This window comes from Paenibacillus sp. Soil724D2, assembly GCF_001427935.1.
Taxonomy (GTDB): domain Bacteria; phylum Bacillota; class Bacilli; order Paenibacillales; family NBRC-103111; genus Paenibacillus_E.
Genome location: NZ_LMRY01000060.1, coordinates 1 through 230,686 on the forward strand (window position 1 = coordinate 1; position 230,686 = coordinate 230,686).

Consider the following 230,686-nt stretch of genomic DNA (forward strand, 5'->3'; position numbering starts at 1 on the left):
CACACTAAGCATGCATCAAACCTAACATCGTAGAATAGTTTAATTGCGATCAAAGGTTATCCACAAAAAATAACATATTATTACATCTGGACTTTATCCATTTGAGCAAAAAYAGCAACACCTATTAAGTTGACGTGTTTCTCCAAAAAAAAATTGGATATTTGGCTGTTTGTTATTGCCTTAGTTCAGAATGATCCGCTGCGGTTCCATCATCACTTGCCGACTACCTGTTTTCTGTCTACCNAAAAAAAAATTGGATATTTGGCTGTTTGTTATTGCCTTAGTTCAGAATGATCCGCTGCGGTTCCATCATCACTTGCCGACTACCTGTTTTCTGTCTACCTTTCGAGGTCCTGGTTGGTTCCCGATTTAACGCCACCAGAAACTCCTCCCATKGGTGAAAGGCATATGACCTGAGCAGCTTTAGCACCGCCCACTGTGTTTTTTTCGTTTGCAGCTTTAACTTTAAAAGCAGGCTAACGGCGAATGCTATCAGTGACAAGAAAAGGTGGTTCCAAACCGCATCTGGATGACAACCGAACAGTTGAATAAGGTTAAGATGCTGTTTTACCCACTTGAAAAACACTTCGATGAGCCAGCGTTTTTTGTAAATGTGTGCGATTTCGGCTGCTGGTAAGTCCCAYCGACTTGTCACAACGCGATAATGACCACCTTTTCCATCTGTGAACTCCACGAGTCGAATCGGAACAGTCGTCTTATTGGTCAACACATCCACATCTCGAATCACGTTCGGGGAATCCGTCGGAATTTCCCGTTCGGTACCTGCTACCGGGTAGAGATGCAGCAAGTCACGTACGCGTACAACAAAACGTTTTCCTTCGATTACCCATCTTTCAAAGTGAAGGCATTTCTCATATCCACGGTCCATGACATAGGTCACGTCATCATCCGTTATCAACTCCATCACGACAACGGATTCTCGGACATTTACCGTCGAGGCGATCACCTTATCAGGGAAAACGGTGTCTGGGTCGGCGACAACCACACGTGTATGGAGGCGGACGCCTGTTTTTCGTTTACCGCAGCGAGCCCAGCTTCCAAGGAGGGTTGGAAGTGAAATGTCCGTCGCATCAATCAGATGCAAGCGACCGATCGATTTGGAGATCCCAGAGCYCTTCTTGCTCGTCTCTTGTATCTGCTGAATCAGCTGGCAGAACAAGTGCTGTAAGCTCTCCGTACAAAGTGCCTTTGTCTTTCTCGACATTTGGGATTCGCTGACGGAATCCATAAAGATGACCTGTCGGAGCTCAGGATGAGCCCGAAGTTGCTCCGTGATGAGATCATACGATTCTAACTGGAGTAACTGTGCCAAGATATGGAGTTTAACCGCGGCCGGTGAAACAAGCTTATGAGACCGATGATCCTCGATGAGACGGCGTTGACCAAAAAAATTAATCATTTGAAGGCATTTACAAATGGCTGAAATTTGTTTATCGTTATCCATGGGTTTGCTCCTTTTGGAGGGAATGATGGATAACACGTCGTCATTCTCTACAATAGGAGCATTTTTTGTATTCGTCCACGAAAATACATCATATTATTCCTTATATAGGAAATTATTCTAACAATATTTTCATGTTAGGTTTGATGCATTTGTAGTGTGTCCACGAAAATACATCATATTATTCCTTATATAGGAAATTATTCTAACAATATTTTCATGTTAGGTTTGATGCATTTGTAGTGTGTAAAACATCGTTACAAGTTGCACGCAGCGCGGGAGACAGCACTGTTTTCATCTGCAAATATGAAAATCATCGTTGCAGCGCGAGACAACCACGTCTCAGACATCTGCAACGCTGAAAATCATCGTTACAGCGCGAGACAGCCACGTCTCAGACATCTGCAACGATGTAAAACATCGTTACAAGCACACGCAGCGCGGGAGACAGCACTGTTTTCATCTGCAACGCTGAAAATCACCGTTACAGCGCGAGACAGCCACGGCTGAGACATCTGCTACGATGTAAAACATCGTTATAAGTTGCATGCAGCGCGGGAGCCAGCACTGTTTTCATCTGCAACGCTGAAAATCATCGTTACAGCGCGAGACAACCACGGCTGAGACATCTGCAACGATGTAAAACATCGTTAAAAGCCACACACAGCACGGATATCAGGCCTTATCTCACCTGATATTAAAGGGTTGCCTCTCTGTCACCCAAAACATATAAATTCTCATCTTACAAAAAAGGCGCTCTCCCCCTTAGCGGGGGAAGCGCCTTTGCACTTACCTTGCCTTGTTACATTTTTATCGTTTTCACTAAGCGTTTAGCGTCGCCGTTAGGCGTTGCAACCACTTCATACACGTTGATGCTGACATCCGAACTCAATTGTTCGGATTTGATATTACCGAAATCAATAAATTGCACGCCAGACATGATCTTCTGCTGCCCAGTGAAGGTCATCGATTTGGAGCTTAATAGTCGCCCTTCCGAGTCCACAACTTCAAAAGCAAGTGTTGAGAAGTTCGCATCCGTAATCACCTGCTCCTGCCTCTTCACGTCCAAATCCAAACGTAACCTGTAAGCATAAGATGAATCTTTGCTATATGTAGCGCTCACAGAGTAATCCTTCAAGTCGATGGTATAAGGGTACAAGGAGATAGCGCCTGTACTTGGAATTGGTTGAATGGAAGTTTTGTATGACCCAACCGCTAGGCGATTGGCATCATAAACATTAAGTGCAAGCTGATCAGCTTTCTCGCTGGCAGGCAGCATGTAAGAATAACTCAACACATAGCTAGTATTGGGTGCGATGGTTTTCGCTACAGCTGACTGACGAACACCAGAGTATGTGTAGCCTTCAGCGCTTGTCAAATCCGTTTGGAAATCCGGAACGGTCAAAGACGTTGTCCCTTTATTCGTCAGCTTATACTTCGCAACAACCGTCTTAAACCCGAAGTCCGAATTCTCACTCATCCCAAACTCCACAAGGGATACATCGACATTCGAATCAATGAGATTACTTGCCGTAAGCTTAAATGGTGTGCCTAGGGTGTAATCTTGTGCGGCTGCGTAAGAGGAGACCTCTCCACCATTTCCTGCTCCGGCAAGCGTAGTTACCGAAACCGGTAAAGTTGCCGCTTGCTTGCTGCTGCTTGCGTCCGTATTGCCGGTTCCTGTACTAGGCTGTGTTGTCGTAGAAGCAACCGCTTGCTTCTCAAGCACAACCAATTGCAGTGCATCTGTGTTCAGCCCTGCAGGCAAAATGCCAGAGAAACGGAATGTCGTAGACTCATTCGGTGCTAAATACGACGTACGTACGGCGTTATCACTAGAGGCAACAGCTACACTTCCTCGAAGGGCTTGGAACTCAGCCAATAAGGCAGGTATGGTCACAATTCCATCACTTTGATTCGTTAAGGTCACGTTGGCTTGCAAATGCAATCCATCCGATTGCTTACTTGCTGCTGCCCAAGAGGTTGAGATCGCTAGGCCGTTAACATCCAGATTTGGATACTCCGTCTTGTCACCGATTTTACCAATTGAGAATGACTTCGCAACATTCAGTGAACCCAAAACGGTTGTCTTCACCTTTCCTTTTGGAGAGAATATCAATGCCAAATCCTTGGTCTCAAGCGCTGCTGGAACCGCAGCTTGTAAGGTGGCTTTAACAGGCTGCTGAGGAAGCAAGGATTGCCCTTCTACTTTGGCAAACTGGGCACTGTATGTCAGCCCCTTACTGTCCTGGAAATTGTATTCAAGTCCATCTGGCAGCTTGAGAGTTGAACTACTTAAATTTTCAAGCAGTAAGTCGGTATACACCATCCATGCCCCGTCTTTGTATACTTTATAGCTTTTGCCTAATTGGGCCGTTACTAACGCATCATCAGCAAGTGTGGAGTCCAGTTCCTTCAAATTAAGAACCGCTTGTTGAAGCACGGATTGACCCGACTCCGCCAAAGCAGACTCTACGGACAAAGCACCAATATCTTCCATCGCGTTATAATTCCATTCGAAAATATCGACCTTTAACTGGGATGGAGTCAAATTCGAAGGAATTTCAGAAGTGAATTTAAACGTGCCGGTTTCTCCCGCTTTCACACGCGCCGTTACTTTCTCACTTAGCTTCGCCGTGTAAGACACTCCATTCGTATCTATGATTTTGACTCCATAATTATTGAAATCAACCGGAGAGCTGCTGTTATTGTTCAGGCCTAATGAGAAGCGAAGTGAGCCATCCTCAGCCCCCGCAGACAAGGTAACTTTGTCCAATGTAAAGTAGACGGAATCACTGAGAAACACGCCTTCTTTCCCAGCAAAAGCCGATGTTGCAAAGGGGAATGTTAGGAAGCTTGCTGCGGTTAGCATGATAGCCGAACGACTGAGCAAGCGTTTCATCTTTTGTTGTTGTTTCACAGGTAGTCCTCCTTAGAGTTTTCGTAGAAAACTTACTTCGTAAGCATCTACTGAGTTTTGCGTTAGTAAAACTGGCATCGTAAGCATAGTCTTGAGTTTTCGTTCGTTAGCATAATCTTGCATGTCTCAATCAATCAGACCGCAACGCGTCAATTGGTCGCAATTTGGATGCTTTGTTCGCCGGATATAAGCCAAAAATAACACCGACAAGTACGGAAAATAAAAAGGCATACAAACTAATATCAAAAGATAAACTGGTTGTTTGCTTGGGGCTAAAATAAGGCAGCGCATAGGATAATCCGATTCCAAGCGCAAGTCCAATCATTCCGCCCATACCGCTGATGACGACGGCTTCCACGAGAAATTGCAGCAAAATATTTCTGCGCTTGGCGCCAATCGATTTGCGAATCCCAATTTCACGCGTTCGTTCACTCACCGTAACCAACATAATATTCATGATTCCGATGCCGCCGACGAGTAGGGAGATTAACGCAACAGCCACTAATTGATTCGTAAGCGTATTCGTTGCTTCAGTCCGTGCTTTAAGCAGTTCATCTTGGTTCGTTAAAATGAAACCTGTATCGCTTTTGAACTTGTACGTCAAATACTGCTTCATTGTCTCTTGAGCGGTATAAATATCATCCTTGGTCGGCGCTTCAACGTAGGTTGTGCGAATTTGCCCCAGCTTGAATTGTCGTCTTGCTGTTTCCAAAGGCATAATCACTGCACTGTCGACAGAAGCCCCGCCGATGTTAGAGCCCTTCTCTTTCAGAGTTCCAATAACATTGAACACGACTCCGTCGATATTGATATCTTCACCTACAGGGTTTAACTGACCAAAGAACGTTTTAGCCACTTCACTACCCAGTATTACAACATTCGAGCGAAACTCCAGATCAGCTGGAGCGAGATTACGCCCCTTGTCAATACTTGCTTTAATTATGTTAAAATAGCGATCGTTCGTTCCAATAACGTTGTACTTCTCCTGCGTTCGATCATATTTAATGTTGGATCCGTTCTTCGTCATCGTTGGCGCAATCGACTGGAACTCCGGAAAATTCTCGAAATTCATCAGCTCATCATAATTCAATTGCGTTGCACGTCCATTACCGGTCGCGGTGACAACAAGCAGATTCGTCCCCATGTTCTCGTATTGCTTGGCGATTTGTTCTGATGTGCCTTGACCTATCGATACTAAGGTTACGACTGAGCTTACTCCAATAATGACGCCCAGCATGGTTAAAAATGTTCGCAGCGGACTGGATATGATCGTACGAAGCGACATTCGAATGAGTTCACTTAGCTTCATACGCTCACCTCATGCTGTGCAACCATCTGAATGTTATTCCTGTAGTCATCAATAATGACGCCATCCTTAAGGGAAACGACACGTTTGGCATTGTCGGCAATGTGATGATCATGCGTAATCAATACGATGGTATTTCCTTGTGCATTCAGCTGAAGGATTAACTCCAATACTTCTTCACCCGTTCTGGAGTCCAGCGCACCGGTTGGTTCATCCGCTAAGATGAGCGAAGGTGATATCGCAAGCGCCCGCGCGATGGCCACACGCTGCTGCTGCCCGCCTGATAGCTCACTCGGCTTATGATGACCACGCTCCCCCATCCCGAGCATCTTCAACATATTGTTAGCCCGCTCTCGCCGTTCCTTCCTTGGTATGCCAGCATAGATCATCGGAAGCTCTACATTTTCCATTGCTGACAATCTAGGCAATAAATTAAATTGTTGGAAAATGAAGCCGATCTTCTGGTTTCGCAGTTCAGCAAGTGCATTATCACCCATATTCTCGGTCACAACGCCATCCAGCGTATAACTGCCTGTCGTTGGCACATCCAATAAGCCAATCGTGTTCATGAGTGTCGATTTCCCTGATCCACTCGGTCCGATAATGGCGACAAAATCCCCCTCGGCAACGGAAAGCGATATGCTGCGCAGAACATGAAGATCTTCTTCCCCGCGTTTATATGTTTTGGTAATCTCTTTTAGTTCAATGATATTCATACCGCAATAACTCCTTTCCCGGCCGCATTATCTTGTACCGCCACCGCCGTTAGTCCGAACAGCTCCCGTATTACCCCCAGCACCACCGTTACCGCCTGCACCTGCTCCACCAGCTCCGCCTTGGAATCCTGCACCGCCACCAAAGCCACCAGCGCCTCCAGCGCCACCGTTTTGCTGGAACTGCTGTCTCAAACGATTAATTTCATCTTGGCTTAAATTCTGCTGCCTCTTCACGACAGGCAGAACAACTTTATCACCTTCTTTAAGACCTTCGGTGATTTCGATTTGCGTTTTGGACCGAATTCCAATTTTTACCTCGTGTTCATTATCCACCGTACCATCGGCTTTCTTCAGAGAAACAACACGCTTCCCTTTTTGTGATTGCAGCGCTTCTGGCGGTAAATAAATAACGTCTTTTTTATCTTGAATTAAAATTTCGCCAGTTGCTGTCATCCCATATTTCAACATATTGTCTTTATTTTCAGCAGCTAGGACCACATCATAGAAGGTTACACCATTCGTCGTCGTTCCTACAGAAGAGATTTGCGTCACTTCAGCCGGGAATATACGTCCAGGGTAAGAATCAACCTTGATTTCAGCTTTCATCCCCGTCTTAATATTAGGTAAATCCAGCTCATCCACTTGCACTGGCAGCTGCATTTTCGCTAAACTAGCGACAGCTCCGAACTGCGTACCGTTGGTTACCTTACTGCCGACCCTGAAATTACTCAAAATATCATTTTTCTTATTCACAAAGTCGGTTGAAAATACGCCGTCAAAGGGAGCAACAATTTTGAGGGAATCCACCTTATCCTTAGCCGAGTCCACTTTAAGCTTCTGCCGTTCAAGAGCAGACTGTTTCTCCAGAATATCATCGCCCAGCGTATCATTCACGAAGGTTGCGATCGTATCGCCTTGATGTACCATGTTCCCTGTTTTGAATGGCAATGCGGATACACTCCCAGTCGTACCAGCCATAATCGTCGTTACCTTCAAGTACTGCAAAGCACTCTTGCCTTGTGAATCGACAGTTCGCCCACCGATAGTAACCGAACCTGATACGTTCGTTCCTGCATCCATGGAGTTGTCATTCGGGACAGCAACTTCAATGTCAATTAGTTTACCGCCTTTTCCATCCGACTTTGGATCTTTGGAAATAGTTTGAATTGTTCCTGTTTTCGTGATCATAAATCCATCTAACGTAATATCCACCGGATCTCCCTTATGAAGCTGCGAAGCATCTTCCACAAAGAAAGGAAGCGTTACGGTTAATGTACTTAGATCACCAATCGTGGCAATTTTGGTCGATTTATTGATCGTAGACCCTAAATCGATGTTATTCGCGTATGTAAGTTTACCGGAGATAGGTGCTTTAACACTCATTAATCCTTGCTGTTGTTGTAAGGCATTCAGATCTTTCTCAAGCTGTTCAAAAGTCAGCTGGGCATCTTGCAAATCGCTTTCCAAACTTGTACTCGTTAGTTCAATTAGCACATCTCCAGCTTTAACCGCTTGGTTTCGTGTTAAATTAATTGACTTAATATTCGCATTTTCTGTCGATGAGATCGTTTGTGTATCTTTGGGCTCGAACTGTGCCGTTCCGGAAACGGAGAAGCGGATATTCCCTTTTTTGGCATCGACCGTCACCTCTTTAACGGCAGCAGCTTTTGCTTTCTTCCCTTTCCCACCGAAGTAAGCATACGAACCACCTGCACAAACGCTTACTGCGACAATCACAATGAACCACTTACTGCGATACCATTTCATGAAGAGACTAACCCCCTTAGAATTTACGCCAGAAAACTGGCTTCGAAAGCATATGCTTAACTTTTTTGCTCAACCAACACTTGCCATGTAAGCCTAAAAGTGTTCCTACATCGCTTGCCGCTTACATTTAATCATGTTTGGACGTAAGGAGCTCCATTAGCTGCTGTTCTACACTTATTCCCACATTTCTTTGGTCGAAAAGCTGAAATTCACCGTTCCCACGGTCCGTCATACCTGCTTCAACTTGGCGCTCCGCCTTTCTTTTTTGAATAAACGCATTGACTCGCTTTTCCCGTTCTTCCGAGGATACCTCTTCACCCAGATTGTCCATCCGCTCCGCTATGCGCTTCTTCATTTGCTTGGATTGTTCATCCAGAAATGTTCGCTGTGAAAGAGATAAGCCATTGATGACTTGTTTCTGTTCGGACTCAGAAATGCTTCCTTCATCCATACTTTTGCGAACAAAAGGCAGAATAGCCTCAGCCTGCTTGGCCGTAATCGTTAGAGAGGCAAGCCGATCCATTCGAATTAATCCCTGAAAAAGCATAACGAGCTGCATCTCTCTAAGGTTTTGGACATCTTCAGCGGGGAGGGCTTCTTGCGGAGTTTTCCCAGATGATGGAGAAGGCGATACCAATGCAGAAGTGCTATCAAGCAAAGGCATGTGCCCACTGCAACCACTTAGCAGGAAGGAAATGAGCGTTAAACGCAGCACCATTTTCCGTGTGTATTTCACCTTATATACACCTCCAAAACAAAAAATCCTGTCCAACAGGAACAGGATACGAAATAATGATGAATTAAGTTTGCTTTAGATGTAAAATTATTGTGAATTATCTACGAAATGCGAGGAAAAGTAACACGAAATTCGGTGCCTTCGCCTACCCGGCTGCGAACATGTATCGTTCCATTCATACCAGTAACCAAATGCTTCACAATCGTAAGTCCAAGACCCGTTCCTGTCTTAATGTCTGACCGCGAAGTTCTTGCTTCGTCTGCTTTGTAGAAACGATCCCAAATGCGTTCTAACTCGGCATCTGTCATCCCTTCCCCGGTGTCACGAACATACATATGGACCTCTTGCTCCTGCTCTTCTAGAGCTACCGTTATCGTTCCGCCCTTTTGAGTGAACTTCAACGAATTATAGATTAAATTTTGTACAATTTGAGCAAATCGATCAGGATCTAAGTGAACCTGAGAAGGCACCTTTGCCGGCTCAGGAAGAATGAGGTGAAAGTTTATTTCCTTTGTTGCAATCGGTGCTTTCAGCAGCTCCAACGATTCTTCAAGCGTTTCTGCGATGGATATAGGCCTAAGCCGGAACACATCAACCCCATTTTGAATTTGTGCCAAATCTAATAGATCGGTCACGAGGCGCTGCAGCCGTTGAACTTCTTGATCACAGATACGCAGGTAATGCGAATATTTCTCTTCTGGAATGACCTTATCATTCATGGCCACAATAAAACCGCGAAGTGTCGTTAACGGGGAACGAAGCTCATGGGATACATTCGTCAAAAACTCCTGCCTCGTTCCTTCCCATTCCTCCAGCTGTTCGACCATGAAGTTGAAGCTAGCAGCAAGCTGCCCTACCTCATCCTGTGAAGTTACCGGAACCCGTGTAGTGAAATCACCATGCGCGAGCTCAAGTGCGGCTCGATTCATCTGTTGAAGCGGACCTGCGAGTTTGCGAGAAATGATAAACAGAATGAAACCAACAGCTACCAGTGAAAATAATAGGGGAACCAGAATGTTAACGCGAACTGCAGAAATGGCTTCACTGATATCTCCAGCCGGAAAATGAAGAATGATGACCATAGGTTGTCCGTTTAGTTGATACGGGGCGTGATACGTAAACAGATTTATGGTTCGTCCATCAGGTGTCGGTAAACCAACCATGCCATAGCCGGTATGACCGTGAAGTCCATCGATAAAGAGCGTATCCATCTGCTTAGGAATCGCCCTCCCTTCACTATCCGAGGAGCCATTCAGAATGTTGCCCTTGTCGTCAACAAGCCAGACTTGTCCATTAATGCTTCTAGCCAAAATACGTACCGTATATTTCAGCTCTCGGGTTGAGATCGTTCCATCCTGTAATGAATTCATTAAGCGAGTGACTTCCACATTACGCTTCTCCATCAGCTCGATCTTATCTTTATAAAATAAATCTGTGAAATAGTAGTTCCAGAACAGGAAAAGACCAGCAAAAAATAGCACACAAGTCGCAAGAAAAGACATGAAAATTTTCAAATATAAGCTGTTGCTCTTTCCCGCCAGCCAACGTTTAAACATGCTGAACCACCTCAAAGGAGTAGCCAATTCCCCACAGGGTCTGGATGCACCACATGTCATGCTGTCCTAGCTTTTTACGCAAGTTTTTCACATGGGCATCAACCGTGCGCGTACCGCCTGTAAAATCAAAATTCCACACATAACCGAGCAGATCCTCTCGTGTAAATACACGGCTTGGATGACTGGTTAGGAAATACAACAGCTCAATCTCCTTCGGTGTAAGTTCAACCCGTTTCCCGCCGACCGTGACCCGATACTGCTCAAGATCAATAACAATATTGCCGATCTCCAGCCATTTGCGGGATGAATTCTGGGTTTGAGATAGTTCCATAGGCACTTGAATCGTGCGGCGCAGAACGGCCTTAATACGGGCAATGAGCTCATTCGGGTCGAAAGGCTTGACTAAATAATCGTCAACCCCTAGATTAAACCCTCTCAGCTTATCGATGGACTCCCCTTTTGCCGTGAGGAAAATGATTGGCGTTTGATGAAAAGGGGCCTCCATTTTGCGAATTTGCTCACATAACTCGTAGCCGGATATATCTGGCAGCATGATATCCAGTAGAACCAAGTTTGGTTTCTCGTTTATTATCGTACGAAGCACTTCCTGCCCTCGCGGCAATATAATCGCCTCATAGTTGGAGTGCTCCAAATACAGTCTGACGACTTCAGCAATATTCGGTTCGTCATCTACAACTAGAACTTTGCCTTCCGAACTCATCTAGCGCCACCCTTTTCCTTGCGGATCTGCTGCTGCCTTGCTCTTTCATTGATTACCTCTGAACGATCTCTCCGCGTATGTTTTTGAATGAGCTGTTCATCTTCCATCAGGCTTGGTGCCTGCCATATCAGCCCTCTTCTGTCACACTCTTTTAAGCAGAAATCTATAAGGTCCGGGTCAGTAATAGGTAAATTAATATCCTCATATAGAAATTCATCTAGCTCTATAGAAGACCAAACCTGGTAAATGAGCTCTTGAAGCTTATCAGGGTTTAACCCTAAAGAAAGGACATGAGGAGCTTCCGCATTCCTTCCTGCACTTTGCAGCATTTTCACAGCACCATTGCGGTTGCCTCTACGAATATGATACATACCTACTGCAATTTGAATAAGAGCCACATAGGTTCTGCTGCGTACATCCCCTGGATGCTCTTTCCAGAACTCCTCCATCACTTCATGGCATTCAAAATAATCCCGTTGTGCATGGAAATAAAGTAAATAATCGATATATGCCTCCGGATACGGCTTCATGAATCGTTCCCCTCACCTTGTTGTGATCAGGTTAATGTCTAATTACTTCTCATGTTACTCGAAAGTTGTGTCATCGTCCAACATCAACAAAGGAACGCTAACTTTCATACATTTTCCAGCGCAACCAAACTAGCATATCCTACGTCCAATTAAGTAGTTTACTAGAAAGAGGCGTGATGGATGAAAATCGGGAAATGGATGCTCACAGGCACCCTGTTATTATCAATGAGCGTACCAAATGCTGTTCATGCAGCAGGTGCGGTTCAATCTAGTCCGGACAAAACAACGAAATACCGCGTCTATCAGTACAATCATGTCCTCATGGAATTTGCGGCTTATGGGCAAGCAGAAGCATTTGCAAAAGGCTTTACGAATAGTCATGTAGAAGAAATAAGCACTCGCAAATGGCTGTGGAACAATTTCCCTCGCTACCAGGTGTTTCAGTTGGATGTATCACTGCCTGAGTGGCAATTTGCCTCACTGGACGCGGCCATCGCTGAAGCCAAAAAATGGACCAACGCAAGTGTTCGGGACCTGCAATCCTCCGGTTGGGTGTGGAACAACTATCCTAATTTCCAAGTCTACCAAAATGAGATCACGCAGGATTCATGGAAGTTTCTAACACTGAACGAAGCCGTTGCCGAAGCGAAGAAGTGGGGCGGCGCCCATATTATTGATTTAAACAGTAATAAGTGGATTTGGGATAATATTTCTAATGAGGATAAGAAAGTGCTCCGCACTGGCGAACTTACATACAAAGTGTATCAAGGTACATTTTCGGCAGACAATTGGGAATTTGCATCCTTAGAGGACGCCATTAATGAAGCTCTCAAATGGGGAAATTCAACCGTAGTTAATAAGAATACGAAAAAAACCGTGTATAGCAATCTTAAAGTTTATAAAGTATTTCAGAACGACACGTTTTTGCAGGACTTTGCTTCCTTGAATGAAGCAGCAGACTACGCTCGTCTATGGGGACACAGCTCCATCTTCATGGATGGCCGAAAAATTTGGAACAACTACGCCTCTTATCAAGTGTTTCAGAATACTGCGCTCATTGGCGAATTCAAGACGATTCCCGAAGCATTAAATTACAGTGTGCAGTATAGTAATTCTTCTGTTCAAACGCTCGATCACCGCTTCCTTTGGGATAACTTCAAAAAGCTGCAGGTATGGGGCTGGAACGGCATGGCCGGTGGTGATGCGATTAAAGCGCATGTGAACAATACGGTCGGACTTGATGTTGATTCTCCGAGCTATTTCGATCTATCGGATGCAGCCGGTAATTTGAAGGATCAATCCAATGCTGATACGGTCAAATGGCTCCAAAAGAATGGTTACACCGTGTATCCGTTAGTCAGCAACCAATTTAACTCAACCTTGACGACTCAATTTCTTGCGGATAGTGCTGCCCAAGACAAATTCGTTAAAGCCTTAGTTGACCGCTCCGTGCAGCTTGGTGTTCCAGGCATCAATGTCGATTTTGAAAGCTTGGCTGGTTCGGATCGTAATGCTTTTACAGCCTTCATAGCCAAATTGACCTCCTACGCTCACTTGAACAGCTTAGTTGTATCCATTGATCTGCCGCGTGGGAGTGTCAAATGGAACCATCTTTCTGCATTCGATCATGAGAAGTTGGGGAGTCTGGTTGATTACGTCGTCATCATGGCCTACGATCAATTCTGGCGTGACAGTACATCTGCGGGGTCCGTTGCCGGGCTTCCTTGGACGGATGGCGGAATTCAAGAATTCCTTTCCTATGGCATTCCACGGGACAAAATCATTCTAGGTATCCCTTACTATGTGCGTGAATGGAAGCTGGATTCAGCCGGTGCCTTGCAAAGTAATCGAACCCTGTTGATGAAAGACATCCCAGCTTTATTGGCTTCCAAATCAACCAAACAAACCTGGGACAAAACCTTCGAACAATATCGGATCGAGTACCAAGAGGGTGGCTTCACCTATGTATTCTGGTTAGAAGATGAGGCTACGGTCAAAGCTCGTCTGGACATGGCGAAAAAGTACGACATCGCCGGTGTCGCAGCATGGCGGCTTGGATATGATCAAGCGGACTTATGGAAATTGATTTTGCAGAATAAATAAAAAAATAAAAGATGGCTCCTGTATTTACTATTCGCCGGGAGTCATCTTTTTTATGTCCATTGATATCGATTGTTAATTCGATATAAAGAGTTCAAAGGGCTCAGAGGGTGTACTGCCATCCTGGTAAGCTTTAATCACAGCTAGCTTGAATGCTGGCTACAATACTGCTGAACAACTCCAAAACTTCGATTTTTGAGTTGTTCAGCAGTATTGTGAAGGTAGATCGGCTATAACTGATACCCATGTTGTATTATCTACAATAATTCACATGCCCAAAGGCTATTTTGAAAGCTAAAGTTGCAATTTGGAGTCAATTTCGTAATTCAAAACCCTTGCTACATAAGGATTTATAGCGTATTCAAAAACAGTCACCTACCCAAGATATCCATTGGGTGCCAAGAATTTCATGTTATTCTCCATTTAAGTACTAGAAATCAGGGCATTTAAGTGGATAAATCCCTTTCTGAATTCTGTAATTGGTTTGAATGTCAATAGCTCGTACGATGTTTATGGCGCCTTGTGGGAAAATAGTGCTTTAATAGTGAACTTTGCTCCTTAAGGTTTATCCTACGATATTTCTATCGAATCCACACTTCATTTAAACGTTAAGAGTCTTTAGGGACTTCTATTTTTACATAATACGGTGAAAATGAAGAGATACCAGTCTCTAAAGGCTCTTATCCGATTGCTTTTCTCCCGAGTTCACACTTTACTTGACGGATAAGAGCCTCTACGGACTCTTATTTTTACAAAATACGCTGGAAATGAAGAAATAGCAGTCTCTAAAGGCTCTTATCCAACTGCATTTCTCCCGAATCCATACTTGGAAAAATCGGACTNTATTTTTACAAAATACGCTGGAAATGAAGAAATAGCAGTCTCTAAAGGCTCTTATCCAACTGCATTTCTCCCGAATCCATACTTGGAAAAATCGGACTTTATTATGAAATTGACTCATTTGTACAACATTTCGAGCCCATTTGTTGCAAAATAGCCTGTGTAGGGCCCAATTGTTGTACTTTATGCAACAACAAAGGGAAAAAGGCAGGATCTAGGTAGAATTGTTGCACTTTCTACAACTTCATTCAACCGAAAAGATGGATTCATTCAAACCTTATTCCCCTCCTAATCCAACAATTTCCCACGTGTAATCCTCAGCTTCCTTATTGATATAAACATAAAAACACCCGAGAGAGGTAACTTTTTCAAAGCGTCCATCTTTCGGGTCACAGTTCAAACCTGCATGGTATTTTTTTATACAGATCAGATAAGACCCCATTCGCTAAAAATAGTTTCAGTTCCACAGCCTGAACAGTATTTGGCGTCCGGCTTGTTAACTTTATAACACCCTTTGTGAAGTAAGGTTTTCTCCTTAGTACACTTATTCTTCAGCGGCGCTCCACAACGAATGCAGTAGTTATCTTCTTTATCAGCGACAAATTTACACCGGACACATTGTTGCAGTTCATCCTTAGCCATAGGTTCAACCCCTTGAAGTTTGTAGCTACTCCATGTATATGTGGGCAGTCACTGCTAAGGTGAATAATAAACACTTCCAGCCTATGTATAAAAATAGGCCTCTTTCGCCCACCCTAAATAAGGAGAGACTTTGTTCTCCGAACAAAGATTCCTATATCTCATAGAGGAGGTGAAGAGGCATGGCTAAAGATGTTCTTTGTGAAGTGAATTCCTGTAAATATTGGGCTACCGAAAACAAATGCAATGCGAGCTCGATTTATGTCGTGAGTCACCGCGGCAATGACCAAGCACGTAATTCAGAGGAAACGGATTGTAAGACGTTTGAGTCTAAGATTTAGAGCGTTAGAGCTAGAGCGTTAGAGCTAGAGCGTTTGAGCTAGAGCATTAGAGCTAGAGCGTTAGAGCTAGAGCATTAGAGCTAGAGCGTTTGAGCTAGAGCATTAGAGCTAGAGCGTTAGAGCTAGAGCGTTAGAGCTAGAGCGTTAGAGCTAGAGCGTTAGAGCTAGAGCGTTAGAGTTAGAGCGTTAGAGCTAGAGCGTTAGAGCTAGAGCGTTAGAGCTAGAGCATTAGAGCTAGAGCGTTAGAGTTAGAGTGAAAATTCAGAGCGTTAAAAGAGGCCCTGTCGGGGGCCTCTTCTCTTTTCCTTGCCCTTATTTTCATTGTAACCAATAATGATAATTATTATCAGTGTTTCGAGGAGAGATTTTCAAGCTCCTCCAGATCCTGCGTTGGCGCTTGGCAGGCAAAGTTCTGGCACACGTAGGCCGTTGCCTGCCCTCCAAGCGGCAGCTTGTCTTGCACGAGCGGAATGAGCTTGCGGACTTCTTCGCCCGCTGGTCCCGGCGGATGAAGAATCAGCAGCGCATTCGGCAGGTACTGCCGCTGCACCGTGCGCAGCATGTGCTGCGTCTCTGGCTTCGCCGGATCGCCGGCGATGACGATTTCGCTGGCTGCGCCATAAGCGAAGTCGAGCGCGGCCAGCGTGAGCGCGTGGCCCGGCGGGTAGGACGCGACAGCTCCGGCGAATGCCTGGAGCTGCTCATCTGCTGCCTGCGACAGCTTCGCGTCGTAGGTCAATCTGGACAGCCGCTGCAGGTTCAGCGCAGCTGCACCGTTGCCCGACGGCATCGCGCCGTCGTAGATCTCTTTGGGGCGGGTGAGCAGCTGCTCGGCATCGCTGCCGTAGAAGAAGAGCCCGCCCTTCTCTTCGTCTCCGAAGAGACGAAGCATCTCTGCGTTCAGCTGGACAGCTTCACGAAGATAGCGCAGCTCGAACGTGGCTTCATACAGCTCGATGAGGCCACAAACGAGGAACGCGTAGTCGTCCACGTAGCCGAGGAAAGCCGCTTCGCCATCGCGATAGCGGGCGAGCAACCGCCCGTCCTCGCGGCGCAGCTCGCGCAGGAGGAACTCCGCGGCTTTCGCGGCTGCCTCCGCGTAAGCAGGCTTGTCCAAGGCTCGTGCCGCCTTGGACAGCGCAGCGATCATCAGACCGTTCCACGCGGTCAGAATCTTATCATCCTTGCCCGGATGGATACGCTGCTCTCGATGTACGAACAGCTTAACGCGGGCAGCCTCAATCCGCTGCTTCAGCTCATCCAATGGGATTTGCTTACGCCTCGCAAAAGATTCCATCGTCGTTCCAATTAAATTCGGGATATTATGCCCCTCGAAATTGCCCGACTCCGTAATATCGTACAGTTCGGAATATAAATCGCCTTCTTCAATCCCTAATACATCCTCCACTTCATCCGGCGTCCAGACATAGAACTTGCCTTCTTCCCCTTCGGAGTCAGCATCCTCTGCGGAATAGAAAGCTCCACCCTCGTCTGTCATATCACGAAGTACATAAGTAATAATTTGCTCAGCGACCTCTGCATACTTCTCTTTTCCAGTCACTTGATAGGCTTCTATGTAAGTCATAATTAATAGAGCATTATCGTAAAGCATCTTTTCAAAATGCGGCACTAACCATTTTTCATCCACTGAATAGCGGGAAAAACCGAATCCGATGTGGTCATACATGCCTCCACGATGCATGGAATCCAGCGTTTTTTCCACAATCTCAAGCGCACGTGCATTGCCCGTTTTTTGATAGTATCTCAGAAGGAAAGATAGATTGTGTGATGTCGGAAACTTCGGAGAGCTGCCAAAGCCGCCATGTTCTGGATCAAACATCTTGTCATATAACCGGAATGCTTCATGAAGCGTTTCCTCCGTCACCTCGCCACCTGTACGATGCTCTAGTAAACGACTAGTTGTCTCTTGAATAACTTGATCACCAACCTCGCGAATGCGGTCAGGGTCTTCTTTCCATTTATCTGCGATCTGCGCAACAATCTCAACCATCCCTGCGCGGTTGTACTTCCGACTGCGTGGGAAATATGTCCCTGCGAAGAAAGGCTTCTTCTCGGGTGTCAGAAATACCGTAAGAGGCCATCCCCCTTGCCCTGTCATCGCCTGACAAACAGCCATATAGATATGGTCGACATCCGGGCGTTCTTCGCGGTCCACTTTGATCGAGATGAAATCTTTATTCAGCATGTCTGCAACGATTTGGTCTTCGAATGACTCGTGTGCCATGACATGGCACCAATGACAACAACTATATCCGACACTTAGAAATATGGGCTTATTCTCTAGTTTTGCTATCTCAAAAGCTTCACTATTCCAGGAGTGCCAATTGATCGGATTGTATGCGTGCTGAAGCAAATAGGGGGATTTTTCGTTTATAAGTAAGTTTGGTTTCCGTTTAGACATTTTACATTTCCTTCCTAACTTTTGGAATGTTATTATTATATGCCTTTTACAATAGAAATGAAAAAACGCCTTGCAAGGCATTCAATACAAAAAAAGGCAATTTCTATGTAACTTCCCCCCATCGGTTCAACCCAATGAAACTTCTCTTATATTGGATTATCCTTTCCCGATAGAATAGCTTTACAAGTAATCTGACATAAAACAAACTGCAAACACATATAAATGCCAATAATGTTTATAGCTGCGAGGGAGGAATGTATTTTGGTGTTTAAACCACATCCCAATAATACCGCTATTGTAATCACAGACCCACAAAATGATTTCATGTGTCCTGGGGGGAAAGGCTATCATCTAACAAAAGATAATATTGAGCAAAACAACACTATACAAAACCTCGAAATATTAATGAGTACTGCTTTAAATAAAGGATACCAACTTTTCATATCACCGCATTATTTATACCCTCATGATTATGGCTGGCAATTTACTGGAAATGAACAAAACATGTTATTAGGTCTTCGAATGTATCAAAAGGCAAATGACTATACACCACCTTCTCCAGGAGCTGATTTTGTACATTCTTTAAAACCTTATATTTTTGATAGGAGAACCGTCGTTTCAACTCCACACAAAATTGCTAGCCCACAAACAAATGATTTGGTATACCAGTTACGGCAACATAGAATAGAGAAGACGATTCTTGCAGGAGTACTTTCAAACATTTGTGTAGAGTCCCATATGAGGCATTTAATCGAAAGTGGGTTTGAAACGGCTGTTGTATACGATGCTACAGCAACGCTAAGTGAAAGGGATTTTCAAGCGGCCGTTACGAATTACAAAGCTTTTGCCAGTGCTACTTGGACAACACAGGAAGCTATTTCAAACTTATAAAGCCTTGACAATCCTCATCGAATATTTCTTGTATAACTTGACCGAACGGTTCCCCGAGTTGGTGCTTTTCAGAATAAGGACTTGGAAAATCGAAAGTTAAGGATATGTGTATGATGTGGGCGAGGTGGCTGACTACGGCGAAACCCCTCCGATTTGTTCGGAGGGGTTACTTGCAATGTTGCATATTTCATTTGATTTCTACTATATTACTAAATGTCACGTCAATTTATACTGAAAGCGAAGTTTCAACATGCAATTTTTGATTATGCTGCTATCAACTTCGCAAGAGTATCATTATTCATTATTAAATCTTTTACCAGAAATCCAAAAGATCGTTACAATGATTGTTAGTACAATCCATATTAGTACCACTAAAACATTCCATATTACACTGGGGTTCACTGCTCCTGTAATTAATACTTCCATGGCTTGTTTACTCATACTTGCTGGATTCAAAAAATCTGTAAAAGAACTCAATCCTAGTACAATTCTACAGCCCAGTAGGAATACTATTGAAATTAATGCAATAATACCTTGGCTATTAAAAATAGTACTTATCATAGTAGTGAAGGATACCATAAACAGAACCCATAACAAATAAAACAACGAAGCAATTACCGCGTCCACGAAGTTAACATTTGTAAACAACAAATTAACATACACATACGAAATCAAGTAACCTAACGTTACAGAACAAGCAACAAATATGTAATTGGCAATTATTTTCCCACCTATGTACGATACTACAGTAACCGGTCTTGTAAGAATAAAAGCTAACATACCGTTAACTTTATCTGTCTGTAAGACCCCCATCATCGAAATTGCAATAATGATAACTCCCAACTGATCAAATTGAGAGGCTAACGTACTTGCGAGTACTTCCCCACCTTGTTGAGCAGCCATACTAGGATCAATTGTGATACCCTGTGCTCCTCCGAGTGATTTTAATATGGAAGGTAAATAATGACTAACAACGGGTTGAGTTATTCCTAAAAATATAAATACTAGAGGCAGCCAAATAATTTTAAATTCACGTACCATTTGAACAAATTCTTTTTTCATTAGCACATTAAAATGATTCATTTTTCCACCACCAACTTCATGAATATCTCTTCTAATGTATCGTTATTGATTTCAAACTTTACGAGGTCAACCTGATGTTCCAGAGCACTTCTTAGTAACTTATTCTTATTCAAGCCTATATCTTCAACTTGTATTTTTATTTTATTTCCTACTGCCTCTACATTTTTTACATAGTTCAAATTTCTCAAAACTTTCATCCATTCTTGATCGATAGACGTAACTTCAAAAATCATTTTATTTTGGCTATTGCTGTTTAACAAGTCGGAGATAGTTGTATCTTCAATTTTTTGCCCATTTTTGATGATAATAAATCTTTCACATATTTCTTCTGCATCACTTAATATATGCGTAGACAATAAAATCGTCGTCTCCCTCTTGATTTCTTCGATTAGATTCAGTACTTCTCTTCGACCAATTGGGTCTAATGCCGATACCGGCTCATCCATTACAATCAATGATGGTTTGTGCAGCAACGCCTGTGCAATTCCAAGTCTCTGTTTCATTCCACCCGAAAATGTTCCAACTTTTGAATTCTCTTCCCCGCTTAACCCTACTTTCGATAATATTTCTGGGATCGCCTTTGTTAATTCTTCTTTTCTTAATCCTGATAGTTCCCCCATGAAAGTAAGAGTTTCTTGTGCAGTCATCCAATGATAAAAGTTAGGGTACTGTGGTAAGTAGCCAATTTCTTTCTTCATTTGCGAAATTTTCTTCCCGTTAAGCCATATTTCTCCCATTGTAGGATTAATAATATCTGAAATAATTTTGATGAGTGTCGATTTACCAGCCCCATTCGGCCCTATCAATCCCACACATTCTCCAGATTGCAGAACCATAGAAAAGTTATTTACAGCCGTTTTTTCTTTATATGTTTTAGTAACATTTTTAACTTCTAATTTCATGTTCTTTCACGGTCCTTTCTGCCAATAACAAAGTATAGAATCGGACCAAATGTGTTCAGAAAAATAATTATGAGACTCCACATCAAAATATTTTTCCTCGTTTTTCTGTTCTTGTATAAATCCATTAATGCTATTAAGATCAAAATCATTCCTACAGCAAGTACCGGTAAAATTACCGGCAACACAGCCATGAAATCAAAATCTTTTAATTCGTTCCACCCGTAATGCATTTGCAAAATAGCCACTCTCCTAAAGTCATTATGAATAATATTATATTATCATTATCGATAATGATAACATACGAGCGTAAAATGTTACACAATTTTTTTCTTTAAAGAATATTGTTTAAATTTTTATTGTTATTTACAATGATAATATTATCATTATAGATAATAACGAGATCTTTTAATGATTGGAGAGAAAAAGATGGTTAATAAAGCTGAAATTATCCTGCACCCAGTAAGAATGAAGATTTCTCAAGCTTTAATGAGAAACAAAGAGAATGGACTGACTTCACTTGAAATGGTAAAAATCATTAAAGATGTGCCTCAGGCAACGCTATATAGACATATACAAGTTTTGTTAGATGCTGGAGTTATCCGCATTTTGAAAGAAAAAAAAGTGAGATCCATTTCCGAAAAATACTACACGTTAAATGAAGAAGAAGCCCAAATTCGTGCAGATGAGTGGAAAAAGTCTTCTATTAAGGAAAAGCTGAATTTTATTTCGCATTACCAATTATCGCTTATGACTCAGTATCAAAACTATCTTACCAAATTAGAAGAACAAGGTTGCTCAGATGATGGTGCTACTTTTTCACTTGTCGAATTAAAGCTTGATGATGAAAATTTTAAAAAGTTTCAAAATGAATTAAACGACCTAGTGATAAAATACTACAACACTGCTAACGAAAGTAATGATCTGGATGCACCAATTCGAACTATTGCCTTTACTATTATTCCAGAATCCTAAAACAGAAAATTCAACACGAATAGCACACCTTACAACAAAAAGAAAAACCTATGTCTGTTGTAACCTTCCATTTAGAGCCAGTTCGATCGTCCCTTAAAGCTATTTCTCCATCAGGAACCTTTACCGTCGGATAATCAGCATGACTCTGTAATACATTTGACACTCCATCTTCCTCCTTTAGCCTAGTGATGCTATATCCTCTTATTTAAATGATGAAATTACTCTAAGCGAATTACTAAATCATTTTGTCAAGTGACAGCAGAAAAGCCGGTTTTTCCCTACTATAAGGAACACCGGCTTTCATATCGTTTCTACTCTTTTCCTATATACTTATCCATAAAGCGATCTACTCTTTGGAAATATTCAGTGGGGTAATGATTGATGGCATCGATATGCTCCGTATTATACGGGTACCATGCTTCTGCATATGGGTCATCTTTTAATGACTCAAAAATTGCTTCTGTATTTTTATAACTAATTTGCTGATCTCCAGTTCCATGAATTAGCATAACTGGCTTGTCTTTCATCTTCTTTGCTACATCAATAGGAGATACGGAATCAAGATCAATCTTAATGACCCATTTACCCACCCATATCGATGTATAACTAAATGGAAAAGAAGGTAAACCTGAAAAGAAGGGCAAACCCTCTCTCAGAAATAGACCTGCATTACGAAAAGGACTATCTGCAATTACAGCTTTGATGTCATCACTTTCACTTGCGGCTAGCAAAGAAGTAGCAGCACCCATTGAAAAGCCAATAACTCCAATGTTATCACCAGCATGGTCTCTGGATTTTAAATAGCTTACAGCTCCAAGCAAATCATATTTTTCATTGAGACCAAGTGTAATCAAATTACCATCGGATTTACCTTGCGAACTGAGGTCAAATGCCAATACATTATAGCCTTTCGGAACGAAATGCTCTACTAACTTTTTGGTCCGCCCTTTGACTAAACGATTGCTTGTATATCCATGGACGACAATAATCGTCTGATCACTTGCCTTATTGGAAAGACCATTTGCATGAAAGAAGGAACCTCTAATCGTAGTATCATTTTTCAAGCTCTTGAACTCAACCTCTTCGTAGGGAGTTTTATCGATATTCAAGTCGTAGCTGACATTAGTGTCTCTACGATGATGCATCAAGGTATCCATTACTTTATAGGATATAAAAAATACAAAACCCATCACAAGCAATAGCACGATCCCTAGGATCAATAAAATTTTCCTCCGTTTTTTCGAACGAACTTTTAATGTCAAATTTGGTTGTAATGATGTTTGACTCATTCAGATTCCCCCGCTTTTTCTTTAGGTTGTGTGGGTGAGAACAAATATAAGGCATGCTCCTTCAAATTTCCCCACTCGGGGTGATGGATAATACTTTCTCCAAGAGTTAAGGCTACCCCATTTAAGAAAGAGATATAGGCGCGAGAGATCATAGCTGGTGAAAAGTTTTTGTTGAATTCTCCCATTAACTGTCCCTTGGCATAGACGCATTCGATAGTATCTGTCATTACTTTTGTACTTTCAAGGACCATCTGTGTAAGTTCAGGAAATCTTATCCGTTGTCCTAAGACATATTGAACAAGCCGCAATTCATTTGTATAGCAATAGATATGATTGAATTGTTCTTCTACCATGTTCTTAATTAATACGCCCGGCGTCCCCTCTTGTTTTAGACAAGCAAGCGACTTCACCTGAATATCAGCAAGTGGCTCTAGGACAGCGGCGTAGAATAAGGCTTCTTTACTTGGGAAATATTGAAAAATGGTTCCAGCAGTCACTCCCACACTCTGCGCAATGAGAGCCGTTGTGGTATTAGAATATCCATTTTCTGCGAACAGGACAACGGCTTCTTTTAGGATACAACTACGCCGCTCCTGTCTTTTTTCTTCATTGATTGGTCTTGCCAAATGTATTCCCCTCCCTTTAAACTGAATTTTTTATTAATTAAATGATCAATTATTTAATTAATAATATATCTCTAATTAGTAATTTTAGCAAGAGTAAATTCATCTTACTCATGAGTAGGATGAAACTTCACAAATAAAAACAAGCCAGAGCGCTGCCCAACATGCGCTCCGGCTTGTTTTTTTATATTACTTTGTACGAGATACACGCTTCGACTTCTTTAAGTATTTCAGCAGATTTTCTAATATGAATGTATAAAGTAAGCAGCAGTTTCAGCTTCATACTTAAATCTGAAAATACTTTATAATTGATTCACACGAACAACCCAACAATAGCATGTTCTCGTGAGTAGCAAACGTCAGCTATACCCAATAAATAAAAAGACGAGCTTATTGTTACGTTTTGCAATTTCAAAAGCCTCCTCCGAACAAGGGAAGCAATCTACCGGATTGTACGCATGTTGCAGCAAATACGGCGACTTTTCCTTTGGCTAACAACAAAAAGAAAAACCCATGTCTCTTGACATAAGTTTTGATTATGATTTTGACAACCCATCTTTGCTGTTTTGGTTGCCGATTTTGGTAGGCCTTGGGTGGGAAACAATCTCCTGACTTCATCGCTGCCTTCGCTGAGCTCTCCTGCATTTGTCACCACTTACATAGACTTAGCAATTCGGAATCCAAGGTCATCGATGGTAAATGTCGGGTGACTGCGACGACGACACGTAGCCCCACAACCTCTGGCCTCTTCAGCCCAGCTGCCACCACGAAAAATTCGGTAGGAGCCATATACGTTCAGATCGTATAAATCCCAGCACCACTCCCAAACATTCCCTAGCATATCGTACAGCCCCCATGCATTCGGTTCCTTTCTTCCTACTTCATGGGTCGTGCCAGCTGAATTTTCGTTATACCAGGCAATCTTATCAAGCTCTCCGTATCTGTATCCAGTAGTTCCTGCTTTACATGCGTACTGCCATTCCGCTTCGGAAGGGAGGCGATAGCCATCTGCTTCCCAATCACAGATGATATTTTCACCATCATTACTTATCAAATAACACTCTTTCAAACCAACTTTCTGAGAAAGTAGATTACAAAAAGAAATGGCGTCGTTCCATGAAATATTCACAACCGGATTTTGATCTCCGTCATATGAAATAGATGATTTCTGTGAAAAGGCAAAATAAAGTTCCTTAGTGACAGGATACCGAGCAAGAAGAAACGGTTGTATGTTAACCTTCCATTTAGATGTTGTTCGATCGTCCCTTAAATCTATTTCTCCACCAGGAACTTTTATCATCGGATAATCAGCAAGACTCTGTACTACATTTGACACTCCATCTTCCTCCTAATCTCACCTGTGTTAACTGCTGCTCAATTTATCAATAGCTTCTTTTTCATTTGACAAGAAAAAGATATCCTTCCCCTTGTTACACTCATAGATGAAATCCTTCAAGCTTTCACTTGAAAAGATAGAAAAATCACCAACGATTGCAACTTTCTTTCGATAATTTATGAATTTTTGTAATATTTCTCCTGCAAGCCGTGTTTTTAAATCGAAAAAGTCCTCACTTAATGCCGATCGATTTAAAATGATACGATCACATCCTGCTTCAAATTGTACAGTTGCCATTAAATCTAAAGCCGACTGAACATCAGTTATCAATATTTCGTTGTTTTCAACGACGGCCATTTCTACATCGTTCTTTTTGATTGTAATTATTTTCATATTCATCCTCCATGCATCATTCAACTTTTAGTTAATCTTCTGACATAATCCTCACAGATATATCGATTATCCTCATTATTCAATGGAGGGATATTCGCTACTCTAAAGAAGCTTAGTCCAACCACCATCGCCAAGAGGCCGTAAGCAGCGCTTTTGGAATCGTCCACCTTCATTTGCCCCGAGATGTTGCCGTATTCAAAGATCCTCGCAATGCCGTGAAGATCTTCCATATAGCTTTTGGATACTACCTCTTGTAAATTGCGATCCAATACAGCTTTGGAGAAGAACTGAAGAAAAAGTTTCGCTTGATCTTCATGCGGAATAAACATCCTCTCAATCCCATCAAGTTCCGAAACATTGACCGTCTTTTGCCTATCATCGCTATATGGCGGGAGGATGTGCTTCAACGTGACATCGATCATTTCCTCTGCTTTCATTGTTTTCTGGATTTCTGATTGGATCTTTAAGCCATAATAGGCTATGAACGACTTAAAAGCTTCTATGATTAAGTTATCTTTATTCTTAAAATAATAAGTGACAACGCCCTTTGAGCAACCCGCATACTCAGCAACTTTATCCAGAGTCATGCCATCAATCCCGTGTCTGCTGATACAAATGAGTGTGGCGTTAATAACGTCTGCTCGACGTTTTGGCTCCATTCCTACTTTAGGCATTTTTCTCCTCCTCGTTCATCCGAGTTTTTTTATACCGTATGGTCAGAATAAATAAAATGTAACCTTAATTTTCACTTATGTCAAACCAGGATTCGATTCATATATGGAGCCTAGGGGGATATATGACTCTTGATTAAACTTGCTGACAATGCTTACTCGACAAGGACAACCTAGCATGTATCCCTGCAAGTAAAAGTGCTATAATTAAATGATTCAAGATGCAATTCAGTCCACGAAAGGGAAGGAGAAACAGCCATGAATACAACGCAATTGGAGCGTATCCATACGGGAAAGGGCTTTATAGCTGCCTTGGACCAAAGCGGCGGAAGTACTCCTAAGGCTTTGCTGCAGTATGGCATTAAGGAAAACAGATATTCAAATGAAGAAGAGATGTATGCATTGGTGCATGAGATGAGAACGCGTATTATTAAGAGTTTCGCGTTTGATTCCCAGTACATTTTAGGAGCGATTTTATTTGAGAACACAATGGATCGTTCCATTGACGGGCAATTTACAGCCGATTATCTTTGGGAGAAGAAAGGCATTGTGCCTTTTCTAAAAGTCGATAAAGGGCTCGCCGACCTTGAAAACGGGGTTCAGCTCATGAAGCCCATTTCCGGTTTAAACGACCTTCTGAAGCGGGCGGCTGAGCGAAACATCTTCGGGACTAAAATGCGCTCGCTTATTAAGGAAGCCAATCCTGCCGGAATCAAAAAAGTCGTTGAGCAACAGTTTGCCATCGGTAATCAAATCGCCCAGATGGGTCTGGTTCCGATTATCGAACCGGAAGTTGATATCCACAGCGCAGATAAGGAAACATCGGAAAAACTATTAAAAGATGAGATATTCGATCAATTATCCAACCTTGGCAAAGACGTAAAAGTCATGCTAAAACTCTCCATACCGACGGAAAACAATTTCTACAGCGATTTAATGGAGGATCCTCGTGTTGTACGGGTTGTGGCTTTATCAGGCGGCTACACGCAAGCGGAAGCAAACGAAAAGCTGGGACATAATCATGGATTGATCGCCAGTTTCTCCCGTGCCTTATCGCAGGGACTAACCGTCGAGCAAACAGAGGATGAATTCAACACGATGCTTTCCAAAACCATTCGTGACATTTATGAAGCCTCCATCAAATAAGGGAGTTCACTTGGTCATTCAAGCGAATCCAACAAATAATAAACGACTCCGAACTTATTAAAAGCTCGGGGTCGTTGCTTGTTTGCTGACGAAGTCTATTCACTCATTGACCTTTCGCTGTTAGCAATGAGCTCTCCTTCGATAAAAACGGCATCTCTGCCGTTTTCTTATCTAACATTTTCCACACGATCTTTTTCTTCATCAAATTTCACTCGACCGCTTTGTGTACATCTAAGATAATGGCGCCTTATTATATCCTCTGTCTTCGTAAGGCTGCAATTTCTCCAGCCACCGCTTTTCCATTTGTTTAAGCTCCCAGCGCACGTCAGTAACTCCGTCAGCTTCCTTCTGCTCTAGTACCTCATAGGTGAAAGTTTCAGCCCCTAGTTCTTTCCAATCTTTTTGCAATTGGGCATTTGCGAATCTTCCCATGTCCAATTGCATCTGTAAGGTCATCCATTTGTTTTTCAGGTTGGGAAAGCTATCTACGTAGATTTTGCCATTGGCCTTGTTTGTTATTTGTATGGCACCCATGTAGGTCTTAATCTGCTTGTATTCTTCCTGAAGCTCCTTGCGCTTGTTCTTATCCATGCATATTTCTCCTTTCTGGTCCTATAAATGATGACAACGATCACAAATACCGGGCGATAATCCGAACCAACTTTGAAGGCAACTCTGTTAGATTTGTAATATCCAAAAACTTCTCATTCCCATAGATTTGATTAATCACTTCCTTGTCCTGGCCAATTGCCGCTGCAAGAAATGTGATTCCTTTCCGTTCATATTCGGCTATGGTTTGTTGCATATCTTTGATTGCATAATTTCCGGTATAATCATCCATTGCTTTGGGTTGCCCATCACTTATGCTGATCAATAATTTGGTCTGTTGTAGTGAACCCGCTAATCGGTCTGCCATAATTCTGAGAGCCATTCCATCACGGTTATTACTTCTAGCACGAATCCCCATAAGTCTGAATCGGTCATTGGCATCTGTTTTATCAAAATCGGTATACGCATAAATCGACATTTGCTCCTGCTTGGACGCATCCGCGGTATCCCCATAGATCAATATGGGAATATGACACATTTGACAAAATTCATATACGGCTATCACTGCACGCTTTGCAGCTTCTAATCTCCCAAAAGCTGACATGGATGCTGACTCATCAACCCTTAGGCCGACCGCAAGAGAGGGGGATTCTGTTGGAGGACGTTTCTTGGCAAAATACCTAAAATCTCGGTAAGCAACGCTATCCGCTTGAAATTTGCTGCCATAAAATTGATTCCTTGCAAATTCAGAGGAAGTCTCATGTTCCAACAGCGGAAGTGTCTTTCTAGCAATCTCACGTACGACAGGCATGAGTTCCTTACTTAGACTGATATATTCCTGCTCAGATTCATAACCGTAATCCGGGCGGTGAACAATGAGCTTAACCTTTTTATGAATAGAATCGGATACAACCTCCCTTGCGTCGCGATTCAGCTTTTTACGGAAATCCCGATCTTTTTGTTTCGCATCGTCTGACATTGTTTCAGGATTTGACTGATGATATTTGGGAGTACCGTCCTCCCCCATTTCTGAACTTTCCATATCGGTAGAATCATCAGAAACGTCGGAAGTACTTTCGTCACTATCCGCAGATTTTTTTAATACGATCCCCTGTTCCTCCACCTTCTTGTTGTGGTCAAAATCAGTATCGTCGATGTTTCCACATGTTCTTATCTCTACCTCATCAAAAATTCTTTTTTTTTTTAATTCCATCTCAATTTGATCTAAACCCGCTAACAAACCATGGCTTTTCAGTGCTTCTTCCAATAGTTTGATTTCTTCGGAATCGGTTGTAATCTTGTAGATGACTTTATGATATAGGGATTCTTTTGCTGAAGCACCCCCTGCAACGGCATCTGCCCAATAAAAAAATGAACGCATACCCGCCACGCCTTTAATTGCATTAGCACGGGCTGTTTTGTCCAAGATAATAATGATATCTGCTAAAACATCCAACACCTTTTCGTCCCTATAACCAGTTTTGGACATAGCCCGTTCAATCATAATTTCTTTGGTTGGCAGGTCCATCTTTTCCGTATGCTGAACTCTGTCACGCAGTGCTTCATTTAGCGGCCTAGTCCCTGCATAACTTCGGTTTGTTGTGATAACCGCTATGAAATCCGGGTGCCTGCGAATGATTTCTGTGGGAAGGTTAATGCTGCCATCCAGTTCTAAGGCAGAATTGAGTGCCATTAACACCGCGGCATCCCGGATAACGGTTGGTTCTTGGATTTCCAGAAGATAGCCTTTTTGATAGGCTCTGACGATTTCGGAGGGGTAAAATCGATACTCAACCACATCGTCCTCCTTCAAAACGGATTGCTCCGCAGACTCCACCTGTTCTAATCGCTCAGATGAAATTACTGGCAAAATAGCGCCAATGATATCTGATTTATCCATATCGGCAAAACAAGTCACTTTCGTATAAGGCAGCCCGAATTCAGCCGACAATGCTTTGGCAAGTTGTGTTTTACCGGAACCGGCGTCACCTTCTAACAAAATATTGGCGATTTTCATTTCCCCTCGATGCCAGTTTCGCTTAATTTCTTTGCAAATACGCAGTTCTTCTTCACTTACCTTATGAGATAACGGCTTTTTCCAAATAAGTCCTTTTTCTATATCCGAGAGTTGTCTCGTTGGCGACAATTTATATTCTTCCTGATTGTTCATACCTTTTCACCTTTCCTAAATTGGTTAATACCCCATTTCCTTCAGAAGACTGGATAAGACACGAAGGCGTTCTCCAATCATTTCACCATCATCATTAAGAGCCTGAGCAAATAACTTAATATCATTATCAATCATGGGATTTTCTGCACACACGGAGACACTCATAGCATCCCCTTGCAGCCCAATGCGGTCAATCATCGTGTTATCAGGGTCATACATTTTCGGGAAACGATAGGCATCCTGAAAATATAAGCTGCTTCTGCAAATCAAAACGGCAAGGTCAAGAACACGGTGCATAGGCAACTCCTCCGACTGCCTTGACCATTTTTCCCCTGTGTATCTCCACACTTTTGCCGAGATCTCGACCTTCCCCCTATCATTCCACTGGGCCAATCCCAGGGATAAACCTTTTGCATCCGTATTCCCGGCATACCGGCCGTCAACCTGCTCATAATTTTCTGAAACGATAACAGGCTTATGTTTTAAAGTCGTTGGTATTTTCATTTTATCCACACTCTCCATTTTATGAATTACTTATTTACTAAATTACTAATTTACTAAATATAAAATTTATATTAAACTGCATTCCATCATCTGTCAATCCGGTTATATGACCAAAAGTTGTTCTTGGAAAGGTATTTTCTATACACCCATTACCAACTTATGTCTTTAAAATATAAAATGCCGCAATCAAGCGGCTTTTAACATACCCCAATAAAAGGAAAAACCCCGCTATGACAGCAAGGCTAATGCGTGCAAAAAGGGTAAACCCAATTGACTAAGGCTACCCGTTAATTGTTGAACTAAAGTTTCCCCTAATTATTTTATTTTTGCTAATCCTAATGCTAGGTGCTCCCAAAGAACTCCTTCAACTAATTCCTCTTGACTCTCATCGCAATCGATAATCAGGATTACTTCTGAGTTTTTCCCTTTTAACACTCTCTTCTTCTTTTTATAAACTTTATATATGTATAAATCAATTAAAACACCAAGGACAAACCCTGAGACTGCTCCAATCAATCCCCAATAGATAGGCCCCCACTCAAGAACAAACCCTCTACTGGCACCTATTACTGAAAATATGACAGCAAGTCCCATTCCTTTTCCAATAAAAGAAACTCCGTCGGACTGATGGATGGTATCAAATAATTTACGTTCTACCGAACGATTATCTAACGGAACGGCAAATATATCTGTAATACCTTTTTCCTCTAATTTTGCTATAGCTAATTCAATGTAACTGGAATGTTCAAATGTGGAATAAATTTGCACTTATTTCACCTTATTTCCTTTCATTATCATAAAACCTGATGGTTGATAATTTTTCTTCAAGTAATTCTTTTGTTCTTGTTCGAATAATTTATTGTTTTCTACTGCGTTTGTATAAGAATCATAAATTGTAAAAAAATAAAAAGATGGTAAATATAAAAGCCATTGTGCATTTAATACACTTGTGGATTTCGAAATATTCCCTAAGAGCAAATAATGAAACGCTTCAAGAAAATGTGAATAAAAAACAATGATTACGGTCATCACGAGATTGAAGAAACCAAGGACGAATCTGTTGATATATAATTGTCCCACACTGGGTATTGTCAGTGAGCATAAAAAAGCGAGTAAAGGGTTCTTTTTGTCAAGGTAATTGATTTCTAGTGCACCAATACTAAATGTATTAAATGGCGCGTTTTCTCTTTCAGCAAGAAGATAAATTTTATTTAAATCCACCGTTGAGCGATAACTGTCCCAGATAGCAAAAATATAAACAGGAATGTATAAATGCATCATCTTTACATCTAGAACTGCTTTTGCTGATTCAATATCCCCCATAAACGAATAAACCATAGCTAAATTTAGATGTGTTATTTGATTGATAAATAGTTCCCATAAAAACAAGAGCATTCCTCGAATATATTTGGATAAAAGCAGGTGCCCGAATCCTGGGAAAGCCACAGACCAAAAAGCAACAATGTAAGGGCTTTTTAAATGTAGTTGTGTTGTCCCGAAGATACTTACATGAGCTTTATAACGACGATTATTATTAGTGTTTGTGAAATTATCCAATGTCTCACCCTTATCTGCACTTTCGAAACATTATTCCCAAATTATTGATACTTTAACAATACCAAAAAAAAACCCGCGCTAGGCGCGGATTCATTAGATCTAGCAACTTTTCGAGTTCTGTCTAAGCACTTTCTCGTCATGCGCTTCATATACCCGTTAATCACTACTTTCTTCGTTATTGTTATGGCCCTGGTCTTGAGGCACCTTAACAGTTGCCGTTGCAATAGCTTTATTCCCCGCTAGGTCTGTAGCTATATACGTTATGGTATATACCCGTCCCGAACCATTACCTGTTCTTTCTGCACGAAGTCTAAAAGATGTATCAAACGTGCCATATTGTGCATCTTGAATATCGTCTGGTTCTACTTTCTCGTTACTTGAAATAGAAGTCAGCACGATGGAGTCGATTTGGGACACATCATCAATTGCATAAACACTGGCGGTAACTGTTACCAGCTTTTTATTCGCAGGCCACAAAGTGGTCTTATCCAATGCGATACTAAGCATTGGGGCTTCTTTATCAACCTTCAGCGATATCGATTTTACTGCTTCTTCATTCCCAGCTTGATCGATACTCTTGTATTCAAGAGAATGGACGCCGTAAACAGACCAAGTAACGGGCTGAGAATAAGTAGACCACCCAGATCCGTCGATACGATATACCGTTTGAGTGACCGATGTGTTATCAGTAGCCGCAAGCGTCACCGTCGGGCTCGAGATATACCAGCCGTTCTTTCCGTCAATTGGACTTGTAGCAGCGGTGGTAACCGGTGCCTGTGCGTCTAATTTAATGATCGTTGACTTTACTTTACCAGGAATTCCTTCCTCACCAACTCTGCGGTACTCAACAGTATGGGTACCATCCGTATTAACATTAATCGCCGAACTATATGTTGTCCAAGCCCCTTGATTTATACGGTATTCGATCTTGTTGTCTTCGGGTATTCCGTTCACAGTTTCGATGGTAACGTTAACCGGATGTATATACCAGCCATTTTGGCCGTCAGGTTGCTCAGGTGACACTTTTGCCTCAAGCTCCGCAATGACAGGTTGAACATGAAACGTGGCAGTGGCAATCGCGTCGGCATTTTGGCCACCGACAGTTACTTGATACGTCCCCGGAACTTCTTGACTGGTCTTATAAGTAAACTGGAAAGCTCCACCTGGGCCACTCCTACTTTGATTCAAATAATCCAATTGATTCAATGGGCTTCTTACTTGTATGCTGACGATTTGCCCTTCCACTGAACCTAAATGGCCTGAAACCGTTGCGATTCGGGTGATGTTATCAAACGATGCGCTTACCGTCAAAGATGAAGCTATCGCAAGCGGAGCCATCATCCCGAAGCACAAAAGGAGCGATAAAATGATTATTGACCATCTTCTCAATCGTATTCCTCCTAATATAGGGATCTTTGAGTGCGCTGCAAAGTCTCACTGCTTAAGGACTAATGATCGTGTTGGAAATCGGCGTCTGATCGGACATTTTATTAAGTGCATACATCTTCACTTTATAACCGGTGACATCCTTCGGTACATTTACAATCGCTTTGATTTGTTTATCCCCGTGGCTAGGAACTGTTTGAGTGATGAAGGAATATTTTACTTTCCGGTCATGTTGGTCATAAAGAGCGATTACAAATACACCGCTTTGAGCGATTTCGGAATTGTTATGAACGGTCGCAGTCACAATTGTATCCTGTGAACCTCTTAAACCGGAAAGCGCGTTTCCACTCAAATCGCTTAAGATCAACCCCGAAAAAGCAAACAATCCGCTGCCCCAATCTTGAACATAGGTTATTGAATACGTATTCGTTGAATCGATCCCGTACTCATCAATAGCATAAACGATGATTTCGTTCGGACCTTCCTGCAAGTTTAACGGAACATTAAATGGTTCGTTTGCCAACTTGTTAGCTTTATTCAGCACCGTATTTCCGTTTATTTTAACCGTCACACTCGAGTTTCGGCTTACGCTAGCCAATAAGTTAAAGTCGGCAGCGTTTACTGTCGCAGGTATTTCACTTGTAATGACAACCGCGGATTTGTTATACGTTACTGTGATTGTTTTGGTATTAACCACGTCGCCGAGCATATCGCTCTTTGCAGAAATTGTGATCGCGTTAACTCCATCAACAAGCTGAATTTTATGTTCAAATTCCGAACCAGCTTCTGTATATACGGCGTCGACAACAGTTGTTCCATTATTAGTTACCGTCAATTTAGCACTATCGATCATATTCCCTTTTATCGTGTAAATTGGAATGTTAACTGTTTCGCTGACCGCATTGCTGACGGTAAATCCAGCAGAACGGTTAAAACTCACATTAGAAAATGTGGCAGCCGTTAAATAATCAGAGTTGCTTGTTGCTTTACCTGCATCAACAGCCATACCGACATAGACTTGGTCCGGTAAATTCGTATTTGCAGTGTCAACCAGTGCCCAACTATTTTTGTCTGTAGAAACAAAACCGGAAATAACATTCTCATTTCTTACAATCTTCAACCAGAAAGGCGCTTTAAGCGTGCTTGATGTTACACTATTTGTACTGTACCTTCCACCAGCTGTGCTTCGATTCATAAAGAGAGCTCTTCTTCCGCTCGTATCGATGGTTTCATTTGGTTCCGGTGCTAATACAATAGCCGTAGCGGGAGAATCGGCTGCAAGACTGCTGCGAATCATTAATCCAGCCTTTGCGGTATCATCTATTTCGGAATCAAAGTTTACATACGCGAGCATCTCAAAGTTTCCTTGAACTGGCTGGTACACATAGTGGAATGAATCCGAGCCATTTCTCACCTCTCCGGATCCTTTTACCGTATAAGTCGTTCCTTCCAAACTAGCGCTGCCAGCAATCGCTACTTGGCCAATATCTTGTGATACCAGAGGAGCTGTGTTGTTAGGCCCGTTCACATAGATAATGCTTACGGCGGACAAAGTCATATATCCTGCGTTGTCTATCGCCTTTGTGTAAATATAATGCTCGCCTTCCGGCGCATTTTCCCAAGTGAAGGAATACGGTGCCGTTTTGTCCTCACCGAGCTCTTGATCACTGGAATAAAACTTAACCTTAGCTATCCCCTCCTTATCCGCCGCTTCAGCAGTGATCGTGATAGGAGTTCCAACTTGAAACGATGTTTGGTGATTAGGACTCGATGTCGTAATCGTTGGATTTTCAGAAACCAAAACAACCAGTGAATTGATATAATTTTCCAAGTTCGTGTAACCGTTGCTTGCGATCGCTGCTCCGTCCGTACTAACACTCGGATTTAGGCCATTTTCCGTTTCCCAGGTATCCGCGATTCCGTCGTGATCGTTGTCCTGAGGTGCAGGTGCGGAATTTAATTCGGGCAATCCTCCGTCGCTCTGGATCGAATTGGTAATTCTCCCAGAACCATTTCTGACATCATTCATAATCCTAGCATCCAAAGAATCTCTCTTAGGCAAAGAGGCGCCCGCACTTTCCAGCACTTTCTCATAGGCGACTTGCGCCGTGTCCGTAGTAACGGAACCGCCGATAGGGTCCGATGCGTCAGGAATAACCATAGGCTCAAACTTGCGAACTAAGGGTCCTTCAGGACTGATTGCTTTCCATGACCCATTGCTGTTTGTAACCCAGTTATCTGCCGAAACATCTGGTGATCCTTCCATATAATTGCCATCGATATACCATGTACCGCTGAATATTGCGCTGGACGGCGCGACGATCCGGTTTTTCACATTATCAAATGTACTCGGACCTGGCTTGTAGTAGTTGTTGATCATATTGATACCCGTTGCCTGCTCGCCGCCGTAGGCTGAGTTTGCACCCCAGTTATACACAACGTTATTTCGATAGTCGATTTTGGTCGGATAATTGTCCGGATCTGTTTGTCGGTCAAAACGAGGGTTTCTACTGTTATGATTGGCGATCAGATTATGGTGATAGGTCGCATTCGTCCCCCCCCATATCCCCCCGTAACCGTGCGCTCCTTTGCCGTGAATCGACTGATTCAGACTGTCGCTAATGATGCTCCACTGAACTGTAAAGTTTTTACGATTTTTCACAGTGAACGTCTCATCCGAGCTCCAACTGAAGGAGCAGTGATCGACAATAATATTGTTGCCCGAAATGTCAGCCGTATCGCTTAACACGTTAATGCCATTTCTAAAACGTATATATCGGATAATAAGGTCTGTTCCTATGTCGTTATTTCCGAACTTGACCATATACCCGCTAACAGCAATACCATCACCGGGTGCAGTTTGCCCTGCTATTGTCAAGTTCCCGGAAGTAATATCCAGTCCCCTCTTCAGGTTAATCGTACCGGATACTCTAAACACTACCGTCCGATTTCCTGTACTTACAGCATCTCGCAAAGTACCCGGAATAGCGGCTTCACCCTTCGAAGGGTCATAATCCTGTAGGGTCGTTACTTCATAAACTTGACCCCCACGGCCACCTTTTGCATACATGGCGGCTCCTTCAGCCCCTGGGAAAGCCGGAACTCTTGTTGTGGCAGTCGGATCGATTTTGATTGTTAATGTTTTTACAGCGCTCGCATTGCCTGCTTTGTCGACAAAACGATAGTCGATCATGTTCGTACCTGTTTGGCCGACCTCGAATTCAGTCGTATAGGCACCCCAATTTCCGCCATTTATCCGATACTGAACACGATTGTCCTCAGGAAGCGCTCCGTCCACTTCCATATAAACCATCACCGGTTTGGTATAAGCCCCATTTTGCCCGTCTGGCAACGCCGGTGAAACAGCAGGAGTAAGTTTTGGAAACATCATTGGAATGATGACCGATTTACTTGGATCCCATCCGTCAAACATTCGCGGAATCGTTAAGGCACTAGCCTCGTCAGCTGTCATTTGTGTTCCCATGACCCGCGTACCCGGATTTGCACCCGGACCGGTGCTGTTATATTCTCCATAGAAGAAAGGCGGAACTTGCATGGGCGTCCAGCCTTCAGGCTGTATATGACTATCCATCCAGGTATTGATGTAACGCGTAGATGGCTTATCCTGCCATGGTCTGCCCAAATAATGAAGACCATTGGTGGAACTGTCTTTCAGAAGCCTTGAATTGATAAACACAAGGCCAGGATCAGTTTCATTTTTTGTTGCAGCCGCCGTAACATAACCGCCTGAATCCGATGCATTTATACTGATTGCATCAACATGATCGAATACGGCTGCACTTGCCGGACCATAAATAAAGTCTGTGCGGCCCATAATCACACTGTTGCGATAATACTGTCGGCCGAGTCGCGGACTAGCCGTTCGGATACCCGCGTACAACGTATCTTGATAGCCGACAAGCTTCACATTCTCAAAAACGGCTTGGTCTGCGTTAACGGACAAGGCTAGAGCCTGACCGTCGCTTGGCTTGGAGTCATTTTCAATCGTCAGGTTAGCTGCAGTAAAATAATCTCCACTTACAGCTACGGTTGCGCCATTTACAGCTTGGTTAGGCATATCAGCGTTTGAAAGGTCGTAAACGATTTTCGTATCATCCCGTCCAGCACCCACAAGGCTCACATAAGGAGCGGTTACGATAGATCTTTCTCGATATGTACCCTTTTTCAAATAAATGACCGTACGGACATTATTATTAGCAGGAATGGTAGCGAGAGCATTAGTCACGTTTGTGAAATCGCCGCTTCCATCCTGTGCTACAGTAACAACCCTAGCAGGTGTGACAATAAGCTCATCTGTATGTTGGCTTTCACCGCTAGAATTTACAGCTGAGACGACATAATAGTACTGCTTCCCATTTGTAACCGTAGTATCCTTGTAAGTCGTTGAAGTCAGACCACTGCCAACGGCCGTATACGGACCGCCGCTCGTTTCGCCTCTTTTTAAAGAATAAGAAGCTGCTCCAGGAACTGCCGTCCATGATAATTCTACACTTCCGTCATTTGCTGTGGCAGAGAAATCAACAGGAACGGCAGGTGCCCCCGAAATCGGAGTATACGGAGCAGCTTTAGCCTGATTCGAGATCATGCTCTCCATTGTTGAGCCGACAGCTGTCACCACGTAGTAGTAGATCATGCCGTTTGAAGCTGAAGTATCCGTGTAAGATATAGTTGAAATATTACTTGCGATCGTTTCATACGGTCCGCCGTTTATCGTGCTTCGCTTCACCTTGTACGATACGGCACCCGATACGGAATTCCAGGATAAAGCAACCTGATTATCGCCTGAAGTCGCTGTCAGTCCTGTCGGATTCGTGAGTACAGATATTGTCTGCGCCATAGTCGTCATCGTTGAAGCTTCAGCATTCATAGTTAACGGGAATACGCTTAATCCTAGCAAAAGGCACATCCCTATACTTAGGGCCTTCTTCATGTGTTAACCTCCTTCAATAATCGATTCCTCGGATAAGGGCATCATACCGTCCAAACTGTCCCAAATAAATGCTTTCAAACTGTAACCACTCACTTCTGCAGGCAGCAGAAATCCAGTGCTCAACGTTTTGGTTTCTCCAGGGGCAAATTCTTCAATAAGTGTCGAAAAATCAACCATTTTCTTGTTCGCATCAAACAACACAACAAACAGCGTAATTTGCTTTGCATTCGGTGTTGTATTTGTTATTTGCTTCTGTGCAATCATATCCGTTGATGATACTAACGTCGTCAATTCCGTTTCGTTTAAATTGTAAAAATTCGGCTTTCCTGCCCAAAACGTATAATCGATGGAAAAGCTTTTCATACTCTCGTTACCTGCAGCGTCAATTGCGGAAATTTCCATTTGATTCATTCCTTCCGACAACTGCACCGGATATGAAAACGGAATGTTGCTCGATGTGTACACGGAATCTACAACCGATACGCCGTTGTTCTTGATCGTTACTTTTGATTCCTCATCTACAGTTCCTTGTACGTTGTAAAGAAAGTCTTTCACGGAAGTTGGTGGTACAGTCATATGAAGTACGGGTGCAACCGGATCAAAATGAACAATGCCAGAGATTTTATCCGAATAATTGCTGCCAGCTCTTCTTGCTATTAATTCAATGTTATTTGCGCCAGGAGTCAACTCGACATCCACAGAAAATTGATTCTGCGCTAGTCTGCTGTCATAGACAAGAGTTTGATTGTTATAGACAGCCAAGGTTACACTTGTTTCATCTAAGGAACCCTTCAATGTGTACTTGGATTTATTCGTCCAAGGTACGAATGAATCCATTTTCAAGCCAGTCGGAACCCGTTCAGCCATGACGAAGTAACCAGCGTTCTTGCCTGCATTATAATCGGTTACATTATTCAGACCCATTGTGACAGTTGATCCAGAGGCCATATCTTTTTGATAAATTTTGAATGTATAGGAAAGTGCCGGGTCGGCCAATTGTATGGTATCACCGGTATCCGTCCATCCCGAATCTGATGATAGCCATGTAGGCGGTGTTTCCCTTTGATCCATTGCCACATAAATCGAAGCCTTATCCCGAACTGGAAAAGTAGCAATCTGCATGCCTGTGGAGCTTCCCGTATATTTCATTGTATCTGCGTGTGTTTTGATCCAATCCATGCGGCTATACTTCTCTGGAAGAACGGTAATCTTGAGTGCAGACGTTCTGTCTGCAAATGGCTCGTCATCAACATGGAGACCGGAATTGATTGACCATCTGTTCGCATTGTAGTTGTTATATGCCGTAACGGTTCCGATGACGTTGGTGTCAGGAGTTTCGATCGGTGTAACGGCGTAGGGGGTGGCTGTAAATTCCGCAATTTCACCCTCATAATCTATTTTTGCTGTTTCATCCCTGGTAATTACGGCTACACCTACTATGTATGTCTTGCCATTCGTTAAAGCAACAGCCGTATTGGTCACAGGGTCCCAGATTTTGCTGGCCGAAGGAGACGCATATGGCGGAATAGATGTAGGAATAGATGTGTATGTCGCAGTCGTATACCAAGGATCTTCCGCTTTCTCCTTTATTTTAATACTATATTTGGAAGCCCATGCGTCCGGTTCTATCCACATCGCGATCGATTTATCCCGCCCAACCCAATAAGCGATTTTAGGCTTTGCTGGCATATAATTCGGTGGCGTATGCAAAACTTTGATGCTGCGGACATAAAGCTCGCCATTGCCCGCCGGGGTGCCGATGGATATCTTTTTCACATCAATGGCATCGTTTGTATTTTTTCTAGCAGAGATAAGCGTACCGTCAAACCACATATTAAATCTCTTTGTCAGTGTATTTAGTTCAACTTTTATCGTGTGCCATTTGTTCAATTGATAAGGTGTTTTGAGATCGACTGGAGCTGTATCAGGCCAATAAACCACACCCTTCGAAGAATCCAAACCCGCAATCACCAGCGATTTGGTGCCTGCAGCATTCGTGAGGTAAATAATCTGGTCCTTGGCTTTGGAAGTACCCGGCTGCATAAAAGTGATCTCTGCCGTTACTGTACCGGTTTTTGTCTCGCTGAAGGTTTTATTGATCAAGAACTGGCTGGTACCCGCACCGTTAACTGTAAGATGCAGTGCTTTTTGTTTAGCTACCGGATCAACCTCAACAACTGCGCTGCTCGTGGCGCCTGAAGGAAGCGTGGAATAATCAAAACCAAGCTGGGAAGCCGACTGTCCCTCTATTGCGCTAGAAAAATCTTTGTCCAGCAAAGTAGTTGGTTCAACAACTAAATCTGCGGCAGCTGCAGGAGGTTGCCCCAGCATTCCGACTCCTAGCAGAACATTAAACAACAACGCGAAACATAGTATTCGTTGAATTTGAATACGCAAATTTATACACCTCCAGATGCAATTTGTCTAACTTTCCAATGATCTACGTGAAAACTCAGTGATCCCCCCTTTCCAAATAAGGTTTTGATAGCGCTTGCATTTACTTGTGAATCTTTGATTCACATATCCGATGTCTTGATGCTTTGACTAAAATGTATAATAGAATGAAAAAAAAATCATAGGGCAATAATCCCATAAATATAGGTTGTTCATGACTTAAATCCCCTAGACCATTGGAATTTATAGACTGCTATTCATTCATCCAAACTTCTTCTACATCGAGATGTCTTAAATCGGGGCACAACAATTGGGCCCGTTACAGCCGATTTTGCAGCGAATGGGCTCAAAATGTTGTACGAACTGCAACTTCAAGTTGCAAAATAGCCTTTAGGCCTCCCAATTGTTGTACAGAATGCAACACTAGTATCCACAATAACCATAACCATTCATAAAGCTGCTGAACTGCTCAAGATGGCATGGGAGGCCAGTTATCTGAAATCTTACTTAAACATCACCCGTAACGATCACGACAGGTCCATATAAACCGCCGGTGGGAAACCATTCCTGCCAACCAAGCTCATCCTCATTTCGGCCTCGGTTCCAATAGGTTACCTCAGGATTTCCTCCCACCAGACTTGTTGGCTTGCCGATTTCGTAGTGTGTGCCAAGTGTGTTTGTCACCCGGATCCTAAGCCGATGTTTGCCTTCAGGCAATTTCGGCAGTGTGAACCGATATGGTCTCCAAAGCCTTACTCCTAAAGGCATACCGTCTACCCAAACTTCCGCGGTCCCCCTGACGTGCCCCAATTCAAGTTCGGCACCAACGTGAGATGAAGTCTCAAAAACAGTTTCGTACTCCACTGCGCCGCTATGATGGGGCAAACAAAGTGAGGTCCGCCAATCACCTAACGAGCCTTGTACAGGTGTCGTCTCGAAGCGAATCGGTGCAAGAAGAACGGCCGCTTCTGTAGACGGTCCATCTGGAGTTATTCTTACGGCAGCTAAGGCTCCAGCTAGCTGTGGCTCAAACTCCACATTGCCGCCATTTGCTGCGACTTCTGTGCCATTAATCCAAACACGCATCTCCCCTGCGCTTTCGATACGCATTCTCTTCGCTCCTATAGGCAGGGGAAAGCGCAGCCAAACGGGTCTTCCGTTGCAGGTAGGATCAGCAGAGAAAGAGAGCGGCTTCGGCTCGGGAACAGATTCAGGCATAAGCCAGCCCACCATCGGAAGCGGATGCGGCCTAGCAGAAATCCATAATGACTCCGTTTCCGCAAATTGGAGAACGGAGAAATGATGGATACCCGGAGCATTCCCTTGTTCGTCGAACCAATTTTCACCAGAGAAGAAAGTTATAGACTCACCATTCTGCAGCTCAATAACTCCGTCTACAAATACCTCGCCTTTCCCTTCGGGTAAAGCAACCCTGACTTCATTCATGCCGTATTGCCATAGAGCCGTAACATCTATTTCTTCCTGGCCTTGCCGGATGTAAGGGTTGAAATCCCCGTGCTCGGTCACATTGACACCGTTCACATAAAGTATGGCTCTCCCGTGAGCGGCAAACACGATTCGAACCCGTTGATATGGGTGATCGCGTCTGCTTTCGATGTGGTTCATCAAGCTGGATTGCAAATTAGGATGATGGATAAATAACCATTTCGGAAGTGGCAGATGTGCGATCGTGTTCACTTCAATGCCTGCCCTTATGACCCCGTTTCCGATAGCTTGTGCCCTCAACAGCAGCTCATTGCTCCCTTCTTGCAGCTCGATCCATGCCGTTTGCTCCTCGGGTCCTCCGCTCCATGCGATCTCCTTGCCATTGATATGTCCAGTAATGTTAGAGTTACTTTCTGACCGGATCCAGTAACGTCCACTCGAAGGTGAAATAATAAATGTTTTTGCCCAAACGAATTCTCTTTTTTTCAACTCACCAAGATTGAGAAATCGACGAGGAACACGACCCATACGGCCCGCCCAAGAACGCATGGCAAGATCTCCAAACACGTTACTGTACACTTTTTGAACAGAACGCAATTCGTCGAACTCTTCTCCATGGCATACATGCCAATAAGCGGATTCGCTCCACAATCTCGTCAACCAATTGGATTCATCCAAACCGGGTTTATGCCAGTCAGCCTTCTCCCCCTCTGTCTCCTCCCTCTCTAAGCGCACACTCATCATGCGTCGTTCGATCGGCATAAAGCCGTTATGTTCGCCATGCAAATCAAAGTCCCCGTACCGATTGTCCAAAGTGGGCTCCACTCGGATGCGCCAATCGCTAACTGCCAACTCCAGCCTTTTCCCTCTCGCTTCCAATTGACCGATTTGTGCTGGAAAGGGACGATTTGGGAAGTCTTCATGATTATTTTCCAATGCCGCAATGGTTGCATTCGGCTCAGCGCATACGATCAACGCAGCAGGCCAGGATGTGAATGAAACTTGCAATTCAATCCATTCGCCTTCGCGTTTATACGGAATCGGCTCCATAGATCCGTTAACCGGATCCCAAATTTGAGGCTCACGATCTGTTCTTAATCGGTAAACGGCAGACTCCGGTAATACGGTATCCGGACATGCTGGTTGATGCATGCTTAACAAAGCTCCGTTCTCTGGAAGAAGCAAGTAGATGTCGGCATCCTCGATTTTGCGATGCAAGGATTCACCTGGTCCCTCCACCCTTTTCGGAATACGGGATTCCATGAGTGCTACAGCATCCTCTGCTGAATCGACATATATGGCGCCAGCCAAATCCCGTTCAACTTCCGGTACATCAATAGCAATCACAAAACCGCCTTCATTCAACCATGCTTCGGTTCGTGCGCGTGCTTCCTCATCCATAACGGTTGTTCCGCACAAAAGTAAAACGGAAAAATGCTCATCCGCGATTTTTAGTTTGCCCTTTTCTGATGTAGCTTTTTGCAGAGCACTATCGTCTGCAATATCGAAATCAAGCTGCGCTTTCCTTAGCGCACCAGGCTGCTTGTGATCTCTGCGGCTCCAACTGCCTGTTATTTTCCTATATACGTTTTGGATATGGGCTACTTGATTGTTGTGCTCACGATTCGAGACCCCCATCGGATGCTCATTCATTTTCCCATCCGCCAAAGACAAGTATCCGCATACCGCATATGACGGGTAATGGACAGCAACGTCGCAAACGTGCGTCCCCTCACTCAATAAATAACAAATACGGCTAATCGAGTCGGCAAAGACCGGATAATGCTCGAAATAAGGCTGGCGCCATCCCGTATCGGGCGGAGCCCACTCCCACCAACCGCCACGGGTGCTATAGTAAACGGCATGGGGACTATATACGGTTGCTCCCGCTTGAAACCATGGGATCAACCAATGCATCGTTTCCTCCAATGTCCCGCCCCAACCGCTGGAATGGAATGCTTCTAAGAATACGCGTGAACCGCCGTGTAAATGCGCCATGGACGAATGCGGCTTAATTTCGCCATCCATGTCACTTCCTGAAGCGTTATACCATCGATGTGTCCGAAAATAATCCAAATAAAGCCGCTGCGCCCCGTTAGGATCTGCTCTTCTGGCTGGTCCGGCTTGATCGCAGCAAATGAGCATTCCGCGCTGCCGGTGCCATTCACCGAGTGGAATAAAGAACGATTGTTCTGCAAGCTCAGCAGCAAGACGGTAAACACGGCGACGCACTTGTTCAGACCCAGGAAGCGGATCATACAATGCCGGTAGAAGAGGCGTTAAATCCTCTTTAAACCTTTCTTTGTAACGATCCGTCAACTCAGGTGTCCACAGTGGCAGCGGAGGCAATTCGTCCTGAAAGCTTCCCGCAATCGTCTTGCCGAGATCGTAAGGGAAGCGGCGCTCCATTTCACCGTGAATCCGGTCAATCAATTGTCCCGTTGCCTTAGGATCGAGCCAATTGAAGCCCTGACGTACCGCAGCATACACATAATCGGTTGTTTCAAGAAGGACTTCCGAAGACTTAGGCATCTCCTCCCCATGCATGAATCGGCGTAATTGATACCCGCCCAATTCTGGATCCTCTGTCACAATACGAGACGGCATGTTGGATCCGGAAAATCCAATTTGATCATAAAACCAAAGATACATGCCCAATCGCTCTGCTTCGCGCAAAGCAATTTCGAACATGCACCACCAATCCTCGCTTGCAAACACGGGAAGATCGCTCACGGAACCATACTGCGGTCCTGTGGGGGCCAAATTAATAATGCCGATGTTACGCAGCCCTCCGTCGCGAAACTTTTTCATTTGCCAGCGAATTCGCTCCGCCGTCACCTCTTCAGCACTCCACCACCAGAAGGGGACCGGTCCGAAACGCGGGTCTGCATTAGCAAACTTTTTATGTAATTGGAATAAGTTCATATGTTCCTCTTCCTTCCCAGCTTCGAGAAAAAACTCCAGTCCTCAAACTGGAGTTTCGACGAAAAAGATTATTTGGCGGCTTTCTCTGTTTCAATTCCTTTGGTCGATTGTTCTTCGATCATCCGCAGCGCCGTCATCGAATCTTTGGATTCTCCAAAAATCAAAGGAGAGAACACATTATGGAGCGGCACATCAATATAGGTTAAGCCATTAGCACGTGCAGCCGGAGGCATGGCATTTTGACCGTAGAAAATCGACTGAACGTGCTTACCTTGCATTTGCGGCAGGTTTTTCCCAAACGCCTCTTGAACCGCAGGTGTCTGCAGCGAGCCGATAATGCCTTCTTTCGCTAAATTGACTTGCATCTCTTCGGAAAGCATGTATTGAATAACTTGGAACGCTTGATCCTTCTTCGTAGATTGCTTCGTAATAAAAGCCGCATACATATTCGGTTGCGCTTTCGTATTAGGAGCATCGGCGAAGGAAGGCATGGCGGCGATATCGAAATTCAAGTTTTTATTTTGCTCATACCATTGAACGATTTTCTCTGAAACATGGACACTCATCGCCATTTTCCCTTTTGGGAAATCGTCCACCGAAGTAAATTGATTAGCCGGTATCTCAAAGAACCGTCTTAAGTTGTCAACTTCCTTCTTCCATCCGTCCGTTGCGAGTACTGCCTTGTCCTCTGTCAAACTGAACGGTGATAGCCCGAGTTGATTATAAGTCATATACAAACCGGGATGCTGCTGGTAGCCCTTATACGTATTTTCTCCTTCAACACGAGTCAACTTCTTGGCCAATTCGTAAGCTTCATCGTAGGTCATGCCGTCTTTGGGATAATCGACTCCAAATTTATCAAAAATGTCCTTGTTGTAGAAAAGAACGAAATCGCTTAATTGGTAAGGCAATCCGTATATTTTCCCTTCCGGAGTTTTATTTTTCATCTTTGCCATGGCTGCTGGATTTAATTTGCTGGTATCGAAATTATATTTTTTGATCAATTCGGTCATATCGTATTGGAGATCGTTCTTAATAATACTCTTTTCAAAGTTCCCGCTCGAATTCTCGATGATGATATCGGGAATCGTACCGGCCGCGATCAGATCCTTATACTGTCGACCTGGATTATCCCAATGCACATGTTTAAAGGAGATATCAGGGAACTTTTTCTTCAGGTATTGCCCGATTTGCTTCTCGTAATTTTCTTCTTTCGCGTAAAAGGCTGGGTACACCGTATAAATGAACAATTCGTTATCCGGTGCTTTTGTTGATTTTTCGACTGTTGGACTTTGTGCTGTAGGTGTTGATTCACAGCCTGTAATAGCGGTGATTGCTATCGCAATCAAGAAGGATGATTTCAGATACTTTTTCATACTTTTTTGAACCTCCTTAGAGTTTTGCTTTTGTGAAACTTACATCGCAAGATTTGCTTAAACATTTTCTTTAATCTTACTTTATTACGAAATTGTAACGCTTTCATTGGGCGGTATTTCATTTATATAGGTCCATCATACTTTCAGTTCCCGCGCTAAATTCAGTTCTTCAGGTCTCATTGCCTTCAGCTGCACACTTCCTCCCTCAGCTCACAAAATCGCTGCTAACAGGCGAAGAATCATAAAGCTTGCCTTGCTCGGCAAGCCATCTATCCACATCAGGCAGATCGAAATATCGGAGCATCCCTGGAAAAATAAAACTTAAGGAGTCCGTTTCATCGTAAAACGGTTCCTTGATCCAATCGGAGATACTATTCATACGGTTCTCCATGCAAACATTCTGTACGCGTTCATCAAGTAAAGCCGCCAGTCCAGCGTATATGGCATATCGTCCGCTCCCATATAGTCTAATGTCCGAAGGATCGATATTGGATGATCCAGCTGCAAGCTCCACTGCCCGCAGTACATCGTATGTCCGTATGGCAGCCATACTGTCGCCCAGCCACATCATCTCGTCTGTATATCTGTCCATCATTCCAAATCGTTTGAAAGGTTTATCTGTAGGAGAATTCAAATGCGGAAGAAGCGGTCCGATCCCTGTTGGATTGAGCACCATGGCAAGCCGTCCAGAAGCACAAGTTTCTTCAATCCACTTGGCATGCGCTTCGAGCTGACTCGATCCGCCGTCCCAGACGGCAATAGTTACTGGGAGTTTATTACCCGCAAGCTTCGAATCGAAAAATTGTAAACAATGGTTTAATAATCCGGTCTGACTCCACCAGATCTTGCGGATCACCCACATATTCGCAACTTCCCCTCCACCAGACGGACGCGGGTTAAGGTCGCAATGCTGTCTGTCTGAAAGTACACGCATTCGAAGCCATTCGATAGAGCGCTTTTTTCTTTCGTCTTCTGGCAATGCTTCACGTGATCTCTCAAATTTCGCTAGCCGTTCCCTATTTTCAACGTGCGTGCTTTTCGCATTCTCCAACTCACCGATGACCTGCCCGCTTTGTGTACACCGGAGCTGCTCGGCAGGGATCAGCTTGATTTCTTCATTTGAATATTCGTCGGTACGTCCGAGCAAATGCTTGGAGAAAAACTGTGCCGCCGCATGTGCCAATGGAATCGTAAATCGATGAACATTTTCATCTTCGAAAACGTCTAGATCTTCACCTCGGCCATACATCTCCCAAAATCTGCGGTTTACAGCTACTGTATGCCTGGGACCTTCTATCGGGACGGAATCATACGTAGTAGCAAGAATGCGCACAGGCCGGGGAGCCATAGCCATCACAATGTCTTCATGATCGAAACCTAGCGCGGAGAAACCAGGCCATTTCTGCTCGGCATCTTGGGCTTTGCCGGTTAGCAGAAAATACGGCCGATTCATAATAAATCCGCCTGGCGCCGCTGCGGCAATGCGATGATCGTACATCATAACCAGCGAAGTCTGCGTTCCTCCGCCAGAATGGCCAGTCACACCTATACGGATCGGGTCGACCTCCGGCCGGGTACATAAATAATCTATTGCCCGTACGGCGTCATGAAGCATGTAGCGGGCTAAACTATCCCCTAACGGCATACACTGCCTCCCGACATTTTCATGTTCAGTAACGCTAGTCATTGGTGCCTGTTTGGATTCTGGATCATAAAATCCGAACCTCTCCCCCTGACCGATTGGGTCAAGCGACATCACGACAAGACCAGTATGGACCAAATAATGACAAACCGTTTGGTATTCGTCACAGTGTTTAGCCTGTTCACGATGCCCGCATAGAAGCAGAACCGCTCCACGAGGCTCAGTTAACCCGTCGGGTACATACAAATTAGCAGTCGCGTATACATGAGGCCTCGGTTCGAAAATGACCTTTTCAACACGGAAACCGTTCCCTTCAACTGTACCTGTAACTCTTGGATTTAACGGTGTATCCGAAGAAGGCATGCCACCGATGCAGCGTTCCAGCCCTTCGCGAATTTCCATCTGCCGCTGCTTAAGCATTGACTTGTCCTTGATAGCTGAACGTGCTTGTTCGCCCTTCTCAGCTGCGCGCATAGCGGATTCGTAAACCCAACGCGGAAGCTGGCTTTTCACATCAAAGTGAGCGATTCCCACATTCTCTAGATTCTCATACACTGTAGTTATGTCCCCCTTTTTTCATATTAGTCCGTGTTCGATGAAACCAACAGTTCGGCTATGCGGACTGGCAAGCCAGTTTGTATAGACTTCCATATCGCTTCACCTGTCAACACAGAGTCAGCTCCCGCTTCCGCTCCAGCCATAATCTCATAGGGACGAATCGGATCTGGTCCTAAGAACAAATCTTCCAAAATGAGAGGGTCCCCTCCTCCATGTCCTCCCGGTCGCGGGACCACATGGATTGTTTCTTTGCCACCGAACAATGGGAAATATTCAATTGTTTGCTCGGGTACCTGATGCGTTGTCCGCTTGGACATCACTTCCTGGGTTTCGATTCTCCCTTTTGTCCCGTTAATAGCCAGTCGATACCCTTCGTAAGGCAGCGAAAAGTTAACGGAATAACTCATCATGGCACCTTTGTTATACTTGACAACCGCAGCGTACGTATCCTCAATATCTATTTCCGAATCGAAGATGCAGCCGTCCGCACGATATCCGGTATAGCTGCCCACTTTTACATCCATATTGGTCAAATGATCGTCTTCAGGCACAACCTCCTTGCTCCGTGTAGACCATCGCATGAAATAGGCGCAATTCCGCTTGACTTGGCATGTTCCGCAGTGCCTTCCGTCTTCCTTCTTAGGATTTAGCTCGCCTTCTGGACCAAAATAATTCAGTGCACCGTATGCAAAAGCCTCCACCGGCTTTTGATCGATCCACCAATTAACAAGATCAATATGATGGGTGCTTTTATGTACTGACAATCCGCCGGAATGGCTTCTTTTACGGTTCCATCTTTTAAAATAGCTTGCGCCATGGTACGTATCGAGATACCAATTCAAATCGACCGATGTCACCCTCCCGACTCTACCTTCAAGAATCAACTCCTTGATTCTCGTGTGAATCGGGGAGTAGCGGTAATTAAAGGCTACATACAGCTTCCCCCTGCTAATGTTCTGAGCATCCAGAACACGTTTGCAATCTGTTCCGCTGGTAACCATTGGTTTTTCCGAAATGACTTCAAGATGGTGCTCCAATCCTTTAACAATGTAATCCGCATGGGTGTGGTCCGCGCCTGCGACAATAATGACGTCGGGGCTCGTCTCCAGAATCATCTGTTCAAATTGATCAGGGAGATAAACGGGAAGCCCGCTTAACGCCGGAAATTTCTTGAAACAATTCGTAAATCGTCCGGGATCCGCGTCGAGCAATCCAACAATTTCACAATGCGACTGAAAGGTTTCCAGCATGTTCTTGATAAACATGCCGTTCGCTCTAGTACTAACTCCGCAGATGACATATCTTTTTCTTGCCAAAGTTTTCGCCCTCCAATCTTAGGTTAAGTATACAAATATGCGATGGGCAAAGAATTAGTAAATACGACCTTGATTATAGGTCAATCCTGTCTAAGGGATATGACGAGACGTAATATCCACATTTAACACCAAAAAAATCCCTGCCGGGAAAACCCGACAGGGATCATAAACCACTATTGAAGAACAGCGATAAAAGTTTTGTACTGGTCTTGAGAAGCGAAATTAATGGTAAATTGCTTAATGTTGTTCGAAGTCGTGCTGCCAACTCGGGTATACGATATTTTAAAATCATTGCCGATCGAGATCGTATCTTGCTGGGCCGAAGTCGTTCCCGTCAGATACACAATGTCACTGATCCACATCTTGGCTTGGAGAATATTATTAACTGGCGTAATTTGATCTTGGTACCCAGTAGGACAACTGGCAGAAACCGTGCAATTTTGATTTACGAAACTGCCGTAATTGGAAACGACCTGAATTTGGCCCATCAGCTTTGTGTCCCAAACATAGAGACCGTTCAAAGGCAAAGCAGCGCCGCCCGCAACCGATTTTGGAGTAGGTTGATTAATCTTAAGTTCTGACACATCCATTGGGTCGGCAGAGATCGGGTATTCCATGGTGAGATCTTTCTGTCCGAGTGGTGTGTCGAAGAAGACCTTTAAGGTCGTTTTTCCCTCGTTGATACCGATGAACTTAGGATTCACAGGATCTCCATTAAACGCGATAATGTTCGGATTGCTAACAGCTAACCACTTGACCTTAGGGGTATAGGATACTTTATAACCTGAGCTATCTTTGACTCCTACTACGACATCTTTGCCAGCGAGCTTATAGCTGGCGTTGTTGAATAAGTAAGTCGCATCCGTAACGCTTTTCGTATTTCCCCAATCGTAATATAATTTCCCTGCTGCATTCAAGCTATCGCCCAGATCTAACCAGTAGACTAGATCCGCTTTTTTGATGTCAACTACATTTAATGATACAGACAAGGAGTCCAAAGTCTCTACGATTTGCAAATTTGAGTCGACTTTAACCAATGAAGCGGTCAGGCGGTAGCTTCCCTTCAATGTTGCATGTGGCGTGATAGTGATGCCTTTACCAGCGATTTGATTAACTTCCTTCAGTAAAATAGGATTCGCATCAGAGACGAGCGCCACGTTTCCTGGCAAGACCGTTTTGGATATAGCCCCTTTTTCTCCGCTTATTTTTTCAAGCTTCATTTCAACCTTATAATCGGTCTGGTTCGTACTGTATTCAATGTCATATTGATCATAAATTCTAAAGGTCGTTGAAGGATTCACCCCATTAAACAAGGTAACGCTCACAGAACTCTCGGCATCAAGTTTAATTGAGTTAGGCTTGCGAGGTTTCTCTATATTCATGGGCAGCGTTACCGTTTCATTAAGTGCATTCATTCGAACATTAATGGTCGCCGGTCCTGCTGCCTTTACCTCTTTGACACGAATTTGCCCATCCGTGGACCTAATTGCCACTTGTCTACCTTCACGTGTTAGTGTATCTGCCTCCAGTACGATACCACCTGTGGCATATACTGAAATTCTACCCGTCGTTTCTGCCTCCACAATTTCGGATGTACTGAACTCGTAACCCGTTGAATCTTTGATGACCAAACCGAACAACTTCTCGCCGTCACCTTCCGCCGCCGGTTCTGCTAACGGTTTTATTACGACGGTTGCAGGTGTTTTCAATGCTGTTACATTAATCGTCGTAGATACCTGCTCACCAGCACTAAATAAATTAACAATTACTTCCTTATCTCCGTCTAAATCCATATTCGCTTCCATTTGCATTTCCGGAAAACCGTCATTGTCAAAGTCGACGAAATCATTTCCACCTGTTTGATTAATGACATTCCCCGTTGCGGTAAAAGACTTATGGATACCCATGTTTAAAATGTCGGAATCAACGACGGGATACCCATGCTGATCATAGGCTTTGAGTTTGAGGTAAGCTCTAACACCAGCTTTAAAGATCAACTGACCACCAGGGATCTTCAGTTCTCCCACTTCGATTTTCGATACAATAGGAAAGTCCCCAACGATAAACGATTTGCTGGCTGTCTTGAAGCTGCGCTTTTCTAATAACGAAACCATCACTTTACTATCTATTAATTCTTTGCTCAAATCGATGGTGAAAGCATTCTTATCGGGATAAAAGTCTACTTTACGATTTTGAGCACCTACCATGATATTCAAATCGCTTGCGGATAAGATCTCATTCTCGCCATATTGGTTTGTTGCTTTGAACTCGATCAATACTTTGGATTTAGGAAGCTTTTCCGAAGAAGTAACAATCTCCAACTTTTGGATCTGCCCCACTTCAGAGAGAAATTCTATTTTCCCCTTATCGATACTCCCAGCATCCATCCCTGATAATTCAATTGTATATTTGCCATACGTTAACGCATCCGTTTCGAGCGTCGCGTTCATATTGTCATCCGACCACACGGTGCTTGATGGCATCGCCGTATCCGAACCGTATTTCGTGACATTCAAAATGGCCTTGTTGCTGTCGACATCCCGATTAAGTCTTACGGATATTTTGCCTGTACCCATTAATTTGACTTCGGCGATGGATGCTTTTGCAGGCTTCGCTGTTGTCAAATGCAGCTGCATGGCCTCATAAACTGCAAGCGCAAACGCTTTTCTGGTAACAGGGACACTTCCGCTGAATTTACCCTCAGTCTGGTTAGTCATGATTTTTTGCTTAATTGCGTAGGTAACATAGCTTTTGTATGTACTGTCTACGGTTTCATCCTTGCTAGGCATCTCTGCTTTCGCCTTCTCATCCAAACCAAGTCCCTTGATCAGCAGCATGGCGAGTTCTTGACGGGTCACTTGCCCGGTCGGATTGAACTTATCTACAACATCGTACGTAAGAGCCGAGTTCTTCAAAGCCTCGATATAAGGACGAGTAGGGTCATCCGATTGGACGTCGGAAAAGTTCGATGTTGCAACCGCCTTGTCGATGCGTAATCCTAAAATGATTGCAACTGACTTCGCCAATTGAGCTCGAGTGATTTGTTGGTCCAGACCGAAAGAATCTACTGACGCCGTATCGATCGCGTCCATTTTTAATAAAGCGTTAATCTTTTTCTTGTCGTCCTTCGAAATACTTTTCAAATCGCCAAACTGGTCGGCCAGATACGTGTCTGAAGTTACAGACGATGATGGAGTTGTTGCTTTTGTAGTTGCCGCTGGTGTCGCAGATGGTGTAGTCGATGTTGACGGTGTGGTTGTCGTTTGTGAGGTTTGCGACGAGGTATCAGCTGCATAAGCCATAGGAGTTACGCAGTAACAGAAAAATAAGAACGATAAGAAAAGCGCAATTTGTTTATTCATTTGATGCATACACCTCCCGACAAGCAAAAATACGTGAAAATAAAACGCTTACATTTCGCTTGAACACTGTTGTCTCTCTGATCACATCAACCCACTCTCCAATCTCAGTTTACTTGCATGACCTAACTATATGGCAAAAATGCGAACTTTTTATAGGGGCTTTTATGCATCTTTATAGGTTGTTTACTTCATCATTATTCGGGTGGCAGAAGTACGATTCTTCCCTCCTCCAACGTAACTTGGACTTTATTCGTATCTTTCACTCCTATTGATTCCAAGTAGTTTGAAGGAATTTGTAACCGGCCCGCTTGGTCCAGCACCGCATATTCGACGTGCGACTCTTCTTCCTGCTCTTCGATGCCATGGACTGCTTCAAGCAGTTCTTGATCGAACGATTTGCGCCTCACTATTTCCGAGGAAGTTTTCCCGTCTCGAATAGCTACTACGCGATCCACTTTTTTGGCAAGCAGCGGATCGTGCGTAACAATAACGACCGTGAGCCCCAGACTCCGGGTCAAATGCCGGAACAAATCCAGAATTTGATTGGCCATGTTCGTATCGACAGAGCCGGTTGGTTCATCGGCAAGCAAGAGCTTCGGATGGTTCGCCAGCGCAATAGCGATGGCAACACGCTGCTGTTCACCGCCAGAGAGTTGGTTCAGTCTGTTTTTCAGCCGATGGCTAAGGCCTACGGCTTCCAGCAGTTCCATGGCTCGTTCTCGCTTGCGCTTGCCCTGAAGTAAGATGGGCAGCTCCACATTTTCCAATGCCGTCAAGTAAGGGATTAAATTTCGTGCATTGTTCTGCCATACGAAGCCTACCGTCTCTCGTTTGTAACTCACGATGTCCTTCTCTGACATGCCCAGCAAATCTTTGCCATCGACCCTTAGACTGCCAGCTGAGGGGCTGTCAAGCCCCCCAAGCATATTTAGCAGTGTCGACTTACCGCTTCCGCTGTTGCCGATAATAGCCATCAATTCACCAGCCTCCACGTGCAAGTCCAATCCTTGTAACGCAACTACCTCCAAATCGGCAATTTTATAAATTTTGACCAGATTTTCACAATGGATCATCCTAATCCTCCCCTAACTTAACAGCTTGATGAATTCGGATTCGGGACACGAAAGACCCGAGTACTCCCAATCCAATTGCGATCATCATCGTGACGATCCAGTACAGCCGAACTTGATCACGAGGATCAAATGTAACTTTGAATGGCGGTACCTGCGTTTTCGGATCGAATGACAATTCAAATAAAGGTACGAACAAATGACTCGCCAAGTTACCGGTCAGAATTCCAATGAGAATCGCCGCACCTGAGATCAAGATTTGCTCACCAATAAGCATCAGAATCAACTGGAAAAAGGAAATGCCCATCGCTCTCAAAATGCCGAACTGAAGCGTCCGAGCGAATAAAGAGAGAACCCAATATAACAGGAAGCCAAAAAAGCAAATAAAGATCGATATCAGAAACCCGAGCGTCATCACACCATTAATGGCCATCTGGAAGGGATCCTTGATCGACTTAATCAGTTCCTGTTTGGCATCCCTCAAAGACTCTATCTCATAGCCATGATCAACGATGGCTTGATATACCGCTTGACTGCTAGCCTCTGGTTTCAGCTTCAACCAAACCTCATAGGGTTCCAGCGCAAGATTGTTTTGAATATACGGAAGGTGGCCGATCACAAGATTTGGCTTCTTAATTTTCGTAGTGGACCCCTGCTTCGTTGTGGTTGTCACTGTGTCATTCACACCGGGGTTTGGATTCCAAGACGGCCAATAATCAATCACCCCGTACACGGTAAATTGGGCACCTTCTACGCCTTCCCAGCCAAGAGTCATGGTGTCGCCAGGTTTCAAGCCGTATTCTTCCGCCATTGATTTGGAAATTAAAACAGCAGACGGGTTGCGAGCGATCAAATTTAAGTAATCATTGATATGATGGTCAAGTAAACGATCACGCATCCATGCGGTTTCACCAAATTGCTTGCTTTCGATTCCCATAAGTTGTATATCTTCAGTTGTTTTTCCCCGAGTGTAAATCGCATCCTTTTTATTAAACACCTTTGCGGCGTGTTCCACACCATTAAGCTGAGTAAACGGTAGGAATGACGGCTCTGTATATTGCGTCTTATGCGGAGCATCGGAATCAGCATTGGAATCAGCTGATTCCTCTTCGGATTCTTCCATTAAACCGGTCAAAATAGCCGGAGGGGCGTCATTCTCCCAACGGATTTGCATCGTGATATCGGCACCCGCGGAGTAATGGATTTTATCCGCTGTATTCTTGTTGATCGTACGGGTAGCACTGGCACTGAATAGGCCTGTGGCAATTGTGATAATCAGAAAAACCATAATAAATTGATATTGAATGGTCGAACGGCTGACTTGTATCAGTGTGCTGTAAAGGGAAGGTGGCCACCAGCGTCTGCCGACCTTAAACACCAAACGCATAAACCAAGGGTAAAATCGAAGAATGAACAGACCCATACCCAATATAAAAAGTGCAGGAATGAGAAACAACAGCGGATCTACCTTTAAATCGCCGGATTTTAAGCCAAGCGACAGCAGCTCTTTGATACGCGTTTTATAATTATTCAAGCCGTAAAGGGCTATCCCAATCAACATGACATCTATGAAATATTTATGCCAAAAAGAGCTTTTCTCCTGTCTTGCCGACTGTTGTTTTTGCCCAACAATCGTTACCCTCATGGCAAGGAATACCGGAATCAGCGTCATCACAAGTGAGCTTGCGACAGCAATTAACCCATACAGGAAAGCATCCCGGTTCAATTCAACCTCAAGCTTAGCCCGCTGTACGAATTCAAGAAACCCGCTCGAAGCACCCAATAGTTTAGTCAAAAAAGCACCGAAATACGGTCCGATGAAGAAAGCAATTGTGCCGAGCACTAAGCCCTCCACGACATAACTGAAAATGATTTGCAAGCGACTAGCTCCACGACTGCGTAATACGGCGATTTCCGTTTTCTGGCGTTCCGTGATCAAGTTTGCAACCATGTACAAGTAAAAGGCGAGCATGAGCATAACTGGCACATTTAACGACCAGAGCATGAGCCTTAGATTGGCTTCTTTTACGTAATAGGCACCCAAAGTTTGTAAGGCAGGAGCATTCGTATTGTGAGTTTCGTAACGTTTCTCCATATGAGCCGTGATCGTGCGATGAGCATCAATGAAATCGTTCGTGGATACCAGCGACATTTTGCTATAATCAAGGGCCAAATACCAATAGCTAGACTGAATAGTTAGTTTGCTTCCTGCTGTGAACTCTTTTTCAAATAAATCAAAATTGATCAGAAAGCTGTTTTTATAGCTGCTTGGAATGTTATACCAGAATAGATCCGTGTAATCCTTACGATCGAATACGCCTACTGGCTTGACGTAAACCGGTTGTTTCATATTCTCATCTTGGATTGTAAAAACGGTATTCAGCACCATGCCAAGTTCTGTCAAAGCTTCTTTTACAACAAGCGCTTCATACACCCCATTAACCGGCTCTTTCTCCGGTAGACGTCCGTCCACTAGCCGAATGTGTTTCTCCATGCCATCAATGGCAGAGAAATCCGCTGACCGCTGTATGTGTATATCAACTTTGTCTGGTTCGGCCGGAGTAAGACCATATCGCTCTGTCGACCTTTCACGGACGAGCTGCTGGACAGGAAGGCCAAAGCGATGACTGGCTTTGTTCAGAAATTCATCGGTTTCAGAAATTTTTTCGTTCTTTTGCTTATCTTCTGGAACCAAATTTGCTGACAACCAATAGATGCCGGGATACTGACTGCTAGAGGTTTGCAATTGCTGCAGCTCCTGAATCAGTAATCTTTGCAAGATTGCGTTTGTATATATCGGCATCGTGCTCGTTAGAGCCACAGATAACACCAATCCGAATAGCAGGCTAAGCTCCAGCCATTTATTATTGATCATTTTGCGCAAGATCATGATAAATAATGCCAATCTCTTAACCTCCTAATTATTCAAAATAATCTTCTGCCCTACGGTAATACCTTTGCGTATTTCCACTTCCCTTGCCGCAACGATCCCTTTCTCCACATCGATCTCTTTCCTGCTTTCTCCTTCCATAACCTGTACATAGTCGCGTCCCATGTAGCTGCGCAGCCCCGCTCTAGGGATGACCAACACATTCTCTCTCTTTTCCGTCACTATGGTGATGTCTGCTTGGGAACCAATCGTCACTTCTGCCGGTAGTCCCTGTACGTTAATAAAGAGTGACTTCGAGTTCTTATCCTGTACCGTTTTATTATCGCTTATCGGAGCGGTCATTGGCGTTTGAACGACCTTCCCTACATACGTCTTATCTTTTATTTTCACATTGACATCCATGTTTATTTCAACGCCAACCAAATCGTTCTGACTGGAGGCCGTATAAACGAGTTTCATCTTATTCGGGTCTGAGATTGTCACTAGTTGTTTATACGCCGATACTTGATCGCCCAGTTTCATCGGTTCAATGTAAGTTACGATGCCGTCAACCGTTGCAACGAGAGTCGTTCTCTCCAATTGACTCCGCAGCGATTTCAACTGAATTTGAGCGCTTTCATAATCAAGCATTTTCAAACGAACAGCTGGATCATCGCCACCCTTATCCGCTATTTCTTGGGCCATTGAAATTTTGATCTTTTCGAGCGTAATTTCCTGCAACCGAATTTTCATTTCCAAATCGCCTGTTTCTGTTGAAGCTACGACATCGCCTGCATGTACTTTATCTCCTAATTTCACACTGAATGACGTCAATCTACCGCCGGATTCTTTATAAAATAAGTAATCCATTTGATCCGATGCAAACGTCGCCACTCCCGTAATTTGCTTAGCGATATTGGCGTTCTTCACCTCAAAAAGTGTTAAGGATTCGGTGAGAGGTTGAACAAGCGGCGGTTTCAATTCTGGTTCTTCAATCGGCAGCAAAGAGCAGCCTGCCAAGGTACCAGCTATGCACCATGTTCCAAGCACCGAGAACAGGATTTTGCTAAGCTTCTTCGACAATTTGACCATCCTCCAATGTGTATACATGATCGGCAACGCTCATTATTGAGGGATCATGAGTCGTCATAATGATGGTCATCCCCTCGTGTTGAACCAAATCCTTAAATACCTTCATCACTTGAAGCCCCATCTTACTGTCCAGTTCTGCCGTCGGCTCGTCCGCCAGGATCAATGAGGGCTTGTGAGCAATCGCTCTCGCAATGGCAACCCGCTGCTGCTCTCCCCCGGACATCTCAAAGGGCCGATGTTTCATTCTTGCTTTCAACCCTACGAATTCTAGCGCCCTTTCCGCGTATTCCTTATAAAGTGCGGACGGAATGCCCGCAATTCTTAAACCGAACTCCACATTCTCGTAAGCTGTCATCAATGGAACCAGAGCAAAGGATTGGAAAATCAATCCCATGTGTTCACGTCTCAGCTCATTGCGTTTCTTCTCTGTGAATCCACTGATTTCGGCATCATGAAAGTACACTTTGCCTTCCGTTGGCCTATCAAGAGCACCAAGCATATTCATTAACGTTGTTTTGCCGGATCCAGACCGACCTTTGAGAGCAACTAACTGCTTTCCCGGGATCGATAGGTAGGCTCCTTTCAATGCGTGAACAGCGATAGAACCTCGTCCGAACACCCTCGTAACCCCTTCTACCCTTATAAGAGCTTTGGTGTTTTGTTGCTGTTGCTCGATCATCATGCGTAGTCACACTCCTAATATACAGGTCTGTCTATAACAAAGAGGAAACATGAATGTTTCCTCTTTGTGAGCGTTTTCAAAGATTCAATTATTCAAAAGCAATATTCTCAATTTTCGCTTCACCAAAACCATTATCCCATGCACTGACATCGACATTGAAATAAACAGGGCCCGTATATCCTCCTGGTAAGTCGATAGCTGTTTCATACTCAAAATCACTGCTGTCATTTTTCGTAATGTTGAATAAATCGCCTTCATAAGTAGCTACGGTTACCGTAATATTAGCGTCTCTTTCAACATAGTACGACCAACCAAATGTAATTCGGGAAATGTTTTCAACATAAGTTTCACCTCTGGATATACCCGAACAATTCTCTTTATTACTGTAACCAGCTACCGTGGTGTAACCGTCACCGACATCAGCCGAAGAATAACAATGATTATAAGTAGAATCACTGCTTGATAAGGTATTCGTCCATTTTATATTAGGGTTTATTTGTGCAATCGCTGACTGAGTTAAGAAAAACAATGAACAGATCACGGAAAGCATGCTAAAAAGTTTTATCTGCTTCATTTAAATCACTCCCTTCTGAGAATTCATGTGATATGTTAGGAAAAAACTCCAGTCCATAAACTGGAGTTTTCATTCTTAGAAAGGATTTTAACCGTTTTGCAGCGTCCATAAAAAGAGAGCATCCATAAGCTTCCAAGCATCGTCAGTGATCTCTTCATTCTCCCCAGTGAAGAAGAAGTACGATATTCGCGCTTTAACGGCATACCCGTTGTCAGCTTTCGTGCCTTTATCATAGTAATAGATAGTCCCCTTCGTCTTGTCGCCGGGAACGGTGGCAATCACTTTCGCTTCCTTACCCATAATTCCGTAACCAAATGCCCTTTTTGGGTCAGCTTCTTTAAATACATCCACATTACCGGATAAACCGCTTGCTACTTTATGTTTACTGTCAACAATGCTAATCGATTTTCCATTTGCAAATTCCGCATTTTCTTCGATTGATGAAAGACCAAGATAGTACATCCCGTGGTTTTTACCATATAAAGTCGGAATCGCGACATCTTTCATGACTCCGCCTTTTAAATACTTGGAGTTAATGGTTGGACTGATGTAGATCAAATCATATCCTTCCAATTTTTCTGGTGTGAGTTTTCTTTCACTTAAATAAGTGACCCTAAATCCAAGGGCTTTCAACCGATCGCCAACCGTCGTATCATCTGTAGGAAGTGGAACGGATTCCCTTCCGATAATCACCACTTTTTTACCTTGCGCCGAAATTTCACCAGTAGGTGTAGTCGGTGTGTCTGGCTTAGTCGTTGGTGCTGCCGGATCAGTCGTAGCATTCCCCTCAACCAGATTCTTCGCTTCATAGCTTGCAAGCGCCAACATTTTTCGCGTAGCCGATTTCGATCCGCTAAATTTACCGTCTTCTTGATTCGTCATAAATTTCTTTTCGAGCGCAAGCGCGACATATCCTTTTGCCCAATCGTCTACAGTGTTGTCCGAAACAGGCGTGGCTTTTTTAGCATCTTCCTCCAAACCGAGACCTCGTATGAGGAACGCCGCGAGCTCTTGACGTGACACTGCGCCAGACGGTTTATACGTTTTCCCCTCTGCGTCGTATCCGTTTGTTAGCCCTGCTTTCTTCAGTGCCTCAATATAAGGAAGTGCATAAGAATTGGAGGGATCATCAGAACGAACATCCGTAAATGTTGAGCTTTTAAGCGTTTCATCAATGGTCAATTTAAAAATAATGCCGGCTACTTTAGCAAACTGAGCGCGATTCATTTCGGCATCCAAACCGAATGTATCTTCCGTCAATCCGTTAAAAACGCCGCCTTTAATCAGTGAATCCAATTTGTCCTTCACGTCTTGCGGCAGATCCTTCAAATCCTTGAAATCATCCACGGATTTAACGGCAGGAGTGTCGGCCGAATCGGTACCCTCTGCAAAAGCCAATGGAAGCAAAGTGAATGATAAAAGAAGAAACATTAATAGGGTTGATATAAGTTTTTTCAAACAGATCACCATCCAATATTAGATTAATAAAGAAACGAACTTGCGGTCAGGTAAGTAAATAACAGGTATTACTTTACACGACTTACTTTTCACCTCCTCATCAAGGGCATCTTCGCACTATACATACCTTAATACGAAAAGATGAATCGATTATAGGGGCTTTTACTCATGTTTATAGGTCTTTAAGAGGTTGATTATTTCTTGATAGATTTATCGAGTGCAGCCTTTTCAGCCTTCTTTGTTTCAATTCCTTTCGTTGATTGTTCTTCAATCATGCGCAGTGCCGTTACAGAGTCCTTGGACTCTTTGAAAATCAAAGGTCCGAATACGTTCTGCATCGGAACGTCGTACCAGGCTAAACCTGCTGCGCGTGCCGCCGGAGGCAAAGCGGTTTTGCCATGGAAAATAGCTTTCGTGTTCTTGCCTCTCATTTGCGTCAAATTTTGGCCAAACGCTTCTTGGACTGCTTTGCTTTCCAAAGGCACGATGACACCTTCTTTTGCCAAATCGACTTGATGCTCTTCGGAGAGAATTGCGGCCATAACCTGGAAAGCTTGATCTTTTTTCGTCGATTGCTTCGTTATGTACATGGCATACAGGTTCGGTTGATACCTAGTATCCGGAACATCACTAAACGAAGGTGCCGACACGACATCGAATTTCAAGTTTTTGTTTTGTTCATGGAACGAAACAATATGGTCCACTGTTGCCACAGCCATAGCAATATTTCCTTTCGTCGCGAAAGTTTCGACGGTGTCAAACTGATTGGCGGGTATATCATAGAAACGTCTCAAGTTGTCTACAATTTTTTTCCACTCCGGCGTGTTCAAGCTTGCCTTGTCTTCCGTTTGACTAAGTGGCGAGACAGATAGCTGATTGTAGTTCATATAATGACCAGGGTTTTGAGAATACCCTTTATATGTGATTTCGCCTTCCACACGTGTCAGCTTCTTGGCCAGCTCGTAAGCTTCGTCGTAGGTCATCCCGTCCTTCGGATAGTCGACGCCAAATTTGTCAAAAATGTCTTTGTTATAGAATAGAACGAAATCGTTATTATTGAATGGCAGACCATATAACTTCCCATCCGGCGTCATATTTCTCATCTGGGCCATATGGGCCGGATTTAATTGGTTTGTATCGAAGTTATACTTTTTGATCAAATCGCTGATATCATACTGAAGATCGTTATCTATAATATATCTTTGCGCATTCATACGAGTGTTATCAAGAATAATGTCCGGGATGGTGCCAGCCGCAATTAGGTCCTGATATTGTCTGCCCGGATTATCCCAGTGCACATGCTTAATCGTCATATCTGGAAATTTCTTTTTAAGAAATTGACCGATTTGTTTGTCAAAATTTTCTTCTTTTGCATAAAAGGAAGGCCAAACCGTGTAAATAAACAATTCATTTTCAGGCGATTTGTTCGTCGGTTTGTTAGCTGTAGTAACAGGATTTGATTCAAGACCACTTTCACAGCCTGTTATTAGTGTGAGCAATGCAACGATAAACAAGGTGCTCTTTACATATTTATTCACTGTGTTTAGTACCTCCAATGATGAATAATTGTCCTATACATTGCTCCAACACAATTAGCCATTTTGCAAAGTCCACAGGACGATATTGTCCCAAAGCTTCCATCCTGCGTCAGTAGAATTATCCTGCATCCCGTTACTCCAATAGTAGAATGATAACCGAGCTTTAGTCGTGTATCCGTTATCGGCTTTCGAGCCTTTATCGTAATAATAGAGCGCAGCCTTCGTCTTATCTCCCGGGATCGTTGCAATCACTTTCGCTTCCTTGCCCACTATTCCGTAACTAACACCGTAACCAGTGTCAGCTTCTTTATACACGTCCACTGTGCCTGATAAGCCACCTGCAACTTTATGCTTGCTATCAACGATGTCGATCGATTTGATTTTTTTAACCGTGGCTCCTTCCTCAAGCGAGGATAAGCCCAGATAGAACATACCGTGGCTTTTCACATAGACGGTTGGAATCGCGACATCTTTCATGACGCCACCCTTCAAAAACTTAGAGTTCACCGTTTGACTGAAATAGAGCAAGTCATAACCTTTGGTTTCATCGGCAGTGAAATCTTTATCGCCAAGCTTCGTAACAATGAAGCCCATGCCCTTCAAACGATCGGCCATAACAACATCTTCCGCAGGCACAGGAACTTGCTCCCGTCCAACAAAGAGCACTTTTTTCCCCTTTGGTGAAATTTCAGGCTGCTGTGATGGCTCGGGTTGTGTCGCTGCTGGTGTAGATGTCGCTGAAGATTTGGGAGAATCCTTAGGTACAGGTGTTGCCGATGCCTTGGACGAATCTGTAGTTGCAGGGGTTACTGTGGTTTTGGAAGCGTCCGTAGGTGCAGGAGTTACCGAAACCACTGAAGTAGCTATTGGTGTTGGTGCCGTAGAAGCCATGGAAGAATCCGTAGGCGCTGCCGATATCGTAGGTACTGGCGATATCGATGTGGTAGCTAATACTGTGACTTTTGGCGAGACGCTCGCCTCAGGATTTCCTTCGGATGATGAGCAGCCGATCACGGTCATTGTCATCAAAGCGATGACGAGCAGGATGAGAAAACGTTTCATTAACTAATTCCCCCTAAGTTCTTGATTCAATCCCATCGGATACGATCTTACTTGGCAGCTTTCTCAGTTTGAATACCTTTAGTCGATTGCTTCGTGAAATAAGATACTTCTTCATAGCTCGCCTCCATTATTCGCCATGTAAACGCTTCTATTTTGTTACAAAAATGAAGCGAGAACCGGCAACTTTCGTTTGGCATTCTTGTATATCCTTACTTTATTACTAATTAATTGCGCTTACATTAGGGGTGGAGTTCCATTTTATAGGTTGTTTGTTGCATCTTTTCCTACGGTGATCATCCCTATTGATATTGACTTGTTCCGCCATCCTTCTGAATCACTTTCGTTTCTTCTATTGCTTTGTTCATGGCATCATTGGTCATACGCAGTGCCGTTTGGCTATCTTTGGATTCTTCCGCAATTAAATTCCACACCATATCCGTATTCGAGTCGATGAAGGTCAAGCCAGGTTTACGAAGAGCAGGCTTAGCACTGTTTAAATAAAAGAGCGACTGGAGATGCTTTCCTTTCCACTCCTGAATGCCTTGCCCGAATACCTGTTGAACCGCCGGGTCTATTAGAGTAGAAATGATTCCTTGTTTGGACAGCTCGATTTGAAACTCTGTCGACAGAAGATAAGCGATGACCTGAAACGCCAGATCCTTCTTTTTAGATTGATTCGTTATAAACATACCGTTCGTGTTGGGCTGAAATTTAGTCTTAGGCGCCTCCGGAAAAACAGGAATGGAAGAAACATCGAAGTTTAAGCTTTTGTTCTCGTTAACCAGTCTCACCGCATTTTCCAAAGAGTCCACAATCATCGCAATATTGCCCTTAGAGAAGGCATTCGTTTTGACTAACTGATTGCCGGGAATATCATAGAATCGCCTGATATTATCTACACTCTTCACCCATTTATCTGATACCATGGAAGCCTTGTCTTCGTTTGGGTCGAGTCCAGGTTCCGATAGCTGGTTAAACTTCAAATAATGGGCAGGATTCATCTGAAAACCTTTATACGTAATTTCACCCTCTTGTCGCGTCAGCTTTTTAGCCATCTCATAAGTTTCATCCCATGTCATGCCATCCTTCGGATATTCCACTCCGAATTTATCAAAAATATCTTTGTTATAAAACAGCACCCATTCGTTCGAGTTAAAGGGCAGCGAATAAAGTTTTCCGTCCGATGTATTTATGGAATGCTGCATGTCTGCCGGGTTCAGTTTGTTCGTATCAAAATTGTATTTTTTAATCAAATCGGTCATGTCGTATTGCATTTCGAATCTTCGAACCTGCCTGTACGTGTTGCGGCGTACTTCATCAAATACAATATCGGGAATAGTGCCTGCTGCAATCAAGTCCTCATACCGTCTGCCCGGACTATCCCAATGGACATGCTTGACGTTAATATCTGGGAACTTCTTTTTGATAAATTGACCGATTTGCTTTTTAAAAATTTCTTCTTTGACGTAAAATGCAGGCCAAGCCGTATAGATGAACAATTCGTTCTCCGGCGATTCCGTTGATTTGTTGGCTACCGGAGTTTGATCAGAACTTACAGGTTCTGACTTACAGCCCGTCAAGATTAAACATGCCAGCACAAAAAATAAGGATGAAAATAGATACTTTTTCATTCTTTATCGAACCTCCTTTAAGATTCTCGCTTTCACGGAAGCGCTTTCCAGATAACTTTAATAGGAATGAATCGCGCTTTCATTAGGGGATCGTTCATTTTTATAGGTTATTTGTTGCATCATTTCGTATGATGATAATGAAGAAAAGGCCTCTCCTGAGCGGAGAAGCCTTTTGCATGTGTTCCTCATAGATCAAGTATCACTTGCTGCCAATCGCCCATTTTACGGCAGCATCGAAGAGCTTCCAGCCATCGTCGGTCTGGTTTATTTCTTCTCCGTTTACCAAATAAAAGTACACTTGACGTGCCGGCACAGGTTCGTTATTCAAGTTTTTGACGCCTTTCTCAAACGCGCAAATAACGGCTCTTTGGTCATCATCGGGAGCTGAGGCAACAATGACACCCTCCTTGCTAGGAACGACGAATCCGATTTTCCCATCTAGCTTATAAATGTCCACATTGCCCTTTAACCCAGCTGCCATCGGATGATTGCCTGCTTTGATCGTAACGGTCTTACCGGAGTAATCGCCATTATCAAAGTCAGTCGATTTACCCGACAAAGCCACATCTCCTATATTTTGAGATTCGGCATAAATGACGGGTATCGGAGAAGCAATCAACTTGTTGCTAACTCGACCAGAGTTGACGGTTGAGCTAACAAAAACCAGAGCATATTTCAGCGCTTCGGCGGCGGTAAGTTCTTTGTCCGTAGTCACCGCGACTTCAAATCCGAGTGCTTTCAAATGTTTAATTGTAATGGCATCACCACCGCTCTCCCTGCCAACAAAGAGTGCTTTCTTGCTTTTACCAGACACTTTGGTAGCATTTCCTCCCTGGCTCGCTTCAGGACTTCCCTGTGTTGTTGCTGTGCAAGCCGTAGCGAAAATCAGGATCACAGCAATAATGAGAAGGCTCAATATTCGTTTCATGAGATATCACTCCTTTGCTGTAAAAAGCTACTTTTTCCCCATGGCCCAACGAACGGCTGCATCGAATAGCTTCCAGCCGCTTTCGGTTTGATTGATTTCTTCCCCATTGAACAAATAGAAGAACACTTCGCGCGCGACTACGGGCTGGTCCTTTGCGTTTTTCACGCCTTTCTCGTAGGCGAAAATGGTTGCTTTCTGCTCCTCGTTTGGTACCGTAGCCACAACAATAGCTTCTGCACCAGGGGTGGCGAAACCCATCTTCCCGTTAGCCTTATAGACGTCAACCTGGTTCTCTAGCCCTGCTGCAAGTTGATGCTTACTGTCTTTGATTTGAATTGTTTTGGCCACGTTCCCTGCATCCAATTTACCGAATCCATCCGTACCCGTCATTCCTGTATCGGAGGTTGATTGAGGCTCGGCATAAATGACGGGTACGGCAGTCTTTACGAACGTGTCGCGGATTTTACCGGAATTAACGGATTCGCTGACATAGATTAACGTATAATCATTCGCTTTTGCTGCAGCAACCTCTTTGTCTGATATGACCGTGACTTCTAAGCCATGCACTTCTTTTAAGCGCTTGGTAACGATGGCATCTCCGCCGCTGTCTCTTCCGATAAAAAGAACTTTTTTCCCGTTACTTTGCGTTTTGTTCGGAGCTGTTGATGGATTGGTCACGGAATCCATATTGACTGGAGCCGATGTACAAGCCATTAGCGCCATAAACAGCATTAAGACAGTGATCATGTTCACTAAACGTTTCATGAATCAAATCCCCTTTGCCAAAATAGTAGTAAACGCTTAATCATTACTTTTTCCCGTTTTGTGCAGCCCACTGAATGGAGGCGTCCAAAAGCTTCCACCCCTCATCGTTCTGGTTCATTTCTTGCCCGGCGGGTAAATAGAAAAACACCTGACGAGCCGGGATGGGTTCATTTTTGATGTTTTTCGTTCCCTTTTCATACCCGAAAATAACGGCTTTCTTATCGTCGCCCTGCGCCGTTGCAATAATAACCGCTTCTTTGCCCGGAATTGCGTACCCCATTTTTCCATTGCTGTTATAAACAGTTACCTGATCCTTCAATCCTGCTGCAAGTGGATGTTTGCTGTCTTTAATTTGTATGGCTTTCACATCATTCAATTCCCCGTAATCCAGAATTCCCGTCAAGCCGGCAATGCTGACCGATTGAGTCTTGGCATAGACAACGGGAACCGTGGAATTCTTCAGTTTGGCATCTATTCTGGAGGAGTTGACGGAATCGCTAATAAACACGACGCCATAGCCGTTCGCTGCTTCCGCTTTAAAGACACTGTCCGTTGTATCCATGATTTGATAGCCAAGCTTCTTCAGATGACTAATGATAATGGGATCATTGCTGCCTTCATTCTTTTTGACATAAAGTAATTTCTTGGCATTTGAGGGTGAAGTTGCCGTTTCTGTAGAAGAACATGCCATCAACGAAACCACTAGCACGACGGTAACAGATAAGGTTAAAACTCGTTTCATTTTCCATAATCCTCCTTTAGCTGCATTGTACTACTCTACCAATCCTGTTCTTTCCACACCCTCAACGAACCAGCGCTGCGTAAACGTATACAAAAGCATCGGTGGAATGATCATCATGAACGTGGTAGCCATTCTGATCGCTTCGTCATTAACCGACGGTCCATATTGTTCGGCTTGCTGCCGCAGCGCAGAGGCTATGCGTGAGATACCCATTGAGAGAGGTGCTGTTTCGATATCGGACAAATACATGCTCGGCAAATAGAAGTCATTCCAGGTCCATACGAAGGAAAACAAAAATACGACGAGAATAGCAGGTTTGGCAAGCGGCATCATAACCTTGTAAAATATTTTAAACACATTGGCCCCATCAATTCTGGCTGCTTCCTCCAGTTCCTTCGGTTGGGTGGAGAAAAATTGACGATAAATGATGACGAACAGTGCACCTTTTAAACCTAGGCCGAAAAATGCGGGCACAATAATGGGGTAAATCGTATTCAGAAGACCTAATTCCCTAGCATAAATGATATTCGGCAAGATGGTAACCTGCATTGGGACAATAAATGTCAGCAGCAATAGAAAAAACATCAGCCTCTTAAAAGGGACTTTCAATCTTGCGAAGGCATAACCGGTCACAGCGCAGGAAAGCGTTTGCAGGATGGCCACGGAAAGAGAGAGTGTCAAGCTGATGGTGAAAGCTTTCGGATATTTCAACCAAGCCCAAGCTTCCTGGAGGTTTCCAAGGTAGATCGTCCGTGGAAACCAGTTAACGGAAGGATCCAGCAAATCATCTGCGTTTTTGACCATCGTCGTTATCATATGGAGGATAGGCTTCAGATAAATGTAGGCTGTATCCAGTAATATTAAATAAATAAAAAATTTAAACAGCATTCCTTTATCCGCTTCTCTGCCAATAATCATATAGCGGGCTTTATTTAACCAAAGCAGAAACGAATCCGAATGCTCTTTTTTGATTTTTAATCCGATCATAGCTTCACCCCAACAATAAGTTTTTTGTTGTTTAAACGTTAAACAGTCTCCCTTTGCGACTTTGTTACCCTGCTGAAGATGATGAAAATAATCGCCAGGAAGAAGCTGATGATAAGGAAATAAATCCAAATTAACGCGCTGTACGACCCATATTCACTTTCTCTAACCTTTCCTAAAATAGGATTCGTCGGGAAAGTAAATAAGTCGACGACGGTATAGATCATATTAAGGAAAATAAATGGCGTCATCGCTGGAAGTGTAATTTTCCAGAACGTTTCCCAAGGACCCGCGCCGTCAATTCGCGCCGCTTCATAGGCTGAATTCGAAATGGTCTGTCTGCCACCAAGGAAAATCAAGATTTGTACGCCTGAATACCACAGAATCAATACGAACGAGTCGAGAATCTTGATGAGTGGCCCAGACCATGTAGACGATAGATTAGCACTAATGAGGCCGGAAACATTGTACTTCGACATAAAACCCAAGTCCCCCTCACCTTGCGTCAGGAATTCCGCTACAACTTGACCCGTCGCTAAGATAACTGGAAGAAAGAATATCGCGCGAAAAAATGTCCGGCCGGCAAATTTTTGATTCAGAATGATGGCAATCATCAAGGCGAATAGGACGATAATCGGGATCATAAACAAGGCTTGCCGGAGAAACGGCAATAAATCGTTGTACAACAGTTGTCCGTTCTCAAAAAGAATATACCGGTAATTCGTCCAAGCAATATACTCGGTTGTCGTTTTCGTAGCCGTTATCGTCACTTTTTGAAAGCTCATATACAAGGAAAAGCCAATTGGGAACGCCATGAAAATTAGAAAGCCAATAAACCAAGGGGCAATAAAGAGCGCACCTTCCAAATATTCGACTAGGGACGAATTTAGTCTCATCTTTCTTTTCATCGGCTTGCCCCTCCTCGAATCACAACGAAGTTTTGTGCTGGAACGTCAAGATCGCCACTGCGGTACGGCTCCAAATTATAGTTCACAATGACCCGTGTACCATTCTCGTAGGTTGTTTGCTTTACACCCGGGGCCAGCGTCTTGTGATCGGCAATAAACTGATCCTGTACACCACCGAGCGCTTCGTTGTATCGTTTATACTGCTCCACGGCGAAAGTCTCCCAATAGGGAAAATAGGTATTGTAGTATCGAATGCCGAAAGAATTCACATATTTTTTCGATTCCGCCCGTGTGAAAATGAAAGATGGCTCTGCGCCATATTCAATATCACGCAAAAAGTCGTGTACGTCTTCTTGCCGGTTATTCACATATTCCGATGAATAAGTGAATAAACCGTGGGTAGCAATCTGAACGAAAGGAACGGCTTCGTCGGTAAATAAATCATAGGAATGATCGTAAACCAGCGTTTGAATATAATTCATATGAGGCAGCGAATACAGATTGGCATATTTCCCTTGTACGCCGCCTAATGATTCTTTTATCGTTTTTAGAATTCGCTCCTGAACATCCCGAGCTTCATCTCTGGTCGAACCGAACCCCGAATTATAGTCGCTGAACAGTCTTTGTCCGAGTATGTTAACAGCAATTCCGTCAGCACCTATCGCTTTATATGCATTCAGATCTTTCTTAACCATTTCTTCTGCAAATTTATAGCTGACCGCTGGTGTTCGTTCTCTGTTATATAAAGTACTTACCGTTTGATTTCGCCCAGCCAAATTGACGATGGCATGATATTTTTCGTCGAAACCTGATGCCCCTGTGTTATTCAAAGCATATTCGGCCTCTAAATAAACCGGCAAACCGTAACTGTGGGCATTGTCAATAAATGCTTTCATTCCTTTATCGCCACCGATACGGGAATCAACTGGAAACGTGTTCCCAAAGGCGCTGTAGCCCCCCTTCTGCCAACCTTTAAACGTAAGCGACATATTGGTTATGCCTTTGTCATGTAAAGAATTGACCATTTGAGTGGCATCGTCCGTCGTGGTCAAATTGAGATATCGCGAGGTGACTAAGCCGTCTTCTTGATCCGCCCCGATGAAGTTTACATGCATCGGTATATTGGGATCGCTGACTGTGACGGGCTTCGCCCCCTTTTCCTTCATCAGATATTGGCGGTACGTTTGAGCCATACCTACATAGTCTGATTTTTGGCTGTCTAACAGGTAGTAACGTACAATACGGTCACTGCCGAATACTTCTTCTCGGTTATAATCGATATACCCCCATGAATCAGGGACATTCGTATTTCTCGTTGTAAACTGCAAGAAGCTCGATCGGAAATTCATTTGAGCGGTCACCCAGTTATAGTTGCTGAGCACCCCTGCTGGCGCTGCAACGATGTTGGCGTATTCGTCTCCGTCGTGAACGATGGCCACAAACCCTTTGGTACCCGTCTTCATACCGAATACCGGCATCACAATTTTGTTGCGATTGTTGCTAAGACCCGCGAATGTGTTATCTTGACCGTATACAGCTTCATCGTATATCTTGTTGACGTTCAGCTGATTATCCTTAAACCGCACCAAAGCTCCAGCGCCGTCTGGTATGAACATATATCCTTCCTGTCCGGAAACGGTATATTCAGCTCCGAAGAATGGAAACAACCTAGCCCAGACGAGCCCCATATTCGCTTCCTTGACGCCTTCGCGTATAATCTTCGTCTCTACATAATCGTTTTCGATTTTCACCTCAATCGGGATCGTAAATCCGGTTGCAGGCAGTTCATACACCAATGAAAAACCGCCCGGAATCAATTTTATCTCTTTGACCCGTCCCCCATCCGCTGCCAAGTTTGTTTCCTTCGCTTGCAGGATGTTTTTCGAGAAATCGACATATTGAACCATTAGCGGTGAGGCCAAATGCTTTTTCCAGGTCTCCGAGATCTTTTCCTTATCCCAATATTCCGGATTTGGAAAAGAACGATAGACATTTGCATTCCGTTTGTCTTCCACGATAAAATGGCCGGTTTTTTCATCCATTTTTAAACGCAGCAGATCCGTTTCGGCGACATTTTTAAAGTCGCTCTCTTTAGGCAATTGGGCGGTGACACTATTGACAGCAGCTGCTGAACTTTCTATCTTCGCCGGTAAGGGTACGCGATTTTCCGGAGCTTTGAACTCGATTTTGACATTAACCACGACCAAGAAGATGGCGACCAAGAGCAGGATGGTAACGACTGCTGCGGTTTTCCCCCGTTTGATTATCCCTATCATCTCAAGATCACCTCCTGGTACATTTCATAGATTAATGATGCCAAATCGTTGGTCAATCCGGTTGTAATAAAGATGAGAACACCAATGACCAACATGGTGCAAAGCGTAAATACGATGTTCAATGCGGTTTCACCTACGCTATAATTATGAATCCACTGAATTTTCCAGAATATTAATAAACCGATCCATACAATCATCCCTTGTGCCACATAATGGTAAATAGTAGACTCGGACATCGTCATGATATTCGAAATGAAGGCAAGCGGAATACCAATAACCATGTACGGTACGAGCGCATAAGCGCTTCCGATAAAAATATCTCGAAACCTGCCCTCTCCTCGATAAATGGAGCTCACGAGATAGTTGGCAATGACCCACGCAATCCAAACAATGAAAAACTGTGTAAATATCGAATAAATATCGACATGGATCGAAGAGTCAAAGGAAAAGCTGGTAACAAGCCTTTTGATCACCAGGGAAGCATACACGCAAAGTAAGATGATAATCGCACTCAAGTAGCTGCCTTTTCCTTCATAGCGTATGGCAATAAACCCATCAATCGGGTGTTTCATCATGTAAAATACATGCTTGAAGTTCATTAGGAAGCTGTGAGGTGTCCGCCTCCTATTGCGCCATTTATCTCGAAACCTGCTTTTGGAGGTCCATTTATTGATCAACATGTATAAAATTCCGCTGAATAACAAAAGGCTCGCAATCCAGGAAAAATTCTGTTGTAACCATTTCATCCTGATTTGCCAAAAGGCGTCAGAGTACCCTTCCTGGTTCCCAGCTTCTTTAAACAGCTTTTTCGCTTCTTCGTACTGTTCTTTTGTAAAAGCCGCTTGAGCCAATCCCATAATGGCTGGAGTGAATTGGGCATTCATACGAAGAACATCCTGCCACGATTTTTCACTGTCCTCGTAATAACCCGCTAGGGTCTGTTGGTTAGCTTGATCCACTTTTTGGCCAAACTCCGATAAACGGAATACTTGAACAATATTTTCCTGATCGTCCAAAACGAACAATTCATTCCTGGCATTCACATCGAGTGCCACAGGGCTTTTCAAGAGACCTACTTGAGACGATCCGACCGCTGAAGCGCCGCCCCAAAAGTACAATAAATTACCAGATGCATCATAATGGCTAATATATTTAAATTGCGAATCGACCACGATCATGTTGCCGCTTTGGTCAACGGCCACATCAATCAGCTGCGGACCTGAGGTTATAGATCCTATCGGAACATCCCCGGGAACGACTTCCCCGAATGTTTTATTGGAGCTGCGAAGTAAATTATTCCCTTTAATATTTAATTTCTTTAATTGGTCGCTTTTGGCCATACCGCCCGTGACCGTATAGATATAACCATTCTTATCCGTAGCGACACTGTTGATCGTCTCCGGTCTCTTTGCGACCTCATTGGCATACATTTTCTTGGTGTATAACATGCGCTTTAAAGCGTCTAACGGAGAAAGAGCCGTTTTGTTAGCGCCAAAAAAGCCCTGAAATTTACCTTTCGGGTCAAGCAGCACGATCCCCTCGTAACCGCCATGCACCGCAATGTACAGGAATCCCCGTTCGTCCACCATCACTTTTGCCGGATCGAAGACGAACGTCGCTGGGATGTATTTGGAGTCCGGTCGTTTAAATTCGGTTTGCATCTTCCCATTTTTGTCCAGCTTAATCACTCTTTTGTTCCCCGTATCCGCGATATAGATGTCGCCTTCTTTGGTGACAAATATGCCTTCCGGTTTGTTGAGCGGGCTTTCCGGGAGCGTCAGATATCGCAGCAGTTGTCCCTTTTCGGTCATATGGACAATCCGATTGTTGCCCGTATCAACGATGTAGACTTCGTTCTTCGCATCGATAAAGATGTCTTTTGGATTTCGCAACGGTGAGGGCGTTTTAACATTTGGCTGCTTAGGATCCGTTGTATACAGATCCTCCCCGATTACATCCAGTGGAAAGTAAGCCGGTTGAAGCCATATCTGATTGTTGTAACTATCCTTTGTATAGGTCGAATATTTCACTTCGGCGTGCGTAGTTGCAGGCAACAGCGCGGTGCACAAGATGATCAAGGAAAGGAAAAGCCTCCACCTGTGGCATCTTATTTTCATGCTCAAACCTCCATTTCTGTCTCTTCATTCAATCAGATACGGTAGAGCTTGATTTGGTCAAACAAACCGTATGAGCGCAGCTTATAATCCGGCGTGTACTCGTCGCCTTCTTTGCGGAAAGATGCCCAATTGGTCGTCGACGTATCACCAGCCGTATGATGAAAAGGACCTAGCATGTTGCGCGGACTTCCCATGACTTCGATTTCTATCCGGTTATCTCCAACGTGAAGATACTCCGTCAAGTCGAGGCGGTTCGCGGCCCGCCAAGGCACATGCCCCGCCGTTCTGCCGTTTACCCGAACTTCAACCGTTACCGCGGAATATTCACCAAGCCCCAGAACCGTCCTCCTCTTCGCATTGTTCTCCACGATGACGTCGAATTGGTAGATCATGCTGCCGCAGTAATGGAAATAACCTTGCAAGCACCAGTCTCCGAACTTCAGTGTTTCAGGCTCCGCCACAACCGCCCTGCCGGCATCGACCCCGAAATCGCCGATCAGGTAAATATCCTCCACTTCCAAGTGGTTATGGTATTGGCAAGATAAAAGCAGCTCATTCTCTCCTTCCTTTAGTCCGTGAAGAAGCACCTTATCAAACGTTCGATCGAGAAACCAACCTACAGGGAGATTCGAGATCGTTTCGCCATTGAGCTGAATGTCGTAATATTCCGCAGATTCTACGACGAGATAAACGTCAGTCGTTGGCATGACCGATACCTGGAATGAGAATCTGAACAATGCTGACGTACCGTTCTCCGGATGCGGCTCGTCAATCCATTTATACCTTTGCTCAAGCCCATTGTAATAAACCTGTCTCATGCCTAAGGCATCCCGAATGGCTCTTTGAGCTTGCCATACACCGGTTTCTTCCGACCAATCGCCATCCCCTAATCGGTATGAGCAGGTGTCCAAAGTCAATACGTTAGGCATCGTGCGTGTGAATCGGCAGTCTGGACCAAGCTCCACAACCGTCACAGAAGTCTCATCCGCAATACTCCGTCCTAGTACGGGGTGGCTTTCTACCGCTTTATTTGCATTCATTATATATAGCTTGGAATCTGCAGGACCGAACACGTCCTCGAAATGAACGTACCCGTCACGGACGACGAACTCCACGTCCTTCGCTTCTCCTGTCAGCGCATTCCATTCTTCCACGCTGCCGGTGCCCTCCATGGTTATGCTAATCCGATGCGTACCCTGTCGATCGTTATTCACGACAAACAATACGCGACAATCGCCTATTTCTCTCAGCATATACAACATCTCGTGCGCTTCAATCGATTGCGTGTTCGTTAAGCTAACTCGCCGAGGCAGGATGCGTTCCAGAGCTAACACCGCATCTTCGATGTTCATGACGACGGTCATGTTCGCATGTTCGTAAAGTTCGGATAGCAGGCCCGTCGGTCTACCCTCGATCATCGTCGGTCGGGATCCTACGGCAATTACTTTTCCCCCTGCCTCCAGAAAGTCTGACAGCAGCCGAAAGGTGCTGCTTAACATCGTCTGGATGGCCGGAATGACTACGATAGGATACTCCACCAGATTCACGGCCAGGTTCCCCCCGTGTATTTCCCCCGTTTCCGCCAAAATGATCTCATCGCCGAGATCGAAATCATAATGAGCCCTGAGCAGTTTGCCTAGAAACGCATTAAATTCGTGGCCAAACGTATTGGTTGCGGAGACGTCCCTATCCTTTCCTCGAGCTGGGAAGCCGTATGGTCCCGTACCGACCATGCTCCAAGCGGTTGAAGAAGGATGCAGGACGAGCACATCGCGGATTGGCCTGCCTTCCGTCAAAACCGACGACAATCTGGCAAAATAATCTTCCATCACATGATTGTATTTCCACCAGCTCGTGTTGTAGTTAAACACGGGGGGATAATCTCTCTTCCGACAGCCTTTGATCGAATAAAGCGCCAAATGCTGTGACCTCAAATTAACACCTAGCACATATTGAAAATCTCCCACCCACTTTTGTCCCTCGAAGGTGAACGCCCAGCCGGTGCATCCATATGTTTCGGAGAGAACGAACTTTCTACCGTATTGGTTCGCTACACTTGTGCATTGCTTGACCGTGATGTATTCGTTCGTCTGCTCGGTTAACATATCGATACCCGGAACCTGCTGATACCGGTAGTTAGGCATAACCGCTCCACATACGCGGGTGGCCGTGCCCATATTATTTTCCCAGAGATAATGGCCAGTGAAGTCAATACCGTTGATCTCACACCATTCACCTAGCTGCTTGGAATACGACTCGCTGAATCTTTCAGTGAGCGTCCACCAGTAATCATGACGGGCTTGGGAGGAATATTCTCCATTAAAATACATGTAGGGAATGACATCCAAGAGATCGTATCCCCGTCTTTCTTGGAAAAAGTCAGGAAATGACCAACTCCACGGAAGCCAACCGCGACCTGCAGTAAACTTACAGTGGCTGTCATGCACACTAGGCTCATCCGTGAAAATGCCACGGATGGTTTTCCCGAAATGGCCCCCTACCTCTTTCTTGTAGGCTTCATAAGTAATGTCTATAAAGGCCTTAACCGTCTCCGGGTTCAAATTATCAGGAGGCGACTCGTTGTTGAACCAAGCACTTCGCTCCGAAATTTCCACGCGAAAAATCAGCAGCACTTCATTTTCGTTTAACGCAATATATTTACCATCATGCAGTCTCTCACAGCGAACCAAGTTCCTTTCGTCGATAACGGCCTTAAACAGCGCCACGCTATCTGTCAAATCGTTCGAACCGATCTGCTGGCATACCTCCATCGTCAAACCTTTGGCGCGGAATGCGTCCCCGCCTCTGTCTTGCACAAGTCCTCCAGCGAAGCCGGATGGCCATCGATCCTCGTCGTACAGCCATACATGCATACCGAGCTCTTCAGCGGTTTCCACCGTCTTCCGGGTGTATGCCATCCACTCGCGTCCCATGTATTCGGTTTCCAATCCATCTCGAGAATGAATGAAAAATCCGCCCATTCCCTGTTCCTTCATTTGGTTCACTTGACGGACCAGCTCTTCTTCTTCTAGACGATCGTTCCATGCCCAGAACGGCACCGACCTGTATTCGACCGATGGATGGTCGAATTTTTCACGTAAATATTCACTTATTTCCATCGGCATTCGCCTCCATCTAAACATATTTACGCCTGCAAGATCATGATACTCTTGGGTTCGAGCTCAATATCACCACTGACACTTAGATCGCACAGCAGCTCCTTCTGCTCGTTCCTCCCTATATTCATTTTTTGAATTTGATCGCTGTGGTTCATCACAAAAGTAAACCGAACTCCGTCTTTTTCGCGCTGTGTGACCTCAACTCCCGGCGGTGCCTCGTATAAATGGGAAATCCCTACGCGTTCACATAAAGCCTTTATCCATTGCTGCATGAATTCCCTACTTGGATCGGTGGCTGCGTACCATGCCTCTCCCTTGCCGAAGCGATGATAGGTCAAGGACGGTGATCCCTGGTAAAAATCAATGCCGAATTCTGCTAGCGCTTTCGCTCCCTCTAGATGAACAATTTCGCAAACTAAACCGCATTCATACGGTCCTTGAAGTTGTCCAAGCTCCTGCTTCATGACCATTAGGTTTCTTTGCTCCGGAAAAAGAGCGTCGATCTCCTCCACCCAGATGCCCAGAAGCTTACGAAGCTCACCCGGATAACCACCCGGTGTAACCAGATCATTTTCATTCGCTATCCCGCTATAAAATGAAGTTACGAAGGTCCCGCCATCCGCCACAAATCGCTCCAGCTTTTGAGCGTAACCAGGTTTAACCATATACAAAAGCGGGGCTAGCACCAGATCGTATTGACTTAAGTCTGTATTGACATGTATAAAATCGACTTGAATATGATTCTCGTAAAACGCGTCATAATATTTCTGGATTTGATCCAAATACTTGATATAGGCTGATGGCCCGCCCCCTAGCTCAACAGCCCACCAATTATCCCAGTCAAACAGGATACCGATTCTGCTCTTCACACGCGAGTCCAACAGACGATCCCCCAACTGCTGCAATTCCTTGCCGAGCTCTGAAGATTCCCTAAAGACTCGGGTGTTCTCGTGACCCGCGTGATCAATGACGGCTCCATGGAATTTCTCATAAGCGCCAAGGGAACGGCGCAGTTGAAAGAACATCACCGACTCCGCCCCGCGGGCTACTGCCTGATAGCTGCGGAGCCGCATGACGCCAGGTCTTTTGACAGGATTCACCGTTTTCCAGTTAATCACACTCGGACTTTGCTCCATTAGCATAAAGGGAGCACCGTCTTTCAAGCCGCGCATGAGATCGTATCGGAGCGCCATATAGCTTTCCGGCGTATGGTTTTCGGTATAAATGTCCAGTGCCGCAATGTCCAAGTAGGGCGCCCATTTGAAATAATCAAGCGGCTTGTAGGTCCCGTTCCCTTGGAAGTTGGTCGTTACGATCGCATCGGGTATTTCCTCTTTAATGGCGTTGTATTCAATGAGATAACAGTCCAGCCAGCTGTCAGAATTAAATCGATAATAATCGAGTGTGATGCCTTGAAAAGCGGTTTGATCGGAATTCCCACCTGATAAACCTTCGCTTAACGCGCTAGGGAGTACAATTTCATCCCAATCGTAAAAAGTGTGTCCCCAAAAACGGGTATACCATGCTTGGTTCAACTGCTCTAAAGTACCATATCGCTTCTTCAACCATTCCCGAAACGCCTCTTCGCAATTGTCGCAATAGCAGCGAATCCCGATCTCATTATTTACATGCCACAGAAGTAAAGCCGGGTGATTCTTGTACCGCTGCGCCAGCTTCCGCGCCATTAGCCCTGCATAATGACGGAAGGTCGGACTGTTCGGACAAGAGTTGTGTCTTCTGCCGTATTTTCTTCTTTTTCCATCGGAGGTCACGGTCAGAATGTCCGGATATTTCTTCGCCATCCAAGCTGGATGAGCAGCCGTACTCGTACCCATGCATACGTGGACTCCGTTTTTATGCAGCTTATTCATGACTTCATCAAGCCAATCGAAACTAAAAGTCTCCTCATCCGGCTGATTCAACGACCAAGAAAAGACATTGAGCGTTGCGATGTCGATTCCTGCCAATTGAAACAGCCGCATATCTTCATCCCATACTTCCTTCGGAAACTGCTCAGGGTTATAATCACCGCCAAATAGAAATTTAGGGAACTTGCGGCTGATCATAGGTTCACCCCCTGTTTCGATATCGGTGCGGACTGCTCACGGTCTTCCATTTGAAAAGGCCCCGGTTGTCGTTTGCTCAGTTTCATCGGAGTCTGATCTCTTGTGGAAAAAGGCTTCAGCCGTAATGAAAACGTAGTGTCCACCGGATGAATTAAATACGCATCGAGCGGAGGAGCTTCCCCGCAGCTGTGATTGCCGAGCGGTGCTTGGCGATAATCCATATTCACAATGGTTTCGTTCAGACGGATTAAATCAAAGGTATGCTTCGCTTTGATCAAATTGTCGGTGGAATAATGACTCACGCTGACATCCAGCTTTGGCATTCCGCCAATGAAGAGACCAGTTCCCAGAGCGTTCGTTACTGCCGCCCAACGCACATCCGCTTTATTGCCGTTTTCCTGCGGCTTAATATATGGGACGAATTGATCTTGTACTGATCCGCTGTACACGTCGAGCCGCCCACTTTCTTTCCGATCGATATAACACTCGTGCGGGCCGAGGCCGAACCACGAAAATTGATCGAAACCGCCAGGCATAGCCATTTGTAATCCCAACCGCGGCAGCGGGGGAAGTCCTTCTCGTGGTATGACGCGGGTCTCGATGATGACATCACCAGATCCGTAGATGGTATAGGTCATCCATGTTGTAAAACAGTTTCCCAGACCAGCCGCGCCAAGCGTCGACTTTACCGTAATTTGCGCAGCTTGCTTTTGAAGTTGAATCGACATATCGTGCATGCGATGAGTCAGTGCATCGAATCCAGCCTTCTTCCACTCTTTCGATTGACGTGAGTCGTTATCGATCGTTGCCCGCCAAATATGTACTCTTGGACCGGCAGATAATAGCGGCATACCGTTATATTCAAGTGCGGATAATTCACCGCGAGCTTTGCTCCATTCCATGGTGAAATCGTTCCCTTTTATCCGAAGGAACCTATCCGTTTCGGAAGATTGCAAGCTAGGCATCAATTCTAATTTGATGGATGGAACGGCCTGATTTGTGACTGGAATCGTCAGATCGGCCCAAGCAATTTCATGCCCTTGCAGCGCCCAACGAGAAGCCTCACGCAAAGTAAATCGGATATGTAGCCAATACTCGCCGCTTGATTGCCCGAATTTCTTTTTCCAAGGGATAAAGACGGTAGCCTCTCCTCTGGCAGGCACATCAAGTTCAGGCAGTTCACCCTGTTCCACAATTACGCCATCGCACAGAATGGACCAAGAGCCGACAAGATGTTCAAGGGAAATAAAGTCGTATCGATTTTGGATTTTCACGATTCCGGCCCGTACATCGACCGGCTCTACTTTCACTGGTTCGATCACCTTTTTAAACTCAAGGAGCGAAGCCTTGATTTTCCTGTCAGGGAATAACAATCCGTCTATACAAAAATGTCCGCTGTTCGGATGATCATTGAAATCACCGCCATAAGCGTACCATTCTTCACCTGAATCGAGCTTTTGCCGGATTCCGAGATCCGCCCACTCCCAGATCAGGCCGCCTAACAATCGTGGATATTTGTAAATAGCATCCCAGTATTCCTTCAAATTGCCGACGGAATTGCCCATGGCATGGGCGAATTCGCACATCAGGAAAGGTCTGTGATCGGATTTCTCCCCCTCTTCGATCAAAGCTTCCAAGGATGGATACATGCAGCTGACAATATCGACCATCGGAGCATCCTTGGCACGTTCATAATGAATGGGGCGCGTGGGATCGGCCTGACGTACCCATTCAGCCATGGCGTCATGGTTGGGACCGTAACCCGATTCGTTCCCGAGTGACCAAATGATGATGGAAGGATGATTTTTATCCCTTTCCACCATCCGTACGGCGCGATCGAGGAACGGCTTTTTCCACTGAGGGTCCTCGGACAAATGGCTTTCGTTGTCAATAAAGTGGCACCCGTGAGTTTCTAGATCCGCTTCGTCGATCACATACAGCCCGTAACGATCGCACAAATCAAGCCAACGTGTATCGTTCGGATAATGGGAGGAGCGAACAGCATTCATATTGTGTTGTTTCATCAAGCGTATATCTTCGATCATGGATTCGTAGGGAATGGCAAACCCGAAATCCGGATGGAATTCGTTGCGGTTGACCCCTTTCAAAATCACCGTCTTGCCGTTGATGAAGAGTTGACCGTCCCGGATGGCGATGTCTCGAAATCCTACAACCACACTCCCCGCCTCCAGCAAATTCCCCTGATCATCCTCCAGTATTAATAAGAGAGCGTATAAATTCGGCTCCTCTGCCGACCATTTACGCGGAGCTGAGACGGCAATTTCCAAATCAAGCGCGTTCTCCTCGTTCTCTCTCAGCAGTAAGGAAGTTAAGACGGTTTCTTCGTTAACGGATTGTCGTTCTTCGTCCAAAAGCAATATCCGTAATGTATGTTTACCGGAATCTAAGTCCGCATAATTTTTCACGTTAAGCCGCAGACCGATCACGGCGTCTTCGTGATTTTCACAGAAACGGGTTTGTACCGCAATATCACGGATATGGACTTGAGGGGTTGCTTTGACAAAGACATCCCTGAAGATGCCGCTCAACCGCCACTTGTCCTGATCCTCCAAATAACTGCCGTCGCTCCACTTATATACCTGCACAGCAACTATATTTTCTCCCGGATGCAGCAGCGAGGTGACCCGAAATTCCGAAGGCATGTGACTACCCTGTCCATACCCAGCGAATTGTCCGTTCACCCACACATGAAAGGCCGAGTCGACCCCTTCGAAGACAAGAAATACTTGCCGATCATCCCACGAATCGGGAATGATAAAACTTCTACGGTAACACCCAACCGGATTATCATTCGGCACATGCGGCGGGTCGATCGGAAAAGGATAGTAACTGCTGGAGTAATGCGGACGGCCATATCCATGCATCTGCCAATTGCCAGGCACAGGTATCGTATTCCAGTCATCTGTCGAGAAAGACGAATCATAAAAACGTTCAGGAGCCTGGGATGGGCTCTCTGCATAATAAAATTTCCAATTGCCGTTCAATGATTGGAAATAAGGCGAGGCAGCTCGTTCGTGGTCGAGCGCTGTCTCCACATCGCCGTACGGAATAATTCCGGCATGCGGAGGCTCCATATTCCGCCGCAGAATCTCAAGATTTTCCCAATCCGGTATGGCTTTATTGTTCACGTGATTGTCCCCCATTCTTCTCTATCACTCAGCAGCATCTTGGAATCTTAAGGCATTATGCAGAACAAGCGCAGTCACCCAGGATGGATTCCATTTGTTACTATGTCCCCGGTGATGCCAATTCGTTTGGAAAAAGCCTTCTCCCTGTTCGCCAACCACGGTAAAATTCCATTCTCCAGGTTTCGTACATATTCCCTGTCCCATGGCATCGAAGACCATTCGTCCTAAACGCTCATATAGCGTTTTGCCAGTTAAACGGCCAAAATGCCAGAATTCGAAGGTCGGAAAAAACACGTCAAGATGATGATTCTGCACACTGACTCCCGGCCATCCGGTGGCGGTAAACCCCGCGTTCCTGAACTGTGACCCCCGATCAAACACGGGATTCCACATATAAACGTAAGTAAGGATCCAATCCCCTGAAATTTCGGCCCATTCACAGTAGCGCTCATTTTTTGTTAAGACATATAATTCATAAGCGGCCAGGAAGAAGTACATGCCAGCTTCCTTATCCTCGCAGTTCGCATCGAGCGTTGAGCGTGCAAACGGCCGTTCGAATGTCAAGGCGTGCTGCTCATAATAACGCTGCATCATCGTTTCGGCAGCATCCAAATACCGCTTTTCACTTGTAACCCGATAAGCCTTCACTACTGCAATCAGGCAAGGCAATCCAGCTGCTGTAATCCTATCTTCTGCCGAACTGCCATCCAGCAGCCAAGCTGCCGGATAAATACCGGACTGTAGGGTACCGCTGAGAAAGAAATCGGCTGATTCATGCAGAGCCTCCACCCAGGAATCGGGAACTTCCCTGCCCATTTCCCGGAACAAAAGAATGATTTCCGCCAAATCGGCTATGGTTTCCCCGAGAGCACGACTGGAAACAACAGCCTGTTTGTTCCAGTTGAAGTCATCCCATTGCCCTTCCGCGAGCCGATACGCGCCATGTCTGATACCGGCAACATCGGTTCGGCTTTCGCGCAAATAAAAGTCGACGGCCTGTTCGCAATGGGAGATCCGGTCTTCCAGGCCTTGGATAAACCCTAACTTGGCGTCGCACCATGCCAGCTTTAAGCATTGTCCTGTCCACCCGTACATATAGTGCAGCGGACGTTTAGAAACGTTGCCGAACTCATTTGAATCGGAAAATTTCACATATCCGGCGGCGCCATGTTCGTCAGTCCTCCATCTATCGTCCAGAGCGTTCTGCTTCAGCTGGATCATCTCTTCGAGTGAGTGCGGCTTTGCCCCTATCGGCGCAAACAGCTCCAAGCCTTTGCGAACGATTTCGCGGAAGCCCTGCCCGTGATGATCAGCAGCTCCCCAATCCAGAGCGTATTGTTTGGTTAATGACAACCCAGGTGTGAAGTCCAAATAGCCGCCGTGATAAGGCCCTGTTTTGTTTTTACCCACATAATACAAATCCTTCTCGCCATTAAACATCAAGACTCCGCTCATCGCTGCCAGCATAGTCCGGTCTTCCTCTTGGATTGCTCCAAGTGAGCCGTAGTGCACGACTCCATCCGCTCTTTCCATGTACGCAGGTACCGAAAATAAGGAGAAGAAGCGGGCTTCGGCGGCTTCCGTCCACTCCACATTCACGCAAGGGATCGGCAATCGGTGTTCTTCGCAAATAAATCCTTTGTCAGGTCCTAGTCCAAGACGAGGGACAACCCGGCTCGGATCAGCGGAAGGATTGTTGTTATAGATCATGTGGGGAATCGTAACTATTTCCTTACTCCACCTTGGCCGTACGAATAGGAATCCCGCAGCGACTTCATGCAGCGTTCGATCCGTCCGATTTTCCCAAGTCGCGTTTATTTTCAATAAATGATGTTCGTCGAAGGCTAGTTCCATCGTGAAGGTTAACGCTTCCATTTCCCCGCGAATTCGGATCAAATCCGGCTCGGAGGTGATTTGTACATCCTCTAACTGCACAAATTCTGAACGCCATGGTCTTCCGAAGGAACAAATGAACATCTCATCCAAATGTCCCGTGAAATAAGGGGACTGCTCGCTATCGTTTCGCAGAATGAGCTGTGCTCCATTACTTGTGTCCGCTATTTCTGCCCGCTTTTGCTTGTCTCGGCTAACAATGGCGTACAATTATCGTCCCCTCCTCTCTCGTTCAATAAGGAAATCAAGAATCTATCTAGCGTTGGGTTAAATCCCACTCTCCCCGACAACGGTAAGCATACGAAGAAGATTTGGCCTTTTCCGAGCGTTTTCTTTCCCACTACAGGAAGCTTTTGTTTACCACACGGTTCGACCTGAGTGTCGTAGGCGAACACAATCGGTTCGATCCCTTCTCCTTGCAGGTAACAATTGGTTATCCCATCTATCCTGTCGTTCGTCAAATGATAAAAATAGGAGAAATCGTCCGCTTTCATCCACTGCAAGTGCTGGTCATCGGTCTGAACGGCTAAGGTGTACATCCCACGTAATTTGACCGTTCTGACCGTCGTATTTTCGATATCCCAAGAGTCACTGCCTGGACCACGTAGAATCAAAACGGCTGTGGCTCCACTTTGGACCTTCTCGAGGATGGATGTCCGATGGCGATCAAATACTTCTTTCGAAGAAACGACAAGCGAGCCCTCTTTATGCGTATCTCCGTTATAAGATTTGCCTTCTATGTGTAGCAAGGAGCATAGCAACTCCGATTCCGCATCTAGAAAAGCGATCTTATGCGGTTTCGGATGTCTCATTTTTGCAAATGCCTCGAAAGAAAATCTTTCCTTATTTATCAATTTTCCGTTTTCATCCAGCAAGCAAGCATCCATGTACAAGTTCTGTCTATCTGATATCGATGGAACCGAAAAGCTGATCGTACCTGCATATCTGGACATCGCCTTAGGCACAGGGCCTTTCATTTCATAATTGCTATAATCCCGGTTATCATCCCGAAGCGTAACGACGACACGGCACCGGTCATAATCCTTCGCTGTATCGTTCAATAGCCACGCTTCTATTTCCAGCGTTTCTCCTTCATATACCTTCCATCTGTCGCACCTTAGATGGATGCGTACCGGTTCCAGGCTTTCCTTATACGTGAAGTACGCCGGTTTCGGAATTCGGTCGACGCCAACGAGAGCTTTCATCCAGCCGGCAGGCCATGCGTCAATCAGCAGGTGAATGGCGGTGGAAACCAACAAATCGGCCCTTCTGCGCCATGCGTCTGTCATCAGCTTCGTCCCCAAACATTGATGCTTCTGACTCGCCTCGACCCACTCTCGAATTGTATGCTGCTCCGCGTACCAATCTCGATGCAGACCGTAGGTTTGGGCTCCATTAATTTTGTTTGGCAACCAATGCTCATTCTCAGAGGATGGAAGCCATTCTTTCGGATAACGATTCATCATCAACTGGACATTATCCAAACCTTCCGTGCCATACTCGCCGCACCCCGCCTTCCATCCCGCCCTAATCGAGGGAAGAAAACCTTTGTACATTTTACCTACAGAGATCGTATTGTTCGTATACCACATGTTATAACAATGAAAATCGGGCAGTCCTTCATGGGTAGGAGGATTGTAATCCCCATCCGCGTTTTTGACTACACGATCAGGATTTTCAATGAAAATCGCCTGTCTGGCGGCAACGAAAAAGGCTTCCAATTCGTTCCGATGCAAGTGACGATGGCCTTTTCGCCTCTTTTCCGTACGTGAAGGTTCATTAATCAGCGATACCATAATCGAAGATGGGTGACTGCGGATCAGTCTCTCCATCTCAGCTGCTTGCCGGACTCCCTCGACAAATTGGTTGCGGCGGATAAATCCGAACGTTGGGAGATCGCATTGATGCATCATGCCGAGCATATCGAAATAGTCATATATTTCTTCCTGAACAGGACGCTGTGTGATGCGGTAAAAGTTCAAATGAGCAAGTTTCGCGATCAGAATATCGTCAATTAACTGCTCGTAATCGTTGTTCATGACACATTGCTGCAAGTGCCCCATTTCATTGGCGCCTCTTAACATAATCAGTTGGTTATTAAGATACAGCGTTCCTTTGGGGGTGTCCTTTTCGTCCATATGAAATTTCCGCATGCCAAAGGTGCGGTCTTGAATATCCACACATTCCGTACTGTTCTTTACTTGAGCGCGAGCTATATACAAGAAAGGAGTTTCCGGCTCCCACATCCGGAATGACAGAAAATCCACCTTGTAGCGATAGTAATTGAGACCTGGACCGGCGTATGCCACTTGAAATGAAATGGGCCGGATTCCTTGACCGGTGAAGTTTTTCGGCAGGATTTCAAGCATCAATTCGAAGTTTTCCTTCAGCATATTCGTCGTATTCATCAAATCAATCCATACTTCCACGAAGCCGTCATCGATATTCGGACGAACAAAAATGTCCTGAATAAACAACGTCGACCGCTCTTCCAAATAGACAGAATTGTATATGCCGGCACCTGGCGGACAGTGGCTCCAACCGCTATTTGAATCGTCCCATCCCGGGCCTGTAGCAGCATACATTTTATCCCCGTCCAGCTTCGTGCCGCCTACCCCCATCATCGGATAATCGTTAACCACTTCAACGACCAGTGTGTTGAGGTCCTGCAGCAAATCAGTCACGTCAAATTCAAAAGGAGCAAAGAACCCTTCATGGCTGCCAATACACTTGCGATTGAGATATACGGTCGCTTTATAGTCAACCCCTTTAAATACGAGGTAGACTCTCTTTCCTTCGGGAGCCGGAGCATGCGGAAATTCACTGCGGTAAAACCCCGTCCATTTGCCGTTTTCTCCCGTCGGTCCGCGGAAATCAGGAACCATTACCGATTCCCAATCCCCTGCTCCTTCCAGCACATTCGTAAAGTTGGCGTCCTCAGACGTTTGATAGCGAAATTGAAACTCCTTACATGCTTGTCGGTTGCGGCGCATGGTGGAGGAGGGAGCCAAATTTCTCATAAATGGGCGATACTTCTCACGCAGCAGCTTCAACTCTTCATGGAAAATTGCGATTTGTTCCTCGTAGGTGTGATGAGATACGTTCGTCGCTTTTTCCGATCCCGGAGTGAAATATTTTTTTTCATAAGCCACGGGAGGAATCTCCCGCAATTCGTCTTTATTTCCGGGATGTTCGCGAAAGGCAATCTCCGCAAACGGATCCTGATGTTTGTTTTGCTCCAAACTTATCTCCCCCTATTCCGAAACCTTAACGCTTGGATTCGTTTCATACAGCTGCGATCTCAAAATCGAGTGTATACCCGTCCCTATCCTTTGGGTACATCCTCACTTCTGTAGTGCCAAAGCGCTGCATCCAGCAGCGTTCCTCCCCCAAAAAGGGTTCGACGATTTCTTTCACGCGTTCATCCAAAAAATCGTTCGTGACGATCCACCTTCCGAAGCCCATTTTTCCACTGTTCCTTAGCTTTTCCGGACAATTAGGAGGCAGCAGCCATTCTGCGATCACGACGACTCCCCCATCTTCCGCCCTTTTGATGACAGCAAACAGTGTTTCGGCGGAAAGCGAGGAGCCTCCAACCATAACCAATTTCGGTCGTCCCAATTGATCTACACTGACTTTATCGTCAAATGCAAGGACATTTCTAACCGGATAAAATAACGGATGTACCCTTCTTCCGTCGCTTGAAACATACCCTTGTTCTAACGGGAATTGTTCGTACGCTACATCTCTTTTCAATTCGTGTCTTGGAAAATCATAGCCTGGGATATGCATGCAGCTGCCATGAGCTGGTATCGTTCCTCGGCTGAGCAAATGCCAGATGTGAAACACGCTTTGGGAACCGCCCAAATTAGCGAGTGTCCTATTGCCGAACAACCTTTCATTCTGACCGTAATTACCGTCATTTGAATGGATGATTGCGATATCCGGATTCGCCTCTGAATGGTGCCAGGTCAACGTATGCTCAGGGATAAATTTACGGACAAACTCTTTCCATACTTCACCGAATTCGGTTGTTTCAAATCCAGTTTGACGGTGTTTCATCAAAACATCGATATTTTCCACGAACAAATGGGATGGTCCCATCAAGTAGCCCATTTTCAAAGCAGATTCAAATTCCTGCGGAGAGTGACCGGGAAATCCTTGAAAACGGGTGAACCACCTTCCCGTATCCGGACCCCACAAATCGGCGCAAATCCATAGCGCTCTGTCATATTGTTTGGCCGCTCCCAATGCGGTAGATAGCTGCAAAGATTGAAACGATTCCTTCATAATCTTGGGGCTGATGTCCATTCCCGCTCTGGCAAATGTGTGGAACATGGTAGGAAACACATGCTCCGCAATCAAAGGCATGGAACTACGGGGTGATCCGACTTGCTCCAAGACGCTCTGTACATGCTGGACATGGGACATAACTGACCGCTCAACCTTGGCGCGCGACTCTTCCAAATTCATATCATCGGTGCTGCCCCAATGTGGGAACCACCCGTCATGCCGATACTGTCCGGCGTTTATTTGCAGATGCTCCGGTTCATCGTACAGCAGTCCAATGCACCGACCTGAGCGCGCTGCTTGCATAATCGTCTCATCGGGCACGTCGTACCGGTTCGTTCCTTCCGTCCAGGGCCCATTAATGTTTCCATATTCGTTACCGAGACAAATGTCTAATCCCGCTTCCGCGATATCTGCCAAGAGCTCTGAATACCCTTTCATTTCCGGAATCACATGATGAACATAAAAGTCCGCTTCCAACTCGAGCAAAGCGTGTAGAAATTCATCAGGCTCAGGCTTTGGGTCTTGAGACGGACAAACACTCCCCGTTCCCGTCCGCATAATAAGCTCTGAAGCTTCCCCTGCCCACGGATCCTGATATGCAACAACAGGACCCTGTATCCCCAATTTCGGTTTATGCGTCATAGACATTCTTCACGTCCTAACTGCGCTTTCAAAGGATTTTCGGATCAAATCCAAACATTCCGCTACTTCTTCCGGCTTTGCATGTTCCAGAATCAACGGGACATCCGGTAATTGACTGGTGAGCAGCGCTGCATACACGCTCCAATCCGCTTGTCCCGCCCCTACCCTAGGCGTTGTAAATATTCCATCACGGTATAGTGCGTCTTTGGCATGCGCAATCGGAGAATGTGAAGCAATGCAGTCGAAAATGTTTGCCATAGCCTCTTCCTGACGGCTCAAATCTTCTTGCGTCAAATAATTGAATGGATCCATTATGAGAGCCAGCCCTTCGCTTCCAAGCTGTTCCATCAAACGGACACCCTGTTCCGGAGTCGCTAGCACATTAAGCGCAAATCCTTCGATCAACAACATGGCATCATTCTTAACTGCCCGGTTCCGCAAACGGTCAATGATTTTCAGCAGCTCATCCCATGCTTCAGGCGTCCGGTTTCCTTCAAAATCACGCCAAGCGTTAGTAGGGTGAAGGCTTCCCGTTTCCGTCGCGATATACCGTGTATCGTAAGCCGAACATAGGTCGATCATCTTCTCGAGCTGTTTCAACTTGTCTTCACGCTTCTGAAGGTTAGGATTCAGCAAATTGGTGTAACCCGATAAACCTACGACGGAAATCCCCTTGTTTTCGAAGATGGTACGGATTTTTTCAGCACGTGTCAGTGAAAAAGGCTCATCGTCCATCACGTGCATAGCTTGCTTCGGGTCGATCTGCACATAAGTCAACCCGTGTTTGCTTGCGTCTTCGGCGATTGCTTCCGCGCTCCAGCCTAGATATATGTAACTCATGAAACCGAGTCTGTTCATGACTAATCGCTTCCTTTCAACACGTCCGTTCTTTCAACTACGCATCCTTCTTGACTGGAAATGACCATTGCAGTCGTCATAGCGATAGTCTGCAAGTTATCTTCCGGAGTAACCGGCGGGCGCTCGCCTTCCTCCATGGCAGTCATGAATGCGATCATAGATCCTGCGAAAGCGTCAGGGAACCAAGTTCCTTTCAGTTTGATCTCATGCACGACGTTTTTGTGTTTGTTGAGCGCCATATAGAGCGTATCCTGCGTACACCAGAAGCTTCCTTCTGTCCCGTCAATCCACCAGGTGTTGCTATGGGAACGGCTTGCTTTTGCAATATTGTTAAAATGAAGCGAAGCCATGAGCGGGTTTCGTCCGCCTTTCGGACCAAACTCAACGTTTGCCGAATAGATCAGCGGGTCAACCGCGTTTTGCTGCTTCAGCTGCGCTGTCGTGCAGTGTACCCGGGACCACTCTTCTTCGGGATTAGGGTTAAAATATCGGCACAAATCCACATAATGGACACCGTGATCGACAATATTGAAATTTTTCATTTTCGTCCACCACCAACCGGCTTGGTCTTGGAAGGAACGCATATCATGGTGAATGCTGTATACCTCGCCGATGAGATCCTGCTCAAGTACAATCTTCAGCGCTCTATGAGCCGGGGCCCAGCGAGCCTGTTGGTTCACGCCAAGCACGATACCCAGCCGATTCGCCTCTTGATTAAGCACCTGAGCATGTTCCAAATCCAACGCTAACGGCTTTTGGCATAAAACAGGCCGAGGCGCCTTGCCGATCAGTTTCAGCACTTCCATTCTCGGTTCTGGATGGATCGCTAAATCGATAATCCCAACTTCATCATTTTGCAATAGTTCATTAACATTGGTCGTCCAATAGGGAATATCAAATTTTTCCGCTGTAGCGCGAGCCGCTTCCTCGTTGACGTCGCAGACAGCCGCAATATGCAATCCATACTTACGATAGGCGGGTAAATGCGCCGTATTCGCGATGCTCCCGCAGCCGATCAAGCCGATTCCGCATTTCTTTAAGTCCGGTATATTTTGCTTTCTCGGCAAATAATCCTCTGGTCTAATAAATTCCATGGTATCACCTCTTAATTACTACATTACATCACTACGAAAAAACATTTATAGGCTGTTCATGCTATTTTTAGGGATCATTCGACCACAATGATTGGATAGTTTTCTGGGGTAATTTTAGCTTGTGAATACGTAGTTTAGGAGTTAGATGATGGAACGACCACAACTGCCATACATGTAAACAAGACAAGTAGCAATAGATTTCCACATTGTGATATAATATTTAAAATACGGTTGTGAAGCACACGCCGCTCCCCAGTTTCAGGTTATCCTGACTGAGGAGCGGCTTTATTTTTACCTAAGGAGGTATGGTGGTTGAATTTTGAACTTGCTTATTCAGAATTTATACGACATCATGTAAAGTCGCGGCAAAGCGATGCACGGAGGCATTTGACAGAAGGACTCGGTCATGCGGAAAAGTTATTTTTGCAGCAAGTATGGTGGCCCGCCTTTTCAAACTTTGACAATTTGGTGCCTGAGTATGAAATCCAAGACTTCCGCGACGGTACACGATTTCTCGATTTTGCGTTCACTCGCGAGCACGTCAAGTTGGCAATCGAAATCGACGGATACGGTCCGCACTTGCAGAATATTACGCGCTCTCAGTTTTCCGATCAATGGATCCGGCAAAATCATTTGCTGCTAGATGGCTGGAAATTGCTTCGCTTCTCCTTCGATGATGTAAAAGACAAACCGAGAATGTGCGAGCAAATGATCCATCAATTCATGGGAAAATGGTTTGGAACCAGTCACTCTGGTCAGTACAGCAGTTGCTCCTTCGAAGATAAAGAAATTATTCGCATGGCGCTTCTCAGCAATAGAAAAGTAAAACCGAATGACGTATGTTCAGCGCTAAATGTTGAACAGCAAAAAGCGCGCAGCCTGCTCCACAGCTTACTCTCAAGGGGAATACTCATCCCAGGCGGACGCGGCAAGCAAAGAATACACATCTATCATTTATCACATTCCATTACAGCAGAGTTCTGCGACTTGTGACACAATGATGAAAAGGAATCGTTACAGCATAGGAACAAAGGGGGCGCTCCCTCGCAACGATGTAAACCATCGTTACAGCATAGGAACGCAGGATGCGTTCACTCGCAACGATGTAAAACATCGTTACAGCATAGGAACACAGGACTGCGTTCACTCGCAACGATGTAAAACATCGTTACAGCGCAGGAACACAGGACTGCGTTCACTCGTAACGATGTAAAACATCGTTACAGCATAGGAACACAGGACTGTGTTCACTCGCAACGATGTAAAACATCGTTACAGCATAGGAACACAGGACTGCGTTCACTCGCAACGATGTAAAACATCGTTACAGCACAGGAACACAGGATGCGTTCACTCGCAACGATGTAAAACATCGTTACAGCANCTCGCAACGATGTAAAACATCGTTACAGCACAGGAACACAGGMCTGCGTTCACTCGCAACGATGTAAAACATCGTTACAGCACAGGAACACAGGATGCGTTCACTCGCAACGATGTAAAACATCGTTACAGCGCAGGAACGCAGGGTGCGTTCACTCGCAACGATGTAAAACATCGTTACAGCACAGGAACGCAGTATGCGTTCACTCGCAACGATGTAAAACATCGTTATAGCACAGGAACGCAGGATGCTTCACTCGCAACGATGTAAAACATCGTTACAGCACAGGAACACAGGACTGCGTTCACTCGCAACGATGTAAAACATCGTTACAGCACAGGAACGCAGGATGCGCTCCCTCGCAACGATGTAAAACATCGTTACAGCGCAGTAACACAGGACTGCGTTCATTCGCAACGATGTAAAACATCGTTACTGCATAGGAACGCAGGATGCGCTCCCTCGCAACGATGTAAAACATCGTTACAGCGCAGGAACACAGGACTGCGTTCACTCGCAGCGATGTAAAACATCGTTACAGCATAGGAACACAGGACTGCGATCCCTCGCAACGATGTAAAACATCGTTATAGCACAGGAACACAGGGTGCGTTCACTCGCAACGATGTTTTACATCGTTACAGCATAGGAACGCAGGATGCGTTCCCTCGCAACGATGTAAAACATCGTTACAGCACAGGAACACAGGACTGCGTTCACTCGCAACGATGTAAAACATCGTTACAGCACAGGAACACAGGATGCGTTCACTCGCAACGATGTAAAACATCGTTACAGCACAGGAACACAGGACAGCGTTCACTCGCAACGATGTAAAACATCGTTACAGCACAGGAACACAGAACTGCGCTCCATCGCAACGATGTAAAACATCGTTACAGCACAGGAACGCAGGGTGCGTTCACTCGCAACGATGTAAAACATCGTTACAGCACAGGAACACAGGACTGCGTTCACTCGCAACGATGTAAAACATCGTTACAGCGCAGGAACACAGGACTGCGTTCACTCGCAACGATGTAAAACATCGTTACTGCATAGGAACACAGGATGCGTTCACTCGCAACGATGTAAAACATCGTTACTGCATAGGAACACAGGATGCGTTCACTCGCAGCGACTTCAGTCCGAACGTGGCTTGAATCTAAAGTCCAAAGAGCAGCCAAGGATGTCCAAAAAATCGATAGAATGAAACAAAACCACCGATAACGGTGGCCTTGTGTATGATCCTATTTCTCAGCGCTAAATGTTGGTTACCATCTTCGCTTCTTTAAACTGTGTTTGCTTCCCCGCTACGAGCACATACGTTTTACCCTCAACAGCCTCAAACTTAGTCAAAAACTCTGAAGTTATGGTTTCAACCGGCATCCCATCCATTTCCACGATAAGAGACGACTGCGGGCGTCTGCACGTTACGGTGCATAATTGGCTTTTCGTCGCTTTAATGACACAGCGCGTAAGCTCGCCTTCCTCCCATTCCATCTCGATCTCGAAACCGCCACGGGCGCGAAAACCGCTGATTTTACCACGCATCCATGCCTTCGGTAAAGCCGGAAGCAGTGCAATCTCCCCACGGTGCGATTGCAGAAGCATTTCGGCAATTCCCGCCGTTCCGCCGAAATTACCGTCAATCTGAAAAGGTGGATGATTGTCGAACAAATTCGGTAGCGTCGAGAGGGAAAGCAACAAGCGAACATGCTCATAGGCTTGTTCCCCGTCTTCCAAGCGCGCAAAAAAATTAATGATCCAAGCACGGCTCCATCCCGTTTGGCCGCCCCCGTTCTCCAACCTGCGTTCCAGCGTCCTTTTCGCCGCTTGCGCCCATTCCGGCGTATGCCTTGCATGAATGATTTCTCCGGGATGGAGCGCGAACAAATGAGAGATGTGACGGTGGCCCGGATGCACTTCATTCCAGTCCTCCACCCATTCCTGCAGCTGTCCGTGCTTACCGATTTGCGGCTGCGGCAGCTTGTGAAGTGTAGTTTCCCATTTCGGCCGTATCGTCTCATTCGTTTGAAGAATGTCGGCAGCCTCTATACATGCACTGATTAATGTATAAATGATTTGGGTATCCATGGAAGGCCCTATAGTCAAACAACCTACGCTTCCGTCGGGACCGATGAATTTATTTTCGGGAGAGGTAGAAGGGCCCGTAACAAGACGTCCCTTTTCATCTTCAAACAAATAGTCCAGGAAGAATTCAACCGCTTCCTTCATAACCGGATACGCCCGTTCTCGGAGAAATGATTCATCCAAGCCGAACCGGTAATGCTCCCAGAGGTGCAGGGACAACCAAGCGGCACCCATCGGCCAAATTGAACCTGGAATATGATTCCCTTCAATTTGCGTGGATCCCCACATATCGGTATTATGATGAGCGACGAATCCATTGCAACCATACACCTTCTGTGCCGTTTTCCTGCCATGAGGCCGCATACGATCGATCAAATCAAACAATGGCTCATGGCATTCAGACAAATTACAAACTTCCGCAGGCCAGTAATTCATCTCTGTGTTAATATTGATTGTGTATTTTGATTCCCATGGCGGTGTAAAACTTTCATTCCAAATGCCCTGCAAATTCGCAGGATTTGAACCAGGACGGGAACTAGCCATAAGCAAATAACGGCCATATTGGAAAAACAGAGAAATGAGCCCTGGATCTTCACCACCGTCTTTGTACCGTTGAAGTCTGACATCAGTAGGCAGTACTTCGATTTCACTGGCATCTTTAGGACGTCCCAACTCCAGCTTTACACGTCCAAATTTAGAAGTATGATCCGAAACGTGATCCTGCTTGACCCTTTCGTATCCCTTACTTGCCGCATGAACCAACTGTTGCATACACTCGGCTTGAGGGTCCTCATGTCGAAATGTTGTTGCAGCCGAAAGATAGATGGTAACAGCTTCCGCCTGATGAACAGTGAGGAAATCACCGATTGCATCCACCGTTCCGCCTTCTGGAACAGCTTTTACAGCCGTGCAGTACGTCACTCCGTTTTTTCCGCTTTCTCCGCTCATTACCAATGTATCGTTGGCTATCCTTTGTGTACCTTCATCAAACGGTCTTCGGCTCAAATGCATCCTGAGATTCAATGTTGCAGGCCGATTGCACGTGATCCTGATAACCATCACCTGATCGACCGCGCTGCTGAACAATTCCCTCTCATGCTGGACATCATTTAGGCAATAGCTAACATGGGCGATACCCTGCTCAATGTCCAAGTCCCTGTAATAATTGGAAATCATCTTTTTTTCCCCGTCGTGGTAGAAATGCAAATCACCCAACGGTTGATAGGGACGCATGGATTTGGGATTGGACATTAACCCCATTTGTGCCAGCTCTTCTGCCTCAATTTGTTTCCCTTTACTTAATAAACGCCTTACTTCCGGAAAATATCGCCGACCATCTGGATTGTCTCCGTTCACCGGTCCGCCGTACCAAACCGAGTCTTCGTTTAATTGCAGCCGTTCTTGATTTACTTTTCCAAATATCATCGCACCCAGACGTCCGTTGCCGATCGGTAATGCCTCATTCCACGTTTTTGCCGGTTTTTCATACCACAGCTTTGTAACACCAGTTGATTTCCGTATATGTTCCAATGACATCTCTCCTTGATTAAGCTATTTATTAGACGAATCGGTCATTTTTCGTATTCGCAATGCGTAATAAAGCTTTGCAGGCAAATCAATTCGGAATCGACCTTCATATATCCCGCTAAGCGGCGTGATCGTCATATTCCATGTATCGATCAGATCAACCTCATATTTCCCATCCGGCAGTGCAAATTCGCGGAATGCAAAACGATGCGGGCCAAAGTACTGTAAATAAAATTCGCCTCTTACCTCCAACGTTGCGGCATCAAGCCGATCACTGCTGTAAGTCATATGAGCCGGCGCATCCTCAAGAATGCCGCGCATAAATTCGATTCTCCGAACGCTTCGTCCATGAAGTTCCCCTCCATGCGACCACCAAAGAACTTGCTCCGCATTCAAATACGTTTCTCCGTGAGTAACATAGCCTCCACGGCAATTTCCTTCCCAAATCCGGCAAACTAACTCTTCAGGGGTCGAACTGCCCCACATGGTATCCAGATTTCCCTCGTAACCGCATTCATCGATAATGACCGGTTTACCATAATGCTTGGTACATTCCGATGCAATTCTCACGTCGGTATGTTTGATGCTCGCATGCGTCACCCATGGAACTCCGAAGTCATACCATGTTTGACAATAATGGATCGAGCGCAAATGTCCGCCATAATCGTATTCCTGAACAATTCGAAATAAGCGCTTCCAATCCTCAAGACTTTTACACTTCATTAAATCGTATTCATTGGCGAGCGACCACCATACGTTGTGGTATGAACCCAGTCGTGCGATGACATAGCGTAGATATCGATCGTCCTCATCCGAAGACATCTCATCGAAGCCCCAACGTCCCTCGTCGTACGGATGAAACAAAATGAGGTCCGCCTGTATGCCCAAATCTGCCAAATCCTTTACCCTTTTCTCCAAATGGGCAAAATAATCCGGGCGAAGACGGCTATAATCGAATCCTTGTTCTGACGAGCCTTCAAAAGGATAGGCACTTGGCTCAGCGTAATTAAACCCATCGTTTTTCGGGAACACACACATGCGGATTTTGTTAAATGGCGAATTCTGCAGCGTAAGCAGCGTTTGCGCCTGAAGTTCATCACTTTGCAAATGCCATACATAAGACGTCGTGCCAAACGGGGTGAACCGAGTTCCATCCGCATACTGAAAATGAACAGCATTCTTTACCCGAATAGGTCCGTGATTGCCGGCTTCTGGGTTGATGCAGGTAAACTCTCCCGATATCCTGTCCAGATCCGAACAATTACTTGACGTTGCATACGACCATATGCCTTCTTCCTCCGGCATGAACCGGATACGGTATTTCCCGTTGCCATCGTAAAATCCTTCCGCTTCAGCAACATGCCGTTCTTTCTTGAATATGGCGCAGAGACGTATGTCAGTGAACGGGTTTCCATCTGAGGGACCTTCCAGTATCAACTCAAATACACCCCAACGTTCCACTTCCTTGGTTACTCTCAGTCTGACCTCCTCCTTCCAGGTTTTCTACTCAAACCTTCAAAATGCGTAATGCGAGATTAGGTTTTCCGGGGAGGTCAACCCTGCTAGGTCCGCGAAACGTGCCTTTAACCGGTATAATCGTCATGTTCCAGGTATCAATGATCTCGATATGGTAGGAAGCATTTTCAGGGAGATCAATGAACTTATAGGCATGCTGGTGATGACCGAAATACTGAAGCCCATAATTTCTTTGCTGCCAAGCTTTCATCCAATCTGCAGGACCTTCCTCCATAATTTTTCGCAAAAAAGCGATTCTCTCCGTACTCTCTCCATACAGTTTACCCCCGGAGGATATCCAGGCCCTTGTCTCCTTGTCAATGAATGATTCACCATGCCCGACAAACCCGCCTCTGGACATGGCTTCCCAAAATCGGTGGGTCATTTCCTCTCCAGAAATATTGCCCCAACGTCTAGAGCTGTTGCCTTCATAGGATATTTCGTCAATGACGATCGGTTTCGGATTCGCCTCCCGCCAGCTTGTCGTAAGCTCCGCATCCCAGTGCTGTATGCTTTGATGAGTAATCCAAGGCTTGGAGAAATCGTACAACCAGGAAGATTTGTACATCTTCGTCCCGTTATGGATCGAACGAAGATGTTGGTACGGGTCCTTATGCTGTACGAATTGGATCAGACGATCCCAATCGTCAACTGTTTTGAATGAATTAAAGTCGTACTCATTACAAAGCGACCACCATACGTTCCGGAAAGCGGAAAGACGTGCGATCACGTAGCGTAAGTAAAAGGTATCGGATTCCGCGTCCATGTTATCGACGCCCCAAAACCCTTTATCGTAGGGATGAAATAAGACGAGATCGGCCTCTATGCCAAGCTGCATCAAATCATCGATCCGCTTTTCTAAGTGGGCAAAAAATTCGGTATTGAACCGCGTTTTATCCACATCCTCCGGACACGTTCCAGCGAAAGCCAACCGAAGTGGAGGTTTCATATCGCGTGTAGGTAAAAGACACATCCTCACTTTATTGAACGGAGAATCTTTCAATGATTGAAGAGTAAGCTCCTCAAGCCGCTCGTCTCCGTGATGGGTCCAATGATAGCAGGTAGTGCCGAACGGCATATACGGCGTACCGTCCTCATACGCGAATAAATAATGATCCTTCACTCGCACTGGACCATGGTTCTCGGCGGACGGCTCGACACATAAGAATTCTCCGTAATGACCATCAAAATCACTATGATTGCTTTGGGTAACATAGCGCCAGACGCCAGCTCGATCAGGCATGAAGCGGATCCGGTACGTTCCGTTTCCATCGTAAAAGCCATCAGGCTCTATAACGAGGTTCTTGTATTGAAATCGGGCGGATAGCTGAACCTCCTGAAACGGGTTGCCTTCGGACGGTCCTTTTAACGTCAGTTCAAACCGTCCCCATTTATCCACTTCTCGCCCGTTTTGTTGAATACCCATCGGTACATTATCCCCCCCTCAATCTGTTATGAACATTACTTGATACCGGAATGTGCCATTGTCGCAATGACCTTACTTTGGAACGTCAAAAACATGATGAAATTAGGTAAGAATAGGATCATCGCAGCCGCAGCCGCAGCACCTTGCCTTGACACACTGTTCGCCAAACCGGAGGTCAAAGTTTGCACATAGAACTGAAACGTTTTTAATTCCTCATCCTGAATAAAGTTTTCCGATGCTTCCGTGCTGAGCCATGCCGAGTTAAATGCAATGATGCTGACTGTCATAATCGCAGGCATAACGACGGGAATAACGATTCTTAAAAAAAGCGTAAACTCTTTGGCCCCGTCCATCCGAGCAGAATCGAGCAATTCATCCGGGAGTTGATCGATAAACTGCTTCATCAGAAAAACACCTGTCGGCACAGCTACGAGCGGAAGGACATGTGCCCAGTACGTGTTAAAAATGCCCAATTGGCTGATGATCAAATATCTGGGAATCGAAACCGTTTCAGGAACGAACAACAGTGTCAAAAGTATCGTCGCGAATATCATCTTATGACCAGGAAATTTATGCTTGGAAATCGGATAAGCGCACATGGCACTTGCAATAACGATTGCAGTAACACCCAGTGCAGTGGCAATCACACTGTTAAATAAATATCGAGTGATCGGAACAGCTGTCCCTTTCGTTATGGACGCTAATTCCATAAAGCTTTGAAGAGTAGGATGTCTCACGAATATGTTCGGCGGATAAATGAACAATTCCTCATAAGGCTTAAATGCGTGATTAAATATGTAGACCAGCGGCAGCAGCAAAAAAATACTCATCAAAACGAGAATGACAATTGAGATCTTTTCCATATGACTAAATCTGCGCGGCCTTTTCCGTTTTCGCCACGAATTGAAATTTCGAAGAGTTCCCGCGACGCTCATTTATTCGCCCTCCTTCGTGCCGAACAGCTTCTCGCACAGCTTGTTAGCAAAGTAAATAAATATAAGCAGAAGGACGGATAACGCCGTCGAATAACCGAGCTCAAAACGGGTGTATCCATAGTCGTGCATGTGAGTCAGGAGAACATGGCCCGAATATTGCGGCGTCGGATTCATGCCCGAAAGCGTCTGGCCTATTTCTCCGGATTGAATCGCACCGACGATAGCCATGACAGCTCCGAACAACATTTGCGGCTTTGTGGAGGGAATTGTTATGTACCAAATTTCTTCCAGCCTGCTGCGAATGCCGTCCAGTTTGCCTGCTTCGTACAGCTCCGGATTCACATTCAAAATACCGGCCAGCATGGCTAGGAACCCGATCCCCATACTTTTCCAAAGTGTGACAAAGACCATGGAACTCATCAAATACTCTTTGCTGGTAGCCCACAATTTGGGTTCGGCAATGAATCCGAATTTCAGAAGAACACTATTCAAATAACCAATTCGATCGCTTGATAACATAGGAACCCATATAATGCCAATCGCTATCGTGCCTGCCAAAGAAGGCGTGTACATAGCGAGTGTAAACCATTTGCGATAGATACCTGGCAGGATCGAGATCAGCCACGCTAGTAAAAAAGCTGCTATATATCCACCTGGTCCGACGAGTAACGCAAATGTAATGGTGTTCGGCAGCGCGTATTTGAGCAAAGTCAAATCCTGGGATATCATGTAACGGAAATTGTCCCAGCCAACGAATCGAGGAGGTTCAATGGAATTATAATACGTAAAACTAAGTACGATCGCAGAAAGAACAGGAAGGAAGATAAAAAGAATGAAACAGATCATAAATGGTGCTATGAATAAATAAGACACCCGATATGACCAAATCGTTTGCAGCAGCGTACGATCCTTTTTCTTCACTCGTTTTGTGGAAGTATGAACACTAGGCAGCACTAGCGGCTCACTTTTTAACATACTTATCCACCCCTTCCCACGGCTTTGTAATAACCGGCAAGTCCAATGACCTTACCATTTTTCCGTTTCCGTCGACAAATTTAAATTCCTGCAGTTTTCTTTGGACTTCGCGGTCCAATTCTTTCGCGGACAGTTCGAGCGAAGTCCGGTAGTTCATCCCGTCAATGACGGTTCGGTTCCATGCATTTTTCAATTCGCGCTCCATTAGATAGCTGCCGCCTGGTACATTCGGAACTTCCCTGTACCATCTCCATTGCTCCAAAATCGCTTGCAGATCATCTTCCTTCCAGGGAAGCTGAGTGAATGCATCCATATTCGATGTAAACCAGCGGAACGTCACGCCGTTGAGCGTTTCCAAATCTGTGCCGAACCTTTCCTGTACTTCCGCCGAAGTCCACCATTTCAGAAACTCCCAACCTTCCTTCGGATGCTTGGCGTTTTTCATAATCATCGAAGAATACATGTTTCCACCCATCCACCTGGCAACCGTTCCATCATCCTGCCGTTCACCGGGCACAGGAGCTACCCCCCACAAACCATTCAGTTCGGGAGCCGCTACATTCAATTGCAGATACGTATTCAAATCGGCAATACCAAGAGGATACGACCCGTCTCTGAAATGCTGGTAGAAGCTATCCATTTGTTGATCGATCGCATATTTGTTTTGCAGCTCGGTCCATTGTTTAAACGCATTGAAGCTTTTCTCTGTAGTCAGCCCCGTTTTCGAGCCGTCTTGCAAATAGTATTCCGCCCCATGCATCTGCAGGAATATACCGTGGTCGTTAACCGGCGTGAAGTTCATACCGTTCTGCTGAAGCACAGGCAGCATTTTGTAAAGATCATCCCATGTATCCGGTACTTTCAGATCTAATTTTTGTAAAATATCTTTCCGATAGTACATCACTCGAAACTCCTGTGTTTCCGGTACGGCGTAGTAACCGCCATTATAATAGAAAGCCGGCCACGTACCCGGGGAAAACTGCTTATAGTACTCGTCGAAGTCCGGAAATTGCTTCAGATTATAGATGCCACCGCGAATCGCATAGTCGAACGGAATTTGCTGCTGCAAGCCTAACGCAACGTCAGGCGCAATTCCTGCCGCATTCATCATAACAAGCAGTTTCTCATCTTTGAGCAGATTCACTCTAACTTTGATTCCGGTTTGCGGTGTAAACATCTCATCCGCCAGACCTTGCAGCATATTAACGTAATCCCGTCCTCGGAGCATCCAGACATCAAGCACCATCTCATCCTTGTTTGTCGTTCTTTTTGATTTGAAGGAATCGATAAAATTGATGATTGCCCCTTCCCATTTTTCGTAGAAGGTCGGTAACATATTCGGAAACGGCTGCTCAGCAGGCACGACATAAATACGATCCAATTGGAGAGGTTGATAGGTGAGCTGCTTGATTTGTTCGGCCACCCTGCCTTGCAGCCTGTTCAGGATGCTTGCATTATACGGAATTTCATCTGGGTTTTTCAGCAAGTCTTCCATATCTTTCTGAACAGTCACAAGCGCTTGCGCAACAGCATCTGGACGGCCATTGATGGTTGCCATACGTGCCCGAACCCCATCCAAATCATCATGTACGCCTTGTAATTGTTCGACAAAGGTGGGAAGGTCTTTTTTGAAATCCCATGTTCGGTTTTTATCGTCCACCCCGCCGGTCAGCGTTCTTAAATCAGCGGATAGCTTCGACAATTCACTTATCGTATGATCCAAATCAGAAGAAATTGAACCGAGAGGAGCCCATGTGACGCGCATCGAGATCGTATTGGTCCCTTTTTTCAAGTAAAATTCGTAAGGATTATCTCGATCGTCGGACAATGTAATACCTTTCCAGCCTGATGAGTACATAAACCGATAGGCCTTTAGTTCCGAAAACGGCACTTTGCCGTTGATCATAATCTGACGGAACGAGGAGCGGTTAGATACGTAAGATTGATCCGCGCGCATCGCAATTTTGTAGTAACCGGTTTCCGGTACGTCGAAGTTCCAGCTGATCTCTTGATTATTCGATGACCACCGGGAACCGTCTATCACATTGTAAGTAATGTGCCCACGTACACTGGGTGTAGTAGCGATATCGTTATCGTAGGCCAGGGATATGGATGAATCGTTCTTCCATTGCATCTGTTCGGCTTCGATCACAATCGGGTCCGCTTGTACTGTAGGAGCACCTGTTGGCCACTTGCTTTTCACGGTTTTATAGTCGGTTGTTTGGTCTGGCGCTTTTAACGTTATCGATTCAAGTGCAAAAGGATCACTGCCCGCCAACCGGATTCTGTGCTTCCCTGGTTTCAAATACCAGGTTAGCGGCTCTTCGTATACGCCAGACAAATCGCGCAGCTCCCAAGATAACCATCCGGATTTGTCATCAGCTGTTGGGCGAATCTCATCGCCTTTGTCGTCTTTGCGAATCGGAAACTTATCCTTCCATTGCCGGTATAACTCGACCGATTTTGATTCCAAATAAGGGCTTGAGCCATCAACGGTCAGATTTAACGCAATCGGCTTGCGGTATTTCGTACCGACGAAAGGATTGTATGACATTTCGATCGTATACAACCCGCCTTGCGCCACATCCACTTCGTATTCGATCCATTCATCCCTTGCGGCACTCCAGATCAAAACGCCGTTTTTCTCGTTATAGGATCCTATAGAAACAGTCGCGTTCTCCGACTGACCAACCAGCTTCGAGCCAGGTATGGTCATTTTCCCCATGTGATCGGTCGAAGCGCCTTCCTTTTTCCACTGATCAAGCTTTTCAAAATAATAAGGATCCAGTTGCTTGGATGAATTCGTCTGATTTTCCATGCTCGTTGTCTTCGAATCTGCCCCCGATGAAAGGCTGGTATCCGCTAAACCGGGAAGCGTTTGACTGAGCATACATACGAGCGCCAGCATCGTTGAAATCCATACCCGGGTTCGAAAAAACACCTTCAACTTCATCCCTCCGCTGTCTATTTAGTACAATAGATTGTCCTTTGAATCCTTATCAAAAAATAGTGCTTTCTGCATATCGAGAGACAGAATAAGCTTCTCGTTTTCCTCAAAGTCGTGATCGGCTCGGGTTCGAACAATCAGTAGATTGGTCATTCCGATATCCATGTATAAATACATATCCGCCCCCATCAATTCGTTGATCTTTTGAATCCCGTTAATTTGAGCATAGGAGGTAGCTTCACTCACAGCCGGATTTACATGGATATTCTCACAGCGAATTCCTAAAACGACGGTTCTGTTTACTTTGTTTTTCATCTTTAAAATGTTCGATTGACTCGCAGGGATTTCCAAATAATACCGGTTTGTATGAAACTCTAGCTTGCCGTCCGTGCTTTCCATAATTTTGCCCTCAATTAAATTGATCGGCGGCGTCCCGATAAATCCGGCAACGAACATATTTCTTGGATGATTGTAAATCTTCTGCGGAGTATCTACCTGCTGGATAATGCCGTCTTTCATGACGACGATGCGATGTCCCATTGTCATCGCTTCCACCTGATCATGCGTCACGTACACCATCGTCACGCCAAGCTGCTTGTGAAGCTTAATGATCTCCGTTCTCATTTGGACTCTAAGTTTAGCATCCAAATTGGATAGTGGCTCATCCATTAAGAAAACTTGGGGATCACGGACAATGGCTCGGCCGAGGGCTACACGTTGACGCTGACCGCCGGATAGCTGCTTAGGCTTCCTGTCCAGAAAAGGTTCGATTTCCAGTATCCTCGACGATTTTTTAACTGCTTGATCGATCTCGTGTTTGGGCATCTTACGCAAGCGCAAACCGAACGCGATATTTTCGTACACGCTCATATTCGGGTATAAGGCGTAGTTTTGAAATACCATCGCAATATCCCTATCCTTCGGCGGCAAATGGTTGACCAATTGATCTCCGATATAAAGTTCTCCCGATGTTATATCCTCCAAGCCGGCGATCATTCGGAGTGTCGTTGATTTACCGCAGCCTGACGGACCTACCATGACAAGAAATTCTCCGTCGTGTATTTCCAAATGGAAATCTTTGACAGCATATCCACCATCTTTACCATAACGTTTTTCCACGTGATTCAAAAGAATGCGCCCCATTGCGGCACCTCCGATAGTCTGTTTCAAACTTCCCGATGATAACGGTTTCAGTTCATTATACATCCATCGACTTTTTAACTTATAGGTGATGATTGCTTACTCTATAGGTGAATCATGCTTTCAACTGACGTGCTAGCCAATCGTATGATTGTCTTCCGGACACTTCATGTTTTCCTGGAAAAAGATCAACTTCAAACTTTCCTTCGGTTCCCTCGGTATAATAAATCTCCTTAAGTTTGACAATAGCTTCCTGTACGGAAGCAACTGGAAATAGCGGGTCTTCGATTCCCGATTCGACAAACAGCGCTCTCGGTGCAATCAGTCCGATCAACTCTGGAAGATCCGCGTAAGGAAGAATCGAAGGTAAATAATTGTCAATGCAATGATTCATTGCTAATAAGCTTCCTCTAAAAGTGCTTGTAAACGCACAAATAACGGTAGCCTTAATACGTTCGTCCAGAGCGGAACTGAGCGAAGCAATTAAACCGCCACCGGAAAATCCCATGCATCCGATCCGATTCGGATCTACATCCTCTCGCATTAACAAATAATCAAGTGATCTGATTGCCTCATAAATCCGCAGGCCGGCTAACGTTTTTCCATAAAGCAGCAGACGGGAAGCAAGCGAAAAGCAGGAACTGCTTTTTTTCGGATCCTTATCCTTGTCCGCCGACAGCCTACGATCACCGAACCCGATAATCTCGGGCGCAACGACGATCATGCCCCTTTGTACAAGTTTCAAAGCAAAATGCTGATGGATGCCCGGAGGTGCATCATCCGTGGTTCCGTCTGGCTTTAAACCAACGATCTCCCTGCTTCCGTATCCGTGTCCGTGCCATGCAAGCACGGTTGGCGCTTTACCCATGAGCCGTTTCGGACTCAATACGAATGCAGCAACCTGAAGGTTTATATCTGTCGTATAAATGACACGCTCTAGATAGTGATCTCCTTTATCCATCCTCTCAAGTACAACGGGATTCAATTCACCCGTCGTATCGGGGATTTCCCCCAAACTTTTAAGCAGTTTTGACCGTACATCGGCTTTTCTTTCGTTCCATGGCTTTTTGATTGCTAGCCTAGATTCATCGTTCAAGTTGTTATATACAAGTTCCAAGTAATCATCCGGATTCCACATCGATTTTTCCTCCACTTTAATAAATTAAAAAAAGAGCTGTTCCATAGCTATGGTCAGCCCCCGCCCAAATTAATACGTTATAGCTTTATCTTCGAATTCTTGGAAATTTTGTCGATATTGTCGAGGCGTTACCCCTGTTTTTTTACGGAATAGAGCATGAAAAAACTTCATATCCTGATAACCGACTTGATTGGCGATTTGATAAATCGGAATATCGGAAGATTTCAACAGTTCGCAGCATTTTTGAATGCGTACGTTTTGCAAGTATTGCGTGAACGACAGACCCGTTGATTTTTTAAATAAGCGTTGAAAATGACTGGCACTTAAAAAAAAGTAATCCGCCACATGCTGAACGGTAAGGTTTTGTGTGTAATGGGATTTGATGAAATGTACGACTTCCTCCAACATCCGAAAAGGAACAGCCTCCGATTCATTCTTCAATTCAAAGCGCTGCAGCATCACCAGCATTTGGATTAGCAAAGCGGTCAGAATAGTCTCAAAACCGGTGCTCCGCTTCAAATATTCACGGTACATATTGTCAACGATCGTTGAGAAGGTATCATGCTTATCTTGAAAATGCAGCCACCGCTCCGGACACTTACATGGAAACGTGATGGAATTGTAGGTGTGAGATTCTTCCTGCAGAAGATGCATCCAGTTCTCCATTAGTCCAACTCGGAAAATGCAGTTATATATCACGAGCATTTTATCCTGCGTCGGAGATGACGGCCTAAATACATGTGATGTTCCAATTGGAATCACAAACAGATCTCCCTGTTTAATGGGAATCACTTGATCTTCAATGTAGTGATAACCGCTTCCTTCCCCCACATAACTGATTTCAACGAAATCATGTGTGTGCTGGGTGGTTGTAAACGATTCCAATTCACGATTTATGAAAATATCCATCTTTCCGTCAAAAAACAAGTCTCCACTTAAATGACCAATTCTACCATTCATGACCATCACCTCCAGCACATGATTTCAACCCTCTTTTACCCATTCTTCCGCTAGACAAACATGTTTGATTCCTTTGCGTAAATATGAAAAAGCAATATGAATCTTACCATCACGCGTAGAGATAATCGAAGGGTAGGAATACCCGATTTCGCTATCCTTGTACTCCAAATCCGCCATCTGTACGTTTCTGAAATAAGGCCAGGTTTTTCCCTCATCTTCTGAGATGGCTAACGTAAGCGGTGTACGTAGCGGTTTCTTGCGGAACTCGCCCTTCCTTTGAACCCACCTGAATTGGTCACGCTCCATGGTGGAGTTGTTATAGATCAAAGCCAGATGGCCGTTCTGCATCTTAATGAACTGCATCGAGGAATTGTTGTTCGGCAGTTCACTCTTGACGGGAACCGTCCAGCTTTTTCCGTTATCGCGAGAAACACTTGTATAGATACGGTCCGCCTGGCGGCTCCGGAACATCGCGTAGAGCGTACCATCGTTTAATTCAACAACGTTCATTTGCACCCGGTGAGTACTTCCCTGCACTTCGAATTCCTTCCATGTTTTCCCTTGATCCGAGCTGATTTGCACAACGCTGTAGTGCCCGTCAAGCTTACAGTAATACGTCGGGAGCAGCCAATCGCCATTTTTGAGCACGAGCAGAGGATGCCTTAGAAATATGCCCAAACCGTCAAACAAAACTTCAGTCGGACTCCAAGTAAAGCCTAAGTCTTCCGATACGCGATAAACAATCCTCGATGTTTTTTGATTATGGGGCTCGTTGGACGTATGGAACAGCCATAGTTTGCCATCTGGCGCTTGATGCAGGATCGGATTTTGCTCGGATCGTTCGGGGTCACCCGAAAGCTGCACGGGAGAAGTCCATTGTTTTGATCCAGCAGGTAATCTCGCCATCAATACATTGGTATCAGGATTGCCCTCCCCGCTTCCCGAAAACCACACGCAGAGCAGGTCGCCGTTGTCCATTTCCAGCAAATTGGCTGCATGGTTGTCATTTGGATACGGAATGGGAAGGTAAGCTTCTTGTAGTTGCGGATCCGTCTCCGACTGTACAACAACTCCATTGAAACGTTTCATTAGAATACACTCCTTGTCCGCATGGTAAACCATTTCATTATAAGTTCATTTCCTTCCATGTTAGCTCTGTTCGGCAAAGCGTTTGATTTGAGAAAATAAGTTTGCCTTTTACATACAAACAATAGCCTTCCTCGATATTCGGAATATCTGATAACACATCCGGTTTCCGGTAAGTGATCCGAATTTCCGTGCCTGCTACCTTTACGCGGTCCAAGCAAAAATAATCCAATCCCGTACTTAGAGGATCTAGGACAATTCCCTCTTTTTCAATTGTTAATCCCGCCACATGTGAAATTATCAGATCGATATAATACGAGTGATTGTATTCCTGTTCGTCACTTAACGGTTCGCCCGTTGCACTGTTGTAATGCTCAACAAGACCAGGCTGGTTTAAATCTCTTTGCATAAAATGGAGAAACGAATATTCGCGCAGATAATAGGCAAACTGACGGTCGAATTGATGATTTCTCCGCTTACTTTCCTTTGCGAGCGCATCAAGCGCGATGGAATTGGTATAAGGCCAGGTCGGGCCGTCCCAGACGCAGCCGTTCCGTCCTTTGACAAAATGGCCCATCCAGCCCCCTTCTTGCGAATAGGCAGGACAATCGGCGGAAACAGACGGGAACGGACACTTCGTATGAAATTCCTGTTCATTGAACAGATGCTCGATCATCCCATTGAAACGATCATCCAGGATTTCTGCCCAACCGGGATAAATCCCGACAATATTTTTGACAAACGCTTTCTCATCGGTTTGATAATGTAGATCGTAAAAGAACTTTGTATCTTCATTCCACATTTTGTCAAGAATGTCCTGCTTGATATTGTCGGCTTGTAGATAAAATTCTTCTGCTTCCGCGTCACCCGCTGCTTCGCACAATTTAGCAACGCCGAGCGTGTTCAAGTAGTGGTACACCGCTCGGTCCACCCTTTTGAGATGGGTGTAGGTTGCCTTGTCCTTGGGATTTTTCGGAAATTGGTGGAAATACCAATAGCTTGGCTGATATTCTTTTCCCGTCCGCGTATGTTTGTGTTCGATCATCAAATGATCTTGGTCATTTCCGTTCACAAGCTTCCATGCCGAAATATTCGATTTCATGGCTGGCAGTATCTCCGCTATCATCTCGGTGTTTCGATGCACGAGATAGAGCTGATATGCGGCCCAGCAAGAGAAGTTCGCAAACGAATGCATGATGGTATCTACCGTTAAGCAGCTAAACATGCCGTCTTCGCCGGGTGCATTCTTCATGTTTCGCAACGGACCTTCACTATATATCGGATCGTGATACCATCTGGCATCCATCAGATGCAGTGGAACGGACAGATTGATCAGCTTGCTGAACTCCCACCCTCCTTTGCTGAAGGGTTTTTTACTTTTTTTATGAGATCTTCCCTCGTAAAACAATGGATAGGACAAGTGACCGTACTGTGGATCTGCCAAATTATGCCGAAGCAGAAACCAACGATAGGTCCAAGTCTTATTTAACACAGGGTCGCTGCTGGTAAATTTCGGTGTTTTTTCAAACCAGATTTGATACTCATTACGCTGATTTTCTATGACCTGATCGATTGTGTAAACGCTTTCCGCATACGCCGAAGCTCGTTCCCTCAGCAAGTCGGTATGATCCTGACCGGAAATTCCAAATGCCGCAGAGACGATAATATCTTTGGATTCTCCTGGTTTCAAACGCACTTCTTCGAACAATGCGGGATCGCTGACGGCAACTACACCTGCGATGTCAAAGCTGTAATGCTCGATGTTAAACATGCCGTATAGATAATTCCCTTTGCATTCCGAGAACGCATCTCCATACGTCTCCAATCGTAATACGAGCTCCTCGCTGCTTCGATTTGTCCAAGTCTGACAGGAAACTGCACAGTCGTTCCAAGAGATGAACTTGCGCTCAACCAATGAAAGACGATTACCTGTATATGCCATGAGCAAGTGACTCGGAAACCATTCGGTCTGGCACGGCTCAAAGCTTTCTTCCAAATTGTTCGTTATCTTAAACAACAAAGGAATATTGACTTTGTGAATAAAATCGAACCGTCCGGAAAAACCAGGTACGGGATCCAAATAATCGGCCCACAACCGCGCTCCGGTCGAACCGAGCAAGAGTGCACCGGGGAGCGTACGAAGCGCTTTTTTTCCCGCGCGCAATTTTTCGTCCAATCGGCTGCCAGCTGGCATGGATGACCTCCCATCCCATAACTGCTTATGGGTGTATTCTATTACGATGTCTATTATATCGAATTCATCTGAGAGATGGATGGTGGTTATCCGCTCAAACTATAGGTCAATCATGCCAAATCTGCAAGTGTGATTTTCCAGAAGGCAATGCGTTCACGCTTCCAAGTATAGGTCACATATAGGTCAAGACCGCTTGCAACTATAGCCGGATAGGAATACTGTTTCTCACCTTCATCCAGCACAATTTCATTTTCCCATGTATGGCCATTATCTTGTGAAAGCCGAATGACGAGCGGCGTTCTCGGTCCCTTATTCTTCCCGTTCTCCGGTCGAGTAGGATTGTAGATCAGCGCGATTGTACCATTGTTAAGCTTCACAAGATCAATTCCGCTGTTATTGTTGGGTAATTCGGTAGGATACGCAGCACACCACGTTCTTCCCCCGTCCATCGAATCGCTGCGGTATATAGACCCTTCGGTGCTTCGGGTGAGCATATGCACGATTCCAGGGACAGATTCCCATAAGGTCGGCTGAATAATGCCCTTTCCTTTCATACGGCTGTGTTCCAACGGGACGATTTCACTTCGAGTCCAGGTCTCGCCTCCATCGAACGATAGGTCTACAAATGCATCCCAGGCTGGTTCCAGTGAAGCAGGGGCCGCAATCGTACCGTCGTGCAGCACAATCGGCTTGTTTTTGACAGGTCCCCTTCCTCCCTTATCCCCCTCAACCAAAGGAAGCGGAGACGTCCATGTATGTCCGTTATCTGTTGAACGAATAACCATGGTTTCCCATTCGGCAATATTAGTTCCGACTTTATAATATAGAAAAAGAATGCCTTTATTCGTTCGGAAAAGGACGGGATTCCAATGAGGAACATCCCCTTGATCCGCCACTTTCACGGGTGGTGTCCATCCCTTGTCTCCCCTGCGCGATATCCAAATCGCAACATCCCCGGCTTTCTCTCGTGTTCCTCCGAACCATGCGGCAATCACATCGCCCCCTGGCAGCAGTTCCAAAGTGGATGCGTGACAGCTGAGGAAGGGTCGCTCCTCCTCAAAAATGAATTCCTTTACGGTATTGACGTATCTCATCCTTTAACCTCCGATACAGGAACTATTTCGTAATAGAATCCTTCGCCTGTTTCAAACACCGACTTGTCATTAGACGAACGGTAGATTTGTCCATTTAGGAGGATTTGAACCGGCTGAGCGGTCCATAGCCGACACTTCTTACCTGCAATCGACTTAATGAAAGCACGTGAAAGTTTTCCTTCCTCCCATTCCATGTCGATTTCAAACCCACCGCGGGCTCTCAATCCCTTCACGCTACCACGCCTCCACTGGAGCGGTAAGGCCGGCAGGAGCTGGATCACTCCTGCATGGCTTTGCAGCAGCATTTCCGCAATGCCTGACATGCCGGCAAAATTACCGTCAATTTGGAAAATATTCATCTTCACCTTCGGATGCCGGTGAGCATTCATCATATTGGGGTGCAGACCAGCCAGCAAGTCGTTTAAGAATCGACGCGCCTCTTTCGGCTCACCCAACCGCGCCCAAAAGTTGACTGTCCAAGCGCAGCTCCAGCCCGTGTGCGCTCCGCCATGGGCAAGACGGCGTTCGAGTGTTTTCTTGCAGGCTTCGAACAGCTCAGGCTGTCCATGTCGTGTAACTTGATCCAGTGGATGAAGAGCGACCAAATGTCCGATGTGTCGATGTCCCGGTTCCATCTCCTCGAAGTCTTCATCCCATTCCTGCAGCTGTCCGAATTTTCCGATTCGGAACGGGGGGATTCGGCTCAATGCCGTTTCAAGCTGTCCCCTAAACGTGTCATCTAGATTTAGAATGCGGCTGGCCTCCATACAGTGGGCAAACAATCCCTTGATTAGCGCCAAATCCATCGTTGTTCCTTTCGTTACACTGCTACGCTGGCCGTCCGGGGTAATGAAGAAATTTTCCGGGGAAGTGGACGGGCAGGTGACCAAATAGCCATCCGGGTCCTCGATAAGAAAGTCCAGACAAAACAGCGCGGCTTCTTTCATTGCCGGATACGCTTGTTTGAGAAATTGTTCATCCTGGCTGAAAGCGTAATGCTCCCACAAGTGTTGGCATAACCAAGCGCCCGCCATCGGCCAAAATGCCCAACTGGGCGATCCGCCTACCGGCGTCGCCGTACGCCACAAATCAATGTTGTGATGAGCAGTCCATCCCCTGCTGCGGTAATGGATACTGGCCACTTTCCGGCCTGTGATCCTTAAATCTTCGATCAGATCAAACAGCGGTCGATGGCATTCCGCAAGATTGCCAACCTCCGCCGGCCAATAGTTCATTTCAACATTAATATTCGTTGTCCAGCTGCTGCACCACGGTGGTTGGATCTTATCGTTCCAAATGCCTTGCAGATTCGCCGGCTGCGTACCAGAACGGGAGCTGGATATGAGCAAATATCTCCCGAACTGAAAGAACAGTGCAGCGAGACCAGGATCGTCATTCCCGTTTTTGACCGCTTGGATGCGGACATCCGTAGGTAGAATATTTTTGTTTTCCCCTCCATCGCTAATGTCGATAGAAACTCTGTCAAATAGTGCGGCGTATTCGCTCATATGCTGCTCTTTCAGACGATCGTACCCCAGTCGTACAGCATTCGTAACCCATGCAGTACACAAGTCTGAAGGATCTTTACCCAGTACGACCGGATCCTTCTCGAAGCCGTTGTAACTGGTAGCAGCGGCCAGCAGCAAAGTAACTGATCCTTTCCCGCTGAAGCGAATCCGCCCGCCGCTGACTTCCACCCTTCCGCTCTCCGCTGCTGCTTGAAGCTGGATTTCGAAACCGATTCCTTTCCCCTCGGCATAGAGAATGGGATCGGATGATTTGACCGTGTTCGGCAAAACATGATAGGGGCAGCGGCCGGAGAGCGTCACCCGGTCTACAGAAGTTTTGCGTACGGAAAACTGCAGCGGGCTGTGAAGGACGGCAGTAAAACTGGTTTTTTTCTCGCTGTGCAGACGTATCGCCATCACTTGATCAACGGCAGATACGAACACTTCACGTGTGAAGACAGCACCATTTTGACAGTAACGCACCCGTACAATTCCAGCTTCCAGATCTAATTCACTGTGATAATTCGATATTTCGCCCTCTTCGTCATAGATAAGCTCCAAATCCCCGAGAGGCATGTAGGACTCGATATCCGGCCCTTCCATGTACTGTTCGATCGATTGTTCCGCTTCTGCGTACTTCTTCGAAAATATCAATTCACGCACAGGGTCCAAATGCCGCTCCGCATCATAGCGGACCGTCTCCCGGGGTTCCCCCGACCAAAGCGTATCCTCGTTCAATTGAATGTGTTCCCGGTTCGTGCCGCCATACACCATACCGCCAAACCGACCGTTGCCGATAGGAAGCGCTTCGAACCAATCTTTGGCCGGCTGGGTATACCAGAGTGTGGATCTCTTATTGGACATAGACTCTCTCCCCATCTGTCGCTTGCTTACTCGTACAGCCAATCCAATGTGTTGATGCCATCGTTTTTGTGCTCGACATTCCTTGGCCGAATTTCTAGATCAGCAGGTACGACGCCCAAGATCAAGTAAGCTCCCTTGCCGAAATCAAGCGAATGCCGCCCTGCTTCGTAACGAAACGTATGGACATTGACAGATGGATACGCGTACAAACGCAATCCTTTTTGCAATACCGGAGCATACCCGCCCAAGTCATCCGCGTGTGTGTTTTCCTCCAAGCTTGGAACTTGAAGCCACTGCTCATCTTTCGAATTGAAATAGCCGATCAACACCTTGGATGGCTGCTGCAATTCGATATCGATCGTCAATCCGCTCAGACCCGCTTCCATTTGGCTGAACCGGATTCCCGTTAAACCATCCAGCTCCTCTGCACAACCGACGATATGAATATCCCCATCCACAAACACTTGTGCTTCCTTCTCAATCAGGAATGTTTCCGCGTTTCCGGACAATAAGGTAAACGGAACCTCCCGATATGGAACAATCGGTTCTTTCATATTCTTCAACGCCTCAGGCAGGGTGCCAGACTTTAATTCATCCAGATGGAACTGAAAGCGTTCTAGCTCTAACTCATAGACTGGCAAACACCCCGTCCAGTGCTTGAATTCAAGCCCATTACGAATCGGCACTTTCCGCTGCGGCGTCTGCATACTATTGGCGAATAAATAAGTCTTCTCCGTCAAAGCCGTCAGCGCTCGGTAGCTATTCAGGCTGCTCTCAAGCTGCTCAGCGGCCTCTTCCAACCATTCCAACTGTGTGAAATACTCCCCCTGAACCCTAAACTTGTAAGTCAAAATTAGCAATGCCGCCCGAACTTTATGCACATATACATGTACCATATGACGAATCGCATGCATGTCATCGAACAAGCGATCAAATTCATCCCAGTTTCGTTTCACCAACTTGCGCGCCCTTTCGATCGCTTGCACGGCATCTTCCGCATGCCGACTGACATCAGCAATAATTTCAGGCGGGGTCTCCCCGACGTGCGGTTCGCCTTTCAACTCCCGGATCACATACTCCTCCAGCCGTTCACCTTGAGGCGACTGGGACTCCCATAAATCTGGCCAAGGCATATGCCGTTCCGGATTCGTCAATTGACTCATGGTCATTCCCAGGCTCATCGTTTGACGGTTGCCTTCGGTAATCCCGAATCGTCGCAGTAGCTTGGGCGCACATTCTCCGGACGCTTCGTATGCGTCCAGTATCGCTTCGCCTGCTTCCGGGCTGCCGTATCTGTGGCCAAGCACTTCGATCCAGTAATACCGTTCGGCTGCTGGATCACGATCCGGGTTCCAAGCGTAACGGAACCAGGCTGCGAACCAAATCCAATCGCGGTCCAGTTGTTTCAGCCTTGGCTCCGCCAAATCCGGCGAAAACGGCCAATCCCAGAAAAACAACGGATACAGATGCAGTCCGTTCGCTTTCAGCCGATATTTAGCCGCCTGCATACATTTTTGGATAAACGAAGGCGCCCCGAATCGGAAAGGCTCCAGGTTCGCAAGTATATGTACATTGACGATATGAATTGTCTTCAACGATCCTAGACGGTTATGAATGTCCTGCCATTTGCCTCGAGGTGTATAAGTGGTCAACGATTCGCCGTTATATTTGGCCTCCGTATATAGATTCGGATAAAGAGGCAGCGCCGCCTCAATGACCTTTTGCGGCTCGATCGCGTGCGAACGTAGAATAATCGGCGGCTTTTCCTTCACATTTGAATCCTTGAGTCCTTCCAACAAGCCTGCAATAATCGTTTCGTTAAACCATTCTACTCCGTAAATTTGTCCCTGCAGTGCTTCTCCGAGGCAGACCATCATCCCCACGTTAGGGAATGATCGAACGAAAGAGGCGATCGATTTCTTATAGTAATCGCTTGTTAACGGCAGTGGCTTCGGTTGATGCAGCTTCAATCCGTGCTTTTCCGCAAAAGGCAGCGGAATATGAATGTTGTAAAACTTCAATACGAGCCATATGCCTCGTTTGTCCGCTTCTTGCGCCACCCAACGGAACGTTTCAACGTTCAGCGCGAACTCTTCTTCCGTAACTTCAAGCGCCTCTGGGTAATCCTCCAATCTCACTAGTGAGGAGAAGGGATGGCCAGCCCACAAATAGACAATGTTGCACCGCTGCTCCAGTAACATGTCGAGAAAATCTTGCCACAATGAACGGTCGTAAAACCAGGGAAAGCGTGTGGGGGTAATCGGATATTCATACGTTTGACGGGGCGGTTCGACAGTTGTTTTCTGCAGTCCGATCGCCGGCCCCCTAAGTGCGAATCGCGGAGCGTCCCCGTAGGCGATATCTTCGGGCAGAAGCCTTGCAGCGTGAACACGCTGCGCAAACTCCATACAGCCGTATAATATTCCGGAATCGCTGCCCCCGGAAACCGTGATTAGATTGCCCGGGCAAGCGGCGATATAAAACCCTTCTCCCTCTGGAGCTTCCGTGTGATATAAGAGTACGTCACGTTCTTCCAACTGCCGAAGCAAGTCAGATTCATTGCGGTTTCCCACATAGATTTTTCTTCCCGTTACTGACCGATAGCTGTCCCACGTCCAGGATACTTCTTCAACTTTCACATCATATCCGCAATCCAGCAATGCTTGTTTCAGCAGCCGGATGCCATTTTCCACCCGTGGGGCAGGATTGGGTGCGTTTCCAAGAGTGATAGCTTTCATCCTTTATACCCAACCTCCATTCTTTCTCACTTTATTTTAAAAATAGTTCGATGACCGGCACCGTAACATTCGGTTTCTTGACAGGAAGCGATAAGGTCACTGTATGCTCATCTCGCCCTTCTTTGAAGGCTCCGTTATCCATACCGCTTGGCACAAAGCCTTCTTTAAATCTGATTTCCGATGCGTCGTTTAGGAATTGGGCATACTCCACTTTGCCGGCGAATCCGTGAAGATGGATATTTTTGAAAGGCCAGCTGTACACATGCACGTACATGCGATTCAACTGCGGATTGTAAGTTAACCGACAATCATCGGGGCAAACGAATGTATCCGGAGCTTGTGTGCAACCGTAGATGGAACGGTTGTGCCGTTTCATCCATTCCCCCATTCCCTTCAACCGGTCTACGGCACGCTCGTCGAATTCACCGCGTCCGGTTGGGCCGACATTCAATAATAGATTACCACCCTTACTTACGGTATCAATCATCATTTTGATCAGCAATTCGACGCTTTTCCATGACTCTTCTTCCCGGTGATAGCCCCACGAACCGCTGAAGGTATGACATGTTTCCCATACGACGCGCTTACCGTTTACCTGGACCCATTTGGTCGGCATATACTGTTCAGGAGTTGTAATATCGCCGCCAACCTGTAAGCGGTCATTCAATAAAATATTCGGCTGTAAGGTCCGGATCATTCGGACCAGCTCTTCGCTGCCCCAATCTTCCTTCCCTTTACCCGCCAACCCGTTTTCTTCCGGGAACGAAAAATCATAAAATAACAGATCTACTTGACCGAAATCAGTCAGCAATTCCTTCGTTTGTCCATACAAATAGTTCCGGTAATTGGTGAAGTCCAGCGTTGTGTTCCCAGCGATATTATTAGCATCGAAACGAAGCGGATGCTTCGGATCAACCGTATAATGGGGATGATGCCAGTCTAACAGGGAATAATATAAACCAACCTTCATATCGCGTTTACGAAACGCATCTACCATTGGTCTTAGCACATCTCGCCCAGCCGGCGAATTCGTCGCTTTATAATCGGTGAGCTTGCTGTCCCATAAACAAAAGCCCTCATGGTGCTTTGTCGTCACCACGAAGTACTTCATGCCCGCGTCAGAAGCGAGTTGGGCCCAAAGATCGGGATCGTACAAATCGGGATCAAATCTTTTGAAATACTTTTGGCTGTACTGTTCCCCGCTCAATTTTTCCCGGGATTGCAGCCATTCATGCCTCGCTGCAAGTGAATATAGTCCCCAATGGATAAACATGCCGAATCGGTCATGTGTAAACCATTCACTGTCGCCTGCGGTTTTCTCAACTTCGAATGTCATAGTCTCGCTCCCTTGTTATGATTAACCGTTCGATCTTTAATCGAAGACCTGCAGAACAGACCTGCCTCCGTCCACAACGAGATTCGCTCCGGCAATGAATCCGGCTTCATCAGATGCAAGAAAAACGGCCGCATTCGCCACGTCTTCCGGCTTACCGAATCGCCCGACAGGGTGTGTTGCCAGCATGGCACTGCGTTTCTGTTCCCGGTTTGGATAGGACTGCATGTAGGTCTCGGCAAGCGGGGTTTCAATAAACCCCGGGCTAATGGTATTCGCACGGATTCCCTGACCTCCGAAATCGACACATATCCCTTGCGCCATCGCAAGCATGCCTGCCTTGGAAGAGTGATAAGGGAAATGATTTCGCTGCGTACGGATCACATGAGTCGAGCCGATGTTGACTATGCTGCCACCACCCTGTTCCATCATGAACGGAATGGCGTGCTTACAGCAGTACCAAGCGCTTTTCAAATTCAAATTCATCACGTGATCCCAAGCTGCTTCGTCAGCTGTCACCACGTTCGCACTGCAAGTAACCCCGGCGTTGTTAACGAGAATATGCAGGGCGCCGAAATATGTTTTGGCAGCTTCCATCAAGGCAATTACGCTGTTTTCGGCGCGAATATCGGCATGGACAAACAAGGCATTCCCACCTGCCTCTACGATCTCTTCGACGACCCGAACTCCCGCTTCGGATATGTCATTGACGATCACGCAGGCTCCCTCTTCGGCGAATCGCCGTGCAACAGCCTCTCCAATACCGGAAGCTGCACCAGTAACAACTGCTACTTTATGCTCCAATCTCATGCGTGACATTTGTCTCCGCTCCCAGACTCAATCCGACATCTGTCCATCGAGAAACGAATGTGTAACTTCCTGAACCAGCGCTGTAAATGGATTTATTGTTTTCCATTCCTACATAATGCAATCCCTCGGTTACGTGCCCATCCTCATTCAGGACGGCACCTGGCACATAGATTGTGGCGGTTGTGTTCACAGGAATTTGGACTTTCAAAACGAAGTACGACCGCTCCAATTTCCACTCTACTCGGATCCTGCCGTATACAGAATGAAATTCACCCTTGGCGAAATGTAGCCCGCCCCCTGGACGCGGATGAATCACAATATGTTTATATCCCGGTCTGTCCTCGTCTGTGTTGATCCCCATAATATTTTGATACATCCACTCGCCGACTGAACCCAATGAGTAATGATTAAACGAATTCATACCCGGATTCTGGAATCCGTTTGTTTCTGTCCAGGCGTCCCACCGTTCCCAAATAGTCGTAGCTCCATGCTTGATGGAATAAAGCCAAGAAGGGAAAGTACCTTGATTGAGCAAAGTGTAAGCAAGATCTTCTCTCCCCCCTTCGGTTAAAGCAGGAAGTAAATACCCGACGCCGAGAAAGCCTGTCGTCAAATGATTACCGTGCAGCTGGATATTCCCCGCCAAATGCCGAACCGCAAGTTTACGCTGCTCTTCTGTCAGCAGGTTCATCTTCAGTGCAAGCACGTATACGGTCTGCGTATCTCCTTTGATCCGTCCGGCCTCATCCACAAACGCATCCTCGAAAGCTTGTTTGATCTTTTCAAACAAATCCGCGTATTTACGTGCATCTTCTTCCTTGCCGAGTGCCTTCGCAGATTTGGACAACAGTAAGGTGCTGTAAGCGAAATAAGCAGTATCGAGCACGTCCTTTGGCGTGTCCGCATGGATGGAGAGCCAATCACCATAATTCGAGTAACCCGGTCGGATCAAGTTCACCGTGTTCGCTTGCAAATACTCCACCCATCTGACCATCGCCGGATAGCATTCCTCCAAATTCCTGTGGTCGCCATACACCTGGTAAACGGTCCAAGGAATAATAACCCCTGCATCCCCCCATCCGCCATTGTCGGGAGCATGCCAGTTAAGTTCCGCATGATTATGCTTAAACGCTTCCCAGCCGGAATCCGGCGCCACATCTGGAAAAGCTCCGGAGGGCCGTTGGGCATCGATAACATCGATCATATACTTATTGAAAAAGCGTCCGACATCCATATTAAAACTGGCTGTACGAGCAAAAATTTGAGCGTCCCCCGTCCAACCTAGCCTTTCGTCACGCTGCGGACAGTCCGTCGGCACACTGAGAAAATTGCCGCGTTGTCCCCACTCAATATTGCTTAGAAGCTTATTCAGCATGACGTTGGAAGTTTCTAACCAACCCGTTTGCGGCGTCGCCGAATGAACCACTCTACCGATGACCGTTTGCAGCGTGGGTGAATTCATCAATCCCGTAACTTCTACATACCGGAACCCGTGAAAAGTAAAGTGAGGTTCCAGACACTCCTCCCTATCGCCTCTCAAGATGTATGTCTCCTGCTGAACGGCTTCGCGCAGATTTATGGTGTATAACGTATTGTCTTCATTCAACATTTCCGCGCAGCTGACAGTAACCTCCTGACCTTCTTGCCCGTCTTCCATTTGAAGACGAACCCATCCGACCATATTTTGCCCCATGTCAAATAGGTAAGAGCCACGGGGTGTTTTCTTCATGCTGATCGGCAGCAGTTCCTTCATAACTTGAACAGGAGGATCTACTTGTGCGGTCAAAATCCCTTCGTAACGTTCCAAAACAACAGGCGTCTCCCAAGAGTCATCATCAAAACCAGGCAGGTTCCATCCCTTCGGTTCCAGACGGGCGTCAAAGCTTTCGCCTTTTAGTAAATCCGAGTACAGGATAGGACCTGCAAACACTTTCCATGATTCATCTGTCAAAATAATGTCAGAGGATCCGTCCTCATATTCGATATGCAGTTCAAGCAGCAAGTAAGGGTTGTCTCCGTACCTGTTCGGACCGAACATACCCACGTGACCGGCATACCATCCGGTGCCTAGGATCGCACCTAGAGCCATACTTCCCGTACTCAGATACGCCGCTACGTCGTAGGTCTGGACCTGTACCCTAATGTTGTAATCTGTCCATCCGGGAGCAAAATAATCTCGTCCTACCCTTTCACCGTTAATATGTAGTTCGTACAAGCCCAATGCAGTTGCATAAATGAAAGCTTGGCGGACCGGCTTTTCGATTCGAAATGTTTTTCTCATATAGGGAGAAGGCAAAAGCTCCGTATTCTGAGGATTGGTTCTGCCAATCCAACGTGCCTGCCATTCGTTTTCGTTTAGAAATCCCATCGACCAGTGAGCTGACCTGCTCCACTCAGACACCATATCGCGTTTATCCCAAACCCTGACCCTCCAATAATAAACTCGCTTTGATTCTAGAGGTGCTCCTCCATAAGAGATATGGATAGATTGGTCGGACTGAACCTTTCCACTGTCCCATAAATCACCCTTATTCTCATTCAACATCTCCGGATGAGATGCTACCAATACGTGATAGGCCGACTGGACCTGACCGTATTCTTCCGATTCCATGATCCAGCTTAAGCGGGGAACGGTTGTAACGATACCTAACGGATTTTCGATGTATTCCGTTTTTAGATCAGAAACTTTCATAGTCCTCTCCTCCTATAGACAGACTCCCTTCACCGGGATGCTTGAGTCAAGTGTATCTAAAATTCAACTTTCGTTTATAGGGCGAATTCACCTATTTTATAGGCGACGCCTTCCACCTCTCCATGAATCTCTCAAAAAAGTCATGAAAAAGACTGCATCCATGGTGAATGGCATGCAGTCTAACTAATAGATCAGGACTAATTCCTATTGGGGGTGCCAGTAACTGCCTTCAGCCAAGTAGTGGCCATCAGCATATCTCCGAGCGTGTTCATGTGTACGCCGTCAGTCGTTAAGTCCTGACCTGTTTCACAGTGTAAGAAATCGATGAATGCTTCATGCGTCGGCACAAGGATGCCACCATATTCTTCCGTCAGACGGTTGACAATGTCCACGTAAGGCTTCAGTAACTGGGTCCCTGTAGAATCAGGATACTCCTTGATCACCGTAGGCTGCATGAGAATCGCACGACAATTGGGTAATTGTTTCGTTTGATCCAGCAGGCTGCGATACACCGCTTCGAACTTGTCGGGGTACACCTGATCCGCATCCGGCGAATCCAATTGCCGCCATACATCATTGATGCCGATAGAAATCGAAACCCATTGCGGTTGGTGATCCAGTACATCTATTCTCCATCTTTTTTCCAAATCAATCACGCGGTTTCCGGATACACCTTCATTGATTATTTTCAATGACAGTTTCGGATATACCGCAGTGAGATAATCATGCAGCAGCCTTACATAACCCGAGCCCAGCTTTAAGGGGTCCTTTTTTCTTCCTTTGTCCGTTATACTGTCACCGATAAATACGATTTTGTCCTTTGCTTTAAATGGCACTGTAACGCCCCCTCCTTATTTTCATTCCCTGATCGGCGGCCTTGAGGCCGTATGCTGCAGCTTCAAATTCCCCAAAGGGTCAGCTGTTCTTGTCAAACGTTTACATTTTGTTTTTTCATAATCTGCTGCTTGAACAGATGATACAGTGAATCGAGCTGCTCCACCTCAAACCTTTGGTTTTCTCTGAAATTACTAGAATCTCTGGTACGGCAGTGTATCGCTAGGGGTAGGCCTATTTTTTGCAGATGATATTTCGCATTGACGGGATACATCTGCAGTTCGATCAAGGACGCAGGTCCTACAAACGCTTGTATCATTTCGGCCGTATTGCTCTCTAAATCCCAACGCTCCATCAGTTGTACATACAGCTCGGGATGAAAATTGGCCATTACGCCGCTGAAGCCGGCTGCGCCCAAACGTAACGATTCAAGCAGTGTTGCGGAATTAGCATTGAATATTTTCAATGGACTTCCTTTTACCGCATCGAGCTTCTCGGCAATATGCTTAAGATCGCAGCTCGTGTCCTTGAGAAACCCAAACCTGCCCGTATCCGCGCACCATTTGAGCAGTTTTGGGGTCATCAGCCTTTTGTAAGGATATGGGCATTCGTAAATGCCAAAGAGCACATCCGGCACTCGATCCAGCAGCTCCATTGCACGGTTCAACCATACCTCGTCCGATTCTTCCGGCCCGGCTAGCCGGTTGCTGACCAACACGACCGCATCAACTCCCGTGTCAGCCATCCGCTGAAGCTCTTCCACCTGTTCATCGAATCCGTCTGAGATATGGCCAGAAGCGATCACCGGCACACGGCCAGAAGCTTTTTCCTTAACGAACCGCGCGATCGCTACTCTTTCCTCCAAGGATAAGTAAAACATTTCACTCGATTGGCAGACAGCGAAAAGACCGTGAACGCCTTGGGCAATATACCATTCGACTAGTTGCCCTAATGCGCCATAGTCCACTTCGTTGGAATTTGTGAACGGGGTCAACATCGTTGGCCAAACTCCATTCGGAATGTTTACATCCTTCATCTTCAGCACCTCTTCCTGATCATTTTATGACCCCTTCGCCCATATATCGAGCCATCACAATTCTCAGTTCCCCTTTAGCTGATGGAGTGAGGGATTGAACCGGCAGTCGCGGTTCTCCCGCAGGCAAACCGATCATGTTCATCACTTCCTTCAGAACAGATGGCAGGGTGCCAAGCGAGAACGCACTTCGCAAAGCGCGCAGCTTTCGCTGCGACAATTCGGCTTTTTCCGGTTTACCCTGCATCCATAAATCGTAAATAGAGCTGACGACCTCTGGGAATACATTGGCTGTAGCTGCGATGGCTCCGTGTCCGCCAGCCATCAGTGTCGGCAATATGAGCGAGTCCGTCCCTGCCAATACCGCAAAATCCGGTTCGCACAGCTCTAGAACTTGCAAAATATTATCGAAGCTTCCGCTGCTGTCTTTGATTCCAACAATGTTAGGCACTTTACTTAACTCCATGACCGTCCGAGGTAAAAGGGAGTTGCCGGTCCGTGCCGGAATGTTATACAAAATAATAGGCAGTGCCGTTGCTTCCGCAACCGTACGGAAATGCCCGATCAGCTCCTGCTGCGTAAACGTCAAAAAATAGGGAGTGATTATCGATAACGCATCGGCTCCCATCTGTTCCAAGCGTGCAGCCAACTTGGCCGTTTCCTTTGTTCCGACGCACCCAGCGCCTACATAAACCGGAAGCCGTCCTTGCGCTTCTTCTATGACGATCTCGGCAACTCGCAGCTTTTCTTCGAATGTCAAAGAAAAGAACTCCCCATTGGTACCTAGGCAAAATAGACCGTGAACGTTTGCATCGATGAACCTACGGACTAATTGTCGCAATGCGGACTCGTTGAGATTTTGAGATTCGTCAAAAGGGGTAATCATAGCGGGAATAATGCCAGCGGGCTTTAACATCGTATCTCTCCTTGTATGGATCGGGTGGTAGAATGAATCGTTTATATGTTTTGTGAAAGGTTGTCAATCCGTTTGGGCGCAAGCTCAACCGCAGAGCGGATCGCTGCCAACATACTTCGTTCATCCGCTTTACCTGTACCGGCAATGTCAAAGGCCGTTCCATGATCGACTGAAGTGCGGATGATACCTCCGTTCAACCCGATCGTGATATTGACACCGGCTTCAATGCCGAGCACTTTGATCGGAACATGTCCTTGATCATGATAACAAGCAACTACAATATCAAAGTCTCCGCGAACAGCCCGATAAAATAGTGTATCCGCAGGATAAGGACCGGTAACGTCCACACCTTCTTCCGCTGCCTGCATGATGCCGGGAATCAGTTTCTGTTCTTCCTCCCCGTTCCCAAACAAGCCATTCTCCCCTGCATGCGGATTAATCCCGCAAACGGCGATACGCGGTCTATCATTTCCAGCCCTACGTAACGTTTCATGCGCCAGCTTAATCACCTTGTATGTCCGCTCTGGATCGATCATCTCGATCGCCTGAATCAATCCGACGTGTGTGGTCAAATGTATGACCTTCAGCTTCGGTGCAGTGAGCATCATGGAATAGTCTTCGGTACGCGTCAATCCGGCCAATATTTCCGTATGACCCGGATAGAGGTGACCGCCTTTGTGCAAAGCCTCCTTGTTTAACGGGGCGGTACATATGGCGTCGATTTGCCGGGCCAACGCCAGCTCCACCGCTTTCTCAACGAACTTGTAAGCGGCGTGTCCCGCCTCGGCAGATACTTTACCGAACGGAAGATTCGGTGGGAGTAGACGTACATCCATGCAATCGATGCTGCCGTATTCGTAACGCCCCTCTTGCGGTCCTGACACTGTATGTATAGAAGCAGAAACTCCAACGATCTGAAGAGCCCGTTTCAACATAACGGGGTCGCCGATCACGAACGGACGACAGGTTTCGTATACCGGAGCATGTTGCAGCGCTTTCACAATTATTTCTGGCCCGATGCCTGATGCATCGCCCATTGTGATTCCAATTATTGGTTTCATATCCTCCCGATTCCTCCATTCAATGATTCCAACGCTCGCAGCAGCACTTGATCCGATCCAAATCCCCCCGCTTTGGTGATCGCTGAAAGCGGTTCGTCCATCATGAGCAGTCCAATCGGCACGCCGCTTTCCACCTCGTCAAGCACACGGAATTCGATCGCATGGAGAGCTGAGCAAACATGTTTTGCAGTATCGCCTCCCGTCATGACGATCCCTCCAACCCTAACTCGTCTCAGTACACGGGACACCGATTCCCCCAAAGCTTGCGATATTGCGTTGCTGACTTCTTGCGCATCCATGCCACTTCGTATGCCAGTATCCTGAGCAAGTCGTATAGCTTCCCGGTCACCTGACGAATATAACACCGTATGAAGGTTTGCGCTTAAAGTCAGCGCTGCTTCTTCCTCAGCTTTCGCCAATTCCTGCTCTCTTTCGGTTTTGCCCGATACGAGCCGGTAAGCCTCCATCTGGATGCCCCGTACTTCCGGATTACTGAGAAGGACATCCAATTGGCGACGAGACCGAGGACTGACGCTGCCGATCACGATAAGTATGGGTCCGTCCGTTTTACGACATTCCTGTGACGAGGGCTGTGTTAAAGACGAATGTTGAATAGCCAATTGTCGCGCCAAGCCGGCTGAACCGACCCAAACAGTCGAGTAAGTCGTCTCCCCGACTAAGGAAACGATACGACGCAGGTCGTCATCATCGGCCGAATCGACGAGTAAGTAGCTGATTCCCCGAGACATGCAGCTTTGCATAACCAGCTCAAACGCGCTACTTCCTCCCGCTAATATCGCGGATGGGATGACTTCAATAGGCTGCTTCGTCTGCCGATGCAGTAAGTCGGGAATGTACGATTCGGTGACCGGCGTTTTCGGGTCGTTTGCGAACTCGGTTTCATGCAGCGGTTTACCATGAACATACAATCTTCCTTCCTGAACCAGACGCCCTGTTTCGGGATAGGCAGGGGCGATGATGACGAAATCGGGACGAAATGTGTCGTAAACGGCGTCAATTTCGGAACCGAGATTACCTCGCATGGTGGAATCGATTTTTTTAAACACAACATCCGCTCCATAAGTTTGAGCGCACCTCGATGCCTCCGCAGCTCTTTGGTATGCCGATTCAGCATCTAGGGAACGGCTGTCGGTGTCCAGTACGAGTACATCCCTCTCAGACATCGATCCCGTCTCGGACATAAATTGCAGAAGCACGGATACTTGCAGCCCGCGTTTGGCAAACTGTACGCCTGTATCCCCCGCTCCCGTAATGTCATCGGCTATGACGGCAATTTTCAATTGCGGTTTCCTCCTTAGAGTTTTGCTTTTGCTTATCTGGTGAGGGGCATTCTTGCGAATAAGAGTCATTAGAGGCTGTTAATTTGCCATGTTTATCGCTTTTGATGGAAATAGGAGTCCGTTGAGGCTCTTATTCTTCAGGTTTCTCCTCATTTCCGGTGAAAATCAAACAGATAAAGGTCTTTGGAGACCGCTATTTTAAGAATACGATCTAATTTCGAAGAAAATAGCAGTCCTTGGAAGCTCTTATTTACAGAATGATGGCTCATCCGCTTATCCGTTTTTCTCATTTACAAGCTGCTTAACTTCCCCATATGTCATGGAAACAGTTTCCGGTAAACAGACTTCATCGATTCCAAGTCCATCGGCTTTGGATTATTATTTAAAAGCCTGGTGACCTTTGATGCAGCGATCGCCAGATCTTCCACATCCCGTTCCGTAATGCCGAATTCACGCAAATTTTGCGGGATATGCATCTCTGATGTCCACTCAAAAATCTGCTCGATCACCCGTTCAGATGAGTCCCTCCCTCCCCCTTTTTCCACCTGCAGTCCCATGGCATGGGCTACATTTCCAAGCCGCCCAGATATGGCATCCATATTATAGGCCATGACATGCGGCAGCAACATTGAATTGGCGACTCCGTGCGAAATGTTGAACTTGCCCCCGAGCGGATAAGCAAGCGCATGTACGGCTGCTGTGCCTGCCGCACTCAGTGCCATGCCGCCGTACATCGATCCGAGCAGCATTTTCTCCCTCGCTCCGAGATCCGAGCCATTATGATAGGCATGAACCAGACTGTCTGCAATCAAGCGTATGGATTCCAAAGCAAACGTGTTGCTTATCGGGTTGGCTTTATTCGATATATACGATTCCAAGGCATGTGTAAAAGCATCCATTCCTGTTGCTGCCGTAATCGGTTGCGGCAGGCTTACCGTCAAAACAGGATCGATAATGACCAGTTTGGGCAGCAAGTGCCTGCTAATCACACCGACCTTCAACTGTTCTTCGGGAACGGTTACAATCGCATTGGGCGTCACTTCGGAACCGGTTCCCGAAGTCGTCGGCACTAGAACTGTCGGGATGCCCGGTTGCGAAACGAGATCGGTGCCGATTAAACTCTGCACGTCCGTTGGATTAGTCAGCAAAACGGAAAATATTTTCGTAGCATCGAGAACGCTCCCTCCACCAATGCCTATTAACAAATCCACAGGTTCTGCGGATATATTAGCGAATACTGCGCGTATATTGTCAACCGTCGGTTCCGGCTTCACCTCCGTTATACAACGGCTGGATATACCCGCTTGCTTGAGCTCAACGCCGATTTGCTCGATAACCCCCAGCGCTACTATAGAAGGCTGTGTAACGATCACCGCATGCCGAAATTCGCCGAGCAACTTGATTCGCGGAATCAGTTGGGCGATGGTATTACATCCAGCGACAATGCTGCCAGCTGTCTGAAACATGTACGGATTGGATACATAATCGGCTTTCACTTTAGTCCCCCTTCCGAACGAAACTTCCATAATTCCCCCCCATCCTACGCCCGCTTACAGGCGATGTCAATGCAGCTGTAAGTTGAAGATGCAATCGCCCTATATATCGGATTCAATCCCCCCCTCAGTAGGAAGAAGTATGATAGTAATCTTAAAATAAGTTACATCTGTCACAAGTTCTAACTACAGTTAAGGAGTGTGAAAATGATGAATATTGGGCCCTATGTAACACCATATAAATTGGGTAGACCGGTGCTTGTCGGATCCGGCATCCCTGGTCATTTTGATGAACGTGCTGTTGATTGCCCCTTTGTCTTTCAACATAACGATAAGTTTCACATGATGTATGTAGGGTTTGACGGTACGGGTTATCAAACAGCCTTGGCCACAAGCAAAGACCTTTTACACTGGGATCACCTAAGTGTGATTTTACGACGAGATGAAGGTTCAGGCTGGGATTCGAAAAATATAGCAGGAACATGGATCTTGAAGGAAAATCAGATCGATGCTCCTCCAATGCTTAAGAAATGGAACAACAAATACTGGCTGCTCTATCACGCCTATCCGGAGTTCGGGTACGAAGAAGGTTCGGCAAAAATCGGAATCGCATGGACGGAAGATGAACAATTGCTGGAGTGGCATAGATGCCCTGATCCGATTCTAACCCCGGAGGCAGGCGCAGATTGGGAAAAAGGCGGTTTATACAAAGAATGCCTAATTGAGCATGAAGGCACTTTCTATTTGTTTTATAATGCCAAAAACACGAATAAGGGGAAATGGATCGAACAAACGGGCGTTGCTCTCTCCACAGACCTGATTGAGTGGCAAAGATACGAGCAAAACCCCATATTACATGTCTCTCCGGAAAGATGGGACTCTGCTTTTGTCAGCGACCCTTGTGTTTTACAGGACAGAGACCAATGGGTTATGTATTTCTTTGGCTATAATTACAAGCAAGCACAAGAAGGGATTGCGCTTTCGCAGGATCTTTTACATTGGGACAAATATCCCGATCCGATCATTCGGGTTGGAGAAGAGGAAACCATCGATTCCATTTTTGCCCATAAGCCTTCCGTCATTACGCATAATGGCGTGCTATATCACTTCTATTGCTCCTGCAGACCCTATAAGGAAGGCGATCCGACAAAAAATTACGGTAAAGAGTTCCGAACGATCAGCGTGGCCGCCTCGCAAGATATCTTTCGACAATGAATTCCAATTAGAGGATGGTTAAAAGGAGACTCAAACGATGCAACTGGACGAAATGTTTGTTGAAAGCAAAATATGCCCTATTGGGGTCGATGTCACACGCCCTGCTTTCGGCTGGAGCTTCAAATCTGGTCTCGTTCGCTCGCAAATGCAAACAGCCTACCGGATCGTGGTGTCAACCGAAGAGGACTGTGTGCAGCGCTTCATATGGGATAGCGGGAAAATGGCAAGCAGGAAAAACGTACATATTCTATATGAAGGCCCTCTGCTACAATCCCGTACTCGCTATTATTGGAGGCTTCAGTTTTGGGATCAAACCGATCAGATGACAGAAAGTCCGGTATCATGGTGGGAAATGGGACTTTTAAAAGAAAGCGATTGGGCAGCCCGCTGGATTGGTGAACCTGACGGAGAGCCGCAGGAACGTGCTTCGCTTCCTTTGTTCCGATATGAATTCAACCTAGATAAATCTGTGGAAAGAGCAAGAGCTTACATATGCGGTTTGGGACAATACGAGCTTCGGTTAAACGGAAACAAGGTCAGCGATCATGTGCTTACGCCCGGATGGACTAACTTTGACAAAACTTGTCTCTACTGTGTTTACGACGTGACGGACGAAGTGAAAAAAGGCGCTAACGCGGTGAGCGTTATGCTCGGGAATGGGTTTTTCAACGTGACGGGCGGCCGTTACAGCAAATTCAAACATTCCTTTGGTACCCCGAGATGTATGATTCAGCTCGAAATCACGCATACCGATGGAACGATCGTCACGATTGCCAGTAATCAGGACTGGGAAACCTCAGCGGGACCGATCACCTTTTCATGCATATATGGAGGTGAGGACTTTGACGCGCGCCGTGTGCAAGCGGGTTGGGATTTGCCCGGTTTCACGGAACGCGAAGCCTGGGGATACGCAGCTGAAGTTGCCCCGCCTGTTGGAAAGCTGAAATCACAAGCGCTTTCTCCTTTAAAAGTCATGCAGACCTTCAAACCAGTGAGCATTTCGCAACCTACACCAGGCGTGTACGTCGCCGATTTCGGGCAAAACTTTTCAGGATGGGTTGAAATATCCGTTGTTGGTCAGGAAGGTTCCAAAATCACCTTATCCCCAGCAGAACTATTGAAGGATGATGGTACGGCCAATCAAAAATGGACCGGTTCCCCCTACAGATTTTCCTACATCCTGAAAGGAAACGGAGAAGAAATCTGGTCGCCTCGGTTCAGCTATTACGGTTTTCGTTATGTACAAATCGAAGGCGCTATTCCCGCAGATTCGTTAGGGCGGCTCCCAACGGACTGTCCCGTTCTTGTCAGCATTGAAGGACAGATGATCTATCCAGATACGAGGGTTTCAGGAAGATTCGAAAGCTCAAATGTTATGCTGAACCGGACGCACAAGATCATTAATCAAGCGATTCTTAGCAACATGAAAAGCCTGTTTACGGATTGTCCCCATCGAGAAAAGCTCGGATGGTTGGAACAAGTCTATCTGATGGGTCCCGCCGTATCATTCAATTATCAAATTGAACCCTTGTTAACGAAAACGATGGAAGACATCAGAGATGCCCAACTCCCCAGCGGGATGGTGCCGACGACGGCACCCGAATACGTCGTGTTTTCCGATAAGTGGCGCTGTTTCCGCGACTCCGTCTCGTGGGGCGGCGCGTATGTGCTGACAGGTTGGAACCTATTTCGTATGTACGGCAACACTCGGATCTTGGCCGAGCATTATGAGGGTATGAAAGCGTATATCGATTACGTGACTGAAAGCTCCGATCATTTAATCGTTAGTCAAGGGCTTGGTGATTGGTATGATGTCGGGGAAAACGGACCCGGATTCGCGCAAAACACGCCTGTCTCTCATACTGAAACAGCGATGTTTTACCATATCGTAGATATTTTCACACAAATCGCATGCTTGTTAAACAACAACCAGGACGCCGTCAACTACGCAGCTCTGCGGGAGAAGATCAAATCGGCGTTTAATGACGCATTTTTTGAACGGGAAGCATCCAGTTATGCGACAGGCAGTCAAACCTCGAACGCCATGCCGCTTGTATTGGGGCTTGTCGATGAGCCGTATAAGGAAAGGGTACTATCCCAAGTGATCGAAGACATTCGTCTGCATGGTTATCATACGACAGCTGGCGATGTCGGGCATCGTTATGTGCTGCTTGCACTCGCGCTGAATGGCCGTTCGGACATCATCTACGAAATGACTCGACAAACCGATCATCCGAGCTACGGATATCAAATCGCGCACGGTGCGACGACGTTGACGGAAGCGTGGGACGGTCCGACCGTTGGCAAATCGCAAAACCATTTTATGCTCGGTCACTTGGAGGAATGGTTATACGCCGGCTTGGCTGGAATCGATTATCGATATGACCCTGACTTTGAAAGTTATAAGGTGACAATTAAACCGGCATTACCCCCAGGATTGGAAGAAGTCAAGGCTGAACACTGGCTGCCCGTCGGATGTTTGCGTGTAGTTTGGAAGCGAACTTCTCATCATCAGTTGACGTTAAATGTGGTCATGCCAGCGAATTGTTCGGGTATTTTCTATGTCCCGGCGATATCCATGGATACGATTACAGAAAACGGATCTATGATTGAGAAAGCAAACTGCGTCGAGATCATCGGTTATGAAGCCGGTTATGCCGTCCTTCGCGTTTCTTCGGGACAGTATTGTTTTAATAGTGAAATATAACATTTCACAGGTCCGCTCTTTTCTCGTTTGTAAGATTGAAAAACATCGTTACATACGCGCTTCCGCTTTCCCTAGCGTCTGTAACGATGAAAAACAACCTTACATTTCCCTAGCGTCTGTAACAATGAAAAACAACCTTACAGCCTTGCTCACTTTACAAATCTGCCTTCTTCTTCGTCTGTAAGATTGAAAAACATCGTTACATACGCGCTTCCGGTTCCCCTAGCGTCTGTAACGATGAAAAACAACCTTACAGACGCGCTCACTTCACAAATCCGCCCTTTTCTCGTCTGCAAGATTGAAAAACATCGTTACAGACACGCTTCCGCTTTCACTAGCGTCTGTAACGATGAAAAACAACAACCTTACAGCCTCGCTCACTTCACAAATCTGCTCTCTTCTCGTCTGCAAGACTGAAAAACTTCGTTACAGACGCGCTTCCGCTTCCCCTAGCGTCTGTAACGATGAAAAACAACCTTTCAGCCTCGCTCACTTCATAAATCTGCTCTCTTCTCGTCTGCAAGATTGAAAAACATCGTTACAGACGCGCCTCCGCTTCCCCTAACGTCTGTAACGATGAAAAACAACCTTACAGCCTCGCTCACTTCACAAATCTGCCCTTTTCTCGTCTGCAAGATTGAAAAACATCGTTACAGACGCGCTTCCGCTTTCACTAGCCTCTGTAACGATGAAAAACAACCTTACAACGGGACTCATATTCTTTAAATCTCACTGAAAATCAATTCATTGACATATTTAAAAAGCTTTTTGAGTCTTATATTGATCGACAGTCTCGAATGTACAATGGTTCGTGTCGATTTCGCTTCAAATGGGCAATTTCAACTGTTATATTACTTTGGGGAACCTTCAACAACAAAAAAAAGAGCTTCCTACCGTTGTATGGACTACACAGTGGACAACTCTTTAACATAGGATAACGATTTAGATTTAGAGCGACTCGATGACATAAGCCACTCCGGGGACCGTCTTAAACCCTACCACTTGATCCAATAGCGAATAATCTTTCAAGAGTTCAGCTCCAACTATACGAACTCCGACACTCGTTCGAACACGGCAAATACCACCGAGCTGCGATCGCACCTCAGCCGTTTCGAGTTTTCCGCTCCTCCATTTGATATCCACCTCAAAGCCCCCGCGTGCCCTCAGTCCTTTCACTTCTCCGTCCGACCATGCTATTGGCAGCGCCGGCAGCAAGTGAAGTTCTCCGGTATGGCTTTGCAGCAGCATTTCGGCGATGCCTGCAGTTCCCCCGAAGTTACCATCGATTTGAAACGGAGGGTGGTTATCAAGCAGGTTCGGCAGCGTCGATTTGCTTAGTAGAGCCATAACATTCTCATAAGCGGCCTCCCCGTCTTCTAGACGAGCCCAGAAATTGATGATCCACGCTCGGCTCCAACCGGTATGCCCGCCTCCGTGTGCAAGTCTGCGCTCCAACGTTTTGCGCGCTGCCTCGGCCAATGCCGGTGTTTTCCGAACGTTAATTTGATTGCCGGGATGAAGTCCGAACAGATGGGAAATATGCCGGTGTCCGGCCTTCTTCTCTTCGTAATCCTCGAGCCATTCCTGAAGTTGGCCGTAACGGCCGATCTGCGGCTCCGGAAGCCGACCACGGACATGCATCCACTCTTCCCGCAGCTCTTCGTCCGCTTCCAATAATTCGCTTGCCCGAATACATCCTGAGAACAAAGCATGTAAGATTTGATTATCCATCGCCGGTCCCATGGTAAGGCAGCCTCTTTCCCCATTTGGCAGCACGTACGTATTTTCCGGCGATACGGATGGGCAGGTCACCAGCCTGCCGTCCGGAGTTTCTATTAAATAGTCAAGAAAGAACAATGCCGATTCTTTCATCGTTTCATAAGCTCGCAGCAAAAATTCGCGGTCGCCGCCAAATTCGAAATGCTCCCACAGGTGCAAACAAAGCCATGCAGCACCCATTGGCCAGTACGTTGCTGGAATGTATATGTCCTGCGGAGAAGTGTCGCCCCAAATATCCGTATTGTGATGCGCAACGAATCCCCGGCAGCCGTACATGATTTGTGCGGTCTTCCGCCCTCGCTCGCGCATTCGCTCGATCAGGTCGAACAGCGGCTCGTGGCACTCCGACAAATTACATGTTTCGGCGGGCCAATAATTCATCTGAGCATTAATATTGATCGTATATTTGCTGTCCCACGGCGGCTCAATTTTATCATTCCAAATACCCTGCAAGTTGGCAGGCAAGGAGCCTGGACGGCTGCTTGATATGAGCAAATACCGGCCATATTGAAAATAGAGCGAAATGATACCTGAATCTTCGCCACCCTCGCGAACCCGCTCCAGCCTCTTATCTGTCGGTAAATCCTTAACTTCTTCCGAAGGGGGTTTCAGCTTAAAGGAAACTCGGTCAAACAGACGTCCGAAGTCTTCCTGATGATCGTCCTTCAACCGCGAGTACGTTTTCGATACCGCTTCCTCTACCCGCCTGACGCATTCTGCCTCCGGATCTTCGCAACGGAATGAGGTGGCTGCCGCTACGTAGAGTGTCAAACTGTCAGCTCGTTCCACGATCAAATGTTCACCGATAACGTTGACTACGCCTCCTTGAGTCTCCGCAAATAATACGGCACAAAATTCGGAACCACCGCCGCCGCAATTGCCTCGGATCGCAATACTGTGATCGGACAGCCTGCCTATTTGTTCTGCATACTTATTTTTCTCGCCCCGCATCAGACGCGCGGTCAACGATAAGGCGCCAGGCCTGTCAGCCTCTAGCCGAACCGCCAACACCTGATCGACGTGACTTGAAAGAATCTCGCGGGTATAACGAACACCGCCCGTCCTGTAAGATAAGGATGCAGTGCCAGTACTTAAGTCAAGCTCCCGCACATAATCTTCGACCTCATTTTCGTGATCAGCAAACGCCAGCGTCAAATCAGCGAGCGGCATATAGTGGCGCTGCCCCTCCGGGACGCCAGAAAGTGCCATTACCGCAAGCTGCTCCGCTTTGCGGATTTGCCCTTCCGCGATCCATTGACGGATTTGCGGAAGATGCTGCAGGGCATCCGGATTGTCGCGTTCCTTTGGTCCTCCATACCAAACCGAATCCTCGTTCAGCTGAATTTTTTCCTTGGCAACCTTGCCAAAAATCATGCCCCCCAGCCTGCCATTCCCAATCGGCAGCGCTTCGTTCCATTCGGCAGCTGGTTGCCGAAACCAGATTTTATCCATGAATACCTCCTAAGTATTTATGTAATGCCCACTACCATCGATACCCGAACGTCATACCGCATTGCCATGTACAATTCTACAATTCCGTGCCAACTCTTACCTTTTCAAAAAAATTCTCACCGCCGACTTGTCCACCTTTCAGAACAAGCTCCAGACCGTCAAACTGCGGCTCTTTCGAATGTGCACGGCATAAAGGTCCACCAGGCTCAAGCGCCGCTTTACAGGCTATTGCATAGATACCCAACTCACGTGTTATATAACCTGATGTATCCCCGCCAGCGATAAGAATGCGTGACACACCTGTCTCTGCCACTAATTCTCTGGTCAGCTTACCAAGCGCTTTACCCAGCAGACGCCCGCTGTCTTCGGCCTTAAGCCCTTGTGCAGCAAGCGTTTCACGAATGAGAGCAATCGTCTGGTCCTGTGGTCCCGAGGCTGTATACAGTACCACACTTCGACCGCTCTCCAGCACCGATCGCGCCTCTTGCTGCAATCGCAACTGCGCTTCCTGAGCCAGCTCCGGTTGGATTAATTCATTCATCGGAACCCGAATTCCAGTGAATCCTGCCTCCAAAGCACGCTGAATTTGTTTCTCTGTAACTGGTGAGCAGCTGCCCGACACCACTAAAAGACGATCGACAGATTCAACCATAACTACATCCTGCTCTGCGGGTGGTAAGATACCATCTGCTTTCCAGCAAGCATTGAGCGCGTATTCAACACCTGATGATCCGACTACAAACAATCCCTCGCCATCATTCGCTTCCTGCCAGATCAAACGGCCTGATTTTTCTAATCGAGGCTCATCCAGAACATCGAATAACACAACATCAGGCTGTTCGTTTTCAATTAATTGCTCTAATTTCCCATACACCTCTCCATAGGGTCCCTCAAGCGCTAAAATATCAAACAATGAAGTTTGCATTTTCGTTTGCCTTTGCAAATGCTTCCGTATATCCGCTTCTACCATCGGAGTCACGGGATGCTGCGACATCGTAGGATGGCGGTCTAACCTATGTATGCGCTCTCCCGCTGCCGCAAAATGATTGCCAAAGAGTGTATACCTTCGTAAATAGGGCACGCCCACTAATAAAGGTACATAACGGCCACCGAATACATCCCTGCCGATCTCCATCGCTTTTCCGATACTTCCGATATCAGGTGAAGAATCAAACGTTGAGCATATCTTATAATGTACAACAACCGCTCCGGTCATCTTCATCGTTATAAATATCGGGCGTAATTCCCTCTCCATCTCCTCAGGTGATAAAGACCGTCCCACACCCGCCACCCCAAAACAATCCACGTCTTGAAACTGCTCCTGCAGCACTTCCGGCGAAGGTGGCTCCAGAAACAAGATCGTTTTCAAACCTGCCTGAAACAAAGCTTCGAGTACATCCGTTGATCCGGTAAAATCATCACCATAGAAACATAACAATCGCTTGATCAGATCTTGTTCTTGTTCTTGTTCTTGTTCTTGTTCTTGTTCCTGATCTTGTTCTTGTTCTTGATCTTGTTCTTGATCTTGTTCTTGTTCTTGATCTTGTTCTTGATTATCCATTAGCCTCATCCCGTCCATATTCGCTTCAACCTCTCCCGTATTTTTCTATCGCACGTTGAAGCGGTGGATGCTGCTTAGCATACGTGTCAAGAGAAATCCCTTGTACAGCGGCCTCCCAGCCGAGCTTCATGCTCTCAAAGCCTGCTGATGGACCATCTGGATGCGCCAACATGCCGCCACCGGCCAAGTGCATCACATCAACGGAACGTGTAGCTTCATAGGTGACAGGAGCTGTACCCGCCCACTGCATAGACGAAATGACAGGCATCGAATGATACCCGCCTAATAACGGCGATGTGCAAGCTTGAATAGAACGTAATACAGATTCGTTGCTTTCATAGAATTTACTGTTAAAGCCATTGACATGAAGATGATCGGCACCTGCTAGACGGCATAACTTCTGATAGGCAGTAAATTCTATACCGAGCAAGGGACTCCTTGTCAGCATCCCCCATTGATTGCGATGACCATGAATCGGAACTTCACTGTACTGGTTCAAGTAAGCAAGGCCGCTCAATCCTACACTCAATACGCTGACCATAACGCATGTGCCGCCTGATTTCACGACGAGATCATGATTGCGGCGGAGCTCGTCAATGTCACCTGTAATGTTAAAAGCATACATCAGCTTCTTTCCGGTTGCGTCGGCAGCTCGTTCGACAGCTTCCATAACTGCCTTTACTTTTTGCTCCAAGGGAGCACACGGAGGATTCGCATTCAACTCATCATCTTTGATAAAATCCATCCCAGCTAGAGCAAGCTTCTTTACGAGCTCTGACAATTGTTCCGTAGATAACCCAATACTTGGCTTAATAATTGTGCCTAGAATGGGTCGATCATACACCCCTGTCAGCTTTCTTGTGCCTGCAATGCCAAACTTCGGGCCAGGATAACGGGTCGTAAATGATTCAGGCAGATCCAGATCCAAAAGACGCAGTCCCGAGAGTTCCTGGAGTTCATACAGATTTCCAGTTACAGCAGATAGCAAGTTAGGAATCGAAGGACCAAAATTATGCAGCGGAAATGAGACTGTTACGTGTCCTTGACGGTACTTGCCATCATGTCCAACAGGCGGCTTCGCTCCCGGTAAGGAAGGTGTATCTACTTCTGCAAGCTGTTCAATATGTTCGACGATTGCTCCGAACTTCGCTTTTAATTCGTCCGTTTCCCCTGGGACGGATGTAAAGGTGCCCGTTGATTGCTCCCCAGCAATCGTAGCCGCTGCACGCTCTAAAGAATATGGCGTTTCTACCAGATAGGTAGCTCTAACACGCTCTTGATTCATCCTGCCTCTCCCCCTATGCTTGTTACTGTTACGCTTTTTCCAACAAAGCTTTAACCGCTTCTATGCCCATTCGAGGAGAAGAAAGCACCGGTTTACCGGTTATTTCTTTGAGTTTCTGTTCCATGCGTGCCATCGAACCCTGTGCTAGTACAAGCACGTCAGCTGCATCTGCAATCCGCTTTGCCGTCTCCAACAAAATGCGGTCGTGTTCCTCAGGTTTACCCCCAACAAGCGCATCAAATGCGCCTTCAGCAAGTCCATTAACGAGCGTTACCTGTCGGCCTGCTGCCTCTGCTTGCTTCTGTACGAGCCGCATCGTAGGTGCAAGTGTCGATGGCAGGGTCGCTAGCACCGCAATGCGTTCATAGCTAACAGCCGCTGCTGCCATGGATTCATCAATTTTCACAATGGGCACACCGATGAGTCGGCGCGCATCATCAACCACTTCGCCTACGGAGGAGCAAGTATTCAAGATCACATCAGCTCCTATTTCTTCTCCATGATGAAAATACTGGATTAACCTTCGTGCCACTCCAGGTGGAACATGCCCTGCTTGCACCACATCGCCAATCAAGCTATCATCGATAATATTCACAAGCCTGCAATCTGGGAGCAATTCCTTAAACACCGCTTTTAGCGGGTCGGCCAAACCCTGGCCGGTATAGACAGCTACAACCGTCTTCATCATTCTTCCTCCTCTTCAAAAAAACCTCTACCACACAAACTCTTTATCCAGCCTGCGGTAATCGCCTTCACGCATCGGTGCTTCATTATATACTTTACGCCCGCTGTAGAGCGGCTTCTTCTCGCCTTTTGGCGTAATATTCACGACATCATCACCGCGCCATTCCGCTTCGAAAGTCTGACCAACAGCGTTTTCCAATGTTTTGCGGAAGCTGAGCGGGAAAGTTACCGTAATTTTTTCCCCGGCGGTTGCTGGACCAAGCAGTAGGAAATGCTTATTAACCCATCTGCTCTCCTCGCTGCCTTTACCTTCCGTAACCTGACCATGAAGCTCGCGAGTGAAGCGAATTTTCGTAAAACCAGCCCATTCCGGAATTCGAATCTGAAGTCGTTGAACATCCATATGAACATCAATAACGACTTTGCCTTCATGCGGTAAATAACTGCTGACATCAAGCCATTTGGAACCTCGGTTCAGCAGGAAGTTGATGCTGATTGACCCATTTTTCTCCGTGATGCTGTTGCTCCAGCCCATGAACAATCCGCGTGTACCAGAACCGAGACAACATAATTGCAAATCGCTCGTATGTCCTCGGCCTTCATTCACATCGCTTATGAAATCGTTAGGAGCTGAATAGCCGGCAAAAGATCCCCGTGTACGCTCAGCCACTTTGTAAAATGATTTGTTAGCTGGAATGTCATTCGATTTATCATTTGTTTGTTCAACCCAATCCAGATCCAGAAGCTGTGATTCCGTCAGGTGGTTTCGTAGGAAGCGCTCTACCATTCCCCAATATTCCACATAACCACTCTTAGCAAGGGTGATTCCTGTCGCAATCAGATCCACAAGTGAACAGGTTTCATGTTCATATGCTTGTTCATGCAAATCGCCTGGCGTCCAGCCAAATGACGTACACTTAGTTAGCGCCCAATCGTAGCACTTCTTCACCCAACTGATCATCGCTGCATCGCCCGTGAAGGCGCCGAATCGGGCGATCGCATCGAGTGTGCCCAGGCGCGTATGGAAATGACCGCTGCGGTAAGCCAATGAATCGTTAAAGCTGCCATCGGGATGAAAGACGCCGCTGCGCTCTATGATCAGAGCCGTGAAAAACTGACACAAATCAAAAGCATCCTGATTCCCTGTCAATTCGTGATATTTCAAGAGCGGCATGACTAATCGGCCGCAGAATGCAGCCGGATCTGGAGTGAGCCTCAGCTGCACGCCATTGGCGGAAGGCCAACCCGTTTCTTTGTATTCGGAGGCCGGATAGTACCACACATCGCGCTCTTTGATAGCAATTCTTTTCAGCGCTGCCACATGACGGTCTGCTGCTTCCTTTACTTTCGTGTCACCCGTTTCCATAAACCATGTCGTCAAAGATAAAATAACGGCACGTTGATCGATCAGATTAGCGTTTGGCTCCCAATTACGGGTGGGATTGATTTGTCGGTAGCTCATGCCATCCTCTTTAAAGAAGGAAAGCAAGTTAGCACGGTAATGTTCCTCTACATCTTTTCCGAATGTTTCCCCCGACATATGCCTGGCAAGAATCAAGCCATCGATCATCCTGCCATGCGAAGAGCCATAATCCCAATCACCATGTGTCATAAAAGCAGGCTTGTGTAACAGATCCGCATTAAAGAATGGAATATAATTGTGATCCTTGTCAGCCATCCCCACCATTGCATTAATCGCATGTCCTGCTCGTTCTTCCAGCATCAGTGTATCGGGAATTAGTCGTCTTTCCATCTGTATTCACTCCTTAGTCATCATTGATGTAGTTTCGGCGGCAATCCGGTATTTACCAATGGTCATTCCTGTTTTTTTCTTAAAGATTTGACTAAAATATCGATAGTCCTCGTAGCCAACCATTTGCGCAATCTCATAATTTTTATAGCTAGACAACCTCATTAGTTCTTTCGATTTATTAATTCGGAATTCAGTCATATAATCAACAAAATTGTGGCCTGTCGTTTTTTTAAATAAACGGCTTACATAATCCGTGTTCATGTAATGACTTTCAGCAATCTGATGTAGGGAAAGCGGCTGATCATAGTTGTTTTCTATCAAATTCTGAATGATACGCACAATCTTCTTGCCTTGTTTTTCATGTGAACGTTTGTAGTACTCGAGTACAGAGGGAATGATCTCTTCATCGAAAATCCGTTTCACAGCTGCCGCATCGTTCCGTTGCTGGATCATCTCTGTATACATTTGTGGATTTTTACCGCTTACTTCCTCTAGCCGATTTCCCGTTCCTCTAAGCTGTTTTTCAATAGAGTGGACAAGCAAAAAGGCGCTCCTCTGCAAATGATCTACAGTCATTGAATCCTCACTAATTGCAGCAAACAGCATGTCGCATTCTTGCTGAGCCTCTTCCTTGTTGCCCATTTGAAGGGAAAGGAGAAAAGCATTTTCCTTCTCCTGAGGGTAATTAAATCGCTCATTACTCAGGTCATTCTCAGCCCAAAGGACGGTACAAGACACACCCAGCCTTTTCTTTTTCAGTGCTTGCCCGGCCTCCAGATAAGCACGCCGTAAATAGTGGGCATCCTCTTTTTTCAATCCGATACCCAAGCTGTAGCTGCCCATTTCCTTTTGTTTGAGCAACCTTTGGATGGTATGGCATAATTTATTCATTTCCTCTAGCTGCAGCTGCTCACCTACGATAGCGATAACGAATTCCCCGTTTGCTTCCGGGGCGGTTGTTACGGCGAAGTTCCATTCTCCCCCAAACAAAAATGGTTTGTTCCGGATTAACTGTTCCCTCAGTTGCCCAACAAGTTTGTTTGTCTCGCATCCATCTCGAAATGTATCCCGCTGCCCGACCATCACATAGGTTTCGCCGCAAGTCCATCCTTCAGGAAGAGGAATTTCTTCCTCATTCTCACGAGCTTCTACATCTGTGACCGCATGATACAAAACTCTTTGAAGCCAGTCTCCTCTACTGTCAAACTGCCCTGTTCTCTTCTTTGTTTCCTGCTGTATCATCTTTGCTACTGCTCTCTCCAGCACAGAAACTAGCTCATCTTTTTTAACTGGTTTCAATAAATAATCAAATGCTTTCTGTCGGATAGCTTCTTTCATATATTCATAGTCGGAATACCCGCTTACGACGATCGTCAATAAATCCGGTAAATCACGATTCAGCATTCCGAGCAGTTGTTTGCCATCCAGCCCAGGCATCCGCATATCCAGAAAAAGTAGATCCGGTTTCTCGGCAAGCGCGATCCTATGCGCTTCTTCCCCGTCTCCAGCCTCTCCAACAAGTCTGAAACCGAAACGATCCCAAGGTATAGATTGAATAAGCCCCCTCCGGATCCATATTTCATCGTCGACAATGACTACCTTTCGCATGAACCAAACCCTCCCGATGCTTGATTGCACCACTGTTATCCCTTCAGAGAGCCAGCGGTCAAACCGTCAATAATATACCTTTGAAGAAATAAATAAATAAGTAATATCGGAGCAATGACGACCACCATAAATGCGAACACAACGCCCCAATTCGTGCTGTACATTGTAACAAAATTAAAAATTTGGAGCACAATCGTCCACTTCGTGCTATCTGTCATCAAATAGAAAGGACCGAAAAAATCGTTCCAAACGGATACCATGACAACGATCGCAACCGTTACAAGCACAGTTATTATGAGCGGAAGAATGATCTGAACATACAATCGGAAATAACCGCAGCCTTCCAAAAGCGCCGCTTCGTCCAGCTCTCGTGGAATGGATTTCATGAATCCTACCAGCAGGAATACGGCAAATGGGAGCAATACGGCCGTATAGTACATGATAAGGCTGAAGTACGTTCCTCGAATGTGCAAATCACCCATTAGCTTAATGGTGGGTACGATAGAAACAGGCACGATTAGGCCCATGATGAATAAATAGTACGCCGTACGCAAAAAGCGGTCGTCTCTTCGTTGAATAATGAAAGCAGCCATAGATGCAAACACATTGACGCAAAGCACCACGCAGCTCGAAATCAGGAAACTGTTCATGAACCCGCGTACAATATGCGCCTGAGCAAAGATGTCCTTATAATTGCTGAACTGCCACTCTGTGGGGAGGGACAAGCCGAACAGCGCTGATTCACGGATATCTTTGAACGAGTTAATGAGAATCATCAGAAAGGGGATGAGGATCATCAGTGCCAAACAGATAGTCGCCAATTCGAGCACAATAAGCATGTTGCGCCGTTGTCTCACATCTCCACCTCCCGTTTCTTCATCCTCATCAGCACCGGCACACCAATGCAAGTAACTAAGATGAACAACACGACGTTAACCGTTGTCGCATAACCGAACTCTCCTGAACTGAACATGCTGCGAATATAGGTGTAAAACACTTCTGTCGTATATCCTGGTCCGCCTTCAGTCAGAACCATAACCATTTCAAACACTTTCATAGAACCAATCATGGAAAGTAACACATTTACGGTAAAAGCCGGTGCTAGCAGCGGAAAAATAATATGTCGAAACCGGCTCCAGTATTGCGCACCATCGATTGAAGCGCTTTCCGTCAAGTCTTTTGGAATGAACTGAAGTCCCGCTAAATAAACGACCATAGAAAATCCAGCTACGCGCCATATATCCGTCACAATAATGGAAAACAGCGCATATTTCGGATCGTTCAGCCAATCATGCGCAAGTGCGGCAAGCCCCACCTGCTCCAGAATTTGATTCACAATCCCATGCTCAGGATGATAAATAGCACGGAAGATATAACCAATGACGATCGGAGCGATCACATAAGGAAGGAAAAATATCATCCGCAGCACATTGCGCAGCACAAGAGCTTCATTGAGAATGAGCGCCAAGCCAAGCCCGCATACATTTTGCAGTACCGTTACAGCAGCAGCAAAGATTAACGTATTGAACAAGGCAGTTAGTAGTCTCGGCTCTTGAAAGATCGCCGCATAGTTTTGAAAACCTACGAATCGAATATCCTTGGCATTGATGTTCCAATCGGTGAAGCTGTAATAAAATCCGATAAGGGTTGGAGTTATAAAAAACACCAGAAAAACAGCCAGAGCTGGAAATGAAAAATAGAGCGGATACTTGCTTTTTCCCAACGCCTCCCCCTCCTTTTCTTTCAAGCTGCCTATTCGAATCCTGCTAACCGTTTGGATTTGCCGTCTTTTTTATAGTTGGCATCGAATTCCTTCACTGCCGCATCTACATTCCCATTGATGAAGAAGTTTTGCAGCGTTTTTTGAAAATCAGCAAATGTCGGTGTTAGACGGTTTTGGACGTTGATTTTTGCTTTGCCTGTATCGATTAAGCCTTTTACCGTTTGCTGCACAGGATACAATTCACTTTTAGCATCTTTAAAGATAGGAATGCCAGGCGCTGTTTGATAGTACAGATTGACCATATCAGGAGTAATCATGAACTTAATCAAATCGGCAGCTTCTTTCGAATGCTTCGCTTTTTCAGGCACCATTAATTGGTTAGGAGGCGTAATCAACGCCGTACCCGCATCATTCGCCGCAGGGAATGGGAAGAACCCAATGTGATCTTTCACAAAGTCTTTGCTGAATTTTTTCTCCAGTTGTGGAATAATGCCATCGAGCATAAACACCATGGCTACTTTACCATCACCTATCTTGCTCTGCATTTCGTCATACGTTCCCGCCATCAAATTATCTTGATATAAGCCGAGATCTTTCAATTCTTTCTGCTTCGTAAATAAATCTTTCACCTGTGGTATATCAGCAAGCCCGAGTTGGTTTTTCTCCAATTTCTGAACGCCTTCATCGCCGATTGCCGGATCTACACCCGAAACCCATCCTGTCAAATAAAAGATTTGCGCCGGCCATCCATCCTTCACTCCTTCATAGAAAGGTGTCACGCCTGAAGCTTTTATCTTCTTGGCTGTCTCAATTAAATCTGCATAGTTTTTAGGTGGCTGAACGCCAACCTTGCCAAATACATCTTTGTTATAATAAACGCCCATCATACCCGTAGCCCCGAATGGAATACCATAGATCTTTTTGTCCGGCGTTGTTTGGAATTCTTTCATCGATGGAATGATTCGATCCCATACGGCTGTATCTGTACTCCATTCATGAAGCGTTTCCTCAGCCCTTAATTTGACGTTTTGCTTCGTACCTGGCTGCATCAAAAATAAATCAGGAAAATCGCCTGTTGAAAACCGAGTTTTCATCATATTATCGAAGTCACCGCCGGGTAACGCTTGTAATTCGACCTTATTGCCGGTTTGCTTTTGATAAGCTTCGAATATTTTGTTAAATGGAACAGCGTCCACTGTATTGGGAATTACAAACGTGAGGGTGACAGGATCTTTCGTCGGAGCTATTGTGCTGGTTGGCGTGTTCGTCGCTGTAGCTGATTTGCTTACTTCTGGCGTTCCTATAGTGCCATTGTTACTACTGCATCCCGTAAATGAACTAGCTGCCATACAAACCGTTAACATCGACAAAACCGTTTTCATTTTTCTCATTTTTGTAGTACCCTCCTTTAGGAATCGCTTACAAGTTAATTATATGAAAACGTTTTCCGTGACTCTATTCACGATTTCGACTAAAAATGTTTAATTTTCTTACCCTGAGAGTATTACTTATACGTCCTCTACAAAGTTCCATGATGAAATGATGAGGGTTACACGGGTCCCTTCCCCCACTTCACTCTCTATTTTACATTCAAATTGCTTGCCCAAGCGGATTGCATACCTGGCATAGACATTGCGAATACCAATGCCCCCGCCCGCAGCAGAAGAAACAGGCATATCTTCTGACAACTGTTTTCTGAGCTCATTTCTTAACGCCTTCAGTCTCTCTGCCGAAATGCCGACCCCATCATCACTTACTGTGATGTGCAAAGATTCACCTTCTTTGTGAGCAATTATTCGGATCGTGCTTTTCCCAATCTTTGGCTCCACCCCATGGAACACCGCATTCTCCACAAGTGGCTGCAGTGTCATTTTCAGCAGCGGGTAATCGAGTAAATTGTCCTCGATTTCCTGAATATACGTAATTTTGTCTTCGAAACGGATTCGCTGAATGTTCATATAAGAATCAATTTGTTCCAACTCTTCACGAAGGGTAACCATTTCATCCTTATTTTTGATATTGTAGCGGAACATATCTGCAAGTGACTGAGCCATATCACCGATTTTCTCAACATCATAATAATCGGCCATTGCCTTAATGCTATCTAGCGTGTTGTATAGAAAATGCGGATTAATTTGTGAATAGAGCATAGCAAGCTCGACTTGCTGAAGCTTAATTTGGTATATATATTTGGATTCGATTAAGCTTTGAAGTTCAACCTGCATGTCGTTAAAGTTCTTCGCGATTCTTCCGATTTCATCGCTTCTTTTAACTTGGACTCGAACCGAGAAGTCGCCTCTTTTCACTCGATTAATCGTTCTATATAAGTCCAGAATTGGGTTGGTAATTCTTTGCCCGAACAAAAAGGAAATAAATATAGTAACCAAAAAGGCTATCAGCGTTGTAAGTAGTGTTGCCGTTTTGATTCGATCCAGAGAACCGAACATTTCATTCTTAGGCATCGCAAGTACGACTTTCCAATTGGAATAATCCGACTGTGTATAGGTAACAAGCAGATTGTCCTGCTCGCCGCCATACCAGAACTTTCCGCTGCCGTTTGTGATACGTGATAGCATATCTTTACGGAGAACAGCATCAGACTGCTTAAAAGAGGCGTATACTTGTTGATTATTTTGATCCAAAATGAGCAATTTGCTGTTCGCGGAAAGGCTATCGTTCTGACCAATATGGAGAAACAATTCAACATTGTATTCTGCGCGTACAACAATAAAATTGTCGGGATTAGCAAAATCTCGAATTAAAATGGACGATGAATATGCGGTCTCATCACTTCCAGAAACCGCTCCTTTAGGCGGACCGGTAAAATGCACACGACCGTCATTGATTACCGTCTGCTGGAACCAATCGGATTGCTGTACTTCATCGGCTGTCCAAGGCTTCTGATTATCCGAAGCATTCAGCATTTCTCCGTTATTGTAATAAATTTGAACCCGGATAAAATCTCTGATTGGTGTAATGTTAAAGCTTTTCAGAAATAAGTTTCCTATCTTTTGCCTGAACAGAAATTGATCCTGCTTATCCATCGTCGCATACGCATTAATTCCATCTATGTACTCCTGACTGAAATAAGGCGCCAGCAGAAGATTTCGCTTGTTTTGAAAGTCATTATCCATATTTTTCTCAATTTGTCGAACGATTTGAAAACTTGACGATTCTACCTGCTCCGATACAGAGCGATATGAAATATAGAAGGAAATAGCTCCTACCGATGCTATGCAAATAAAAATAATAATGAAATAACTGAAGAGAAGAACGATACGGATTTTGGAAAATAAGGATCGAATTTTCCCGAAAATTCCCCAAAGCTTGCTTCTACGCATGATACCAACCACCCCTCATTAAAACGTTTCAACTAGGAATGGGATTATTTTACCATACACCTTCTCGATCGGAGTAGGTTTATTTCAGAGCATTTTATATTCATTCTTACTTTTATCCATAAACAACAAATTGTTAAGAAATTTAGCTTTAAGAAAAAGAATATCAAAACCCGCTTCGCAAGGCCTAGCCTAGCTAAGTGGGTAATAAAATAAAGATCCCTTGCTTTCGCAAGGGATCTTTATGCAGGGTAACCTCCGCCGGGCGGCGGCCAAGCTCCGTTCATTCGGCGGAGCAAAACGATTTCTCCCAAGTGATAAGAATTGTGTGAGGCAATGTTGCGCAAAATACTCGCTTTCGTCTCCGTCGGGAACTTTTCAAGAATTTCATCCAGCTGTGACGTTCGAGCAATCTCACAAGCTCTCTCAACTCCTTGCAGAAAGCTTTGAACAATCGTCTCCCATTCCTCTTCACTCTCTGGACGATCCGCGGTAGGCCAACTGTCCATGACGTGCGAAGGCAATTCAGGCTTGCCTCCTTCAAGGTAAGTCAACAAAAATTCCTGCCAGTAGCCCATATGCTTCAACAACTGATAAATGGTGTAAGGCGCACCCGTGGTACGAGTGCTTGCAAGTTCAGCATTAATATCTGACAATGCTCTAGTTATCGGAATATGTCCGCGCTCTCCGACTAATGATTTCACAAGTGCTTCACCAAATGCTCGATTGGATTCATTCATAGACATAGCTGTCATCTCCAACCCCCTTCATTCATTTATTTTGTATGCTATTTATTCGATACCCTCAAATTAAATTGCATAAAATACAATTTTAAGAAACTATAATACCCTAAATTTATGCAAAGTGTCAAGTCAGTTCAATCTCCGCAGAAATGCTTCATATCACCGATATTCATATAATTTTTATATTTCTTCATGAGCAGGTATACTGGTTTCAGAACAGTTAAATGATACAATATGGAAATGATAGACAATCAAACCTAAGGAGTGAAATTAATGGCTATTGATGTATATCTTAATTTTAATGGAAACACTCGTGAAGTCATTGAGTATTACGCTGAAGTTTTTGGACTAGACAAGCCACAAATCATGACCTTTGGAGATACGCCACCCGACCCATCCTTTCCTCTTCCTGAGGAAGCCAAAAATTTAGTTATGCATGCACGCCTTAGCATTTCTGGAAGTACAGTTATGTTCTCCGATGTTTTCCCAGGAATGCCTTTCGTTGCCGGTAACAACATTAGCCTTTCCTTAGTCAGTAAGGATATCGATGAAGTGAAGTCAGCCTTTCATAAGTTGAAAGAAGGCGGCAAAGTAGGCATGGAGCTTCAAGAAACATTCTGGAGCAAATGCTACGGCAACTTAGAAGATAAATTCGGTATTCAATGGCAGTTTAACTATGACAATGGTGAATCGGTTTATTAATTAATCTTTCACCATACAAAAAGGGATATTTAATCTTTCTTTCTCAAGAAAGGATTGGATATCCTTTTTTACATAGTGTACCCTTCGTTTACAATATAGGAGAAACCAATTTCGATATGGACTCCAGGAACCGAATCCGTAAAGAACGCTTATCATACTCCTCCAACGTCAGCTCCATACAGCCCTCCATATCCTTCCAGAACGTGTTTTCCAGCTTCTTCGCCGTCTCTGCATGATACATCAAGGCGTTAGTTTCGAAATTCAGCCGAAGGCTGCGAATATCGAAGTTGGCCGTCCCTACAGAGGCTACCCGCCCATCGACGATGATCGTTTTCGCATGAAGAAAGCCTTGATCATATAAGTAGCATTTCACTCCAGCTCGAAGCAATTCACCTACATAATACAAGGAAGCCCAATGAACAAACATATGATCTGCTTTCTCAGGGATCATGATTCTAACATCTATGCCCGATAAAGCAGCAATGCGCAGCGCATTCAACATGCTTTCTTCAGGGATAAAATAAGGAGTCTGCAGGAGGATTCTGCTCTTGGCCATGTGAATCATTTTTAGGAATGTAAACACGAAATGCGGCCATGCTTCATTAGGTCCACTTGCCACAATTTGCATAGGCACGTGTTCCAAGCTATTGACTTCCACCATAGTATCGGGAAAATACTGCGGCTCAACTTCCATTTGCTGCACCGATGCTAAGTTCCAATCCAGTATAAATCTCGATTGCAAAGCGCGAACAACGCTTCCGGTCAAACGAAGATGCGTATCTCGCCAGTAACCAAATCGTGGATCCAAACCCAGATACTCGTTACCAACATTGAATCCGCCCATGTACCCAATCTGACCATCAATGATAACCAATTTACGATGATTGCGATAATTTACTCGATAGTTCAGAAATGGAATTCGCGATGGGAAAAATGCGGCTTTTTGCCCGCCAGCTTTTAGGAAATCTCGGAAAAAGGACTCATTCAAGGACCTTGAGCCAATATCGTCATATAAAAATTTAACGTGGACACCCTGTTCCGCTTTCCTCGTGAGGGCTTCCATGATCTTCTGACCCAGCGAATCATTCTTAACGATATAATACTGCATATGTATATGGGACTCAGCAGCTTCAATTTTCATCAGTAAATCACTGAATTTAGCCACACCGTCTGTGAAAATATGTACACCATTATCTTGTGTGAGGAACGCATCATTCGTTGCGACATTCAGATAAATCAAATCTCGATACTGACTTACCATCGGATCAATATAGGGCAGCGTCCCGTCGATCAGCTGTGTCCGCTGCTCTGAAATGACGGTTTGCACTCTTTCAAGCATACGGCGATTCCATTTATACAGCTTTCTGCGGCTCAAATTTTGTCCAAGCATCACATAGAGCAAGAAACCGAGAATCGGAATGAATAAGAGCACCATGAGCCATGACCACGTTGCCGCCACGTTTCGACGTTCTAAAAACACAACTGTTATGGCGAGTAAAATATTGATCACAAAGACGACAGTTAGTATATGCGATATCCAGTCCATAACATCACTCCAAACCATTTATATCAACTCATCGCTATTATACCTGAATTTCGACAAATTAGGAAAAGACCCCCTATTCACGAGGTGAATAAGAGGTCATTGACAAGCTACCGTTTATGCTATTTTCTTAATTAGGCACAGTTTTCTCAAATAATAAACGCCGCCTACTTTAATGACATCATCCGAATAAGCTTCGATCAATGAACCCGCGTCTTCCAATTCACCATCAAACCACACCTCTACAGGTGTTTGAAACAACATGCAATGGTACATATCTGCATCCGTTAAACATGCCTCAGTCCGGCTCATTATGAACAACTGCCTCTCCTAAAAAATTTCATCCGGTTAATGTCTTTATCGACACGATTAGGGAGAAAATGAAGAGGAAATAGAAAGAAGAAACTGGAAGCAATGTGCCTCCAGTCTCCTTTTAAACGTAGTTAGTAACCATTATTTTATAAAGTGCGATATACTGCTGGGCTGACTTTTTCCAACTGAAATCGCCTTTTTTCATATTTTGCTGAATTTTCAGCCATGCATCTCTATCATTCTTGTAGAAAAATACAGCGCGGCGAATGATATGCAGCATGTCATGCGCGTTATAATTGCTGAATGTGAATCCAGTTCCTTCACCCGTGAACTCATTATAAGGCTGTACGGTATCTTTCAGTCCGCCAGTTTCTCTTACAATGGGCACAGATCGATAACGAAGTGCTATCAATTGCCCAATCCCGCAAGGCTCGAACTGAGACGGCATCAAGAACAGGTCAGAAGCCGCATAGACTTGATGTGCTAATGATTCATCGAAGTAAATTTGAGCAGACACCTTATCTGGATGTGTTTGAGCCGCATATCGGAACATTTGCTCATATCCATAGTCGCCTGTACCGAGAACGACAAGTTGAATGTCCAAAGCGAGAATCTCCGAAATGACATGCTGGATGAGATCAAGCCCTTTTTGCTGAACCAAGCGAGTGACCAATGCAATCATCGGTACATCACCATTCACAGGCAGACCCAAGCGCTCCTGCAGAGCTAGCTTATTCTGCTGCTTCTTCGGTAAGGAATCTCGATAATTCACAACCAGATGCGAATCGGTCATTGGATCGAATACGTCATAATCAATGCCATTCACGATACCCGTTAACTGATCTTTGCGATGACGCAGCAGGCTGTCCAAAAATTCACCATAAAAAGGAGTTTGAATTTCCTCCGCATAAGTCTGACTTACCGTTGTTATCCAATCCGAATAGAGTAGCCCGCCTTTGAGGAAGCTTGCGCCACCATGTAATTCAAGCGCAGTTCCTGTGAAATGATCGTCTGATAAACCGAACAAATCTTTTAATAGGGGTTGATCAAACACACCTTGATATTTCAAGTTATGAACGGTAGACATCGTCTTCATCTCGCTATAGAAAGGGAGGTGTTGATAATGTGCCTTCAGCAGCACAGGAATCATACCCGTTTGCCAGTCATGGCAATGAATCACATCCGGCTGGAAATCAAGTAACGGGAGCGCCTCAATAACCCCTCTGCAGAAGAACCCAAAACGCTCCGCCTCGTCACCATAACCATAAATGCCTGGACGCTTGAAATAAAACTCATTATCCACGAAGTAAAAGGTGACTCCCTCATGCTGAAGCATCTCAATCCCAATGTATTGCTTTCTCCAACCGATGTACACATCAAAGGCGACTACCTTCGTCATCGCTTCCCGATAAACAGCAGGGATATCGCCATACTTAGGTAAAATAACCCGCACATCCAGCCCTTGACGAATAAGCTCCTTTGGTAACGAGCCAATTACGTCAGCTAGACCGCCTGTTTTAATAAATGGCACAGCCTCAGATGCAGCAAATAGTACTTTCATCTTCCTACTCCTCCAATGGATGTTTGAAAAGCCACCTTTTGCAAAACGAAGCTTATTCAGAATGATTGGTCGGTGTCGAAGCTTGAACAACTGCCAAGAACTTAGGTAGTCGTTCTAGCTTCTAGGCTTCTGAAAGCTGACTTTTCAAATTTATTTGATCTAGATCACTTTCGTTTTCGCAGCAATGAATGGTGCTTTGTTATCTCCCGTTAAGACACGTCCACGACTAATGAAGACATCCTTATCCAGGATTGCATTCTCAATGATAACATTCTCCTCAATCTCACAGTTTTGGAGAATGATGCTGTTCTTCACGTACGCGCCTTTACGGATCTTCACACCACGGAACAGGATACTGTTTTCCACTTTACCTTCGATGACGCAGCCATTTGCGATCAGCGCGTTTTTAGCTGCTGCTGTATCCAAGTACTTCGCAGGCGGTTCATCTTTAACCTTCGTGTAAATCAGGTTTTTCTGGAAGAAGAGCTCTCTCCAAATCGCCGGATTAAGCAGCTGCATACTGTGCTTGTAGTAGCCTTGTATCGAGTTCACAATCCCTACATGACCTTCGAATTTGTAGCCATACACACTGAGCTTATCAATGTTTTTCATAATGCCGTCGCGAACCAAATGATCGTAACCTTGCGCTAAGCAAGATTCAACCATATCCAGCAGCAGCGCTTTGCTCATGATGTACATTTCCATTGAAATGTTGTTTGTACGCAATCTACCTGTGTGATCCTCCATGAGAGTCACTTGCCCGCTATCCTTGACCGCTAACCGACGGAATTTCCCTTGAATATCCTCATCTGTTTGCTTATAGATAACCGTAATGTCTGCTTGTGTATCCTCATGATAACGTACAGCGTCACGCAGATCGAGGTTGCATACCATGTGGCTTCGTGAAATAATAACAAGCTCTTCTTTACCACGATAGAAATAATCTCTATGGCTATAGAATTGGTATAAATCACCACGTGAAATGCCTGTTGGTTCATTGAGCACAGATGGGAGTACAAACAAGCCGCCCCGCTTCCGGTCCAAATCCCATTCTTTCCCAGAACCCAAATGATCCATGAGTGAACGATATTTATGTTGCGTGAATACTGCAACATTATCAATGTCGGAATTCACCATATTGGACAATGTAAAATCAATTAATCGATACCGGCCGCCGAACGGCACGGATGCTGGGCAACGAAAGTAGGTCAGTTCTTCCAAATCATCCGGTTCATTCACTAAATTAATGACACCCATTACATGTTTCACTCGACATCATCCCTTCTGATTGGCATTCGCTGATATCCGTTCATTACCACCAATAAGTACGATTTCCCCTTTGCCATCTACCACAGCACCGTCTTCAACGACCGTGTTTTCGCCGATAATCGCTTTGTTAATCGTTACGTTATTACCAATTTTGGCATTAGGCATAATGACGGAGTCGCGAATCTGGCTTCCTTCGCCAACTTGTACACCGAAGAACAAAACGGAATGATCGACATCCCCGAATATCGCGCAGCCTTCATTAACGAGTGAACGTTTAATATTCGCAGTTGGCGCCACATACTGAGCAGGCTGGTAAGGGTTCTGGGAGTATACACGCCAGTCCTTATCATTTAAATTAAGCTCATTATTGTCGTCCAACAGATCCATGTTCGCTTCCCATAGACTATCGATCGTACCTACATCTTTCCAGTAGCCTTCAAAAGGATAAGCGAACATTCTCGCCTCATCTTTCAGCATCATGGGAATGATATCTTTCCCAAAATCTTTGCTGGAATTAGGATTTTCCTCATCCTCGAGCAGATAAGATTTCAGTACGCTCCAATTAAAAATATAAATACCCATCGAAGCCAAGTTACTGTTCGCTTCTTTCGGTTTTTCTGCAAATTCAGTTATTTCTTGTTTGTCATTAACGCTCATGATGCCGAACCTGTTCGTTTCCTCCCATTTAACTTCAATGACAGCAATCGTTGCGTCGGCTTTCTTCTCCTTGTGGTAAGACAGCATCAGATCATAGTCCATTTTATAGATGTGATCACCCGAGATGACCAAAACATATTCAGGATCATATTGCTCAATAAAGCCGATATTGCGATAGATGGCATTCGCTGTTCCTTTATACCAATCCCCGCCTTTTTGCTCCATGAACGGTGGTAAGACCGTCACACCGCCATATTTGCGATCAAGGTCCCATGAACTTCCAATCCCAATGTACGTATTGAGTACGAGAGGTTGATACTGGGTTAGGACACCAACGGTGTCGATCCCTGAATTCGTACAATTGCTGAGGGTAAAATCAATGATACGATACTTCCCGCCAAAATGAACGGCTGGCTTGGCTAAATTGTTCGTCAGAACGCCTAATCTTCGTCCTTCTCCTCCAGCGAGGAGCATGGCAACACATTCTTTACTGCGCATATCTGATTTCCCCCTTCAACTTCGTCAATCACAGTTTGGAATTCACTCACACATTTTATATAAACAGCCGCAAGCGGCGGAATACACAACGCTAAACTATTAGGCAGCCCGTGCCATGAACGCTTTTCACTGGATATAGGCTCTGAGTTACCTTGACCAGAACCGCCAAACTCGGGTGCATCGCTGTTAAATACGACTTCGTACACACCAGACCGAGGAACGCCGATTCGGTAATCCGGGTGAACTACAGGGGTGAAATTACATACGAGAATCAAGTCATCCTCCGGCAATTTCCCTTTGCGCATAAAGGTTACAACGCTCTGGCTCTCATCATGCGGGTTGATCCACTGGAACCCGTCCGGATGATGATCCAACTGCCACAACGCTGGTTGGTCCAAATAAAATTGATTAAGTGCTTTGACGTAATGATGCATTTGACTATGTTTTTCGTACCCTTCGAGTAAAAACCAATCGAGTTCTTCAAGATCCTTCCATTCGTCGAATTGACCGAATTCACTGCCCATAAACAGCAGCTTTTTACCAGGGTGACCCGTCATATACCCGTATAGAACGCGCAGATTAGCAAATTTCTGCCAATAATCGCCTGGCATCTTATGTAGGAGCGAACGTTTGCCATGAACCACTTCGTCGTGTGAAAGCGGCAATACGTAATTTTCGCTAAAGGCATACATGAATGAGAACGTGATCAGCTTGTGATGATACTTGCGATTAATAGGATCTAATTTCATATAACGCAGCATATCGTTCATCCAACCCATGTTCCACTTATAATTAAATCCGAGCCCTCCATCGTGGATAGGCGCAGTAACGAGCGGCCAATCGGTAGAATCCTCAGCCATCATCAACGCATCCGGATAGAAGGAGAAAACGACCTGATTCAACTTGCGCAGGAAGGCTATCGCTTCGGGATTATCATCCCCACCCCATTGATTCTTGATCGGTTCCTCATTCCATCTGCCGAAATTCAAATGCAGCATGGAAGCTACAGCATCCACTCTTATCCCATCAATATGATACATGTCCATCCAAAATACAGCATTGGAGATTAAGAAGGTTTGAACCTCGGGACGACCAAAATCGAAAGTAAGTGTACCCCATTCCAGCTTCTCTGCTTTGCGAGGGTCTTCATATTCATAAAGCGGCTTCCCGTCAAACAGCCTGAGTCCATGACTGTCCTTACAGAAATGGCCAGGGACCCAATCCATAATGACCCCAATCCCCTTTTGATGACACCGGTCAACGAAATGCATGAATTCCTTGGGAGAACCGTGGCGGCTAGTTACGGAGAAATAACCTGTTGCTTGATAGCCCCAAGAACGGTCAAACGGATGTTCTGCGAGCGGCATTAATTCAATGTGCGTATAACCCATATCAACTGCGTAATCGACTAGCTCTTCAGCAAGCTGAACATAGGTATATAAGTCTTCACTATGTCGGTCCTTTTTGCGCCACGTACCCAGATGAACCTCATAAATGGATAATGGCTTATTGTAAGCGGGGCTTTCCTTTTTCTGCTGCTGCCATGCCTGATCCTTCCATTCGTAACCTTCGAGATCAACGACACGCGATGCGGTACCCGGACGTAATTCCGAATAAAAGGCATACGGGTCTGCTTTTAACAAAATCTGGCCCGTCTCGCTATGAATTTCAAACTTGTAAAAATCGCCTTCACTTGCTTCTGGAACGAATAAAAGCCATAAGCCAAGAGTACTTAACTTCTCCATACGATGAGTCCCAGATTGCCAACTGTTGAAATCACCAAGCAAGTTAACCTGTTTGGCATGAGGTGCCCATACGGCAAAACGAACTCCCTCTTGGCCTATTGTTTTGCTTACATGCGCCCCTAAGATGCGATAACTGTGGTAAAGGGATCCTTCATGAAGCAGAAACAAATCTTCTGGGCTAGGTATACCAACATTTGCCCCCACGTTATCCCTCCTTAAAATCAACCTGATTTCGTCAAAACTGGATTTTACTTATATTCGCCTTACGTTACAAATACAACAACCAGGCAAAGAATCCTTCATTTTTACATTAAAAAAAAAAAGGAAATTACTCAACCCTTGGTGAATTAATTGAGGGACATTATATCGAGAGGTGGAACACAAATAATGAAAGATAAAGTAAAGGGACTTATCGTTGGTTTAACGATCGGTTCCGTATTAAGCGGTACCGTTGCATTTGCAGCAAACAGTCAAATTGAAGTCGCATTCCGAAGTCTTAAGTATATGTTTGACGGTGTTGAGAAAGCACCTTCCGAAGCTAAAGGATTTATTTATGAAGGCTCTACCTATGTACCCCTTAGATTTGTAAGTGAAGCACTTGGGAAAAAAGTCGAGTGGGACGAAGAAAATGAAACGATTTGGATCGGCAACAATCCTAAACATGTGGTAGCTACTTACAAGGGTGGAACTGTTACAAAGGGTGAATTTGATACCTTCTTTGCTTTGCAAGGGCTCTTCAACGCAGACCATGCGGCCTCTAAAGATGACCTGGATTATCAAAAAAAGGTGGTCACACAACTAATTCAGAACCGTATTCTTTTCGGTAAAGCATCTGAGACAGACCAAAACGCTGCGAAAGACAGTGCTGTTAAGCAAATCGCTGCTTGGAAAAGCCAATTTGGCGAAGCGAAGTTCCAGGACGATTTGAAAAAAGTGAACACGACCGTAACGGATCTTCAGTACTTTCTGGTAGGCAGCATCGGTGCACAAAATTACATAAAGTCCAGTATTTCCGATGCCCAGTTAAAAGCCAAATATGATGAAACACTCAAAGCAGACAAAGATGCTTTTACCATCGCCTCTGTGCGCCACATTTTGATTGGATTGAATGACCCAACAAGCTCAGAGACCAAAGCTCTTCGTACGAAAGAGGAAGCACTTAAACGAGCAAAAGAAGTACAACAGAAGCTTAAGAACGGTGAAGATTTCGCCAAGCTGGCCAAAGAATTCTCAGATGACCCGGGTTCCAAAGATGCTGGTGGTCTTTATGCGGATGCCGATGTAAGTCAGTGGGTACCAGAATTTAAGAAAGCAGCTATCGAGCAGACGATCGGAACGATCGGTGATCCTATCGCGACAGATTTCGGTTATCATGTTATCAAAGTAGAAGCCAGATCCGTTAAATCCTTTGATTCTGTAAAAGAGCAGCTAAAAGCTGCGCTTGAACAACAGCAATTTCAACAATTTGTAGAAAAAGAACTGCCTGGTTTGATTGAAAAGATCGATTTAGGTCAATAAATGGTGTACAATGAATGTTTGTTAAAGTATACAAGTTGAAGGATGGAATGCAGCATGTTTTATGCAAAAGACTGGGTTGATTATGAGCTCCTCGATACAGGCGGCGGCGAAAAGCTCGAGCGTTGGGGCACGATCGTCCTGAGAAGACCAGACCCACAAATCATTTGGCCGTTACAAAAAGAAACACCGGCATGGCGTCAAGCTGACGCTCATTATCATCGCAGCTCAAGCGGCGGCGGACAATGGGAGCAGCACGCAGAGCTTCCTGAACGCTGGACGATTAACTATGACCAGAAGTTGTCCTTCTATATTAAGCCAACCAGCTTCAAGCATACGGGCTTATTCCCTGAGCAAGCAGTCAACTGGAAATGGATGATGGACAAAATCCAAGGAGCCGGACGTCCTATCAAAGTACTAAACCTGTTTGCCTATACAGGCGGAGCCTCACTGGCTTGCGCTTACGCAGGCGCCGAAGTTTGCCATGTGGATGCCTCCAAAGGAGTCGTTCAATGGGCTAAGGAAAATCTGCATCTAAGCGGCCTAGGCAGTCGTCCTGTTCGTTTTATCACGGATGACGTATTCAAATTCGTACAAAGAGAACAGCGCCGCGGAAGCAAGTACGATGCGATTATCATGGATCCTCCTTCCTACGGACGCGGACCCAATGGCGAGACTTGGAAATTGGAAGAAGACCTCTTCCCTTTCATTCAGACCTGCCAATCGATTCTAACGGACAATCCGTTGTTCCTGTTGATCAACTCTTATACAACGGGTATCTCGGCTACTGTGCTCCAGAATATCTTAAGCATGGCGATGAAAGCCAAGCATGGCGGCACGATCTCCAGTGGCGAAATCGGCCTGCCGATCACCCACTCCGGCTTGATGCTCCCTTGCGGTATTCTGGGACGCTGGGAGGCGTAACGGTGGCAGCATCTAGAGATGGCTCGGGAGCATCACAAATTCCGATACTGTTCGAAGACAACCACATTCTTGTGGTTGAGAAGCCCGTCAACATGCCTACGCAGGAAGACGATTCACGTGATCCTGATCTGCTGAATGTGCTGAAGGCAGATCTGAAGCACCGTCATAACAAGCCCGGCAATGTGTACCTCGGGCTTGTACACCGGCTGGATCGTCCCGTTGGCGGCGTGATGGTATTCGCCAAAACGTCAAAAGCCGCGTCCCGATTATCTGACGCGGTAAGAACGAGGCAGCTCGACAAGACGTACGTCGCTGTCGTGCATGGCAAGCCGCCACAGTCGTCCGCTACGCTGCGTCACTGGCTTTGGAAGGACACGCGGACGAATACCGTCAGCGTGGTCAGAGAAGGCCAGCAGGACGCCAAGGAGGCTGTGCTGGACTATAAGCTGCTCGGCAGCCAAGATGGGCTCAGCTTGATCCAGATCAAGCTGCACACCGGGCGGCCGCATCAAATCCGCGTGCAGCTGGCAGCCATCGGCTGCACGCTCTACGGCGACCAGCGCTACGGCAGCGCGGTCAACAAGCCCGGCCAGCAGCTTGCGCTGTGGGCCACGGCTCTTGCCTTTGAGCATCCAACGCTCAAAGAGACGCTGCGCTTTCGGTCGCTGCCGCCGATGCAGCGGCCTTGGAGCGAATTTACACTCCCAGAGTTGTAAATTCGCCTCAAACCTTTGAGTCGCTATTAATTGGCGACCTTCCCAAGCAAATAAATAAGCAATTTCTGATTATGGGCGGAAACGCGGCTCAGGTACGAATCCAACAGTTGTTCCCGGATTCTCATACCTCTCTCGCATTCCGCCTTTCCTTTTTCCGTGACGTTGACCCAAACGATACGGCGGTCCTTCTCATCCCGCTCCCTTGCGATCAATTCACTTTTCTCCATCCGATCTAACAATGTTGTCACAGCTGCAGGCGTTGTGGATAAATATTCGATTAAATCAGAAGGCTTCATCCGTTCATTCGTCATAAGCAGCTCCAACACGTTAAGCTGTCCTTCTGTAATAGTAGGAGCTAATCCTACCTCCATCTGGTTTTTCAATTCCTTAGACAATTTCAACCATAGCTTCCCAAATTCATCGGAATACAACCTCATCAACTCGCTTCCAACATCTCCTAAGGCAAGTATAGCACGCCTTTTCTTTGGTTTAAAGGTTAATGCCATTAATATTTTCAGACAAAAGCTGCACCGTTTGAGACATGCTGTGGCTTGCTGTCGATCCCTCCATTACTTTGTCCGTTTAACAAGAAATTGGCCATGCTTCTCGACTTCTTTTAACACCTCGCCCACTACTTACATATACTGTGATCGCAGGTATGTACAGATTTTACGAATGAAAACAGTTTCTATGCTTAGTAATTATCACTAAAAGGGGACTATCGATTCCTTCGCACAACTGGTAGGCATAACTCAAAAATCAATTTTATAGTCTTTCAGCATCCTCGTGAAGATCGATGGGCTATTTTTGTTGCGAAATGGCTTGTATAGGACCAAATTATTGTACATCACAGACTGTCGATTGATTCATTATGCCTCCACACAACCAGACTGGCATTCATAACTCTAAAATGCGATGGTCATTCAGCTAGATAGGCTATAGTAATTACCAATGTTGTATGTTCTACAACAATTCAAACGCCAAAAGGCCATTTTTCAACTTGAAGTTGCATTTCGTACAACATTTTGAGCACATTTGTTGCAAAATCGCCTATATCGAGCTCAATTGTTGTACATTGTGCAACACCGATGGGTAAGAGGCCGGATCTAGGCAGTAATTGTTGCACTTTCTGCAACTTCGACGATCTCAAAGGTCTTATTTTTACGATGATAATTTCTGAAGAAAACTCAAAGGAGTGGTTTAAGGTGGAAGCTTGGAAAATAGAGCTTGGTAAAAAGGCACTAGAGGCTGGCATAATGAAAGACCCACAGTGGCTGGATCGATTAGACGAACCGATGCCCCTGTGGGTCCTATTGGAGTTAGCTTTTATGCTCATTGAGAAGCTGGATCCACCTACAGTCAGCTATGATTGAGGGAATCTCAAGATCTCAACGATCGCATCTGTTTTGGAAACAGGTATAAGTTGTTTACCTTGTGCTTTTCGATCCTCCAGAGGTGCTGTCTCTGTTGAGAAACGCAGCTTCTCCCCATTACTCATGACAGCCGTAATGAGATAATCCATTTTCACGATAAATGTGCGTATTAACGCTGAACCATTAGGTCTCACACGCTTGCCTTCTTTAAATTCAAAGGTAAGTATGCCCTTTCCGCCGCGTCCTTGGATGGGATAGTCCACAACTAGGGAACGCTTCGCATACCCGAGGTCCGAGATGACCAACACTTCTCCCTCATCCCCATAAATCCACTCGGCCGAGACGACCTCATCGTCTTCCTTGAGCTGGATGCCGCGCACACCCGCGGCCGCACGGCCCATCGGGTTCACTTCCTCCTCACGGAAACGGATACTCATGCCCTGCTTCGTGACAAGCAATATTTCTTTCGTATTGTCACTTAGGTGTACGCGAAGGACTTCATCACTGTCACCTAGCTTACAAGCAACGATTCCGTTTGAGCGGTTCGTCATATATTCTTTCAGCTCTGTACGCTTCACTTGTCCTTTGCGTGTGACGAACACAAGCGACTTGGTCGGATCCTCAAAGCCCTTCACTGGAATAACGTTTACTATACGATCTTCCTTGGCAATAGGAATGACATTTACAATCGCAGTGCCGTTCTCTTTCCACTTATACTCAGGAACTTGATGGACAGGCAGTAAGTAATATTGACCTTTCTTCGTGAAGATCAACAAGCTTTCGATCGTGTTCACGTCGAGCAGGAAGCGCAAGTAATCGCCTTCCTTGAGTCCTGTGTTCTCGAGTTCTCCGCCTGAACGTGTGAACGAAAGCTTGCTCGTCCGTTTCAGGTAACCTTCATTGGACAACGTAACAAGGACGTCTTCCGCGTTGACGAGTACCTCGAGATTAACCTTCAACTCTTCCACTTCGCCTTGAATATCCGAGCGGCGGTCGATGCCATACTTCTTTCGGATTTCGCCCATTTCATCTTTAATTACGCCTAACAGCTTCTTCAAGCTGCCAAGAATACCACGTAAGTAGGCAATTGTTTTCTCTACATCTTTCAACTCTTTTTCAAGCGTTGTGATTTCTAAATTCGTTAATCGGTATAATTGCAAAACAAGAATAGCATCTGCTTGTCGCTCCGAGAATCCAAACTTCTCAACAAGGTTGTTTTGCGCATCTTGCCGATTCTTGGAAGCTTTAATCGTTGCGATAACTTCATCCAAGATGTTAAGAGCTTTAACAAGTCCCTCTAATACATGTGCACGGTCTTCGGCTTTCTCAAGCTCGTATTGGGAGCGGAATGTAACAACTTCCTTCTGATGCCCAATATAAGCTTCAAGAATTTCACGAATACCCAATTGACGAGGCGCTTTATTCACAATCGCAACCATATTGAAATTATAGGTCACTTGCAAGTCAGTCTTCTTCAGTAAGTAAGCTAAAATACCCTGGGCATCAGCTTCCTTCTTAAGCTCCACAACAATCCGCAACCCATTACGACCGCTTTCATCGCGTACTTCGGCAATTCCTTCTATTTTCTTTTCAAGCCGAATGTTCTCCATGGCCGTAACCAGACGAGATTTGACTACTTGATAAGGGATTTCCGTGATGACAATTTGTTGTCTGCCGCCGCGCATATCTTCTATCGCTGTTTTGGAACGTATGTAAATACGGCCTTTTCCCGTGCGATAAGCTTCGCGAATGCCTTCCTCACCCATGATAATGCCTGAAGTAGGAAAATCGGGTCCTTTAACGATCGTCATCAATTCTTCGACGCTGATCTCAGGCTTGTCGATCATGGCTGTGCAAGCATCAATAATTTCACGTAAATTATGCGGTGGAATTTCCGTTGCGAACCCAGCCGAAATCCCGGTAACACCATTTACCAATAAGTTCGGATACCGCGCTGGAAGCACGACGGGCTCCTTCGTGGAATTATCGAAATTATCCTTGAACATGACCGTACGTTTCTCGATATCACGCAGTAGTTCCATCGCAATCTCAGAAAGTCTCGCCTCTGTGTAACGCATAGCTGCCGGCGGATCATCATCCATGGATCCCCAGTTTCCATGGCCATCCACGAGCGTGTGGCCCATCTTCCACGGCTGTGCCATACGAACCATACCATCATAGATGGAAGCATCTCCATGCGGATGGTAATTCCCCATGACATCACCGACGGTTTTGGCCGATTTACGATAAGGCTTATCAGGGGTATTGCCAGAGTCGTACATCGCGTACAATACACGTCGTTGTACAGGTTTTAAACCATCTCTTACATCTGGAATCGCGCGATCCTGAATAATATATTTAGAATAACGCCCGAAACGATCGCCAACGATCTCCTCCAGATAGGCAGGTAAAAACTCTTCTAATATGCTCATCTTTCATTCACCACTCTTTTTGGTCTACTCTACATATTCGGTAAAATCGACGTTCTCGATAATCCACCGCTTGCGTGGATCTACCTTATCGCCCATTAATGTTGTTACTCGTCGTTCCGCTTTTGCTGGATCTTCAATTTGTACTTGCAGCAAGGTACGACTTTCCGGATTCATCGTCGTTTCCCACAACTGCTCTGGATTCATCTCACCAAGACCTTTATAGCGCTGCAGCTCGGTATTCTTACCAAGTTCTTTGACAACAACCTGTAGTTGATCGTCCGTCCAAGCGTACTTGTATCCGCCATTCTTGCCTTTTCTTGTCACTTTATAAAGCGGAGGCTGTGCGATGTACACTTTACCCTGATCGATCAATGGCTTCATATAGCGGTAAAAGAAGGTCAAAAGCAAAACCTGAATGTGCGCACCGTCCGTGTCTGCATCTGTCATAATAATAATTTTGCCGTAATTCATCTCTTCTGCTTCGAATTCAGAGCCAACTCCAGCTCCAATGGCGGCGATGATCGCTTTGTATTCATCATTTTTCATAATATCGAGAAGCTTGGATTTCTCGGGATTCATCGGTTTTCCTTTGAGCGGTAAAATCGCCTGGTGTTTAGAATCACGTCCTTGTTTGGCTGAGCCACCGGCGGAATCTCCTTCGACAATGAACAACTCATTGCGCTGCAAATCCTTCGATTGTGCAGGGGTTAGCTTACCATTCAGGTTCGAGCTCTCACTCTTTCCTTTTTTACCGCTGCGAATTTCTTCCCGCGCTTTACGAGCCGCTTCCCGTGCTTTGGAAGCTTGTACAGCCTTCTTCAGCATCATTTGCGCGATTTGCGGATTTTCCTCCAAGAAAACAGTCATTTTATCAGAAACAACTGCATCTACTGCACTTCTTGCATTTGCGCTTCCAAGCTGATCTTTCGTTTGACCAACGAATTCAACATCGCCCATCTTGATATTGATAACAACCATCATACCTTCCCGAAGGTCGGTGCCATCAAGATTTTTTTCTTTTTCTTTGATAATGCCCCCCTTACGGGCATATTCATTCATGACGCGTGTATAAGCTGTCTTAAACCCGGTCTCATGGGTACCGCCGCCGCGGGTAGGGATTGAGTTTACGAAGGAAGCAATCGTCTCCGTATAGCCATCATTGTACTGCAAGGCCACTTCTACTTCGATTTCATCCTTTTCTGAAGCAAAGTGAATCACAGGATGAAGAACTGTTTTCTCCTCATTGAGGAATTCAACAAATTGACTTGCGCCACCCTCATATTGAAAAGTGTCTAGCTTATCCGAACGTTCGTCTTTCAAGTTTACGAGAAGTCCAGAGTTGAGGAAAGCAATTTCTTGCAGACGTTCAGCTAAGGTATCGTAGTTTATAGTTGTACCGCCTTGAAATACGCGTTTGTCGGGCTTGAAGGTTACTTTCGTTCCTGTGCGATTGGTATTCCCTACTACTTCAAGTCCAGTAACGGGTTCACCAACATGCTCGATTCCTGCATCGTCGACCCAATATTCAAAGCGCATTTTATGCACCTTGCCATCTCGGTAAATTTCTACTTCCAGCCATTCGGATAAAGCATTCGTTACCGATGCGCCAACACCATGGAGTCCGCCAGACTTCTTATAGCCTGATCCGCCAAATTTGCCGCCGGCATGCAAAATTGTAAATACAACTTGTGGAGTTGGTACACCGGTCTTATGCATACCGGTTGGAATCCCCCTGCCATTATCCTGAACCGTAATGGACTGATCTTTATGTATCGTCACATTAATCTTGGAACAATGTTTGGCAAGATGCTCGTCAACTGCGTTGTCCACGATCTCCCAGATCAGGTGATGTAGTCCTGATGCACTTGTACTACCAATATACATCCCTGGTCTTTTACGAACCGCTACAAGACCCTCCAGGACTTGTATATCATCAGCCTCATAATTCGATGTTGGGGCTATTCCTTTCGCAAATTCTAGCTGCTCGGACATTGAAGCCCTCCTTTATCTAATATAACCGTTAATTCAAAACATCTTTTCGTGAAAATACCGTAAAGGAAACAATGAGTGAAGCAATCGCCCACACACTTAAAACACTTAGAGAGAAGGTCAAGTCCATCCCTTTTATTGGCGGAAGGCCACCTGTTAAATACTTAGTTAAGTCTAAATTGACCATAAACAAATATTTCGCAGTTTCCCATGAAGATACCATGTTCGAAAGAATGGTCCCTGATATTAATACGGCAAGCATGACCCCCATACCTGCTGCAGTGGAACGGATGAGAACGGATAGCATTAGTGACATGAGTGCAACAACTAATGCTGAGAACCAAACCAATCCAAACTCCATGATAAGAAAGAACCATTGATCAACTGCACGTACTAGACTGAAATCCACTTCCGTACCTGTCAGCTGAATACCTGTAAATACAGGCATCGTCCATCCGTTATAGCCGAAAACAACACCAGAAATCAAATAACATAAGACACCAGTGGACAATACGGTTAGCGAAGTAAAGAAGACAACCGTAATTAATTTACTCAATAGGATTTTCCATCGCCGGACCGGTCTTGTCAACAATAATTTAATAGTCCCCGTAGAATGCTCAGATGATACGATGTCAGCGGAAATGACCATGATAATGAGCGGTATGAATAAACCGACCGCATTTTTCACAAACTCGCGTGTAAAAGTAACCGCATTCGGTGTACTCGGATCTACATCCTTTTCAAGATAATAGTTAGCGATTTGAATTTGCACTCTAAGCTGTTGTTTCCACTCATCCGGCGTTCGAGCCGAGCTTAAACGCTTTTCCCAGTCGGCAATTTTCTGCCGTTGGTCCGCCTTCCAATCCGTTGTACCAAACTGCTTTTGTGTATTTTGGGCAACTCGCATTTGAGCATAAGTGAACATAGGGATTAATGCAAGAAGTATAAGTAGGATAACATAAAAGCGCTTTTTCTTAATCATTTTAATACATTCATTCTTGACAAGGGCATATAAACTAAGCAATTCTTTCACCTTCCCCTACTCAATTCTTTCACCTTCGGTTAGGCTCAAGAACAAATCTTCCAGTGTTGGATTTTTGATTTCTACAGCAAACAGGCTAATTCCTGCTTCCATCAAATGCTGACTTACCTGCGGGACGTTTTCCTTGTCCATTTGAGTAACGATTTGTTTCACCGCCAAGGGCAAGCCGATTGGACTTTCTTGAGAAATTTCCTCAATGGCGTGCACAAGCGGCGACGCCTCTAAAAGCCCCTCGGCCTTGTCGGCCGGAGACACGGACCACACCACTTTGCCGCCTTGAGCGACCAAATCATCGACAGCACCCACTTGAATGACTTCACCATGACTAATGATGGCTACACGATGGCACATCTGTTGAATCTCGCTAAGCAAGTGACTGGACACGAATAAGCTTAGTCCACCCGCGGCCAAACGCTGAATGAACTCCCTCATTTCCTTAATTCCCTGTGGATCAAGACCATTCGTAGGCTCGTCCAATATCAACAAACTAGGCCGTCCAAGCAGTGCCTGAGCAATACCGAGTCGTTGACGCATACCAAGGGAATAAGTACGAACCTTATCGTGAATACGTTGATCCATGGAGACGATCTCAACGACCTCTTGGATTCGTTTATCGTCGACATTCGGTAGCATTCTTGCAAAATGCTCAAGATTTTCCCAACCTGTCAAATAAGAATATAGCTCGGGATTCTCGACGATACAACCGACATGGCGCATCGCTTGATTATGCTCCTTGTGAACATCGTGCCCACAAATCTGAATAGACCCTTCAGTCGGACGTATTAAATCAACGAGCATACGAATCGTCGTTGTTTTGCCTGACCCATTGGGTCCTAAGAAACCGAAGATTTCACCTGCGTATACATCAAAAGAAATCCCTTTAATAATCTCTTTATTTTTAATTCGTTTTTTTAAATTTTTCACAGATAAAACCGTCGTTGGTACTGCTGCTACTGCCATCTGCTTGGCCTCCCCTACTTTAGAATTTGAACAATCCGATCGGCAATGCGTTCATAGCCGTCCCCGTTTGGATGAAAATGATCGGCTGAGGACAAATATTTGATCAAATTTTGTTCAAACAAATCATAGGTTGGGACAATGGCCATATGAGGATAACGATTCATCATTTCAAAGACACGGTTATTCCAACGCTGTACAATAAGCGAACCTTCTTTTTTGGGATCTAAATCAAGAAAAGGATGATATAAGCCAACATACAACACAGTTGCATTCGGATTGGCCTTATTAATTGCTTGAATGACCTTATCCATTTTGGCCAGCGCAGGTTCTACGCGTTTCAGCGCACCCTCTGGGTTAAACTCCGTCTGATTTTCTCCTTTAAAAAGCCCTTCCCCACCAGCAAAAATGTCATTGCCACCAATCGTGAGTAAAATGATATCCGCCTGAGCGAGTGCATCCTGCGTCTTTTTCAGCGCTAGATCTGAGAGAAGTTGGTCACTCTTATAGCCTGGAATCGCCAGATTATTAAGCACGAATACTGGCTTACCGCTTTCCTTCTCCAGCTTTTCCCGGACACGTCCAACGTATCCTTTGCCAGTGTTATCACCTGTTCCTGCAGTTAATGAATCTCCAAGTGCAACAATCTGAAGCTTACTTTTACTCTCAATCATTGTTTCTTTCTTAGGCGAAGTCGTTACAAGATTGAGGTCTCCGGTTGCTTTGGGAAACCATATTTGATTCGCCGCGTAAGCAAAGCCTACTGCGAAAACTATCGTAGATATCGAAGCTGTAAGGCCAATTGCGCCCCACATAAAACGAGATGATCTCAAGGAAGTCCCCTCCTGCGAATAATTGGCATAATTCACTCTAAGAGTATAGCTTCTTGAATAAATTTGCAAACATTACAATACGGATCGGGCCCACAAGGGATCGTGAGTTACCCGTTTCATTTATTTTGAAAAAATATGCTGCTTTCAAAGAAGCTGGCTCTATTTTAACAAAAATGCGTCTTTGGGAAGGCGGCAGCAGCCTGAGACGATTGTTTAGGATGTCTCTTGGTAGTTCAACAGCGTATAGGCTGCTGTGATGGCCTATTTTACTTTGAAATCGTGGAGTAGGCTGGTATATGGTAGACAGAAAACCGTTTTCCGAGCTTTCGCTTGGTGATGATATTGAGAAAACCCTGGCCATAGCCACGTCCTTCGTTTAACAGCCCCTCCTAGCTACTTGAACATCTGCAACGATGTAAATCATCGTTACAGAGCAAGACACTCACGGCTGAGACATCTGCAACAATGTAAAACATCGTTGCAAGTTGCACGCAGCGCGGATGTCAGCGTTTTTTTCATCTGCAACGTTGAAAATCATCGTTACAGCGTGAGACTGCCACGGCTGAGACATCTGCAACGATGTAAAACATTGTAAAACATCGTTACAAGTTCCACGCAGCGCGGGAGCCAGCACTGTTTTCACCTGCAACGCTGAAAATCATCGTTACAGCGCGAGACAGCCACGGCTGAGACATCTGCAACGATGTAAAACATCTTTGCAAGTTGCACTCAGCGCGGATGTCAGCGCTGTTTTCATCTGCAACGATGTAAAACATCTTTGCAAGTTGCACTCAGCGCGGATGTCAGCGCTGTTTTCATCTGCAACGATGTAAATCATCGTTACAGCGCGAGACAGCCACGGCTGAGACATCTGCAACGATGTAAAACATCGTTACAAGTTCCACGCAGCGCGGGTGTCAGCGCTTTTTTCATCTGCAACGCTGAAGATCATCGTTACAGCGCGAGACTGCCACGGCTGAGACATCTGCAACGATGTAAAACATCGTTGCAAGTTCCACGCAGCGCGGGAGCCAGCACTGTTTTCACCTGCAACGCTGAAAATCATCGTTACAGCGCGAGACTGCCACGGCTGAGACATCTGCAACGATGTAAAACATCGTTACAAGCTGCACGCAACGCGGATGTCAGCGCTTTTTTCATCTGAACGCTGAAAATCATCGTTACCGCGCGAGACAGCCACGGCTGAGGCATTTGCAACGATGTAAAACATCGTTGCAAGTTCCACGCAACGCGGGAGCCAGCACTGTTTTCATATGCAACAATGTAAAACATCGTTGCAAGTTGCACGCAGCACGGATGTCAGCGCTTTTTTCATCTGCAACGATGTAAATCATCGTTACAAGCCACACGCAGCACGGATATCAGGCCTTATCCCACCTGTATTAAAGGGTTGCCTTCTGTCACCCAAAACATATAAATTCTTATCTTATGAGATAAGCTCGTAAACCGAGCTCTCATTTGTCGATGCTTACAATAGGCTCGGTTTCCGATCCTATTGCAAGGAAAATCATTGCGGAAAATGTAGGCTGAGAAGCTATTTCCCATCAACCCAATCAACTCACTTCCATGCTCTAAACTTCCTCTATTCACCGAAAAAAGCCATTTAACCGCCGCAGCAGTTAAACAGCTTTATCTCAGAACCTTAAACCGCATCCTGCAAAAATTTGTATTGAGCTTGAATTAGTCCAAAGTAAATCTTTTGTTCTTTCATGAGTTCCTCATGATTACCGATCTCCATCATTCGCCCATGATCGAGCACTACGATTTTATCAGCATTCCGAATCGTAGAAAGTCTGTGTGCGACGATGAAGGAGGTTCGACCGGCAAGCAGCGTTTTGAGAGCTTCCTGAATTTTGAGCTCAGTATCCGTATCAATACTAGCCGTTGCTTCATCCAAGATAAGAACACGCGGGTTCGCAAGCAGTGCCCTGGCAAAGGATAACAACTGACGCTGCCCCATCGAGAGTACGTTACCGCGCTCTTGAACCTCTGTATCATAGCCAGCAGGCAAACTCATGATAAAATCGTGCGCATGAACAGCCTTGGCTACAAGCTCAATCTCTTCATTTGTAGCATCTAGCCGACCGAATCGGATATTATCCCGAATCGTACCAGAGAAAATAAACGTATCTTGAAGCACGACTCCGATCTGAGAACGCAAGCTTCGTATGGTTACATGACGAATATCCTGGCCATCGATAAGTATTTTGCCTTCATTTGGGTCATAGAAGCGGCATAATAAATTCATAATCGTACTTTTACCCGAACCTGTATGGCCAACTAACGCTATGGATTGCCCAGCCTGTACATCTAAATTAATGCCCTTGAGTGCAGGTCTGCCAGGCTCATACTCAAATACGAGATTCTCAAACTTCACATTCCCTTGGATACTTGATAAATCTTTAGCGCCTTCGATTTCAGCCACAGTTGGTTCCTCATCAATAAACTCGAAGATCCGCTCCGCTGAAGCCATTGCAATGAGCAGTTGGGAATACATTTGTCCTAAACGCGTAATAGGTTCCCAGAAATAGCCTATGTAAGTAGCGAATGCTACTAATAAACCGACCGATATTTCTTCCGTTTGAATTAAATGAGCACCTAGCCAGAACAGAATGCAATAGCCAACGGCTCCCGTAATTTCAATGAGTGGACCAAACGATTGATTGAGCATAGAAGCTCGGTTCCAAGACAACCGATTGACCATATTCATTTTGGTGAAGAATTGAATATTTTCCTTTTCTTGCGTATAGGCTTGTGTAACTTTGATGCCTTGTATACATTCATTTAAATGAGCATTCAGACGGGATTGCTTCATCGTCACGTCCTGCCAAGCACGACGAATCTTTTTCCGAAGCTGAGTCGATATGAGGAACATAATCGGAACCGTCACGATAATCGACGCGCCTAATTTGAAATTAAACGTCAACAAAATAATAATAATGCCGCAGAGCTGCACAACATCAATTAATAAGTTAACAACACCGTTCGTAAACAAATCTTGCAAAGAATTCACATAGTTTGTAACTCGAACGAGCACAGAGCCTGCCGGACGTGTATCGAAGAAACGAAATGACAGCTTTTGAATATGACTGAATAAATCATGACGCAGATCGTAGATGACCCGCTGACCAATCATATTCGTATATTTAATACGGAATGTATTGGCTAGCCATTGAATGACATATACCGTAAGCATGATCCCAACGATTAGGAAAAGCAGATTCTTATCCTTAGGAATGATGGAATTATCAATAGCTTCACGAATGAGCAGTGGAATGGTAAGCTTGGTGATTGCTCCTACCAACATCATGATAATGATGATAGGCAGCATTTGTTTCTTATAAGGCTTCATATAACTAAATAAACGTTTCAACTGACCCCAATCAAAGGGCTTTTCAATCAGTTCATCATCTTGATATACGAATCGTTGCCCCGCTTGGGAATCTTCTCTTTTGGCAGATGCCTCGGCTTGCGTCGAATTAGTACTCAATGTGCTAACCTTCTTTCTTGCGATGGAGAATGGTTTAATGCTTCTAAATCCAAATCCAAACCCGAATCCTTTGTTGCCGCAGCCTGGCTGCTTGCAGCCGTTCTCTGAGGCCCATCCGCATACTGAATGTCATAGGTTTGACGGTAAAGTCCGTCCTGCTGCAGCAGATCCTGATGTGTGCCTCTTTGCACAATCCGTCCTTTATCCAGAACAATAATTTCATCAGCATGCTTCAAGGAAGATATCCGGTGAGCAATGATGAATGTTGTACGCCCTTTCATAACCTCGCCGAAGCCTGCTTGAATCTCATGTTCCGTTTCCATATCAACCGCACTAGTTGCGTCGTCCAGAACGAGAATTTTAGGATCTTTGATCAGCGCCCGAGCGATGGCAATCCGCTGCTTTTGACCTCCGGACAAGCCTAATCCGCGTTCACCAACAACCGTGTCGTAACCTTCCGGAAGCTCCATAATGAAATCATGCGCTTTGGACAACTTAGCTGCCCGAATAATGTCATCCATCGTCACATCTTTACGTCCATAAGAGATATTGTTTCGGATTGAAGAGGAAAACAAGAATGTTTCTTGGAAAACTGTAGCGATCTGATTGCGATAGCTTTCTACTTGCAAAGATCGAATATCTTGACCATCTAACATAACCTTGCCTTCTTTAACGTTATAAGCCCTCATTAGCAAGGAAATGACTGTTGTTTTACCCGAGCCTGTGCTGCCTAAAAGACCTATAACAGAACCAGGTGGAGCATCAACTGAGAAATCATAGAGTGCAGGTTGTTTTTCCGGATATGAAAATGTGACATGATCAAAACGTACATGACCTTTTACATGTTCACTCTTCAAAGCAATCGCACCTTCTTGATCTTTCACATGCATGTAATGATTCAAAACTTCCAAAATTTTCTCACCCGAAGCTTTGGTTTGTGTGAAGTTATTAATATGAAAGCCCAAACCCCACATCGGTCCAATGATGTACCAGATAAGACTGAAGCAAGCGACGAGTTCACCTAATGTAATGGTATTCTCGATCACCATGTATCCGCCAACTCCGAGCAAAGTGACGACACTTAAATTCGCCAATATCTCCATGATTGGAAAATACTTCGCCCAGATCCCTGAGGTCTCGATATTCATGGCTTTATAATCCTCATTGCGTGCTGAAAACTTCGTTACCTCATGAGGTTCACGCGCAAACGATTTCACCGTTCGAACCCCAGTAATATTTTCTTGTACCGCAGTAGTCATCGTACTGAGGGATTGACGTACCATTCGAAAAGCCGGATGAATTTTGCCTTCAAAACGAATGGCAGTAAACGCCAGAAAAGGCATTGTAATCATCGTAAGTAAAGCCAATTTCCAGTTAATCGAAAACATCATTCCCATACCGAAAACCAGCATCAACATCACGTTTAGGAGCTGAGCGAAGCCAAAGCCGATAAACTGTCGAATGGCCTCCAAATCAGCAGTCAATCTTGACATTAAGTCCCCTGTTCTTGCCTGATCATAATATTGAAAGGATAAGTACTGGAGCTTGTTGTACAGCGCATTACGCAAATGATACGCGACGCGGTTACCTAAACGGCCTCCGCATAAGCCATGAAGAAATTGAAACATCCCCTTCATTGAAACGACTAGTACGACTACAAGCGCAAGTCTGGGAACGAGCTCAAATTGTTTCTTCGTGATCACCTCGTCGATTAAATACCGTAGTAAATTCGGATAAACGAGACCGAGCGCGGTTGCCACCGCTAAACATGCAATTGCTCCAAAAAATAATTTTTTCTCTGGCCAAAAATACGGCTTCAGTTGCCTGAACACTTCCACTTTGGGGCCCCCTCCTCAAGAAGGATAAATTGGAAAAGCTTAGAAAGCGTTTTATTACCTAATGAATCTTAACACCATCCCTATTAGCGAGCAATCAGAGGATACGAGGATTTAAACGCTTAAATGCCCATAACTTCACAAAATCTTGCAGGAATCCCCCCTATTCTTTAAAATCATCCAGATAACCATCGATGTAAGCCCTTACATGGCAATACGTAATAAAGGGTTGGCCAAGTTCAATAGAACCCGACCAACCCTTTTGTTTAATCATTAAACAAAAGCCTTTAATTGATGCTGTTTGGATATAAGTTCGTTCAAATCAATCTTCATTTCGAGCGCATCGCGAAGCCCTTCTGCATGCTCATTCAGTTGTTGCAGCATCAGATTTTTCTGAGTTGCAAGCCAATTTTCCAACTGATTCGCATAAGCTTGTTCAAGCTCCATGGTTTGCTGCTCGATAAATTCGGCAACTGGTGTGTTCATCCGATTTTCCAAATCTGCTCTGAGCTTGCTTTTGCCATCGCCTTCGAAAAATTGCTTCGCATTTTTGAAATGACTTTGGAGCAACTTCAAGGTTACATCTGGAACATCTAGTTTAGACGTAATTTCAGGTGTCACGAACTTATTTGATTCATACGTTCCACTTTCGAATCCTTCCATCAACTCACCAAGCTGCTCTTCCCAGCGCTTTACACGGCTCTTGCTAATCAGATTCATGCGATTTTCAACCCGAAGCGTTGTGGCTAATACCTCTTGGGATAAATCGTAGCCAATCATTCGCAGCAGCTCACTCCATGCAGATTGTAGAGCTTGCTTCGGATCTCTGGCATCATCCCTGAAGGTCGAAGGATTAAACGCATAATTGTATAATTCACCGAAGCGGTACATCGTGCGCTGTTTGACGTAATACAGAAGCTCCTGAATTTCTTTCTTTAATTCTTTGAGCTCCGCTTCATAAAGAGTACTTTCAAGAAGCTCTGTTCCGGCATTCTCCGCTTGTCCTAGCTTGGTTAACTGAAGCTTCCGTTCTTCCTCCCCGGACTGCGCACGCTCCAGCCATTGCTGCATAGTAGCAATCGCGCGATTAAGCTCTAAATTAGCTGCATGGATAGCGACATCACTAAGCTCATTGAACGTAAACTTCACGAACTCTTGCTCAAATGGCTGAATGCCAGATTGGGTAACCAACGCTTCGTTTCCTGTTATTTTACCTTCTGCGGCCAAATAACTGGATATTGGATAAATACGCGGATTCCGGATGCCATGCTGCAGCAAATTCGTTTCCACATGTTTAATTACGCCATTTAATTCTTCCGAGCTAGCGGCAAGGTCAGCCGCATTGACGATGAAAAACATTTTATCCATCTCAAAGCTGTCCTTCACACGTCCGAGCTGCAAAAGAAATTCGCGATCTGCTTGCGAGAAGGCGTGATTGTAATAAGTAACGAAAAGAATAGCATCCGCATTTTTAATATAGTTAAAAGCTACCCCGGTATGACGAGCATTTATGGAATCTGCCCCTGGCGTATCAACGAATATAATACCTTGTTCAGTCAATGGATTGGAATAATATAATTCGATAAATTCAACAAAACAGGACTTAGATTCGTCTGCAACATAGCTTGGGAACTCATCTTTTGTTATTTTCAGTTCTGTCCCTAAATGATCATGGGCTAGTGCCCAACCCTTCTCCACTGCCTTCAGGAAAGAATAGTGCGGCTTCCCTTTGGCCGTAACGTCCGCTGGAGAAAGGGCGCTTATGCGTTTGAGTGCTGATGTCATGTCTGTCGCCTGCACGCCGAGTATGTCCAAAGAATAGAGAACGTCCTGCATAATCGCGTCCGTCTTCTTCATTTTGACCTTGGCTGTGCCATGCGGCCAACCTTCCTGCGGCGGCATGATCTTGTTGATCGCCGCCGTCGTTGGGTTCGGCGAAACCGGCAGCACTCTTTCCCCAATCAACGCATTGGCGAAAGAGGATTTGCCGGCGCTGAAGGCGCCGAACAGGGCGATCGTGAACGTCCGCTGCCGCAGACGTTCCGATTTCTCGCGCATGGAGCGCGCGATCGACCTCATCGACGGCAGGCCCTCGATGAGGCTTGAGGCCGCCTGCAAATCGGCGGCCTTGCGCTCCATGCGCTTACCGTGTTCACCCGAGGTGAACGCGGTAGGCGCTGATGACGCTGCCTCCACAGGGGCAGCGGTAGTGCCTGCGGCCGCCGATGCCGTGGCAGCGGCCTGCAGGATCGTGCCCATGGAGGTCACGTGAAGCCCCCCGCTTAGCGGGGCGGCTGCCGTCTCCTCCATGGCCGTGTACTGCTGCGCAGCCGGCAGCGCCGGCGCAGGCGGTCTAGGCCAGATGGCCATGCGAAGCATCTGAGCCTCTGCCTCCGCCTCGGCTTCCTCGAGGCGCTGCAGTTCCCGGCAAGCGCTGAGGCGCACGCCCAGCGCTTCGAGTTCTGCCGCAAGCGCGTCAGCCGCTTGCGCACCCCCCTCGCGGACTGCAGCCGCGAGCAGATCAATCACCGCAAACGCCTGTTTGCGGTACTGCTGTTTAATATCAGATGATACCTGCTTCATGTAGTTGAGCGTATATTCGCCGCCGAAGGTTGCGCCAGCATTCACTTGCGCTCCAAGCCACTGTGTCGTTACGTCAACCTTCAGCGCTTCGATTTGCGCGGTAAGGGCAGGATCATGCTGCCCTTGCTCCTGAGCAGCCTTTTTCAAAGCATCCCTCAGATGCCAATCCAGCTGTGCTTCTACTTGCTCAGCCAAATCCGCCTGAAACGTTCCCAGGCGTTTCTCCGTCTCCAGAGCCGTTTGCGCAGCTCTAGAGAAAAAGCCTACCTTGAACCCAGGCTTACGGCTCTCCAAATACGCATGAGCCTGATCCCTGGTCAAGGCTGGTGTGATATTGGCATTCTCGATAATCATGCCAACTTCCTTACGGAGCGCCGCCGTTAACGCTTCCGGCCGTCCCTTCACCGCTGCAAGCTCTTCCTGCTTCGCAGCAGCTTGCGCCTGAACCTCTTGCACGTCACCTACCTGGCTGATTTGCTCCATAAGCTCCGCCTTCTGCGGCTCATGCTGATCAGCCAACCACTTGCCGTGCTCTGCTGCAAGATAACGCGCGGATGCGTCGATGCTGAAGCTTCGCAGTTCATCACCGCGCTCAATCAAACGGCTTAGGAGCCATTGCAGCTTCGCATACTCATTATGCGGATGGTTCGGCTCCTTCATGGTTACAAACAGCAAATCATCCGGCTCGATGCCCCAGCTTAGAAACGCTTGCTTCGTCCCCTCTTGATACTGTGCAAAAGGAAGCTCCCATTCTTTATGCTTATCAATCATATTTACAACCAAGTAGAGCGGCTTTCCCCACTCCTTCATCTTCTTCGTAAATGCAAGATTGACTTCGGATTGAACATGGTTGTAATCCATAACATAGAAAACTACATCGGCTAGATGTAAAGCCGACTCCGTAGATTGATGATGAGCATCATCTGTAGAATCAATCCCTGGAGTATCAAGCAGTGCCGTTTGACTGCCCAGAAATGGAATCGGATACGTAATCTCAACCGTTTCAATATCGGTACCATTGACGCAATACGCTTCTAATTCTTCCAGTGCAATCGTCTTTGGTTTTCCCAGATTATTTACTGTGCCATCCTTCATACGATGCGTAACATGTGCACCCGGTGACCCATTACGAATACTCACGATATTTGCACTTGTTGGAATCGGGCTGGACGGCAGCAAGGCGTGCCCACAAAGCTGATTAATCAGGGTCGATTTCCCTGCTGAGAAATGACCGCAGAACGCTATATTCATCCGTCCAGCGTCTATTTTATCAAGCAGCTGACCTAGCTTGCTTGCGTTGTCGTAATCCCCTTTTGCTTGCAGATTAATCTGCATGTTTCTGATCGCATCCGGCATGACCGAGATGCTTATATCCACCATTTGCGTCATTCGTCCATTCCGCTCCTTATGATCCGTTCTTCTATCCAAACCTAACAGAAAAAAAATCTCCCAAAGGGAGATTTAGGTTTTAGGACATTACTGCTTTTTCTTTTTCCGGCAAGAAAATCTCAAAGACATCGCGATGCTGCAAAATCGTAATGTCGGAGTCTTTTACTTTCATAACCACGACCTCGGATTTCGTTTTCATCTTGTCTATGTAATTCTGAGGAACTTCACCGGATTCACTGACTGTTACACCTTCAATGACTTTTTCCTCATTATCGGCTAGAGGCGTGTTAATCACTTGCTCATAAATATCGGAGAACAGTTCAAAGCTATTCGTGTATACGGCGATGCATTTCATTTCAAATCCCATCCTTTGTCTGCATATCATTTGTTTGTAATAGTTTTCCTAGTTGCACTTGGTTTCATACGTTTCTTACCCTCACGACAATTGTCCAACAATGGACATATCGTGCACTGCGGGTTCTGAGCCTTGCAGTGATATCTACCGAAGAATATAAGGCGATGATGCGTTTGTGTCCACTCTTCACGCGGAACCTTCTTCATCAGCTTCTTTTCTACTTCAAGTACTGAATCGTCCCAGCCAACTAATCCTAGTCTTTTGGAGACTCGCTCAACATGAGTGTCTACCGCAATAGCAGGTACCCCAAAAGCGTTCGATACGACGACATTTGCCGTTTTACGGCCTACGCCGGGCAGTTCGACCAAGTGTTCGTGCTTCTCTGGAATTTCGCCTTCAAACTTGTCCAGCAGCAATTGACACAGCTTTTGAATATTGCTTGCCTTATTTCGAAATAAACCAATCCGTCGAATGTCTTGCTCCAGTTCCCTAAGCGGAACGGCCAAGTAATCTTCAGGACGCTTATATTTCTGAAATAAATCCAATGTCACCTTATTCACGGTTTCATCGGTGCATTGAGCTGATAATAATACAGCAATCGTTAATTCAAACGGATTACTGTGGCGCAGCTCGCAATGTGCATCCGGAAAGAGCTCACCGATTGTATCCAAAATATGCCTTACTAACTTCTGTGTCATGTCTTTACTTCCTTAGGGTCGTAATAATCTCCAGTGTAGCGAATTGTGGCGTTAGAATCAATGCTTGAAAGCGTCAAAATGCGAACATTTTCTAAAAAATTGCCATATTTATTTTTGAAATTAGAAAAAAAACCGCCTGCCTTAGAAGTCAAGCTCCTAATATACAGACGGATGAACTTCATTTTCGTTCAAATTTATTTCTCAATCTCAACAATTTTATCGTCTAACACATAAAGTGTTACTTGATCTCCTGCTGCAAAAGATGATGCCGACACAACGTCTGTCCCTTTATGGAAATAGGCTCTTGGGAAAATACTATAAGCCGTTTTTTCTCCGGAGCTTGTAGCTTTGAAGTAAAATTGGTTCACGACATTATTGTAGTTATCCACTTCCCGCTTAGATCCTACAGCAACTTGAATAAGAAGTTTGTCACTCGCGTCTTTCATCACTTGCACACGATCGCCTACTTTGATGGAAGTGAAACTCCATGCTACGCCGCCGTTAAGTTTAACGTCATAATTGCTGCCTGCGTTAATCACTTGACTTTTACCTGAGAAATCTTGAACGGTTAGGCTCGAGCTAGCCGCATTCACAGCTGTAACTTTACCGCGCACAGGACTAATCAGCTCTGCTTTTACAACAGCCAGACCCTTGAACGTCAGCTTCACATAGTCATCGATAGCAAAATCTGTAATTGAACCTACACTTTGATCCGCTTTGACGATTGGAACACCTTCTAGGGAAATGGCATACGAAGTGTTCGACTGATCCGTCACGGTAATTTGCTTGCTGTTTACATTTGATAAAATTGTTTTATAAAGTGCCGTTTTACTCGTTACAATTTTCGTGACAATTCCCTGATCGAAGCTTAGTAAAAGACTAATATTATCCCCAACTTTAAGATCGGAAAGTGTACTGTTAGGCTTATTCGCAAGCTCTACCTGAGGAGCGTAGTTAAGCTTGAACGTCAAGCTTTGACCGCTGTCCGTTTTCAATGTTATATCATTCGTTTGTAAATTTAATTGTGTTAATGCGCCATCCAATTGGGAGGACATTTGAATTTGAGTGACGTTATCTTTTGAAACAAGTAGATCTACATATTTACCAGCCGTAAATGTACTGCTAAAGTTTGCAAAAGGAAGCTTCACTCCAGCATATGAAATAGAAACTGTATCTTTTAAAATATAAGCATGCGGTTTACCTGTATTATCTATAACGGTTAATAATTTCGAAGCTTGATCGTATGAAATAATTTTGGCAAAGTATAAGTTCTCAATTGAACGGTTGGTTACAGTAATTAAAGTTACTTTGTTATTCAATACATCCAGCTTAAGCTGATCTCCTGGAGCGATATCATAAATACTAGCCGTGGCTAAACCATTGATTCTGACTTGCACGTTATCGCTAAGAACATAGGATGCTAATGCCCCGCCGGCTGTCTTAGTTATCGTTAAAAATGTTTTGTCATCGCCAAGTGCTTTCAAAGTCCCCTCAACACTCACACCAACATCTGCTTGCTTTTTAATAACAATCTTCACAATTTCACTGTTCTTGATCGTATACTCAACCGAATCTCCAACGTGAAGTGAATTGATATCTACGAGGCTGTTATCTGGTAAAGTCGCAATCAAATTACTTGAGAAACCGTACGTTTCAGGCTGCCCTGACACGGTGTCTAGCAGCGTAATTTGCATCGCATCTTTGTTAAGTGTTTGAATCGCACCTTCTGCTGTTTTATTAACGGGCACCTGTTTAACTATGATCGACGTATATTTATCGGTTTTGACAATCTTGCTTTTACGCAATTCAATCGTGCTTCCATTCACAATAGAACCTAGGCTAAGACCGCGTCCTTCCGTATCAGTCACAGCAACATCCGCTGCTAAATCATAGCTCTCAAAGTCATCCAATGTCGCCTTGAGGCTGCTCATATTCAATTTCAATAATTTACCTTCATGAATATCTAGCTGCAGCTCATCGCTAATAATTTCAACATAGTAAGCTGTTCCATTCACTTGAACGAGCGAAACTTCAAACGTTTCTTGCAGCGTTTTCGCGCCTATTGCCGTATCATTTTTATTTCCATAGAACACTGTGTTCGGCGAAAGTTTATATGTACTCGTATTCCCGTCTTTGTCCATAAGGCCAATCGTGCCGCTCGTTAAGCTTGTCATGTACCCTTTCACAGCACGTGAAGGCAATGTTGCAAGCTCTTTTTGCGAGCGGCTTAAAAAAGCTGCCATTTGAGCACGCGTGACTGCCCCTTTAGGTTGGAACGTGCCATCTTCGAAGCCGTCAACAACCTTTAAAGCAACAGCTGCATTAACAAATCCCAATGTTGTGGTGCTGATGTCATTATTATCTTTGAAAGCCGTTTGTGTTGACGATAAGCTTTGAGCAGTGGTCGCCTTCCCGATAGCGCGAATCACCACTTCAGCTACCCATTCTCTCGTTGCCTTCCGCTGGCCCCATTTATCTTTGGACTTATCGCTTTGGCTTCTCACTTTCTCTTCCTCGTTGGAAATTAAGCCTTTCTGGAGAGCAATGGCTACATAATTTCGCGCATAGTTATCAACCAGCATGAAATCAGGAAACACCGTTGCTGACGTCATAGCATCTACATCGCCTTGCAAGCCCATCATACGAGTAGCCATAATAAGGACATCTTGCTGTGAAACCGAGTTCTCTGCCCGATAAGCGCCATCCTCATAGCCTTCAATAATGCCTTCCAAAGCAAGTTTGGATATATGTCGAATACCCCAATAGTCCGATTTTACGTCAGGGAAAGAAAGCTTTACATTACTTGTTGATGTCGTATTTACTGACTCTGCCGCCAAAACTGGGGTCCCCGCCAGGCTTGTTATAATTAAAGAGCTAACAATTGCACTTGCTAATTTCTTGTTATTCATCGTTGATTAAGACTCCTCTGCTACTACATTTAATTAGGTCGTTTAATTGGATACGGAAGCTCTAGATGCCCCATTAAGCTATCCACTTGTTTGCCGTTTTTCAGCACATATAAAGCCTTCACTTCTGGAAATTGAAACACGGTTTTCTTCAAAGCTTGTAAAAACAATTCCTCACCCGGAGCGCCTAATTGCGTTTTGGGACCAAATTTGAGATCAAGCTTCAATTCACCCTTAGCTTTATCAAACGAAGTGCTTGTGAAAGTAAGATCATCAAATAAAGGAATTGCTTTAGGATCATCACTCTTTTTGAGTGCGTTTAGTGCGGCTTCATACACGTCAGCGTCCTGTTTGTAGCTGATTGTCACTTCTTTTTCTATAAGTTTCATTTCGTCCTGATCACTGTAAAAAGCTTTGACCTTTTTTTGTTTTAAAGGTTCTGGTGTTGCTGTTGGGGTTGGTGCAGGACTTTGTACCACCGTTGTAGGGGTCGGCACCTCGGTTGTAGCTTGCGGTGTTGCTCCGCCGACGAGTTGACCTTTCTGACCGCAGGCGGTTACAGACAACGTGATGGCACTTACAAGAAGCACCCCATGGATTAGGCGACTTGTTTTGGTCATCTCACTCACTCCTTAGCGTTTTGCCTAGCAAAACGAACTTCGAAAGCATACGTTTAAAGCTTTCGTCTCTTATTTGAGGTTCAGGTATTCTTTGATGGCAGCAACGATAGACGCCGCTATTTTGTCTTGGAAAGCTTCCTTGAACATGGCGGATTCATCGTTCTTATTGGACAAATATCCCACTTCGACTAATACAGCCGGCATTGTCGTTTTCGTGATGACCCTGAAATCAGCTTGACGTACCTTGCGATCAGGAAATCCAGCAGCGGCAACTACATTTTTGTGGATTGTATTAGCAAAAGCTATGCTTTCCGGCCTGTTATAATACGTTTCCGTTCCCGATACCGTAGCTTTGGCGCTATTCCCGTGAATCGATAGGAAAAGATCTGTTTGAATGTCGTTCGCAAAAGAAACCCGGCCATCCAGTGGAATGAACGTATCGTCAGAGCGAGTCATAAGGACGTTAACTCGCTTGTCCTGAACAAGAAGCTTCTCTACCTTCTTCGCTGTAGCGAGTGTAAAATCCTTCTCATGCTTGCCAGTTATGGACAATGCACCGGGATCATTATCCCCGTGTCCTGCATCAATCACCACGGTTAACTGATGTTCCACAATCGCGGCTGTCCATTGATTCGTAAGCTTAGAAGGCTGTACGCGATAGTCAGCTGAACCTTTCAAATCCAAAATAATTCTCACTGTAGCCGGATTATCTGCAAAGTTAGAAAAGCGCACTTTCTCAACCAAAGGATGCTTAGAGGGCAGTTCCCCCGCATTATTTACAAGCAATTTTTGGAGAGAAGGATCTAAAGATGTGTTCGGGAAATCAAATACGATGCGATTCGGGTTCGATAATTTCATCATAGTCGGAACTAAAGAGCCGTCTTTCGCGGCTACCGCTAACTCCTTCTCAGAGAGCACAATCGAAGTCAACAAGTGGGCATTAGCATCGGGTGTTTTCGTTCCTGGATCTGTGCCTGTATCCGGTACTGGCGGTTTTGGAGGTGTTACTTCGCCAGGATTGCTGCCATCTACAACATCGATGGGTCCTGTAACAGGTTTGGAATCCGAATCATCTTTTTTGAACATATGAACGGAAGAGGTTAAAGAGTCCCATTTAAATTCAATACCCATAAGTTGACCAATGAAACGAAGTGGGAGCATCGTGTTGCCTTTTTCGATGATTGGCGCTACTTCCAAACTTTCCTTCTTGCCTTTAATCAGGGCCGTTTTACTGTCGATGACCAATTGAATGTTCATATCGCCTTTGACGATGGTTACCTTGCGTGTGGGTTCATCCCAACTCACCTTGGCACCAATTTCTTCAACGATAATCCTTACAGGTACAATCGTATTGCCACTAACTATACGGGGCTGAACTTCGTTAGCTTCCAGTTTTTTTTCATTCATATAGAGCTTAATTACACTTGGGGATTCGGCTCCCATTGCATAAGTAGGGAGAAGCAGCATGCTAACTAGCAGCATTAAACAAAATGCAGGAAATTTCATCATTCACCTCTATGTAATGTCGGAATTGGGGTTGTAATTTCAAACTCTTAAAATCTATCTTTTAAAAACTAGCAGCAACGTGTCCATTGTATCAAAATAATCATATGCCCGACAGCAAAACCTCCGTTCAATCGACAATCTAGTAATCTATTAGACGCGGAAAACTACCAAAAGTTGCAAAAAAAGAAGAATAAAAAAACCTAGCCATTGGCTAGGTCAGAGCTCTTGCAACTAGAACAAAAAAAGACGCAATCCATGTAAGAACTCATTGGATTGCGTTTTCTATGATCACATTTTTATTTATAAGCCAAACGTTTTTGGTGAGCTTGCTCATAGGCTGTGATTTTCTCTTCATGTTGAAGTGTCAGGCCGATGTCATCCAAGCCTTGCAGCAGGAACTGACGACGGTGCTCATCCAAATCAAACTGAATTTTTAAGCCGTATTCATCTGTGAGTGTCTTGTTCTCAAGATCGACATTCAGCTTGTAGCCTTCATGCTTCGCTGTACGGGCGAACAAATCATCCACTTGCTCTTCCGATAGCTTGATTGGCAGAATGCTGTTTTTGAAGCAGTTGTTGTAGAAAATGTCAGCATAAGACGGTGCGATAATAACGCGGAAGCCGAAATCTTGAATCGCCCAAGGTGCATGCTCACGGGAAGATCCGCAGCCGAAGTTCGCTCTGGAAAGCAGAACGGAAGCTCCTTGATAACGTTCTTGGTTTAATGGGAAGTTCTCGATAACGTTGCCCGCCTCATCCCATCTCCATTCGAAGAAGAGGAATTGACCGAAACCGGAACGCTCAATTCTTTTTAGAAATTGCTTAGGAATAATGGCATCTGTATCTACATTCACGCGATCCACAGGACCGACTAGGCCTGTATGTTGTTTAAAAGCTTCCATGTTTTCATTCTCCTTAAAGTTTTGCTTAAGCAAAACTAGCATCGTAAGCATTGCCTTAATCAGCTCAAATTAAGCTTGTTGGTATTCTTTGATTTCCCAATCACGAACATCGTAGAAATGACCTTTGATTGCTGCTGCAACAGCCATTGCTGGAGACACGAGATGCGTACGTCCACCGCGGCCTTGACGACCTTCGAAGTTACGGTTGGATGTCGATGCACAACGTTGACCTGGTTGCAGCACGTCTGGGTTCATAGCCAAACACATACTGCAGCCCGCATCACGCCATTCGAAGCCAGCACCCTCAAAAATTTTGTCCAATCCTTCTTTTTCAGCTTGAATTTTAACGCGTCCGGAACCTGGGACTACGATAGCTGTAACGCTTGGATCTACTGTGTAACCTTGTGCAATTTTAGCTGCAGCACGAAGATCTTCAATTCGTCCGTTTGTGCAAGAACCGATGAAAACATAATCAACTTTCAGTTCAGTCATTGGCGTACCTGGTGTTAAATCCATATATTCAAGCGCTTTTTCAGCAGCTTTACGTTCATTTTCTGTTTCGAAGCTTTGCGGATCCGGAACTAATGCTGTAATACTTGTCCCCATCCCCGGGCTAGTTCCCCAGGTTACTTGCGGAATCAAGGAATCAGCGTCAAACTCCAGCACCCAGTCATACACTGCGCCTTCATCCGTAACAAGGCTAGACCATTCTGCGACTGCAGCGTCAAAGTCAGCACCTTGTGGAACGTATTCACGACCACGCAGGTAGTTAAATGTTGTTTCGTCAGGTGCAATAAGACCTGCTCTAGCTCCACCTTCAATGGACATGTTACAAACCGTCATGCGCTCTTCCATGGAAAGACCACGAATCGCTTCACCGGTATATTCAATAACATAACCCGTTGCAAAATCTGTACCATATTTAGCAATAACGCCAAGAATCAAATCTTTTGCAGTTACGCCTGGTTTCAGATTTCCTGTAATGCGTACTTCCAATGATTTTGCTCTGGATTGTTGCAGCGTTTGTGTAGCAAGAACGTGCTCCACTTCACTTGTTCCAATTCCGAAAGCAAGTGCGCCGAATGCGCCATGTGTCGATGTGTGGCTATCGCCGCAAACAATGGTTTTACCTGGATGTGTAAGTCCTAGCTCAGGTCCCATAACGTGTACAACACCTTGGTCAAGGCTGTCTAGGTCGAACAACGTAACGCCAAAATCGCGACAGTTTTGTGAAAGTGTATCAATTTGTTGTTTGGAAATAGGATCTGTGATGTTGAAACGATCCTTAGTTGGCACGTTATGATCCATCGTTGCAAACGTTAGATCTGGTCTGCGAACTTTGCGACCCGATAAACGAAGGCCTTCAAAAGCTTGCGGTGATGTTACTTCATGCACAAGATGCAAATCAATATAGATTACGCTGGGCTTGCCTTCTTCCTGGTTAATAACGTGATTATCCCAAATCTTCTGAAACATTGTCTTTTTACTCATATCCAGTCACCTCTTGTCATTATCCGCTCTAATTGTTAATGTCTTACCCTCATAACGTAGTTTAGCACGGATAACGTCATAGCTCCAAGATATAATAACTATAAGCTTCATAGATTATTCCTATAGGATGATTCGAATAATAAAAAGGTGGTTAGTATCTTGCATAAGCAATTATGACATTTTGAAAAGGATGTGTTACTTATGCTTTGGACCATTTTTGTAGTGATTCTTGTCTTGTGGGCTTTAGGAATCGGTTTTGATATCGGAGGAAATTTAATCCATCTACTGCTCGTTTTGGCCGTCATCTCTTTGGTATTCAATTTGGTTACAGGCAGAAGAGGTAATTAACATCACTTAACTCATGATCATATACTTTATTTCAAAAAAGCAGTCAGTGGATTTTGTCCGCAGGCTGCTTTTGCTTGTACCTCTGAACACGGATACTCGTCTGTTGAGAGTACCGAACGAGCTTTTCTCATATCAAAGCTTAAAATCTGGTATATTATCTTTATACTTTATAGGCTGTATCAATAAAACAAGCTATGATTATTACATTTCAGGAGATGAGCCCCACTATGGAACTACGTCAACTTCAATATGCGATTCAAATTGCGATCGAACGAAATTTCTCGCGGGCGGCGGAGAAGCTTCATATTGCACAGCCTTCACTTAGCCAGCAGCTATCCAAGCTAGAGAAAGAGATCGGCGTCCTTCTTTTCCAGCGCAGCACCAATTCAGTTGAGCTTACTCACGCTGGGTCCCTTTTTGTTGAAAAATCACAAAAAATCCTCGACATGGTCGAACAGCTGAAGAAAGAAATGGAAGACATTTCACAGATGAAAAAGGGTCGACTTGTCGTAGGCAGTATGCCAATTACGGGTTCAACGATCCTGCCTTTCGTGGTTCCTGTCTTTCAAGCGGCATATCCGGATATTGAAATTACACTCGTTGAAGAGACATCCTCTAACTTAGAAACACTTACGATGAATGGACAAACCGATATCTCGCTGCTCTCATTACCATTACGAGAGGATTCTCTCGTTTATGAGACTTTGCTGGAGGAAGAAATCGTCCTCGCGGTACCTCCACTGCATCGATTAGCAGCAAGTAAAGAACCTATTCGAATCGAACAATTAGAGAAGGAAGCTTTCATCGCTTTGAAAAAAGGACAAGGATTTCGCAAGCTAACGCTTGAACTATGCCAAAAAGCTGGCATTACCCCCAATATTGTCTTCGAGTCCAGCAATATGGAGACGGTTCAGTCCCTCGTCGCTGCAGGCATGGGAATCGGTTTCGTCCCATATTTAATTTCAAAAAGAAGCTTCAGTGAGTTATCTCCGATTCACCTTCCCCTTGAAGGCAGACCTACTCGTACACTCGTTATTGCCTATCGTAAAGGCAGATACATCTCCAAAGCTGCTGAAGCTTTCGTTTCCACTATGAAAGAGGTTATGCGAACAATCGGTTAGCATAGGAGGTAAACCCAGCAATGAATAAAACTCAACGGTTAATTCAGTTGATGATGGCAGTAAACGAACGTATGCAGTTCACTACAAAAGAGATGGCCGATGAATTCGGCGTCTCGGAACGCACGATGCACCGCGATTTACAAGAGTTGAGTGAGCTTGGTATGCCGCTTTATACCGAATTTGGCCCACACGGGGGATATCGCTTATTAAAGAAGCGGATGCTCCCTCCGATTCTATTCTCCGAACAAGAGGCTGTTGCGATGTTCTTCGCCTTTCAATCGCTCCAATATTATGGAGCGCTCCCTTTTGCAGCGGAATCGACATCTGCTCTTAATAAATTCTATCACTATCTCCCTACGGATACGAAGGTGAGAATCGATGCACTTAAAGATCGTGTATCCTTCTGGACGCCTACGCGAACGCAAGGTTCCCCTTTCTTGGAGCAGTTGTTGGAAGCGTCAATTGATGAAATACCTTTACGCTTAACCTACGCGTCTAAAGATGGAACCACAGAGAGAGTCGTGCAGCCAATTGGTATTTACGCGTCTAATGGTTTCTGGTATTTCCCCTCCTATTGCTTTCAAAAAGAAGGATTCCTCTTATTTCGTGCTGATCGCATACACCGCTTGGAACGAGCCGAATCCTCTCATCCGAGTAAAAACATCAAACATTACACAATTGGTGATTGGCTGTTAGCAGGGCAAGAGCGTGAGGCAGGCCCTATGACCATGAAGCTCCGGGTGAAGCTGACTCCAGCTGGAGTTAGGACATATGAGCGTAGTAATGGACTGGACGCAAATGTGAAACTCAGTGACGATGGCAGTGGACTATTAGTGGCTGACATGCATCGAAGTAATTTATCGTACTTTTCAAAGTATTTTCTCAGTTTGGGTGCGGACGCCCTAGTCGAAGAGCCCTTGGAGATGGTGAATTGGATTCGTGAGCAAATTCGTGCAATGCAGCATTCATATGGGAATGATTTAACTTGAAATGAAATCGGCGTATTCCAAAGGGATAACTGCAAAAAGTGCATATAAATAAACGAGTATAAAGCATCTTCTACTAGAGTCGAGCGATACATCTCTCCAGGTTTTAATTCTATGACAAGAATTGTCATGGATTCGATGTAACATTAAAACTGAGCTCACGAAGCGAATAATGATGTTTCTTCTGGCGAAAAACTCTAAGGAGGTACAACGATGCATACAAAAAACCTGCAAGGACGAGTTGCCTTGGTTACCGGTTCCAGTCGAGGCGGCGGCCGCGGCATTGCCTTAGCACTTGGGGAGGCTGGGGCCACTGTCTATGTGACTGGACGCAGTACGAGAACGAAGTCCACGACAACAGATCTCACGGGTACAATTGAAGATACCGCTGAAGCTGTTACACAGCGCGGTGGGTTAGGAATCGCCGTTCGTTGTGACCATACCATCGATGCAGATGTCAAAACTTTGTACGAACGTATTCAACAAGAACAAGGAACGCTCGATGTTGTGGTCAATAATGCCTGGGGTGGTTACGAGAATTATTATGATGTCGATTTTTCTGTTCCCTTTTGGGAGCAGCCGATGACGCGCTGGGACAAAATGTTCGAGGCAGGACTGCGTGCTCAGATGGTTTCAAGCCGGTATGCAATGTCTACCTTTTTTCTCGAACAAAATCGCGGTCTTTTGATTAACACAGGCGTCTACTCTGACTATGGTAGCGACTACCCTATCAATGTTTTTTATGACACGGTGAAACGAGCAGTTGCGAATATGACACGCGCCATGTCTCAGAATCTGATAACAAACCATATCGATGTAACCGCGCTTACTTTAGCACCAGGCTGGATGCGAACGGAAGCCGTTTATAAGCATTATGGCTTAGAACCAGGTGATCCTGATTTCATGAAAGTCGAAGCACTTCATACGACGGAATCTGTGGAATATATCGGTCGCGCAGTTGTCGCTTTGGCATCCGATCCTCTTGTAAGTATAAAGGCAGGTCAGCTTCTCGAGGTAGGTACCCTAGCGGAGCAGTATGGCTTCACGGATATCGATGGCAGACGGTTGCCTCCGTTCCGGGTTTAAGCTGTGCAAATGTGATTATTTCATAAACCATTTTTGAATAAAATTCGGCGGTTGGATGCGGCAGTTGTGAAAAGCTGCAATTTTCCAATCGCCTTTTTCTTTAACAATCACATTCGTATTAATGGAATCTCTGTTCTTTGGCGCTTTTTTCTGCCATCTGAGTTTAACAGCACCAACACAATGAGCAATAGCCAGCTCGGGAGATAGGAATCGAACCTGAATGGAACCGCCATTCAGCATCGACGAGCCTCTCAACACACCTTCAAACAGCTTCTGATGAATATCCGCAATATCTTGTCGCCCCTTGATATGTTGTCCGTTGAAGGTCACATAGTCCGCATCTTCAGTAAAACATAAGCCAAACGCCTGCCCATTATGCTCATTCCAAGCTTTGCCAAGCGACTCGAAAATGGCGAGTATCGCTTTCCTGTCTTCTTCTTTTATATCCACCATCCTTAGTCTCATCCTCTCTTTTCACGTTTTACCAAACGCTTGCACTTAGAAGGAACCTCCACTCTTTCAATTTTGACATAACCATCTCTTAAAGGAATCGCTCTAGAATATGAAAAAATCCCCGTCCACAGACCGATTACATACCAAATTGATTAAAATTCCACAGATCATTCTAACCTTTTGACCTCTGAATGCATACGATATATAAATAAAACTTATCCATTCCCCAATAATAAATGATAAAAAGATAGCATTAGCCTAGGAGGCGGAAACCATGACATTATTAAGAGCAATTGAGCAGACATTCTGTAAATTGCAAGAACCCACCTTAGAACAACTGAAAGCAGCCCTACAATCCTTAGACAACTTACTTCATGAGGTGCCTGTATATAAAACAGAGCCCAAACAACTACCTTATGGTCGGAATGTCGTTTATAGCACGAAAGATCTCGAAGTTATTGTGATTCACATACCTGCTTCGGAGGCAACCGCGATTCATAACCATGGCTCGTCCATCGGCTCCGCTTGTTTAGTTGAGGGAACGTTAGTCAATATCAAGTATCGGTTGGATTCAGAAGGTTATCCCGTCGCCCAAACAGATGACTATATTGGGTCAGGTGAATATTTTGAAGCACCTTGCCAGCAAATTCATCAGTTAAGCAATCCTTTCCACGAGCCTGCTGTTTCCATTCATGTATATAGCCCGCCTCTCCGGGGTGTAACACGCTACTTACCTTACAGCGAAATTTTGGATTATGTCATCTAAAAAAAGCCCCCTGTAATACGTCAATCGACGTTCTCACAGGGGGCTTGGTTTACATTGGTATTAGAATTGAAGTGAATTCTCAATGAATGCTTTCAATTCAGAAATTGGGATCCGTTTTTGTTCCATGGTATCACGGTCACGCACCGTTACTTGACCATCTGTTTCGGACTCAAAGTCGTATGTGATACAGAACGGTGTACCGATTTCATCGTGACGGCGGTATCTTTTACCAATAGAACCTGTATCATCATAATCCACCATGAAATGCTTCGCTAGATCGGCGAATACAGCCTGCGCGCCTTCATTCAACTTTTTGGAAAGCGGGAAAATAGCTGCTTTAATCGGTGCCAGTGCAGGGTGGAAATGCAGAACCGTACGACTGTCGTCACCTTCCAGCTTTTGCTCTTCGAAAGCATCGATCAGAAGCGCTAATGTAACGCGGTCTGCTCCTAGGGAAGGCTCGATGCAGTATGGAATATAACGCTCGTTTGTTTCTGGATCAATATAGTTGAAGTCCGCACCAGAGTGCTCCATATGCTGCTTCAAGTCAAAATCTGTTCGATCCGCGATACCCCATAGCTCGCCCCAGCCGAACGGGAATTTGTACTCGATATCCGTCGTCGCATTGCTGTAGTGGGACAACTCGTCGTCGTTGTGATCGCGAAGGCGAAGGTTATCCGCTTTGGCACCTAGGGACAACAGCCAATTATGGCAGAAGCTTCTCCAGTATTCGAACCACTTCATGTCCTCGCCGGGCTTACAGAAAAACTCAAGCTCCATTTGTTCAAATTCACGAGTACGGAATGTAAAGTTACCAGGTGTGATTTCATTACGGAAGCTTTTACCGATTTGGCCGATTCCGAATGGCATCTTTTTGCGCATCGTGCGTTGAACGTTCTTGAAATTGACGAAAATCCCTTGTGCAGTTTCCGGACGCAAGTAAACGACGTTAGAGCTAGCTTCCGTTACGCCTTGGAAGGTTTTGAACATCAGATTGAACTGACGAATTTCCGTGAAATCCTTGCTGCCGCAATCCGGACATACGATGTTGTGCTCTACGATAAGCTTCATCATATCGTCAAACGTCATGCCATCAACGATGATTTCGATATCTTTCTCCGCCAGTTTATTTTCAATCAATTTATCCGCACGGTGACGAGCTTTACAGCTTTTGCAATCGATCATTGGATCGTTGAAATTACCTACGTGACCGGATGCTACCCAAGCTTGCGGGTTCATCAGAATTGCTGCGTCAAGACCCACGTTATAGGGGGATTCTTGAATAAATTTTTTCCACCAAGCACGCTTGATGTTGTTTTTCAGCTCGACACCAAGCGGACCGTAATCCCATGTGTTAGCCAAACCGCCATACACCTCTGAACCTGGGAATACAAAACCTCTGTGCTTCGCTAATGCTACAACTTGATCCATAGTAACGCTCATTGTTCATTCGCTCCTTCAGCTTTTCGTTTATAGGTCAATGACCTTTGACGACCATTTGGATATGAGCAGACGCCAAAAAAGCTCAACATCCAAAGGCATCAAATAATGCCTAGGGACGAGAGCCTTACGCACCCGCGGTTCCACCCTAGTTGATACACTCGTAAAGCAGCGTATCCCCTTTATCGTATTGGCTCCGGATAGCCTTTTCCTTGAGCTTCAATCTGGGCTTTCACCGTCCCCAGCTCGCTGAACTTGAAGTTGTTCAAGTACTATTCATCCTTCACAGCCACAATTGATCATTCAATTGGCTTTAGTTTACAGAAAAACCGACAAAAAATCAAATAGGTGCAGGTATATTTTATTTTAGACTAATACAAATGTGGACGGCGGTCTTCAAAGACCGGAATTTTAGCGCGAACACGTACAACCTCTGTCAGGTCGATGGTTGCATGCAAAATCGCTTCGCTCTCATCGCCTTCCACCAACACTTCGCCCCAAGGATCAATAACCATGGAGTGCCCAAAGAAATCCGTCGTTCCACTAGTCCCAACGCGATTACAGGAAACGACATACATCTGATTCTCAATGGCTCTGGCCATGAGCAGCGTACGCCAGTGGTGCAAACGCGGGTGCGGCCATTCCGCAGGTACGAACAAAATCCTTGCCCCATCCAGCGCTAATTTGCGCGCAAGCTCAGGGAAACGAATGTCATAGCATATCATCGCGCCAGCCGGAACGCCTTCAAGCTCAAATCGGCCAAGCTGATCACCGCTATGTAGAAACTTTTCCTCGTCCATAAGCCGGAATAAGTGGATTTTGGAATACTCGGCTGTTTCCGCGCCTTCGCGATCAAACGCATAAATCGTGTTCAGAACACGATCGTCTTTTTTATCAGCAATGGATCCACCGATGATATTGACACGATGAGTCCGGGCAAAATCACTCAAAAAGGCTTTCGTCCTAACACCGTTAGAATCAGCCAACTGCTGAATCTCAGTTAAGGCGTAACCTGTATTCCACATCTCTGGAAATACGATCACATCAGGCTTTTGATCTCCACTCACCGCTTGATGCAGAAGCTTCTCCAATTGAGCAAAGTTCGTATCGGGTTCACCGATCTGAATATCCATTTGAATTAGTGCAATGTGAAGTAATTGTGATTCGGACATACTAAGATGACTCCTTTCGGGTGGCAGATTACCAATATCTCTCTATAGTAGTCTAATTTAAGTTTGAACTCAATGGAACTCATGAAGGTTTGAACGCTTTGGACTGTCCTCTTGCTATACTTAAAGTCTCCCAATGATGATTGGCCCAATGCTTACTGAGCAGAACGATTTGCCCCACATGGTAGCCATAATGAGACACTTGTCGCTGAATAGCTTGAAGCACAGAATGCCCTTCTCCTCTAATTTGGACGGTCCTAAGAACATCATCCGGAGTGAGTGCATGCAGTGTATCAAACAGAACCTTCCAGCCTTCCTCCCATAAGGAAATAAGCTCTTCCCGTGTGTATTGGCTGCTTTCAAATTCACCGTCACGCTGGCGCGTTTCCTTTTCCCCATCCGTTGTTAAAAAATCTGTCCACCGTGACAACATGTTCCCGTGCATGTGTTTAATCAACAGTTCTAACGAATTCGACTCTTCATCTAACGTTAGATAAAATTGAGCATCTTCCGTTTGCGCGAAAGCTTTATCCGCCAACTTCTTCATATTTTGAAATGCACGTATGGATTCCTGCAAAAAAACTTGCGCCACTAATGTGTTGTCCGACATGGTCTTCAGCACCTTTCCGTAACTAATGAACTAACTTTATGATATTGACCGCTCGATGTAAAATCGATTATTTTCATCACTATGAAAAAAAGATTAATCATGTTACATTAAGGTTATTAATTAAAATCCCGACCTCCGGAGTGTGAATTAAATCGTGACAAAAACATCCCAAACTACAAGCCCATTTACGATACAGCCTGCTGAACGTATGAATGGACTTCCAACCCAATTTTTTGCAACACTCGTACGCAAAGCAAATGAGCAAATTGCTGCGGGTCATGACGTCATTAATCTCGGCCAAGGGAATCCTGACCGCCCTACGCCTCCGCATATCGTTTCATCCATACAAGAAGCGGCTGCTAATCCGTTGTATCATAAATATCCGCCCTTCAGCGGATTTCCATTTTTGAAACAAGCCATTGCTCAAAGGTATAAGGAGGATCACAACGTAGATCTGGATCCCGAAACGGAAGTAGCGATTCTTTTTGGGGGTAAAACAGGACTGATTGAGATAGCTCAATGTTTACTAAATCCCGGCGATGTTTGTCTGGTTCCTGATCCTGGCTACCCGGATTATTGGTCCGGGGTTGCTCTTGCCGGCGCCGAAATGGCTTTCATGCCTCTGCGTGAAGAAAACAACTTTCTGCCTGACTACTCACAGATCAAAGAATCCGATTTGAACCGCGCGAAGCTGATGTTCATTAATTATCCGAACAACCCGACAGGCGCTACGGCTCCTGCTTCCTTTTATGAAGAAACGGTCGAATTCGCGCACCGGCATGGTGTTGTCGTCGCAAGTGATTTCGCCTATGGTGCCATAGGCTTCGACGGTCAGAAGCCGGTCAGCTTTCTGCAGACACCAGGCGCCAAAGAAGTAGGTATCGAGTTCTATACCCTCTCCAAAACGTACAACATGGCTGGATGGCGTGTTGGTTTTGCCCTAGGGAACCGAGAAGTTATCCGCCTTATTAACTTGATGCAGGATCATTACTACTGCTCGCTGTTCGGCGGTATCCAAGCGGCAGCCGCAACAGCTCTCACAGCCTCGCAAGATTGTGTAACTGAGCTGCGTGATGTTTACGAGAGCCGCCGCAATGCCCTTTATGCAGCTCTTTCCAATATCGGTTGGCATGCACGCCCTTCACAGGGTTCTTTCTTCTCTTGGCTGCCCGTTCCAAAAGGACACACCTCACAGAGTCTTGCCGATTTGCTTCTGCAAGAAGCGAAGGTTGTCGTCGCACCAGGCGTTGGCTTTGGAACGCACGGAGAAGGCTATGTAAGGCTTGGCCTCTTATCCTCTGAAGAACGATTAGCAGAAGCCGTGCAGCGAATCGGTAAGCTGAATCTATTTGGATAAGCAGAAAATATAGAGGCTTCTGCTACTTTACAAACGCTTGTGCAGCGTGCTATTCTAGATAGAATCAAAAAAGGAAGTCTTCAAAAACTTCTATATCGCAACGTTATGATGGGAATAGTAGGAACCGTTAAGCACGTAACCAGAGAGTAAGCTCCATAGTCTGAGAGAGCTTGCCGTGAACCGACTCCGAACCCGCCCCTGAACAGTCAACGATGAGTTGAACAGTGCCCTGCTGTTATTTAGGGAATCTAGAGTTGGGTGCAGCCGCTATCGGTGTGCGCCAATCTAAGGTGGTACCGCGGAAGCTACAGACTTTCGTCCTTATGTGTTGAGGACGGGAGTCTTTTTTGTATCTACATACATGTAAATCAAAGGATGGGATCGATATGACTCAGCGAATCGTCGTCAAAATCGGCAGCAGCTCTTTAACTTCAGATACCGGGGGCCTCAACCCGGATAAAATACGCTTTTTCGCATCGGAGCTGGCGCAATTGAAGCAGGACGGCCATCAAGTCCTGCTGGTTACCTCCGGCGCAGTTGCCGCAGGCTTCACCTCCCTTGGCTACCGTACGCGGCCCAAGGTACTGCACGAGAAACAGGCCGCAGCCGCTGTCGGCCAAGCGCTTCTCATGCAGGCGTACCACGAAGCATTTGCGTCCCACGGCATCAGCGTGGCGCAAATTTTGCTCACTAGGTACGACTTCTCTAACCGCAAGCGCGTGCAGAACGCGCTAATGACGGTCGACGAGCTGCTGCAGCGCGGCGTCGTGCCGATCATTAACGAGAACGACACCGTCTCGGTGGATGAACTGAAATTCGGCGACAATGATACGTTGTCAGCCTTGGTTGGCAATTTGGTCAAAGCGAACAAATTGATCATCATTACGGACATGGACGGCTTGTACACGGACGATCCCCGCAAAAACGCGAACGCACAGCGTATCGATCGCGTAGACGCCATCAGCGATGAGCTGTTCAGCTTCGCTGGAGGCTCTGGGAGCGCAGTCGGCACCGGCGGCATGCGCTCGAAGGTTGAGGCCGCCCGCATCGCGATGCGCGGGGGCGTGCCGGTATTCATCGGGCGCGTACTCGAGCCCGGTGATTTGCCGCATGCCGTGGATGGCAGCGGCAAGGGCACGTACTTCGACACGGCGCTGAACAACCTGCCGGTGAAGAAACAATGGGTGGGCTTTCACTCGCTGCCCCAAGGGCAAATCATCGTTGACCAAGGCGCGAAGGCGGCCCTGCTCAGCGGAGGCAAGAGCTTGCTTCCTGCCGGCATCACAGGCGCTGCAGGAGATTTCCACCCTGGCGACGTTGTCGAGGTGATCAGCATCGAAGGCACGCTGCTAGGACGCGGCGTCGTCAATTACGCGGCTTGGCAAGTGCAAGCCGCAGCAGGCCTATCGACCGATGAGGTCCAGAAGCGTGTGGAAGTTGCTCGAATCGAGGTCATTCATCGTGATGAATGGGTTCCTTTAACCTAATGAAGAAAGCGAGGCTATCTGGGCTATGAGACAACAACGATTGCTTAACCCAACCCTGCGTGACGTTCCGGGAGATGCAGAAGCCGCTAGCCATCGACTGATGCTGCGTGCAGGATTAATACGACAGCTCTCCAGTGGCATCTACTCCTACTTACCCTTAGGTCTTAAAGCCCTGCAAAACATACAACAAATTGTCCGAGAGGAAATGGATGCAGCCGGTGCGCAGGAAATGCTAATGCCAGCTCTTCACCCTTCCGAACTGTGGAAGACCTCAGGTAGATGGGATGTCTATGGTCCCGAGCTGATGCGTCTGGAAGATCGGAACGGCCGAGAGTTTGCACTGGGAGCAACCCATGAAGAAGTCATCACGACGATCGTGAAGGACGAGATTCATTCCTACAAGAAGCTGCCTGTCACGTTATATCAGATTCAAACGAAGTATCGCGATGAACGCAGACCGCGATTCGGTCTGCTCCGCGGACGAGAGTTCCTTATGAAGGATGCCTATTCCTTCGACCGTTCGGAAAGCGGACTTGATGCTAGCTATCAAAGTATGTTTAACGCTTATGTTAACATTTTCATACGCTGCGGATTGCAGTTCCGAGCGGTTGAAGCCGATTCCGGCGCAATCGGCGGGACAGATACCCATGAATTCATGGCCCTGGCTGATGTTGGTGAGGATACAATCGTCCACTGCACCTCCTGCCAATATGCAGCGAATATTGAAAAAGCAATCGGGACGGTACCGGAACAAGCGATATCCGAGCGAGTGGATAACATTTTACTGACTTCGCAACCATTGAAAGTTCACACACCGCAAGTGACAAGCATCAAACAGCTTAGTCAATTTCTACGAATAGACGCCAATCAGATCATTAAATCGGTTGCCTTACAAGCAGATGGAGAGCCAGTTATCGTCCTCCTGCGAGGTGATTATGAAATAAATGAGATCAAGCTGAAGCAAGCTATTGGCACCAATAACGAGGTTTCCATGCTTTCCGAAGATGACATAGTGAAGCTGGGATCCATTGCCGGATTTATCGGCCCAATTGGACTTGAGCATGTAAGAATCATTGCTGATTCCTCTATCAGGGGCATGAAGGATGCTGTCGTTGGAGCCAATGAGTCTGATTTCCATTTGATGCATGTGGAGGTTGAACGCGATTTAGGAACGATATCTTATCATGATGTGCGCAATGTCGCCCAAGGTGAGCTATGTTCCCATTGTGGGCACGAGCTCTCTTTTGCGAAAGGGATAGAACTTGGCCACGTATTTAAACTCGGTACCAAATACAGCCGTTCTCTTGGCGCAACGTTCAGCGACGAGAACGGGGTTTCCGAGCCCATTATTATGGGCTGCTATGGCATCGGTGTCTCACGTGTGCTGGCTGCCATTATCGAACAAAACTATGATGAACGAGGCATTATATGGCCTGAGTCCATTACACCTTTTACCATTCATCTTCTGACCGTTCATGTTCAGGATGAAGTTCAAATGAAATTATCCGAAGAGATTTATACAACGTTAGTTAGGGCGGGCTACTCCGTCCTATGGGATGATCGGGATGAACGTCCTGGTGTTAAATTCAATGATTCGGACTTGCTCGGCTTCCCTTTGCGGATAACTGTCGGCAAGAAAGCAAGTGAGCGTGTAGTCGAATGTAAGGAACGCCGAGACGGCAGTCAATATGAACGATCTGTCGAGCATATACTTACGCATTGCCATTCCTTATTCCAAACAGGAGGTCGATCTTCCCATGAGTGAAGTTATCCAAAAATCCAAATTAGCCAAACAAGCTGCCCAGACCATGGGTAATCTTACAACTGAACAAAAGAATGCAGCACTGCTCCTTATGGCGGATAGCCTTGTAACGGAGCAGCAGGCGATTATCGAAGCGAACGCCAAAGATTTGCAGCGAGGCAAAGAATTAGGCACAAGCGCTTCCCTGCTCGACCGTCTAGCCCTAAATGAATCCCGCATTGCAGCGATCGCTGAAGGTCTGCGCCAAATCGCCGAGCTCCCCGATCCTGTTGGAGATACTTTAGAAGCTTTTGAACGTCCAAACGGACTCCGCATTCGCAAAATCCGTGTGCCCCTTGGTGTGGTTGGCATTATATATGAAGCAAGACCTAACGTCACCGTTGATGCCGCTGGTTTGTGTCTTAAGACAGGCAACGCAGTCGTTCTGCGTGGCGGTTCTTCCGCTCTATTTTCCAATGAGAAAATCGTTGAAGTTCTGCACGGTGCATTAAGCCGTTCTGCCATTCCCGCTGATGCACTTCAATTGATTCTAAGCGCAGACCGCAGTTCCGTTGATGAAATGCTGAAATTGAATGGACTCATCGATGTACTCATTCCAAGAGGCGGGCATTCGCTTATTCAAAATGTTGTCAATAACGCCTCAGTTCCTGTCATTGAAACAGGTGCGGGTGTATGTCATACTTTTATAGATGAAAGTGCACAGCTCGATATGGCCGTTCGCATCGGTATCAATGCCAAAGCTCAGCGTCCTTCAGTTTGCAATAGCATGGAAACATTACTTGTGCATGAGTCTATTGCAGAAAAGCATTTGAGTGCCATAGCAGAGGCTTTCAAAGGTGCTCATGTAGCGCTCAAAGGTAACGAACGAGCTCGTGAGTTAGTGCCTAGTATGCAAGTTGCCGAAATCGAAGACTGGAAAACCGAATACGGGGACTACATTCTTAATATCAAAGTTGTGAAGGATCTCGATGAAGCCCTTGCTCACATTCGTGAATACGGCACGATGCACTCCGAATGTATCGTGACGGAAGACGCGGCCAATGCTGAAAGATTTTTACAGGAAGTGGATGCAGCGGCTGTTTATCACAATGCTTCAACCCGCTTCACCGATGGTTTTGAATTCGGCTTCGGCGCGGAAATCGGCATCTCCACCCAAAAGCTTCACGCTCGCGGACCGATGGGTCTGCCAGCATTAACTTCAACCAAATACCGCGTTTACGGAAGCGGACAAATACGCGAATAACGATTCAAAATTCAAGGAGGAATGTACGATGTCCACTACTTTATCCCAAACCAAAATTGCCTTTGTCGGCGCTGGTTCGATGGCGGAAGCGATCATCCGCGGACTCATTGAAACAAAAGTCGCTGATCCGCAAAATATATATGTGATGAATCGCTCGGATCAAGACAGGTTAGCTTTTCTGCGGTCGGAATACGGACTGCATGCAACGTCAGACCCGTTAACGAAGGAAACCTATCTACGTGAAGCCGATGTCGTCGTTCTCTGCATGAAGCCTAAGGATGTGGAGAATGCCTTCGCCGAGCTGCAGCCGCTTCTGAACGAACAGCAGCTTCTTGTTTCGGTAATCGCAGGGCTCTCTATCGCGAAAACAGAAGCTCTGCTGCAAACCAATATGCCAATTGTTCGCACGATGCCGAACACGTCCAGCACAATTGGTCTAGGCGCTACAGGGATGAGCTTCTCCTCCAAGGTCAATGCTACATTCAAGCAAGTTGCTACCCAAATGTTTGAGGCCGTTGGTATCGTAACGATCGTGGAAGAAGAGAAATTAGAAATTCTAACAGGCGTATCTGGGAGCGGTCCTGCTTATGTCTACTATTTCATGGAAGCCATGATCAAAGCTGGTATTGAGGGTGGTCTTTCCGCAGAAGATGCCCATCAATTAACACTTCAAACGGTGCTCGGAGCCGCGCATATGGTTCAGCTCACACAAGAAAATCCTGCTGAGCTTCGCCGTAAGGTTACATCGCCCAATGGGGCTACGCAAGCTTCTATAGAAGCGTTGGATCGTTTTCAGTTTAGCGAAGCTATCTCACAAGCCGTATTCCGTTCTGCAGAGCGAGCTAAAGAAATGGGCGAACAAATAGCCGCGCCAAGCCCCGCAGTGAAATCCTCCTAATTTCATAAGGTCTAATTCTATCTAAAGCAGGTGAATGTTTACGATGAACGCATATTGTCTAGCCACCTATCGGAGTTTCGACGAGAAAGCCGATTTTCATAAAAAAGCAACAAGCATCGCTGTCGGCCTTACGGTTGGCAGCTGGACCGAGCTGCCGGAAGCGCAAAAAGCGCAAATGGAGAAGCATTTAGGGAAAGTGATTTCGGTTGAAGTCCATGAACCCGCTCAGGGAGAACCTATTTCAAACCGCTATGCCGATATCACAATCGCATATCCAGATGTGAACTTCAGCAGGGACATCCCTGCCTTGTTAGTCACCGTATTCGGTAAACTGTCGATGGACGGGAAAATAAAGCTAATTGACTTATCTTTCTCATCTGACTTCTTATCTGCCTTCACCGGTCCCAAATTTGGTATGCAAGGTGTGCGAGATCTCCTTGGTGTGCATGATCGCCCTTTATTAATGAGCATCTTTAAATCGGTAGTTGGGTATGAGCTTCCAGCACTACGCGAACAATTTTATTTGCAAGCAGCTGGCGGTGTGGATCTCATTAAAGACGATGAGATTCTTTTTGAAAATCCATTAACACCATTGGAAAAACGAATCGAGATTTGCCAGGAAGCAGCTGCACAAGCTACCAAAGAAACAGGTCAAAAGCTGCTCTATGCTGTCAATTTAACAGGACCAACATCCAAGCTTGCTGCTCAAGCCAAGAAAGCAATCGGTGCTGGAGCTAACGCTTTACTATTTAATGTATTAGCTTACGGTTTCGATACGCTGTATGAATTAAGCTCCGACCCGGAGATAACGATTCCGATCATGGCTCATCCAGCCATGGCTGGAACTACTTATCCGTCACCGCACTATGGGATATCCGCTTCTGTGCTGCTTGGCAAGCTTATGCGTTTGGCTGGAGCAGATTTAGTGCTGTTCCCTTCTCCTTATGGCTCTGTCGTTATGCCTAGGGAAGAGAATATGGCGATTAAGCATGCGCTTCTAACAGAAGATTTACGAAAAGATTACACCTATAACGCTCCTTCCCATGTACAATTGAAATTAGCTTCAAGCTTTCCTGTCCCTTCGGCAGGCATTCACCCTGGTCTTGTCCCGCTTATTCTGCGTGATTTTGGCAAGGATGTCATCGTTAATGCAGGTGGCGGCATCCATGGACATCCACTTGGAACGATTGCGGGTGGGCAAGCCTTCCGTCAGGCGATTGATGCAACTATGCAAGGAATTACACTTCAAGACTACGCCCGAACACATCCAGAGTTACAATCAGCTATTGACACTTGGGGGATCAGAGAATGAGTAAGGAACGCATTATTTTTTGCGACTTTGACGGTACTATTACGGTGAATGACAACATCGTTGCCATCATGAAGCATTTCAACCCAGCTGGTTGGGAAGCCATCGTGGAACGAATTTTAGATAAAAGCATCTCGATACGTCAAGGTGTTGGTGAAATGTTCGCCCTCCTCCCTACTTCCCGTAAGGATGAGATTGTCGAATATGCGATCAATAACGCTGTGATTCGTGATGGATTCAAAGAATTCGTAAATTATTGCAAAGAACAGAATATCAAGCTTTTAATTACGAGCGGCGGCATTGATTTTTTTATCTATCCACTGCTGAAGCCTTTTGCAATCCCAAGTGAGCATATTTACTGCAATGCCAGCACATTTGAAGGAAACACGATTGAGATTTTGTGGCCAAATCGATGTGACGAGCATTGTACAACAGACTGTGGGATGTGCAAAACAAGTATTATTCGCTCTTATGACGCTAATCGATATGAGCGAATTATCATCGGTGATAGTATAACGGATTTCGAGGGCGCTAAACTGGTCGATACGATCTTTGCTCGTTCTCATCTCATCGATATGTGTAAGCAGCTTGACTATCCGTATCACCCATTCGATACTTTCTTTGATATTATGAAGCAATTGGAGGCTGAACCTGTAGTATGAGTATTTTACTGGAAGACAAACAGCGTGCATTCGCTGATTTGCGCGATATTAAAGCAAACTTGGCGGCCAGAGGATGGTTTCCTGCAACAAGCGGCAATTTGTCTGTTCGTGTGGGCGGCTTCGAGCCTGACGCATTCACATTTGCTATCACATCAAGCGGTAGAGATAAATCCGTGCAAACACCTGAGGATTTTCTACTCGTGAATGAGAAAGGTCAACCGACGGAGGCTACTAGCCTGAAGCCATCGGCAGAAACCTTGATTCATAGCGAAATCTACCGCTTAACAGGTGCAGGCGCCATTTTTCATGTACATACGATATTCAATAATTTGATCTCTGAGCTGTATTGGGAACGTAAAAGCATACCTGTAGACGGTGTTGAGCTTATTAAGGCGTTCAATATTTGGGATGAAGAAGCTCAAATCGAAATTCCCATTTTACCCAATTATGCTGAAATCCCTCGCATCGCTGAGCTGGTAGAAGGAGCGATTATTCCGCGAATTCCTGGTATCGTGCTGCGTAAGCATGGCATTTATGCCTGGGGAGCAAATGCTTTTGAAGCTAAGCGCCATCTCGAAGCGTTCGAGTTCCTTTTCGAATATGTTTACCGCTCGCACTTGCTGCATAAAGGCAATGAATAGCTGTATATGAATAAAAAGTCAGGTCCTTGCCCAAATGGGCGAGGCTCTGACTTTTTTTTGTCTCATAGAAACACTCAAGATGGGTAAAACTACGTTTACATGTTAAATCCGTTTGCAAAGGAATACAAATACGCCTATGTTCTCAGTCATTAATACAAGTTTATTTCTACTTCTATTCATCTCTTATGTATATGTTAAAAAAAACATGAATCTCTTCGAAGTCCTAGTCTATTGGTTTTGGGTCTCATTGTTCGGTGAAGATTTTTCTGAAATTGTAGTAACGAATTTACACCTGATTGTGCCTTATCGCACCTACCAAATATTTTGGGATACCATGTTCTATTATCTATTACTATTTCCTATGTCCATGATTTGGTTTCTGCATTTTTATTTAAAATTGCATCAAAAGGGGCTGCGCACGATTCTGACTATTATTTATACCCTTATTTTAGCAAGTATGCCTATTGTTATGGAGCTTGCCGGTTATGTATATATCGTACACTGGAAATTTTGGTGGTCGTTTGTTGTGTGGCTTACTTTTATCGTTTCTACTATGGGACTCATGTACGTACTTCGATGGTTGAAAGGTAGGGACAAACAACCTGTATGATCTTAATTCCACCGATTACTTTTGACGCAAACGAAGGCTTTGCTACGATCATTATGATTGCATTGATCCTTCTATATTGCATGCTGCCTAAGCGAATTCCGCTTCCCATCGCACTGCTCATGATGATTTTCAACTCCTATTTGGGACGAGCTGTCGATAATATCTTGTCTTCCTCTTACCCTTATAATGTGTATGATATTATGGATACCGCGAGTTATGATTTGTACGATTTTCTGCTTTACACGATTCCTTTTCCTCTAGTTGGTTATTTTTATGCGTATTTTTATGACAAGTATCCAATTCGTGCTCCTTTTCAGTTTATACATATCCTGGTTTGGTCGGTTGCGTCAGTTGGCTTTGAAGCTCTTGCTGTCACCTTTTCGGTGTTTCAATATTATGGGTGGCAGCTTATCTACTCATTTCCTGTCTATCTCTTAACCTATGGTTTGAACACACTCTTATATAGTCTAGCTAATAAGCATTACAAAAACTGGCAGCCCCAATGAAAAAACGTCCCATTTTCTCCAGTTGAGAACTGTGAGAAGATTAGGACGTTTTCCTTACTATCTAGATTGTCGAAACCGTTGTGAATATTCCTTGGCTTGGTCCACAGTCGCAACTCGATTGCGGCTCCATTCCAGTAATATCCGATCAATATAACGGAAATGCACTTTACCTGCAAATACAGCTTCTTTGAGAGCCGTCATAATAAGCTCTTCTTTGTACATATCCTTATCCAACCAACCGCTGATTGTTTCCAGTTCCATAGGCGTTAACGGACGTGCAAATTCTTTTTCAAATGTTGAATAAATATTTTTAGCACTCTCGTCAGACGGGATGGATGCGCGGATCATGCTTAACTCTGCCATCTGCTGCTCAGCCACACGTTTGGCTAATTTTTGGTATAACGGCGTAAGATTGTAACGCTCACTGCGTATCCCCGTTATTTCTGCTGTATCCTCATCAATTGCGATGAACTGCTCATGTATCAATTTCTGCAGACTGGCAATGACCAGATCTGGTGAAGCTGACATGCGGAATTGAATCTCATCCGTGGTTGGAAAGTCGTTCTTTTCCTTTTCCAGAAATGATATCAAATGAATCAGTGTCATGACTTCAATTTCGGTCAACTGAAGGGCGCGGTAATTTTTGAGAAGAAGGCTTGGGACTCCGACATTCCCTTCCAGAAAACCGGCCACAAGGACGGCTTCTATCTGCTGTTGTGTACTAGGTTGCATTACTCATCCGATCCCCTTTCTACCCATGGTCGATAAACCCGTTTACGGGTACAGACGGTATAAGAGACGAGGAAATGGAATCGTTTCGCGCACATGATCCAAACCACAAATCCAAGCAACCGTACGTTCCAACCCAAGTCCGAAACCAGAATGCGGCACGGTGCCATATTTCCGAAGATCAAGGTACCATTGATAGGCTTCTTTCGATAACTCATGCTCCTGGAAACGTTGCTCCATTAGCTCAGGATCATCAATCCTTTGACTGCCTCCAATGATTTCTCCATACCCCTCAGGCGCAATCATATCAGCACAAAGCACGACTTCCGGACGGCTAGGATCAGGCTTCATATAGAAAGCTTTAATTTCTGTCGGCCAATGCGTAATGAAAACCGGTGTTTCATATTGAGCAGCAATCGCTGTTTCATGCGGAGCGCCGAAATCCTCGCCCCATTCGAATTCATGACCGTTCTTTTGTAAATAGTCTACGGCCTCATCATACGTAATTCGCGGGAAGCTGCCTTGAATTTTCTCCAACTTCGTTGTGTCTCTTTCTAAGGTTTCCAGCTCTGTTCCGCAATTTTTGAGTACGGTTTGAACGATATAAGAAACGAATTGCTCCTGTACTTCCAGGTTCTCGACATGATCGACAAAAGCCATTTCCGGTTCAATCATCCAGAACTCGATAAGATGTCTGCGTGTTTTGGACTTCTCTGCACGGAATGTTGGACCGAAAGAGTACACACGGCCAAGTGCCATTGCGGCTGCTTCCATATATAGCTGTCCGCTTTGTGTAAGGAAGGCATCCTCATCAAAGTATTTGGTATGAAACAAATTCGTTGTTCCTTCACATGAGGAAGGGGTTAGAATCGGAGGATCGACCAAATGGAAGCCACGCTCATTGAAAAATTGCTGAACGGCCTGAATAATCTGAGCGCGAATCACGAGCACCGCACGCTGACGTGGACTCCGAATCCACAAGTGGCGGTTATCCATCAAGAAATCAACGCCATGTTCTTTCGGAGTTATCGGATATTCTTCCGTCACTTGGATGATTTCAATGCCTAGGACATCAAGCTCATAGCCGCCTTTACTCCTCGTATCCTCTTTCACTTTACCAGTTATGTAAAGAGAGCTTTCTTGCGTTAGCTTAGACGCAGCCTCCCAGACGTCTTCTCCTACGTCACTTTTGACTACGACACCTTGTATATATCCGGAACCGTCTCTTAGTTGTAAAAACTGAATTTTACCACTTGAGCGTTTCTTGTTTAGCCAACAGCCAATGGTAACCGACTCGCCGACATGATGTTTAACTTCGCTTATCGTACTTTTCATTCTGCTTTAGAACCTCCTTAAAGTTTTCGTGAAAATCTAGACTTCATCATTTTATTCAATAAATGCCGATACCTCGAGCCTATTGAACACTTCTTTATTGTACACTATTTCCATTAGAAAACCTCTATCATGGCCATTCAAAAAATCAGATGGTTTGTGACTGAACGAGTCCAAATGTATCTCGAGCGATCACCCACTCCTCATTGGTTGGGATCACAAGTACTTCCACTTTGGATCCTTGCTTCGTAATCCGCCTCTCCAGACCTCTCCCCTTGCGGTTCGCTTCTTCATCGAATTCCACACCGAGGAATGTCAGCCGTTCGCACACCTTTTGACGGAGCAGCTCGGAATTTTCTCCGACACCAGCTGTAAAAACAATCGCATCGATGCCATTCATCGCCGCGGCGTAGGAACCAATGTATTTGCGGAGCCGATACTCATACATCTCAAAAGCAAGCGCGGCGTTCTTATCACCCGCCTCAAGTGCTTCGACAATCTCCCGCATATCGCTGGAGATTCCCGAGATCGCCTGCAGCCCGCTGTGCTTATTCAGCATGGAGCTGATCTCGCCCAGCGTCAAATCCTCCTTGCTCATCGCATAGGGCACGATGGCCGGATCGAGATCGCCGCTGCGCGTGCCCATCATCAGCCCTTCGAGCGGGGTCATTCCCATGCTCGTATCCACGGACTTGCCGCCCATCACGGCGGCGCAGGAAGCTCCGTTACCGATGTGACAGGTAACGAGCTTCAGCTGCTCCAGCGGGCGGCCTAGGAAGGCTGCGGCACGCTCGCTCACGTAGTTGTGCGAGGTGCCGTGGAAGCCATAGCGGCGCACCTTGTGCTTCCGGTACAGCGCCATCGGCACCGGGTATAGGTAGGCGTGCGCCGGCATCGACTGATGGTAGGCGGTGTCGAAGACGACGGCCTGCGGCACGCCGGGCATGTTCGCCTCCACCGCTGAGATGCCGAGCATATGCGCCGGATTGTGGAGCGGCGCCAAATCGAAGAGCCGCTTGATCTCCTTCTTCACCTCGTCATTAACGAGGACGGAGCTCTTGAAGGATTCGCCACCGTGAACGACTCGGTGGCCGACAGCGTCGATTTCCGACGTTGACGCCAGCACGCCATGTTCAGGGTGCACCAGCAGCTCCAGCACCTTGCGAATAGCTGTCGTATGCTCGAGAATTTCCCTAACCTCATGAACTTCCGCTTTCCCCGTCGGCTCGTGTGTCAATATCGCGGTTTCCATCCCGATTCGCTCTACCTTGCCTTTGGCGAGAACGGATTCATTTTCCATTTGGAAGAGTTGGTATTTAAGCGATGAGCTCCCTGCATTTATAACGAGAATATTCACAAGCGGTCACCGTCCTTATCATAACGGAAAAAGCCTTCTCCTGTTTTGACTCCTAGGTGCCCCGCTCGTACCATTTGTTTCAATAGGAAGGACGGACGGTACTTCATGTCCCCATAATCGCGGAACATACCTTCTAGGGCTGCATGTACCGAATCTAATCCAAATCGGTCACACATCTCCAGAGGACCATATTTGAAATCATAGCCGATCCGCATAGCGTTATCGATATCCTCAGCGGAAGCCACACCTTCGGACAGCGTGTGCAGCGCCTCATTAATCAATGTGCAAATAAGCCTCGTTGTAATGAAGCCAGGCGATTCCATGACTTTAATACTTTTCTTTAAAAGGAGTTCGTCCACGAAAAGGCGTGTTCGATTGAAGGTTTCGTCTGACGTTTTCATCGCTCGAATAATTTCGACGAGGTTAATTTTCGCCACGGGATGTAAAAAATGAAGTCCAATCACACGTTCGGGATTCGTGGTGACCGCGGCGATCTCAGTCACGCTAAGGGTGGATGTATTCGTTGCTAAAATTATGGCTGGCGAACAAATTTGATTCAGTTGAAAAAATACATGCTTTTTAGCATTCAAGTCTTCCGAAATTGTCTCTATGACCATATCACAAGCAGCCATGTCTTCCAGCGAATCGGCTTTTCTGATTTTAGCTAAAATCAGCTTCTTCTCCGTATCTGTCAATGACCAACGTTCTATTTGCTTATCTAAGCTGACCGCAATCTGTTCCATAGCTCGATCGAGCTTATCTGTTGTTTTTTCAACGAGTAATACCTCCAAACCACGGGCAGCGAGCATTTCTGTAATCCCCTGTCCCATCGTTCCCCCACCGATTACACCTATTGTTTTGAATACCATAACAAGTTTCTCCTTCTCCCACGCTGCGTTCATTACCAACTACTTATTATTCGCATTCTCAATGAATTCTCAATTCAACCTCATCTTGAAAACTCAATCATATCATACAATTTTTGTTCTCCAATTTCATTAGTATACACAAAACATTCGCGAGATTATCTCAGCTTTGACACATTTCAGGCATGTAGGGTTGGGATGTGATCAAATTATGTATAGAACCCTGATGATCGTAAGTATTCTACCTTCTTTAACTTCCTTTGAGCAGCTTTTATTATAGCCGACCTCAACTTATCCACAGCTAGTTTGTGGGCATAAGAAAAACCGCTGGCCACAAGGCCAACGGTCAACTTATGCACTCTTCGAAACAGAAGCATCGAACAGATTGCGGAACGTGTCACCTGAAAGAACTTCTTCTTTCATCAAAATCGCAAAGGAATGTTCGAATACACTACGCTGCTGCTCTAAAAGCTCCTTTGTGCGAATCATCAGCGCATCAAGGATGATCGTATTCTCTTTCATGAGCTGATCCTTCGTCACCATATCACGGTCAATGATACCGAGGGAAGTAAGTCCAGAATCCATCATATTACGAACCATGGAAAGTGACTGCTCGAAATCGTTACGCGAACCTGTACTGCGTCCACCATAGAAGATTTCTTCAGCCGCGGCGCCGCCGAGAGCAATCATGATTTGCTGTTCAATATAATCCTTGGTGTACAAATAATGATCTTTCGGCGGATTATGACGCACATATCCCAACGCTTTCCCCCGAGGACTAACGGTAACCTGAGAAACAGAGCCAGGGCGAACAATTTCAGCAATTATCGCGTGACCTAATTCGTGATACGCAACCCGTTCTTTTTCCTCTTGCGCCGTTTCTTTATCCGTTCTTTCCCCCATCATTACTTTATCAATCGCAGAAGCAAGATGGTGCTGTTCGATAGCCAATTTATCTTCACGCATCGCATAAATGGCTGCCTCATTCAGAACGCCTTCTAGCTGTGCCCCAGAGAAACCAAAGGTTTGATCAGCGATCATATCCAATGAAACGCCTTGAGCTAGCGGTTTGTTTTTCACATGAATATCAAGAATGGATAGACGGCCTTTTTTATCCGGTAAGTCCACTTCAATATGTCGGTCAAAACGTCCAGGACGCAATAAAGCACTGTCGAGAATTTCTTTGCGGTTTGTTGCTGCAATGATCAAAATACGGGGAGCATCATTCGTATGAATACCATCCATTTCAGTTAATAGCTGGTTCAGCGTCTGATCGTACTCTCGATGTTGACCTCCATCACGTTTACCACCGATAACATCAATCTCATCAATAAAAATAATCGCATTGTCTTTGCCTTCTTTAACAGCACGTGTTCGAGCTTCTTTAAAAAGGTCACGCACACGGCTTGCACCGACACCGACGTACATTTCAACAAATTCACTTCCTGAAGCAGCCATATAAACAGAATTCGTATAATGCGCGGCCGCTTTTGCCATTAACGTTTTCCCTGTTCCTGGAGGACCAGTAAGCAGAATCCCTTTGAGTGGACGAATCCCTAATTTCTTAATTTCTTCATGCTTGATCAGAAAATCAAGAGCTTCCATCAATTCTTTCTTAGCACGATCTTGTCCACCGATCTCATCGAACGTCAAATACGAGGGCGTGCGATTTTTACTTTTACGATCACCGCCGCCAGCAGATATCCCGGCACCGCCGCGGCCTTTAATCATATAAAACAAGGAAACACCCAATACACTAACAAACAAGATAGGTATTACATTCACACCTAGAAAAACTAAAAAAATCAAGAGAACCGGTATAAATCCAATCCCAATTTCTTTATATATTTTACTCATTCGGCCACACTCCTATCTGGGAAGTTCTAGGTAGCATGATGAATTTGGTGGCATCACCATCTGTCAAACGAATATATACATAATTTTGATCCATTTCGCTGTCTACTTTCATAGTTGGAACTCCCTCAGCATATTTCTGCAGGGTTGTTGGAATATCTGCATAATGCTTCGTCTCCATCGCTTGTGCTACATCAAATAATGCTTTAGACCACCACTGATCCAGTTTCTCGGAAGGGGGGCTCTTCACATCTATATTTACAGTACGTTTACCGATAATGGATGCACCGTCTGTATGAATACGTTCGACAACATTTCTTAAATTGGCGTCTGGGTTTAGACTTACTTGTATGTCAACTTGGTTGTTATCTAATTTCATCGTTGAGCTTGTCACACCGGGAACTTTGCTAATGATATCAGATAATGGATTCTCCATAGCTAAACTTGTGTAAGCGAACCAACCACCGAATAACACTCCAGCAGAGATAATAACACTCATGACGACAGGTAAGAGACGTAGCTTCATCAGTCAACGTCCCCCTTTCTATTTCGTATTTTGTTGCCTCGATTGCTATACGATGAGTATATCACGCTATATATACAATAACCTTATGAAATGAGTGGAAACAACAAAACTCAGCCTAATGCAGGCTGAGCCGATACGTGTCCATATAGAGTCCATCTTTGAATTTGTAATAATCATAGAAATAACGTGTAGCGCTGTTTTCTTTCTTTTTATAAAAGACTTCCCAGACATAATCGTTACCAAGCTTACCTGGCAGAACACGTTCTATTTCAATCTCTGGAGCTTTTTTAAACATAGTTTCTCGAACTTGCGTCTCGGTGAACGCTTCAGCTGTCATCTCAGCATGTATACCTTTGTCAGAAACCCAAACAATGACGCCTTGACCCAACTTATCTTCACCATAAACGATTTGAAGTGGCTCATCTCCATAGAAGAAATCCACCTTGGTGGCTTTCGTCATAATACTTTTCTCATATGCTGTTTCTACCGCTTTGCGCTTATTGTCCCAGTGCTCATTCTGAACATTTAAGTAAAAGCGGCTAAGCACTACACCTAGTGTCAAAATAATAAATACACCGAACGTTATGATCCTTGTTCGCTTTGCATTCATGAACGCAAGCTCACCTCCCCAGACGAACTTACAAGGAAATCACTTAGCCAATGAGCTTATCAAAGCATTGTTCAAACTCACGCTTAATTTTTTCTTCATCAAGTGTTAAACATTCACCCTTGCGGACAATCCAATTTCCGTCTACACACACATCAACTACATCTTTTGCACATGCGGAGTAAATAATATGTGACACGAAGTCCGTTTTCGGAAGGAAATGAGGTTGGTCAATATCCAGTGCGATAAAGTCTGCTTTCATGCCCGCCTGAAGGAGGCCTACATTGTCTAACCATACTGATTCTGCACCCATTTTTGTTCCCATTAGAAGCGCTTCTGCAGCAGGCACAGCTAGAGGATCGCCAGAAACACCTTTGTGAATCAGCGCGGCAAGTCTCATTTCTTCGAACATATCCAAGTTATTATTGGAAGCCGCTCCGTCCGTTCCAAGCGAAACCTTCACGCCTGCACGAAGAAGTTCAGGAACTCGGGCAACACCGCTCGCAAGCTTCAGATTGCTTCCTGGGTTATGGGAAATACGAACATCATACTGCTTAATTATACTGATTTCTTCATCTGTCAGATGAACACCATGCGCGATGAGCGTCGGTCTGCTGAATACGCCATGCTTTTCTAAATGTGCAACGGGTCTCAAACCGTATTGATCAACATTTCCTTGGACTTCACGGCTTGTCTCCGACATATGGGTATGAATGGGCAGGTTTAAATCATGGGCCACTTGAACAATCCGCTCTATAAAGTCAGGTGGACATGTATAGGGTGCATGTGGAGACATCATGGTTGTGATTCTTCCATTCGCACCGCCATGCCAGTTTTTTGCGAAATCGGTAGCTTCTTTCAATTTAGCATCTTGTACTTCCGGTGGACAAAGACCAATAATTCCTCGGGTCAGAATACCGCGCATACCTGACTCTTCAACGGACTTAGCAACTTCGTTCATATGGTCATACATATCTACAAAAGTCGTCGTACCGCCTTTAATCATTTCTAGAATAGATAACTGCGTCCCCCATTTCACATCTTGGGCGCTGAATTTGGCTTCCATCGGCCACATTTTCTCTTCTAACCAAATTTGGAGAGCAAGATCGTCTCCGTATCCGCGTAAAAGCGACATCGCTGCGTGACCATGCGTATTCACAAGACCAGGCATATAAAGCTTGTTCGTGCCGTCAATCACTTCGTCATAATTTTCCCGAGGTTCAGGTATTGCCTCACCGATGTATGTAATTTGGCTGCCCTCTATAACCATACAGCCTTTGATGGACGATTTCGCTTCATTATTTGAGATAAAAATACCGTTCATAATTAATGTTTTTTTCATACTAAAAAACCCTCTCTATGCTCATTCTATTAATGACATTGCTTTTTAAACTTTACATCTTCGGGCTTGTAAAATCAAGGAAGCTAAGAGATGTTAAGAAATTGTTAAATGTCACGGAATTTTCGTTGCTTTCGAAGCAATTGTTATGATACTTTTAACTTTGTGAGTTTTTTCAACCATTTGGTCTGTTTATCTTATATATTCGATCAAAACTTAGTACATATAGTAAAATATAGGAGGATTATATGACAACGTTATTCACGAAAAAGAATGAAGTTGATTTCTTACAACTTCTCATCCGTGCTGCAGAGAACGCATTGCAAACTGCTCAACTATTTCGCACAGCTATGATGGGTGATAAACCGCCGATTGAGTATGTAAAAGCCATCAACGATTTAGAGCATGCAGGCGATTCCATTACTCACGAAATTTTCAAAGGTTTAAACAAAGTATTTATTACTCCGATTGATCGTGAAGATATTATGGTTCTAGCCTCCAAAGTGGATGACGTAACAGATGGTATTGAAGCTACAATTGCTCGTTTCGACTATCTTTCTGTATCCCATACAGATTCTTATATGAAAGAGTTTTCGGCTGTCATTGTAGACTCTTGCCAGCATATGCTGGATGCGTTCAAGCTTCTAGCGAAGAAAAAATACATGCAAATTCCTGAGCATACGGTTGCTATTAATTCCCTCGAGAATGACGGAGACCGTTTGATGCGCGAAGGAATTCGCCAAATTTTCATCACACGTAAAGACCTCTACGAAGATTTTAAATTAAAAGAAATTTATGAGCGTTTGGAAGAAACAACAGATGCTTGTGAAGATGTAGCCAATATCCTTGATAGCGTTGTACTTCGCTATTCATAAGGCACAATCGTGTCTTATGTGTACGAAGATAGTTTTCCAAATGGAAAACTCTTAGGAGGAAATCATGTTAACTTATTTAATCGTCATCGTTGTGCTTGCCTTACTTTTTGATTTCATTAATGGATTTCACGATACAGCTAATGCTATTGCAACTTCCATTTCCACGCGTGCCTTGAGCCCGCGTGTTGCCATCATTATGGCTGCCACACTCAACTTTGTCGGAGCCATGGTTTCCTCTAAGGTTGCCAAAACCGTTGGAGGAAGCATAGCCAATCCTGCCAAAATTGAAAACGGGGTTGAAATCGTCATCGCTGCCTTACTTGCAGCTATTATCTGGAACTTGTTGACATGGTATCTGTCCATTCCCTCATCTTCTTCTCATACACTCCTTGGTTCTCTAGCTGGAGCTGTCATTGCTGGTGCTGGGGTTCATGCGGTGAATTGGGGTGGTTTTACCCAAATTATTATCATTTTGCTTTTATCGCCTATTATCGCTTTCGCCCTTGGTTACCTAATTATGATCTTAATCAAGTACATTGTAATATGGTCGGGGAATACATCAAGATCAAAGCTAAATCGCGTGTTCCGTACCTTGCAAATTTTATCTGCGGGATTACTCTCATACTCCCACGGTGGAAACGACGCACAAAAAGCAATGGGCATTATCGTGTTTGGTTTAGTCGCAGCTGGTGTTCAAACAGATTTGGAAGTGCCGCTGTGGGTGAAAATTGCTGCCGCTTTAGCAATGGGACTTGGAACATCCATCGGTGGATGGCGAATTATTAAAACCGTTTCTGGTAAGATTGTTAAAATCGAGCCGATTAATGGCTTTGCATCGGACTTAACGTCATCACTCGTTATTCAATTCTCTACACACTTGGGTAAACCATTATCAACGACGCATGTTATTTCCTCCGCGATTATCGGGACAGGCAGTGTCATGCGCTTCCATGAAGTTCAATGGGGCACGGTTGGCCGCATGTTAATCACTTGGATTATTACGATTCCAATCAGCATCGCGCTCGCATTCTCGATTTACTTCGTGCTGTTCAGACTCATATTCTAAAAATAAATAGGCTGTCTCAAGAGTAACATTATAGATGTGTGGGACAGATCCAATTGTTTAAAAATTCGAATGAAAAAGGAGCTAAGCGGCTTGTATGTGCTTAGCTCCTTTTTTTATATGAATCCACAATTGTTCTTTAATCCCTATTCGCAATTGAACATCTTAAACCTATAGCCCATCTACTGTCACGAAAGCTTGAAAGCTGGATGTGGCTTTCTAATCCAAATAATAAGCTAAACTTTGCAATTCTGTTGTAAAATCCGCATGATGTACACGCACCTCAGGAGGAACTTTAATAATGACCGGAGCAAAATTCAATATCGCTTCGATCCCGCAGTCTACGAATTGATTGGCTACATTTTGAGCTTCGTTCGCAGGAACGGTAATGATGCCGATACGAACGCCTAATTCAGATAGAACCTTCTTCATCTCATGCATCGGTTGAACAACTAAATTGTTAATCGACTCCCCTGCCTTGCTTGGCATTGCATCAAAAACGGCGACAATCTTCATATCATTCCGTAAGTAAGTATTATAATTGCATAAAGCGCGGCCTAGGTTACCCGCTCCAACAAGAGCAACTTGAATATGTCGATCCAGCTTCAGGATCTGTCTAATCTTCTCAATCAAGTAAGCAATGTCGTAGCCGATTCCCTTTTTGCCAAATTCCCCGAAATAAGCCAAATCCTTGCGAATCTGTGCCGGATTCAGATCGAGCTTTTGACCCAAATCCTGCGAAGATACCGTCGAGACATTTTTCATTGCAAGTTCATTCAGAAAGCGTAAATAAATGGGCAGCCTCCGAACGACGGCTTCCGATATTTTTTGTGTTTTCAACGCTATGCCTCCCCCATCCACTCTTCAATCCTAGGTAACATTTGCTCGGTCGTCATATGCTCAATCTTCGGACCAGGCAATGAATAAAGGAAGTGCTTGCCATAATACGTATCAATGACACGAGTATCATAGATGATAACGATGCCTTTATCGGATGCACGTCTAACAAGTCGGCCAAAGCCCTGCTTAAATCGAATGACAGCCTGCGGCACAGAAAATTTCATAAATGGATTCTCGTTGCGCTTCTTAATATTTTCACACTTAGCCTCAACAAGAGGGTGATTTGGCGGTTGAAACGGCAATCTTATAATAGCAAGACAACTTAACGCATCTCCTGGAATATCGACACCCTCCCAGAACGAGCTGGTGCCCAGAAGGACACACATTTTGTTATCTTGGAACATCCGGGTCAGTTTACTCCGATTACCGCTGTCGACCCCCTGCCCGAGCACGGTAATTCCATGTGGCTTCAAGAGATCCTTCATGCCGGCATAAATTTGCTTAAGCATACGATTCGAAGTGCACAAAATCAACATTCGTCCTTTGGTAATTCGCGCAACATCACTGAGCGACTCAATAAGTGCGTTGATAAAAATAGGATCACCGGCACCTTTGATTGTTGGGAAGTTCCGCGGAATGACGACGAGAGCTTGTTCTCTATAATTAAAAGGAGATGGCAATTGAACAGTTTTCAGCTTGCCCGATTCTTCATCCTCAGGGATAACTAACCCTAATTGATCCGCTGAATATTGAAAAGATTTATTAACAGACAACGTCGCGGAGGTCAGGATAATACTGTCTTTGGTCTCAAAGAAATGCTGCTGCAGCAAACCACTTACATCCGTAGGCACCGATACGAGCTGCAGTGACTTCGATTTGGCATAGGTACCCGCTTCCATCCAATACACATAACCCTCATCAGCCATTTTCATAAAAAAGTGCAGGGCATCTCGATGGTTGTATAGCTCCTTTACCGTGCCATTCAAATCAGTGACTAAACCTTGGACTCCAAAAACTTCCTGCATGTCCTTCACTTCATTTAACAATTTATCAAGCGTGCGCAGTAAATCATTCGCATTCAAATAAATATTGTCTTCCATGATCAAAAGCTCTCGCCATTCGGGTGGAAGCGTTTCGGGCTTCATCCGCAGTACGTATTGTGAGTTTTCCGATTGCGAAGGATCGCTCCTAGAAGATAACAGCTCATAGAGCGCTTCACTAAGCCGATCCCAATCCTCTTTGATTTGCACGATTTTGGGAAAGAGCCCATCGATAGTTTGACTCCAAGCGGCCGCGCGTTCCTGCTGCTCATCCGATTTCTGCAATCGAAACCGCAACATCGGTAATTGGCCACTTCGATTATCTTTATATAGCCATAGCAACGAATGATAAAATGCGGAAGAATGCAGCTCAATTCCAAGATGCTTACTGGCCACTTCTTCAAAGTGATGCGCCTCATCAATGACAAGGTGCTTGTAAGCCGGTAGAAGGCGGTTCTCAGCCTTCATATCCGTGAAAAGGAGGGAATGGTTCGTAATAATTACATCGGCCGTATTGGCATCATTACGAGCGCGATGATAGAAGCATTTCTTGTACCAAGGGCACATGCGATTCAAACAAGAATCAGTGTCACTTGCAACCGAATACCAGAACTGCGCACCCTTATTGCCAAAATGCAGCTCCTCTTCATCTCCATGCTCCGTCTCACTAAGCCATACAACCATCTGCGCTGCCGTGATCGGATCTTCCTTGCCATTCTCGTAATCACTTGTTGTTAGCTTTGTCTCGAATTTACGCAGGCATAAGTAATGACTTCTGCCTTTAAGTACAGCAGCTTTGAAAGGGATAGGGAAAATCTCCTTCAAGAGAGGAATGTCCCGCTCACGGAGCTGTTCTTGTAAGTTAATCGTGTGCGTAGAGACAATCACTTTCTTCTCATACTTGATGCCATAATAAATGGATGGTATTAAATACCCTAGCGATTTCCCTGTCCCTGTTCCCGCTTCAATCATCAAATGCTGATCAGCCCTTAGTGACTTTTCAACTTCCCGGATCATCTGCTCTTGGGATTCACGGTCTTCAAAGATCTCGAATTTTTCACGTAAGGCTGTTTTCAAACCTTGATGAAACTCCGTAAAGGAAGAACCTAAACCATCCGCATCGGCGTCGCTGCGCGTATCTTCCTCATCGCCCCAATCGGTGACATTAAGTGTAAATTGACGGAAATATCGATTCGTATCCATATCCACACTGGTTATAGACTCTTTGTATACACATATTTCATCGAGGAACCAACCCAAATCGCTGTTGCCATTTTCGAAAATATGCTGCAAGCGTTGAACTGTAAGAAGCGGCAGCCTTAGCAAGCGTTCCATACAAATAATCCATATGGCTGCCGTTACTTCTGCATCGCTATCCGCTTGGTGTGGCCTTTCATGATCAATACCGAACAATCCAGCCACCATGCTAAGCTGAAGACTCGAAATTGATGGAAATAAGATACGCAGCAAATCCATCGTATCCAGCACACGTCCTGAGAAAGGCGGGTATCCTGTTTTCGTTAGTCCTTTTTGCAAAAAGGATAAATCAAAAGCCGCATGGTGCGCCACAAGCACACAATCAAACAATAGCGGAAACATATCCGCCATGACTTGGTCAAGTGGGGGAGCATCCGCAACCATGTCTTCCGTTATCCCTGTAAGTGTTGTAATCGAAGAAGGTATACTTATCCCTGGTTTGACCAGAGAAGTATACCTGTGAGTAATTTGAAATTGATCTATAATGACGAGTCCAACCTGAATAATTTCATCTGCAGGCTGACTTCCTGTCGTTTCAAAATCCAAAACTGCAAATTTCATGACGTGTATCTTCAATCCTTTCGTCCTGCACTTCTCCTAGCATACCAAATCTTATTAGGAAAAGGGAATACCCAGTTAGCCGCTTCCGTTTTAGGATTCGTCCAAATTGATCAGCGGCTCCATGCAAGAAGGATCGGTGTGATAAGCTTTTTGAAAATATTCAAAGGCTTTTTCCATATTCTGATTTTGCACTTGAATGCAGCCCATTGCGTTGTAGGAAATGGCCTTCATCTTGGTATTGTCGGTCAAGGGCAGAAGGAACTTGAAGTGTTGGTACGCTTCTCCAAACTCCCCTTTGCGCAAATGACCCATCGCTAAATACACCCGGGCTAGCAAGAAATCTGGCTGTCTTTGAATCAGAACTTCGAATTCTTTGATCGCTTGATCGTACATATAAAGCTTGTAAAATCCCTGGCCCCGCATGAATTCATCCGTCTGCTTCCCAGTCACATCTAGATCCATCAGCTCATCATGAAGGGTTTGGGTACTCATCGGTACGGCCCCATAAAACTTTCCCAACTTCTCCTCAAAAAGCAGCCACGCCTCGATGAACTCATCACTCATCGTTTTCAACACCTGCAATTGTTCGTCGAGCTCAGCCTTTTTTTCCACGTCACTATTCGGATATTCTTTTTGGATTTCTTCCAAAACCTCGTTCATTGTGGAAAATAAATGCTTAAACATTTGGCATCCCACCTTTGCTTCGAAAGCTTATCCTCATTCTTTGTAAACAGCGCCGATTTCATGCATGGAAGTGATCCCTCTTAAAAGATGGTGGAATGCTCTTCTTCTTTGAGAAGCTGCGCAACTTTATTATTTTCACCCATAATGGCAATCGTCGGTTGATGTTTCTTCGCTTCTTCATCGGTCATCATCGCATAAGAAATAATAATAACCGTATCACCAGTTTGAACTAACCTAGCTGCCGCCCCATTTAAACAAATCACACCTGTGCCGCGCGGCCCAGGAATAATATAAGTTTCGAGACGTGCACCATTATTGTTGTTCACAATTTGCACTTTCTCATTCGGCAGCATACCAACTAAATCGATCAAATCCTCATCAATCGTAATGCTTCCGATATAATTCAAATTGGCTTCCGTAACAGTTGCCCGGTGGATTTTAGCTTTCATCATGGTTCGAAACATGGAAGTCACTTCCCTACTTGTAAAATTAAATTATCGATCAAACGCGTTTTGCCGAATTTGACAGCCAAAGCAATTATCATAGAATCGGTATGATGGCTATTTTCAAAGGGTTCTAATGTCGGATAAGCTAGTACCTCTACATAGTCAATGACGGCTAAAGGTGAAGTAGCGATATGTTGGCTGACCAAGGCTTCAAGCTCCTGGGGTGTGAAAGTTGAATGTGATTCCACAAATGACTTTGCTTTTTGTAAGGATTGAGACAGAACTAAAGCTTGCTTATGCTCTTCTTCAGAAAGATACACATTGCGCGAGCTCATGGCCAGCCCGTCTGCTTCACGCAAGATAGGACAGGGAACAATCTCGATGCCCAGATTGAGATCTCGCACCATTTGCTCAATGACAGCAACCTGCTGGGCATCCTTAAGGCCAAAAAAGGCTTGATCAGGCTGCACAATATGAAACAACTTGCTAACGACAGTTGCGACCCCGTCAAAGTGTCCAGGGCGCGATGCTCCGCACAGTCTGGAGGTAAGACCAGTCACACTGACTGTAGTGCGCGTCGGTGATGGATACATTTCGCTTACAGATGGCATGAACACTAGGTCAACGCCCGCGGCTTCGGCTAATTGCAAGTCCCGCTCCGTATTGCGCGGGTATCGCTCGAAATCCTCACCTGGACCGAACTGAAGCGGATTAACAAATATACTTAGCACGACAAGTCCACTTTGAGCACGTGCTTTCCGTAGCAAACTAGCATGACCTTCGTGTAAATAGCCCATTGTGGGTACAAACCCAACAGATTGGTCGTTCTTGCGTCGATAGTCTCTTATGCGAGAACGCAAATCAGCAATTGAATGAATCACTTCCATTGTCTGGATCGCTTCCATGCCTCTCACTTCTCCTTATCGCCATACAAGTATTCAACAACATCGTTGTCCATATGAAACGTATGCTCTGGCGCAGGGAATGCCCGTGCTTTCACTTCTTTCACATATTCCCCTATGCCTGCACGAATAGTTTCCCCTATATTCGCGTATGCTTTTACGAACTTTCTGGCAGCACTGTCAGAACCATACTGGAGAAGATCATGATAAACAAGCACCTGGCCATCGCAATGAACCCCAGAACCAATTCCAATCGTAGGAATCGATAGCTGCTTCGTTATCCATTCGGCCAGTTCATCAGTTACCAGTTCTAAGACCACCGCGAAAGCTCCCGCTTCCTCAAGTGCTTTAGCATCACTGAGCAATTTTTCCGCTTGTTCAGAACTTCGTCCTTGTACGCGGAATCCACCAAGTTGATGAACAGATTGCGGAGTTAAACCCAGATGTCCGACGACCGGCACACCAGCCTCCGTGATCGCTTTGACGGTTGCCGCAATCTCAACTCCGCCTTCCAGCTTAACCGCCTTTGCTCCACCCTCTTGCATTAATCGGGCAACACCACGAAATGTAGAGTCCAAGCTTCCATGGTAAGTCAAGAAAGGCATATCCGCTACAATGAACGTATTCGAAGCTCCACGCACCGCGGCTCGCGTCTGGTAAACCATATCATCCAATGTGACCGGCAGGGTTGAATCGTAGCCTAGTACGACATTCCCTAGAGAATCTCCTACAAGGATAACATCAATGCCTGCCTCTTCCGCCAAGCGGGCTGAGGGATAATCATAAGCAGTTACCATCGTAATGGGAACGCCATCTTGCTTCATTTTTCTCATCTTAGCTGTCGTAAGCGGCTTACGGTGTTCCATTGTTATCCCAGCTTCCTCATATAAAATAAAAAACCTTTTAGCTAAGAGCTAAAAGGATCGCATGCAGAAAGAATCCAATGATCCCTCTGTCTCGGTCCCATAAGGCTCAGAGCAGAATCCAACATCTTGTTTCAAGTCCTATTCCTTTGTAAATAAACTACCACCGTCAAGCTGCAAGTGCAGTTCCTTTAAGGATACCGCCTTGTCTTGCTATTATACCAAATGTTGCTTCCATTTGATACCTTTACTTCAGTTCAATATCTCCGGAATAGATCTTTATTTTCTCTCCAGCTTGCGTTATTACCGTTAAAGCACCGGAATCGTCCAACGAATCAGCGATACCTTCAATGACACCAGAAGGTGTATGCGTGCGGATTGGACGCTTCAAAGTTACACTAAGAGCCTCCCACAGCAAGCGGATTGGAGCGAAGCCTTTCTCCATATATAGCGCATAGAGATCTTCAAACTCTAAAAGAAAAGCTTGTACCAAACTTTCTCTTGGGATGTCAGCCCCCGATTCAATCGCGAGAGAGGTCGCAATATCCCTCAATTCCTCAGGATAATCCTCCCTCTTCAAATTCACACTGATACCAATCCCTGCAATCACATACTTGAGCCGTTCATCTTCCCCACTGCTTTCAAGTAAGATGCCGCTTACCTTCTTGCCTTTAATTAGAAGATCATTAGGCCACTTAATGCCGATGTCTACCTGACAAACTTTCTGAATGGAGCGACATAGCGCCACCGCACTAAGCAGCGTTAATTGAGGCATAAAATAGACAGGAATGCGCGGCTTTAATACGAGACTCATCCAGATCCCTTTACCGGCCGGAGAATGCCACGTACGCCCCATTCGACCTCTCCCCGCTGTCTGTGCCTCTGCCAGCACAATCGTTCCTTCAGGAGCACCTGATGCAATGAGAGCGTGTGCAATGGTTTGTGTAGATTCGACTTCCCCGTAAACATGGATTTTCTGACCAAGAACCTTGGTCCTCAATCCGCTCAACAGTTCATTCACTTGCCATGAATTAGGCTTGCTCAACAATCGATACCCTTTACGAGGCGCAGCTTCAAATTCATAACCTGCCGATCGAAGCTCTTCGATATGCTTCCAGATCGCGGTACGGCTAACGTTAAGACGTCGGCTGATTTCCTCGCCGGAAACGTAAGCTTCCGGGAATTCTTGGAACAGCTCTAATATACGTTTGTTCATACGATTTCACTCACGATCTATCGGGAATTTATTTTGACGTCGATTCATCTTATAATGCTGCGGTTGTTGTAGTTCGTGCAACTTTTCGGAGAAAATGCCTCCTCACAACCGGTAAGATTAACTCCAAAATTCGATTTTAGAGTTATTCAGCAACATTCTGAAGGTAGATAGGCTATTGTGGATACAGAATGTTGTAATTACTACAACAATTCATCCTCCCTTTGGCTACTTTGCAAATTGAAGTTGCAGATCGTACAACATTTTTAACCCTTTTGTTGAGAAATGACCTTTTTAGGGCCCAATTGTTGTACATAATGCAACATCGAAGAGACAAAAGCGAGATCTAGGCAGTAATTGTTGTACATTCTACAACAACAACACGCTTATTTGCCCCCTATTATCTCAGAGACTACCAGAAGTAACCTGACTTGTTGTACAGCTTACAGCATTAAGAATTATTCCCATAATATCATCATTCAAAATATAAAAAAACCGCGCTGCGCTGCTACTTAGCAGCACGCGCGGCAAGTAAAAGTGATTCTCGCTCGTTCAAGATTTCGCCGAGCGCGGTTCGTTCAAGCAGCTGCTGCAGCAGTTTGCCCATCCATGGGCCCGGCTGCCGGCCAAGCTCTTCCGCCAAATCCGTGCCGGATATGGCGAGTTCCTTCAGGCTGAAGCAGGGAACCTCCTTCAGCCAAACATCCCCGCGGCGCAGCAGCTCCGGCGCGGTTGTTTGCAGGAAGCGCGCGAGCTCGCCGCGCTGCTCAGAGCATTGCGGCAGCGCGCTCAGCAGCCGCAGCAGAGCGCGGGCAGCGGCTTCACTGCTGCGCACCGCGCCAAGCTTCCAGACCCGCTCCAGCGGAGCCGGGTCCTGTACCATTGCCGCGTCCTGCGAAGCGCCGCTCGTTAGCTGCGCGGCCACAGCCTCACGCAGGGCCAACACTGCCACGACCGCTTCGCAATCGGCGCGGGAGAAGGTCAGCTCCTGGAGCGCCGTGCGGACCGTGTCCGCCGGCATCTCCAGAAGCATCAGCAGCATGGCCCAGCGGTCATGCTGCCCTTCCAGCGCGCTGACAGCGTCCAGCGCGTCATCCCATGCGAGCCAGCGCTCAAAAGGCAGCGGCAGCTGCTTTTTGAGGTGCGCCGTGAGGCGGCTCGCCAGCAACAACCGTACAGCCCGCGCTGGGGCTGGGCCTTCAATCATGCGCTGCAGCTCGCTGCGCACGCGCTCCATTGCGATGTGGCGCAGCAGCGGGGCTTGCGCAAGCAGCGCTTGCCACGTACTCGACTCGACTTCCAGACCGTAGGTCGAGGCAAAACGAACACAGCGAAGCATGCGCAGCGCATCTTCGCCGAATCGCTCCTCTGCAGCCCCTACGCAGCGCAGCACCCCGTCCACAAGATCCTTTTGCCCTGCAAAAGGATCCAATACAACGCCCGCCGCGTCCATCGCCATAGCGTTCATTGTAAAATCGCGCCGCTTCAAATCTTCTGTCAAATCCGAAATGTATTCGACGGATGTCGGGCGGCGGAAGCCCTCATACTCCGTTTCCTTTCGGAACGTCGTCACCTCATAGGTCCCCTGTGACAGGATCACGGTTACGGTGCCGTGCTGCAGCCCTGTCGGCGCCGTCCGCGGGAAGCAGGACATCACCTGCTCCGGCAATGCAGACGTCGCAATGTCGATGTCCTTAATCGGTCGACCAAGCACAGCGTCACGAACACAGCCACCTACAAGATACGCCTCATACCCTGCTTCTGTAAGCTTAGAGAGAACTAAGGAAGCTCCACGATCTATTACTTTTAAATTAACAACATCCGACATGTTACTCCTAACCTGCTAACATCCTCTTATTGACAGGACGAAGCTGTAATGCGATGAGATTCTGGAAGCTCTCTTCCCAGCACACGATAATAAATTTCCTCATATTGAACCGTAGTTATGTCATTACAAAATGTATGCCGAGCACGAGTTAAGCAATTTTGTGCCACTTGTTCGTACAATACTTGATTACTAAGCAAGTTTACGACATGTTCGGCCATTTTATCAGTATCCCCAACATCTGCTAAATAGCCAGTTTCACCGTGCGTAATGAGCTCGGGAATCCCGCCGGCATTAGAGCCGACCGTTGGCACCCCACAGGCCATCGCTTCTAGGGCGACTAGACCGAAGCTCTCTTTTTCCGAAGGAAGCAGCATCACGTCGGCAAGGGAAATCACCTGCGCTACATCATCTTGTTTACCACAGAACGTTACCTTATCTGAAAGGCCAAGTTCCTTTACCTTAGAAATCATTTTGGATAAATCGGGACCTTCTCCCACGAACAAGAGACGCGACGGAATTTCCTGGCTGACTTTTGCAAAAATATCAATAACATCCTGCACACGTTTAACAGGTCTGAAATTAGAAATATGAATAAGAATCTTCTCTTCCGGCCGGGCAAACTCGCCTCTAAGCTTCGTAATATCACGCGGGTAATACACCCGTTTATCGACGAAATTATAAGTTAGATCTATATCACGGTCGATGTCCAATAATTCTCTTGTTTCTTTAATTAAATCTTTCGAGACCGCTGTAACCGCATCGCTTTCATTAATAGCATAGCGAATTAAGTCGGAAATCGATTGATCCTGTCCAAGTACGGTTATATCCGTTCCATGGAGTGTCGTGACAACCTTGAGCTTACTACCAACCATCTGTTTCGCCAGAAGTGCACATACGGCATGAGGAATGGCATAATGAACATGTAGTAAATCTAGCTCCTCCATCTTAGCGACCTGAGCTAATTTACTGGCGAGAGAAAGGTCATAAGGCGGATACCGAAAGACATAATATTGACTGACTTCCACTTCATGATAAAAAATATTTTTATGAAATTTACCTAAACGAAAAGGCATACTGTGTGTAATAAAATGAACCTCGTGTCCTTTTTCAGCAAGCAGCTTGCCAAGTTCAGTAGCAACAACACCTGAACCACCTAAAGTTGGATAACAGGTAATTCCAATCTTGAGTTTATCTTTCATCATGCACCTCTTTTCCGATCAAACGAATCGATCTACCACCAAGGGCAGCTTAGAAACGAAACCTTCTGCATAAGTTAACAAGCGTTTTTGACCAAATAAACGGTCTCGAGCTTCAACTCGTTCGATGTAGCCCTGATTTAAGGGAGTGGCTACCGAACCTTGACCCGATATAAATTGTGAGCGATACGCGCTCAGTGCTGCAATTTTTTCATCATAACAATCGGTTACATCCACCATAAGATCAGCTTCGTAAACGTCATTTATAAAATAAAAATACATCTGCTCCACGTTCACAGGCTCAGAATCAGGTAAATACTTGCGAAGCTTAGCGTTAAAAACAGCTTCCTGAACCAACCCCGAACAGGCCACATGGTCTGGATGCCGGTCCTGCCAGTAAGGTGCAAACACGATTCTCGGCTTAAATTTACGAATTTCTTGCGTAATTCGCTCAATATTCGCCTGTGTGGCAAATAATCCTCGATCCGGTAGTCCCAGATTCGTACGAACCTTCACGCCCAGAATACTAGCTGCCTGTTCAGCTTCCTCGATCCTAGTCTCTACTGTGCCATTTGAAGACATTTCGGCATAGGTTAAATCACAAAGTCCAACCTTTAGCCCAGACTTGGTATGTTTGGCAATGGTGGCCCCCATTCCAATCTCAGCATCATCTGCATGTGCGCCAAATATAAGAATATCGAGAGATTCGCTCATCTTATTCAATACCTGGCTTATATTTATGTACTAACTCTCTCCAACCGAAATCACCGCGATCAAGCGCTCTGACAAGAAGTTCTGCTGTTGCTACATTCGTTGCGCAAGGAATTCCCTGAACATCACACAGGCGCAGCAGAGCAATAATGTCCGGTTCATGTGGTTGAGCCATTAATGGATCTCGAAGGAAAATAATAAAATCCATCTCATTTTCAGCTACTAGTGCGCCAATTTGCTGGTCTCCCCCAAGAGGACCTGACATAAATCGATGTACGTCTAATTTGGTGCCATCCATAATCCGCTGTGCTGTCGTACCTGTTCCATATAACTTATGACCCTCGAATACATGTTCATACGCTGTAACGAAGTTCACCATTTCATCTTTCTTACGATCATGGGCAATTAACGCTATCTTTAACATCTTGTCTTCCACTCCCCTAGGGCTCTTTAATCTATAAAATGCTCGAATCCATAAATCATTCCGCTATATGTCATCACTTTACGTACAGCAATGGCAACGCCCGGCATATAGGCTGCACGATCATAGGAGTCATGTCTAATTTTGAGCGCTTGACCTTGCTCCGCCATAATCACTTCCTGCTGAGCAAAGATTCCAGGCAGTCGAACGCTATGTATTCTAAATCCATTGTAATACCCACCGCGCGAACCTTCAATTGTTTCCTCTTCTTTCGGATTACCTTGACGCAGTTCTCCTCTAACTTCGGAGATAAGTTCCGCGGTTTTCACTGCCGTTCCTGAAGGCGCGTCCAGCTTCTGGTCCCCATGATACTCAATGATTTCTAGATTAGGGAAGTATTTAGACGCTTGAGCAGCAAATTTCATCATAAGTATTGCCCCTATTGAGAAATTCGGAGCTATTATTCCGCCAATTCCACTTTCTTGGCACTGCTTGTCCAATTCAGCAATAGCTTGCGGCGTAAATCCCGTCGTTCCCATTACTGGGCGAATTCCTAGGCGAATAGCCAGGTTTGTATGTGAAACCGCTGTTTGCGGACCTGTAAAGTCTACTAAGACATCTGGTCTGGATTCTGTGAGAGCCTGTTCCAAATCATTGCTCATTTTAACCCCACATTCTTCAAATCCTACCATTCTTCCCAAATCAATTGGGCCAGAGGACCGGTTAACCCCCGCCACCAGTTCCATATCGGATTCTGTGAGAACGGTCTTCACGACCTCTCGCCCCATTCTTCCACTTGCACCAATAACGGCTACTCGAATTTTACGATCCATGTTGAGTATATCTCCTTTTTGTATGTTTCAAGCCTATAATTTCATCTTTTGTTGATAGAGCGCCGCATGCTGTTTCGCAATTTCATGATGAGGCTCCAAACGAACCGCTTCCATCACGGTTTGATAGGCTCTCCCATAATCTTTTCGAAAAGCAAATGCTTCTCCTAGAATAAGATACGCTTCAATAGCCAAAGGATCAAGAGCTATCGCTTCTTTTAGTAAGAAAATCACTCTTTCCGAATGCACTGACTGGGTACTCAGCTGTTTTTGTGCTTTTTCAACTAATTCTCTTGCATGCAGCACTTGCAAATGATAACGATAAACTTCATTATCTTTAACCAACTCAAGTGCCCTAGAAGCATGCTCTATGGCTTTTAACAATTTGTTACTTCTTGCGAAAGTAATCGATAGCTTGTAGTGATAGGCAGCATTGTTTGGTTCTTCAGCTATCGCTTTTTCAAACCATTCAATGGCTTTTTCAAAATCATGACCAAGTATGGATTCGTACGCTTTCTGTATTTGAGTTTCTCCATTCATCTGCCCATCCTCCTCCACCCGAAATCGAGTCTCCCGTTATTGGGGATGGTATAGTTTATGAAGCTTATGTAGTTTCGGTGTTAATTTTGGTCCATCGACCCGCATCCCGCGTGTTGAATTTATGCATGATTTTATCGTGTGCTTCCGTCAAATCAATGCCCAAAGAGTTCGCGAAACAGATGGTTATAAAAAGAATATCACCTAATTCGAGCTCAATAGAATTGTCTTCTTCCGTGCTTTTTTTGGGCTTTTCACCGTATGTATGATTCACTTCTCGGGCTAATTCACCAACTTCCTCTGACATTCTGGCCAGCATAGATAAAGGACTGAAATAACCTTCCTTAAACTGGGAAATATAAGTGTCAACCTCTAATTGTATATCTTTAAGAGTACGTTCGGACATGTTCACCCTTCTTTCCATCATCTTCACCGAGCTATCATTACTATGTTAAACTATAGAAGAAAAGTTGACAAATTTTTTTGGCGATACCATCAAGTATTTGGAGGAACAGGAATGAGATTTAAGGAACGATTTGCTGATCGATTTACGAATGTTGTTGCAATTATGATCGGCACAGCTATTTATGCGTTTGGTTTGCACTATTTTGTTATTTCCAATGAGTTAATGGAGGGCGGTGTTACTGGGGTCTCCTTGCTGCTCAAATACGTACTAAACGTCCCGCCTTCCATATCTACCCTGTTGATTAATATTCCCTTGTTTTATATCGGTTGGAAAAATTTCGGCAAAGGACGGATGCTATACACCATCTTCGGTGTCGTCGCGTTATCTTTCTTTCTATGGATCATGGAGTTACTCATTCAAAAAGAATGGCTGATCCCTTTTCACACCTCTCAGGATTACTTTCTAGCAACTCTATATGCGGGTATTACACTTGGGACTGGACTGGGTCTTGTCTTCCGTTTCGGAGGTACTACGGGCGGCTCTGATATCTTGGCTCATATCGGCAATAAGAAGAGAGGTTGGAGTGTCGGCCAAGTTATCCTCATTATTGACGTCATCGTCATTGGCTCTTCATTAATCTATTTACCAAAAGAGAAGGTCTTATATTCACTTGTTGCCGTCTTCGTAAGCTCTCGTCTCATCGATTATATTTCCGAGGGCGCATACGCGGCCAAAGCTTTTACCATTATTAGTGATCAAGCTAGTCAATTAGCACAAGCCATTACGACGGAACTAGACAGAGGAGTGACTTTATTCCCAGCTAGGGGGGCCTACTCCGGTAATAATAAGGAAGTTGTTTATTGTGTCGTCTATCGTCACGAAACCAGAAGACTTCGAGAGCTCATTCATGCAATGGATCCTAGGGCATTCATCATCATTGGTGATGTACATGATGTTATTGGTGAAGGATTCAAAACACAGTAATGCAAAAAGTGGGTTAAGCAGCTATATAAGCTTGCTTAACCCACTTTTATGTTTTACCTATTTTCGCTTTCTCTTGATTGCTTCACCTGCACAATGTGTCGTCCTGATTGGTACATTCTCCATCCAACGAAGGATAGTACACTGACAATAATGAGACCAATACCTATCGACCAGATAATTGGCTGTTTAGGATCCGTAATCGGTACGAAAGCGATCGCATCCTTGTTCTTTAGAAACAAATCATCCAAAACTTGGTTCAGATGGTCAAGCCCCGACTCCAATTGTCGAGTCGACATAGGCTGACTATTCACATTCGTTCGGATAAAAGTGAGCAGTGAATCAAGCTTTTCGACGGAAGCGGCATCTCGGCTAATTAGCAAGGAAGGATGAATAATGGCAATATGCTGCGACAGCTTACCGAAATTCGCCAACGCCTCCTTCTGTTTATTCGCTTTTACGTCCTCGTTCAAGTTATTCGTATCATTTTGCAGTACTTTATAGTATTGCAGCCACATAGGCTGGTTCTTATGTGTTAGTGCATCCGTGGCTAAACGAATTTTGGCGACAGCGATCTCCCCTTCTTCCGGTGAATAGGCTGCGGCATTATAGACCCTTTTCGCTTGTGTAATCGTCTCCGTTAAAGCATTTAAACCCTCAACAGATGTAATACCCTCAAAATGAATCTTAGGAATTTGATCAGACATTTGCAGCAGTTTATTTCTCGCCTCTGTGACTTGACCATCCATGGTTTGTTTGTACATATCATCGGCAATTTGGTTCAAAAACGCTATCCGCTCTTGTTGTTCAGGATCTATTGGCTTAGCGGCTTGTCCGTTTGTACTCGTGCTAACTCCACAAGCTGAGCTTATAACTATAACGGCTGCCAGCAGAAGTGTGGTCGTTAACCATTTCATACCGGAATAATTAAACATGGGACATCCCCTCCT

At 45.4% G+C, this 230,686-nt stretch carries 173 protein-coding genes and 1 pseudogene; 32 read left to right on the top strand and 142 right to left on the bottom strand.

Going from position 1 to position 230,686, the window contains the following annotated elements; genetic code table 11:
* Nucleotides 1–280: 280 nt before the first annotated feature.
* From ASG85_RS35350 to ASG85_RS35390, 9 genes are all read right to left on the bottom strand, one after another.
* Complete coding sequence (locus tag ASG85_RS35350) at nt 281–1,465, bottom strand: IS4 family transposase (RefSeq protein WP_060649355.1); 1,185 nt, start codon at nt 1,463–1,465, stop codon at nt 281–283.
* Between the two features lie 799 nt (nt 1,466–2,264).
* Nucleotides 2,265–4,382, bottom strand: coding sequence for a hypothetical protein (locus tag ASG85_RS35355; RefSeq protein ID WP_060649356.1), 2,118 nt, complete (start codon nt 4,380–4,382; stop codon nt 2,265–2,267).
* Between the two features lie 130 nt (nt 4,383–4,512).
* Nucleotides 4,513–5,691 carry an ABC transporter permease gene (locus ASG85_RS35360; RefSeq protein WP_060649357.1) on the bottom strand — a complete coding sequence of 393 codons (1,179 nt, stop codon included), beginning with the start codon at nt 5,689–5,691 and terminating at the stop codon, nt 4,513–4,515.
* Nucleotides 5,688–6,404, bottom strand: a complete 717-nt coding sequence (locus tag ASG85_RS35365) for an ABC transporter ATP-binding protein (protein WP_057302325.1) — start codon at nt 6,402–6,404, stop codon at nt 5,688–5,690. Before ASG85_RS35365 ends, ASG85_RS35360 begins: the two co-directional genes overlap by 4 nt.
* Before the next feature lie 27 nt (nt 6,405–6,431).
* Complete coding sequence (locus tag ASG85_RS35370; protein WP_060649358.1) at nt 6,432–8,171, bottom strand: efflux RND transporter periplasmic adaptor subunit; 1,740 nt, start codon at nt 8,169–8,171, stop codon at nt 6,432–6,434.
* Nucleotides 8,172–8,298: 127 nt separating this feature from the next.
* Nucleotides 8,299–8,907: a hypothetical protein gene (locus ASG85_RS35375; protein WP_060649359.1), complete on the bottom strand. Its 609-nt coding sequence runs from the start codon at nt 8,905–8,907 to the stop codon at nt 8,299–8,301.
* A gap of 101 nt (nt 8,908–9,008) precedes the next feature.
* Nucleotides 9,009–10,463 carry a sensor histidine kinase gene (locus ASG85_RS35380; RefSeq protein WP_060649360.1) on the bottom strand — a complete coding sequence of 485 codons (1,455 nt, stop codon included), beginning with the start codon at nt 10,461–10,463 and terminating at the stop codon, nt 9,009–9,011.
* A complete protein-coding gene (locus ASG85_RS35385) occupies nt 10,456–11,184 on the bottom strand; it encodes a response regulator transcription factor (protein ID WP_047676932.1) in 729 nt (242 codons plus the stop codon). Before ASG85_RS35385 ends, ASG85_RS35380 begins: the two co-directional genes overlap by 8 nt.
* Entirely contained in the window at nt 11,181–11,714 is a 534-nt protein-coding gene (locus tag ASG85_RS35390) for a DUF309 domain-containing protein (RefSeq protein WP_057302321.1), read from the bottom strand. Before ASG85_RS35390 ends, ASG85_RS35385 begins: the two co-directional genes overlap by 4 nt.
* A 180-nt stretch (nt 11,715–11,894) precedes the next feature.
* On the opposite strand from ASG85_RS35390, the gene ASG85_RS35395 reads away from it, so the two are divergent.
* Nucleotides 11,895–13,817 carry a glycosyl hydrolase family 18 protein gene (locus ASG85_RS35395; RefSeq protein ID WP_060649361.1) on the top strand — a complete coding sequence of 641 codons (1,923 nt, stop codon included), beginning with the start codon at nt 11,895–11,897 and terminating at the stop codon, nt 13,815–13,817.
* Nucleotides 13,818–15,080: 1,263 nt separating this feature from the next.
* On the opposite strand, the gene ASG85_RS35400 is transcribed toward ASG85_RS35395, so the two are convergent.
* Complete coding sequence (locus ASG85_RS35400; RefSeq protein ID WP_057302319.1) at nt 15,081–15,296, bottom strand: hypothetical protein; 216 nt, start codon at nt 15,294–15,296, stop codon at nt 15,081–15,083.
* Between the two features lie 179 nt (nt 15,297–15,475).
* Here ASG85_RS35400 and ASG85_RS37505 point away from each other — a divergent pair, with 179 nt between their 5' ends.
* Nucleotides 15,476–15,634 carry a DUF1540 domain-containing protein gene (locus tag ASG85_RS37505; RefSeq protein ID WP_082562085.1) on the top strand — a complete coding sequence of 53 codons (159 nt, stop codon included), beginning with the start codon at nt 15,476–15,478 and terminating at the stop codon, nt 15,632–15,634.
* A 346-nt stretch (nt 15,635–15,980) separates the two neighbouring features.
* Here the strand turns inward: ASG85_RS37505 and ASG85_RS35405 are convergent, their stop codons facing one another.
* Entirely contained in the window at nt 15,981–18,056 is a 2,076-nt protein-coding gene (locus ASG85_RS35405; protein WP_060649362.1) for a thioredoxin domain-containing protein, read from the bottom strand.
* Nucleotides 18,057–18,320: 264 nt separating this feature from the next.
* Here ASG85_RS35405 and ASG85_RS35410 point away from each other — a divergent pair, with 264 nt between their 5' ends.
* Nucleotides 18,321–18,947: a cysteine hydrolase gene (locus tag ASG85_RS35410; RefSeq protein WP_235549182.1), complete on the top strand. Its 627-nt coding sequence runs from the start codon at nt 18,321–18,323 to the stop codon at nt 18,945–18,947.
* Between the two features lie 294 nt (nt 18,948–19,241).
* On the opposite strand, the gene ASG85_RS35415 is transcribed toward ASG85_RS35410, so the two are convergent.
* From ASG85_RS35415 to ASG85_RS35425, 3 genes are read right to left on the bottom strand one after another with little or no spacing between them, the layout of a single operon-like run.
* On the bottom strand, nt 19,242–20,030 hold the full coding sequence (locus tag ASG85_RS35415) for an ABC transporter permease (protein ID WP_060649363.1): 789 nt from the start codon (nt 20,028–20,030) through the stop codon (nt 19,242–19,244).
* Nucleotides 20,027–20,932: an ABC transporter ATP-binding protein gene (locus tag ASG85_RS35420; protein ID WP_060649364.1), complete on the bottom strand. Its 906-nt coding sequence runs from the start codon at nt 20,930–20,932 to the stop codon at nt 20,027–20,029. Before ASG85_RS35420 ends, ASG85_RS35415 begins: the two co-directional genes overlap by 4 nt.
* Nucleotides 20,929–21,168: a PLD nuclease N-terminal domain-containing protein gene (locus ASG85_RS35425; RefSeq protein WP_060649365.1), complete on the bottom strand. Its 240-nt coding sequence runs from the start codon at nt 21,166–21,168 to the stop codon at nt 20,929–20,931. Before ASG85_RS35425 ends, ASG85_RS35420 begins: the two co-directional genes overlap by 4 nt.
* Nucleotides 21,169–21,358: 190 nt before the next feature.
* On the opposite strand from ASG85_RS35425, the gene ASG85_RS35430 reads away from it, so the two are divergent.
* Nucleotides 21,359–21,904: a helix-turn-helix domain-containing protein gene (locus tag ASG85_RS35430; protein ID WP_060649366.1), complete on the top strand. Its 546-nt coding sequence runs from the start codon at nt 21,359–21,361 to the stop codon at nt 21,902–21,904.
* A 311-nt stretch (nt 21,905–22,215) separates the two neighbouring features.
* Here ASG85_RS35430 and ASG85_RS35435 read toward each other — a convergent pair whose 3' ends face one another.
* The 6 genes and pseudogenes from ASG85_RS35435 to ASG85_RS35460 all read right to left on the bottom strand — a co-directional run bounded on the left by ASG85_RS35435 (nt 22,216) and on the right by ASG85_RS35460 (nt 26,219).
* Nucleotides 22,216–23,193, bottom strand: coding sequence for an alpha/beta hydrolase (locus tag ASG85_RS35435; protein ID WP_060649367.1), 978 nt, complete (start codon nt 23,191–23,193; stop codon nt 22,216–22,218).
* Nucleotides 23,190–23,819 carry a TetR/AcrR family transcriptional regulator gene (locus ASG85_RS35440; protein ID WP_060649368.1) on the bottom strand — a complete coding sequence of 210 codons (630 nt, stop codon included), beginning with the start codon at nt 23,817–23,819 and terminating at the stop codon, nt 23,190–23,192. Before ASG85_RS35440 ends, ASG85_RS35435 begins: the two co-directional genes overlap by 4 nt.
* A gap of 359 nt (nt 23,820–24,178) precedes the next feature.
* Nucleotides 24,179–24,301 (bottom strand): annotated as a pseudogene (locus ASG85_RS37510) (DUF255 domain-containing protein); the annotation flags it as partial.
* A gap of 170 nt (nt 24,302–24,471) precedes the next feature.
* Nucleotides 24,472–25,116, bottom strand: coding sequence for a formylglycine-generating enzyme family protein (locus ASG85_RS35450; RefSeq protein WP_200961734.1), 645 nt, complete (start codon nt 25,114–25,116; stop codon nt 24,472–24,474).
* Between the two features lie 63 nt (nt 25,117–25,179).
* Nucleotides 25,180–25,545 carry a DUF4180 domain-containing protein gene (locus ASG85_RS35455; protein ID WP_057303797.1) on the bottom strand — a complete coding sequence of 122 codons (366 nt, stop codon included), beginning with the start codon at nt 25,543–25,545 and terminating at the stop codon, nt 25,180–25,182.
* 20 nt (nt 25,546–25,565) lie between these two features.
* A complete protein-coding gene (locus ASG85_RS35460; RefSeq protein WP_060649371.1) occupies nt 25,566–26,219 on the bottom strand; it encodes a TetR/AcrR family transcriptional regulator in 654 nt (217 codons plus the stop codon).
* A gap of 255 nt (nt 26,220–26,474) precedes the next feature.
* On the opposite strand from ASG85_RS35460, the gene ASG85_RS35465 reads away from it, so the two are divergent.
* The gene (locus ASG85_RS35465; RefSeq protein WP_060649372.1) at nt 26,475–27,362 is read left to right on the top strand and encodes a fructose bisphosphate aldolase; all 888 of its coding nucleotides are present in this window, start codon (nt 26,475–26,477) and stop codon (nt 27,360–27,362) included.
* A gap of 231 nt (nt 27,363–27,593) precedes the next feature.
* On the opposite strand, the gene ASG85_RS35470 is transcribed toward ASG85_RS35465, so the two are convergent.
* From ASG85_RS35470 to ASG85_RS35650, 38 genes are all read right to left on the bottom strand, one after another.
* On the bottom strand, nt 27,594–27,953 hold the full coding sequence (locus ASG85_RS35470) for a GIY-YIG nuclease family protein (RefSeq protein ID WP_060649373.1): 360 nt from the start codon (nt 27,951–27,953) through the stop codon (nt 27,594–27,596).
* A 40-nt stretch (nt 27,954–27,993) separates the two neighbouring features.
* Nucleotides 27,994–30,081, bottom strand: coding sequence for an AAA family ATPase (locus tag ASG85_RS35475; RefSeq protein ID WP_060649374.1), 2,088 nt, complete (start codon nt 30,079–30,081; stop codon nt 27,994–27,996).
* A gap of 24 nt (nt 30,082–30,105) precedes the next feature.
* Nucleotides 30,106–30,585 carry a DUF6530 family protein gene (locus tag ASG85_RS35480; RefSeq protein WP_060649375.1) on the bottom strand — a complete coding sequence of 160 codons (480 nt, stop codon included), beginning with the start codon at nt 30,583–30,585 and terminating at the stop codon, nt 30,106–30,108.
* Between the two features lie 315 nt (nt 30,586–30,900).
* The gene (locus ASG85_RS35485) at nt 30,901–31,353 is read right to left on the bottom strand and encodes a hypothetical protein (RefSeq protein WP_060649376.1); all 453 of its coding nucleotides are present in this window, start codon (nt 31,351–31,353) and stop codon (nt 30,901–30,903) included.
* Nucleotides 31,354–32,142 carry a hypothetical protein gene (locus ASG85_RS35490; RefSeq protein WP_057303790.1) on the bottom strand — a complete coding sequence of 263 codons (789 nt, stop codon included), beginning with the start codon at nt 32,140–32,142 and terminating at the stop codon, nt 31,354–31,356. It lies immediately after the preceding gene.
* Between the two features lie 156 nt (nt 32,143–32,298).
* Nucleotides 32,299–33,531: an OmpL47-type beta-barrel domain-containing protein gene (locus tag ASG85_RS35495; protein ID WP_060649377.1), complete on the bottom strand. Its 1,233-nt coding sequence runs from the start codon at nt 33,529–33,531 to the stop codon at nt 32,299–32,301.
* 52 nt (nt 33,532–33,583) lie between these two features.
* Complete coding sequence (locus ASG85_RS35500) at nt 33,584–38,479, bottom strand: pectinesterase family protein (protein WP_060649378.1); 4,896 nt, start codon at nt 38,477–38,479, stop codon at nt 33,584–33,586.
* A gap of 3 nt (nt 38,480–38,482) precedes the next feature.
* The gene (locus ASG85_RS35505) at nt 38,483–40,810 is read right to left on the bottom strand and encodes a hypothetical protein (protein WP_162257310.1); all 2,328 of its coding nucleotides are present in this window, start codon (nt 40,808–40,810) and stop codon (nt 38,483–38,485) included.
* 570 nt (nt 40,811–41,380) lie between these two features.
* A complete protein-coding gene (locus ASG85_RS35510) occupies nt 41,381–45,244 on the bottom strand; it encodes a hypothetical protein (protein WP_060649380.1) in 3,864 nt (1,287 codons plus the stop codon).
* Nucleotides 45,245–45,312: 68 nt separating this feature from the next.
* The gene (locus ASG85_RS35515; RefSeq protein WP_060649381.1) at nt 45,313–46,620 is read right to left on the bottom strand and encodes an ABC transporter substrate-binding protein; all 1,308 of its coding nucleotides are present in this window, start codon (nt 46,618–46,620) and stop codon (nt 45,313–45,315) included.
* Nucleotides 46,621–46,825: 205 nt separating this feature from the next.
* Nucleotides 46,826–48,817, bottom strand: a complete 1,992-nt coding sequence (locus ASG85_RS35520) for an alpha/beta hydrolase family protein (RefSeq protein ID WP_060649382.1) — start codon at nt 48,815–48,817, stop codon at nt 46,826–46,828.
* A 26-nt stretch (nt 48,818–48,843) separates the two neighbouring features.
* On the bottom strand, nt 48,844–50,136 hold the full coding sequence (locus ASG85_RS35525) for a Gfo/Idh/MocA family oxidoreductase (protein ID WP_060649383.1): 1,293 nt from the start codon (nt 50,134–50,136) through the stop codon (nt 48,844–48,846).
* 173 nt (nt 50,137–50,309) lie between these two features.
* Nucleotides 50,310–53,498: an S-layer homology domain-containing protein gene (locus ASG85_RS35530; RefSeq protein ID WP_060649384.1), complete on the bottom strand. Its 3,189-nt coding sequence runs from the start codon at nt 53,496–53,498 to the stop codon at nt 50,310–50,312.
* Between the two features lie 194 nt (nt 53,499–53,692).
* On the bottom strand, nt 53,693–54,571 hold the full coding sequence (locus ASG85_RS35535) for an ABC transporter ATP-binding protein (RefSeq protein ID WP_057303781.1): 879 nt from the start codon (nt 54,569–54,571) through the stop codon (nt 53,693–53,695).
* Nucleotide 54,572: 1 nt separating this feature from the next.
* Complete coding sequence (locus ASG85_RS35540) at nt 54,573–57,473, bottom strand: ABC transporter permease (protein ID WP_060649385.1); 2,901 nt, start codon at nt 57,471–57,473, stop codon at nt 54,573–54,575.
* A 12-nt stretch (nt 57,474–57,485) separates the two neighbouring features.
* Nucleotides 57,486–58,520: an efflux RND transporter periplasmic adaptor subunit gene (locus ASG85_RS35545; RefSeq protein ID WP_235550291.1), complete on the bottom strand. Its 1,035-nt coding sequence runs from the start codon at nt 58,518–58,520 to the stop codon at nt 57,486–57,488.
* Nucleotides 58,504–59,211, bottom strand: coding sequence for an ABC transporter ATP-binding protein (locus ASG85_RS35550; RefSeq protein WP_060649387.1), 708 nt, complete (start codon nt 59,209–59,211; stop codon nt 58,504–58,506). Before ASG85_RS35550 ends, ASG85_RS35545 begins: the two co-directional genes overlap by 17 nt.
* 88 nt (nt 59,212–59,299) lie before the next feature.
* Nucleotides 59,300–59,785 (bottom strand): hypothetical protein, encoded by a 486-nt coding sequence (locus ASG85_RS35555; RefSeq protein ID WP_057303777.1) that lies wholly within the window; start codon nt 59,783–59,785, stop codon nt 59,300–59,302.
* Nucleotides 59,786–59,872: 87 nt separating this feature from the next.
* Nucleotides 59,873–61,243, bottom strand: coding sequence for an S-layer homology domain-containing protein (locus tag ASG85_RS35560; protein ID WP_060649388.1), 1,371 nt, complete (start codon nt 61,241–61,243; stop codon nt 59,873–59,875).
* 194 nt (nt 61,244–61,437) lie between these two features.
* Complete coding sequence (locus ASG85_RS35565) at nt 61,438–62,781, bottom strand: ABC transporter substrate-binding protein (RefSeq protein ID WP_082588363.1); 1,344 nt, start codon at nt 62,779–62,781, stop codon at nt 61,438–61,440.
* Nucleotides 62,782–62,835: 54 nt separating this feature from the next.
* Entirely contained in the window at nt 62,836–63,843 is a 1,008-nt protein-coding gene (locus tag ASG85_RS35570) for a hypothetical protein (RefSeq protein WP_057303775.1), read from the bottom strand.
* A gap of 47 nt (nt 63,844–63,890) precedes the next feature.
* The gene (locus ASG85_RS38545) at nt 63,891–64,040 is read right to left on the bottom strand and encodes a hypothetical protein (RefSeq protein WP_156389997.1); all 150 of its coding nucleotides are present in this window, start codon (nt 64,038–64,040) and stop codon (nt 63,891–63,893) included.
* Between the two features lie 102 nt (nt 64,041–64,142).
* Nucleotides 64,143–65,474, bottom strand: coding sequence for an ABC transporter substrate-binding protein (locus ASG85_RS35575; RefSeq protein WP_060649389.1), 1,332 nt, complete (start codon nt 65,472–65,474; stop codon nt 64,143–64,145).
* 199 nt (nt 65,475–65,673) lie between these two features.
* Complete coding sequence (locus ASG85_RS35580) at nt 65,674–66,402, bottom strand: hypothetical protein (RefSeq protein ID WP_060649390.1); 729 nt, start codon at nt 66,400–66,402, stop codon at nt 65,674–65,676.
* 27 nt (nt 66,403–66,429) lie between these two features.
* On the bottom strand, nt 66,430–67,167 hold the full coding sequence (locus tag ASG85_RS35585; protein ID WP_200957408.1) for a hypothetical protein: 738 nt from the start codon (nt 67,165–67,167) through the stop codon (nt 66,430–66,432).
* Nucleotides 67,168–67,210: 43 nt separating this feature from the next.
* A complete protein-coding gene (locus ASG85_RS35590) occupies nt 67,211–67,909 on the bottom strand; it encodes a hypothetical protein (RefSeq protein WP_060649391.1) in 699 nt (232 codons plus the stop codon).
* Nucleotides 67,910–67,939: 30 nt separating this feature from the next.
* Nucleotides 67,940–68,896 (bottom strand): carbohydrate ABC transporter permease, encoded by a 957-nt coding sequence (locus ASG85_RS35595; protein WP_057303771.1) that lies wholly within the window; start codon nt 68,894–68,896, stop codon nt 67,940–67,942.
* 38 nt (nt 68,897–68,934) lie between these two features.
* Nucleotides 68,935–69,801, bottom strand: a complete 867-nt coding sequence (locus ASG85_RS35600; RefSeq protein WP_057303770.1) for a carbohydrate ABC transporter permease — start codon at nt 69,799–69,801, stop codon at nt 68,935–68,937.
* A complete protein-coding gene (locus ASG85_RS35605; RefSeq protein WP_060649392.1) occupies nt 69,798–72,077 on the bottom strand; it encodes a DUF5696 domain-containing protein in 2,280 nt (759 codons plus the stop codon). The genes ASG85_RS35600 and ASG85_RS35605 overlap by 4 nt, the downstream gene beginning before the upstream one ends.
* Nucleotides 72,074–74,194: a YIP1 family protein gene (locus ASG85_RS35610; protein WP_060649393.1), complete on the bottom strand. Its 2,121-nt coding sequence runs from the start codon at nt 74,192–74,194 to the stop codon at nt 72,074–72,076. Before ASG85_RS35610 ends, ASG85_RS35605 begins: the two co-directional genes overlap by 4 nt.
* Nucleotides 74,195–74,226: 32 nt before the next feature.
* Nucleotides 74,227–77,313, bottom strand: a complete 3,087-nt coding sequence (locus tag ASG85_RS35615) for a glycosyl hydrolase (RefSeq protein ID WP_060649394.1) — start codon at nt 77,311–77,313, stop codon at nt 74,227–74,229.
* Between the two features lie 26 nt (nt 77,314–77,339).
* The gene (locus ASG85_RS35620) at nt 77,340–79,379 is read right to left on the bottom strand and encodes a beta-galactosidase (RefSeq protein WP_060649395.1); all 2,040 of its coding nucleotides are present in this window, start codon (nt 79,377–79,379) and stop codon (nt 77,340–77,342) included.
* A complete protein-coding gene (locus tag ASG85_RS35625; RefSeq protein ID WP_235550292.1) occupies nt 79,376–82,528 on the bottom strand; it encodes a glycoside hydrolase family 2 TIM barrel-domain containing protein in 3,153 nt (1,050 codons plus the stop codon). The genes ASG85_RS35620 and ASG85_RS35625 overlap by 4 nt, the downstream gene beginning before the upstream one ends.
* 24 nt (nt 82,529–82,552) lie before the next feature.
* Complete coding sequence (locus tag ASG85_RS35630; protein ID WP_060649397.1) at nt 82,553–84,631, bottom strand: hypothetical protein; 2,079 nt, start codon at nt 84,629–84,631, stop codon at nt 82,553–82,555.
* Nucleotides 84,586–87,663 carry a glycosyl hydrolase 2 galactose-binding domain-containing protein gene (locus ASG85_RS35635; RefSeq protein ID WP_235550293.1) on the bottom strand — a complete coding sequence of 1,026 codons (3,078 nt, stop codon included), beginning with the start codon at nt 87,661–87,663 and terminating at the stop codon, nt 84,586–84,588. The genes ASG85_RS35630 and ASG85_RS35635 overlap by 46 nt, the downstream gene beginning before the upstream one ends.
* 43 nt (nt 87,664–87,706) lie before the next feature.
* Nucleotides 87,707–89,362: a hypothetical protein gene (locus tag ASG85_RS35640; RefSeq protein WP_235550294.1), complete on the bottom strand. Its 1,656-nt coding sequence runs from the start codon at nt 89,360–89,362 to the stop codon at nt 87,707–87,709.
* Nucleotides 89,363–89,365: 3 nt separating this feature from the next.
* On the bottom strand, nt 89,366–90,214 hold the full coding sequence (locus ASG85_RS35645; protein WP_060649399.1) for a sugar phosphate isomerase/epimerase family protein: 849 nt from the start codon (nt 90,212–90,214) through the stop codon (nt 89,366–89,368).
* A 2-nt stretch (nt 90,215–90,216) separates the two neighbouring features.
* Complete coding sequence (locus ASG85_RS35650; RefSeq protein ID WP_060649400.1) at nt 90,217–91,308, bottom strand: Gfo/Idh/MocA family protein; 1,092 nt, start codon at nt 91,306–91,308, stop codon at nt 90,217–90,219.
* Nucleotides 91,309–91,620: 312 nt separating this feature from the next.
* Here ASG85_RS35650 and ASG85_RS35655 point away from each other — a divergent pair, with 312 nt between their 5' ends.
* Entirely contained in the window at nt 91,621–92,301 is a 681-nt protein-coding gene (locus tag ASG85_RS35655; protein WP_060649401.1) for a hypothetical protein, read from the top strand.
* Nucleotides 92,302–93,955: 1,654 nt separating this feature from the next.
* On the opposite strand, the gene ASG85_RS35660 is transcribed toward ASG85_RS35655, so the two are convergent.
* From ASG85_RS35660 to ASG85_RS35770, 23 genes are all read right to left on the bottom strand, one after another.
* Nucleotides 93,956–96,316 carry a glycosyl hydrolase family 95 catalytic domain-containing protein gene (locus ASG85_RS35660; RefSeq protein WP_060649402.1) on the bottom strand — a complete coding sequence of 787 codons (2,361 nt, stop codon included), beginning with the start codon at nt 96,314–96,316 and terminating at the stop codon, nt 93,956–93,958.
* Between the two features lie 21 nt (nt 96,317–96,337).
* On the bottom strand, nt 96,338–97,774 hold the full coding sequence (locus tag ASG85_RS35665; protein ID WP_235550295.1) for a DUF5605 domain-containing protein: 1,437 nt from the start codon (nt 97,772–97,774) through the stop codon (nt 96,338–96,340).
* Between the two features lie 46 nt (nt 97,775–97,820).
* Nucleotides 97,821–99,254: a DUF5060 domain-containing protein gene (locus ASG85_RS35670; RefSeq protein WP_060649404.1), complete on the bottom strand. Its 1,434-nt coding sequence runs from the start codon at nt 99,252–99,254 to the stop codon at nt 97,821–97,823.
* A gap of 35 nt (nt 99,255–99,289) precedes the next feature.
* Complete coding sequence (locus ASG85_RS35675; protein WP_057301699.1) at nt 99,290–100,189, bottom strand: carbohydrate ABC transporter permease; 900 nt, start codon at nt 100,187–100,189, stop codon at nt 99,290–99,292.
* A complete protein-coding gene (locus tag ASG85_RS35680) occupies nt 100,190–101,164 on the bottom strand; it encodes a carbohydrate ABC transporter permease (RefSeq protein WP_057301700.1) in 975 nt (324 codons plus the stop codon). It lies immediately after the preceding gene.
* Complete coding sequence (locus tag ASG85_RS35685; protein WP_060649405.1) at nt 101,151–104,117, bottom strand: extracellular solute-binding protein; 2,967 nt, start codon at nt 104,115–104,117, stop codon at nt 101,151–101,153. Before ASG85_RS35685 ends, ASG85_RS35680 begins: the two co-directional genes overlap by 14 nt.
* 15 nt (nt 104,118–104,132) lie before the next feature.
* Nucleotides 104,133–105,254, bottom strand: coding sequence for an ABC transporter ATP-binding protein (locus tag ASG85_RS35690; protein WP_060649406.1), 1,122 nt, complete (start codon nt 105,252–105,254; stop codon nt 104,133–104,135).
* 112 nt (nt 105,255–105,366) lie between these two features.
* Nucleotides 105,367–106,389: a dienelactone hydrolase family protein gene (locus tag ASG85_RS35695; protein WP_060649407.1), complete on the bottom strand. Its 1,023-nt coding sequence runs from the start codon at nt 106,387–106,389 to the stop codon at nt 105,367–105,369.
* Nucleotides 106,390–106,458: 69 nt separating this feature from the next.
* Entirely contained in the window at nt 106,459–107,349 is an 891-nt protein-coding gene (locus ASG85_RS35700; protein ID WP_057301704.1) for an AraC family transcriptional regulator, read from the bottom strand.
* A 24-nt stretch (nt 107,350–107,373) separates the two neighbouring features.
* Nucleotides 107,374–108,438 carry a sialidase family protein gene (locus ASG85_RS35705; RefSeq protein WP_060649408.1) on the bottom strand — a complete coding sequence of 355 codons (1,065 nt, stop codon included), beginning with the start codon at nt 108,436–108,438 and terminating at the stop codon, nt 107,374–107,376.
* Nucleotides 108,439–108,475: 37 nt separating this feature from the next.
* Nucleotides 108,476–110,629 carry an MGH1-like glycoside hydrolase domain-containing protein gene (locus ASG85_RS35710; protein WP_060649409.1) on the bottom strand — a complete coding sequence of 718 codons (2,154 nt, stop codon included), beginning with the start codon at nt 110,627–110,629 and terminating at the stop codon, nt 108,476–108,478.
* A 110-nt stretch (nt 110,630–110,739) separates the two neighbouring features.
* Nucleotides 110,740–111,723, bottom strand: coding sequence for a sialidase family protein (locus ASG85_RS35715; protein WP_060649410.1), 984 nt, complete (start codon nt 111,721–111,723; stop codon nt 110,740–110,742).
* A complete protein-coding gene (locus ASG85_RS35720; protein ID WP_082588364.1) occupies nt 111,720–114,095 on the bottom strand; it encodes a glycosyl hydrolase family 95 catalytic domain-containing protein in 2,376 nt (791 codons plus the stop codon). The genes ASG85_RS35715 and ASG85_RS35720 overlap by 4 nt, the downstream gene beginning before the upstream one ends.
* 26 nt (nt 114,096–114,121) lie before the next feature.
* Nucleotides 114,122–116,833 carry a hypothetical protein gene (locus ASG85_RS35725; RefSeq protein WP_060649411.1) on the bottom strand — a complete coding sequence of 904 codons (2,712 nt, stop codon included), beginning with the start codon at nt 116,831–116,833 and terminating at the stop codon, nt 114,122–114,124.
* A gap of 31 nt (nt 116,834–116,864) precedes the next feature.
* Nucleotides 116,865–118,169 carry an alpha-L-fucosidase gene (locus ASG85_RS35730; RefSeq protein ID WP_060649412.1) on the bottom strand — a complete coding sequence of 435 codons (1,305 nt, stop codon included), beginning with the start codon at nt 118,167–118,169 and terminating at the stop codon, nt 116,865–116,867.
* A 36-nt stretch (nt 118,170–118,205) separates the two neighbouring features.
* Entirely contained in the window at nt 118,206–118,985 is a 780-nt protein-coding gene (locus tag ASG85_RS35735) for an SDR family NAD(P)-dependent oxidoreductase (protein ID WP_060649413.1), read from the bottom strand.
* Nucleotides 118,960–121,668, bottom strand: coding sequence for a glycoside hydrolase family 78 protein (locus tag ASG85_RS35740; RefSeq protein ID WP_063860482.1), 2,709 nt, complete (start codon nt 121,666–121,668; stop codon nt 118,960–118,962). Before ASG85_RS35740 ends, ASG85_RS35735 begins: the two co-directional genes overlap by 26 nt.
* A 197-nt stretch (nt 121,669–121,865) precedes the next feature.
* Nucleotides 121,866–122,504, bottom strand: a complete 639-nt coding sequence (locus ASG85_RS35745) for an SGNH/GDSL hydrolase family protein (protein ID WP_060649414.1) — start codon at nt 122,502–122,504, stop codon at nt 121,866–121,868.
* A gap of 92 nt (nt 122,505–122,596) precedes the next feature.
* Complete coding sequence (locus ASG85_RS35750) at nt 122,597–123,538, bottom strand: dihydrodipicolinate synthase family protein (protein ID WP_156397085.1); 942 nt, start codon at nt 123,536–123,538, stop codon at nt 122,597–122,599.
* Between the two features lie 19 nt (nt 123,539–123,557).
* The gene (dapA, locus tag ASG85_RS35755) at nt 123,558–124,451 is read right to left on the bottom strand and encodes a 4-hydroxy-tetrahydrodipicolinate synthase (protein ID WP_060649415.1); all 894 of its coding nucleotides are present in this window, start codon (nt 124,449–124,451) and stop codon (nt 123,558–123,560) included.
* A 41-nt stretch (nt 124,452–124,492) separates the two neighbouring features.
* Nucleotides 124,493–125,512 carry a 4-hydroxythreonine-4-phosphate dehydrogenase PdxA gene (gene pdxA / locus ASG85_RS35760; RefSeq protein WP_060649416.1) on the bottom strand — a complete coding sequence of 340 codons (1,020 nt, stop codon included), beginning with the start codon at nt 125,510–125,512 and terminating at the stop codon, nt 124,493–124,495.
* Complete coding sequence (locus tag ASG85_RS35765) at nt 125,509–126,813, bottom strand: four-carbon acid sugar kinase family protein (RefSeq protein ID WP_060649417.1); 1,305 nt, start codon at nt 126,811–126,813, stop codon at nt 125,509–125,511. The genes pdxA and ASG85_RS35765 overlap by 4 nt, the downstream gene beginning before the upstream one ends.
* Nucleotides 126,814–127,130: 317 nt before the next feature.
* Entirely contained in the window at nt 127,131–128,339 is a 1,209-nt protein-coding gene (locus ASG85_RS35770; RefSeq protein ID WP_060649418.1) for an iron-containing alcohol dehydrogenase, read from the bottom strand.
* 174 nt (nt 128,340–128,513) lie between these two features.
* Between ASG85_RS35770 and ASG85_RS35775 the strand changes: the two genes are divergently transcribed.
* A complete protein-coding gene (locus tag ASG85_RS35775) occupies nt 128,514–129,521 on the top strand; it encodes a hypothetical protein (protein ID WP_235550296.1) in 1,008 nt (335 codons plus the stop codon).
* Nucleotides 129,522–129,558: 37 nt separating this feature from the next.
* Nucleotides 129,559–132,228, top strand: a complete 2,670-nt coding sequence (locus ASG85_RS35780) for an alpha-L-rhamnosidase (RefSeq protein WP_060649419.1) — start codon at nt 129,559–129,561, stop codon at nt 132,226–132,228.
* A 382-nt stretch (nt 132,229–132,610) separates the two neighbouring features.
* On the opposite strand, the gene ASG85_RS39525 is transcribed toward ASG85_RS35780, so the two are convergent.
* The 12 genes from ASG85_RS39525 to ASG85_RS35835 form a co-directional block, all read right to left on the bottom strand.
* Nucleotides 132,611–132,751, bottom strand: a complete 141-nt coding sequence (locus ASG85_RS39525; protein ID WP_235550297.1) for a hypothetical protein — start codon at nt 132,749–132,751, stop codon at nt 132,611–132,613.
* Between the two features lie 425 nt (nt 132,752–133,176).
* Complete coding sequence (locus tag ASG85_RS35785; protein ID WP_060649420.1) at nt 133,177–135,459, bottom strand: glycosyl hydrolase family 95 catalytic domain-containing protein; 2,283 nt, start codon at nt 135,457–135,459, stop codon at nt 133,177–133,179.
* Between the two features lie 76 nt (nt 135,460–135,535).
* Nucleotides 135,536–137,020 carry a four-carbon acid sugar kinase family protein gene (locus ASG85_RS35790; protein WP_082588371.1) on the bottom strand — a complete coding sequence of 495 codons (1,485 nt, stop codon included), beginning with the start codon at nt 137,018–137,020 and terminating at the stop codon, nt 135,536–135,538.
* A 25-nt stretch (nt 137,021–137,045) separates the two neighbouring features.
* Nucleotides 137,046–138,305: a ribulose-bisphosphate carboxylase large subunit family protein gene (locus tag ASG85_RS35795; protein ID WP_060649421.1), complete on the bottom strand. Its 1,260-nt coding sequence runs from the start codon at nt 138,303–138,305 to the stop codon at nt 137,046–137,048.
* A gap of 28 nt (nt 138,306–138,333) precedes the next feature.
* Complete coding sequence (locus ASG85_RS35800) at nt 138,334–138,993, bottom strand: aspartate/glutamate racemase family protein (protein ID WP_060649422.1); 660 nt, start codon at nt 138,991–138,993, stop codon at nt 138,334–138,336.
* A gap of 24 nt (nt 138,994–139,017) precedes the next feature.
* The gene (locus ASG85_RS35805) at nt 139,018–140,742 is read right to left on the bottom strand and encodes a hypothetical protein (protein ID WP_057301722.1); all 1,725 of its coding nucleotides are present in this window, start codon (nt 140,740–140,742) and stop codon (nt 139,018–139,020) included.
* A 6-nt stretch (nt 140,743–140,748) separates the two neighbouring features.
* Entirely contained in the window at nt 140,749–142,350 is a 1,602-nt protein-coding gene (locus ASG85_RS35810) for a response regulator (protein ID WP_057301723.1), read from the bottom strand.
* A 35-nt stretch (nt 142,351–142,385) separates the two neighbouring features.
* A complete protein-coding gene (locus ASG85_RS35815) occupies nt 142,386–143,207 on the bottom strand; it encodes a carbohydrate ABC transporter permease (RefSeq protein WP_060649423.1) in 822 nt (273 codons plus the stop codon).
* On the bottom strand, nt 143,204–144,073 hold the full coding sequence (locus ASG85_RS35820) for a carbohydrate ABC transporter permease (RefSeq protein ID WP_057301725.1): 870 nt from the start codon (nt 144,071–144,073) through the stop codon (nt 143,204–143,206). The genes ASG85_RS35815 and ASG85_RS35820 overlap by 4 nt, the downstream gene beginning before the upstream one ends.
* A gap of 29 nt (nt 144,074–144,102) precedes the next feature.
* Complete coding sequence (locus ASG85_RS35825) at nt 144,103–145,464, bottom strand: ABC transporter substrate-binding protein (RefSeq protein WP_057301726.1); 1,362 nt, start codon at nt 145,462–145,464, stop codon at nt 144,103–144,105.
* 117 nt (nt 145,465–145,581) lie between these two features.
* Nucleotides 145,582–147,414, bottom strand: a complete 1,833-nt coding sequence (locus ASG85_RS35830) for a sensor histidine kinase (RefSeq protein ID WP_060649424.1) — start codon at nt 147,412–147,414, stop codon at nt 145,582–145,584.
* Between the two features lie 239 nt (nt 147,415–147,653).
* The gene (locus ASG85_RS35835) at nt 147,654–148,151 is read right to left on the bottom strand and encodes a DinB family protein (RefSeq protein WP_057301853.1); all 498 of its coding nucleotides are present in this window, start codon (nt 148,149–148,151) and stop codon (nt 147,654–147,656) included.
* Between the two features lie 276 nt (nt 148,152–148,427).
* Between ASG85_RS35835 and ASG85_RS35840 the strand changes: the two genes are divergently transcribed.
* Entirely contained in the window at nt 148,428–148,856 is a 429-nt protein-coding gene (locus ASG85_RS35840; protein ID WP_057301728.1) for a VOC family protein, read from the top strand.
* Between the two features lie 88 nt (nt 148,857–148,944).
* On the opposite strand, the gene cls is transcribed toward ASG85_RS35840, so the two are convergent.
* The 6 genes from cls to glgB form a co-directional block, all read right to left on the bottom strand.
* The gene (gene cls, locus ASG85_RS35845) at nt 148,945–150,402 is read right to left on the bottom strand and encodes a cardiolipin synthase (protein ID WP_057301729.1); all 1,458 of its coding nucleotides are present in this window, start codon (nt 150,400–150,402) and stop codon (nt 148,945–148,947) included.
* Between the two features lie 114 nt (nt 150,403–150,516).
* On the bottom strand, nt 150,517–150,711 hold the full coding sequence (locus ASG85_RS35850; protein ID WP_057301730.1) for a hypothetical protein: 195 nt from the start codon (nt 150,709–150,711) through the stop codon (nt 150,517–150,519).
* Nucleotides 150,712–150,832: 121 nt separating this feature from the next.
* The gene (glgA, locus tag ASG85_RS35855; RefSeq protein WP_057301731.1) at nt 150,833–152,272 is read right to left on the bottom strand and encodes a glycogen synthase GlgA; all 1,440 of its coding nucleotides are present in this window, start codon (nt 152,270–152,272) and stop codon (nt 150,833–150,835) included.
* A gap of 159 nt (nt 152,273–152,431) precedes the next feature.
* A complete protein-coding gene (gene glgD / locus ASG85_RS35860; RefSeq protein ID WP_056838899.1) occupies nt 152,432–153,541 on the bottom strand; it encodes a glucose-1-phosphate adenylyltransferase subunit GlgD in 1,110 nt (369 codons plus the stop codon).
* Between the two features lie 6 nt (nt 153,542–153,547).
* Nucleotides 153,548–154,696 carry a glucose-1-phosphate adenylyltransferase gene (locus ASG85_RS35865; protein ID WP_047674383.1) on the bottom strand — a complete coding sequence of 383 codons (1,149 nt, stop codon included), beginning with the start codon at nt 154,694–154,696 and terminating at the stop codon, nt 153,548–153,550.
* Entirely contained in the window at nt 154,639–156,645 is a 2,007-nt protein-coding gene (gene glgB, locus ASG85_RS35870; RefSeq protein ID WP_063860483.1) for a 1,4-alpha-glucan branching protein GlgB, read from the bottom strand. The genes ASG85_RS35865 and glgB overlap by 58 nt, the downstream gene beginning before the upstream one ends.
* A gap of 183 nt (nt 156,646–156,828) precedes the next feature.
* Here glgB and ASG85_RS35875 point away from each other — a divergent pair, with 183 nt between their 5' ends.
* From ASG85_RS35875 to ASG85_RS35885, 3 genes are read left to right on the top strand one after another with little or no spacing between them, the layout of a single operon-like run.
* The gene (locus tag ASG85_RS35875) at nt 156,829–157,959 is read left to right on the top strand and encodes a peptidylprolyl isomerase (RefSeq protein WP_060649425.1); all 1,131 of its coding nucleotides are present in this window, start codon (nt 156,829–156,831) and stop codon (nt 157,957–157,959) included.
* A gap of 54 nt (nt 157,960–158,013) precedes the next feature.
* Complete coding sequence (locus ASG85_RS35880) at nt 158,014–158,880, top strand: class I SAM-dependent methyltransferase (RefSeq protein WP_060649426.1); 867 nt, start codon at nt 158,014–158,016, stop codon at nt 158,878–158,880.
* Nucleotides 158,881–158,882: 2 nt separating this feature from the next.
* A complete protein-coding gene (locus ASG85_RS35885; protein WP_060649427.1) occupies nt 158,883–159,596 on the top strand; it encodes an RluA family pseudouridine synthase in 714 nt (237 codons plus the stop codon).
* Between the two features lie 26 nt (nt 159,597–159,622).
* On the opposite strand, the gene ASG85_RS35890 is transcribed toward ASG85_RS35885, so the two are convergent.
* Nucleotides 159,623–160,027 carry a MarR family winged helix-turn-helix transcriptional regulator gene (locus tag ASG85_RS35890; protein WP_057301854.1) on the bottom strand — a complete coding sequence of 135 codons (405 nt, stop codon included), beginning with the start codon at nt 160,025–160,027 and terminating at the stop codon, nt 159,623–159,625.
* Nucleotides 160,028–160,801: 774 nt separating this feature from the next.
* Here ASG85_RS35890 and ASG85_RS35895 point away from each other — a divergent pair.
* Nucleotides 160,802–160,969 (top strand): hypothetical protein, encoded by a 168-nt coding sequence (locus ASG85_RS35895; protein WP_200957347.1) that lies wholly within the window; start codon nt 160,802–160,804, stop codon nt 160,967–160,969.
* Here ASG85_RS35895 and gyrA read toward each other — a convergent pair.
* Genes gyrA through ASG85_RS35920 form a run of 5 tightly spaced genes read right to left on the bottom strand, consistent with a single transcriptional unit; the run spans nt 160,960 to nt 168,222 of the window.
* Nucleotides 160,960–163,401: a DNA gyrase subunit A gene (gyrA, locus tag ASG85_RS35900; RefSeq protein WP_057301735.1), complete on the bottom strand. Its 2,442-nt coding sequence runs from the start codon at nt 163,399–163,401 to the stop codon at nt 160,960–160,962. The genes ASG85_RS35895 and gyrA overlap by 10 nt on opposite strands.
* A 24-nt stretch (nt 163,402–163,425) precedes the next feature.
* Nucleotides 163,426–165,393, bottom strand: a complete 1,968-nt coding sequence (gene parE, locus ASG85_RS35905; RefSeq protein ID WP_060649428.1) for a DNA topoisomerase IV subunit B — start codon at nt 165,391–165,393, stop codon at nt 163,426–163,428.
* A gap of 28 nt (nt 165,394–165,421) precedes the next feature.
* Nucleotides 165,422–166,414 (bottom strand): ABC transporter permease, encoded by a 993-nt coding sequence (locus tag ASG85_RS35910; protein ID WP_029193094.1) that lies wholly within the window; start codon nt 166,412–166,414, stop codon nt 165,422–165,424.
* A 15-nt stretch (nt 166,415–166,429) separates the two neighbouring features.
* On the bottom strand, nt 166,430–167,392 hold the full coding sequence (locus ASG85_RS35915; RefSeq protein ID WP_057301737.1) for an ABC transporter ATP-binding protein: 963 nt from the start codon (nt 167,390–167,392) through the stop codon (nt 166,430–166,432).
* Nucleotides 167,393–167,406: 14 nt separating this feature from the next.
* Nucleotides 167,407–168,222, bottom strand: a complete 816-nt coding sequence (locus ASG85_RS35920; protein ID WP_200957342.1) for a GDSL-type esterase/lipase family protein — start codon at nt 168,220–168,222, stop codon at nt 167,407–167,409.
* Nucleotides 168,223–168,275: 53 nt separating this feature from the next.
* Here ASG85_RS35920 and ASG85_RS38560 point away from each other — a divergent pair, with 53 nt between their 5' ends.
* Nucleotides 168,276–168,479, top strand: a complete 204-nt coding sequence (locus ASG85_RS38560) for a hypothetical protein (RefSeq protein WP_156397091.1) — start codon at nt 168,276–168,278, stop codon at nt 168,477–168,479.
* Between the two features lie 1,406 nt (nt 168,480–169,885).
* Here the strand turns inward: ASG85_RS38560 and ASG85_RS35925 are convergent.
* From ASG85_RS35925 to leuC, 10 genes are all read right to left on the bottom strand, one after another.
* Nucleotides 169,886–171,733, bottom strand: a complete 1,848-nt coding sequence (locus ASG85_RS35925; RefSeq protein WP_060649429.1) for an ABC transporter ATP-binding protein — start codon at nt 171,731–171,733, stop codon at nt 169,886–169,888.
* Entirely contained in the window at nt 171,730–173,571 is a 1,842-nt protein-coding gene (locus tag ASG85_RS35930) for an ABC transporter ATP-binding protein (RefSeq protein WP_082588366.1), read from the bottom strand. Before ASG85_RS35930 ends, ASG85_RS35925 begins: the two co-directional genes overlap by 4 nt.
* A gap of 270 nt (nt 173,572–173,841) precedes the next feature.
* Nucleotides 173,842–177,540 carry a dynamin family protein gene (locus ASG85_RS35935; RefSeq protein WP_060649430.1) on the bottom strand — a complete coding sequence of 1,233 codons (3,699 nt, stop codon included), beginning with the start codon at nt 177,538–177,540 and terminating at the stop codon, nt 173,842–173,844.
* 79 nt (nt 177,541–177,619) lie between these two features.
* The gene (locus tag ASG85_RS35940; protein WP_029193089.1) at nt 177,620–177,895 is read right to left on the bottom strand and encodes a hypothetical protein; all 276 of its coding nucleotides are present in this window, start codon (nt 177,893–177,895) and stop codon (nt 177,620–177,622) included.
* Nucleotides 177,896–177,921: 26 nt separating this feature from the next.
* Complete coding sequence (gene nth, locus ASG85_RS35945; RefSeq protein ID WP_060649431.1) at nt 177,922–178,593, bottom strand: endonuclease III; 672 nt, start codon at nt 178,591–178,593, stop codon at nt 177,922–177,924.
* Nucleotides 178,594–178,787: 194 nt separating this feature from the next.
* Nucleotides 178,788–181,502: an S-layer homology domain-containing protein gene (locus tag ASG85_RS35950; RefSeq protein ID WP_060649432.1), complete on the bottom strand. Its 2,715-nt coding sequence runs from the start codon at nt 181,500–181,502 to the stop codon at nt 178,788–178,790.
* Between the two features lie 29 nt (nt 181,503–181,531).
* On the bottom strand, nt 181,532–182,119 hold the full coding sequence (locus ASG85_RS35955; RefSeq protein WP_060649433.1) for a GerMN domain-containing protein: 588 nt from the start codon (nt 182,117–182,119) through the stop codon (nt 181,532–181,534).
* 69 nt (nt 182,120–182,188) lie between these two features.
* Entirely contained in the window at nt 182,189–183,628 is a 1,440-nt protein-coding gene (locus tag ASG85_RS35960; RefSeq protein ID WP_082588367.1) for an N-acetylmuramoyl-L-alanine amidase family protein, read from the bottom strand.
* Between the two features lie 293 nt (nt 183,629–183,921).
* A complete protein-coding gene (gene leuD / locus ASG85_RS35965) occupies nt 183,922–184,527 on the bottom strand; it encodes a 3-isopropylmalate dehydratase small subunit (protein ID WP_057301745.1) in 606 nt (201 codons plus the stop codon).
* A 69-nt stretch (nt 184,528–184,596) separates the two neighbouring features.
* On the bottom strand, nt 184,597–186,018 hold the full coding sequence (gene leuC, locus ASG85_RS35970) for a 3-isopropylmalate dehydratase large subunit (RefSeq protein ID WP_057301746.1): 1,422 nt from the start codon (nt 186,016–186,018) through the stop codon (nt 184,597–184,599).
* Between the two features lie 201 nt (nt 186,019–186,219).
* Here leuC and ASG85_RS38565 point away from each other — a divergent pair, with 201 nt between their 5' ends.
* The 4 genes from ASG85_RS38565 (at nt 186,220) to ASG85_RS35985 (ending at nt 189,559) form a co-directional block, all read left to right on the top strand.
* The gene (locus tag ASG85_RS38565; protein WP_156397095.1) at nt 186,220–186,366 is read left to right on the top strand and encodes a lmo0937 family membrane protein; all 147 of its coding nucleotides are present in this window, start codon (nt 186,220–186,222) and stop codon (nt 186,364–186,366) included.
* 227 nt (nt 186,367–186,593) lie between these two features.
* Entirely contained in the window at nt 186,594–187,487 is an 894-nt protein-coding gene (locus tag ASG85_RS35975) for a LysR family transcriptional regulator (RefSeq protein WP_060649435.1), read from the top strand.
* A 20-nt stretch (nt 187,488–187,507) separates the two neighbouring features.
* Nucleotides 187,508–188,476, top strand: a complete 969-nt coding sequence (locus tag ASG85_RS35980) for a helix-turn-helix transcriptional regulator (RefSeq protein ID WP_060649436.1) — start codon at nt 187,508–187,510, stop codon at nt 188,474–188,476.
* Nucleotides 188,477–188,686: 210 nt separating this feature from the next.
* Complete coding sequence (locus tag ASG85_RS35985; protein ID WP_060649437.1) at nt 188,687–189,559, top strand: SDR family NAD(P)-dependent oxidoreductase; 873 nt, start codon at nt 188,687–188,689, stop codon at nt 189,557–189,559.
* Between the two features lie 15 nt (nt 189,560–189,574).
* Here ASG85_RS35985 and ASG85_RS35990 read toward each other — a convergent pair whose 3' ends face one another.
* The gene (locus ASG85_RS35990) at nt 189,575–190,012 is read right to left on the bottom strand and encodes an SgcJ/EcaC family oxidoreductase (protein ID WP_235550298.1); all 438 of its coding nucleotides are present in this window, start codon (nt 190,010–190,012) and stop codon (nt 189,575–189,577) included.
* A gap of 274 nt (nt 190,013–190,286) precedes the next feature.
* On the opposite strand from ASG85_RS35990, the gene ASG85_RS35995 reads away from it, so the two are divergent.
* Entirely contained in the window at nt 190,287–190,778 is a 492-nt protein-coding gene (locus ASG85_RS35995) for a cysteine dioxygenase (protein ID WP_060649438.1), read from the top strand.
* Nucleotides 190,779–190,838: 60 nt separating this feature from the next.
* Here ASG85_RS35995 and ASG85_RS36000 read toward each other — a convergent pair whose 3' ends face one another.
* From ASG85_RS36000 to ASG85_RS36010, 3 genes are all read right to left on the bottom strand, one after another.
* Nucleotides 190,839–192,221, bottom strand: a complete 1,383-nt coding sequence (locus ASG85_RS36000) for a glycine--tRNA ligase (protein ID WP_057301750.1) — start codon at nt 192,219–192,221, stop codon at nt 190,839–190,841.
* Nucleotides 192,222–192,589: 368 nt separating this feature from the next.
* Nucleotides 192,590–193,390 carry a carbon-nitrogen family hydrolase gene (locus ASG85_RS36005; protein ID WP_060649439.1) on the bottom strand — a complete coding sequence of 267 codons (801 nt, stop codon included), beginning with the start codon at nt 193,388–193,390 and terminating at the stop codon, nt 192,590–192,592.
* A 79-nt stretch (nt 193,391–193,469) separates the two neighbouring features.
* On the bottom strand, nt 193,470–193,997 hold the full coding sequence (locus tag ASG85_RS36010; protein WP_060649440.1) for a DUF1572 family protein: 528 nt from the start codon (nt 193,995–193,997) through the stop codon (nt 193,470–193,472).
* A 154-nt stretch (nt 193,998–194,151) separates the two neighbouring features.
* On the opposite strand from ASG85_RS36010, the gene ASG85_RS36015 reads away from it, so the two are divergent.
* From ASG85_RS36015 to ASG85_RS36060, 10 genes are all read left to right on the top strand, one after another.
* Nucleotides 194,152–195,354 carry a pyridoxal phosphate-dependent aminotransferase gene (locus ASG85_RS36015; protein WP_414858809.1) on the top strand — a complete coding sequence of 401 codons (1,203 nt, stop codon included), beginning with the start codon at nt 194,152–194,154 and terminating at the stop codon, nt 195,352–195,354.
* Nucleotides 195,355–195,740: 386 nt separating this feature from the next.
* Complete coding sequence (gene proB, locus ASG85_RS36020) at nt 195,741–196,841, top strand: glutamate 5-kinase (protein WP_060649441.1); 1,101 nt, start codon at nt 195,741–195,743, stop codon at nt 196,839–196,841.
* A 25-nt stretch (nt 196,842–196,866) separates the two neighbouring features.
* Entirely contained in the window at nt 196,867–198,606 is a 1,740-nt protein-coding gene (locus ASG85_RS36025; RefSeq protein ID WP_060649442.1) for a proline--tRNA ligase, read from the top strand.
* Nucleotides 198,599–199,846, top strand: coding sequence for a glutamate-5-semialdehyde dehydrogenase (locus tag ASG85_RS36030; protein ID WP_057301755.1), 1,248 nt, complete (start codon nt 198,599–198,601; stop codon nt 199,844–199,846). The genes ASG85_RS36025 and ASG85_RS36030 overlap by 8 nt, the downstream gene beginning before the upstream one ends.
* Before the next feature lie 28 nt (nt 199,847–199,874).
* A complete protein-coding gene (gene proC / locus ASG85_RS36035; RefSeq protein WP_060649443.1) occupies nt 199,875–200,744 on the top strand; it encodes a pyrroline-5-carboxylate reductase in 870 nt (289 codons plus the stop codon).
* A gap of 43 nt (nt 200,745–200,787) precedes the next feature.
* Nucleotides 200,788–202,056, top strand: coding sequence for a 2,3-diketo-5-methylthiopentyl-1-phosphate enolase (locus ASG85_RS36040; protein WP_060649444.1), 1,269 nt, complete (start codon nt 200,788–200,790; stop codon nt 202,054–202,056).
* Nucleotides 202,053–202,715 (top strand): 2-hydroxy-3-keto-5-methylthiopentenyl-1-phosphate phosphatase, encoded by a 663-nt coding sequence (locus tag ASG85_RS36045; RefSeq protein ID WP_060649445.1) that lies wholly within the window; start codon nt 202,053–202,055, stop codon nt 202,713–202,715. Before ASG85_RS36040 ends, ASG85_RS36045 begins: the two co-directional genes overlap by 4 nt.
* Nucleotides 202,712–203,356 (top strand): methylthioribulose 1-phosphate dehydratase, encoded by a 645-nt coding sequence (mtnB, locus tag ASG85_RS36050; RefSeq protein WP_060649446.1) that lies wholly within the window; start codon nt 202,712–202,714, stop codon nt 203,354–203,356. The genes ASG85_RS36045 and mtnB overlap by 4 nt, the downstream gene beginning before the upstream one ends.
* Nucleotides 203,357–203,561: 205 nt before the next feature.
* Nucleotides 203,562–203,966, top strand: a complete 405-nt coding sequence (locus ASG85_RS38690; RefSeq protein ID WP_162257311.1) for a hypothetical protein — start codon at nt 203,562–203,564, stop codon at nt 203,964–203,966.
* Nucleotides 203,963–204,472 carry a hypothetical protein gene (locus tag ASG85_RS36060; RefSeq protein WP_060649448.1) on the top strand — a complete coding sequence of 170 codons (510 nt, stop codon included), beginning with the start codon at nt 203,963–203,965 and terminating at the stop codon, nt 204,470–204,472. The genes ASG85_RS38690 and ASG85_RS36060 overlap by 4 nt, the downstream gene beginning before the upstream one ends.
* Nucleotides 204,473–204,529: 57 nt before the next feature.
* On the opposite strand, the gene ASG85_RS36065 is transcribed toward ASG85_RS36060, so the two are convergent.
* The 8 genes from ASG85_RS36065 to ASG85_RS36100 all read right to left on the bottom strand — a co-directional run bounded on the left by ASG85_RS36065 (nt 204,530) and on the right by ASG85_RS36100 (nt 213,085).
* Nucleotides 204,530–205,204, bottom strand: coding sequence for a DnaD domain-containing protein (locus ASG85_RS36065; RefSeq protein ID WP_060649449.1), 675 nt, complete (start codon nt 205,202–205,204; stop codon nt 204,530–204,532).
* Between the two features lie 42 nt (nt 205,205–205,246).
* Nucleotides 205,247–206,536: an asparagine--tRNA ligase gene (gene asnS / locus ASG85_RS36070; protein ID WP_060649450.1), complete on the bottom strand. Its 1,290-nt coding sequence runs from the start codon at nt 206,534–206,536 to the stop codon at nt 205,247–205,249.
* A gap of 145 nt (nt 206,537–206,681) precedes the next feature.
* Complete coding sequence (locus tag ASG85_RS36075) at nt 206,682–207,890, bottom strand: acetate/propionate family kinase (RefSeq protein WP_060649451.1); 1,209 nt, start codon at nt 207,888–207,890, stop codon at nt 206,682–206,684.
* Nucleotides 207,887–208,759, bottom strand: a complete 873-nt coding sequence (locus ASG85_RS36080) for a 3-hydroxyacyl-CoA dehydrogenase family protein (RefSeq protein WP_060649452.1) — start codon at nt 208,757–208,759, stop codon at nt 207,887–207,889. The genes ASG85_RS36075 and ASG85_RS36080 overlap by 4 nt, the downstream gene beginning before the upstream one ends.
* A 348-nt stretch (nt 208,760–209,107) precedes the next feature.
* The gene (locus ASG85_RS36085) at nt 209,108–210,613 is read right to left on the bottom strand and encodes an AAA family ATPase (RefSeq protein ID WP_057301766.1); all 1,506 of its coding nucleotides are present in this window, start codon (nt 210,611–210,613) and stop codon (nt 209,108–209,110) included.
* Nucleotides 210,606–211,136, bottom strand: coding sequence for a hypothetical protein (locus ASG85_RS36090; RefSeq protein WP_060649453.1), 531 nt, complete (start codon nt 211,134–211,136; stop codon nt 210,606–210,608). The genes ASG85_RS36085 and ASG85_RS36090 overlap by 8 nt, the downstream gene beginning before the upstream one ends.
* A 115-nt stretch (nt 211,137–211,251) precedes the next feature.
* A complete protein-coding gene (locus tag ASG85_RS36095; RefSeq protein ID WP_060649454.1) occupies nt 211,252–211,746 on the bottom strand; it encodes a DUF5590 domain-containing protein in 495 nt (164 codons plus the stop codon).
* Between the two features lie 43 nt (nt 211,747–211,789).
* Nucleotides 211,790–213,085, bottom strand: a complete 1,296-nt coding sequence (locus ASG85_RS36100; protein WP_060649455.1) for an amidohydrolase — start codon at nt 213,083–213,085, stop codon at nt 211,790–211,792.
* A 245-nt stretch (nt 213,086–213,330) separates the two neighbouring features.
* On the opposite strand from ASG85_RS36100, the gene ASG85_RS36105 reads away from it, so the two are divergent.
* A complete protein-coding gene (locus ASG85_RS36105) occupies nt 213,331–213,957 on the top strand; it encodes a DUF47 domain-containing protein (RefSeq protein WP_057301770.1) in 627 nt (208 codons plus the stop codon).
* A 64-nt stretch (nt 213,958–214,021) separates the two neighbouring features.
* Nucleotides 214,022–215,023: an inorganic phosphate transporter gene (locus tag ASG85_RS36110; protein ID WP_057301771.1), complete on the top strand. Its 1,002-nt coding sequence runs from the start codon at nt 214,022–214,024 to the stop codon at nt 215,021–215,023.
* A gap of 216 nt (nt 215,024–215,239) precedes the next feature.
* Here ASG85_RS36110 and ASG85_RS36115 read toward each other — a convergent pair whose 3' ends face one another.
* The 14 genes from ASG85_RS36115 to ASG85_RS36180 all read right to left on the bottom strand — a co-directional run bounded on the left by ASG85_RS36115 (nt 215,240) and on the right by ASG85_RS36180 (nt 228,755).
* Nucleotides 215,240–215,860, bottom strand: coding sequence for a redox-sensing transcriptional repressor Rex (locus tag ASG85_RS36115; RefSeq protein WP_057301772.1), 621 nt, complete (start codon nt 215,858–215,860; stop codon nt 215,240–215,242).
* 2 nt (nt 215,861–215,862) lie between these two features.
* Nucleotides 215,863–218,718 carry an ATP-dependent DNA helicase DinG gene (gene dinG / locus ASG85_RS36120; protein WP_060649456.1) on the bottom strand — a complete coding sequence of 952 codons (2,856 nt, stop codon included), beginning with the start codon at nt 218,716–218,718 and terminating at the stop codon, nt 215,863–215,865.
* 90 nt (nt 218,719–218,808) lie between these two features.
* Complete coding sequence (locus ASG85_RS36125) at nt 218,809–219,402, bottom strand: tetratricopeptide repeat protein (RefSeq protein WP_057301774.1); 594 nt, start codon at nt 219,400–219,402, stop codon at nt 218,809–218,811.
* A gap of 80 nt (nt 219,403–219,482) precedes the next feature.
* Entirely contained in the window at nt 219,483–219,866 is a 384-nt protein-coding gene (gene panD / locus ASG85_RS36130; protein WP_060649457.1) for an aspartate 1-decarboxylase, read from the bottom strand.
* Nucleotides 219,867–219,871: 5 nt separating this feature from the next.
* The gene (gene panC / locus ASG85_RS36135) at nt 219,872–220,735 is read right to left on the bottom strand and encodes a pantoate--beta-alanine ligase (RefSeq protein ID WP_060649501.1); all 864 of its coding nucleotides are present in this window, start codon (nt 220,733–220,735) and stop codon (nt 219,872–219,874) included.
* 23 nt (nt 220,736–220,758) lie between these two features.
* On the bottom strand, nt 220,759–221,616 hold the full coding sequence (gene panB, locus ASG85_RS36140; RefSeq protein ID WP_060649458.1) for a 3-methyl-2-oxobutanoate hydroxymethyltransferase: 858 nt from the start codon (nt 221,614–221,616) through the stop codon (nt 220,759–220,761).
* 244 nt (nt 221,617–221,860) lie between these two features.
* Nucleotides 221,861–222,829 (bottom strand): biotin--[acetyl-CoA-carboxylase] ligase, encoded by a 969-nt coding sequence (locus ASG85_RS36145; RefSeq protein WP_060649459.1) that lies wholly within the window; start codon nt 222,827–222,829, stop codon nt 221,861–221,863.
* A 505-nt stretch (nt 222,830–223,334) separates the two neighbouring features.
* Entirely contained in the window at nt 223,335–224,654 is a 1,320-nt protein-coding gene (locus tag ASG85_RS36150; RefSeq protein ID WP_060649460.1) for a CCA tRNA nucleotidyltransferase, read from the bottom strand.
* Nucleotides 224,655–224,680: 26 nt separating this feature from the next.
* Entirely contained in the window at nt 224,681–225,853 is a 1,173-nt protein-coding gene (gene bshA / locus ASG85_RS36155) for an N-acetyl-alpha-D-glucosaminyl L-malate synthase BshA (protein ID WP_060649461.1), read from the bottom strand.
* Nucleotides 225,854–225,871: 18 nt separating this feature from the next.
* Complete coding sequence (bshB1, locus tag ASG85_RS36160) at nt 225,872–226,564, bottom strand: bacillithiol biosynthesis deacetylase BshB1 (protein WP_057301780.1); 693 nt, start codon at nt 226,562–226,564, stop codon at nt 225,872–225,874.
* A gap of 1 nt (nt 226,565) precedes the next feature.
* Complete coding sequence (locus ASG85_RS36165) at nt 226,566–226,985, bottom strand: methylglyoxal synthase (RefSeq protein WP_057301781.1); 420 nt, start codon at nt 226,983–226,985, stop codon at nt 226,566–226,568.
* A 26-nt stretch (nt 226,986–227,011) separates the two neighbouring features.
* The gene (gene dapB, locus ASG85_RS36170; protein WP_057301782.1) at nt 227,012–227,815 is read right to left on the bottom strand and encodes a 4-hydroxy-tetrahydrodipicolinate reductase; all 804 of its coding nucleotides are present in this window, start codon (nt 227,813–227,815) and stop codon (nt 227,012–227,014) included.
* 33 nt (nt 227,816–227,848) lie between these two features.
* Nucleotides 227,849–228,352 (bottom strand): tetratricopeptide repeat protein, encoded by a 504-nt coding sequence (locus ASG85_RS36175; protein WP_060649462.1) that lies wholly within the window; start codon nt 228,350–228,352, stop codon nt 227,849–227,851.
* A 64-nt stretch (nt 228,353–228,416) separates the two neighbouring features.
* The gene (locus ASG85_RS36180; RefSeq protein WP_057301784.1) at nt 228,417–228,755 is read right to left on the bottom strand and encodes a nucleotide pyrophosphohydrolase; all 339 of its coding nucleotides are present in this window, start codon (nt 228,753–228,755) and stop codon (nt 228,417–228,419) included.
* 111 nt (nt 228,756–228,866) lie between these two features.
* On the opposite strand from ASG85_RS36180, the gene ASG85_RS36185 reads away from it, so the two are divergent.
* Nucleotides 228,867–229,739, top strand: coding sequence for a YitT family protein (locus ASG85_RS36185; protein ID WP_057301785.1), 873 nt, complete (start codon nt 228,867–228,869; stop codon nt 229,737–229,739).
* Nucleotides 229,740–229,792: 53 nt separating this feature from the next.
* Here ASG85_RS36185 and ASG85_RS36190 read toward each other — a convergent pair whose 3' ends face one another.
* Complete coding sequence (locus ASG85_RS36190) at nt 229,793–230,671, bottom strand: sporulation protein YpjB (protein WP_057301786.1); 879 nt, start codon at nt 230,669–230,671, stop codon at nt 229,793–229,795.
* Nucleotides 230,672–230,686 lie beyond the last annotated feature (15 nt).

Coding starts and splice junctions, on each gene's coding strand:
- ASG85_RS35360 (WP_060649357.1), bottom strand. CDS start 5,691: ATGAAGCTAAGTGAACTCATTCGAATGTCGCTTCGTACGATCATATCC.
- ASG85_RS35365 (WP_057302325.1), bottom strand. CDS start 6,404: ATGAATATCATTGAACTAAAAGAGATTACCAAAACATATAAACGCGGG.
- ASG85_RS35370 (WP_060649358.1), bottom strand. CDS start 8,171: ATGAAATGGTATCGCAGTAAGTGGTTCATTGTGATTGTCGCAGTAAGC.
- ASG85_RS35380 (WP_060649360.1), bottom strand. CDS start 10,463: ATGTTTAAACGTTGGCTGGCGGGAAAGAGCAACAGCTTATATTTGAAA.
- ASG85_RS35385 (WP_047676932.1), bottom strand. CDS start 11,184: ATGAGTTCGGAAGGCAAAGTTCTAGTTGTAGATGACGAACCGAATATT.
- ASG85_RS35390 (WP_057302321.1), bottom strand. CDS start 11,714: ATGAAGCCGTATCCGGAGGCATATATCGATTATTTACTTTATTTCCAT.
- ASG85_RS35395 (WP_060649361.1), top strand. CDS start 11,895: ATGAAAATCGGGAAATGGATGCTCACAGGCACCCTGTTATTATCAATG.
- ASG85_RS35400 (WP_057302319.1), bottom strand. CDS start 15,296: ATGGCTAAGGATGAACTGCAACAATGTGTCCGGTGTAAATTTGTCGCT.
- ASG85_RS37505 (WP_082562085.1), top strand. CDS start 15,476: ATGGCTAAAGATGTTCTTTGTGAAGTGAATTCCTGTAAATATTGGGCT.
- ASG85_RS35405 (WP_060649362.1), bottom strand. CDS start 18,056: ATGTCTAAACGGAAACCAAACTTACTTATAAACGAAAAATCCCCCTAT.
- ASG85_RS35415 (WP_060649363.1), bottom strand. CDS start 20,030: ATGAATCATTTTAATGTGCTAATGAAAAAAGAATTTGTTCAAATGGTA.
- ASG85_RS35420 (WP_060649364.1), bottom strand. CDS start 20,932: ATGAAATTAGAAGTTAAAAATGTTACTAAAACATATAAAGAAAAAACG.
- ASG85_RS35430 (WP_060649366.1), top strand. CDS start 21,359: ATGGTTAATAAAGCTGAAATTATCCTGCACCCAGTAAGAATGAAGATT.
- ASG85_RS35435 (WP_060649367.1), bottom strand. CDS start 23,193: ATGAGTCAAACATCATTACAACCAAATTTGACATTAAAAGTTCGTTCG.
- ASG85_RS35450 (WP_200961734.1), bottom strand. CDS start 25,116: ATGATAAAAGTTCCTGGTGGAGAAATAGATTTAAGGGACGATCGAACA.
- ASG85_RS35455 (WP_057303797.1), bottom strand. CDS start 25,545: ATGAAAATAATTACAATCAAAAAGAACGATGTAGAAATGGCCGTCGTT.
- ASG85_RS35460 (WP_060649371.1), bottom strand. CDS start 26,219: ATGCCTAAAGTAGGAATGGAGCCAAAACGTCGAGCAGACGTTATTAAC.
- ASG85_RS35465 (WP_060649372.1), top strand. CDS start 26,475: ATGAATACAACGCAATTGGAGCGTATCCATACGGGAAAGGGCTTTATA.
- ASG85_RS35470 (WP_060649373.1), bottom strand. CDS start 27,953: ATGGATAAGAACAAGCGCAAGGAGCTTCAGGAAGAATACAAGCAGATT.
- ASG85_RS35475 (WP_060649374.1), bottom strand. CDS start 30,081: ATGAACAATCAGGAAGAATATAAATTGTCGCCAACGAGACAACTCTCG.
- ASG85_RS35480 (WP_060649375.1), bottom strand. CDS start 30,585: ATGAAAATACCAACGACTTTAAAACATAAGCCTGTTATCGTTTCAGAA.
- ASG85_RS35500 (WP_060649378.1), bottom strand. CDS start 38,479: ATGAAGAAGGCCCTAAGTATAGGGATGTGCCTTTTGCTAGGATTAAGC.
- ASG85_RS35505 (WP_162257310.1), bottom strand. CDS start 40,810: ATGCTGGGGCAACCTCCTGCAGCTGCCGCAGATTTAGTTGTTGAACCA.
- ASG85_RS35510 (WP_060649380.1), bottom strand. CDS start 45,244: ATGAACTTATTCCAATTACATAAAAAGTTTGCTAATGCAGACCCGCGT.
- ASG85_RS35515 (WP_060649381.1), bottom strand. CDS start 46,620: ATGAAAAAGTATCTGAAATCATCCTTCTTGATTGCGATAGCAATCACC.
- ASG85_RS35530 (WP_060649384.1), bottom strand. CDS start 53,498: ATGAATAAACAAATTGCGCTTTTCTTATCGTTCTTATTTTTCTGTTAC.
- ASG85_RS35535 (WP_057303781.1), bottom strand. CDS start 54,571: ATGATCCATTGTGAAAATCTGGTCAAAATTTATAAAATTGCCGATTTG.
- ASG85_RS35550 (WP_060649387.1), bottom strand. CDS start 59,211: ATGATGATCGAGCAACAGCAACAAAACACCAAAGCTCTTATAAGGGTA.
- ASG85_RS35555 (WP_057303777.1), bottom strand. CDS start 59,785: ATGAAGCAGATAAAACTTTTTAGCATGCTTTCCGTGATCTGTTCATTG.
- ASG85_RS35570 (WP_057303775.1), bottom strand. CDS start 63,843: ATGAAACGTTTTCTCATCCTGCTCGTCATCGCTTTGATGACAATGACC.
- ASG85_RS38545 (WP_156389997.1), bottom strand. CDS start 64,040: ATGCCAAACGAAAGTTGCCGGTTCTCGCTTCATTTTTGTAACAAAATA.
- ASG85_RS35575 (WP_060649389.1), bottom strand. CDS start 65,474: ATGAAAAAGTATCTATTTTCATCCTTATTTTTTGTGCTGGCATGTTTA.
- ASG85_RS35580 (WP_060649390.1), bottom strand. CDS start 66,402: ATGAAACGAATATTGAGCCTTCTCATTATTGCTGTGATCCTGATTTTC.
- ASG85_RS35585 (WP_200957408.1), bottom strand. CDS start 67,167: ATGAAACGTTTAGTGAACATGATCACTGTCTTAATGCTGTTTATGGCG.
- ASG85_RS35590 (WP_060649391.1), bottom strand. CDS start 67,909: ATGAAACGAGTTTTAACCTTATCTGTTACCGTCGTGCTAGTGGTTTCG.
- ASG85_RS35595 (WP_057303771.1), bottom strand. CDS start 68,896: ATGATCGGATTAAAAATCAAAAAAGAGCATTCGGATTCGTTTCTGCTT.
- ASG85_RS35600 (WP_057303770.1), bottom strand. CDS start 69,801: ATGAAAAGAAAGATGAGACTAAATTCGTCCCTAGTCGAATATTTGGAA.
- ASG85_RS35605 (WP_060649392.1), bottom strand. CDS start 72,077: ATGATAGGGATAATCAAACGGGGGAAAACCGCAGCAGTCGTTACCATC.
- ASG85_RS35610 (WP_060649393.1), bottom strand. CDS start 74,194: ATGAAAATAAGATGCCACAGGTGGAGGCTTTTCCTTTCCTTGATCATC.
- ASG85_RS35615 (WP_060649394.1), bottom strand. CDS start 77,313: ATGGAAATAAGTGAATATTTACGTGAAAAATTCGACCATCCATCGGTC.
- ASG85_RS35620 (WP_060649395.1), bottom strand. CDS start 79,379: ATGATCAGCCGCAAGTTCCCTAAATTTCTATTTGGCGGTGATTATAAC.
- ASG85_RS35640 (WP_235550294.1), bottom strand. CDS start 89,362: ATGTCTATGACGCATAAACCGAAATTGGGGATACAGGGTCCTGTTGTT.
- ASG85_RS35645 (WP_060649399.1), bottom strand. CDS start 90,214: ATGAACAGACTCGGTTTCATGAGTTACATATATCTAGGCTGGAGCGCG.
- ASG85_RS35650 (WP_060649400.1), bottom strand. CDS start 91,308: ATGGAATTTATTAGACCAGAGGATTATTTGCCGAGAAAGCAAAATATA.
- ASG85_RS35670 (WP_060649404.1), bottom strand. CDS start 99,254: ATGGGTATTCAACAAAACGGGCGAGAAGTGGATAAATGGGGACGGTTT.
- ASG85_RS35675 (WP_057301699.1), bottom strand. CDS start 100,189: ATGAGCGTCGCGGGAACTCTTCGAAATTTCAATTCGTGGCGAAAACGG.
- ASG85_RS35680 (WP_057301700.1), bottom strand. CDS start 101,164: ATGTTAAAAAGTGAGCCGCTAGTGCTGCCTAGTGTTCATACTTCCACA.
- ASG85_RS35685 (WP_060649405.1), bottom strand. CDS start 104,117: ATGAAGTTGAAGGTGTTTTTTCGAACCCGGGTATGGATTTCAACGATG.
- ASG85_RS35690 (WP_060649406.1), bottom strand. CDS start 105,254: ATGGGGCGCATTCTTTTGAATCACGTGGAAAAACGTTATGGTAAAGAT.
- ASG85_RS35695 (WP_060649407.1), bottom strand. CDS start 106,389: ATGTGGAATCCGGATGATTACTTGGAACTTGTATATAACAACTTGAAC.
- ASG85_RS35700 (WP_057301704.1), bottom strand. CDS start 107,349: ATGAATGGTAGAATTGGTCATTTAAGTGGAGACTTGTTTTTTGACGGA.
- ASG85_RS35705 (WP_060649408.1), bottom strand. CDS start 108,438: ATGAAACGTTTCAATGGAGTTGTTGTACAGTCGGAGACGGATCCGCAA.
- ASG85_RS35710 (WP_060649409.1), bottom strand. CDS start 110,629: ATGCCAGCTGGCAGCCGATTGGACGAAAAATTGCGCGCGGGAAAAAAA.
- ASG85_RS35715 (WP_060649410.1), bottom strand. CDS start 111,723: ATGAGATACGTCAATACCGTAAAGGAATTCATTTTTGAGGAGGAGCGA.
- ASG85_RS35720 (WP_082588364.1), bottom strand. CDS start 114,095: ATGTCCAATAAGAGATCCACACTCTGGTATACCCAGCCGGCCAAAGAT.
- ASG85_RS35725 (WP_060649411.1), bottom strand. CDS start 116,833: ATGAAAGCTATCACTCTTGGAAACGCACCCAATCCTGCCCCACGGGTG.
- ASG85_RS35730 (WP_060649412.1), bottom strand. CDS start 118,169: ATGACATTCGAAGTTGAGAAAACCGCAGGCGACAGTGAATGGTTTACA.
- ASG85_RS35735 (WP_060649413.1), bottom strand. CDS start 118,985: ATGTCACGCATGAGATTGGAGCATAAAGTAGCAGTTGTTACTGGTGCA.
- ASG85_RS35740 (WP_063860482.1), bottom strand. CDS start 121,668: ATGAAAGTTTCTGATCTAAAAACGGAATACATCGAAAATCCGTTAGGT.
- ASG85_RS35750 (WP_156397085.1), bottom strand. CDS start 123,538: ATGAAGGATGTAAACATTCCGAATGGAGTTTGGCCAACGATGTTGACC.
- dapA (WP_060649415.1), bottom strand. CDS start 124,451: ATGTTAAAGCCCGCTGGCATTATTCCCGCTATGATTACCCCTTTTGAC.
- pdxA (WP_060649416.1), bottom strand. CDS start 125,512: ATGAAACCAATAATTGGAATCACAATGGGCGATGCATCAGGCATCGGG.
- ASG85_RS35770 (WP_060649418.1), bottom strand. CDS start 128,339: ATGGAAGTTTCGTTCGGAAGGGGGACTAAAGTGAAAGCCGATTATGTA.
- ASG85_RS35775 (WP_235550296.1), top strand. CDS start 128,514: ATGATGAATATTGGGCCCTATGTAACACCATATAAATTGGGTAGACCG.
- ASG85_RS35780 (WP_060649419.1), top strand. CDS start 129,559: ATGCAACTGGACGAAATGTTTGTTGAAAGCAAAATATGCCCTATTGGG.
- ASG85_RS35785 (WP_060649420.1), bottom strand. CDS start 135,459: ATGGATAAAATCTGGTTTCGGCAACCAGCTGCCGAATGGAACGAAGCG.
- ASG85_RS35790 (WP_082588371.1), bottom strand. CDS start 137,020: ATGGATAATCAAGAACAAGATCAAGAACAAGAACAAGATCAAGAACAA.
- ASG85_RS35795 (WP_060649421.1), bottom strand. CDS start 138,305: ATGAATCAAGAGCGTGTTAGAGCTACCTATCTGGTAGAAACGCCATAT.
- ASG85_RS35800 (WP_060649422.1), bottom strand. CDS start 138,993: ATGATGAAGACGGTTGTAGCTGTCTATACCGGCCAGGGTTTGGCCGAC.
- ASG85_RS35805 (WP_057301722.1), bottom strand. CDS start 140,742: ATGGAAAGACGACTAATTCCCGATACACTGATGCTGGAAGAACGAGCA.
- ASG85_RS35810 (WP_057301723.1), bottom strand. CDS start 142,350: ATGCGAAAGGTAGTCATTGTCGACGATGAAATATGGATCCGGAGGGGG.
- ASG85_RS35825 (WP_057301726.1), bottom strand. CDS start 145,464: ATGAGAAAAATGAAAACGGTTTTGTCGATGTTAACGGTTTGTATGGCA.
- ASG85_RS35830 (WP_060649424.1), bottom strand. CDS start 147,414: ATGCGTAGAAGCAAGCTTTGGGGAATTTTCGGGAAAATTCGATCCTTA.
- ASG85_RS35835 (WP_057301853.1), bottom strand. CDS start 148,151: ATGAATGAATCCAATCGAGCATTTGGTGAAGCACTTGTGAAATCATTA.
- ASG85_RS35840 (WP_057301728.1), top strand. CDS start 148,428: ATGGCTATTGATGTATATCTTAATTTTAATGGAAACACTCGTGAAGTC.
- cls (WP_057301729.1), bottom strand. CDS start 150,402: ATGGACTGGATATCGCATATACTAACTGTCGTCTTTGTGATCAATATT.
- ASG85_RS35850 (WP_057301730.1), bottom strand. CDS start 150,711: ATGAGCCGGACTGAGGCATGTTTAACGGATGCAGATATGTACCATTGC.
- glgA (WP_057301731.1), bottom strand. CDS start 152,272: ATGAAAGTACTATTTGCTGCATCTGAGGCTGTGCCATTTATTAAAACA.
- ASG85_RS35865 (WP_047674383.1), bottom strand. CDS start 154,696: ATGCGCAGTAAAGAATGTGTTGCCATGCTCCTCGCTGGAGGAGAAGGA.
- ASG85_RS35875 (WP_060649425.1), top strand. CDS start 156,829: ATGAAAGATAAAGTAAAGGGACTTATCGTTGGTTTAACGATCGGTTCC.
- ASG85_RS35880 (WP_060649426.1), top strand. CDS start 158,014: ATGTTTTATGCAAAAGACTGGGTTGATTATGAGCTCCTCGATACAGGC.
- gyrA (WP_057301735.1), bottom strand. CDS start 163,401: ATGAGCATATTAGAAGAGTTTTTACCTGCCTATCTGGAGGAGATCGTT.
- parE (WP_060649428.1), bottom strand. CDS start 165,393: ATGTCCGAGCAGCTAGAATTTGCGAAAGGAATAGCCCCAACATCGAAT.
- ASG85_RS35915 (WP_057301737.1), bottom strand. CDS start 167,392: ATGGCAGTAGCAGCAGTACCAACGACGGTTTTATCTGTGAAAAATTTA.
- ASG85_RS35935 (WP_060649430.1), bottom strand. CDS start 177,540: ATGACGCAAATGGTGGATATAAGCATCTCGGTCATGCCGGATGCGATC.
- ASG85_RS35940 (WP_029193089.1), bottom strand. CDS start 177,895: ATGAAATGCATCGCCGTATACACGAATAGCTTTGAACTGTTCTCCGAT.
- nth (WP_060649431.1), bottom strand. CDS start 178,593: ATGACACAGAAGTTAGTAAGGCATATTTTGGATACAATCGGTGAGCTC.
- ASG85_RS35950 (WP_060649432.1), bottom strand. CDS start 181,502: ATGAATAACAAGAAATTAGCAAGTGCAATTGTTAGCTCTTTAATTATA.
- ASG85_RS35955 (WP_060649433.1), bottom strand. CDS start 182,119: ATGACCAAAACAAGTCGCCTAATCCATGGGGTGCTTCTTGTAAGTGCC.
- ASG85_RS35960 (WP_082588367.1), bottom strand. CDS start 183,628: ATGATGAAATTTCCTGCATTTTGTTTAATGCTGCTAGTTAGCATGCTG.
- leuD (WP_057301745.1), bottom strand. CDS start 184,527: ATGGAAGCTTTTAAACAACATACAGGCCTAGTCGGTCCTGTGGATCGC.
- leuC (WP_057301746.1), bottom strand. CDS start 186,018: ATGAGTAAAAAGACAATGTTTCAGAAGATTTGGGATAATCACGTTATT.
- ASG85_RS38565 (WP_156397095.1), top strand. CDS start 186,220: ATGCTTTGGACCATTTTTGTAGTGATTCTTGTCTTGTGGGCTTTAGGA.
- ASG85_RS35975 (WP_060649435.1), top strand. CDS start 186,594: ATGGAACTACGTCAACTTCAATATGCGATTCAAATTGCGATCGAACGA.
- ASG85_RS35980 (WP_060649436.1), top strand. CDS start 187,508: ATGAATAAAACTCAACGGTTAATTCAGTTGATGATGGCAGTAAACGAA.
- ASG85_RS35985 (WP_060649437.1), top strand. CDS start 188,687: ATGCATACAAAAAACCTGCAAGGACGAGTTGCCTTGGTTACCGGTTCC.
- ASG85_RS35990 (WP_235550298.1), bottom strand. CDS start 190,012: ATGGTGGATATAAAAGAAGAAGACAGGAAAGCGATACTCGCCATTTTC.
- ASG85_RS35995 (WP_060649438.1), top strand. CDS start 190,287: ATGACATTATTAAGAGCAATTGAGCAGACATTCTGTAAATTGCAAGAA.
- ASG85_RS36000 (WP_057301750.1), bottom strand. CDS start 192,221: ATGAGCGTTACTATGGATCAAGTTGTAGCATTAGCGAAGCACAGAGGT.
- ASG85_RS36005 (WP_060649439.1), bottom strand. CDS start 193,390: ATGTCCGAATCACAATTACTTCACATTGCACTAATTCAAATGGATATT.
- ASG85_RS36010 (WP_060649440.1), bottom strand. CDS start 193,997: ATGTCGGACAACACATTAGTGGCGCAAGTTTTTTTGCAGGAATCCATA.
- proB (WP_060649441.1), top strand. CDS start 195,741: ATGACTCAGCGAATCGTCGTCAAAATCGGCAGCAGCTCTTTAACTTCA.
- ASG85_RS36025 (WP_060649442.1), top strand. CDS start 196,867: ATGAGACAACAACGATTGCTTAACCCAACCCTGCGTGACGTTCCGGGA.
- ASG85_RS36030 (WP_057301755.1), top strand. CDS start 198,599: ATGAGTGAAGTTATCCAAAAATCCAAATTAGCCAAACAAGCTGCCCAG.
- proC (WP_060649443.1), top strand. CDS start 199,875: ATGTCCACTACTTTATCCCAAACCAAAATTGCCTTTGTCGGCGCTGGT.
- ASG85_RS36040 (WP_060649444.1), top strand. CDS start 200,788: ATGAACGCATATTGTCTAGCCACCTATCGGAGTTTCGACGAGAAAGCC.
- ASG85_RS36045 (WP_060649445.1), top strand. CDS start 202,053: ATGAGTAAGGAACGCATTATTTTTTGCGACTTTGACGGTACTATTACG.
- mtnB (WP_060649446.1), top strand. CDS start 202,712: ATGAGTATTTTACTGGAAGACAAACAGCGTGCATTCGCTGATTTGCGC.
- ASG85_RS38690 (WP_162257311.1), top strand. CDS start 203,562: ATGAATCTCTTCGAAGTCCTAGTCTATTGGTTTTGGGTCTCATTGTTC.
- ASG85_RS36060 (WP_060649448.1), top strand. CDS start 203,963: ATGATCTTAATTCCACCGATTACTTTTGACGCAAACGAAGGCTTTGCT.
- ASG85_RS36065 (WP_060649449.1), bottom strand. CDS start 205,204: ATGCAACCTAGTACACAACAGCAGATAGAAGCCGTCCTTGTGGCCGGT.
- asnS (WP_060649450.1), bottom strand. CDS start 206,536: ATGAAAAGTACGATAAGCGAAGTTAAACATCATGTCGGCGAGTCGGTT.
- ASG85_RS36080 (WP_060649452.1), bottom strand. CDS start 208,759: ATGGTATTCAAAACAATAGGTGTAATCGGTGGGGGAACGATGGGACAG.
- ASG85_RS36085 (WP_057301766.1), bottom strand. CDS start 210,613: ATGAGTAAAATATATAAAGAAATTGGGATTGGATTTATACCGGTTCTC.
- ASG85_RS36090 (WP_060649453.1), bottom strand. CDS start 211,136: ATGAAGCTACGTCTCTTACCTGTCGTCATGAGTGTTATTATCTCTGCT.
- ASG85_RS36095 (WP_060649454.1), bottom strand. CDS start 211,746: ATGAATGCAAAGCGAACAAGGATCATAACGTTCGGTGTATTTATTATT.
- ASG85_RS36100 (WP_060649455.1), bottom strand. CDS start 213,085: ATGAAAAAAACATTAATTATGAACGGTATTTTTATCTCAAATAATGAA.
- ASG85_RS36105 (WP_057301770.1), top strand. CDS start 213,331: ATGACAACGTTATTCACGAAAAAGAATGAAGTTGATTTCTTACAACTT.
- ASG85_RS36110 (WP_057301771.1), top strand. CDS start 214,022: ATGTTAACTTATTTAATCGTCATCGTTGTGCTTGCCTTACTTTTTGAT.
- dinG (WP_060649456.1), bottom strand. CDS start 218,718: ATGAAATTTGCAGTTTTGGATTTTGAAACGACAGGAAGTCAGCCTGCA.
- ASG85_RS36125 (WP_057301774.1), bottom strand. CDS start 219,402: ATGTTTAAGCATTTATTTTCCACAATGAACGAGGTTTTGGAAGAAATC.
- panD (WP_060649457.1), bottom strand. CDS start 219,866: ATGTTTCGAACCATGATGAAAGCTAAAATCCACCGGGCAACTGTTACG.
- panC (WP_060649501.1), bottom strand. CDS start 220,735: ATGGAAGTGATTCATTCAATTGCTGATTTGCGTTCTCGCATAAGAGAC.
- panB (WP_060649458.1), bottom strand. CDS start 221,616: ATGGAACACCGTAAGCCGCTTACGACAGCTAAGATGAGAAAAATGAAG.
- ASG85_RS36145 (WP_060649459.1), bottom strand. CDS start 222,829: ATGAACAAACGTATATTAGAGCTGTTCCAAGAATTCCCGGAAGCTTAC.
- ASG85_RS36150 (WP_060649460.1), bottom strand. CDS start 224,654: ATGTCGGATGTTGTTAATTTAAAAGTAATAGATCGTGGAGCTTCCTTA.
- bshA (WP_060649461.1), bottom strand. CDS start 225,853: ATGAAAGATAAACTCAAGATTGGAATTACCTGTTATCCAACTTTAGGT.
- bshB1 (WP_057301780.1), bottom strand. CDS start 226,564: ATGAGCGAATCTCTCGATATTCTTATATTTGGCGCACATGCAGATGAT.
- ASG85_RS36165 (WP_057301781.1), bottom strand. CDS start 226,985: ATGTTAAAGATAGCGTTAATTGCCCATGATCGTAAGAAAGATGAAATG.
- dapB (WP_057301782.1), bottom strand. CDS start 227,815: ATGGATCGTAAAATTCGAGTAGCCGTTATTGGTGCAAGTGGAAGAATG.
- ASG85_RS36175 (WP_060649462.1), bottom strand. CDS start 228,352: ATGAATGGAGAAACTCAAATACAGAAAGCGTACGAATCCATACTTGGT.
- ASG85_RS36180 (WP_057301784.1), bottom strand. CDS start 228,755: ATGTCCGAACGTACTCTTAAAGATATACAATTAGAGGTTGACACTTAT.
- ASG85_RS36185 (WP_057301785.1), top strand. CDS start 228,867: ATGAGATTTAAGGAACGATTTGCTGATCGATTTACGAATGTTGTTGCA.
- ASG85_RS36190 (WP_057301786.1), bottom strand. CDS start 230,671: ATGTTTAATTATTCCGGTATGAAATGGTTAACGACCACACTTCTGCTG.